Annotated in this window: 161 protein-coding genes, 1 tRNA gene and 5 pseudogenes; 67 read left to right on the forward strand and 100 right to left on the reverse strand. The window is 55.7% G+C overall.

Annotated elements, in window-relative coordinates:
- Positions 1-543: 543 nt before the first annotated feature.
- Positions 544-1512 carry an NAD(P)-dependent oxidoreductase gene (locus AC2FH2_RS12475; protein ID WP_496689972.1) on the forward strand — a complete coding sequence of 323 codons (969 nt, stop codon included), beginning with the start codon at positions 544-546 and terminating at the stop codon, positions 1510-1512.
- 302 nt (positions 1513-1814) lie between these two features.
- On the opposite strand, the gene AC2FH2_RS12480 is transcribed toward AC2FH2_RS12475, so the two are convergent.
- From AC2FH2_RS12480 to AC2FH2_RS12510, 7 genes are all read right to left on the reverse strand, one after another.
- The gene (locus AC2FH2_RS12480; RefSeq protein ID WP_496823783.1) at positions 1815-3551 is read right to left on the reverse strand and encodes a Mur ligase family protein; all 1737 of its coding nucleotides are present in this window, start codon (positions 3549-3551) and stop codon (positions 1815-1817) included.
- A gap of 14 nt (positions 3552-3565) precedes the next feature.
- Positions 3566-6361: a cyanophycin synthetase gene (cphA, locus tag AC2FH2_RS12485; protein WP_496823785.1), complete on the reverse strand. Its 2796-nt coding sequence runs from the start codon at positions 6359-6361 to the stop codon at positions 3566-3568.
- Positions 6362-6383: 22 nt separating this feature from the next.
- Positions 6384-7271: a cyanophycinase gene (locus AC2FH2_RS12490; RefSeq protein WP_142637921.1), complete on the reverse strand. Its 888-nt coding sequence runs from the start codon at positions 7269-7271 to the stop codon at positions 6384-6386.
- Between the two features lie 55 nt (positions 7272-7326).
- Positions 7327-8493 (reverse strand): beta-aspartyl-peptidase, encoded by a 1167-nt coding sequence (iadA, locus tag AC2FH2_RS12495; RefSeq protein ID WP_496823787.1) that lies wholly within the window; start codon positions 8491-8493, stop codon positions 7327-7329.
- A gap of 286 nt (positions 8494-8779) precedes the next feature.
- Positions 8780-9094 carry a DUF1244 domain-containing protein gene (locus AC2FH2_RS12500; RefSeq protein WP_142637917.1) on the reverse strand — a complete coding sequence of 105 codons (315 nt, stop codon included), beginning with the start codon at positions 9092-9094 and terminating at the stop codon, positions 8780-8782.
- 88 nt (positions 9095-9182) lie between these two features.
- Entirely contained in the window at positions 9183-9422 is a 240-nt protein-coding gene (locus AC2FH2_RS12505; protein ID WP_142637915.1) for a DUF6868 family protein, read from the reverse strand.
- Positions 9423-9499: 77 nt separating this feature from the next.
- Positions 9500-10237: an N-formylglutamate amidohydrolase gene (locus tag AC2FH2_RS12510; protein WP_142637913.1), complete on the reverse strand. Its 738-nt coding sequence runs from the start codon at positions 10235-10237 to the stop codon at positions 9500-9502.
- Positions 10238-10370: 133 nt separating this feature from the next.
- Here AC2FH2_RS12510 and pyk point away from each other — a divergent pair, with 133 nt between their 5' ends.
- Positions 10371-11816: a pyruvate kinase gene (pyk, locus tag AC2FH2_RS12515; protein WP_142637911.1), complete on the forward strand. Its 1446-nt coding sequence runs from the start codon at positions 10371-10373 to the stop codon at positions 11814-11816.
- Here pyk and AC2FH2_RS12520 read toward each other — a convergent pair whose 3' ends face one another.
- Positions 11817-12290: an Lrp/AsnC family transcriptional regulator gene (locus AC2FH2_RS12520; protein ID WP_271950091.1), complete on the reverse strand. Its 474-nt coding sequence runs from the start codon at positions 12288-12290 to the stop codon at positions 11817-11819.
- Positions 12291-12478: 188 nt separating this feature from the next.
- Between AC2FH2_RS12520 and AC2FH2_RS12525 the strand changes: the two genes are divergently transcribed.
- From AC2FH2_RS12525 to rplT, 4 genes are all read left to right on the forward strand, one after another.
- Positions 12479-12916, forward strand: a complete 438-nt coding sequence (locus AC2FH2_RS12525) for a universal stress protein (RefSeq protein WP_142637907.1) — start codon at positions 12479-12481, stop codon at positions 12914-12916.
- 13 nt (positions 12917-12929) lie between these two features.
- Positions 12930-14477 (forward strand): alanine/glycine:cation symporter family protein, encoded by a 1548-nt coding sequence (locus AC2FH2_RS12530; protein WP_271950089.1) that lies wholly within the window; start codon positions 12930-12932, stop codon positions 14475-14477.
- A gap of 180 nt (positions 14478-14657) precedes the next feature.
- The gene (gene rpmI / locus AC2FH2_RS12535; protein ID WP_010443552.1) at positions 14658-14858 is read left to right on the forward strand and encodes a 50S ribosomal protein L35; all 201 of its coding nucleotides are present in this window, start codon (positions 14658-14660) and stop codon (positions 14856-14858) included.
- A 14-nt stretch (positions 14859-14872) separates the two neighbouring features.
- A complete protein-coding gene (gene rplT / locus AC2FH2_RS12540; RefSeq protein WP_142637903.1) occupies positions 14873-15238 on the forward strand; it encodes a 50S ribosomal protein L20 in 366 nt (121 codons plus the stop codon).
- Between the two features lie 138 nt (positions 15239-15376).
- Here rplT and AC2FH2_RS12545 read toward each other — a convergent pair whose 3' ends face one another.
- The 4 genes from AC2FH2_RS12545 to dgcN all read right to left on the reverse strand — a co-directional run bounded on the left by AC2FH2_RS12545 (position 15377) and on the right by dgcN (position 19534).
- A complete protein-coding gene (locus AC2FH2_RS12545) occupies positions 15377-16189 on the reverse strand; it encodes a methyltransferase domain-containing protein (RefSeq protein ID WP_496693969.1) in 813 nt (270 codons plus the stop codon).
- A 436-nt stretch (positions 16190-16625) separates the two neighbouring features.
- Positions 16626-17486 (reverse strand): D-amino-acid transaminase, encoded by an 861-nt coding sequence (locus AC2FH2_RS12550; RefSeq protein ID WP_496823790.1) that lies wholly within the window; start codon positions 17484-17486, stop codon positions 16626-16628.
- Between the two features lie 10 nt (positions 17487-17496).
- Positions 17497-18462: an N-acetyl-D-Glu racemase DgcA gene (gene dgcA / locus AC2FH2_RS12555; protein ID WP_496689979.1), complete on the reverse strand. Its 966-nt coding sequence runs from the start codon at positions 18460-18462 to the stop codon at positions 17497-17499.
- Positions 18463-18532: 70 nt separating this feature from the next.
- Positions 18533-19534 carry an N-acetyltransferase DgcN gene (gene dgcN / locus AC2FH2_RS12560; protein WP_271950080.1) on the reverse strand — a complete coding sequence of 334 codons (1002 nt, stop codon included), beginning with the start codon at positions 19532-19534 and terminating at the stop codon, positions 18533-18535.
- Positions 19535-19829: 295 nt separating this feature from the next.
- On the opposite strand from dgcN, the gene AC2FH2_RS12565 reads away from it, so the two are divergent.
- Complete coding sequence (locus tag AC2FH2_RS12565; RefSeq protein ID WP_496702238.1) at positions 19830-20792, forward strand: L-malyl-CoA/beta-methylmalyl-CoA lyase; 963 nt, start codon at positions 19830-19832, stop codon at positions 20790-20792.
- A gap of 33 nt (positions 20793-20825) precedes the next feature.
- Here the strand turns inward: AC2FH2_RS12565 and AC2FH2_RS12570 are convergent, their stop codons facing one another.
- Positions 20826-21404, reverse strand: coding sequence for a PA14 domain-containing protein (locus AC2FH2_RS12570; RefSeq protein ID WP_142637891.1), 579 nt, complete (start codon positions 21402-21404; stop codon positions 20826-20828).
- 117 nt (positions 21405-21521) lie between these two features.
- Complete coding sequence (locus AC2FH2_RS12575) at positions 21522-21974, reverse strand: Lrp/AsnC family transcriptional regulator (RefSeq protein WP_496823793.1); 453 nt, start codon at positions 21972-21974, stop codon at positions 21522-21524.
- Positions 21975-22047: 73 nt separating this feature from the next.
- Between AC2FH2_RS12575 and AC2FH2_RS12580 the strand changes: the two genes are divergently transcribed.
- The gene (locus AC2FH2_RS12580; RefSeq protein WP_281995537.1) at positions 22048-22644 is read left to right on the forward strand and encodes a LysE family translocator; all 597 of its coding nucleotides are present in this window, start codon (positions 22048-22050) and stop codon (positions 22642-22644) included.
- A 146-nt stretch (positions 22645-22790) separates the two neighbouring features.
- Positions 22791-23753, forward strand: a complete 963-nt coding sequence (locus tag AC2FH2_RS12585) for an acetyl-CoA carboxylase carboxyltransferase subunit alpha (protein WP_142637885.1) — start codon at positions 22791-22793, stop codon at positions 23751-23753.
- A 3-nt stretch (positions 23754-23756) separates the two neighbouring features.
- On the opposite strand, the gene AC2FH2_RS12590 is transcribed toward AC2FH2_RS12585, so the two are convergent.
- The 3 genes from AC2FH2_RS12590 to AC2FH2_RS12600 form a co-directional block, all read right to left on the reverse strand.
- The gene (locus AC2FH2_RS12590; RefSeq protein WP_496823795.1) at positions 23757-24887 is read right to left on the reverse strand and encodes a lytic murein transglycosylase; all 1131 of its coding nucleotides are present in this window, start codon (positions 24885-24887) and stop codon (positions 23757-23759) included.
- A 111-nt stretch (positions 24888-24998) separates the two neighbouring features.
- Complete coding sequence (locus AC2FH2_RS12595) at positions 24999-25646, reverse strand: GntR family transcriptional regulator (RefSeq protein WP_271950069.1); 648 nt, start codon at positions 25644-25646, stop codon at positions 24999-25001.
- Positions 25647-25676: 30 nt separating this feature from the next.
- The gene (locus AC2FH2_RS12600; protein WP_496689981.1) at positions 25677-26372 is read right to left on the reverse strand and encodes a M48 family metallopeptidase; all 696 of its coding nucleotides are present in this window, start codon (positions 26370-26372) and stop codon (positions 25677-25679) included.
- Between the two features lie 100 nt (positions 26373-26472).
- Here AC2FH2_RS12600 and AC2FH2_RS12605 point away from each other — a divergent pair, with 100 nt between their 5' ends.
- Both AC2FH2_RS12605 and AC2FH2_RS12610 read left to right on the forward strand, forming a co-directional pair.
- A complete protein-coding gene (locus AC2FH2_RS12605; RefSeq protein ID WP_271950067.1) occupies positions 26473-26799 on the forward strand; it encodes a TIGR02300 family protein in 327 nt (108 codons plus the stop codon).
- A 141-nt stretch (positions 26800-26940) separates the two neighbouring features.
- Positions 26941-27016: transfer RNA gene (locus AC2FH2_RS12610), tRNA-Ala, on the forward strand.
- Positions 27017-27583: 567 nt separating this feature from the next.
- On the opposite strand, the gene AC2FH2_RS12615 is transcribed toward AC2FH2_RS12610, so the two are convergent.
- The 13 genes from AC2FH2_RS12615 to ehuR all read right to left on the reverse strand — a co-directional run bounded on the left by AC2FH2_RS12615 (position 27584) and on the right by ehuR (position 40997).
- Complete coding sequence (locus AC2FH2_RS12615; protein WP_271950065.1) at positions 27584-28957, reverse strand: aspartate aminotransferase family protein; 1374 nt, start codon at positions 28955-28957, stop codon at positions 27584-27586.
- A gap of 11 nt (positions 28958-28968) precedes the next feature.
- Positions 28969-30444 (reverse strand): NAD-dependent succinate-semialdehyde dehydrogenase, encoded by a 1476-nt coding sequence (locus tag AC2FH2_RS12620; protein WP_496713202.1) that lies wholly within the window; start codon positions 30442-30444, stop codon positions 28969-28971.
- 112 nt (positions 30445-30556) lie between these two features.
- On the reverse strand, positions 30557-31039 hold the full coding sequence (locus AC2FH2_RS12625) for an Lrp/AsnC family transcriptional regulator (RefSeq protein WP_281995534.1): 483 nt from the start codon (positions 31037-31039) through the stop codon (positions 30557-30559).
- 23 nt (positions 31040-31062) lie between these two features.
- Positions 31063-32055, reverse strand: coding sequence for a N(2)-acetyl-L-2,4-diaminobutanoate deacetylase DoeB (gene doeB, locus AC2FH2_RS12630; protein WP_496823799.1), 993 nt, complete (start codon positions 32053-32055; stop codon positions 31063-31065).
- A 3-nt stretch (positions 32056-32058) separates the two neighbouring features.
- Entirely contained in the window at positions 32059-33246 is a 1188-nt protein-coding gene (gene doeA / locus AC2FH2_RS12635) for an ectoine hydrolase DoeA (RefSeq protein WP_496823801.1), read from the reverse strand.
- Between the two features lie 15 nt (positions 33247-33261).
- Positions 33262-34254 (reverse strand): ectoine utilization protein EutC, encoded by a 993-nt coding sequence (gene eutC / locus AC2FH2_RS12640; RefSeq protein ID WP_496823803.1) that lies wholly within the window; start codon positions 34252-34254, stop codon positions 33262-33264.
- Position 34255: 1 nt separating this feature from the next.
- A complete protein-coding gene (gene eutB, locus AC2FH2_RS12645; RefSeq protein ID WP_271950054.1) occupies positions 34256-35245 on the reverse strand; it encodes a hydroxyectoine utilization dehydratase EutB in 990 nt (329 codons plus the stop codon).
- A 20-nt stretch (positions 35246-35265) separates the two neighbouring features.
- Positions 35266-36030 carry an ectoine utilization protein EutA gene (gene eutA / locus AC2FH2_RS12650; protein ID WP_271950052.1) on the reverse strand — a complete coding sequence of 255 codons (765 nt, stop codon included), beginning with the start codon at positions 36028-36030 and terminating at the stop codon, positions 35266-35268.
- A gap of 8 nt (positions 36031-36038) precedes the next feature.
- Positions 36039-36476, reverse strand: a complete 438-nt coding sequence (locus tag AC2FH2_RS12655) for a universal stress protein (RefSeq protein ID WP_496693013.1) — start codon at positions 36474-36476, stop codon at positions 36039-36041.
- Positions 36477-36488: 12 nt separating this feature from the next.
- Positions 36489-37775 carry a TRAP transporter large permease gene (locus tag AC2FH2_RS12660; RefSeq protein WP_496693012.1) on the reverse strand — a complete coding sequence of 429 codons (1287 nt, stop codon included), beginning with the start codon at positions 37773-37775 and terminating at the stop codon, positions 36489-36491.
- A gap of 2 nt (positions 37776-37777) precedes the next feature.
- On the reverse strand, positions 37778-38350 hold the full coding sequence (locus tag AC2FH2_RS12665) for a TRAP transporter small permease (protein WP_496689997.1): 573 nt from the start codon (positions 38348-38350) through the stop codon (positions 37778-37780).
- Positions 38351-38517: 167 nt separating this feature from the next.
- Entirely contained in the window at positions 38518-39507 is a 990-nt protein-coding gene (gene dctP, locus AC2FH2_RS12670) for a TRAP transporter substrate-binding protein DctP (RefSeq protein WP_496823806.1), read from the reverse strand.
- A gap of 95 nt (positions 39508-39602) precedes the next feature.
- On the reverse strand, positions 39603-40997 hold the full coding sequence (gene ehuR / locus AC2FH2_RS12675) for a MocR-like ectoine utilization transcription factor EhuR (RefSeq protein WP_496823807.1): 1395 nt from the start codon (positions 40995-40997) through the stop codon (positions 39603-39605).
- Between the two features lie 143 nt (positions 40998-41140).
- On the opposite strand from ehuR, the pseudogene AC2FH2_RS12680 reads away from it, so the two are divergent.
- Positions 41141-41397, forward strand: a pseudogene (locus AC2FH2_RS12680) (site-specific integrase); the annotation flags it as partial.
- A 160-nt stretch (positions 41398-41557) separates the two neighbouring features.
- A complete protein-coding gene (locus AC2FH2_RS12685) occupies positions 41558-42505 on the forward strand; it encodes a DMT family transporter (RefSeq protein ID WP_496694002.1) in 948 nt (315 codons plus the stop codon).
- 103 nt (positions 42506-42608) lie between these two features.
- On the opposite strand, the gene AC2FH2_RS12690 is transcribed toward AC2FH2_RS12685, so the two are convergent.
- Positions 42609-43004, reverse strand: a complete 396-nt coding sequence (locus AC2FH2_RS12690) for a hypothetical protein (protein WP_142637846.1) — start codon at positions 43002-43004, stop codon at positions 42609-42611.
- A gap of 820 nt (positions 43005-43824) precedes the next feature.
- Between AC2FH2_RS12690 and AC2FH2_RS12695 the strand changes: the two genes are divergently transcribed.
- The 4 genes from AC2FH2_RS12695 to AC2FH2_RS12710 all read left to right on the forward strand — a co-directional run bounded on the left by AC2FH2_RS12695 (position 43825) and on the right by AC2FH2_RS12710 (position 45965).
- Positions 43825-44298 carry a c-type cytochrome gene (locus tag AC2FH2_RS12695; protein WP_496823810.1) on the forward strand — a complete coding sequence of 158 codons (474 nt, stop codon included), beginning with the start codon at positions 43825-43827 and terminating at the stop codon, positions 44296-44298.
- A gap of 10 nt (positions 44299-44308) precedes the next feature.
- Entirely contained in the window at positions 44309-44650 is a 342-nt protein-coding gene (locus AC2FH2_RS12700; protein ID WP_142637842.1) for a copper resistance CopC family protein, read from the forward strand.
- Positions 44647-45519, forward strand: coding sequence for a CopD family protein (locus AC2FH2_RS12705; protein ID WP_496823812.1), 873 nt, complete (start codon positions 44647-44649; stop codon positions 45517-45519). The genes AC2FH2_RS12700 and AC2FH2_RS12705 overlap by 4 nt, the downstream gene beginning before the upstream one ends.
- A 92-nt stretch (positions 45520-45611) precedes the next feature.
- Complete coding sequence (locus AC2FH2_RS12710; RefSeq protein WP_425472001.1) at positions 45612-45965, forward strand: c-type cytochrome; 354 nt, start codon at positions 45612-45614, stop codon at positions 45963-45965.
- 79 nt (positions 45966-46044) lie between these two features.
- Here the strand turns inward: AC2FH2_RS12710 and AC2FH2_RS12715 are convergent, their stop codons facing one another.
- On the reverse strand, positions 46045-47136 hold the full coding sequence (locus tag AC2FH2_RS12715; protein WP_496694006.1) for an NAD(P)/FAD-dependent oxidoreductase: 1092 nt from the start codon (positions 47134-47136) through the stop codon (positions 46045-46047).
- A gap of 87 nt (positions 47137-47223) precedes the next feature.
- Between AC2FH2_RS12715 and AC2FH2_RS12720 the strand changes: the two genes are divergently transcribed.
- A complete protein-coding gene (locus AC2FH2_RS12720) occupies positions 47224-47583 on the forward strand; it encodes a winged helix-turn-helix transcriptional regulator (protein WP_142637835.1) in 360 nt (119 codons plus the stop codon).
- Between the two features lie 54 nt (positions 47584-47637).
- Here the strand turns inward: AC2FH2_RS12720 and AC2FH2_RS12725 are convergent, their stop codons facing one another.
- From AC2FH2_RS12725 to AC2FH2_RS12745, 5 genes are all read right to left on the reverse strand, one after another.
- On the reverse strand, positions 47638-48948 hold the full coding sequence (locus tag AC2FH2_RS12725) for a TRAP transporter large permease (RefSeq protein ID WP_281995521.1): 1311 nt from the start codon (positions 48946-48948) through the stop codon (positions 47638-47640).
- Positions 48945-49484: a TRAP transporter small permease subunit gene (locus AC2FH2_RS12730; RefSeq protein ID WP_142637832.1), complete on the reverse strand. Its 540-nt coding sequence runs from the start codon at positions 49482-49484 to the stop codon at positions 48945-48947. The genes AC2FH2_RS12725 and AC2FH2_RS12730 overlap by 4 nt, the downstream gene beginning before the upstream one ends.
- Positions 49485-49549: 65 nt before the next feature.
- A complete protein-coding gene (gene dctP / locus AC2FH2_RS12735) occupies positions 49550-50614 on the reverse strand; it encodes a TRAP transporter substrate-binding protein DctP (protein WP_496694008.1) in 1065 nt (354 codons plus the stop codon).
- 198 nt (positions 50615-50812) lie between these two features.
- Positions 50813-52351 (reverse strand): aldehyde dehydrogenase (NADP(+)), encoded by a 1539-nt coding sequence (locus tag AC2FH2_RS12740; RefSeq protein ID WP_496823815.1) that lies wholly within the window; start codon positions 52349-52351, stop codon positions 50813-50815.
- A gap of 9 nt (positions 52352-52360) precedes the next feature.
- Positions 52361-53323, reverse strand: coding sequence for a dihydrodipicolinate synthase family protein (locus AC2FH2_RS12745; protein WP_496823817.1), 963 nt, complete (start codon positions 53321-53323; stop codon positions 52361-52363).
- Between the two features lie 258 nt (positions 53324-53581).
- On the opposite strand from AC2FH2_RS12745, the gene AC2FH2_RS12750 reads away from it, so the two are divergent.
- From AC2FH2_RS12750 to AC2FH2_RS12785, 8 genes are all read left to right on the forward strand, one after another.
- Positions 53582-54283 carry a GntR family transcriptional regulator gene (locus AC2FH2_RS12750; RefSeq protein WP_496690004.1) on the forward strand — a complete coding sequence of 234 codons (702 nt, stop codon included), beginning with the start codon at positions 53582-53584 and terminating at the stop codon, positions 54281-54283.
- 159 nt (positions 54284-54442) lie between these two features.
- Positions 54443-55048, forward strand: a complete 606-nt coding sequence (locus AC2FH2_RS12755) for a helix-turn-helix domain-containing protein (protein ID WP_281973159.1) — start codon at positions 54443-54445, stop codon at positions 55046-55048.
- A gap of 133 nt (positions 55049-55181) precedes the next feature.
- Complete coding sequence (locus AC2FH2_RS12760) at positions 55182-56765, forward strand: ABC transporter substrate-binding protein (RefSeq protein ID WP_496713223.1); 1584 nt, start codon at positions 55182-55184, stop codon at positions 56763-56765.
- Positions 56766-56822: 57 nt separating this feature from the next.
- Positions 56823-57764 (forward strand): ABC transporter permease, encoded by a 942-nt coding sequence (locus tag AC2FH2_RS12765; protein ID WP_142637818.1) that lies wholly within the window; start codon positions 56823-56825, stop codon positions 57762-57764.
- The gene (locus AC2FH2_RS12770; protein WP_496823820.1) at positions 57761-58618 is read left to right on the forward strand and encodes an ABC transporter permease; all 858 of its coding nucleotides are present in this window, start codon (positions 57761-57763) and stop codon (positions 58616-58618) included. The genes AC2FH2_RS12765 and AC2FH2_RS12770 overlap by 4 nt, the downstream gene beginning before the upstream one ends.
- Before the next feature lie 2 nt (positions 58619-58620).
- A complete protein-coding gene (locus AC2FH2_RS12775) occupies positions 58621-59613 on the forward strand; it encodes an ABC transporter ATP-binding protein (RefSeq protein ID WP_496823822.1) in 993 nt (330 codons plus the stop codon).
- Positions 59610-60605: an ABC transporter ATP-binding protein gene (locus tag AC2FH2_RS12780; protein WP_496694012.1), complete on the forward strand. Its 996-nt coding sequence runs from the start codon at positions 59610-59612 to the stop codon at positions 60603-60605. The genes AC2FH2_RS12775 and AC2FH2_RS12780 overlap by 4 nt, the downstream gene beginning before the upstream one ends.
- Positions 60598-62397: an aminopeptidase P family protein gene (locus AC2FH2_RS12785; RefSeq protein WP_496690007.1), complete on the forward strand. Its 1800-nt coding sequence runs from the start codon at positions 60598-60600 to the stop codon at positions 62395-62397. Before AC2FH2_RS12780 ends, AC2FH2_RS12785 begins: the two co-directional genes overlap by 8 nt.
- A gap of 15 nt (positions 62398-62412) precedes the next feature.
- Here the strand turns inward: AC2FH2_RS12785 and AC2FH2_RS12790 are convergent, their stop codons facing one another.
- The 14 genes from AC2FH2_RS12790 to AC2FH2_RS12855 form a co-directional block, all read right to left on the reverse strand.
- Positions 62413-62925 (reverse strand): hypothetical protein, encoded by a 513-nt coding sequence (locus AC2FH2_RS12790; RefSeq protein ID WP_142637807.1) that lies wholly within the window; start codon positions 62923-62925, stop codon positions 62413-62415.
- 309 nt (positions 62926-63234) lie between these two features.
- Positions 63235-63630, reverse strand: a complete 396-nt coding sequence (locus tag AC2FH2_RS12795; RefSeq protein ID WP_142637805.1) for a RidA family protein — start codon at positions 63628-63630, stop codon at positions 63235-63237.
- Complete coding sequence (locus AC2FH2_RS12800) at positions 63627-64034, reverse strand: acyl-CoA thioesterase (RefSeq protein WP_142637803.1); 408 nt, start codon at positions 64032-64034, stop codon at positions 63627-63629. The genes AC2FH2_RS12795 and AC2FH2_RS12800 overlap by 4 nt, the downstream gene beginning before the upstream one ends.
- On the reverse strand, positions 64034-64720 hold the full coding sequence (locus tag AC2FH2_RS12805; RefSeq protein WP_496823825.1) for an ABC transporter ATP-binding protein: 687 nt from the start codon (positions 64718-64720) through the stop codon (positions 64034-64036). The genes AC2FH2_RS12800 and AC2FH2_RS12805 overlap by 1 nt, the downstream gene beginning before the upstream one ends.
- Positions 64717-65466, reverse strand: coding sequence for an ABC transporter ATP-binding protein (locus AC2FH2_RS12810; protein ID WP_282027717.1), 750 nt, complete (start codon positions 65464-65466; stop codon positions 64717-64719). The genes AC2FH2_RS12805 and AC2FH2_RS12810 overlap by 4 nt, the downstream gene beginning before the upstream one ends.
- Positions 65459-66439, reverse strand: a complete 981-nt coding sequence (locus tag AC2FH2_RS12815; protein ID WP_496823907.1) for a branched-chain amino acid ABC transporter permease — start codon at positions 66437-66439, stop codon at positions 65459-65461. Before AC2FH2_RS12815 ends, AC2FH2_RS12810 begins: the two co-directional genes overlap by 8 nt.
- Positions 66440-66441: 2 nt before the next feature.
- Positions 66442-67362 carry a branched-chain amino acid ABC transporter permease gene (locus AC2FH2_RS12820; protein ID WP_281995512.1) on the reverse strand — a complete coding sequence of 307 codons (921 nt, stop codon included), beginning with the start codon at positions 67360-67362 and terminating at the stop codon, positions 66442-66444.
- Positions 67363-67413: 51 nt separating this feature from the next.
- Positions 67414-68544: an ABC transporter substrate-binding protein gene (locus tag AC2FH2_RS12825; RefSeq protein ID WP_271950002.1), complete on the reverse strand. Its 1131-nt coding sequence runs from the start codon at positions 68542-68544 to the stop codon at positions 67414-67416.
- A gap of 126 nt (positions 68545-68670) precedes the next feature.
- Positions 68671-70281 (reverse strand): AMP-binding protein, encoded by a 1611-nt coding sequence (locus AC2FH2_RS12830; RefSeq protein ID WP_496823828.1) that lies wholly within the window; start codon positions 70279-70281, stop codon positions 68671-68673.
- Positions 70281-71432: an acyl-CoA dehydrogenase family protein gene (locus AC2FH2_RS12835; RefSeq protein ID WP_271950000.1), complete on the reverse strand. Its 1152-nt coding sequence runs from the start codon at positions 71430-71432 to the stop codon at positions 70281-70283. The genes AC2FH2_RS12830 and AC2FH2_RS12835 overlap by 1 nt, the downstream gene beginning before the upstream one ends.
- On the reverse strand, positions 71432-72232 hold the full coding sequence (locus AC2FH2_RS12840; protein WP_271949998.1) for an enoyl-CoA hydratase family protein: 801 nt from the start codon (positions 72230-72232) through the stop codon (positions 71432-71434). The genes AC2FH2_RS12835 and AC2FH2_RS12840 overlap by 1 nt, the downstream gene beginning before the upstream one ends.
- The gene (locus AC2FH2_RS12845; protein WP_496823830.1) at positions 72222-72689 is read right to left on the reverse strand and encodes a MarR family winged helix-turn-helix transcriptional regulator; all 468 of its coding nucleotides are present in this window, start codon (positions 72687-72689) and stop codon (positions 72222-72224) included. Before AC2FH2_RS12845 ends, AC2FH2_RS12840 begins: the two co-directional genes overlap by 11 nt.
- A complete protein-coding gene (locus AC2FH2_RS12850; RefSeq protein ID WP_281973173.1) occupies positions 72686-73417 on the reverse strand; it encodes an SDR family NAD(P)-dependent oxidoreductase in 732 nt (243 codons plus the stop codon). The genes AC2FH2_RS12845 and AC2FH2_RS12850 overlap by 4 nt, the downstream gene beginning before the upstream one ends.
- Positions 73414-75708, reverse strand: a complete 2295-nt coding sequence (locus AC2FH2_RS12855; protein WP_496823832.1) for a bifunctional salicylyl-CoA 5-hydroxylase/oxidoreductase — start codon at positions 75706-75708, stop codon at positions 73414-73416. The genes AC2FH2_RS12850 and AC2FH2_RS12855 overlap by 4 nt, the downstream gene beginning before the upstream one ends.
- A 262-nt stretch (positions 75709-75970) precedes the next feature.
- Here AC2FH2_RS12855 and AC2FH2_RS12860 point away from each other — a divergent pair, with 262 nt between their 5' ends.
- The gene (locus AC2FH2_RS12860; protein WP_496823834.1) at positions 75971-76990 is read left to right on the forward strand and encodes a LacI family DNA-binding transcriptional regulator; all 1020 of its coding nucleotides are present in this window, start codon (positions 75971-75973) and stop codon (positions 76988-76990) included.
- Positions 76991-76992: 2 nt separating this feature from the next.
- Here the strand turns inward: AC2FH2_RS12860 and AC2FH2_RS12865 are convergent, their stop codons facing one another.
- Positions 76993-77964 carry a LysR family transcriptional regulator gene (locus tag AC2FH2_RS12865; RefSeq protein WP_271949993.1) on the reverse strand — a complete coding sequence of 324 codons (972 nt, stop codon included), beginning with the start codon at positions 77962-77964 and terminating at the stop codon, positions 76993-76995.
- Between the two features lie 88 nt (positions 77965-78052).
- On the reverse strand, positions 78053-80488 hold the full coding sequence (locus AC2FH2_RS12870; protein WP_496823836.1) for a GcvT family protein: 2436 nt from the start codon (positions 80486-80488) through the stop codon (positions 78053-78055).
- 184 nt (positions 80489-80672) lie between these two features.
- On the opposite strand from AC2FH2_RS12870, the gene AC2FH2_RS12875 reads away from it, so the two are divergent.
- Both AC2FH2_RS12875 and speB read left to right on the forward strand, forming a co-directional pair.
- On the forward strand, positions 80673-82190 hold the full coding sequence (locus AC2FH2_RS12875; protein ID WP_496823838.1) for a trimethylamine methyltransferase family protein: 1518 nt from the start codon (positions 80673-80675) through the stop codon (positions 82188-82190).
- Between the two features lie 60 nt (positions 82191-82250).
- The gene (gene speB / locus AC2FH2_RS12880) at positions 82251-83219 is read left to right on the forward strand and encodes an agmatinase (protein WP_496823840.1); all 969 of its coding nucleotides are present in this window, start codon (positions 82251-82253) and stop codon (positions 83217-83219) included.
- On the opposite strand, the gene AC2FH2_RS12885 is transcribed toward speB, so the two are convergent.
- The 5 genes from AC2FH2_RS12885 to AC2FH2_RS12905 all read right to left on the reverse strand — a co-directional run bounded on the left by AC2FH2_RS12885 (position 83216) and on the right by AC2FH2_RS12905 (position 89118).
- The gene (locus AC2FH2_RS12885; protein ID WP_496701259.1) at positions 83216-84190 is read right to left on the reverse strand and encodes an arginase family protein; all 975 of its coding nucleotides are present in this window, start codon (positions 84188-84190) and stop codon (positions 83216-83218) included. The genes speB and AC2FH2_RS12885 overlap by 4 nt on opposite strands.
- A 51-nt stretch (positions 84191-84241) precedes the next feature.
- Positions 84242-85831, reverse strand: a complete 1590-nt coding sequence (locus AC2FH2_RS12890; RefSeq protein ID WP_271949986.1) for an ABC transporter permease — start codon at positions 85829-85831, stop codon at positions 84242-84244.
- Entirely contained in the window at positions 85824-86861 is a 1038-nt protein-coding gene (locus AC2FH2_RS12895) for a quaternary amine ABC transporter ATP-binding protein (RefSeq protein ID WP_142637767.1), read from the reverse strand. The genes AC2FH2_RS12890 and AC2FH2_RS12895 overlap by 8 nt, the downstream gene beginning before the upstream one ends.
- A 77-nt stretch (positions 86862-86938) precedes the next feature.
- Positions 86939-87889, reverse strand: coding sequence for an ABC transporter substrate-binding protein (locus AC2FH2_RS12900; protein ID WP_271949984.1), 951 nt, complete (start codon positions 87887-87889; stop codon positions 86939-86941).
- A gap of 341 nt (positions 87890-88230) precedes the next feature.
- Entirely contained in the window at positions 88231-89118 is an 888-nt protein-coding gene (locus AC2FH2_RS12905) for a LysR family transcriptional regulator (protein ID WP_142637763.1), read from the reverse strand.
- A 98-nt stretch (positions 89119-89216) separates the two neighbouring features.
- On the opposite strand from AC2FH2_RS12905, the gene AC2FH2_RS12910 reads away from it, so the two are divergent.
- From AC2FH2_RS12910 to AC2FH2_RS12960, 11 genes are all read left to right on the forward strand, one after another.
- Positions 89217-90659, forward strand: a complete 1443-nt coding sequence (locus tag AC2FH2_RS12910; protein WP_496692979.1) for an aldehyde dehydrogenase family protein — start codon at positions 89217-89219, stop codon at positions 90657-90659.
- A complete protein-coding gene (locus AC2FH2_RS12915; RefSeq protein ID WP_281973181.1) occupies positions 90659-91633 on the forward strand; it encodes a membrane dipeptidase in 975 nt (324 codons plus the stop codon). Before AC2FH2_RS12910 ends, AC2FH2_RS12915 begins: the two co-directional genes overlap by 1 nt.
- A 4-nt stretch (positions 91634-91637) precedes the next feature.
- Positions 91638-93326, forward strand: coding sequence for a hypothetical protein (locus AC2FH2_RS12920; protein ID WP_496823843.1), 1689 nt, complete (start codon positions 91638-91640; stop codon positions 93324-93326).
- Complete coding sequence (locus AC2FH2_RS12925) at positions 93323-93952, forward strand: DUF3726 domain-containing protein (RefSeq protein WP_496823845.1); 630 nt, start codon at positions 93323-93325, stop codon at positions 93950-93952. The genes AC2FH2_RS12920 and AC2FH2_RS12925 overlap by 4 nt, the downstream gene beginning before the upstream one ends.
- A gap of 12 nt (positions 93953-93964) precedes the next feature.
- On the forward strand, positions 93965-94978 hold the full coding sequence (locus AC2FH2_RS12930; protein WP_281973183.1) for an Ldh family oxidoreductase: 1014 nt from the start codon (positions 93965-93967) through the stop codon (positions 94976-94978).
- Positions 94979-95235: 257 nt separating this feature from the next.
- Complete coding sequence (locus AC2FH2_RS12935) at positions 95236-96420, forward strand: ROK family transcriptional regulator (RefSeq protein WP_496694023.1); 1185 nt, start codon at positions 95236-95238, stop codon at positions 96418-96420.
- Positions 96417-97682 carry a M20 family metallopeptidase gene (locus AC2FH2_RS12940; protein ID WP_496694024.1) on the forward strand — a complete coding sequence of 422 codons (1266 nt, stop codon included), beginning with the start codon at positions 96417-96419 and terminating at the stop codon, positions 97680-97682. The genes AC2FH2_RS12935 and AC2FH2_RS12940 overlap by 4 nt, the downstream gene beginning before the upstream one ends.
- Positions 97683-97693: 11 nt before the next feature.
- Positions 97694-98743, forward strand: coding sequence for a substrate-binding domain-containing protein (locus tag AC2FH2_RS12945; protein WP_496823848.1), 1050 nt, complete (start codon positions 97694-97696; stop codon positions 98741-98743).
- Positions 98744-98804: 61 nt separating this feature from the next.
- Positions 98805-99758, forward strand: a complete 954-nt coding sequence (locus AC2FH2_RS12950; protein ID WP_282022025.1) for an ABC transporter permease — start codon at positions 98805-98807, stop codon at positions 99756-99758.
- Positions 99759-99774: 16 nt separating this feature from the next.
- Complete coding sequence (locus AC2FH2_RS12955) at positions 99775-100986, forward strand: alanine racemase (protein ID WP_496701272.1); 1212 nt, start codon at positions 99775-99777, stop codon at positions 100984-100986.
- Positions 100983-101717 (forward strand): ATP-binding cassette domain-containing protein, encoded by a 735-nt coding sequence (locus AC2FH2_RS12960; protein ID WP_496823851.1) that lies wholly within the window; start codon positions 100983-100985, stop codon positions 101715-101717. The genes AC2FH2_RS12955 and AC2FH2_RS12960 overlap by 4 nt, the downstream gene beginning before the upstream one ends.
- A 66-nt stretch (positions 101718-101783) precedes the next feature.
- Here AC2FH2_RS12960 and AC2FH2_RS12965 read toward each other — a convergent pair whose 3' ends face one another.
- The 6 genes from AC2FH2_RS12965 to AC2FH2_RS12990 are packed head-to-tail and all read right to left on the reverse strand — an operon-like array spanning position 101784 to position 106525.
- Positions 101784-102605: an energy transducer TonB gene (locus AC2FH2_RS12965; protein ID WP_496823853.1), complete on the reverse strand. Its 822-nt coding sequence runs from the start codon at positions 102603-102605 to the stop codon at positions 101784-101786.
- Positions 102602-102994 carry an ExbD/TolR family protein gene (locus AC2FH2_RS12970; RefSeq protein WP_496823855.1) on the reverse strand — a complete coding sequence of 131 codons (393 nt, stop codon included), beginning with the start codon at positions 102992-102994 and terminating at the stop codon, positions 102602-102604. Before AC2FH2_RS12970 ends, AC2FH2_RS12965 begins: the two co-directional genes overlap by 4 nt.
- Complete coding sequence (locus AC2FH2_RS12975) at positions 102994-103365, reverse strand: biopolymer transporter ExbD (protein ID WP_496792974.1); 372 nt, start codon at positions 103363-103365, stop codon at positions 102994-102996. Before AC2FH2_RS12975 ends, AC2FH2_RS12970 begins: the two co-directional genes overlap by 1 nt.
- Positions 103355-104023 carry a MotA/TolQ/ExbB proton channel family protein gene (locus tag AC2FH2_RS12980; protein ID WP_496823856.1) on the reverse strand — a complete coding sequence of 223 codons (669 nt, stop codon included), beginning with the start codon at positions 104021-104023 and terminating at the stop codon, positions 103355-103357. Before AC2FH2_RS12980 ends, AC2FH2_RS12975 begins: the two co-directional genes overlap by 11 nt.
- Positions 104024-104027: 4 nt before the next feature.
- On the reverse strand, positions 104028-104474 hold the full coding sequence (locus AC2FH2_RS12985; protein ID WP_496823858.1) for a hypothetical protein: 447 nt from the start codon (positions 104472-104474) through the stop codon (positions 104028-104030).
- Positions 104475-104494: 20 nt separating this feature from the next.
- On the reverse strand, positions 104495-106525 hold the full coding sequence (locus AC2FH2_RS12990) for a TonB-dependent receptor domain-containing protein (RefSeq protein WP_496823859.1): 2031 nt from the start codon (positions 106523-106525) through the stop codon (positions 104495-104497).
- Between the two features lie 238 nt (positions 106526-106763).
- Here AC2FH2_RS12990 and AC2FH2_RS12995 point away from each other — a divergent pair, with 238 nt between their 5' ends.
- The 4 genes from AC2FH2_RS12995 to AC2FH2_RS13010 are packed head-to-tail and all read left to right on the forward strand — an operon-like array spanning position 106764 to position 110547.
- Positions 106764-107819: a hemin-degrading factor gene (locus AC2FH2_RS12995; RefSeq protein ID WP_496823909.1), complete on the forward strand. Its 1056-nt coding sequence runs from the start codon at positions 106764-106766 to the stop codon at positions 107817-107819.
- A complete protein-coding gene (locus AC2FH2_RS13000) occupies positions 107816-108682 on the forward strand; it encodes a heme/hemin ABC transporter substrate-binding protein (protein ID WP_496823861.1) in 867 nt (288 codons plus the stop codon). The genes AC2FH2_RS12995 and AC2FH2_RS13000 overlap by 4 nt, the downstream gene beginning before the upstream one ends.
- A complete protein-coding gene (locus tag AC2FH2_RS13005; RefSeq protein ID WP_496690034.1) occupies positions 108679-109755 on the forward strand; it encodes a FecCD family ABC transporter permease in 1077 nt (358 codons plus the stop codon). Before AC2FH2_RS13000 ends, AC2FH2_RS13005 begins: the two co-directional genes overlap by 4 nt.
- A 3-nt stretch (positions 109756-109758) precedes the next feature.
- Entirely contained in the window at positions 109759-110547 is a 789-nt protein-coding gene (locus AC2FH2_RS13010) for a heme ABC transporter ATP-binding protein (RefSeq protein WP_496701287.1), read from the forward strand.
- A gap of 24 nt (positions 110548-110571) precedes the next feature.
- Here AC2FH2_RS13010 and AC2FH2_RS13015 read toward each other — a convergent pair whose 3' ends face one another.
- On the reverse strand, positions 110572-111276 hold the full coding sequence (locus tag AC2FH2_RS13015; protein ID WP_142637939.1) for an SDR family oxidoreductase: 705 nt from the start codon (positions 111274-111276) through the stop codon (positions 110572-110574).
- Positions 111277-111375: 99 nt separating this feature from the next.
- On the opposite strand from AC2FH2_RS13015, the gene AC2FH2_RS13020 reads away from it, so the two are divergent.
- The gene (locus AC2FH2_RS13020) at positions 111376-112254 is read left to right on the forward strand and encodes a LysR substrate-binding domain-containing protein (RefSeq protein ID WP_271949944.1); all 879 of its coding nucleotides are present in this window, start codon (positions 111376-111378) and stop codon (positions 112252-112254) included.
- A gap of 228 nt (positions 112255-112482) precedes the next feature.
- Here the strand turns inward: AC2FH2_RS13020 and AC2FH2_RS13025 are convergent, their stop codons facing one another.
- The 11 genes from AC2FH2_RS13025 to AC2FH2_RS13075 form a co-directional block, all read right to left on the reverse strand.
- Positions 112483-113574 carry an alpha-hydroxy acid oxidase gene (locus tag AC2FH2_RS13025; protein WP_281973198.1) on the reverse strand — a complete coding sequence of 364 codons (1092 nt, stop codon included), beginning with the start codon at positions 113572-113574 and terminating at the stop codon, positions 112483-112485.
- Complete coding sequence (gene comE / locus AC2FH2_RS13030) at positions 113574-114128, reverse strand: sulfopyruvate decarboxylase subunit beta (RefSeq protein WP_142637717.1); 555 nt, start codon at positions 114126-114128, stop codon at positions 113574-113576. The genes AC2FH2_RS13025 and comE overlap by 1 nt, the downstream gene beginning before the upstream one ends.
- Positions 114125-114631, reverse strand: coding sequence for a sulfopyruvate decarboxylase subunit alpha (gene comD, locus AC2FH2_RS13035; RefSeq protein ID WP_142637714.1), 507 nt, complete (start codon positions 114629-114631; stop codon positions 114125-114127). The genes comE and comD overlap by 4 nt, the downstream gene beginning before the upstream one ends.
- A gap of 40 nt (positions 114632-114671) precedes the next feature.
- Positions 114672-115085 (reverse strand): universal stress protein, encoded by a 414-nt coding sequence (locus tag AC2FH2_RS13040; protein ID WP_282027722.1) that lies wholly within the window; start codon positions 115083-115085, stop codon positions 114672-114674.
- Positions 115086-115118: 33 nt separating this feature from the next.
- Entirely contained in the window at positions 115119-116099 is a 981-nt protein-coding gene (locus tag AC2FH2_RS13045; protein WP_496823865.1) for a zinc-dependent alcohol dehydrogenase, read from the reverse strand.
- On the reverse strand, positions 116096-116857 hold the full coding sequence (locus tag AC2FH2_RS13050) for an SDR family NAD(P)-dependent oxidoreductase (RefSeq protein WP_496823867.1): 762 nt from the start codon (positions 116855-116857) through the stop codon (positions 116096-116098). Before AC2FH2_RS13050 ends, AC2FH2_RS13045 begins: the two co-directional genes overlap by 4 nt.
- Positions 116850-118157 carry a histidinol dehydrogenase gene (gene hisD, locus AC2FH2_RS13055; protein WP_142637705.1) on the reverse strand — a complete coding sequence of 436 codons (1308 nt, stop codon included), beginning with the start codon at positions 118155-118157 and terminating at the stop codon, positions 116850-116852. Before hisD ends, AC2FH2_RS13050 begins: the two co-directional genes overlap by 8 nt.
- A 12-nt stretch (positions 118158-118169) precedes the next feature.
- Positions 118170-119498: a TRAP transporter large permease gene (locus AC2FH2_RS13060; protein WP_142637703.1), complete on the reverse strand. Its 1329-nt coding sequence runs from the start codon at positions 119496-119498 to the stop codon at positions 118170-118172.
- 12 nt (positions 119499-119510) lie between these two features.
- The gene (locus AC2FH2_RS13065) at positions 119511-120023 is read right to left on the reverse strand and encodes a TRAP transporter small permease (protein ID WP_496823869.1); all 513 of its coding nucleotides are present in this window, start codon (positions 120021-120023) and stop codon (positions 119511-119513) included.
- Between the two features lie 113 nt (positions 120024-120136).
- Positions 120137-121285: a TRAP transporter substrate-binding protein gene (locus tag AC2FH2_RS13070; RefSeq protein ID WP_271949927.1), complete on the reverse strand. Its 1149-nt coding sequence runs from the start codon at positions 121283-121285 to the stop codon at positions 120137-120139.
- Between the two features lie 21 nt (positions 121286-121306).
- Positions 121307-121492: a hypothetical protein gene (locus tag AC2FH2_RS13075; protein ID WP_142637697.1), complete on the reverse strand. Its 186-nt coding sequence runs from the start codon at positions 121490-121492 to the stop codon at positions 121307-121309.
- A 288-nt stretch (positions 121493-121780) separates the two neighbouring features.
- On the opposite strand from AC2FH2_RS13075, the gene AC2FH2_RS13080 reads away from it, so the two are divergent.
- Both AC2FH2_RS13080 and AC2FH2_RS13085 read left to right on the forward strand, forming a co-directional pair.
- The gene (locus AC2FH2_RS13080) at positions 121781-121999 is read left to right on the forward strand and encodes a hypothetical protein (protein ID WP_271949923.1); all 219 of its coding nucleotides are present in this window, start codon (positions 121781-121783) and stop codon (positions 121997-121999) included.
- Between the two features lie 571 nt (positions 122000-122570).
- The gene (locus AC2FH2_RS13085; protein ID WP_496823871.1) at positions 122571-123410 is read left to right on the forward strand and encodes a DMT family transporter; all 840 of its coding nucleotides are present in this window, start codon (positions 122571-122573) and stop codon (positions 123408-123410) included.
- 49 nt (positions 123411-123459) lie between these two features.
- Here the strand turns inward: AC2FH2_RS13085 and AC2FH2_RS13090 are convergent.
- Positions 123460-123720 (reverse strand): annotated as a pseudogene (locus AC2FH2_RS13090) (transposase); the annotation flags it as partial.
- A 156-nt stretch (positions 123721-123876) separates the two neighbouring features.
- Here AC2FH2_RS13090 and AC2FH2_RS13095 point away from each other — a divergent pair.
- From AC2FH2_RS13095 to AC2FH2_RS13105, 3 genes are all read left to right on the forward strand, one after another.
- Complete coding sequence (locus tag AC2FH2_RS13095; protein ID WP_496710558.1) at positions 123877-124995, forward strand: putative 2-aminoethylphosphonate ABC transporter substrate-binding protein; 1119 nt, start codon at positions 123877-123879, stop codon at positions 124993-124995.
- 132 nt (positions 124996-125127) lie between these two features.
- Positions 125128-126243 (forward strand): putative 2-aminoethylphosphonate ABC transporter ATP-binding protein, encoded by a 1116-nt coding sequence (locus AC2FH2_RS13100; RefSeq protein WP_281973207.1) that lies wholly within the window; start codon positions 125128-125130, stop codon positions 126241-126243.
- Entirely contained in the window at positions 126240-128261 is a 2022-nt protein-coding gene (locus AC2FH2_RS13105) for a putative 2-aminoethylphosphonate ABC transporter permease subunit (RefSeq protein ID WP_142637689.1), read from the forward strand. The genes AC2FH2_RS13100 and AC2FH2_RS13105 overlap by 4 nt, the downstream gene beginning before the upstream one ends.
- A 32-nt stretch (positions 128262-128293) precedes the next feature.
- On the opposite strand, the gene AC2FH2_RS13110 is transcribed toward AC2FH2_RS13105, so the two are convergent.
- Complete coding sequence (locus tag AC2FH2_RS13110; protein ID WP_496823873.1) at positions 128294-129184, reverse strand: LysR substrate-binding domain-containing protein; 891 nt, start codon at positions 129182-129184, stop codon at positions 128294-128296.
- 119 nt (positions 129185-129303) lie between these two features.
- On the opposite strand from AC2FH2_RS13110, the gene AC2FH2_RS13115 reads away from it, so the two are divergent.
- The 5 genes from AC2FH2_RS13115 to AC2FH2_RS13135 all read left to right on the forward strand — a co-directional run bounded on the left by AC2FH2_RS13115 (position 129304) and on the right by AC2FH2_RS13135 (position 136651).
- Positions 129304-130491: a 2-aminoethylphosphonate--pyruvate transaminase gene (locus AC2FH2_RS13115; protein ID WP_281995490.1), complete on the forward strand. Its 1188-nt coding sequence runs from the start codon at positions 129304-129306 to the stop codon at positions 130489-130491.
- 19 nt (positions 130492-130510) lie between these two features.
- Positions 130511-131755, forward strand: coding sequence for a phosphonoacetate hydrolase (gene phnA / locus AC2FH2_RS13120; RefSeq protein WP_496823875.1), 1245 nt, complete (start codon positions 130511-130513; stop codon positions 131753-131755).
- A gap of 3 nt (positions 131756-131758) precedes the next feature.
- Complete coding sequence (gene phnY / locus AC2FH2_RS13125; protein ID WP_271949908.1) at positions 131759-133222, forward strand: phosphonoacetaldehyde dehydrogenase; 1464 nt, start codon at positions 131759-131761, stop codon at positions 133220-133222.
- A 107-nt stretch (positions 133223-133329) separates the two neighbouring features.
- The gene (gene pbfA, locus AC2FH2_RS13130; RefSeq protein ID WP_281973209.1) at positions 133330-134682 is read left to right on the forward strand and encodes a (R)-1-hydroxy-2-aminoethylphosphonate ammonia-lyase; all 1353 of its coding nucleotides are present in this window, start codon (positions 133330-133332) and stop codon (positions 134680-134682) included.
- A 304-nt stretch (positions 134683-134986) separates the two neighbouring features.
- Positions 134987-136651 (forward strand): Na/Pi cotransporter family protein, encoded by a 1665-nt coding sequence (locus AC2FH2_RS13135; protein ID WP_496713271.1) that lies wholly within the window; start codon positions 134987-134989, stop codon positions 136649-136651.
- A gap of 454 nt (positions 136652-137105) precedes the next feature.
- Here AC2FH2_RS13135 and AC2FH2_RS13140 read toward each other — a convergent pair whose 3' ends face one another.
- Positions 137106-138674 carry a trimethylamine methyltransferase family protein gene (locus AC2FH2_RS13140; protein ID WP_496823878.1) on the reverse strand — a complete coding sequence of 523 codons (1569 nt, stop codon included), beginning with the start codon at positions 138672-138674 and terminating at the stop codon, positions 137106-137108.
- Positions 138675-138776: 102 nt separating this feature from the next.
- Here AC2FH2_RS13140 and AC2FH2_RS13145 point away from each other — a divergent pair, with 102 nt between their 5' ends.
- From AC2FH2_RS13145 to AC2FH2_RS13155, 3 genes are all read left to right on the forward strand, one after another.
- Complete coding sequence (locus AC2FH2_RS13145) at positions 138777-139649, forward strand: LysR substrate-binding domain-containing protein (RefSeq protein ID WP_496690048.1); 873 nt, start codon at positions 138777-138779, stop codon at positions 139647-139649.
- Positions 139650-139741: 92 nt separating this feature from the next.
- Positions 139742-140260 carry a dihydrofolate reductase family protein gene (locus tag AC2FH2_RS13150; RefSeq protein WP_496690049.1) on the forward strand — a complete coding sequence of 173 codons (519 nt, stop codon included), beginning with the start codon at positions 139742-139744 and terminating at the stop codon, positions 140258-140260.
- Entirely contained in the window at positions 140257-140829 is a 573-nt protein-coding gene (locus AC2FH2_RS13155) for a TetR/AcrR family transcriptional regulator (protein ID WP_496690050.1), read from the forward strand. The genes AC2FH2_RS13150 and AC2FH2_RS13155 overlap by 4 nt, the downstream gene beginning before the upstream one ends.
- Positions 140830-140954: 125 nt before the next feature.
- Here AC2FH2_RS13155 and katE2 read toward each other — a convergent pair.
- Positions 140955-141584 (reverse strand): annotated as a pseudogene (gene katE2, locus AC2FH2_RS13160) (catalase KatE2); the annotation flags it as partial.
- Positions 141517-141774 (reverse strand): hypothetical protein, encoded by a 258-nt coding sequence (locus AC2FH2_RS13165; RefSeq protein WP_271950105.1) that lies wholly within the window; start codon positions 141772-141774, stop codon positions 141517-141519. The pseudogene katE2 and the gene AC2FH2_RS13165, both read right to left, overlap by 68 nt.
- A gap of 106 nt (positions 141775-141880) precedes the next feature.
- Between AC2FH2_RS13165 and AC2FH2_RS13170 the strand changes: the two genes are divergently transcribed.
- Positions 141881-142345, forward strand: a complete 465-nt coding sequence (locus AC2FH2_RS13170; RefSeq protein WP_496823881.1) for an RrF2 family transcriptional regulator — start codon at positions 141881-141883, stop codon at positions 142343-142345.
- 184 nt (positions 142346-142529) lie between these two features.
- Here AC2FH2_RS13170 and ccoP read toward each other — a convergent pair whose 3' ends face one another.
- The 8 genes from ccoP to AC2FH2_RS13210 all read right to left on the reverse strand — a co-directional run bounded on the left by ccoP (position 142530) and on the right by AC2FH2_RS13210 (position 148605).
- Positions 142530-143402: a cytochrome-c oxidase, cbb3-type subunit III gene (ccoP, locus tag AC2FH2_RS13175; RefSeq protein WP_496823883.1), complete on the reverse strand. Its 873-nt coding sequence runs from the start codon at positions 143400-143402 to the stop codon at positions 142530-142532.
- Complete coding sequence (locus AC2FH2_RS13180) at positions 143393-143560, reverse strand: cbb3-type cytochrome c oxidase subunit 3 (RefSeq protein ID WP_496823885.1); 168 nt, start codon at positions 143558-143560, stop codon at positions 143393-143395. The genes ccoP and AC2FH2_RS13180 overlap by 10 nt, the downstream gene beginning before the upstream one ends.
- On the reverse strand, positions 143557-144288 hold the full coding sequence (gene ccoO / locus AC2FH2_RS13185; RefSeq protein WP_496690057.1) for a cytochrome-c oxidase, cbb3-type subunit II: 732 nt from the start codon (positions 144286-144288) through the stop codon (positions 143557-143559). Before ccoO ends, AC2FH2_RS13180 begins: the two co-directional genes overlap by 4 nt.
- Before the next feature lie 6 nt (positions 144289-144294).
- The gene (ccoN, locus tag AC2FH2_RS13190) at positions 144295-145914 is read right to left on the reverse strand and encodes a cytochrome-c oxidase, cbb3-type subunit I (RefSeq protein WP_142637651.1); all 1620 of its coding nucleotides are present in this window, start codon (positions 145912-145914) and stop codon (positions 144295-144297) included.
- On the reverse strand, positions 145904-146194 hold the full coding sequence (locus AC2FH2_RS13195) for a TehB-like domain-containing protein (RefSeq protein ID WP_496823887.1): 291 nt from the start codon (positions 146192-146194) through the stop codon (positions 145904-145906). Before AC2FH2_RS13195 ends, ccoN begins: the two co-directional genes overlap by 11 nt.
- Positions 146195-146935 (reverse strand): DUF2189 domain-containing protein, encoded by a 741-nt coding sequence (locus AC2FH2_RS13200; protein ID WP_142637647.1) that lies wholly within the window; start codon positions 146933-146935, stop codon positions 146195-146197.
- On the reverse strand, positions 146932-147570 hold the full coding sequence (locus AC2FH2_RS13205; protein ID WP_496823889.1) for a group III truncated hemoglobin: 639 nt from the start codon (positions 147568-147570) through the stop codon (positions 146932-146934). The genes AC2FH2_RS13200 and AC2FH2_RS13205 overlap by 4 nt, the downstream gene beginning before the upstream one ends.
- A gap of 81 nt (positions 147571-147651) precedes the next feature.
- The gene (locus tag AC2FH2_RS13210; RefSeq protein WP_496823891.1) at positions 147652-148605 is read right to left on the reverse strand and encodes an AraC family transcriptional regulator; all 954 of its coding nucleotides are present in this window, start codon (positions 148603-148605) and stop codon (positions 147652-147654) included.
- Positions 148606-148744: 139 nt separating this feature from the next.
- On the opposite strand from AC2FH2_RS13210, the gene AC2FH2_RS13215 reads away from it, so the two are divergent.
- From AC2FH2_RS13215 to AC2FH2_RS13230, 4 genes and pseudogenes are all read left to right on the forward strand, one after another.
- Positions 148745-149269 (forward strand): DUF4142 domain-containing protein, encoded by a 525-nt coding sequence (locus AC2FH2_RS13215; protein WP_496823893.1) that lies wholly within the window; start codon positions 148745-148747, stop codon positions 149267-149269.
- Between the two features lie 29 nt (positions 149270-149298).
- Complete coding sequence (locus AC2FH2_RS13220; RefSeq protein ID WP_185956701.1) at positions 149299-149616, forward strand: cupredoxin domain-containing protein; 318 nt, start codon at positions 149299-149301, stop codon at positions 149614-149616.
- A gap of 67 nt (positions 149617-149683) precedes the next feature.
- Positions 149684-149794 (forward strand): annotated as a pseudogene (locus AC2FH2_RS13225) (integrase); the annotation flags it as partial.
- A gap of 271 nt (positions 149795-150065) precedes the next feature.
- Positions 150066-150857: an inositol monophosphatase family protein gene (locus AC2FH2_RS13230; protein WP_271949871.1), complete on the forward strand. Its 792-nt coding sequence runs from the start codon at positions 150066-150068 to the stop codon at positions 150855-150857.
- Between the two features lie 575 nt (positions 150858-151432).
- Here AC2FH2_RS13230 and AC2FH2_RS13235 read toward each other — a convergent pair.
- From AC2FH2_RS13235 to AC2FH2_RS13260, 6 genes are all read right to left on the reverse strand, one after another.
- Positions 151433-152506: an ABC transporter ATP-binding protein gene (locus AC2FH2_RS13235; RefSeq protein WP_496823895.1), complete on the reverse strand. Its 1074-nt coding sequence runs from the start codon at positions 152504-152506 to the stop codon at positions 151433-151435.
- Entirely contained in the window at positions 152503-154719 is a 2217-nt protein-coding gene (locus AC2FH2_RS13240; protein ID WP_496823897.1) for an ABC transporter permease, read from the reverse strand. The genes AC2FH2_RS13235 and AC2FH2_RS13240 overlap by 4 nt, the downstream gene beginning before the upstream one ends.
- A complete protein-coding gene (locus tag AC2FH2_RS13245) occupies positions 154720-155745 on the reverse strand; it encodes an ABC transporter substrate-binding protein (protein WP_142637631.1) in 1026 nt (341 codons plus the stop codon).
- A 478-nt stretch (positions 155746-156223) separates the two neighbouring features.
- Complete coding sequence (locus AC2FH2_RS13250; protein ID WP_496823899.1) at positions 156224-158251, reverse strand: oxidoreductase; 2028 nt, start codon at positions 158249-158251, stop codon at positions 156224-156226.
- Positions 158252-158640: 389 nt separating this feature from the next.
- The gene (locus tag AC2FH2_RS13255) at positions 158641-159909 is read right to left on the reverse strand and encodes a TRAP transporter large permease (RefSeq protein WP_496823901.1); all 1269 of its coding nucleotides are present in this window, start codon (positions 159907-159909) and stop codon (positions 158641-158643) included.
- Positions 159910-159923: 14 nt separating this feature from the next.
- Positions 159924-160202, reverse strand: a complete 279-nt coding sequence (locus AC2FH2_RS13260; protein WP_281995473.1) for a TRAP transporter small permease subunit — start codon at positions 160200-160202, stop codon at positions 159924-159926.
- Positions 160203-160621: 419 nt separating this feature from the next.
- Here AC2FH2_RS13260 and AC2FH2_RS13265 point away from each other — a divergent pair, with 419 nt between their 5' ends.
- The 3 genes and pseudogenes from AC2FH2_RS13265 to AC2FH2_RS13275 all read left to right on the forward strand — a co-directional run bounded on the left by AC2FH2_RS13265 (position 160622) and on the right by AC2FH2_RS13275 (position 162658).
- Positions 160622-161305 carry a hypothetical protein gene (locus tag AC2FH2_RS13265; protein ID WP_496708186.1) on the forward strand — a complete coding sequence of 228 codons (684 nt, stop codon included), beginning with the start codon at positions 160622-160624 and terminating at the stop codon, positions 161303-161305.
- A gap of 9 nt (positions 161306-161314) precedes the next feature.
- Positions 161315-161845, forward strand: a pseudogene (locus AC2FH2_RS13270) (HupE/UreJ family protein).
- A gap of 327 nt (positions 161846-162172) precedes the next feature.
- Positions 162173-162658 (forward strand): GNAT family N-acetyltransferase, encoded by a 486-nt coding sequence (locus AC2FH2_RS13275; protein WP_496823903.1) that lies wholly within the window; start codon positions 162173-162175, stop codon positions 162656-162658.
- 596 nt (positions 162659-163254) lie between these two features.
- Here the strand turns inward: AC2FH2_RS13275 and AC2FH2_RS13280 are convergent.
- The 5 genes from AC2FH2_RS13280 to AC2FH2_RS13300 all read right to left on the reverse strand — a co-directional run bounded on the left by AC2FH2_RS13280 (position 163255) and on the right by AC2FH2_RS13300 (position 169572).
- A complete protein-coding gene (locus AC2FH2_RS13280) occupies positions 163255-164655 on the reverse strand; it encodes a TRAP transporter large permease (RefSeq protein ID WP_142637621.1) in 1401 nt (466 codons plus the stop codon).
- Positions 164656-164666: 11 nt separating this feature from the next.
- Complete coding sequence (locus AC2FH2_RS13285) at positions 164667-165299, reverse strand: TRAP transporter small permease subunit (protein ID WP_496678085.1); 633 nt, start codon at positions 165297-165299, stop codon at positions 164667-164669.
- Positions 165300-165367: 68 nt separating this feature from the next.
- Entirely contained in the window at positions 165368-166378 is a 1011-nt protein-coding gene (gene dctP / locus AC2FH2_RS13290) for a TRAP transporter substrate-binding protein DctP (protein WP_282022441.1), read from the reverse strand.
- A 126-nt stretch (positions 166379-166504) separates the two neighbouring features.
- A complete protein-coding gene (locus AC2FH2_RS13295; protein ID WP_496694057.1) occupies positions 166505-167845 on the reverse strand; it encodes a sigma-54-dependent transcriptional regulator in 1341 nt (446 codons plus the stop codon).
- Entirely contained in the window at positions 167842-169572 is a 1731-nt protein-coding gene (locus AC2FH2_RS13300; RefSeq protein ID WP_142637614.1) for a sensor histidine kinase, read from the reverse strand. Before AC2FH2_RS13300 ends, AC2FH2_RS13295 begins: the two co-directional genes overlap by 4 nt.
- A 130-nt stretch (positions 169573-169702) precedes the next feature.
- Here AC2FH2_RS13300 and AC2FH2_RS13305 point away from each other — a divergent pair.
- Positions 169703-169934: transposase (locus AC2FH2_RS13305; protein WP_496729103.1), on the forward strand; the 232-nt coding region annotated here is incomplete at its 3' end.

The raw sequence follows: 169934 nt of genomic DNA on the forward strand, positions 1-169934 counted from the left end.
ATACCCCTGAAACTCACGGGTATGAATCACGCAGGCGGGATGACGGCAACCAAATTAATAGGTCCAGAACCTAAGCCGTGGCTAACTGTCCACGCAGCCAAGCTTTGAACAGGTCGACATCGATATGCGAAACGTTCAAATGCCGGGCCGCTGCCTCGAAGCTGCATAACCAACTATGGGTATTGGGTTTGATCTAATCTAGCGACAAATAGTTTTTGTGGTAGATAGCCTGTTTTATCATTTTCACTTGCAGCTCAGGTCGCGATACAAGTTTTTGAATTGTCTCAAATCCGAACAGGAAATCTGGACTTGATCAAACCAGACGTCTCATCGACGAAAGTCAGGATTGCCACATTCGTGGCCAATCCAGCGCTTGACTTCGACTTCGTGGCAAACGCGGCCGGTCTTGGCGTTATTGAAGGTTCCAACGTCGTTCATCAGACAAAGGGGTCGGTGGCACCTTGTTCTCGGGAATCGCTTATCGACCGCTCACCTAGCGGATCTGTTTGTTTGGATTTTTCGTACACTCGGAAGGAATAGAAGATGAAAGTAGGGTTCATTGGACTTGGTAATGTCGGCGGAAAGCTTTCAGGCAGCCTGTTGCGGAACGGAATCGACCTGACGGTTCTTGATCTAAACCGCGACTTGATGGAAGCGGCGGCGGCCAAGGGTGCCAAGTTGGCGGAAAATGCCGCAACATTGATGCGTGATTGCGATGTCGTCATCACCTGCCTACCCTCGCCTGCCGCCTCGGACGCTGTCATGCAGGAGATGCTGCCAGAGGTGAAAGAAGGCAAGATCTGGCTGGAGATGTCTACCACTGACCAAGCTGAAGCCGAACGCCTTGGCGGTATCGTCATCGCCGCCGGTGGTGCCGCAGTCGATTGCCCGGTATCTGGCGGTTGCCACCGCGCCGACACTGGTAATATCTCGATCTTTGCGGGCTGTGACCGCTCAACGTTCGAGCGAGTTCTGCCGTTGCTGAAGACCATGGGACGACGTATCCTGCATACTGGTGAGCTTGGCAGCGCCTCGATGCTCAAGGTACTTACAAATTATCTGGCCACCGTCCATCTGGTCGCCAATGCCGAAGCGTTGGTGACGGCGAAGGCTGCAGGTATGGACCTGAACACAGCCTACGAGGCGATCAAAATTTCGTCCGGCAACAGCTTTTCCCATGTTACCGAAAGCCAGGTAATCCTGAACGGTTCGCGCGATATCTCATTCACCATGGATCTGGTGAAAAAAGATGTGGGCTTGTTCCAGAGTATTGCCGAACGAAACAATGTGCCGCTGGAAGTCTCACCCTTGATTTGCCAGATTTTTGACGACGGCATTGCACGCTATGGCGATCGCGAGCTATCGCCCAACATTATCCGCCGGTTAGAGGACGCCACCGGTCTTTCCATCCTTGCCCCCGGCTTCCCTGCGGAAATGGCGGATGACGAACCAGAAGAGCCTGGATACGAGGTGATCCCGCAGGGTTCGTCGCGCGTCTCTGCCGGCAGCTAGAGCCCGTTTCAGCAGCCACGAGCAAGTTGAGGGCAGGTATCATACCTGCCCCGACGGCCAATGCTCAGAGGCTCAATGCCCTTTGAACGGCGTCGCACCAGCTAACTCGGCCTCGAATTACGGGACGGTATGATGCAATGCGCAAAACAAAAAATCCGAGGATGAGGCGGATATACGATAGGGACGAAGGTCCGACAGGGCCGTATTGACACTGGGTGAGGGCGTCGGATGTGGACTGCCGACCGCCCAAAAACCCATTTCCTAACACGCCCTCTCTGTGATCCCGACACGCGCCTCTGTTTTTACCCGTCGAGCATAGCGAGAACAGCGTCACGATCGGACAGAACCAGCAACAAAGCGATATCATCCGGTTGTAGCTTTTCAAGTATCATTGATGCGGCTTGTGTGGGCGAAGCGGCTCTGAGTATTTGTTCTGCACCATACCCATGTTCCAACGCTGTCCTTTCGATCAGATCAGAAATTTCCCCCGAATCGCGGCCTCTTAGATATCCTTCCAGCTCGGTTGCGACGACCACGTTAGGTTGGAAATTCAGCGCTGTCGCGGTTACGTCCCGGATATCCTGATCCGATCTGTCCCCCGCATGGCTGAGCATGATGAAACGCCGTTTTGCTGGCAAGCTCGACAGCGCATCGCAAACGGCGGAAATCGAATGTGGGTTATGTGCAAAATCCACAAAGACCCGTGCCCCGTTGTATCGGAACTCGTTGCAACGGCCTGGATTATCCTTGGCGTCTGGTTTGAACCCGGCCAATCCATCCCGAGCCGCCTGAACGGGCAAGTCCAGCGCCAAAGCCAGGCACAAGGCCGCTAGCGCGTTCAGGATATTGTATTTCGCAGCGCCGCCCATGGTCAGGGGAACATCGGAAACTGCAATCACCACCTGTTCCGCCGCACCGTCGAAAAACACGATATCACCCTGCCGCACATAGGCGCAGCACCTGTCTGCATCGCGCGCCCGGCGGATCAGGTCGTTCTGCGCGTCCAGCGAAAACCACCAGATATTCGCCGAGGTATTCTCCGCCTCGGCACGGACAAAGCCGTCATCGGCATTCAGGGCCAGCACGCCCCCCTCGGCCAATGTTCGATGTACGGCGAATTTGGCCTGGGCCAGTTCTGGCACCGTGTTGACCCCATATTGGCCCAGATGGTCGTTGGCCACATTGGTGACAGCCGCCGCCGTGGCAGCGCGGGTCGGCAGACCCCGGCGCAGGATGCCCCCACGGGCGACTTCAAGGCAGGCAACCTCCAGCCTTTTATCGCGCAGCAACATCCGGCCGCCGCCGGGGCCCGAGTAATCGCCACGGTCCAGAATGTCATCGCCCACGCGGACAAACTCGGTCGAGGTTAGCCCGGCGACCTTGCCCGAAGCGCGCGCGATAGCCTCAAGCAGCCGGGTCGTAGTGGTCTTGCCGTTGGTTCCGGTGATGAACGCGACCGGGATATCATGCAGCGCAGACCAGTCCACCTCACCCGGGGTGGGCAGCCCATCAACAGGCCAAGTCTGACTGCCTGTGCCATGCCCGATCGACACCTCGTCATCATCGCAAAGGATATCCACGCCATGCACCTCAGCCGCTGCGATCAAGGCGATCAGCGCAGGATTGGCTTCCATTTCCATGACGCCTTTGACATCCGCAACCATCTGATCGAAATCTCCGGGCTCGGATGCCAGCAGTTCCGCAGCACAGAAATGCCAGGCGGTTTGCGCTGCGAATATCCCGGAATAGAGCTGATCCATCGGTGTCGAGATCGCCAGATTGACGCCGCCCGTAAAGGTACGGTGGATCAGACCCTGCCCCTGCCAGCCCAGTGCGTCCAGAACCCGGCGCGCATGCTTCTCCCACAAGTCGGTGATCTGCGTCGCGTCGATATCAGTGAAGAAAACATCCATCACCGCGCCCGGTCGGTTCCATAGCAGGCCCGGCCCGGTCAGACGCCGGGCGTCATCCACCTGAATATGGTCAACGGTCGCGCTTTCTATTGTCAGCGCGGTCTCAAGCTCTTCGATCCGGTCCATTCCGGTGCCTCCGCTCAATCCGCGTCTTCGCTGATTTCACGGGCCAGACGCACGCCACGCTCATCCCGGATCAGGTTCTGGTCGCCTTCGAACATATCTTCGAACGAGGTTTCGGCGGGGGCTGCCACAGGTGCGACCTCAGGTTCTTCGCCATCAGAATTGAAATAGATGATCTGTTTCCAGCAGCGCGTTGTGTCATCACCAAAGATCACCAACAGATCGCCCTGTCCGGCCTGCACCAACGCGGCACTGACCGCTTCAACCTCGTCGGGGATGACCGTGATGGCTGCGGCATCCACGCCGTTGTCGATCAGGGCTTGACGCATCATCTGCGGCACCTCGTCATGCCCGCGTCCGCGACGGCGGTCATCTGCCTTGCAGATGAAATGATCAAAATGTCCGGCCAGGGCGGCGGCCCCATCGACAATATCTTCGTCGCGCCGGTCGCCAGGCATCGCTACCACGCACAGCCTGCGGCCCTTGATCTCTAACTGATCGGCCAGCGCCGCCATCGCTTTCAGCGCGGCGGGGTTATGGCCATAATCGAGGATCACCTTGAAGGGATGTTCGTCATAGACATTCATCCGTCCAGGTGCCTGAAAATAGCTGGTGTCGAAGGTGCGCAGCCCATGACGGATATTATCTAGGTCCACGCCGAAACTATAGGCCATCGCGGCGGCGAACATCGCATTCTGGACGTTGAAAATTGCCTTGCCTTCCAACGTCGCGGGGATCAGATGCGACCACAGAACCGGGATATGAAGCCCGTTGTCATAGATGGTCAGCATGTCACCATTCATGCCTTTTTCAAGCACGATAGCCTTGCCGCCGGCCTTGATATGTTCCTTGACCAGACTGTGCGCTGGATTGGTCGTGACATAGAAAATCTGATCCGCTTGAGCGTAGTCGGCCATTTTCAGACAGTTGATGTCATCGGCATTCAGCACTGCAGTATCCACAGCGCTTTCAACCACCACGCGCTTGACAACGGCCAGCTCCTCGACCGTGTTTATGCCGCCGAGACCCAGATGATCGGCCGAGACATTCAGACACGCCGCCACGTTCGACCGCTGATAGCCCAGACCGGACCGCACAAGCCCGCCGCGTGCGGTTTCCATCACCGCAAAATCGACCGCCGGATCACGCAGGACGATCTGTGCGGATTTCGGTCCCGTCATGTCGCCCTTGACGCTTAGTTTACCGTCCACATAGACGCCATCGGTCGAGGTCATGCCAACGGTCTTGCTGCTGGTTTTCATAATATGCCCCAGCATCCGCGAGGTCGTCGTCTTGCCGTTGGTGCCTGTGATCGCCGCAATCGGGATGCGGGTTTCCTCATTGGCGGGGAACAGCATGTCGATCACCCTGCCCGCCACGTCGCGGGGCTGACCTTCGGACGGCGCCACGTGCATCCGAAAGCCCGGGGCGGCGTTCACCTCGACGATAGCTCCGCCAATATCCTTGTAGGATTTGGTGATGTCGTCGATCAGAAAATCCACACCTCCAACATCCAATCCAACCGCCATTATGGCGCGTTCGGCCATGTCACGATTGTCAGGATGCACCACATCCGTCAGATCAATCGCTGTCCCCCCCGTCGACAGATTTGCCGTTGAACGGAGATAGAAAATCTCGCCATCCGGCAGCACGGTTTCTTCGGTCACGCGCGCATTCTCCATCAGGCGTTTGGCCTGATTGTCGATTTCCAGCATGGTCAGCACTTTCTCGTGTCCGATGCCACGGCGCGGATCCTGGTTCACGATGTCAACCAGTTCGGCAATCGTGTGTGTGCCGTCGCCAACGACATGTCCGGGGACACGCTTGGCCACCGCAACCAGTTTGTTGTTCACAACCAGCATTCGGTGGTCAAAACCGGTGATGAAGCTTTCCACCAGAATGGCCCTGCTGCGAGAATGTTCCTTGGCTTCGGCAAAACCGGCCTCGACCTCGGACTCTGAATTCAGATTGATCGAAACACCACGCCCATGATTGGCGTCAAGCGGCTTGACGACAACAGGAAACCCGATACGCCCCGCTGCTTTTGCCGCCTCGCGTGCCGAATAGACCATGCGCTGCTGTGGTACCGGCAAGCCCAGATCGTTCAGCAGATTGTGGGTATCTTCCTTGTCGCAGGAAATCTCTACCGAGATATGTTTGGTCTCAGAAGTGATGGTAGCCTGGATGCGTTTCTGATACTTCCCGTGTCCGAACTGCACCAGCGAGCCAGAGTTCAGCCTGATCCACGGAATGTCCCGCTCTTGTGCCGCCTTGACCAACGAGCCCGTCGAGGGGCCAAATTCTTTGCGCTGCGCCCGCAGCACAAAGCTGCGTAACTCATCATCCCAGTTGAAATCCGGATCAAAATCGTAATCCACCTGGTCCTTGAGGGAGTGTGGCAACAGATGCATTAGCAGACGCATCGCCAGCTTGCCCGCATCCAGTCCGACATCGCGCTGGCGGTATTCATAGACCATGTTGTACTGGCCGGGTTCGCCAGTGCCGCGCGTTCGGCCAAAAGTCACATCCGTACCGGCTACGTTTTGAACCTCGATAGCGCAATGTTCCAGCACATGACCCAGCCATGTGCCCTCATCTTCGCGCAGGCGGCGGATGAACCCGCCGGGTTCGCGATAGGAACAGCCATGTTCTGCCAAACCGGGAAGTGCCGCGACCAGAGCGTCGATAAATTCCGAACCAATTTTTGCCGAAGGCCATTCTTCCAGAATACCCAGATCGATAACGTGGCGAATAACCGGAAAACTTGCCCAAACATTCGGGCCGACAAAGACGTTGGTCGAAATTATTTTCATGAGGCACCCTGTTGGTTAGTTTTTATTTTCCCCCGCCGGCGCCCTCGTCCCCGGACAGGTCCGGCAATGTACAGAACGCCATATGCTCATCCGGCGGAAACGCCTGGCGAGCCGTCAGATCATAACGGCACCCTTCGCCCAGAACGTCAAGCCGAAGTCCCAGAAGGCTCAACGCCTCTCCGCGGCGGGCATCCCACATCGATGAATGCGTCAGATGGCTGGCATCCACCACAGTGACCGTTCCGCTGCCCACTACCTCAAGGACGTTATCGGGCCCAATGAAGGCCGCCGTGTCTTCGTCAACGCCCAACCCGATCAGGAAAGGGTTGAAAGATGAGGCGGTTAACAGGCGCCCCAGGCGGTTACGCTGCGTGAAATGCTGGTCAATGATGACTGCATTGGTCAAACCCATGCCCGGGGCCAGAGTGATATTGCCTTCGGCTGGGGCGGAATTGCTGCTGCCGCCTGCAACCATATGCTCGGACATGACCGACGCCCCGGCTGAGGTTCCCGCAATCGGTATCCCCGCCGCATTCCGGCGCCGGATTTTCTGAGCAACAAGCGTGCCACCCAGAATCGCCGACAAGCGCAGCTGGTTCCCGCCGGTCATGAATATCCCGGTGGCGCGGTCCAACATCTCGGCATAGTCGGGATTGTCGCAATCGGCGCGACGCGAGATGGGCAGGAACTCAACCTGACCCGCTCCAAGCTCAGAGAAAATGCGGTTATAATCCGGCCCTGTTTCTTCCAGCATCGAGGCTGTCGGGATCACGACAATATCGGCATCGCCGCCGCCGGACAGCTCCACGAATTTGCGGTGAATCTGCATCTCCTTGACGCGGTCTTCGCCACCGCCGATCGGGATGATGAACCCGCGCGGGGTCTCTGCATCAATGGGTGCAGGGCACATATCTTAATTACCTTCCGGTGCTATAGCGGGCAGCCACCGGGGACCGCGCGGACGTTCAAATCTGTTCATACATGCCGCGCCGGGCTATCTGGCCATCGCGGACATGCCATTCCCCCCGGGCCATCACATGCCGCACAGCGGTGTTTTCGTCAAGAACCACCAGATCGGCGTCCATACCCACTTTCAAACGGCCCTTTCGATGTAGCCTGAGCAGATCGGCGACATTAGAGGTCATCGGAGCAAGCGCATCAGACAGAGGCATTCCTTTATCGGTCAGGTCGCGCAGTGTTTCAGGCAGAGTGTCGGACAACCCCACACCAAACCGTGTCAGATTGCCCTCACGGTCAAAGGCCGGCAGGCAGCCACCCCCGTCAGAGCTGATGGTGAAACGGTCCGCACGACCACCCAGATCGCGAAATTGGATATAGGCCTCGGCGGCTGATATGCCCGGCTCGATATGCTCGCAAGGGAATGCGGTCGCGTCGATGTAACATCCGTGCCGCGCCAACGCGACAGCCTGTTCAAAGAGGGGTTTGTTGCGATTGACATGAGTTGGATTGAAGACGCGTGCGGGGATTTCGCAGGTTGCGATCGCCTGTTCCAACATCGACAGGCCCCTGTCGCCGTCGCCCATATGGCAATGCACGACCCCTGCCTTGCCGGTCATCAGGCCCGCGACATGCGCCTCACTTGCGATCCGCAGAAACTCGTCCAGTGTCGGTTGGCTTGACCGGTGATCACTGATCGCCAGTTCCCCAACGCCGATAACCGGATCAAGGAATACGATATCACCCCGGGCGGAACCGGTCAGGGTGGTCAGAGGGACGTGATAGCCACCAGTGTGACACCAAGCCGAAAGCCCCTCCTCCCGCAGCCCATAGGCCTGCTGCACCAACGTCTGCGTGTTGCGGGTCAGATCGTCCGTCCCCAATACCCCCACAACCGACGTGACCCCGGCACGGGTGAACGAGGACAGGACCATCGGCGGCACCCGGCTGGCTGGCCCGGTTTCACCGCCACCACCCGTGATATGCGCATGTCCGTCGATCAAACCCGGAACAACCGATGCACCTTCGACGTCAACGACTTCAGCCTGAAGCGGATCCGGCAGTTCGGGTTGAGTGCTACCGAGGTAAATAATGCGTTCACCCGCGGTGAGAATATGGCCTAAACCAACAGGCTCAGGCGTATAGAGCCGCGCATTCTTGATCAGTTTCAACACGTTTCATACCCGTCAGTAAGAGCAAAGACATCCTTTCTTGCACTGAAAGTCAGCAGAAGAACCATCCCTTAATTCGGAGAAAGCGTAAATGTCGGGCGCAGGCCTTAAAGGCAAAATCTTAGGAGCGCTGAGGTAAAGCTGGGCATTTGCGCAATTCGCCGCGCCAGTCGCTTTCGGATCGGAACAACCGTAAGAAGCGAATGTAGCGGACGCCGTGAAACCTTTGTTGACAGCCGCCTCACTGAGAAAAGGCCCGCCGAAATGGTGGGCCTTTCTATTTTCACGTTCAGCTCTTTTTGCCGACATTTTCTTCGAATGAGACTTCAAAAGCCGCCTGCTTTTCAGGACTGGCTTCGGTCTGATACTTGGCTTTCCATTCGCTCATGGTCATCCCGTAAAAGATCTGGCGGGCTTCGTCCTTGTCCATCTCAATGCCCTGTTCATTGGCCGCTTCCTGATACCAGCGCGACAGGCAGTTGCGGCAAAATCCGGCCAGGTTCATCATGTCGATGTTCTGAACATCGGTCCTGTCTTCCATCAGGTGCTGCTGCAACCTGCGGAATGCGGCGGCCTGAAGTTCGGTTTCAGTTTTCTGGTCCATGTTCTCGCTCCGGATGCTTGCCCAATATGTTCAAGATGACCTAACAACCAAAGCGGGCCGTTTCAATCATCAGCAACACCTCAGTGCGCTAGGCCAGTTTCAACGCCAGCCAGGGCACGATGGAAAAGATAAGCACCAGAATTTTGTAATTGGCCAGATACCTGAAATACGCACGTTTCACATCCGCGCGGTCCATTTGGAACATCCGACTATGGATGCCAGCCGCCCAATCCTGCATCAGCACGACCATCAGGGTCGAAAATAGTAACACAGCAAGGTTGATCACCGCCATCCAGCCGAAAACAGATGTCAAAAGCTCTTGCGTCATGATCGCCTCCTTTCGCCTGATATATGGGGTTTCGGGCGTGGTCGCTCAATGGTGCGCAGGCTCTCAGCCACCAAAAGTCACAATTCGCTTTGCGAAAGGGCGTCTTCCAGGACAATTCCCAGACGTTCGGCCCATGCGCGCTGCCCCGCGTGGTCGGCGATCAGGTCATTGCGCAGTTCGATTAACGCATTAGGGCGGCCAAAGGCAGTGCAATGCTTGTCGATCGCATCGCCCGGCAGAACGCCAGTATAGGGTTCATTGACGCCAACACATAGGTCCTTTTCAGCCTGCAACCGGTGGATCAGTGGGCGCGAAAAACGCTCATCCGGAGTGTGCAGCACACCGACATGCCAGGGACGCGGTTCGCGTCCACGCAACTGCCGGGTGAAGGAATGCATCGACACGATCACCGCATGGGGCAGTGCGGCCAGCTCAGCCAATGCCCTATGGTAAGGGCGGTAACACATGTTCAGACGCCGCTCGCGCTCATCCGCATCGGCGTTACGGTTGCCGGGAATGATTGACCCATCATACAGTTTCATCACAAGAGTCGGGTCGTCCTCGCCTCGGTTCGGATCGATCACAAGGCGCGAGAAATTCGCCGCGATCACAGGCGCGTTCAGAATTTCACCCAGATGTTTCGATACTTCATAGGCGCCCACGTCATAGGCAATGTGGCGCTCCATATCCTCACGCGGCAAGCCAAGATCCCCACCATTGATTCCCGGTGGAACAGTATTGGTCGCGTGGTCACATGTGATCAGCCAGCGGGAAGGGCGATCCGCGCCATGGATAAAAAACGGAGAATACGTCATAAGCCTGTCATGTTGTTTCCGGCAGGTTTAGGACAGTTGCTTCGGAAAGGGAATTGCGCAATAAGCGGGCAGAGTCGATGTTTGCGGTAACATTCGCGCAAATTCAGGACATGATTTGAGGAGAACAAGGTCAATGCGACGCCTGAGAAATGTGAAAATCGTGGCGACGCTGGGGCCGGCGTCCAATGACTATGACACCATTCGCGCATTGCACGAAGCCGGAGCCGACGTATTTCGCCTGAACATGAGCCATGGCAGCCATGACGAAATCCGCGAGCGGCACCGGATCATCCGTCAGGTCGAAAAGGATCTGGACAGCCCTATCGCCATTCTTGCAGATCTGCAGGGGCCAAAGCTGCGTGTCGGCGTATTTGCCAATGATGCGGAAGAGCTGATCGAGGGTGCCGTGTTTCGGTTGGATCTGGATCCGGCCCCGGGCGACGCAGGCCGCGTATGCCTGCCCCATCCCGAGATTTTTGCTGCGCTGGAACCCGGTGCGCGCCTCTTGGTCAATGATGGCAAAATTCGCCTGATCGTACAGGATTGCGGCCAGGATCATGCTAATTGTACCGTCGAGGTCGGCGGGACAATTTCGAACCGAAAGGGCGTGAACGTGCCGGATGTCGTGCTGCCCTTGGCCGCGTTGTCCGCCAAGGATCGTGGTGATCTGGAATTCGTCTGCCAGCTGGGTGTGGATTGGCTGGCGCTGAGTTTCGTTCAGCGGGCCAAGGATGTTTTTGAGGCTCGGGCACTGGCCGATGGGCGCGCCTCGATCCTGTCCAAGATTGAAAAGCCTGCTGCGGTTGAAGCGTTTGACGACATCCTCGATGCCTCTGACGGCATTATGGTTGCGCGCGGAGATCTGGGCGTGGAGCTACCGGTTTCCGCGGTGCCCCCGATCCAGAAACGTCTGGTCCGCCGGTGCCGTAGCGCCGCCAAGCCGGTGATTGTGGCCACACAGATGCTGGAAAGCATGATCGAAAGCCCGATGCCCACACGCGCCGAGGTTTCAGATGTGGCAACCGCAATCTACGAAGGCACGGATGCCATCATGCTGAGTGCGGAATCTGCCGCTGGCTCATATCCGATCGAGGCCGTGCAGACCATGAACAAGGTCGCCATCGAGGTCGAAGCCGACCCCACTTATGATCAGATTATCGCAGCATCGCGCACGGCGAAGGGGACTACCGTGGCCGACGGCATCGTCGCCGCCGCTCGCGAAATTGCCGAGAAAACGGATATCAAGGCCATCTGTTGTTTCACTCAAAGCGGCACAACTGCGCTGTTGACCGCGCGCGAACGCCCCGGAGTTCCGATCATTGCAATGACCCCGGCAAAGGGAACGGCCCGTCGGTTATGCCTGAGCTGGGGCTGCCATTGCGTAATGACGCCCGAGCTTGAGCGTTTCAAAGGGGCGGTCGTGAGCGCCGCCCGTGCTGCTCGTTCTGGTGGATTTGCAACTGACACGGATCAGATCGTTGTCACCGCTGGTGTTCCGTTCAACGTGCCCGGCACGACCAATATCCTGCGGATCGCGCCTTGCGACGAAAGGCTGATCTATAACACGGATCCTGGCTGATCAGGCGGGTATGACATTCTGCCCGACCGGTTCCTTGACGATTTCCATCACGGTAAAGGAACTGGTCTGGTGAATGCCCGGAAGCTTATTGATCTTTTCCCCCAGGGTCTGGCGGAAATGGGCGATGTCGCGTGTGCGAACGGTTAACAGATAATCAAACGACCCCGCCACCATCAGGCAGCTTTCGATTTCGGTGACATCGCGCACGGCATCGTTGAATTTATCCAATGAGTTCTCAGACGTTGCAGCCAGGGAAACCTGCACAACCGTCATATGCCCGAGACCCAACCGCTCCTTGTCCAGAACGGCGCTGTATCCGGTGATATAGCCGGTTCTTTCCAGTCGCTTTACACGCTCTGAGCACGGGGTGTTGGTCAGGTTTACCCGCATGGCAAGCTCGACGATTGGCAGGCGGCCATTGGCTTCCAATTCCTGCAGGATGCGTTGATCGATCTTGTCCAATTCTCTGTCCATTAGGTAAATTCCCTGTAATTTTGGCGCATAATGGGATAATTTACTGAGAATAGACCAAAAATAATACCATTTCCTAGTGATTTTTCCTGATACTGACTTGAGGGCAGTCTACAATAAATGCTCCAAGTTCCGGCTGCCCTGCCGGGGGCACGGGCCCCGGTCAAATGAACAATAAATGGAGGAACGAGATGACAACAAAAATTGTCATAGGACTGGACGGGACAGAATCCGGAGAACGTGCCATCGCCTTCGCCAAAGATTTGGCTGAAAGAATTGGTTCATGCGAGCTTCTGGTTGCATATGTCATTGAATGGTCGCCCTACACTTTTCAGACACCTGAAGAAAACGCAAAGCGGCACATGCGGCGTGAGGAGGAGATTGAACTAGCAACGACACGGGTGGTGGCACCCGCCGTCGACGCCCTGAAGGCCGCGGGTTTCGCCGCGACCGGAGTGGTGCGCCACGGAGATGTGGCTGAAACGCTGAATGCCATCACGGTAGACAGCAAGGCCGTACAGATTGTCGTTGGACGCTCGTCCGCGGATGGCCTCAAAAAGCGTATCTTCGGCAGCTCAACGCAAAACCTTGTAATGCATGCCGATGTACCGGTCACGGTCGTGAATTGAGGGAGGCACAGGAATGAAAACACTATCTCAACTGGGATTGGCAGCCGCCACCCTGATGGCCAGCCCCGTCGCCGCGCAAGAGGCGCCCGGGTTGGACGAAAAGATCAATCAGGCTTTTGCTGATATCACTGGGCCATTCGTTAGCTTCATATTCGCACCAATTCCCGGGACAGGATTTCCCTGGATCGTGATGTGGTTGGTTATCGCGGCGTCGGTCTTTACTCTGTACTTTGCTTTTGTGCAGATGCGCTTTTTCGGCCACGCGATAAGTCTGGTCAAAGGCGACTATTCCGATCCCAACGATGCTGGTGAGGTTAGCCACTTTCAGGCATTGGCCACTGCCCTGTCGGGCACGGTCGGGCTTGGCAATATCGCAGGCGTTGCCGTTGCTGTTGGCATTGGTGGCCCCGGGGCGACCTTCTGGATGATCCTGGCTGGTCTTCTGGGCATGGCGTCAAAATTCACCGAATGTACACTTGGCGTAAAGTATCGCAACGAATACGAAGACGGCAGCGTCTCGGGCGGCCCGATGTACTATATGTCCAAGGGTTTTGACGAGCTTGGCCTGCCCGGAGGTAAGATCCTGGCGGTTGTGTTCTCGATCTTCTGTATTCTTGGAGCGCTGGGCGGGGGCAACATGTTTCAGGCCAATCAGGCGCATCAGCAGATTGCAGGCATCGTCGGGAATTACCCGGGTTGGATCACCGGTGTGGTCTTTGCGGTTGTCGTGTTCATGGTGATCGTCGGTGGACTTAAATCCATCGCGCGAGTGACTGAAAAAGTTGTGCCCTTTATGGGCGTGATGTATGTCGCGGCGGCTCTGGTCATCATCGTCATGAATGCGGATATGATCGGTTGGGCCTTTGGTCAGATCTTTGCCGGTGCGTTTACCGGTCTTGGTGTGGCAGGCGGAATGGTCGGTGCTCTAATCCAGGGCTTCAAACGGGCCGCGTTCTCGAACGAGGCCGGCGTTGGGTCTGCTGCGATTGCCCACTCGGCGGTGCGCACAAAGGAGCCGATCACAGAAGGCTTTGTTTCGCTGCTTGAGCCGTTCATCGATACGGTCGTGATCTGTACCATGACCGCGCTGGTGATCATCATCACACAGCAGCTGATCATCGACCCCGAGACCGGCAACTATATGTTGAACGAAGCAGGAAGCGCTATTGCGACCGTTGACGGCAACTCGGGCGTCAGCCTGACCTCTGCCGCCTTTGGCAGCGCGTTCAGCTGGTTCCCCTATGTTCTGGCGATTGCGGTGATCCTTTTTGCTTTCTCGACTATGATCAGCTGGTCCTACTATGGCCTGAAGGCCTGGACCTATCTGTTCGGTGAGGGGCACACCAAAGAGCTGGTGTTCAAGATCATCTTCTGCGTCTTCGTGGTGATCGGTGCTGCGGCCAACCTCGGCCCGGTTATCGACTTCTCGGATGCGGCGATCTTTGCGATGGCGGTTGTGAACGTCTTTGCGCTCTACTTCCTGATGAAGATCGTTCGTCAGGAACTGGCATCATATAGTGAAAGACTGAAAAGCGGTGAGATCCGCAAATACGGTCACTAAATAGACCACCGGGGCGGCCTGCGTCGCCCCGGTGCCTGACTGGGCTGCTAAAATTGCAGATTCAGCCAAAACCCCCTTGCCAGTATGGTCGAACTTGCGTAAACGGCGCTTCTGATCGCGTGACCGGCCGAGATGGCATGCCGAGTCGCGTTTCGAACCGAACCCCGAAAGGAGACGGAAATGCCTAAGATGAAGACAAAGTCGAGCGCCAAAAAGCGCTTTAAGGTGACTGCGACCGGTAAGGTCCTTGCTGGCCAGGCCGGCAAACGTCACGGCATGATCAAGCGGACCAAGAAATTCATCCGCGATGCTCGTGGCAACACCACCCTGTCCGCCCCCGACGCCAAAATCGTCAAGGGCTATATGCCCTACGATCGATAAGAGGAGATTAAGACATGTCCCGCGTTAAAGGTGGAACCGTAACTCACGCCCGTCACAAGAAGGTTATCAAGGCCGCCAAAGGTTACTATGGCCGCCGCAAAAGCACCTTCAAGGTTGCCCGTCAGGCCGTAGACAAGGCCAACCAATATGCAACCCGCGACCGTAAGAACCGCAAGCGTAACTTCCGCGCGCTCTGGATCCAGCGGATCAACGCTGCTGTACGTTCGCATGACGAAGCCCTGACATATTCCCGCTTCATCAACGGCCTGAACCTGGCCGGTATTGAAGTGGACCGTAAAGTTCTGGCCGATCTGGCCGTGCACGAACCGGAAGCGTTCGGCGCGATCGTCGCCCAGGCTCAGGCTGCTCTGACCGCCTGATCCTCTGTAAAGAGACAGTGAATAAAGGGCCGTTCCGTTTGGGGCGGCCTTTTTTGTTACTGGTAACTGGTAGGGTCCGCTTTGAACCAAGAAGGCCGGATGCTGTGCAATGTCTGTCTGCCCGATTACTGAGAACGGTCAAACGATCTTGGGTTTATTTGCGATTTGGCTCACATAGGACATAAAACCAAAAAACATCTTGGCAGATACTCTGCGTTTCGCTTCTGATTTCAAAGCCTCTGCAGTTTCGGAAAATAACAGACCCTCTTCCACCATGCGGTCCGCTCCGCGTTCAATTACGGTGAGAAAATAGGTCGCTTCCCCTTCTGCCACATATCCATGACCTTTCCGGGCCCCAAGTTGAAATCCGGCATCGACCAGGATGCCTGAAATCTGACGCATTATCCAAAGATTAGTGACATTTTGATTGATCATGAATTTGATGAGTTGATCGAGCGGATCAAAGTCCGCGATCTGCGCAGTTGCGGTACTGTAGTCGCCATCACAAATTGCCAGTACACCTCCGGGCTTCAAAAGGCGGAAGGCCTCTTGGACAACGTCTTCAGGTCCAGGGACGTGGCACAACAACGTGTGCATTAACACAAGGTCAAAGGTCTCGCTTTCAAAACCTGTGTTTTTGGCATCCCCGATATCGAAGCTAAGTCGATCATCATCCCCAAAGCTCTTCTGGGCCCGAGCGACCATGACGGGCGAGGGTTCAATTCCATGGGCCGTTGCGGCTCCTGCAAGCTCCAACAAATCTCGGGTAACGTGTCCTGTTCCTGAACCAAGCTCCAGCGCCCGTGCACCTTTGGGGAGACTCAGGTTTTCCATGTAGGCTTTGCGAATTGCAATCTGCGCAGGCTCTAAACAGCGCACTTCCATTGCTGTTGCGATCCGCTCTTGAAGGGCGGTGTCTTGTGCGCCGAGGTCAGAGTATGGATCGGCCATAAGTTAACTCATTTGAAATGGACCACAGGAGGACATGATAGACCAACATTTTCATCGGCACCAATAGCGGCCATTGAGGCCCATTGGTCGTGTGACGGGGCATCTCCGGCCCTCTGCCCCCTAGCTACACCAGCAACACGTAGGGGCTTCGCCATCATCATTTGTGAAGTTGGCTCCTGAAAACCGCAACTCAGCCCGTAATATGCCGCCTGGTTTCGGCCATACCAATACCGCTTGTCAGGCTGGATATGCCTATTCTCATAGCGGCCTGTCAGGATGCAGGATCACCAACTATCGTGTTCTGTTCGCGCTCAGAGATTTTGGTGCCGCACCCTCTTGCGCCGTTCATCCCGACCAAGACCTGCACGCGGCACCAAATGTTGTCAAATTCGTTGCGACCACCCCATGCCACACAAACGCCCAGCATGGGATTTCTTTAGAGTGCTGCCTTGCGGCTTTCGTCCAGATAAATCTCGCGCAGACGTTTGGCTATGGGTCCCGGCGTGCCGTCGCCCAGCGCTGTGCCGTCAATTTCAACCACAGGCATGACAAAAGCACTGGCCGAGGTGGTGAACGCCTCATCAGCCTCCTTGGCCTCGTCGATAGTGAACAGGCGTTCTTCGACAACCATCTGCGCTTCGGCTGCCATTCGCAGAACGGCCTTGCGGGTGATGCCGTGCAGGATGTCGCTCGACAACGGCCGGGTGACAATCATGTTGCCTTTGACAAAATACGCGTTGTTGCTGGTGCCCTCGGTCACATAGCCGCCTTCGACCATCCAGGCATCATCACAGCCCGCGGCCTTGGCCATCATCTTGCCCAGCGAGGGATAGAGCAGCTGTGTCGTCTTGATGTCACGCCGGCCCCAACGGATATCCTCGATCGAGATGACCTTGGCACCTTTCCGGGCAGCAGGGCTGTCCGCCAGACCCGGCTTGTTTTGGGTGAACAAAACCAGTGTGGGTTTGGTATCAGCCGCAGGAAATGCAAAATCCCGGTCGCCGTCGCTGCCGCGCGTGACCTGAAGATAGACCAGCCCCTCTTCAATGCCGTTCAACTCAACCAGCTTGCGGTGGATCTCCAGCAGCTCGTCCTTCGCGCAGGGTTCAGCCATCTGTAATTCGTCCAGCGAGCGCTTGAGGCGGACCGCGTGGCCTTCGAAGTCGATCAGCTTGCCGTCCAGAACGCTGGTCACCTCATACACGGCATCGGCCATCAGGAAGCCACGATCAAAGATCGACACTGTGGCTTCGGTTTCGGGCAGGTAGTCGCCATTCACATAAACGGTGCGGGTCATGTCAATCTCCTTAGCCCCAGAGCGCCGCCAATGGCGGGTACACTCCGGCATCATCAAAAGTCAGCGGGTTGTCGCGGTCTTCGGCCAACAGAAGTGGTCCGTCAAGGTCCGTTACCATCGCACCCTGCGCCAGCAATGTCGCAGGGGCCATCGCCAAAGAGCTGCCGACCATACAGCCGACCATGATGTCATAGCCTTCAGCAATCGCCGCTTTGCGCAGCTCCAGCGCTTCGGTCAGACCTCCGGTCTTGTCGAGCTTGATGTTGATCACATCATATTTGCCCTTCAGTTTGGGCAGGCTGGCACGATCATGGCAGGATTCGTCGGCGCATACGGGAACCGGGCGCTCCATCCCGATCAGCGCGTCATCGTCACCGGCGGGCAGAGGTTGCTCGACCAAGGCCACACCCAGGCGCACAAGATGTGGCGCAAGATCGGTGTAAACGGCGGCGGACCAACCTTCATTTGCGTCCACGATGATTGTCGCATCCGGTGCGCCTGCGCGAACGGCTTCAAGTCGGGGCATGTCATCCGGCGTGCCCAGTTTGATCTTTAAAAGCGGGCGATGTGCATTCGCAGCCGCCTGCGCCTGCATCGCCTCGGCGGTGTCCAATGACAATGTATAGGCCGTGATTTCGGGGCCCGGCTGAGGCAGCCCTGCCAGATTCCAGACGCGTTTACCGGCACGCTTGGCCTCAAGATCCCACAGCGCACAATCTACGGCATTCCGTGCAGCGCCCGCAGGCAATAAGTCCATCAGTTGCACTCGGTCGAAACTGTCGGGCAATCCGGCAATTTCAGCCTCGACCGAATCCAGTGTTTCACCATAACGCGCATAGGGCACACATTCGCCCCAGCCCTGATACTGGCCGTCAGAAATGCGTACGGTCAGAACCTTGGCCTCGGTCCGTGACCCACGCGAAATTGTAAAGACCTGAGCCAGCCTGAATACATCGCGAGAGACGTCAATTTGCATAACATACCTTTTCCTGGCAGAGCCGCCCGGATTTTCCAATTTAGATCCGGGCCGGCGGGACCAGACCGCTTTATACTGCTGCCAGCGCGTCGACCAGCTTGCCTGCACCAAAACGGAACGGGTCCGTCGCGGGCAGCCCCATGTCGGCTTCGACCTGTGCCAGATAGGCGGATGCGTCTGCTTCACTCATATGCTGCGTGTTGACCGAAACACCGATGACCTGACACTCAGGATTGGCAACCTTGGCCAGCGCCAGCGCCGTGTCCCGCAGAGCCTGCAAAGATGGCAAACTATAGGTCGGCAGACCGCGCATATGCTCGCGGGTGGGTTCATGGGACAGGATCAACGCGTCCGGTTGACCGCCATGGATCAACGCCATTGTCACGCCGGAATATGACACATGAAACAGTGACCCTTGCCCTTCGATCAAATCCCAGTGGTCGTCATCATTGTCGGGTGTCAGCCATTCGACCGATCCCGCCATGAAATCTGCGATCACCGCGTCCAGCGGTACACCGTCACCGGTGATCAGAATGCCAGTCTGGCCAGTAGCTCGGAAGGTCGACTTCATGCCACGCTTGCGCATCTCGGCATCCATGGCCATCGCGGTGTACATCTTGCCAACCGAACAATCGGTGCCCACGGCAAGACAGCGCTTACCTTTACGTTTGATGCCGTTGGCGATTGGATAGTCGACCGACGGAACCCGCACATCATGCAGCTTGCGGCCTGTTGCTTCGGCGACTGCGACTAGATCGGGTTCATCACACAAAAGGTTGTGCAGGCCCGAGGCCAGGTCGAAACCTTCCTCCAGCGCCATGACCAGCACCTTTTTCCATTCCTGACTGATCACACCGCCACGATTGGCCACGCCAATGACCAAAGTCTTGGCCCCGGCCTCTTTGGCCTTAGCCAGGGACATGTCGGTCAGGCCCAGATCGGCTTTACAACCCTCCATCCGGTATTGACCCACGGCGTTTTCCGGACGCCAGTCCTTGATTCCTACGGCAACCTTGGCCGCCAGCTGGTCGGGCGCATCGCCCAAAAACAACAGATACGGTGTCTCGATCATTGCGGTGCACTCCTTTGATTCTGGCGCAGGCTATGGGACGGGCAAGGCGAGTGTTTCTCGATTTCGCCCAGCATCGCTGGATCCCGCAGGAAAATTTCGCGCAAATATCGTAGCTTGCGCAAAATTCTTTCAAGTTTTTAAAGCGATTAAACTTTAATCACCAGAGACACGGCGCATTGCGGCGAATGCTGCGACTGCATTGCCGCAGATGCACAAACATGCTTGCGGAGACCTGCGCAATTTAATACCTCATAAGACAACAAAATCGCAATTTCCTTTCCTGCACGAGGTCCAGATGAGCTTTCGCATTCAACCCGCCGCCCCCGCGCGCCCTAACCGTTGTCAGTTGTTCGGCCCCGGGTCGAACACCAAGCTGTTCCCCAAGATGGCGGCCTCTGCGGCGGATGTGATCAATCTTGACCTTGAGGATTCGGTTGCACCATCTGACAAGGATACAGCGCGTGCCAATGTCATCGAGGCGCTGAACACCCTCGATTGGAGCACTAAATACATGTCCGTACGAATCAACGGGCTGGATACGCCTTACTGGTACCGCGATGTCGTGGATGTGATGGAGCAGGCCGGAGATCGACTGGACCAGATCATGATCCCCAAGGTCGGTTGTGCAGCGGATGTCTATGCGGTGGACGCGTTGGTCACCGCCATCGAACGCGCAAAAGGCCGTACCAAACCGATCAGCTTTGAGGTCATCATCGAATCCGCAGCTGGCCTCGCCCATGTCGAAGAAATCGCTGCCTCGTCCCCCCGGATGCAAGCCATGAGCCTTGGGGCCGCTGACTTTGCGGCCTCGATGGGCATGCAGACAACTGGCATCGGCGGCACGCAGGAAAATTATTACATGCTGCGCGAAGGTGAAAAACACTGGTCCGACCCGTGGCACTGGGCGCAGGCAGCCATCGTTGCCGCCTGCCGCACCCATGGCGTGCTGCCGGTGGATGGACCGTTCGGCGATTTCAGCGATGACGAAGGCTATATCGCGCAGGCCAAACGTTCTGCCACTTTGGGCATGGTCGGCAAATGGGCAATCCATCCCAAACAGATCGCGCTGGCCAACCAGGTCTTTACCCCGTCCGATGAAGCCGTGTCAGAGGCCCGCGAGATCTTGGCCGCAATGGAGCAGGCCAAGGCCAATGGCGAAGGTGCGACGGTCTACAAGGGGCGTCTGGTGGATATCGCCTCGATCAAACAGGCCGAGGTGATCGTGGCCCAGGCCGAATTGATCGCGGCCAACAGCTAAACGTAAAAAGGCGCCTCACCGGGCGCCTTTCTCTTACCGTCCGAAGACATCATTGGGTGTCCAGGTGAACCTTTCGCCCTTTTTCCCAGATTTCATCATCAGACAGGATGTTCCGAGCTTCTGGAAATAGATGATCTTGAGCGCGTACCACCCGGCTTTGGGCACATCGACTTCGGTCCGCTGATTGGCCTCGCAGCCCTGAATGCCCGAGACTTGTCCAATGTTCTGGCCTCCGACGAATGCCTCTATCCCGTCATTTGACCACGTTTCCAACTCGTAGATTCCAGCAGAGTCGAACCGCATATACCCCGTAATCTCGGCGGCGACATTGTAAGCGCCGTCAAACGTCATGACGTCCTGACCCTTACTGGTGTCCCTGTAATCCAAGCCCCGCAACGGTTGTCCGGGCTGCGCTTTAGACAGCATGCTTTTTGCATGGCTCAGATCTCGGATCTTCTTGTGTTGATTGCCAGTGCCAAAGTAATTCACATTCAATCCCGCCTTGGGGCTAGGCTGTGGGTTGGCAGGTTGCAGTTTTAACGGAGCTGCAAAAGATGCACCCGCAATCATCACCAAAGTTGCGACCAGTGCTCCGGTCCGAACAAGTTTCATCGTCTTCTCCCTGAATACGACCGGTTGGGGTTGTCCCCATTTTTGGTCAATTCTTTGGCAAGACAGTAAAACGTGAATCCAACTCCGGCAAGTCGGTACAGAATCATCTTTCCAATGTCAGGCCCGCATATCCTTGGGCGAGCCCATGACGACATAGGACGTGATCGACGTGACATGGGGCAAAGTCCCTAGAACTTCGGTGTGAAAAGTTTTGTAAGACGACAGATCTGGACATTCCACGCGCAACAGGTATTCGATCGTGCCGGTGATGTTATGGCACTCCACCACTTCAGGCGCGCGCTGCAAAGCACGCTCGAACCCTTCCTGAGCGGCCTTTGTATGTTCGCCCAGCCCAACGCCGATATAGGCGACAAAGCCGATGCCCAGCGCAGGTGGGTTCAATACAGCACGATAGCCCGAGATCACTCCCGCGCGCTCTAATTCCTGAACACGGCGCAAACAGGCCGAGGCTGACAGCCCGACCCGATCGGCCAATTCAAGGTTGCTTATCCGCCCATCACGTGTCAGCTCACGCAATATATGGCGATTTATATCATCCAACTTGATCATTAATTGCAGAATTACCGCAATAACCAGCGCAAACGCAATTTCATTTGGGCGGATTCCATCAATTATCTGCGCTATGAACCCTGAATTGCTTTTTGCCCTCGTCACCTTTGCCTTCGTCTCGTCGATCACGCCGGGACCCAATAACCTGATGCTGATGGCCTCGGGCGCGAATTTCGGGTTTCGACGCACAATCCCACATATGTTCGGAATCGGGTTGGGCTTTACAGTCATGGTCCTTCTGGTCGGAACGGGGCTGGTGCAGGTGTTTGATGCCTATCCGATCAGCTATACCGTGTTGAAAGCGGCGTCGGTGGCCTATCTGCTGTATCTGGCATGGAAAATCGCGCATTCGGCCCCAGCCGAAGCGGGCGCACCTGCGGGGACACCGATGACGTTTTTACAGGCCGCAGCATTCCAATGGGTCAATCCAAAAGCCTGGGCCATGGCCCTGACAGCAACAACCGTATACACCCCCGATCGCTCCCTGAACGCCATCGTCATTGTCGCGATTGTTTTCGGCGCAATCAATTTGCCCTCGGTCAGCACATGGACGGTACTCGGGCAGCAGATGGCGCGGATTCTCACGAACCCACACCGACTGATGCTGTTCAACTGGGTGATGGCGGGGCTGCTGGTCGCGTCGCTCTACCCTGTGCTTTGGCCCGTTTGAGAACGTTCGAAGGCTAGCAATGACCGGTCATCAAGGTCCTTTTGAGGGTGAATACGGGCACCCCTACCAACCCTTTAAATCTTGCTGAGTTGCATCCGGGGCAACGTCAGGCCATATAGCAGGGAACTTCCGCGTTGAGAGGCGTCATGACCCAGTATCTGGAATTCGAAAAACCTTTGGCCGAGATCGAAGGAAAGGCCGAGGAACTGCGTGCGCTGGCGCGCGCCAATGAAGAGATGGATGTGGCCGCAGAGGCCGCCGCTCTGGATGCCAAGGCTGAAAAGCTGTTGGACGAACTCTATGCCGATCTGACGCCTTGGAGAAAATGTCAGGTCGCTCGTCACCCTGGACGTCCCCATTGCAAAGACTACGTGGAAGATCTGTTCACCGAATTCACACCGCTGGCAGGCGATCGGAATTTTGCTGACGACCTGGCCGTGATCGGCGGTCTGGCGCGGTTCAACGATCAACCTGTTATGGTGATCGGCCACGAAAAGGGCAGCGACACCAAATCGCGCATCGAACGCAATTTCGGAATGGCTCGCCCCGAAGGGTATCGCAAGGCTGTCCGACTGATGGAGATGGCAGGACGCTTTGGACTGCCGGTTATCACCTTGATCGACACGGCGGGCGCCTATCCCGGCAAAGGCGCCGAAGAGCGCGGCCAGTCCGAGGCTATTGCCCGCTCGACCGAGATGTGCCTGAAGATCGGCGTGCCGTTGGTCTCGGTCATCATCGGCGAGGGTGGATCAGGCGGTGCGGTGGCTTTTGCAACGGCAAACCGTGTCGCGATGCTGGAACATTCGGTCTATTCGGTCATTTCACCCGAAGGCTGCGCCTCGATCCTGTGGAAGGACTCCGAGAAAATGCGCGAAGCAGCCGAGGCGTTGCGGCTGACCGCGCAAGACCTGCACAAGCTGGGCGTTTGCGACCGGATCATTTCGGAACCCAAAGGCGGCGCACATCGCGATCGCGCTGCGACCGTGGACTCCGTGCGGGACGCGATTACGGCGATGCTCAAGGATCTGGACGGCAAGGATTCCGCCGCCCTGATCAGAGATCGTCGTCAAAAATTCCTCGACATCGGCTCAAAAGGGCTGGCTGCGTAACCCTCAGCCCCCCAACTGCCTCAGCAGCGCAACTGAGGGCTCTCCGGTCGCGGACAGCCCATTGGCCCGCTGGTACGCAGAAATCGCGGATGTCGTGTTATTCCCGATGACACCATCCGCCCCTTGCGTATCGTAGCCCGCGGATGTCAAACGGCGCTGCAACTCTTTGCGGTTCTCAAGTGTCAGCCCAGTCTCATCCGGGCCGAACGAGGCCTGGAACGGCGCCCCTCCGGCAATTCGGTCTGATAGATGCCCTACCCCGATCGCATAGCTGTCCGAGTTATTATACCGTTTGATCACCTGAAAATTGCGGAACACGGCAATGCGGGGCCCTGGCACCTGGGGTTGCAGCACAGCAACCGGCGTACCGGATACCGTCCCGGCCTCACCGCCCCAGGGCTGCCCACGCACCCAACCGGAACGCGCCAGATAAGCCGCCGTTGATGCCAGCGAATCCGTTGGGTCGTCGGACCAGATATCGCGCCGTCCATCGCCGGTGAAATCCACCGCATAGGCCAGATAAGAGGTCGGAATGAACTGCGTGTGCCCCATGGCACCGGCCCAGCTACCTGTCATGTTGGCGGGCGTCGTGTCGCCGTTCTGCAGAATCTTCATCGCTGCCATCAGTTGGCTCTCAAAGAACTGCCCGCGCCGACCGTCATAGGCCAGCGTCGACAGGGCCGATACAACAGGCACATCCCCACGTCGCGCACCATAACGGCTTTCAAGCCCCCAAATTGCCACGACAACTTCTTTGTCCACGCCGTACTGCGCCTCGATCTGAGACAGCGTTCCCGCATGACGCACCAGCATTTGCTTGCCGGTCGCGATCCGTTCATCTGAGGTTGCAATCGCCAGGTAGTCTTCAAGCGACCTCTTGAACTCGACCTGATTTCGGTCCCGCTCGATCACTCCGGGCAGATATCCGGCGCCCTGGAAGGCGCGGTTAATTGTGCTTTGCGAAATCCCCTGTGCGGCCGCGCGGCTTTTGAAGCCCGCCACCCAGGCGTCCCAGCCCGCGTTCCGAACCGGTTGCATGCGCGCGGCCGGCGCCGAAGAAGAAGGCACGCTGTCCGTACAGGCAACCAACAAGCCGGAGCCCAGCCCAAGGGAAAATAACCGTCGATCAATCATGGTTGAAAACTGCTCTTATTGTGATTTCTCACAGCCTAGCGCAGAGAAATCGCCGGGGCCAGAACGGCGATACCGAATCGGGCGATTTCGGCAGCTTCGGCAACAAGCCGCTTAGCTGACCAGCATCCGCAGGCCCTGTGTAACATCCGAGCGAACCGCAAGGCGCAGACCCGGCTCATCCCCGGCCTTTAGCGCCGCAATTATCAGCTTGTGGTGATGCGGTGGTTCCGTTCGCCGCAGCCGCCCATAAAGCGCGCGCATCGTCGGCCCAAGCTGCAACCATACGGTTTCGGCAATCGCCAGCATCGCCGGGGCCTGCGCCCGCAGATACAGAGTTCGGTGAAACTCCAGATTGGTGCGAATATATCCAACGGCATCACGTTTGGTGACCATCTCGGCCACCGTCATGTTGATGCTCTGCAATCGGTCAATCAGGGCAATATGCGCACGGGGCAATGCCCGGCTGGCCAGCTCGACCTCAAGCAAGGCCCGCAGCGCAGCAAGCTCTTCGATCCGGTCATTGGTCAGCTCGGGCGTCGAGACGCGGCCCGAGGACGACAGAAACAGCGCCCCTTCAGCCGCAAGCCGACGCACCGCCTCGCGGGCCGGAGTCATCGAGACACCAAACTCTTTCCCAATTCCCCTTAAGGTCAGTGCCTGACCGGGGGCGATGTCGCCATGCATGATGCGGGATCGCAGGGCCCGGTACACCCGGTCATGCGTTGCGGTCTGCGTTTCCGAGGGGCGTGTGTTCAACATGTCTCTATGTGATCACAAACACCGCACAGGTCAACTCGCAGGCGCGTCAAATCTGAACTGATGCAACTGCGCCCCGTTGTCGCGCAGCCAGCGCCGCTGTTCTTTGTAATCTCCGAATAACCGCTCGACCTGGGCCCAAAAGGCTGGGGAATGGTTCATCTCGGCCAGATGCGCCACCTCATGTGCGGCAACATAATGCAGGACGTCTGGTGGAGCGAGAATCAGCCGCCAGGAAAACATCAATCCACCCTCAGAACTGCATGATCCCCAGCGCGATCGGGTATCCCGAATAGAGATGCTGGCATAAGCCCTACCCAACATCGCTGCGTAGTCATCACATGCGCCGGTCAGCCGGTCGCGTGCCAGTTCTTTCAAAAAGCGCGCCAAACGTCGCGCTTCAGCGCCTTCAGGTACTGAAATCTGATCCGCCTGCAACAGAACGCGTCGGCCCGTTGCCCGGACAATGCGCCGTTGGGTGCCCTCAACAGGAATATGCTGCCCAAATTGAACCACCGAGGGGTCTGGCCGATCACTCAGGTGCTGCCGAATCCAGCTTTCTTTTTGGCGGGCAAAGTTCAACGCATCGGATTCAGAAACGCCATTTGGATAGGTCAGTGTAACACGCCCGTCCAACTGGGATATACGCAGACTGATCCGCCGTGCCCGCGCCGATTTGCGCAATGTCAGCGGCACCGGAGGCGATCCTGGCAGTGCGTGATCTCCCATAGGTCTGTTTCTCCTGCTCAAAGGCTTTGACAGTGCCCGCTGCTTGTGGCACCTGACCTGAATCGTCGATACGACTCACCTGATATCAAGGGGATTGGACATGCCCAAGGAAGAATGGGGTGTAAAGCGCGTTTGCCCGACCACCGGTAAACGGTTTTATGACCTGAACAAAGACCCGATCGTTAGCCCTTATACCGGCGAGATCGTGGAACTCGAAACCGGTAAAAGCCGGATGATCGCAGCAGATGCAGAAGATGCCGCATCGGCCAAGGCGCGCGAAAACGCGCCTGAGGAAGAACTGGTTCTGGATGACGACGACGATGTCGAAGTCGATCTGGATGATGATCTGCTGGATGACGATGATGACAGCAGTGATGAAGTTCCGCTGGACGACATCACTGACATTCCAGCAGAGGACGATAGCTGATCACGGTCAGAGGCGGCCTCGCGCCGCCTCGCGCCATTTGCAATCTGGTTGCAAAATTTTAACGGCGACGCCTGTTTTTGGACTTGCGCTTAGCGCCACTGTCTCATAAACGTCCGCCCACTGCTTCTGCAGTACCTGTATGGGGCCTTAGCTCAGTTGGGAGAGCGCTTGCATGGCATGCAAGAGGTCAGGGGTTCGACTCCCCTAGGCTCCACCAAAACCTCATTCAGATATTTTGCGTCACTTAAGACTCTGAATAGAAAAGATAATTCTCCGGTTCGAAGATCCGATTTGGAAGAGTAACTTCCCTTCTGAACAAATTGCATTCTAAGCAGCGCTCTCTTGCCCCTATAGTCGCTTTTTTTCCATACTTTCCAAGATTTTGACAGAATTTCGGCGACCGGTTCCAACATCTCTTCAAAATTCCTTTGCGGAATTTCGAAGTCTTCCAACTTCAGCTTGAGCTCTTCCTGCTTCATCGTCTGTCTGGCTACAGGAAAGGCAACCCACACGTTGCGGACTTTTCCGCCGCTCTACCCATGATTGATAATCATCTGGTCTGTAGCACATTGCGACAATAGTGACGTGTGCTGGTTTCAAGTTTCAATCCTGGCCGCTTTGACCGGATTGGGCCTTGTAGTAAGGAATCTTGGAATTGCGGCCTGATCCAGGCAATATTGCCAAATCAAAGCGGTCTCAATCGAGTGCTGCGCCCACCCCGGAGTTTGATGCGGTAATGTCGACCACTATCCACTCAGCCAAGGGTGGGCGAGACAGACATCCCCTAGCCTAATACTGCTGTAACCGCGCGCAGAGTTGCGGCGACGACGGTATCAGCTTCTTCACGACTCAGGCAAAACGGTGGCGCGAAGCCCAAGATGTCGCCTTGCGGCATAGCGCGTGCGATGACCTTATCCTGTGCCAAAAGAGCGGCTGAGACTTGCGGGCCGATCTTGTCCGCGGAGTCAAAGAAGGTGCGGCTATCTTTATCCTTCACGAACTCGACCGCGCACAACATTCCTTCGCCGCGCACATCGCCGACATTGGCGTGTGCTGACAGTGCATCCTTCATCGACTGCTTCAGATAAGCGCCGACTTTGCCTGCGTTTTCGATCAGGTTCAGATCATCAATCAGTTTGAGGTTTGCCACACCGGCCGCGGCCCCGATCGGGTGTGCCGAATAGGTCCAGCCGTGGCCGATGGCGCCGTTTTCATCCGTGCCCTGCTCCAGCACCTTCCACACTTTTTCAGAAACAATCGAACCAGACAGCGGCGCGTAGGCCGAGGTGAGGCCTTTGGCGATGGTGATGATATCGGATTCCAAGCCGTAATGCTCCGACCCGAACATGCTGCCCAGGCGGCCAAACCCGGTCACAACTTCATCGGCAACCAACAGGATGTCATGCTTGCGCAATACGGCCTGGATGGCGGCCCAGTAGCCTTCGGGCGGGGGCACGATGCCGCCGGTTCCCAACACCGGCTCGCCAATAAACGCGGCGATTGTATCAGCGCCTTCACGTTCAATCAGCGCCTCCAGTTCAGTAACGCAATGCGCGACGAATTCGGCTTCGCTTTGGTCCAGATTATCTCGGCGGAAATAATAGGGCGCTTCGGTATGAACCACCTGCGTGAGCGGCAGATCGAACTTTTTGTGGAATAGTTCCAGCCCAGTCAGCGACCCGGTGACAAGGCCCGAGCCATGATACCCTCGCCAGCGCGAGATGATCTTTTTCTTTTCGGGGCGGCCCAGGATATTGTTGTAATACCATATTAATTTGACGTTGGTCTCATTTGCATCTGAACCGCCCAGGCCGAAATAGACCTTGGACATGTTCGAAGGCGCGCGATCAAGGATCATCTTGGACAGGGTGATGGAGGCTTCTGTGCCGTGGCCTACGTAGGAATGATAATAGGCCAACTCGCGGGCTTGATCCGCAATCGCTTCGGCAATTTCCTGACGGCCATAGCCCACATTCACGCAATAAAGTCCTGCAAAGGCGTCCAGCAATTTGGTACCATCACGGTCTTCGATATGGACCCCGCTTGCGGTTTTGATCACACGGGTCGCTGTTTCGCCCCGCGCGTGCTGGGCCAGATGAGTGGAGGGATGGAAAAAGTTCTCGCGGTCCCATTGGTCAAGTTGATCGTTCTTCAGCATCTTTTCACTCCTCATGCCCAGTCGCGGCAGACATATTTGATTTCGGTAAACTCTTCCATTCCCCGCCTTGCCCCTTCACGGCCCAGACCGGATTGTTTGGTGCCGCCAAAGGGGATCGGCGCGCCGGTGACCTTGGTGCGATTCACCGCCACCATGCCAAATTGCAATGCACGAGATACGCGGTAAATACGGCGTGGGTCATGGCTGTGCAGATATGCAACCAAACCGTATTCGGTGTCATTGGCCCGGGCGATCACCTCTTCTTCGGTATCAAAGGGCGCAATGGCCGCCACAGGGCCAAATGTTTCCTCTGACATAAGCACGGCATCGGCGGGCACGTCGGTCAGAACCGTGGGCTGATAAAACAGCGGGCCGAGAGGGGCCCTTGCACCTCCGCACGCCAGTTTGGCCCCCTTGGCCAGCGCATCGGCGACATGTTCTGCCTGCTTTTGAACCGCCTTTTCATTCATCAAAGGGCCGATGTCGGGGTCGTCCATACCGATGCCAAGGGACAGCCTGCGGGTCGCTTCGGTGAACTGCGAGCAGAATGCGTCGTAAATTGAGCGCTCCACAAATATCCGATTGGCGCCAAGACAGTCCTGCCCGGATGTGGCGAATTTGGCCTTGATCGTTTCAGAAACCGCAATTTCAAGATCGGCCCCTTTGAACACAATCACCGGTGCATGCCCGCCTAGTTCCATTACAAGTTTTTTCACTGTGTCGGCGGACTGACGGTAAAGTAACCGTCCGATTTCGGTGGAGCCTGTGAACGAGAGTGCCCGAACACGGGTGTCTTTCGTCCAAGGTTCGACCACGGTCGAGGCCTGGCCGGTGACCACGTTGAACACGCCCGCCGGAATACCCGCCTTTTCCGCCAATTCAGCCAACGCGAGGGCCGAAAACGGGGTTTCACCTGAGGGGTGAGCCACAACCGTACATCCCACTGCCATGGCTGCTGCTGCTTTGCGGGTCAGCATGGCAGCAGGGAAATTCCACGGTGTGATCATTGCCACCACCCCAACCGGCTCTAGCCAAACCTCGACCTCGGCATCGGGCAGATGGCTGGTGACGCCTTCAACATTGGGTCGCTTGGCCTCTTCGGCGTAGAATTCTACAAAAGACGCGGCATAATCAATTTCACCGCGCGCCTCGGACAGGGGCTTGCCCTGTTCCAGTACCATGATCCGTGCCAGATCTTCTTTGTGGTGCAGCATCAGGTCGAACCAACGGCGCAGAATGGCGGATCGGTCTTGTGGCAAGAGGCCCGACCAGGTCGGAAAGGCGGCCTGTGCCGCATCCACGGCGGCAGAGGATTCCTCTGCCGAAAGGCTGGCGGCCTCACCGATAACATCGCCAGTTGCCGGATCAGTGACGCGGATAGCATACCCCGACGCAGCTGCGCACCATTTACCATTCACATAGGAAAAACTGCGCACCAAAGATTTGTCAGCAATATCATCGCGCGCAGAAAGTGCGGTGTTTTTCATGGATGCCTCTCCCTTGTTGCCAGACAACCTCGGGTATTTCAGGCGAAGGATGAGACCAAATTTCGGGTCCAAAGCAGAGTATTCTGCTGTAAATCATCTCTCAGGCAGAGGGTTACTCCTGCCATCCAGCAATGAGGGAAATCGGCGGAACGCCCTGCCCCTTCACTCGTTTGGTGACAATATAGGTAAAATATTTTTCCAGACCTATGTCAGCATTGAGCATTTCATCAATCAGGCGTTGATAGGCATCGATATCGCGCGTCACTATTTGCAGGATGTAATCAAATCCTCCGCCAAGCGCCCAGCAGGCCAACACTTCTTCATAGCGTTGCATTGCGGCCTCAAAAGCCTGAAAGCTGGCAGCGGTATGATCGGACAGTTCGGCCGCAACAAAGACAGTTACATGTGGCCCAAGTTTGCGCAGGTTGATCTCGGCTCTATATCGCTTGATCAACCCGGCTTTTTCCAACTTTTTCAGCCGCTCCCAGCAGGGGGTGGGCGACAGGCCAACGCGGTCGGCCAAAGCCGTTTTTGTGATGCGCCCGTCGGTTGAAAGCACCCGTAGAATATCCAGATCGCGGGCGTCGAGCCGCATGGTCTCACCTCCGGGGAATAAAGTTATCCAACTTTCAACCCGATCACCGCCGCGCAATCGCCCGCTTTGATGAGACCGGGAAAGTGGCGACTGATCAAAAGGCCCGCAACTTTGGCACGGTATTCAATCGGGGCAATCCCGGTGCGATCAACGGGCCAAACGCGGGCCACAACATCGCCTTGGCTGACCTGTTCACCAAGATCAACCATCGGCTCGTAGAGGCCATCGTCTTCCGAGAAAACAAAGCAGTCACCATCGGGCATATCCAGGCGCACGGTTGGATCAATCTGCATCTCGCCCTTCAGAATTCCAGCGTGAATCAGCACATTGCGCAGGCCCTTTTTTGCAACAGCAATCGACTTGGCTGTTGCAGAGCCACCACCGCCCAATTCTGTTGAAACCAGAACCTTACCCATATCTTCGACCGCGGTGTCGTACATTCCGACATTGTCGATCTCCAGTAGCTGCACCGAATAGGGGGCGTTAAAGGCGGCCATCGCGGCGAAACAGGCCGCTTCATTGGCTTTATTTTCAAGGATATGGGCCGCCGCGAAGGGCACGAAATCCAGCGTTTTTCCGCCCGAGTGAAAATCCACCGCAATATCGGCCATTGGCAAAAGAACGCGCTGGAAATAGTCGGCAATCTTTTCGGTTGGGGTGCCATCTGGCCGGCCCGGAAAGGCACGGTTCATATTGCCTTTGTCGATGGGGGACGTGCGTAACCCGGCGCGAAAAGCGGGATAATTGAAGGCAGGCACGATGATCACGCGTCCGGTGATGTCCTCGGGCTTTAGCTTAACCGTCAGTTCTTGCAACGCCACGGGCCCTTCATATTCATCGCCATGGTTGGCGCCGGTCAGCAAAGCCGTAGGCCCATCTCCGTTTTTGATAACCGTTAGCGGGATCATAATTGACCCCCAAGCACTGTCATCCCGGCTGTAAGGCAGCCGTAGGAAACCGTGGTGGATACCATCGCTATCCAGCGGGATCGTCGGGGAAATTGGGTTGGGTGTCACTACTCAATCCTTCACAACCATTTTGCGGGGCACGTTGGCCAGGCACTCATGGCCGGTCCTGGTGATGCGGATGCTTTCAGTAATCTCAAAACCCCAATCCTCCATCCAGAGGCCGGTCATGAAGTGCAGGGTCATGTTCTCCTGCAGAACCGTCTTGTCGCCGGGACGAAGCGAGAAGGTCCGTTCGCCCCAGTCAGGCGGGTAGCTGACACCGATCGGGTAACCGGTGCGGTTATCTTTGGTGATCCCGTATTTCTTTAGCACGCTGAAGAAGGCAATAGCGACATCCTCACAGAGGTTGCCCTCTTTTGCAGCCTCCAGCCCGGCCTCCATGCCCTCAAGCACAGCCTTTTCAGCGTCGAGGAATGTTTGCGTGGGCTTTCCAAGGAAGACCGTGCGCGACAGCGGGCAGTGGTACCGTTTGACGACACCTGCGATCTCGAAAAACGTACCTTCGCCGGATTTCATTGGCTGATCGTCCCATGTCAAATGCGGGGCTGAGGCATCCGCGCCTGAGGGCAAAAGTGGCACCAGAGCGGGATAGTCTCCGCCCGCACCGATCTGTGCGTCATAGCGTAAGGCCGCATCATAGATTTCGGCCACCAGATCGCATTTGCGGATGCCCGGCTCGACCTTTTCAAAGATACGTTCATGCATACGGCCCACAATGCGGCCTGCTTGGCGCATGTATTCCAGCTCGGTTTCAGATTTTACCGCGCGCTGCCAGTTGACCAACGCAGTCGCATCGGAAAATTTGGCATTTGGCATGTGGTGCTGTAGCGCGGCAAAGGCCGCAGCTGTGAACCAGTAGTTGTCCATCTCAACGCCGATACGGCCCTTATCCAGCTTACGATCGGCCAGCTGTGCCGACAGGTAATCCATCGGGTGACGTTCGGTGGATTGTACATAATGGTCCGGGTAACCGATGATATTGGCGGGATCCATAAAGCAGGTGCGAAGCGCGCCATTGGCATCTTGTCCACGGCCGTACCAGACCGGCTCGCCAGTGAGACTCAGCACTACGCATTGATGCACGTAAAAAGACCAACCGTCATAGCCGGTCAACCAGTTCATGTTCGAAGGGTCCGTCACGATCAGAAGGTCAAGCCCACGTTCGGCCATAGCGGCGCGGGTTTTTGCAATGCGTTGGCTGAACTCATCGCGTGAGAAGTGGAGTTTTGGTTCTGGCATAGAGTTAATCCGTTGTTAGCTTGAAAACGTGGTGCCTTTGCCTGAGTTTTCCGCGCGCTGGCGAGCAAGCGTGGCAATGGCGGTGTCTTGGACACCCGTACCTGTCAGGTCAGCAATAATGATGTCACTGTCAGATTGTCGCCCCGGCGTCTTGTCGGAGGTGATATCACCCAGTTCAGCAAACCTGCCATCAGCCGGGAAAATGCCTACCACAATGGCGCTGCGCAGCTCGCCTTTGAGGGCGCATTGGGCTTGGCTGTCGGGCACATAGAGCGTTGCCTTGGCAAGACAACCCGGGTCAAGCTCGACCTTGTGTTCCTGATCCGAACCCATCGCAATGACAAGCTGCCCCGGTTGCAGCCAATCCGCTTTGATCAGCGGAATGTCCGAAGGGGTTGTCGTGACGATGATATCTGCCGAGGACACGGCACCCGCCCTATCAGTGCTGGCCGTGACGTCGACCCCAAGTTCTTCGCGAAGGCTGGAAGCCAATGTTTCGGCCTTGGCCGCATCCCGCGCCCAGATCACAGCGCTTTCGATGCCGCGCACAAGGGTCAGCGCCTTGAGTTGTAGCTTCGCCTGCACACCAGCACCGATGATACACGCGCGTGTCGCATCCGCGCGTGCAAGGTGGCGCGCAGATACCGCTCCCGCAGCGGCGGTGCGCACATCCGTGAGATAACCATTATCCAGAAGCAAAGCTTCCAGAACGCCAGTGGTGCTTGAGAATAGCACCATCAAGCCTGATGTGCTGGGCAGGCCCAGCTTGGGATTATCGAAAAAGCCAGGACTCATCTTCATGGCAAAGCTGTCTATGCCGGGGACATAAGCAGACTTTACACATACCTCGCCATTATGATCGGGGACCATCAGTGTCATGATCGGCGGCATGATAACCTTGCCCCCGGCGAGCGTCGTAAAGCCCTGTTCGATGCAGTCCACCGCGTCCATATCCAGTGGCACCAGATCTCGCAGTTCGGCCTCGGTCAGTATTTTGATCTCCGGCATCCTACCCCTCCGCCGTTACATCTACATCTTCGCCGGAGATGATCCGGTGGTGCAGTTGCATGTCGATGTTTTGCCCCGAGATCAGCGCGACGCACCGACCTGGGTCTTTGATTTTTCCCGCCAGAAGCGCGGCAATGCCGACACTGCCGGACCCTTCAATGATCTGACGTTCCTGCCAATAGGCGTGACGGATGGCAGCAGCAATCTCGGTCTCGGTCACAAGAATCAGATCATCAACAAAGGCACGAGTCATGGCAAAAGTGTGCTGGTTGTCCAATCCAACCCCACCGCCTAGCGAGTCGGCCAGTGTCGACAGTTCTTCGACCAGAACCGGTTTCCCCGCCTTCTGGCTTTCATACATAGCCGCCCCGCGCTCCATCGAAATTCCGATAACGCGGACCTGCGGATTAACCGCCTTCATCACCATGCCGACGCCGGAAATCAGCCCGCCGCCCGACAGCGGCACCAGAACCGTTTCAAGATCCGGGGATTGTTCCAGCATTTCCAGTGCAACGGTGCTTTGCCCGGCAATGATATCGCGATGATCAAACGGGGGAAGCATGACCATCCCATCGGCGACCAGCCTGTCAACTTCTACCTGTGCGTCATCCTGAGAACGCCCGACAATGCGCACCTCTGCGCCCTGCGCCTTGATCCCATCCACTTTGTTTTGTGGAACCAGCTCGGACATGCAGATGATGCACCGCACCCCGGCCTGCTTTGCCGCATAGGCCAAACCGCGCCCGTGATTGCCCGTCGATACTCCCACCACACCTTTGGCGCGCTGCGCATCGCTAAGTGACAACACAGCATTGGATGCCCCGCGCAGCTTGAAACTACCGGTGATCTGGCCTTGCTCCAGCTTGAGGCGAATATCACTGCCCGTGGTTTTGCTCAGCACGTCTGAAGACATCGTCGGTGTAACCCGGATCGACTGTGCGATCCGCGCGCGCGCAGCAAAACTATCCTGAAGTGTGATTTCAGAGCTCATCTCTTGTCCTGACTTTCTTCCTATTTACTGAACAACATACCGCCCGCGGGATAATTCGAAGTAATCCCAAGATGCCTCATGCAGCGCCAAACCATCGCCTGATTGGAGGTAACAACCGGTTTGCCAAGCCGGGCCTCCAATTGTGCGACACATGGGGCGGCACGCACCGCCGTACAGGAAATAAAAAGCGCATCAGCATCGGGATCGCACGCAGCAACACCACCTTCGATAATGCTGTCCATTGAGACGCGCGCCATGTCGCGATCATCGGACAATCCAAAGCAAACAGCGTTCACCACGTCGAGGCCGTGTTGCGAGAAATAGGTGACCAGAGAATCCGTCACATCCTGCGTATAGGGCGTAAGAACGCTTACTTTTTTTACCCCCAAAGCCTCAAATGCATCAAAGGCTGCCGAGCTGGGTGTGACGCAAGGCGTGCCCGGCTTTGCGCTGTTCATGTGCTCGGCCACTCTGTCGTTCCCCAAAACTACCGAAGCTGCCGTGCATCCATAGACCAATACATCTAGCGCCTCGCCAGGCAGAATCTCTGCTGCGGCATCGGTCAGCAGCGGCCCTGTCTTCAAAAGGCTTTCATGTGTGGTTGGGTTTTCAAACCCGATCCGGTTTACATATACGCCCACATCATGCCCTTGCAGAATGCGTGCGAAGTCAGTTTCCGTCGTATGATCCGTGGCCAGCGCGACCAGCCCGATACGATGTGTGACAGGGCGAGCATCCAGCGCGAGAGCCACAGACGAAGTCGAAGATTGTATATCCAAAGCCATTACCATCCTCACACCACCAGAACCGGGCATTGCGCAAGGCTGGTCACCTTGTGAGAGACGCTGCCCAGCAAATAGCCCTCAATCGATCCCAATCCCCGGCTGCCCATGACGATCAGGTCATTCTCATGTTCTTTGGAAAAGCTGACGATAGTCCGCGCCGTTGGCCCGCCTTTGACAAAGGCCCGGATGTTCTCGCACCCCGCCTCGCGCGCAATGGACGCGCCGCGTTCAGCAGTTATCTTTGCGTGATCGCGCATGATCCCGTCAATATCATCGGGCTTTTCTGCATCAATGACATACATCGATCCTTCCAGTATCGAATGATGACGGTAGAGCGTCAGTACCAACATTTCCGCATCACACAACCTAGCCAATTCAGCGGCTTTGCGAAGGGCGGCCTCTGATCCTTCAGACCCGTCAAAAGCAGCGAGTATTGATTTGAACATTTGTCGCTCCTTTTATTTGTTAAATGCGATGTCGCGCAAAAACAGTGCCACCTGCGGGAAGAAGATCATCAAAACCGAGACACTCAAAAGCATGATCACGAAAGGCGGCGTTCCTCTGATTACTTCCAGATAGGGACGTTTGAACACCGCTACCGCCGTGAAGATATCGCATCCGAACGGCGGGGTGGCCGAGCCGATGGCGGCCTGCAATGTGATCAAAGTGCCGACCAGAATTGGGTCCAGCCCGGTTTTCTCGACCACGGGCGCAAAGATCGGAACAAAGATCAAGATGACCACGATGGGATCCACGAACATACAGCCGATGAAGAACGCAATCGCGATTGTGAACAGGACGCCGATCTGCCCCATTTCATCAATGCCAAGAGCGCCCAAAATCTGTTGCGGTATCTGCGCGAATGACAGAACCCAGGCAAAGGCAGCACCTGCACCCACCAAAATAAAAACTACCGCCGTTACCATGCCCGTTGACAGGGCGACCTGGTATAGGCCGGTGATTTTCATTGTTTTGAAAATGAAGACTTCCAGCAACACCGCATAGGCCACGCTGATTGCTGCGGCTTCGGTCGGGCTGAAAACGCCGAAGAAGATGCCGCCGATGATCAGAACCGGGAAACCCAGCGGCCACAAGGCCCGTTTAACCGCTACCGCGCGTTCGCACCATGTGGCGGCCGGTTCAGTGGGGACGTCATTTAATTTGGCGTAGATCATACTGTAGACCGAGAACATGAACAGGATTAACAATCCGGGCCCGATGCCCGCGATGAACAGTTCAGGGATGGAGGCCTTGGCAACTACACCGTAGATGATCATCCCAATACTGGGCGGGATCAGGAACGCGATGTCACTTGAGTTGACGATCAGGGCCAAAATGAAAGAATCCTTGTAGCCACCTTTCAGCATTCGGGGCCTGAGTGGCGTTCCCACCGCAACGACCGTGGCTTGGGTGGACCCGGACACGGCACCGAACAATGCGCAAGCCGCAGCTGTACTGACGGCCAACCCCCCTCGAACATGGCGAACAAAGGCCATGACCATATCAATCAGCCGCCCTGCGGACTGGCCACGTGTCATGATATCCGCTGCCAGAATGAACATAGGCACGGCGATCAATGAAGAGGGCCGGATACCACCCAACATTTGCTGAATCATAAACTCAGTTTTGTCGATTGTGCCAAACAACTCGATCACGCCGATGAACGCGCCGGCAATGAGGGGTACCATCATCGGGAAACCCATAAGCAGCAGGACAACCATTGCGGAAAACATTAAGAGTGCCATGGTTAAAGCTCCACTTCCAGTTCCCGCGCATCTGCTTCTCGCAGATCAGTTGACAGATAGATTTCAGGTTCCTGAAGGTTTTTGATGAAAGTGAGCGCGTATTGAACCCCGGTCACAAACAGCCCAATCGGCACCCAGAGGTAGCTGAGATAAACAGGGAATCCGAGGGCAGGATAGACCCGCCCCTTTGCGTACATGCTGATGATGTATTGCACAGCGTACCACGCCAAGAGCAGCAACAGCACAGCGGTGACTCCCGTGACTACAACCATCAAGATTTTTCTGACCCGTTCGGGTAACGCGTCTGAGATGGCGGACATGCGGATATGCCGACCATGGCGCGCGGCGTAGCCGATACCAGCAAATGTCACCAACAATATGAATATACTGTTCAACTCTTCGGCGAATATAATGGAGTGGTTGAAAACAAACCGGCTGATGACATTTGCGATGGTGTTGACTGCCATCAGAATGACGCCTGTGGCCATGATCACCCGCTCGAGCGCAGCGATCCCCTTGTCAATGCCATCAACAATTCCGGCAAGGCCCGACTTTTTCTTCGTCGTTTCGCTCATATTCCCCCCGAACATTCGCAATATAGGCTGATCGCCGGTTTACTATTTCCAAATTGCAGGCCCGAACTATGGTTCTGGGCCAGCACCGATTTTTCAGATGAACACATCGCAAACGTGATGGATGCCTGTGGCAAAGCGCTACTGCTGCGCAGCCGCTAGATCCTTCTTCATTTGCTCGAGGATGGCAGCGCCACGTTCGCCCGCTCTTTCGACAAAGGCTGCTTCGACCGCTTTGCACGTTCTTTAAAGGGTGCACGCTCTTCCTCGGTTAGCCGGTTTATTGTGTAGCCCGGATTGCTCTCTTGAATTTTTGCCAGACCGGTTGCATCCAGTTCGACGGCAACATCAAGAATATAATCGAGTGCGACTTGCGACGCATTCTGAACAAGTTCTTTGTCCGCATCGCTTAGCGCGTCGTAAAACTCGGCATTGGCCATCACAGCAGTCGTGTACTGACCATGTCCGGTATAGGTCATCACATTAGTCAGGTTATCCAGATCATAGGCCTCGATCCAAATTGCCGGGTTTTCTTGCCCGTCAACCATTTTAGTTTTCAGTCCGCCGATCAGCTCGCCCCAAGGCATGGCAATCGGGGAAGCGCCAAAGGCCGTGTAAGTCTCCAAAAGCAATGGTGAGGTCATGGTCCGTATTTTCATACCTTCCAAATCGGCAGGTGTCCGAAATTCCTCCATTGTAGTGACCACCATTTCACCTTCCGGGAACACCGACAACAATTCCAGTCCCTGTTCGCGATAGATGTCGTGGAACATCTCGTTCACAGCGACGCCTTCTTTGAAAAACTTGCGCACGACTTGAGGGTCCGTCGGCTGGATATATGGCACCAGAAAGGCTTCGGCTTCTGGGATCAACGCACCGGTGAAACCTGGAGATTGATCAATGAACTGCAGCAATCCAGCCTGGGCCTGCTCCATGGCGTCGGCCGATTCACCAAGCGTACCCACAGGATAAATCTGGACTGTGTGATCCGAGTTGGCTTCGATTTCCTCTTTGAACTTGGTGGCGTACAGGCCTTGCGGATCTGTCAGCCCCTCTTCCATAGCATAGCGCCAATTGTCCGCATAAGCGGCAGTTGAGGTTAGCAATGCAGCAGCAAGGGGTGCGCAGACGCGCAGGGTAAAACGTGCAGTCTTGGTCATCATATCCTCCCAGATATCACCTTCTTTGTTAGTGATGTTCCACCACATCCCGAAGATTGTACTGCGAGTCAATTATTATATTGTTGCGCTACATTCTAATAAGCGAATTGCGGCAAAGGCTCGCGTGGGCGCAAAAGTAAACCGGCCAGAAGCTTCAGAGCTTGGCGAAAACGTTCGATTTCGCGAATGCTTCCCACCGAAATGCGCACTGCATTTGTTGGGGTAGCCTTGGGAGAAAGGAATGGGCTTTCAGGGGACACCGCAACATTTAGTTCGCGGGCATGGGCGACAAAACTGTTGGAATCCCAATCTGGTGGGAGCTGCAACCAAAGATGCAAACTGGCCGGATGGCCCGTCCATTTAAAACCAGCAAGCTCTTGCGTTGCTATATGATACCGCTTGACGATTTCTGCGCGCTGCCAATCCGCCAGCGCTTGTGCTGTGCCATCTTCCACCCAGCGTGAGGCAAGTTCGCAGATCAGCGGCGTTGCCATCCAACCAAATACGATCAGTCTCGCTGTCAATGCAGGAAGCAAATGGTCCGGAGCAACGGCATAACCCGCACGCAACCCGCTGACCGTGCATTTGGTGAACGTTGTCAGGTAGACCGACAGTTCTGGTGCGAACATCGAAACAGGCGGCTGGCGATCCGCTGCGACCGGACCAAATGCATCGTTTTCAATAATATGCAGCCTATGTTTGCGGGCGATTGCAGCAATTTGGCGCCGACGTTCCTCTGGCATCATATGTACATTAGGGTTGGCAAGAGATGGCAGTAAATACAATGCTTTAGGGGACTTATCAACGCACGTCTTTTCCAATGCATCGGGCAGGATTCCGTGCTCATCAGTTTCAAGGCCAACATGTCGGTATCCGAAATATGCGACACTCGAAACCAAGAGGTGATGCGTGACCATATCTGACAGAATGACGTCGCCAGGACGCAATATCGCAGACATTGCTGCCGACATTCCATGCGTTACCCCGTTCGTCATGAGGACTGAATCTGCATTTGTCTCAAGGCCGCAATGTGAAAGCCATTTGACTCCCGTTTTTCGGTGTGTCTCGTGGCCTACATTCGGACGTGTAGAAAGATATATGGCCGGGTCGAGCCCGGCATGCAAAGTCCTCAGCGTTGATTGCATCGCCTCAACATGCAGGCCATTAAACAAGGGGCGCGAAATCGACATGTCGAACAAGTTTCGAGGTTCTGACTCCAACTTGAATGGCTGTCCGTCGGTTTTGTCAGTGTCGACAACATAGCTGCCACGCCCAATCTGACCATCGATCAGGTTTTGGCGACGCAGAATGTCGTAAGCTTTGCTGACGGTATTAACGCTCAACCTCAGGTCATCGGCCAGTTTCCGGTGTGTTGGTAATTTCTGTCCCGGTGACAAACTGCCGTCTTCGATCGCGCCTGCAATCATCGTGGCAAGGCTCGTATGCAGCGGTGAACTCAGCGTATCTCGGGATGGTTTCCAATTTGTCATGCGACAATAGTAACCAATTCGAATTCGCGAACAAGCAGATCAATCACAAAGAGCTTCACAGGGGTCGGAATTACAGCTTTTTGTATGTGTCTCCCTTGGGAAGAAAGTAGTTGCCGTGACCGCGGATCTATCACTTGGTTTTCCTGCACATCTCAACACGCCAGTTTGCGCGGATTGTCCGGGACTGGATGAAGCCCATTGGCTTTGGGGCCAGCGCCTACGGAACTCCCTCAATGCGCCGAACCAAAGTCACGCAGTTCGACAAGAAAAGACAGGAAATCTTCGGGCGGTTCAGTTGCTCTTGGGTCATGCAAAGATGGTAAGCACGGTTCGGCATCTGAGCGTCGAGCTTGAAGACGCCTTTGCCATCGCAGCAGCAATCGAGATCAAGAGCTTGTAGACCAATTTTGAACCGGCCATCTGCTGCTGCGCATCTCATCGAACCTGATGTTCGTTGCTAGCGCAAATTCGAACCCACCCCCAACTCGCAAGTTGAGGGATTTTTGCTCCGCGTCGCATAGAGAACAGACACGCGTTTAGCGACGTTTCTACAAGATGAGATGTCCTCGGCTGATTCCATACCTCAATCTACGGATCGCATTCTTGCGGGAGTTGCACTGATGCTTGGATTTTGCCTCACCGCTCCTTTGCTGGACGTAGCTGCAAAACTCGCGTCGGCTAGCGTACCAGTTGGGCAGATTACGGCTGCTCGGTTTGTAGTGCAGTGCGTGTTGATGGCCCCGTTCGTCTGGATAATGGGGCTGTCGTTGCATGTAGCGCGAGGCAAATTGATCGTACTCGCATTCCGCTCATTACTTTTGCTGTTCGCAACTTTTTGCTTCATTGCTGCCATCCGTGTGATGCCACTCGCCGATGCGTTGGCGATCGTGTTTGTGGCCCCGTTCATTGTCTTGTTGGTTGGTAAGTTTTACTTTGGTGAAGACGTAGGTCCGCGTCGTGTCGGGGCAGCTCTTGTCGGGTTTGTTGGGGTAATGTTCGTCATCCAACCCAGTTTCGCGGCCTTCGGCGCGGTTGCAATAATTCCGCTTGGTACGGCAGTTGCTTTCGCTTTCTACATTCTTGTGACGCGAGGATTGTCACGTCGGATGCATCCCGTGGCTCTGCAATTCCACACTGGCCTGATTGCCAGCCTGTTTTCCATTCCAATCTTAATATTTGCGCAAGGCTCTGGTTCGGAGCTGTTCGATCCTGTTTGGCCGACAGACATCGCTTTGTTGTGGCTTTTGGGAGCTGGTTTTTTTGCAACGGTGAGCCACATGATGATGACCTATGCGCTTTCGTTCGCGCCTTCAGCCACATTGGCACCTTTGCAGTACTTTGAGCTGCCAGTTGCAACCCTGTTCGGCTATCTTGTCTTCAATGACTTCCCGAACACGCTTAGCCTACTTGGTATTGCAATCATCATCAGTGCAGGGCTTTACATGATTCATCGCGAAAGAGTCGTAGCCAGACATTTGGTCACAGAACGTGCAGCACCCCCAATCTAAAACTACTCTCTCTCGCGGCCCATTTCAGACATTTGAGCAAAGCAGAATTTGGGATGACCGCTTCCGCCGAGTTAGCCCCGGTACATTGCACAACATCGGCCGGCTACGGCCCTTCGCAAACTAGCGGGAAGGCACCGATTTCCGGAATCGTGAGCGTGCCTACAGTGACGGATTCGTCTCCTTCGACAGCGGTTATCAATCGAACAGAGGCAACGATCCGACTGTATTCGGGATCGGCGAAGTCGATTACGGTACGCATATCGACATCGGCCCCCTGTGCCACGATGATTGGTATCGCACCATCGACTTCAGTAAGGCTCCAGTGTTTGCCGTCTGCGTGAATGGTCGCGCTTACGACTGCGAGACCAGGGACAGTTCCCAATCCGACATCAAATACAGCGCCTGATCCATCAGGGGCCTCGCAATACAGCCCGACAGTTGCGAATGCCGAGGTTGCCGAGAGGAGCGCTAAGAGCGCCAGTGCAGTAGTTCTGATCATGAACTTTCCTTTTCGTTCGCAATCCGGTCAAAATATATCTTTGGTTCAAAGTTCTCAATAAGCGCGTCTGAACGCGGGTCAAAGAAGCAGAAACACCAGCACCCTCAGACCACTACGTTGCCCCAAATTATTGGCACCGCACGGCTGGAACTTGGCTGGTTCCAGTGAGATTCTGCGCGTTGACACTGTTGCGACCTGTGTTGCCGTTTGGCCGCTAATCAGTTGCTAGGCCCGACTGATAGAAATCAAAATAGACCCGGACTCTCTGCATTTGATGAGAATCGCGCGCCGGACAAGAGCGGGGAATGCCCCATCACGAAAATCAGCGTCGTAATTTCCTTTAGAACGGCGTGGGGCATAATGAAGCTGCAGGCGTTGTCTTGTGTGATCCGCTGCATTAGCGTCCGGAATCATGGTCATCCGACGAAACACATTTGCGCTATTGACGAGTCTTCTGGTCATTCTGGCCGGATTTGGTGGCGAGTCTCATGCCTGCGTCGGGCTTCACTGCGGGGACCATATGCAATCGGCGGGACACTCCGCCGCGGTGAAAAGCATCCCTGACATCTCGGCCCAAAGCAGCCATCACGACACGGATAATGCCGGAACCGGAGAGTGTAACCCTTCGCTTTGCCAAGCCGTCGTACTGATCTCGCAGAACAGCCAAGTCGTGTGGAATCAATATCAGCTTGACCGAGAGTTCCAGATTGTATCCCAATCCAAGTTGACTGAACCAGATAGCCCCTACAGACCCCCTGACCTTTGAAGCTGCCAAAATCCGCGCGCGCCTAAGTGACCGGCCCTTGCGGCTGTTTGCGATATGCCGCAGCACTTCCAGCTTCTACAAAGTCAGGTTCAACCCATGAAGAAAAGTCACGTGTTAATCGGCGCTTGCGTCGTCTCGGCTGTTGCCGCTTTCATAGTTTTTCGTTCAGACCCAATCGAAGAAGCCAGCCCCCAGGCGACAGTTTCAAGAGACGGCCTAGTCGCAATTCAGATGCCGCCTATTGAGGGCAATGCAGCAATCGGCCAGCGGGTCTTTGATGCCTCCTGTGCCACTTGCCACGGTGTCAATGCGGTCGGAATTGACGGCGCAGGACCGCCACTGATCCACAAGATTTACGAACCTAGTCACCACGCTGATGAAGCGTTTCAGAGGGCGGTTTCACAGGGTGTAAGAAGTCACCATTGGCAGTTTGGAGACATGCCACCCGTCGACGGCTTGACGCGAGGTGACGTCGCTATGGTGATCGCCTACATTCGCGATATCCAGCGCGCCAACGGAATAAATTGAGGATAGCCCCATGAAGAAGATTGTAACGCTTATACTCTTGGCCGCGCTCCCCAATTTTGCGCTGGCGCATTCCAAGGCCACAGAAACAACACCTGCAGATGGAACCACAGTAACGATTGTGCCCGCTGAAATTGGCCTCAATTTCTCGAAAGACATCCGGTTGACCCGGATAGAGATGGCACATGAAGAACACGGGGCAGTACGACTGGATCTAGGCGACCAGGCAAGATTTGCTCAGAAGTTCAAAATTCCACTGCCAGGCAATGGCGCGGGCACCTATGTCATCGAGTGGCGCGGTTTAGGTGAGGATGGTCATGCTATGCAGGGCGCGTTTACCTTTACTGTGGAATGAGCATGCCAGACATCTGGGAAATTGCTGCAATCCTCGCAAAGCTAGCACTCTATATCGGCTTTGCGGGGGCCACTGGCCTTGTGGTCGTTAAGTGTCTCTATTCCAGCTTGGTCACACCGATAAGCCTGGCGATGAAACGCCAATCCATGGCCTTGGCGTGGCTTGCTCTCATCGCGACGGCACTGGGATTCATGCTTAGTGGTGCCCTCTTGACGGGCGGAGCGGATGGGCTGGTCGACCCCGAAATGCTTGGATTACTCTGGCAGACTTCCGTAGGCGATGTATTTGTTCTTCGAGTGATAGGCGCAGCAATGATCCTTGTCGGATTGTCTGTTCCGCGCTTTGGTTTAGGGATCGCACTTGTGGGTGGCACGATGGCTCTGTGGTCCTTTGCACAGATCGGGCACCTATCGGATCTAGAGAATTTTGGTACCCAACTCTTGTTACTAGCACACCTGCTCTGTGTAGCCTTCTGGGTAGGCATATTCAGCCCGCTGCGGAGTATGGCTCTTCAACCTGAGCAAATTGCAGACGCTGCTACACTTGGGCATAGGTTTGGCCAAGCTGCGGCACTGATGGTACCCGCATTGATCGTCGCAGGTTTCTGGATGGCTTGGTTGCTTGTTGGTGATCTCCGAGCGCTCATCTCCACTGGTTATGGGCAGGCCCTGTTGCTCAAAGTACTATTTGTAGGGCTGCTATTGATCCTAGCCGCCGCGAACAAGCTTCGATTTGTTCCGGCAATGCTAGACGGAGATACCAAGGCGGCGCAGCACCTCGCCCGTTCCATCGAAGTTGAGGCGCTGATCGTTCTGGCGGTGCTGACAACTACGGCGACACTAACAACCGTTCTGACGCTTCCGAATTGAGGTGGGTGGAGATGACCAGGCACTTATTTATATTGGTCCTATGCAGCGTTTATTCCAGCGTTGCCGCGGATCATACGTTTACAGACAGAGACGTGGCGAATGGACAGAGGCTCTACGTAGATCAATGCGCCGCGTGCCACGGCGTTAACCTGGAAGGCCAACCCAACTGGCAAACACCGGGTGAAGACGGTGTGATGCCTGCGCCACCACATGACGTGACCGGGCACACATGGCACCATGATAGCCTGCTTTTGTTTGACTACACCAAATTCGGCGGTGCAAAGACACTGGCCGCACGCGGCGTCAAGAATTTCAACAGTGGCATGCCGGGTTTCGAAGGCACTTTGACTGATGACGGCATATGGGATGTTCTGGCTTATATCCGTTCCACATGGCCGAAAGATATTCAGCAGGCACAAGCCAGTCGCAACCTCGCACACGACTAGAGGCAGGCCAACACGAATGTCAGAGACATCATCTGTGTGGGATGCCTGAACGTTGGCAAATCGCAATGTTCAGGAGGAACTATTTTCCGGAGCTCGAAATCCCAAAAGCCTTTCGATATTTGGGAATGAAAATATCTTTCCCCTTTATCTTGCGTGTGATCCAGTCACCCACTGTCACAAAAAGCCAGCTGCTGCCGATGACCGGCCCAAGGGGCACCAGAATGGGTGCTTTTTTCCAGGGCGCGTAGGGTTTCTGACTTTCAACGGGTGCGCCCTCGATTACTTTCTTAAGCGTTTTGATCAGCCACGGATTCTGCCGTGCCGTTGCTACGATTGTCATTCCGTCGCCAATGTCGGCAATGTCACCGCCGACGAAGACATTCGGATAGCTTGACGGTCGCAACCATTTGTCGGTTTTGACCCTACCCAATGCATCAGCCGACACGCCCGGAAGGCTTTGAACCAAAGACGATTGGGGTTTCGATCCAACCACCGGAAATATAAGATCTGCCGCAATCACTCTACCGTCGGTCAAGCTCACGGATCCTTCGTAGGGCCGATCCAAATGGCGTAAATCCTGCGCCCTCTGGCCGAGAATGACAGTGACGCCCAGCCGTTCCAACTTACCTTTGAGCTGCGCGCCTAGCTTGGCCGGGTACTTGGGAAACAAGATATCATCCGACGAAACCAGGGTGATGGATTTACCCGGATGTGCCGAGGCGGTTTCGCCCGCAAGCTCTGTCCCGACAGCGCCTGCCCCTACGATCACAACTGAATTCGCTTTGGCCAATAGCGCGCTGACGTCTTTGCTCGCTTGCTGAAAATCCGCAATGCTGTCACCCGACGGCTTGAACGGCGCTGCATAGGATGATCCGGTGGCGATCAGGATATAGTCCGCCGGAAAGACAGCTCCAGATTCCAAAGTGACCTCGGTTTCAGAGACCGAAACGGCGCGCCCGCGCACGACCTTACCCGATTGAAGCAGATTGTCGTATGGCAGGATGAGCTGGTCCAGCAAGGCGGGTTCAACCAGCGCGCGGATCGCTGCAGGCGGATGCACGAACGCTTCGCGTTGCTCAATCAGGGTGACGTCCGCGCAAGCGTCCAGTTCCCGGGCAACTTCAAACCCGACATAGCCCCCGCCAATGATCACAATTTTCTTCTTCGCCATAGGGTCCCCCCGTTGCGGCATAACGTTCTGACCACTATCTAAAATTGCACGTTCACACGAACAAGTACGGTCATATAGGATACTGCCTTGAAACATGATGAGTTAGAGGATCATTGTCAGATCGAAGCATTGATCTCAGCGATCTCAGGTCGATGGAAGCTGTTGATCATCTACTGGCTTTCGCAGGGGGACTGCCGGTTCAACCAGCTTCAGCGAAACCTCGGACGCATCACGCATCGAACGTTGACGCGCCAGCTGACCGAGTTGCAGACGACGGGCTTTGTCTCTCGCAAAGACTTCAAGACCATACCGCCGCATGTCGAATACAGCCTCACACCTCTGGGTCAAAGCCTGCTTCCACTGCTGTATGAGATGCATCAATGGGCGGCGCAGAATGCGGACAAGTTACCGGAACCGAAAGATCTTTCGAAACAACTAGGGCGATGACCTAGCCCATTGAACAGGGGCCAGGCATCTGAAGGGGCAAGACCAAGATCTATGTCAAAGCCCGACCAATATCTCTGGCAACCATGTCGCCACTTCGGGGATCAGGATGATAACCAAAAGAACCAGCATTTGCGCCCCTACAAAGGGCAACACGCCGCGATACATCTGCCCATAGCTCATGTCACGCGGAGCGATTGAGCGAAGATAGAAAATCGACGGTGCCATTGGCGGTGTCAGATACGAAGTCTGAATCACCACTAGAACCATCATGGCAAACCAGATCGGATCGATTCCGGCGGATTTCACGATCGGGGCAAAGATCGGAATGAAAATCAGAACGATCGACACCCAGTCCAGTACAAAGCCCGCGAAAAAGACCACCAACAAAAAGAATGCGATGATACCGGCATTGCCATACCCGATCCCGGCAACGGTATCGCGCACCAGCTGTCCGCCTCCGGTGACCGCAAAGATGCTGGTGAACATCGTGCCTCCGGCCACGATCAACATGATCATAGCGGTGATGCGCAGGGTCACATTCAGTGCCTCGGACATCAGTTTCAGGTTTAGTTCCCGAAACATCAAAGCCAGCAGGATCGTACCGGCGGCCCCGACTGCGGCAGCTTCGGTAGCCGAGGCGACACCGGCCAGAAGCGAGCCCAGCACCAGGACAATCAATGCCAGCGGGGGCAACAATGCCGTCAACGTCACCTTCATCTTACGGCCGGTTGGCATCGCGCGCTCTGCCTGTGGCAACGGAGGAGCGTCAGCAGGTCGGACCATGCTGCGCACCAAGATATAGAGCACGAAGAACACCACCATCAGCAGGCCGGGCAGGATAGATGCGGCAAACAGCTTGCCAATCGACAGCTGCGCAATCGACGCATAGACGACCACAATGACCGAGGGTGGAATTATTGTCCCCAGTGAGCCCCCTGCACAGATTGTTCCCGCGATGAGGTCATTACGATAACCCGCTTTGGTCATGGCTGGGATGGCCATCAACCCCACAACTATCTCGACCGCGCCTACAACGCCGGATGCGGCGGCGAAAACCGCGCACATTGCAATCGTCGACAGCGCCAATCCACCGGGCAAGCCGCCCAGCCACAACTGCAGTGCAAAGAACAGGCGTTTCGCGATCCCCGAACGCTCAAGTATCGCCCCCATGAAAATGAACAGAGGGATTGCTGCCAGTACGAAATTCGAAGCCGTATGAAGCAGCGGACCATAAAGCTGCAAAAAGATCAGCTCGCCGAACACCATGTAGCCAAAGGCGACGGAGATGATGATGAGCGAAAAGGCCACCGGCACTCCAGCAAAGACCAGCACAAAAAGGGCTGCAAACATCAGTAATGGTGTCATTGGTTTTCTTCCATGCCGTCCAGTTCGCCCGGTGCCTCACCAGGGTTCTTGCGCCCCGAAAGCAACTTGATCGCCTCAGCCAGGAATTGCAGCGCCAAGGCCGCCAGACCAACGGCGATGACCGTGTAAAACGGCCAGACAACCGGCGCCCAAGGGCTGACGCTTTCGACCTCTCCGGTGATCAGTGCTTTCCAGGCTTTTTTGCTTGCAACCCAGGCAAAGATGGTCGTGATCGGTGTCATGACCAACAGAAAGACAGCACCGTTCAACAGCTGCTGCGCCCGCATCGGCATACGCTGAGACAGAAAGTCGATCCTGACATGCACGTCACAGCGCAGGGCATAAGCCGCCCCAAGCAGAAAAACCGAACCGTTCAGCATGTACGAGATATCAAACGCCCAAAGCGTCGGCGCACCAAACGCATAGCGAGCAACAACCTCGTACAGCATTGCCACGATCAGGGCAAAAATTACGCATCGACCCAGCAGGGCCAGCGCCCCGGCAATCGCGTCGATGACTCTGAGAATAGTGGTCATGTATGTCCCCGGAAACGGATGACCGGCACGAATATCCGGTCATCCAACCAATGTCAGGGCAGAGCCTATTCGGCGCTGTCGCGAACCAAATAACCCGAATTCTCGGCCCAGTTCGCTTGATAGGTGAGGTAGCTGTCCAGAACCTCTTGCATCCGGGCGCTTCCGTCTTCGGCTTTTTTGGCAGCCTGGCTACGGGCCCAATCGCGCCCGGCGGCGCGGATCTTTTCGGATTCCGCTGGTACCATGTTGATGATTTCAACTTTGGTATCGCGGAAGGCAGCCATGGCTTGAATGTCCGCGTGACCGAAATGTGTGAAGCTTTCGTATGTTGTCAGCTTGGCCGCTGCGGTAACCTGAAGCTTGATATCCTCGGGCAGAGCATCCCAGGTTTCCTGTTTGACGAAGACTTCCCACAGAAAGGATGGCTGATGCACGCCGGGCATGATCATATAGGGCGCAACCTCGTGGAAACCTTCAGAGATATTGCCTCCTGGTGTCGACCATTCGACCGCGTCCACACCCTTACGCTGCAGCAAAGTGTAGATTTCATTTCCCGGGACAACCGTCGGAACGCCGCCAAAGCTGTCCTGTAGAACAGCGGCCCATGCGCCCGAGGTCCGGTATTTGACGCCCTTCAGATCGTTGGTTGTTTCGATCTTGACGTTCGAATGCGCCATAACTTCGGACGTACCGACCCCAACGACCAGCGTGTGCAGACCCATTTCTTCGCGGCGGAAATCCTGCAGCATCTGCTCACCGCCGCCTTCATAGATCCAGTGCAGGGTCGCCTCGCCGGACATTCCACCGGGGAAGCTGGCGAAAACGGCATTGGTCGGGTCCTGGTTTACCAGATAAGACGGCGTGGAATGTCCGGCTTCGACGATGCCGTCCTGAACTACTTCATACGCCTTGAAGGCCGGGGCCAGAACGCCCGCGCCAAAAGGTTGGACATGCATGCGCCCCGCGGTCAGTGTGTCCACATTAGCCGCAAATCGTTCCATGAAGTTCTGGTAAAAGAATGAACCTTCACCAATCGCTGCGGTCATCTTCCATTCAATTTCTGCGGCGCTTGCGGGCATTGCAAGCGTGGCTGTTACCGCCAGGGCGGCAAAGTTCGAGAAGAGTTTCATCTTGTCCTCCTGTTATGGGCCAAAGCCCGATTTTGCACGTCGAATGACGCGGAATTTCCGGTGATCTGCTTCTATGGCAGAGTGTTGCGGATGATACGGAACAGCCGATCTGGGTGTCCCTGCCCGGCCCCGTTCACCGGGGCCAAAGCCTTTGATATGGCCGAAGGAATTTATTGCCTCAGCCCTGTGGTTCACCGCTTATTGCGTCGTGCCTTCCAGATCTTCGGGGCTGAGTGCGGCGGGCATGTTTTGATATGCTACGGGTCGCAGCCAACGGCGGATGGCCATTGTGCCGACGCTTGTCGCGCCGAAATTCGTGCTGGCAGGATAAGGCCCCCCGTGGACCATGGACCCCACCACCTCGACCCCGGTTGGGAAGCCGTTGAACAGCAACCGCCCGGCCTTGCGCTCCAGAATCGGGAAGAGTTGCTGCGCCAGCGCGGTGTCACTGTCATCCATCTGGATCGTGGCCGTAAGTTGCCCGTCCAGCTGGGCTGACAAGGCAACCATCTCTTTTTCCGAGCCGACGCGCACAATCAGCGATGCGGGCCCAAACACTTCTTCGCTGAGGCTGGGATCAGCCAGAAACGCTTCGGCATCGGTTTCGAAGAGCGCCGGTTCAGCTGAACGGCCTGCCGTGGAACCTTGATGGATCGTGCGCACGGCGGGATGTTCGGCCAAATGCGATTGGCCGGATCGAAATGCCTCGGCAATCCCATCGGTCAGCATGGTCTGTGACGGCACTGTACTCAGGGCACTCGCAGCAGCATCGATAAATTGGTCAGCATCATCGCCTGTGATCATCACGGCAACGCCCGGATTGGTGCAAAACTGCCCTGCCCCCATGGTCATTGACCCCGCCCAGGCTTTGCCGATCTCTTCACCTCTGGCGGCCATAGCGTTTGGAAGAACAAACATCGGATTGACCGAGCCCAATTCACCAAAGAACGGGATCGGGTCTGGGCGCGTTGTGCAGAGGTCAAACAGCGCCCTGCCTCCGGCCAGCCCACCGGTAAAGCCCACGGCACGGATTGCCGGATGCTTTACCAATGCTTCTCCGATGCTGCGGTCCCCACCTTGCACCAATGAGAATACGCCGTCGGGCATACCGGTCGCCTTGGCCGCCGCTTGAATGGCATCAGCGACGATTTCGCCGGTGCCCGGATGGGCGGGGTGGCCTTTGACCACGACCGGGCAACCTGCGGCCAGTGCCGATGCGGTGTCACCTCCGGCAACCGAAAATGCCAAGGGGAAGTTCGAAGCGCCAAAAACAGCCACCGGGCCAACCGGGCGCTGCATCATCTTGATGTCAGGACGTGGGGCGGGTTGGCGATCCGGCATCGCCAGATCATGGCGGCGCTCTAGATACGCACCATCCTGGACGAATTCGGCAAACATGCGCAGCTGACCAACCGTGCGTCCCCGCTCGCCCTGAAGACGCATCTCGGGCAGACCGGTTTCTGCACTGCCAATGCTGGTGATGGCCTCGGCACGGGCCTCGATCTCATTCGCGATAGCATTCAGGAACCTGGCCCGATCCCCTCGGCTGCGATTGGCGTAATCTCCAAAGGCGGCCTCGGCCAGGGTACAGGCCTGATCAACCAACTCAGGCGTTCCCGCAGCAAAGTTGCTCCCCTCACCCGAAACGGGGCTGGAGGCAAAGCTTTCATCAGCTCCAACCCACCGACTGCCAATCAAGTGCTGACCGCGAAAAACATATCCATTATTCAACGACATGCCCAATCCTCACGCTGCATTTTGCGCCGAAGAACCGGCCTGACTGCTCCAGTTCTCGTACCAGGTACGGAACAGTCTGAACTGTTGTTCAACATAGCCGCGCTGGCTGTCAGTAAGGGCATCTGTTTCGTTGAAATGATGCGTGTATTCGGGATGACCCGTCATAACCATCAAGTGTTTGTAGTAGAGCACAAGATCGGTGCCTTCGTCGAACGACGACAAAACGCCCAAAGCCGCCTCAAGCTCCAACGCTCGAGCACGCGCGTTGGCATCGCCCTTGGCCGCCGCCTGACACAAATCCACCAGATGCAGAATCTCATCGGGCAGCACATTCCCGATCCCAGTGATGGCGCCGGTTGCGCCACAATTCACGATCCCGTGGAACACCGCGGTATCCACGCCGACCATCAGGGAAACATTGTCATCACCGCTGGTGATGTTTTCGGACGCATAGCGCAGATCTTCGGCGCCGCCGAATTCCTTGTAACCGATCAGGTTCGGGTGGTCCTTGCGCAGATCAAAGAACAGGTCCGCACGGGTGGTAAATCCGTAATAAGGGCTGTTGTAGATCACTGCGGGAAGATCCGGTGCCGCGGCCAGAATGCCTTTGAAGTGGTGCCGCTGCGCAGTCATGGACGCGCCGCGTGACAGTACACGTGGAATGACCATCAAACCGCTGGCGCCCACTTTCTGCGCGTGTGCGGCATGCTGGACTGCCATGGCCGAATTGATCGCGCCTGTTCCCACGATCACCGGGATACCAGCCCCGACCAACGCCTCGACGCCCTGCATACGCTGTGCATCGGTCAAAAGGGGCCAATCACCCATCGAGCCACAATAGACAACCGCGGACATGCCCGTCTCGATCAGCTCAAGACCTTTACGCACAAGCGCCTCAAAGTCAGGACTGCGATCCGCGCGACAGGGCGTCATCAGGGCCGGGATGCATCCGGAAAAGACATTCGGGTTCACGATTTGGGTCTCCGTATTTTATTGCCGGGCCGGTGGAATGCCCCACCGGGTTAGGGATTCGTGTAATCTTGCCGTTAGTCTACTTTAAATATTTTATTTGTCGACAAATTTTCGACAAGAAGGAATAAGGCCCTAAAATACGTGAAAAACAACTGGTTTTTGGCTGGGATTAACACTCGACTTAGCACCGGTACGTGTGGCAAAATTGATGTGCGAACGCAGATGGACCGCGATCCAGCGGCTAGGGAATGCTCTGACATGGAAAAACGAAAGCCGGTCGAAGCCGGCCGCAAACGTGGATCAGGCGTTCAGTTCGTCTATGAAACCCTGCGGGACGAAATCATCGACCTCGCCCTTGCGCCCGGCAGCGCCATAGACGAGGCCAAGCTGAGCGAGCGGTTCTCGATGTCGCGCACCCCGATCCGTGAAGCCCTTGTCAGGCTGACGTCGGAAGGGCTGGTGGCGACACTGCCGAACCGCGCGAGCATAGTGGCGCCCATAGACTTTTTGAATCTTCACACATTCTTTGATGCGATGACCCTGATGTATCGCGTTACAACCCGGCTGGCCGCCGAATACCGAAAAGACCAGGATCTGTGCGACATTCGCATGCGGCAGCAGGAATTTTCGGATGCAGCTGCCAAAAATGACGTTCTGACCATGATCGCAAAAAATGCAGAGCTTCATAATGCAATCGCCAAAGCAGGGCGCAACCCATATTACGAAAGCCTGACGCGCAGATTGCTGAACGAAGGGCAACGGATCATGCGGCCCTATTATTCGTCCTTTGGGGATCGGTTACCGGATCGGTATTCCCTGGAGCATGACGACATAATCGCAGCTATAGCGGCGCAGGACATCACCGAGGCCGACCGATTGGCGAGCGCCCATGCGGAACAAATCGTCCAGAACATCCGCGACATGATCTCGGCGGATCGGCGTCACTCAATCAAACTCTGATTCTGTTTCGCTAGATACTAAGCCGTTGGAAAAACTGAAGGGGTTTGAAGGTTTACACCCGGATCTTCCCAAAAAAATTTACCTCTGCTAAAAAAATTTTGATATTTCCTCTGCGATCCGGTTGAATGCGCGGCAACCCACTATTCCGGGAGACAGGGAATGAACGCAGCAAACGCGCGCGACAAATCAAAGCCGAAGGGCACGCCGACCGAGCTGGGGCAGGCAATTCGCAGGCGGCGCAAGGCGATGGGCCTGACTTTGGACAAGGTCGCACAGACCTCTGATCTGACAACGGGCTTTCTGTCTCAGGTCGAGCGCGGCCTGAGCTCACCCTCGCTGACCTCGCTGATGGCGATTGCCGCGGCACTTCAAACCAGCATCGAAAAGCTGCTCAGCGTACCCGAAGTGTTCAGCGAATATGTGGCAAAGGACAACCGCCAGACATATTCCCTGGGTATGCGGGGCAGGTTTTATGAGAAGCTGGGCCCTGGTTTTACCGGTGCATTGTTCAACCCACAGATCGTTCATCGCCCCCCGGGGCACGTTTCCGAAAAGATGCGGCATGAGGGCGAGGCGTTTTGCTATTTGATCTCGGGACGGCTTGAATATCACCTTGGTGACAAGGTTTTCATTATGTCGCCAGGTGACGTCGTTCACCACGACACATCTACCCGTCATTTCTCAGTCGTATTGGGGGACGTAGAAGCCGTAGAGCTTTGGGTAACAACCTCTCCGATCAATGATTCCGGCTTTGTGGCAAGTTAAATTGACCAACCGAACAGAGGTCAGCCTAAATACATTTGGCCAATTTTCACCCACCACTAAAAAAAGCTTTAGTATTGTTAAGAATCGGATATGGTCGCCCCGAGCATGAATTCATTCTGCGGGAGGACTGATTATGAAATTGAAGACGGTTTTGGGACTAACCGTTGCCGCTACCCTGGCCATGCCTGCTTTGGCACAGGAAAGAGGCGGCACACTCAACTTTGCACGCTATGACGGGTCGCGCCTGATTGATCCGATCTATGCGGATCGCAACCCTGATATCTGGATGGTCGGCAGCCTGTTCGACACCCTGCTGCGGAGCAGTGCCGACGGCAATTCCGTCGAACCCGGCCTTGCTGAGACCTATACAGTCTCTGACGATGGTAAAACGGTTTCGCTGACCCTGCGCGAGGGGATCAAATTCGCAAACGGTTCGCCCATGTCAGGTGACGACGTAGTCTTTTCCCTCGACCGAGCGCGCAATCCCGACCTGAGCCCCTGGGCTGGCTTGCTGGGTTCGATCGACGCGGTTACCGCAGATGGAAACGCGATCACGGTTGCCCTTGGCAGCCCGGATCCAACCATCCTGTCCATGCTGGCCACATTCAACACGGCAATCGTGTCCAAAGCGGCCTTTGAGGCTGCAGAAGGTGCAACAGATCAGGAAAAATCCGCTGCGATATTTGCCGCCACAGCCGCCGGAGTAGGCTCTGGCCCCTTCTATCTGTGTGGCTTTGAACAAGGTGCATCGATGGATTTCTGCGCCAATGAAAACTATTGGCGCATGGGCGCAGACGGCAAAGCTCTGCCGTATCTGGATGCCGTACATTTTGAGATCATCCCGGATGACGCTACCCGCATTCTGAGTTTGCAGGCCGGAGAAGTTGATGCCGCAGAATTCATCCCGTTCAGCCGTGTGGCCGAGCTGGAGCAGGATTCAAACATCAACATGAACCTCTATCCGTCCACGCGGATCATCTATTCGCCAATCAATACGCGCGATAACCGAGCCGATGGTTCTGCCAACCCACTGGCCGACGCCCGCGTCCGGCAGGCGCTGAACTATGGCACCAACAAAGAAGCGTTGATCGGGCTGGTACTGCATGGCGCGGGTCAACCGATGAGCTCGCCGTTGATGGCCAAGGCTACCCAATATGCCGCCGACATGACCCCGCTCTATGGCTATGACGTGGACAAGGCCAAGGCATTGTTGGCCGAGGCCGGGTTTGCCGATGGAACCGAAATCACCTTTACCACGCTGGCAGGTTCTGCGGACGATGCAACCATCTTTGCGGCGCTTCAGCAGATGTGGGCTCCTCTGGGCGTCGATCTTGTGGTCGAGCAAGTGGACGGCGCAACACGCGGCGCTAAGAACCGATCAGGTGAGTTTGACATTCACACCTATGGCTGGGTCAACGATGTAAATGATCCCAGTCAGGTGGTGGGCTGGCTGGGCCACACACCCACGGCCAAGGCAGTAGGAACCGGCTGGGAAAACGCCGAGTTTAACACCCTGTTCGACGAAGCCGCCGGTGAAATGGACGCCGAGGCGCGCAAAGCGAAATTCGCCCGAATGCAAGAGCTCTATGCCGAAGCAGCCCCCCTGCTGTTCATGTATGAGACCCCCTTTGCCGTTGCAGTTGGCTCAGCTGTCGAAGGCTATGTCCAGACCCCTCTGGGCAACAATATCTTCGATCAAGCAACCGTCAGCCGCTAAGGTAAGACCCCTGGTCCCGCCGCTTTCAGGCGGCGGGACAAATTTGCGGAGCTCGCTTTGTCCAGCCTGTCCTATATCTTCAAACGACTCCTGATGATGATCCCGACCTTTTTTCTGGTTATGATCATTATTTTTCTTCTTGTTCGATTGCTACCGGGGGACCCTGCCATTGCGATGGCCGGTGATCGTGCCTCGGACGCCGACATCCAGGCCATCCGTGAACGGCTTGGGTTGACCGAACCTATGCTGGTGCAATTCTGGCTGTTCCTGACCAACACCGTGCAGGGCGATCTGGGTCGGTCCATCCTGATGCGCTCGGATGTGATCAATGTGATTTCTGACCGTCTTCCTATCACTGTCTTCCTGACCGTATATTCGGTGGTTTTGTCGCTGCTGATTGCCGGTCCGCTGGCCTTTGTTGCCGCGCTCAACCGGGGGCGCTGGCCTGATGCTGTGATCCGCACTGTCTTTCAGATCGGGCTGTCGATGCCGGTGTTCTATATTGGCCTCGTTCTGTTGACCTTTCTGGCAGCACAGCTGCGCCTGTTTCCGGTCGGAGGATATGGCGACACCTTTACCGAGCGGCTCTATCACCTGTTCCTGCCTTCAGTGACCGTAGCGCTTTACACCTCGGCCATCATCATGCGGAACCTGCGCAGCGCGATTATCGAGGTTCTGGACGCCGAATATGTTCAGTTCGCGCGTGCCAAAGGCCTGCCGCCTCGTTTGGTTCTGGGTCGCCACGTCCTGCGCAATGCGCTGATTTCCACGGTAACCCTGCTGGGCCTGTCCATCGGCAATCTGATGAGCGGGACATTGGTCACCGAAACCGTATTCGCCGTGCCCGGAATGGGGCGCCTGATGCTCGAGGCTATCTTTGCCCGCGACTACCCCCTGATTCAGGGGCTGACACTGACATTTGCTGTTCTGGTTTCCGTGGTTTTCCTGATGACCGACCTGTTTCAGAGTCGCCTTGACCCAAGGATGCGCCTGCAATGAGTGACGCGACCTTCAACAGCACCTCGCAGCGCCCCACCTTCATGCAGCGGGCCTTGCGCAAACCTGGGTTCGTGGCCGGGTGCATCATCATCGGGTTTTCGGTGCTGCTTGCCCTGTTTCCCGGCGTATTCGCGCCCTATGACCCAAGCGCAATCGACTATCTGGCCCTGCGCCAACCACCATCCTGGGCACATCCGTTCGGCACAGATCTGTTAGGGCGCGACAGCCTATCCCGCGTCATCTGGGCCTATCAGGTCAACATGCAGATGGCAATTTTCGGGACTGTATTCGCATTGGTCACCGGTATAACGGTTGGCGCGCTGGTCGGGTATTATCGCGGCATCGCGGACATGATCTTTGGCCGCATCGTTGACGCTGTAATAACCTTTCCTTTCCTGGTTCTTGTCATTGCCGTGGTTGCGGTTCTAGGGCCGGGCCTGATCAACATGTATATCGCGATTTCAGTTGTTTACTGGGTCTATTATGCGCGCCTGATGCGGGCCGAGGTGATCGCTCAAATGGGGAATGACTATGCCTCGGCCGGGGTGGTCATGGGCTATTCTGACTGGCGCATCATCTTTCGCCACCTGCTGCCAAACGCGATAACGCCGGTTATCGTCTATTGGATGACCGACATGGCGCTGGTGATCCTGCTGGGGTCATCCCTGGGCTATCTTGGTTTGGGGGCGCAACCACCGCAGGCCGAATGGGGCGTGCTGATCGCCGAAGGGCGCAACTTTATCTCGACCGCCTGGTGGCTGAGCCTGATGCCCGGCATCGCCATCGTTCTGACCGGCCTTGGCTTTTCGCTTTTGGGCGATGGGCTTGCCGATCTGCTGAGACCGCGGGGATAGCGATGCAGGACCAAACGAAACTTCTAGAAGTAACCGGGCTATGCACAACCTTTCACAAGAACGGTCGCGCGCTGCCTGCGCTGCGCGATGTCAGTTTCGGCGTGAACCGGGGTGAAGTTTTGGGGCTGGTCGGCGAAAGCGGGTCGGGCAAGAGCGTCACGTTGCGCTCGATCATGGGGCTGGCGCGCCGCTATGGCGACGTGACCGGCCAGGTGCGCTGGAATGGGCGTGATCTGATATCCATGTCAGACAGGGCTCTTCGTCGGTTTCAGGGTCGCGAAATCGCGATGATTTTTCAGGAACCGATGACTTCGCTGAACCCTCTGCTGACTGTCGGACTGCAACTGGAAGAGACCCTGCGTGCCCATACCGACCTGCCCCGCGCCGCGCGCTTGGATCGGGCAATCGAAATGCTGGACCTTGTCGGCATCCCCTCGGCAGCGCAACGCTTGAAGGATTATCCTCACCAATTTTCCGGCGGAATGCGCCAGCGGGTCATGATCGCAATAGCGCTTGCCGCAGAACCCAAACTGTTGCTGGCGGATGAACCCACCACAGCTCTGGACGTGACCATTCAGGCCCAGATCCTCGATCTGATCCTGCGACTGGCGCAGGATATGGATATGGGGGTTGTGCTGGTCACCCATGATCTTGGCGTGGTTGCCCAGACTTGCGACAACGTGGCCGTTATGTATGCGGGACGGATCGTCGAACAAGGGCCGGTCCGCGATGTGCTGCGGGCACCGCATCACCCCTATACTGTGGGTCTGATGCGGTCTGTGCCCGAAAACATCGCTCCTCGCACGCCGCTATATTCTGTTCCCGGAGTGCCGCCCGCACTGGATGCCCTGCCTGCTGGATGCGCGTTTGCACTGCGCTGTGCCGCCTGCATAGACGCCTGCACGCAAGAGCGCCCAGCGATGACCCTGATCACCGATCAAAGACAGGTCGCCTGTTTCAACCCGATAACCAAAACCCAAGGGAACGCCGCATGACTGCCCTGATGCAAATCCGCGACCTGCATCTGCGGTTCCCAATGGGCCGCAGCATCGGCGATGTCATTTCGCGGCGTCCTGGTCGCGAAGTACGGGCGCTGAATGGTGTCAGCCTAGATCTGACCCGCGGCGAAACTCTGGGCGTCGTCGGAGAGTCCGGGTGTGGAAAGTCCACACTAGCCCGGTGTATCGTGCGCCTTCATAAGCCCAGCGACGGTTCAATCCACTTTGAAGGTCAGGACATATTCGACGGCGAAATCAAAGCTGACCGCACCTATAACCGCCGGGTTCAGATGATGTTCCAGGACCCCTATTCATCGCTCAATCCCCGGATGACGACAGGGCAAATTCTGGCCGAAGCCCTGAGCGTTCACAACATGCGCCCAGAAGCAGAAATTCCCGACCGTGTGGCCGAGTTGCTTGATCTGGTCCGCCTTCCGAAGGACGCGCAAGACAAGCTGCCGCACGAATTCTCCGGAGGTCAGCGTCAGCGGATCGCCATTGCGCGCGCATTGGCGGTCGAACCCGAAGTTCTGATTGCGGACGAACTGGTCTCGGCACTAGATGTTTCGGTTCAGGCGCAGGTGGTAAACCTGTTGCTGGACCTGCAGCGGGAACTTGATCTGACAATCCTGTTTGTGGCCCATGACCTGCGGCTTGTCCGTCATGTTTCAAACCGGGTCGCGGTAATCTACCTTGGGCGGATCGTTGAAATCGGCGACAGCGAAACCTTGTTTTCCGCCCCCTCCCACCCTTACAGCCAAGCTCTGCTTTCAGCCGCCCCTTCGCTGGACCCCGACAACCGCGGTGCCGTCAAGCGGCTTGAGGGAGAGCTGCCTTCACCACTGAACATGCCCTCAGGGTGTCCGTTCCATGTCCGGTGCCCTCACGCCAGCAACATATGCGAAACCAAAGTGCCTGCCCTGATGCCTTTTGAAAATCGTGGCGAGGTCGCCTGTCACCATGTTGAAGAGATAAATGCCGATGCTTGATGCCCCCGGAACCGACCGATCCGCGATTGTTTCGGCCTTGCGCGCAGAGCTTAAAGCACAAGGTCTGGATGCCTTTATCGTGCCCCGCTACGACGCACATCAGGGCGAATATGTTGCCCCTCATGATGAACGCCTCGCCTTTGTAACTGGCTTCAGCGGCTCGGCAGGCATGGCCATCGTCACACCCGAAACTGTCGCTTTATTTGTCGATGGCCGCTATGTGGTGCAGGCTGCAAACCAGTGTGCCGAGGCTGTTTTCTCGCACCATCATCTGTTTAACGAGCCGCCCGAATACTGGCTGGCCGCCGTTGCACAGAAAGGATGGAAAATCGGCTTTGACTCGATGCACCTACCGCCGGTCTGGTTTGACCGATTTGAGCACGGGCTGGAAGGCAGCGGTGCCGCGATGGTAGCGACGGCTTCAAATCCGGTCGATGCAATCTGGACCGACCAACCCGCTGCCCCCCAAGGACAGATCGAGCCATTTCCACTTCAGTTTTCGGGCCGGGCGGCGGGTGATAAGATCTCGGATCTGGCCACTGAGCTAACACGCCGAGAGGCCGGCTTGCTGGTGGAAACTCAGCCCGACAACATCGCCTGGCTGCTTAATGTGCGTGGCTCAGACGTGGCTTTCAACCCTGTTCCCAACTCTTTCCTTCTGTTGCAAAGCTCGGGCCAAGTGCACTGGTTCGTGTCTGACCAAAAACTGGATGCCGATGTCACTGACCACATGCCGGAAAATGTTTCGGTTCAGGCGCCGGATGGTTTTCTGTCTACACTCAGTGATCTCACAGCGCCCGGCCAGGCTGTGATTTTCGACCCCGATTTTTCGCCGACGGCGGTCAAACAAGTGCTGGAGCGTACCGGAGCGAAGGGCGTGCCGGTCAACGGATTGTTAAGCAAAACCAAAGCCCGCAAGAATACAACGGAACTGGAAGGGTTGCGCGCTTGCCATATCCGGGACGGGATCGCCTGGACCGAATTCTGCGCCTGGCTGGCGGCTCAGGTACAGAAACAGGCTGAACCGGTGACCGAGCGTGAAGCAGAACAGCGGGTATTGGCCTTCCGCCGCGCTCAGGATGGGTTCATCCACGAAAGCTTCAACACAATCTCGGCCGCCGATGGCAATGCCGCGATGTGCCATTACGCTACCGAGGCCGACAATACCGTTCCGATCCAACCGCGGGGCACATACCTGCTGGATTCCGGGGGGCAGTACGACACCGGCACAACGGATGCCACGCGCAGCTTTTCGTTCGGGCCTCAGCGGCCTGATGGATATGACCGGGCCTATACCGCAGTGTTCAAGGCCTTTCACGCTCTGGCCACGCTGCGCTTTCCTGCAGGCACTCAGGGCCATCACATTGATGCAATCTGTCGCCGACCGCTGTGGGATCTGGGATTGGATTATGACCACGGTACGGGTCATGGAATTGGCCACCGGTTGTCTGTCCATGAACATCCGCAGCGCATTGGCAAACCTTACAACCCGGTCGACCTGATGCCTGGCATGGTTATGTCGATCGAGCCGGGATATTACGAGGCCGGCAGGTTCGGCATTCGCATCGAAAACCTGTTCGAAATTGTCGAGGCAGATGACGGATTTCTGGAGTTCTCGAACATGACCTGGATCCCGATCCAGACGGATATGTTGATGCCAGATATGCTGAATCAGTCAGAAATTGACTGGATCAATGACTATCATGCCAAGGTTCTCAGACAGGTCGGGCCGCATCTTTCGCCTCTGGCCCTTAGATGGGCCCAGACGGCCTGTGCAACGCTGACCAAATAAACCAGAGTTTTGCCATCAGACCACCGTTCGAGGTGTCTTTCCTGCAAATACCGGCTGGACCCGGGCACCCTGATATTCGCAGGCGTTATCCAACCAGGCCAGAAACAGACGCGTGTTTCCAACAATGTGAGGGACAAAGCCGAAATCCGGTCGATTACCGGCCAGCTTTTGAACCAAAGAACCCGTTTGCAACACGAAGATCGCGCCCCCTACCACAACGGCGGCGCTGATTGTGGGCGAGGCTGCGATCTCATGGCTTTGGGTTCCGGCCACCCAAAGAGCAAATGCCAGACGCGTCATCGCCACCGTATCCGTGACGCGGCGCAAGCCAGGAAGGAAATAGGTGGATAGAGCCGTCGCGCATACAATGACAGCCATATAGATCAGGCCGATAACAACCGGGACGGGTAATCCGAAACGCGTTGCCTCTATATGTGAGTAAAGAGTGAAACCTGAGGCAAAAGCCAGAGCCGCAATCAGCGACAACCGCCGTCTTTCGAGACTTAGATGCCTTGTGACTCTTTTCACTGCGTCGACCCTCATGTTTTGTTGAGGATCTGTTTGAGATATGAATTTGTGATTGATCTGACGAAATAGCGGCGGAAGTTTGTCTTTGTCTCCCCTCACCATTCAATCGGTCGCCCAAATGACTTGGTTACGCCCTGCACGTTGGCCTTTTCACTCTGGTACGAGCACAAAATCCAGCCCGGTTTAGGCCGCTGCAACCCGCTTCGGCGGCCCTGTGATTTCAGAAAAGAGGTTTGGCAGAATTCTCACCTCCTATGGTGAAAATCGCTCAAATTCATTCCGCTGGGCCCGTTTCAATGTCGCTTGCCTTCAGGATAAATGTGCTGTCGCTTCAATTTCCAACAAGGCCTCGTCTTCGACCAAACCCGCCACGATGATCATTGACATCGCAGGAAAATGCCTGCCGAAAACCTCACGATAGGCGGCCCCAACTTCGGCTTGCAGAGACAGATATTCGCGTTTGTCTGTTACGAACCAGGTCAGGCGGGTCACATCGCGGGCCGAGCCACCAGCGGCCTCGACAATATCAACGATATTCTGCAGCGCCTGTTTCATCTGTCCGATGAACCCGCCGCTGACAAATTTCTTGTTCGCGTCCCATCCTATTTGCCCGCCGATATGTAACGTTCCATCTTTGGTCAAAACGCCATTGGCATATCCTTTGGCAGGCAACCAGCCATCGGGGTGAATTGTCTTGTGGCTCATAGCGCGTCGTCCCTGAATGCCTCGAGTTTTTTACGGATGTCTGCGGGCCAGGCCGTTGGACCGCCCTTTGAATCTACATGAACAAGCGTTGCTACGCTTGTCAGTCGCTCCTCTTGCGCACAACTGGCCACGACCGAGTATTCGGCTGAACTGCGTCCGATCTTTGTGATCTTCATCCGGAATATCAAATGGTCACCGTGACGGCTGGGCGCTGAAAATCGGGTTTGTATCTGTGCGGTAGGCACTGCGCCAACAGGATGAATCTCTTCAAACGGTTTGCATAGCACCTGATCGAAATAGGTCTCAACGCAATCATTGATCATCTCGAAATAGCGCGGGAAAAAGACAATCCCCGCCGGGTCGCAATGTTTGAACAGAACCTTTTGGTGGAATTCAAAAGTCATCAGACCCCCACATATTTTTCTGTGATGTCATGACTGAGATCCACCATCGCGCCAGACCAGACTGTTTTACCGCGCTCAAGAATGACCGCGCGGTCAGACACCAGCGCCAACTCTTTCAGAGACTTGTCGATCAACAGGATCGAAACATTGGTTTCCTGTTTCAGGCGATGCAAGACCGACCAGATTTCCTGTCGCACGATCGGAGCCAGCCCTTCGGTTGCTTCATCGAGGATCAAGAGCTGCGGATTTGTCATCAGGGCGCGCCCGATAGCCAGCATCTGTTGTTCTCCGCCGGATAGTGAGGCTGCCCCTTGGCCCTGACGTTCCTCTAACCGTGGGAACAGTTCAGCCACCTTCTGCAATGTCCACTCGCCGGGTCTGGCAGCTGCGATCAGATTCTCGCGCACCGTCAGGTCGGCAAAGCACCGGCGCCCCTCGGGTACCAGCCCGACACCAAGACGCGCGACCTTATAGCTGGGTAGAGCGTGCAGATTCTGATTGTTCAGCGACAAGGTGCCCTCGGACCGGATCATCCGGCAAATGGCTTTGACAGTCGTGGTCTTGCCCATCCCATTGCGCCCCATAAGGGCTGTAACCTCGCCCTGCGCCAGAGAAAGATCGACGCCAAATAAAGCCTGACTGACGCCGTATGTCGCGGTCAGGTTTTCTACCCGCAACAAAGTCATGCCTCATCCCCCAGATAGGCATCGCGCACCTCACGGCTTGCGCGGATTTCATCTGCCGTCCCGGTTGCAATCACCTTGCCATAGACCAATACGCTGATCCGGTCAGCCAGCGCAAAAACGGCGTCCATATCATGTTCGACAAGGAGGATGGGCGCCTCTTCCCGCAGACCGTCAAGAAACCCGGTCAACCGTTTGGACCCTCCAGCGCCAAGCCCGGCCATCGGTTCATCCATGACAAAGACCCTAGGTGACAAAGTCAAAGCCACGGCGACTTCAAGCTGGCGGCGTTGACCATGGCTGAGATTTGCGCAACGCGTTTCGCGTTCATCGCCCAGGCCCACCCTTTCCAGCGCAGCCTCGGCCCTTTCGAGCAGCTCTGGCCGTTTCAAGGCAGGTTTCCAGAACCGCCATACGAGGTTTTCCGCACCCATGGCGCTCAACACGACGTTTTCCAGAACCGTATCTTCCATGCACAGTTCAGATATCTGGAACGTCCGCCCCATCCCTGCTCTTGCCCGCTTTTGCGTGCCAAGGTCCGACACATCCTGTCCGCACAGCAAAACACGCCCTGAATCCGGTTGCAAACCTCCGCAAATCTGCTGGATCAACGTGGATTTTCCCGCTCCATTCGGACCAATTATGGCGTGGATCTCTCCTGGCCTGAGATCAATCGAGACGTTATCCGTAGCCTTTAACGCGCCAAAGCTTTTGTTCAGACTCTCGGTGGCAAGGACCGGATCAGACATGTGCCCCCTCTTTCCCGGTTAGCAGCCCAATCAGGCCACCGCGACCAAACAGAACGATGCACAGCAGAACAATACCCAAATATACATGCCAGAAATCGGTTAGTTCACCCAGAAAATGCTCGAGCGCGACAAACACACAAGCCCCAATTACCGGACCCATCAGGCGTCCGACACCTCCGATGATTATCAGCACAATCAATTCGCCAGAAAGCTGCCAACTGAACATAGACGGCGAAACGAACCGGTTGAGATCGGCAAACAGCGCCCCGGCCAGACCAGTGACAGCGCCGGACAGAACAAAGGCCAGAAGTTTCAGACGCATGGGATTCAATCCCACGGTCTCGACCCGCGCCGTAGATTGCCGCGTCGCATTAAGAGCCAGCCCGAATGGCGCGGCTTGCATCCGCGCAAACAGGAACAGGAGGAGACATAGCAGCGCGAAACAGATGCCGTAAAACTGGATCGGATCCAATGTGTTGAGGCCGGGAAAACCGTTGCGAACATAGATGGATAATCCGTCTTCGCCCCCGTATTGCGCCCAAGAAATCGCGAAGTAGTAAAACATCTGTCCGAAGGCCAGCGTAATCATGATGAAATAAACGCCTGACGTTCTTAGGGACAGAAGACCGACGAAAAAGGCAGCAATGCCCGAAGTAAGCATCGCAACTATCCAGATCACGGGCATGGATTTACTGCCTTCGATAGAAATCAAGCCCAAATCCAGTGCAGTGTAGGTCTGCGCGTGATAGGTCAGAATGCCCATCGCATAGCCGCCGATCCCGAAGAAAACAGCATGGCCAAAGCTGACCAACCCCCCAATTCCCAGGATGACATTCAGACCAACCGCTGCAAGCGCCAAGATCACCGCCCGCGTCACAAGCGTGATTGTGAAGGGCTGGTCCGCGGCCAGCGCCCAAAGGGGCAGCGCCAGCAGGCCGGCGATCATCAGGCCATTGATGTATCTTTCATTCATTCTCATGCGCGGGCTCCGAACAGACCTGTTGGGCGCCAGATCAGGACCAGTCCCATCAGGACATAGATTCCCATTGATGCCAGAGCCGAGCCGCTTTTCTGAGCGGCTCCCGGTTCCATGAACAGTTTGAACAGCTCGGGCAGGAAAACCCCGCCCAGCGTGTCGGTTAGCCCAACCAACAGCGCCCCGATGAACGCCCCCCGAACCGAGCCTATGCCACCGATTACGATAACCACGAAGGCCAGGATCAGAACAGGTTCACCCATGCCCACCTGTACCGACTGAATTGCCCCAACCAAAGCACCGGCAAGCCCCGCCAGCCCCGCCCCTAGTGCAAATACCAACGTATAAAGTTTCGAGATGTCGACGCCCAGTGCGGCAATCATTTCCCGGTCGTTCTTACCGGCCCGTATCTGCACACCCAAACGCGTGCGTTCGATCAGGGCCCACAAACCTACTGCAACAGCAAGACCAATCCCGATCAGGGTTAGGCGATAGAGGGGATATTCGATCCCGCCCTGCAGCGTGATCGGACCCGAAAGTGCCGCTGGAATATCCAGGAACAATGGGAAAGACCCAAAGACCCACCTTGTCCCTTCGGAAAAGATCAGGATCAGTGCAAAGGTGGCCAGAACCTGATCCAAATGTGGTGCCTGATAAAGCCGCCGGATAACGAGCATTTCTACGATCACCCCTGCCAGTGCGGCCGCAGCCAGAGCAGCAATCAGAGCAAGCAGAAATGACCCGGTCGCCCCTGCAACTGCTGCAGCGGCAAATGCACCCACCATGTACAAAGAGCCATGGGCCAGGTTGATCAGGCCCATCACCCCGAAGATCAGCGTCAGGCCAGCAGCCATCAAAAACAACATGACGCCGAACTGCAGCCCGTTCAGGATCTGCTCGATAATCAGGATCGAGGACATGGAAACTCCGGTGATCTGCCCGCCCACTTTTAGGGGCAGGCAGAAATTCAGTTACATTTTGCACTCGGCCGCGTAGGCATCAGAGTGGTTTTCAAGAGCTACGCCAAGGATCTTATTGGTAAATACATCACCTTCTTTGATCACTTCGCGCGCATAGATGGTCTGAACCGGATGATGGTTCGGGCCAAAGCTGAAATCCCCTCGTGTGCTGTTGAAATCCGCCGCCCTCAGCGCTTCGCGGAAGGCATCCGCATCTGACGGGTCAGCCTTGTCAAGCGCGGCAAGCAACAGGTTAGCGGTATCGAATCCCTGACTGGCGTAAAGCGAGGGCAGACGTCCGTATTCTGCCTGAAAGCTTTCGACAAAGGCAGCGTTGGTCGGGTTGTCGATATCCTTGTTCCACTGCGAAGTGTTCACCACGCCCAGCGCCGCATCGCCTACCGCCTGCAGAATGCCCTGATCAAAGCTGAAGGCTGGGCCAACAACTGGAAGATCGATCCCGCTGTCGGCATATTGCTTCAGAAACGAAATCCCCATCCCGCCGGGCAGGAAGAAAAAGACGCTATCCGCATCGCTTGCGCGGATTTGCGCGATTTCAGCTGCATAATCAGTCTGGCCAAGCTCGGTATAGATCTCACCGGCCAGATCACCTTCGAAAAAGCGTTTATAGCCTGTCAGCGCGTCGACACCCGCCGGGTAATTCGGAGCAAGTATGAAGCTGCTCTTGTAACCCGCACCATTGGCGTATGCGCCCGCGGCCTCGTGCAGGTTGTCGTTCTGCCAGGCAACGTTGAAATAGTTCTGGTGACAGCCCTTCCCCGCTAGAGGTGACGGGCCCGCATTGGGTGACAGATAGAAAACGTCCTGGTTCACGGCGGCTGGCACAACCGCCATCGCCAGGTTTGACCAGATGATACCGGTCATCACATCTACACGTTCGGATTGGATCATCTTGTCTGACAGCTGTACCGCGATATCCGGTTTGCGCTGGTCGTCTTCGATCACCACCTCGATATCATCCCGCCCCGATTGAGCAATCGCAAGCATGAACCCATCCCGTACGTCGATGCCCAAACCGGCCCCGCCGCCTGAAAGCGTTGTGATCATCCCCACCTTAACTTCCGCTGTAACACCCGTCGCGCACAGCGCGGTGATCGCTGCAGCCGCCAATAGTCTCTTCATCGTCTTCTCCCTTCGTTGGTCCTATGAACGCGATTTATGTCATTATTCTCAACGTTCGGTCTATGCCTTTGGCAATTCGGTCTTTTTCTTACATTCTTTCTGCCCGCTATATTCTACATACATTGATCATGATTTCAGGCGGAAACGCTGGATTTTTCCGGTCGCGGTTTTGGGCAAACCATCGCAGAACCGGATCGAGCGCGGGTATTTATACGGGGCAATCATAGATTTCACATGAGCCTGAAGGGCTTCGCGCATAGCGTCATCAGCCGTACCTGAAGCCAGAACAACATGTGCTTGGACAATATTACCCCTCTCAGCATCTGGGACGCCGATCACCGCGCATTCCGCAACGGCTTCATGCGCCAGAAGTGCGGCTTCGACTTCGGGTCCGGCTATGTTGTATCCGGCCGAGATAATCATGTCGTCATTGCGCGCAGAAAAATGAAAATACCCCTCTGCGTCCCGATAAAAGCTGTCACCAGTGATATTCCACCCATCTGTCACATAACCCGCCTGCCGCTTATCATTCAGATACCGGCACCCTGTCGGACCACGAACAGCCAGGCGTCCGATATCCCCAACTGCAGCTTCAGTTCCGTCTGGGTTTAGTACTTTGGCCTCATATCCGGTAACCGGCCTGCCGGTACTGGCTGGGCGGTGATCGTCAAACCGGTTTGAAATAAAGATGTGCAACATCTCGGTCGCGCCGATCCCGTCGAGCATTGGTTTGCCTGTCTTGGAAATCCACTCGTCATAGATTGGCTGTGGTAAGGTCTCGCCCGCCGACACAGCCGCACGCAGACTAGACAGATCAACACCGTCATCCATCGCCTGCAGCATGACCCGATAGGCGGTTGGCGCAGTGAAACAGACAGTCGCTTTGTATTTTTCGATTATCTCGATCATGCCCGCAGGCGAGGCTTGTTCTAACAGGGTTGCAGTCGCGCCGAACCGCAACGGAAACACCGCCAGACCACCCAACCCGAATGTGAAGGCCAAAGGTGGAGAACCAACAAAAACGTCCTCCGGAACGACCTGCAACACCTCACGCGCATAGCTGTCGGCAATGATCAGAATATCTCTGTGAAAATGCATGGTGGCCTTGGGCTCACCTGTCGAGCCGGAGGTGAAACCCAACAAGGCCACGTCGTCGCGCCCGGTTTTAACGCAATCGAACTGTACCGGTTTTTCAAGTGCTAGACGATCAAGCTCGGCATCGTGGTTTGAAGTTCCGTCGAACCCGACAACCCGCTGCAGGAACCGGCTATCACTGGCGCAGGACTGCATTTCGTCGATCAGCCGGGTATCACATAATGCAAACTGGATTTCCGCCTTATCGACAATTTTCGTCAGTTCTGCAGCGCGCAACATCGGCATAGTATTGACGACGACCGCACCCACCTTGGTTGCGGCAAGCCAGCACGCAACCATTGCCGGATTGTTAGCCGATCGGATCAGCACCCGGTTTCCCGGCTCGACCCCCAAGTCAACGACCAATACATGTGCCAGCCTGTTGGTCCAGTCGCTGAGCTCTTTATAAGTTCGTTGCCGACCATTGCCGATCAAAGCGGTATGATCACCAAAGCCCTTGGCAACCATGGCATCGGTCAGCTCATATGCTGCATTCACATGATCGGAATATGCAAAACCCGCCAACAGGAAGTCGGGCCACTGATCCTGGGGGGGCAGGTTATCGCGGCTGAACGTGTCGGTATGTGCAGACGGTCCAAGCATCACCTTCCCTCCATGTGCGCGGCCATCGTCTGACGTGCAATGATTACTTTTTGAACGTCCGAGGCGCCCTCGTAGATGCGCAAGGCACGGATTTCTCGGTACAGAGATTCAACCGCCATCCCAGAACGCACCCCGTCGCCACCAAACAACTGAACCGCCTTGTCGATAATCAACTGCGCCTGATCGGTAGCAAACAGCTTGGCCATCGCCGCCTCACGTGTGATGCGCGCCGCTCCGCTGTCCTTGGCCCACGCTGCCCGATAGATCAAAAGCGCCGAAGCATCGACATCTAATGCCATCTCGGCGATGTGTCCCTGCACCATCTGCAAATCAAACAACGGGGCGCCTTGCACCTGCCGTTCCGATACCCGTGTCAGCGCCTCATCCAGCGCGCGTCGTGCAAATCCCAGCGCAGCGGCGGCCACCGTCGGGCGGAACAGGTCCAGCACAGACATTGCAATACGAAATCCTGCGCCAGCTTGACCGATCATCGCGCTAGCCGGCACACGCACATCATTGAAACGCAAAGTCGCCAATGGGTGTGGCGCGATTGTGTCCAGTCGCCCGACAACTTCGAAACCCTTCAGATCAGGAGTGATGATAAAAGCTGATAACCCTTTGGCCCCGGGTGCCTCGCCAGTACGGGCGAACAGGGTGTAGACATCTGCGATACCCCCGTTCGATATCCATGTCTTTTCACCGTTCAGGACAAAGTCGTTGCCATCACGGATAGCCGTCATTGTCGAATTTGCCACATCCGACCCCGATTGAGGTTCAGTCAATGCAAAGGCCGCGATAGCCTGACCAGAGCGCGTTTGCGGCAGCCAATGCGCCTTTTGGCCTTTTGAGCCGAACAACGAGATCGCACCGGTTCCAAGCCCCTGCATTGCAAAGGCGAAATCGGCCAACCCATCATGGCGGGCAAGTGTTTCACGGCTGAGGCACAGCGTCCTGACATCCAAATGGCCGCTTTCGTCCGAAGTAGGCTGCAGCAGCCCTGCGTCGCCCAGCTGGCGGACCAGATCGCGACAAGCCTGGTCCGGGTCGCCATGGTCAATAGCTAGTCCCCGAGCGACGTCTTGCACCCGATCCGCCCAGCCCCGGTGATGAGGGTCAAAGAATGGCCACGAAAGAAAGCTCTGATCTGCCATCAATCGCCCTCGAATACTGGTTTGTCTTTTGCAACAAAGGCCTTGTAGGCGCGTTCAAAATCTCCGGTTTGCATACAGATCGCCTGGGCCTGCGCCTCTGCTTCGATTGCCTGTTCGATCGACATAGACCACTCCTGCGCCAGCATGGTCTTGGTCATCATATGCGCAAAATTGGGGCCTGCCACGATACGGTCAGCCAGAGATTGCGCGGTAGCGTCAAGCTCGGATGGATCAACCACCGCATTGTAGAACCCCCAGGAAAGCCCCTCATCAGCGGTCATGCTGCGTCCGGTATAGAGCAGTTCGGCCGTACGCCCCTGCCCGATGATACGGGGCAGGATGGCGCAGGCCCCCATATCGCACCCTGCCAGCCCCACCCGCGTGAACAGGAATGCACATTTGGCCTGCGGGGTGGCGATACGCAAATCCGCAGCCATAGCGATGATGGCCCCGGCCCCCACGCAAATACCGTCCACTGCAGCAATCACCGGCTTGCCACAATTCACAATCGCCTTGACGAGATCTCCGGTCATTCGCGTGAAGAGCAACAGGTCCTTCATCTTCATGCGCGTTAGCGGACCGATGATATCGTGCACATCGCCGCCCGAGCTGAAATTGCCACCATTTGAGGCGAACACCACTGCATCTACCTCTTCTGAATAGACCAGATCCCTGAACCAATCGCGCAGTTCGGCATAGCTGTCGAAGGTCAAAGGGTTCTTACGCTCTGGTCGGTTCAGTGCAATCGTTGCAACCCGGTTCCGGATTTCGCAGCGAAAATGTTTGACGTCACTGGCCATCGATTTCCTCCGAAATAGTGAATTCGGTTGTCAGAGTGCGGGCGTCCTCGGCGGAAAACTGGCCAAGCATATCGGATATCCACGCCTCATGCGCCGCGGCCTGACGTGCGAATTCCTCGCATCCTTTTTGTGTCATGCGTACGCGATGGGCACGACGATCCCCAGGCACAGGTACGCGCACGAGCAGGCCGTCATCAGCCAGCCGATCCACGATTCCGGTCACATTCCCGTTCGAAACGCGCAGCGCACCCGAGATTTCGCTCATCTTCAGCCCATCTTCGAACCGCGACAGGGCTGCCATCACGTCGAAACGCGGCAGTGTCGTGTCGAACTCTAACCTGAGGTTCTCTCTTAGCGCTGCCTCGATGCCACGCGTGGTCTTGAGCAGCCGCAACCATAACCGCAACCTCTCTTTGGATGGATCTTCCAATGGTGCTTGAAGCGGGTTTGGGTTCATATCTCGCCTCCGGACAGGCTAAGCGCGTGGCCATTGACTGAATTTGCCGCATCCGAGCACAACCACCTCACGGCACCCGCTACGTCTTCGACCTGGATGAAACGACCCTGTGGGTTTATCTTTTTCAGGCTTTTCACCGCATTTTCCGCGCTCATTCCCGTCTTCTCGACGATGTTCGCAATCGAGCGATCCAGCATCGGCGTTTCCACAAACCCCGGACAAACCGCATTGACGGTGATGCCCGTCGCCGCAAGTTCGACCGCCAGAGACCGCGTCAGCCCGACCACCGCATGTTTTGTCGCACAATAGCCGGAAACATAAGGATAGCCCTTCAATCCGGCGGTGGACGCGATGGCAATCAGACGGCCCGCTCCTGCGGCTTGCATGTCAGGCAAAGCCGCCTGCCATAGATTGAAAACACCCACCAGATTCACATCCGTCAGGGTCCGCAGATCATCGGCGGTCATCCGATGAAACGGAAGCGAATGGGCCGCGCCGGCATTCGCAATCGCTATTGAAATCGGGCCGCGTTCTGCCCGTGCTGTTTCAATAGCAGCTAGGACCTGCTTGTCATCGGTCACATCACAAAGGACATACGGCAAGGCTTGCTGCTGCAGCTTGGCCTCTGTACGGCCCAAAATGGTAACGGCTGCTCCGCCATTCGCGAAATCTTGGGCTATAGCCGCACCAACGCCGGTGCCGCCGCCGGTTATGACGACATGTTTCATACTTCACCCGCCGTTTCCGCCATGCGATCTGCCAGGCGCCAAGCCTGATCCCGCCCGGCTTCATAGGGGCGGGGCCAAGTTTCCTGCCGGTCCCCCAACGCCGTAGCCGCGTGCAAGGTCCAGTACGGATCGTTCAGATGAGGCCGGGCAAGGCACACCAGATCCGCACGACCGGCCATGAGAATCGAATTTACGTGATCGGCTTCATAGATGTTCCCCACCGCCATAGTACTGATGCCGCATTCGTTTCTAATGCGGTCCGCGAAAGGGGTCTGGAACATACGGCCGTAAACCGGGTTAGCATCGGTCGAAGTCTGCCCGGCGGAAACATCCACGATATCTGCACCCGCCGCATCGAACATCGCCGCTATATCCACAGCTTGTTGCGGCGTCACGCCAGTAGGTCCGACCCAGTCATTGGCAGAAATGCGCACCGCCATCGGCTTATTTTTGGGCCAGGTCGTCCGCATAGCTGAAAAAACTTCAAGCGGATAACGCATACGGTTTTCAAGACTGCCCCCATACATGTCGTCGCGCGTGTTCGACAAAGGAGAGATAAAGGACGAGATGAGGTAGCCATGCGCCGCATGCAGTTCGATCATGTCAAACCCAGCACGATCTGCCATCCGGGCTGCTGTCACAAATTGGGACGTGACCCTATCCATATCTGCACGATCCATCGCGCTGGGCACAGCGTTACCGTCGGACCAAGGGATGGCCGAAGCTGATATCAAAGGCCAGTTTCCTTCCTTCAGCGGCTGGTCCATTCCTTCCCACCCGATGCAGGTTGAACCTTTGCGGCCCGAATGGCCGATTTGACAGCATATTTTGGCGTCGGTTTCCGCATGGACAAATTCGGTGAGTCGAGCCCATGCGGCCTCGTGTTCGGGCTCATAAAGCCCCGGGCATCCTGGGGTGATCCGGCCTTCGGCGCTGACACAGGTCATTTCGGTGTATACCAGCCCGGCGCCACCTTTGGCCCTTTCACCGTAATGGATCAGGTGCCAGTCAACCGGGCACCCATCAACCGCCTTGTACTGTGCCATGGGTGACACTACGATCCGGTTCTTTAACTGCATCCCCCGCAGGCGAAATGGCGCAAACATCGGGGGCCGGGCCATACCATCAGCAGCGCCCCCAGACTGCTGCATGAACCAGGCCTCGGCATGCCCCAGCCAGTTGGCATCGCGTTGGCGCAGGTTCTCGTGGCTGATCCGCTGAGACCGTGTCAGCATCGCGTAATTCAACTGAACCGAATCCTGATCGAGGTAAAGTTCGACATTCTCGAACCATTCGACCGAGTTCCGCGCTGCCGATTGCAGGCGCAACACTTCAAGACGACGCTCGTCCTCATACCGCGCGAAAGCCGCTTCAGGCGTATCTTCTTTATGGACGAAGTCAGCCAGCGCTATAGCGCTTTCCAGTGCCAGCTTTGTTCCCGAGCCAATGGAAAAATGTGCGGTCGCTGCGGCATCTCCCAGCAATACCAGGTTTTTGTAACTCCATTTTTCGCACAAGACCCTAGGAAACCGCAGCCAGGCCGAGCCGCGGATATGACTGGCATTGCTCATCAAGGGATGGCCGCCCAAATGATCTTTGAAAATGTCTTCGCACAAAGCGATGGACTCTTGCTTGGTCATCTCACCAAACCCAAAAGCATCGAAGGTCTGTTGCGAGCATTCCACGATGAAAGTCGCCGTATCCCGGTCGAACTGATAGGCATGTGCCCAGACCCAGCCCTTTGGCGTTTCCTCAAAAATAAAGGTGAAGGCGTCGTCAAACTTCTGATGCGTACCCAGCCAGACGAACTGACACCGTCGTTGGTCTATATCGGGTCGAAAAACATCTGCGAACTCGGCCCGTGACTTGGAGTTCAGCCCGTCCGAAGCCACAACGACGTCGTAGTTCATCATATAGTCCGAGGCTGATGCCGCCTCGGTCTCAAAGCGCATCTCGACACCAAGCTCGCGCGCTCGGTCTTGCAAAATGAGCAGCAGTTGCTTGCGTCCGATCCCGCAAAATCCGTGGCCGCTGGACACGGTGCGCTGACCTTTATGCACAAGTGCTACGTCATCCCAATAGGCAAAGTGTTTACGTATCACCGTCGCGCTGGCTGCGTCATTGGCGGCAAGATTATCCAGCGTCTCATCAGACAACACGACGCCCCAGCCAAATGTGTCATCCGGGCGGTTTCGCTCGATAACAACCACTTCGGCATCCGGATCGCGGAGCTTCATTGAAATCCCGAAATAGAGGCCAGCCGGCCCGCCGCCGAGACATGCAACACGCATCGTTACCTTCCCCCATTCGCAGCTTTACCTGAAACGCTAGACCAGGTGGCCCATCCCTTCAAGTAAAAATATTTTATACTTGAAGTTTCTACGTTCTGAATATCCATCCACAAATTCGCGACGGGTTGGTATTTTCCTGAGCCAAGCCAGCACCGGTTTGCCTGCGACAAAGCAATCAATCTCTGTAAGCGGTTACAATTCGCTTTCACCTGAACGGCGCAGAGCTTACACATATTTGCAAAATCAAATTTCAGGTTTGACAATGCCAAAGGCAAAAACTGCACCGACCCTGGAGGATGTTGCGAAACTCGCGGGCGTATCGACCGCCACGGTTTCACGTTGCCTCAATTCTCCGAACCTGGTGGTGCAGGCTACGCGTGATCGGGTTCAGTCTGCCGTTGACGCTTTGGGATACACGCCGAATTTTGCCGCGCGTGTTATGGCTGCCAGACGGTCGCACACCATCGGCGCCATCATTCCCACCATGGAAAACGCGATCTTTGCGCGTGGACTTCAGGCCTTTCAGGAAGAGCTGCGCCAGCATGGCTATACCCTGCTTGTCTCTAGTTCGGCCTATCAGCCTGAGATCGAAGAAGAGCAGATACGCAACCTGGTCGCACGGGGGGCGGATGGGTTGCTGCTGATCGGGCATGATCGAGACTCGCGGATCTATGACTATCTCGCAAAGCGCAGGATTCCGGTTCTGATAGCGTGGTCGTTTCAGGCAGACGCACCAGTCCCTTCGGTCGGATTTGACAACCGTGCGGCCATGGCCGAACTGGCAAATCAAGTGATCAGGCTGGGTCACCGGACCCTGGGTATGATTTCTGGTGTCAGCACCGGAAACGACCGTGCCCGACTGAGGATCGAAGGGGTGCAAGAAGCAATGCGCCGCAACAACATCCCAAATGACCGGCTGACGATCGTAGAAACGCCATATGAAATCGAAAACGGGGCAGAGGCGTTTTCCCGTCTGATGTCGCGGCAAGATCGACCAACAGCGGTGCTGTGCGGGAACGATGTTCTGGCTATCGGTGCGTCGCGCCGGGCCAAGGAGATGGGGCTTAGAGTTCCTCAAGACGTATCCGTCACAGGGTTTGACGATATCGAACTGGCGCAGATCACCGATCCAGGTTTGACGACCGTGCATGTCCCACATCGCGAGATGGGTCGACGGGCTGCGCTGGAACTGGTTGGGTTGATCGAAAAGCCCACCGAAAGTTGCAATGTACAGTTGCGAACCAATTTGGTCGAACGCCAATCGCTGGGGCGCCCCGGCTGACTTCAGGCGGCCTCGTTTTCCATGGTGCGAAACTCACCTTTCAACCAGGCGTGACTTGCGCACATCGGGTCGGTAAAATGTTGACGGATGAGCTTTCCCATCGCTCTTTGGATTAGCTTCGAAGTGGTCTCGGGGTATACGTCGGTCGTGAATAAAGACACTGTTCTTACAAAGTTTCGGCCGGGAAATGGCACCACCCGAACTTGGTCGTGAAATCTGTGGGCCCTATGAAAACTTGCGGCCGTGGTAATGGTCCAACCGGTGCCTTCAGCGACCAATCCTATGATCGACTGATTGCATTCCAGTTCGAACCTGTTGGGTAGATCAAATTTACCTCGCCTGAGCTGTATCTCAATTTGCTTGCCGATCACGTAATCACGCGAATAGCGCAGCAACGGCAATTCTGCGTTTGATGAAAACATCTCCTCGGGCATGCCACTGAACGCTCCGGGCAAAACAACGATAAAAGGGTCGCGCATCAACGGGTATTCGATCAGGCCCTCGGTCCGTTCGAACGGTCGGGTCGCCACCCCTGCATCCAGCTTGTGTTCCTGTAACTTGGCAATGATCTCATGGCTGGGGCGTGTGAAATGCCGAAAACTGCAGCGCGGCAAAGCATGCGCAAGAAACCGAAACAAGTCTGGCGAGATTTGATTGTCGAAATCATCAATCAGTGCCAGCCTCAAATCCGTCGCATGGCGCCAGTTACCCGACCGGATCTCCGCCTCGGCCTTTTTCAAAACAATCAGCCCATCGCGGACATGGCGCGCATAGACTTCACCGGCAGGTGTCAGACCCATTGGACGACGCCCGTGATCCACCAAATCAATGCCCAACGCGGTCTCAAGGCTTCGTAGGTGATTGGAAACTGTGCTGATAGACAAACCGGTTTCCGATGCGACCTGTTGGATCGATCCTGACTTTGCGACCAACTGAAAAACTTCCAGCCAGCGGAGGCTTAGCGACTTTGGCACATTTACAGTCCGTTGTTTCGATTACATCAAAACTAGCGAAACAAAGAACGCCCCTCATTGCAATGATGAACTTGCAACCCGTTCTGCGTCAAGCCCGGAGCCTGCTATGGTCCGGGTCATAGGGCGAAGGTGCGATCACGGTTGCGTTGACCCGTGTTCCACAGTGATCCAACTCTATCTTGCACCCGATTTCTGCAAGTGACGGATCGACAAATCCATGGGCAAGATTGAGGCCGGTGCGGTGCCCCCACTCGCCCGAGGTGATTGTCCCGACAACCGTGTCACCCAGCATCAGCGAAGCTCCGGCATGGGCAGATCCCTGTTCGGTTTCCAACCGGAGCGGCACGAGTTTTCTCCGCGGCCCATCAGCATCACGGTTCAGCAGGGCATCGCGCCCGATGAAGTCGCCCTTTTCCAACCTCACAAACCGATTCAGACCTGTTTCAAAAGGATCAAACTCGGTGATCAAATCAGCCTTCCAGTGCAGGAACGTCTTTTCCATCCGCATGGAGTCGATCGCCCGAGCGCCAAACAACTTGAGGCCGAAGTGCTCTCCAGCCCGCCGCAGCGCCAGATATGCGCTATAAAGCGAAGGGTTGGGAACGTGGATTTCATATGCCAGTTCGCCAGAAAAACTTACCGCCATCACCGTTGCCTGAGCGAACCCAACAAAGCACTCCCTGACGCTCAGCCATGGAAAAGCCAGCGGGGACCAATCACCGCGCGCGCAGGACGCCAGCACATCACGTGATTTCGGGCCGGCAAGGATCAGAATGGTGCAGTCGTTGGTCAGACTGCGTAAATGCACGTCTTCATCGGGGTGGCGGTTCTGCTTTAGCCAATCCATATCGTGGAATTCACTTGCCGCCGCCGAGCCATACCAGACCCGGGCAGGGCCGCGATCGCTGGCGGGCAGGTTCGCCACAGTCGCTTCGGCTTTGACCATCCCGTGATGGTTCAAAAGATAGCCCAGCCCAACCCTGCCGTCGCGGCGCGTGACAGCACCGCAAAACAGACGATCCAGAAAGGCATGCCGATCCGCGCCGGTAATCTCGATACGGTTGAAACCATTCACCTCGGACAACCCGACATTGGACTGAACATTTGCCACCTCGGCCCCGACCAGATCATAGGTTTCGTCAAAATCGAAACTGAGGGTCGGTTCAAAGCTGGGGTCAGGCTTGATGTAATCCACCCTTTCCCATCCATTGACGACAGTGAATTCGGCGCCCTCGGCCGCCAGAACCGGGGTCAAAGCAGTGGTCTTGGCGGGCCTCCCCGCGGGGCGGTGTTCATGCGGGAGATGAAAGCGAAATTCGTTTTGATAATCCTCAACCGCCTTCAGTGCCGTCAGTTCGACATTCGCATGGTCGGTGAACCTGCGCGGGTCCAGACACCAGGTGTCATAACACGCTTCTCCATGCACAATCTGCTGGGCCAACAGCCAACCATGGCCACCGCCCTCACCCAATCCAGCCCGCAGGCCGATAATACAGAAGGCGTTGCGCTTGCCCGGGATCGGCCCGACAAGTGGTGCACCATCAATCGTATAGGTTATCGGCCCGTTGACGACCGTGTGAATCCCGGCCTCTAACAGCGCAGGCATCCGAGCAAAAGCGCCTTCCAGTACGTCCGACACGCGGTCCAGATCGTCCGGGCAAAGCGCATTTACAAAATTTGGATCGATCCCGTCCATGCCCCAGGTCTTGCAGTCCTGTTCATAGAACCCCAGCAAGAGGCCGTTCTTTTCTTGTCGACAGTAGAAATCGCTGATCGGACATCGCAGCAAAGGCATTCGGTGGCCGGCATCGCGGATAGCAGGAATTTCTTCCGTCAGAAAATACTGATGCTCCATCGAGGCCACGGGGTGGTGCACTCCCATCAAGGCGCCCACTTCGTTCACACGATATCCGCAGGCATTCACCACGATGTCACAGTCGATATCACCGTGTTCGGTCTGTACCGTCCAGGTGTCATCCTTGTGCTGGATCAACCCGACAACCGGGGTATTCCGGTACACTTCGGCCCCGGCCAAACGTGCAGCCCGGGCCAACGCCTGACACAGCTGAGCCGGATCAATATCCCCGTCCAAAGGATCCCACAGCCCGCCAATTAGGTTTTCGGTCGAGATCAGAGGGTGCCGCCGAGCGCATTCTTCGGCATCAATAACCTCGAAATGGACATCCATCCCCCGGGCCATCGAAGCGAAATGACGGTATCCCTGCATTTGTGCTTGGGTGTTCGCCAACCTGATTCCGCCGTCACCATGGTGGTAATTGATGGGATAGTCGGGATTCGCAGACAGGTCTTGGTACAGTTTGATCGAATGGGATTTCAGTCCAACCATGGTCTGGTTTGTTCCAAAATTCGTCACCTGCGCGGCTGAATGCCAGGTGGTACCAGAGGTCAACTCGTTTCGTTCGACCAGGACGACATCTGCCCATCCTTCTTGCGTCAGGTGATACAGAGTTGAGCACCCTGCGATCCCGCCACCAATTACCACTACTTTTGTCCGCGACTTCATTGGCTTTGCTCCTCTGAACCCTAATAGGTTTTGCTGAAAACGGGTCTTCGCAACAGCTTACGAATGGCTTGTGCTGAAAAATCGAAACTACGATTGAGGATTCTGAAAGGCGCATTTCTCTTTTGCAGAGACCCCGCATCGCCCTTTACGGTTCCGGGAATTCTGACATGAAAAGGATTGGGCGTTGTCAAAGGGCAGTAAAAGAAGCGGTCGAAATGCGCGTCTTGCGCAACGCGCAGCAGAGCCCGCCATAGATCCGTGCCCCCCCGGTCAAGCCGGTGGTCGCTTTCAACCTTTGACACAGTCCGAAGTCAAACAAATATACAATACCGCCTTAAGGCTGCTGGAAACTCTCGGCATGGGCGAGGTCCCGGACAGGCTGGGCAACGATCTGCGGTCAGCCGGTGCACAATCCGGACAGCAAGGGCGGCTGCTATTTCCTCGAAACATGGTTGAAGACGCTATTGGGTCCGCTGCCAAGACTTTCTCGTTTCATGGCCGGGACGAAGCGCGCTCGATCGAAGTGGGCGGAAATCGTGTGTTCTTTGGCACCGGCGGTGCGGCGGTGCAGACGCTGGATCTGGAGAGCGGTCACTATCGCCCCTCCACGCTGGCCGATCTGCATGATTTCACGCGGCTTCAAGATACGCTGGCCAATGTCAGCTGGTTCACGCGCTGCTGTGTCGCAACCGATTTGCCCGATGTTTTCGATCTGGATGTGAACACAGTTTACGCGCTGGTGCGCAATACCACCAAACCGATTGCCACATCGTTTACCCTTGCCGAACATGTGGCCCCAATCGTCGAAATGCTCGACATCGTTGCAGGCGGGCCGGGTGAGTTCGCCAAGCGACCGTTTCTGAAGGCCCATATCAGCCCGGTGATTTCACCGCTGCGCTATGGCGAGGATGCGGTGGACGTTGTCTATGAATGTATCGCCCATAACATCCCGATGTCCTGTATCACCGCCGCACAGGCGGGCGCCACTGCACCGGCGACACTCGCCGGGTTTCTGGCGCAATCTTTGGCCGAGACGCTGGCCAGCCTTGTCATGGTCAATGCGATCAAACCCGGTTTTCCGATGGTGTTTTCCAACTGGCCTTTCATCGTTGATTTGCGCACGGGTTCTTTCGCAGGCGGCAGTGGCGAGACCGCCATTCTAAACGCGGCGTCGGCGCAGATCACCAACGCACTGGGGCTGCCTTCGGGTGTGGCCGCCTCAATGACCGATGCCAAAGCTGTCGACGCCCAATATGGGGCAGAAAAGGGGATGACCTCGCTGGCCGCGGCACTGGCCGGGGGCAACTTGATTTACGAAAGCTCGGGTATGACCGCTTCCTTGCTGGGCGCCAGTTTCGAAGGGTTCGTTCTTGACGACGAAATGCACTCTCATACCTATCGCGCGTTGCGCGGCATCGAAGTGACCGATGAGAATCTGGGCTTTGACGCGATTTGCCAGGCGGTACTGGGCGACGGTCATTTTCTGGGCAGCACCCATACCTATGCCGCGATGGAGCGGGACTACTTCTATCCGGCGTTGGCAGACCGGACCGAACCCCGGACATGGCAGACCGAAGGGGCCGCCGATGCCTGGTCAGTCGCCCGCCAGCACGCAAAGGACATCCTGGCAAAGCACCACCCCCAATACCTGACCGAAGAACAGGACGCGGAAATCCGCAGACGGTTTCGCATTCTGTATTAGACTTACGCTGAACGATCCCAGCCAGTAGGCTTGCAGCACATACATTCAGATGAGGCCCTCATGACAAATCCCTTCTTTCAGCCGGTCTCGGCAATGGAGCTTGCGCGTTTCGCAGGTGTCCCCACGTTCATGCGCCTTCCCGAACTGACCCCCAAGGACGACCGGATCAACGAAGTTGATATTGGGATCATCGGGGTCCCGTGGGATGGCGGCACCACAAACCGCCCAGGCGCGCGGCACGGGCCTCGGCAGTTGCGCGACTATTCGACCATGATCCGCGCAATGAACCCGGTCACCGGTGTAGCCCCTTTTGCCATGGTGAATTGCGCCGATCTGGGTGATGTCGCGCCGAACCCGGTGGACATCGAAGACACCATGAACCGAGTCACGTCTTTCTATGACGATCTGACCGAACGGGGCATAACGCCGCTAACCGCGGGCGGCGACCACCTGACCACCCTGCCCGTCTTGCGCGCTCTGGCCAAGTCGGAGCCATTAGGCCTTATTCAATTCGACAGCCACACCGACCTGTTCGACAGCTATTTCGGTGGCTACAAATACACCCATGGCACACCGTTTCGTCGTGCCGTTGAAGAGGGCCTTGTGGACCCCAAGCGCTTTGTCCAAGTCGGCATACGCGGGACGGCCTATAACACAGACGATATCGATTGGGCCGAGGCACAGGGCATCCGCATCATCCGCATCGAAGAACTGTTCGACCGCGGCATTGACGATGTCATGGCGGAGGTGCGGGAGATCGTCGGAACAGGTCAGACCTATTGCACCTATGACATCGACTTTGTGGACCCCACCTATGCCCCCGGCACCGGCACGCCAGAGATCGGCGGGCCGAACAGTTTTCAGGCGCAGCAGGTGATCCGCCAGTTAAGCGGCGTCAATCTGGTCGGCGCTGATCTGGTTGAGGTCGCGCCCCCCTTCGATGCCGCTGGGGACACGGCCTGGCTGGGCATCTCACTGATGTTCGAGCTACTGTGTGTTCTGGCACAGGCCGTAGACGCCCGCCGCTAACCGGTGTTTTCGGCAATCATCGAGATCATCTCGAACATCACCGCCGCCGCGGTCAGGGCGGTGATGTTGTTGGGGCTGTCCTTAGTCGGCATCATGCAAACAACGTCACCGCCGACAATGTTCAAACCGCGCGCGGCACGCAGGATACCCACGGCCTCATCAATATCGAACCCCTTTTCGCCCGGTTCCAGATTAGAAACCGCCGGAGCGATTGTCGGATCAAGGCAATCCAGATCGAAGGTAATATAGACCGGTCGTTCGCCTAGAACCTCTTTGGTCTGCGCCACTACATCTGCAAGCCCGCGCTGACGGAATTCGCGCATGGTGACGATGTTGTACCCATAGTCGTAAGAAGGCTGCAGCCAGTCCAGGCTGCGCGGATGGCCTCGCAGGCCGATTTGCATCGAACGGGCTGGATCAACCTGCCCCTGATCGGCCAGATAAGCCCCCCAATGGGCTGCCGATTTCTTTGCCCCCAAAAAGTGATCGACCTTTGTAAACACATCCGTATGGGCATCCAGATGCAGAAAGCTGATCGGCTCTCCTCCGGCCAGCTTCCCACATCCCAGCGCCTGTACGATCCCGCCGGTAATGGAATGGTCACCGCCAACGGATACCGGGCGCGCACCTGCCGCATCTATGTCCTTGTAAAAGGCGGTAATGCGTTCGATGCAGTCTTCGTTGTCGTTGGCGCGCGGAAAGGGTACATCGCCGACATCGGCAATCTTGGCGCGGCTCCAGGGGTCGATCTCAAAAACCGAATGGACCCTGCGCTGTACCGCCGAGACATTCCGCAAGGCGCGCGGGCCCAGATGCTGATCCCTTTCGGTTGTCCCGTTTCCGGTCGAATGCGGCACACCAACAAGTGCAATATCCTGCCCCTCGGGTCCGATATTGGGGCAGCGAAACATCGTCGGTATGCCCCACCAGTACAAATTGTCCATCATGGACTGCTCATAGCGGTCGACCATTTCATCCTCCGGTAAAAAAATGCCCCCGGCCTGGGCCGAGGGCATAGAAGTTCAGATTCTTTCGTCTTCTCGCCGGAATGCGCCCTGAACAATACGGTCCATGACCATAGCAAGGAACAAAATGGCAAAGCCGCCCAACAGGCCAGGCCCCTTGGCTGCATATTGCAACGCCTCAAGGATTTCCTTGCCCAGCCCTCCGCCACCGATCAGCGAAATGATCACCACCATCGATAGGCACATCAGGATAGTCTGGTTCACCCCGGTCATGATCGACGGCAAGGCCAGAGGTATCTCGACATCCTTCAGCAATTGCCATTTCGAGGCCCCAAAAGCCACAGCAGCCTCTTTGATACTGTCGGGAACGCCGCGCATCCCAAGCGCCGTCAGTCGGATGACCGGCGGCATGCCAAAGATGATCGTGGCCAGAATGCCGGGCGGGTTGCCGGTGCCAAAGAAGGCGATAATCGGGATCAGATAGACGAAGGCCGGCAAAGTCTGCATCAAGTCCAGCACGGGCTCTGCCGCGCGGTAGGCACGCCTGGACTTGCCAAACCAAATGCCCAATGGAATGCCAAAAACAACGCATAACAGCACCGCCGCACCGACCAGCGCCACGGTTTCCATCGCCACATCCCAATATCCCAGCAAGGCGATATAGGCCAATGAAGACGCCGTGAAGATCGCCACTCGGGGGCCTGCAGCCCGCCAAGCCGTCACACATATCACCAGCATCACAACCGGCCAAGGCGACCCGATCAGCGCAATGGTCAGGGCATCCAGAACCGACCGAACCCCAGCGACAATCCCATCGAATACGTCCCCGCCAGCAAGAGCGGCCGCATCTATCTGCGCCTCCATCCAGCTTGCAAGGTTTGAAAACAGGGTCCCGCCGCCCTCACCCAATATCAGTGCTGACACTTCTTTTTCGGGGAATGCATCCAACATGGCCAGCGAAGCATTGACCGTGAATTTGTAGACGATCAACGGCCCAATCGCCGCAACAAGCACAGCCCCCAGCACCATATTTCGCCTGGACTGGCCACTTTCGGTACTGTCCGGATCGGTCCGCCATTTTGAATACTGTTTTTCATAGACGCGGTCGGCATAGAAGCCCTGTGCCAGTTTGAAGACCAGCAGCATCAGCAATCCGGTGATCATGATGCTCAGCGCTTCAGACTGCGCGGCCGCGGCTTTTCCAAAGCTGGCATCGGCGGCTTTCTGTATATTCGCTGCCAGCTTGGTGAAACGGTCAATATCGGCCTTCTCTGTCGCATCGGCCGCCCGCGCCAGCAGCTCGTCGGCGCGTGCCTGCTGACGTTCAGCACGTTCCACCATGTCAGCGCCCGGATTGCCCCAGGCACCACGCCCGATCTGAACCCAAGCGATGATTTCCAGGATCAGAAAGGTCCAGAACATCCCCCAGATGGCTCGTGATGCTGACCACAAAGGCCCCAGAACCCCGGCCCAGAGATTGAACGTATTCGGAACCGCGCTGGTTGCATCATGGATCTTGTGAAACGCCTTGACGTAATAGTCCCCATTCGGACCAGCAAACTCGTGAATGGACCGATCCAGTGCCTCATGGTCGACCTCGATATCCGAGGCGGCGGTGACTTTCACTTCGGTGGTTACATCAGTCATTCTTGCCCCCCTGAATTCCGCGCAGCAGGCGCGGTTTGGTCACGACGCCCACGTCCTGTCCTGCATCGGTGATGATCACCGGCAGGTCCGTGTCGACAGCCAGGTCGATCAACTGATCCAGATCGGCCCCCTCATCCGCGCGCGGCGCGCCGTCGGTCGGGCCGGAATAGCTGTCCAGTGGCTCCATGATTGAATGCGCCTTGACCAGTTTCAGTTTGGATATGCCCTGAACAAACTCGCGCACATAGTCATCGGCCGGATTCATCACGATGTCTTCCGGTGTGCCAATCTGAACGATGACACCATCTTTCATGATCGCAATTCGGTGGCCAATGCGGATAGCTTCGTCCAGATCATGGGTGATGAACAATGTGGTCTTCTGCAACTGGGCGACCAGCGCTTTGAACTGGTCCTGCAGCTGCAGCCTGATCAGCGGATCGAGCGCAGAAAAGGGCTCGTCCATTAACAGGATTTCCGGATCAGAGGCCAGCGCGCGGGCAATTCCAACACGCTGCTGCATCCCGCCCGACAATTCTTTGGGCAGGCGATCTTCGTACCCGGTCAGGTCCACCAAACCCAGCGCATGGTCCGAGACGGCCCAGCGCTTGGATTTGGACACTTTTCGAATTTCCAAAGGATAGGCCACATTGTCTCTGACAGATCGGTGCGGCATCAGCGCCATATGCTGGAAAACCATCCCGATCTGCTGCGCGCGGATACGGCGCAGCTCAGCCTCGGATATTTTGGATACGTCCTGGCCCAGAATCTCGATCTTGCCTGAGGTCGGCTCGATCAAGCGGTTCACGTGGCGCACCAGCGTGGATTTCCCGGATCCCGAAAGACCCATAATGCAGAAGATTTCGCCGCGCGGGACTTCGAAAGACGCACCCTGTACGCCGACCACACAATTATACCTTTCAAGAACTTCAGGCTTTCCAATCCCTTCATCCCGTACTGCGGTCATGGCCTCTTCTGCCCGCGCACCGAAAATCTTCCAGACATCTGTCAGCTTAACGACTGTTTCGGTCATACTTGCCCCTTCAATGCAAAACAGGCCGCCAGGCATTCCCGGCGGCCTATCTGTAATTCAGTTCCGAGCGTTACCGATCACTCTGACATCCAGTTCAGAACTGCATCTTCGTTCGCACCGACCCATTCTTCGGCATATGCGAGCGGCTCTTTGCCATCTATGACAAGCGCATAAGTCATGGCCGAGACAGCGGCAGTATCCAGTTTCATGTTGGACAACAGCCGAGCAACTTCGGGGTACTCATCCTCAAGAGATTTGGCATAGTGAAGGTGCAGATAGGCCAAATCCCAGGCGACACCTGCTTCGGATTTCTCCAGCCAATCCGGATCATCCGTGGGCTGCAGGACATTCCATTTTGCCGCGTCATAGGCCGGCTCTTCCAGGATCTGAAGATCATGCAGTTCAAACACGTAATGCGGCGTATAGCAGAAACCCACCCAAGGCTCACCCGCTTTGATCGCGTTATCAAGGTTCGCATAGGCGACGGTTTCGTCTATCTCGGTCAGTTCCATGACCTGGTCATAGCCATATGATTTGGCCCGGATTTTCTCGACGTTGGTCGACGCCCAGCCGGGGGCACCGATCCATACTTCGCCCTGCCCGTCGCCATTGCTGTCGAACAGTGCCGCGATGTCGGGATTGGTCAGGTCGTCAATGGACCGAATATCATTGGCATCAGCGGTCGCTTTGTCGACACACATTCCTTGAAACGCCTCAACGCCATTGGAATTGAAGGTAACTGTACCCTTTTCGGTTACATAGGTGTCATGCAGGTTCTGCTGGTTCGGCATCCACACTTCGGGGTGTACGTGCATGGCGCCGGAATCCATCGCCTCGAACACGATCGGGTTGGTGCCATTCTGAAGCTCGACCTCTAGCCCCAGATTTTGTTCGATCGCAACCTTTAGAATGTGCGCTGTTGCATTTACCGATGGCCAGTTCGGCACACCGATCACAATGTCAGCAGCAAAAGCAGGCACAGCGACTATCATCGACGCGCCTCCCAGTAACATAGTGAGTTTGTTCATATTATTTCTCCGTGTTGGGCGTTCGAGGCGCTTTTCTTCTTACCCTATGGGCAGCGGTACGCCTGCCAAACGACATCGGGATGACGTTCCATCCCCCTTTCTTAGCCAGTTACCGGGCGCGCCGGTTTGACAGGAAAATTCAAACATGCCGACACATGACCCATCAAGAACAACATGCCACAAATCAATATATGCGTCTTTCTCGAATATTAGATTCGGTTTATTCTGATCTTGGTCGATATGACGCCTGAAATAGGTGCAGCCGATTCTTGAGTGGGCTTGTCTGCCATCAATATCCCCTAAGCGGCGCCATCTCAGACAGGGGTACAGATTTTATCCAGTCAGTCCTCAGATCCCAGTACAAGATCCTGCTTCAGGATGAAGTCCCCAAACGCGTCCGTCAGCGTTTGAAAGCGCGAGCGTTGCGAGACATAAAGATACACCTGCCTTTGATCTTCGAGATCAGCGATAGGACGGAAGACGATAGCCTCAGGGAGAGACCGTGCAACGGTTTGCGGTAAAACCGTCACCCATTCCTCGGTGCGCACCAATGCGATCAGTGAATGGGTGTTCTGAATGGTCACACCGGCCTTCGAAATCGCCGCGTGAAACCGCGGGGACTGAACCAGATCGCACAGAGCATTGCGTATGAAGGGAACCGAAGCCACCTGTTCGATGGTTGGCATCTCCGATTGCTGTGCCAGCGGGTGTGCAGCCGTGCAAACCACCCCAAACCTGTCTTCGAACAAGGGCGTGGCTGTGACCCCGTTTAGCGCAAGATACCCGGATGCAATACCGATATCCGCTTTTCCTTGCACAACTGCGTCCAGTACCTGCTGTGTATCGGTATCGCGGAGCTCGATCCTGATATCGGGGAAATGGCTATTCATGTGACTCAGCACCTTGGGAAAGGCAAGAGCCGCCACCGACGGCACAGACACGATCCGCAACAGGCCGTACTCTGCGCTGGCTATTGCCTCGATATCCTGAACTGTTTGATCGAACTGTCTGACCTGCTTCAAAGCCAAATCATGAACCTGCCGACCCACTTCTGACAGTCGATTTTTGCGCTCTCCCTCGAACAGCTTCTTACCCAGGTGCTCCTCAAGCTGCTTCAGCGTCATCGACACCGCCGATTGCGTTCGTCCAAGACGGTCGGCGGCCTCGGTCAGATTACCAGTCTGCACAACCGTGCAAAAACTGCGCAGTGTTTCAATCTTGATCGCCATACTTCAGTTTTTCTGCAATTTGTTTCATTTAATTGAGTTTGACTGATGTTCGCCAAAAAATCCATCCTAGGTCAAATGAAATCGCACTGGGGCGTAACGTGACACAACTGAATCTGATTGCTGGCGAATGGCTGGCAGGTGAGTCTGAAATCGAAAACCGCAATCCTTCGGACCTGAGCGATCTGGTCGGCATGTTTGCACAGGCCAGCGCTGACCAGCTTGAGGCGACGCTGGATCAAGCCCGTGTTGCACAGGCTGAATGGGCCGCCTATGGCATCGAACGGAAGCAAGCTGTTCTGAACGCTATCGGCAATGAAATGATGGCCCGGGCCGAAGAACTGGGTACGCTCTTGGCGCGCGAAGAAGGCAAGCCGCTGGCCGAAGGCAAAGGCGAAGTGTTCCGCGCTGGGCAGTTTTTTACCTACTACGCAGCTGAATGCCTGCGTCAAATCGGTGAGAACGCGGATTCTGTGCGCCCCGATATCGAAGTAGACGTTCGCCGCGAAGCTGTCGGCGTTGTCGCCATCATCAGCCCATGGAACTTCCCTACCGCGACTGCCTCGTGGAAGATTGCTCCGGCGCTGTGTTATGGCAACGCGGTTGTGTGGAAACCCGCCAACATCACCCCGGCATCCGCTGTCGCACTGACCGAAATCATCGAACGTCAGGACATCCCCAAAGGTCTGTTCAGTCTGGTTATGGGTTCGGGGCGCAGCATCGGGCAACGCCTGGTCGAAAGCCCCAAGGTCAATGCAATTTCCTTTACCGGGTCAGTCCCGGTCGGCAAGGGTATCGCAGCAGCCGCCATCCAGAACCTGACCAAAGTTCAGATGGAAATGGGATCAAAAAACGCGCTGGCTGTGATGGACGATGCTGATCTGGATCTGGCCGTTACTCTGGCATTGGGAGGAGCGTTTGGCGGCACCGGACAGAAATGTACGGCGTCTTCGCGCCTTGTCGTGCATGCGGGTATCCATGACGCGTTTGTCGAAAAGCTGGTGGCCGGTGCGCAAGCGATGAAGGTCGGCCACGCGCTGGAGGAAGGCGTGCAGATGGGTCCCGTCGTCAGCCAACAGCAACTGAGCGAAAACCTGGCCTATGTTGATCTGGGCAAATCCGAAGGGGCCGAGCTGGCCTGTGGCGGAACCCGGCTGGAGATGCCTCATGACGGGTTCTACATGTCGCCGGGCGTGTTTCTGAACACCAACAACGACATGCGCATCAACCGCGAAGAAATGTTCGCGCCCCTGACCAGTGTCATCAAGGTTGGCAGCTATGACGAAGCGCTGAGCGTCGTCAACGACACCAACTTTGGCCTGACCTCGGGCATCGTGACCAAATCGCTGGCCCGCGCCACGCATTTCCGTCGCAATGCGCGCACTGGTGTTGTGACTGTGAACCTGCCCACTGCAGGCACCGATTACCACGTGCCTTTTGGCGGCCGCGGCGACAGCTCTTACGGGCCGCGCGAACAGGGTAAGGCTGCGGCCGAGTTCTATACCACGGTCAAAACCGCCTATATCAGCGCGGGCCCCGTGTGATGCGGATCGACGGGCTACAATATGCCAACTGGTCGGAAAAGATTTTCCGCCAACTGCGTGACGGGGGCGTGGACGCGATCCACGTCACCATCTCGTACCACGAGAACTTTCGCGAAACGGTTCTGAATTTCGAGAAATGGAACCGCTGGTTCGAACAAAACCCGGACCTGATCATGAAAGGGCGCTGGGCCAGCGATATCGATACGGCTCGTAAAACGGGCCGGACGGCTGTGTTCTTTGGCTTTCAGAACCCCTCGCCCATCGAAGACGATATCGGGCTGGTCGAAATCCTGCACGATCTTGGCGCCCGTTTCATGCAGCTGACCTATAACAACCAGTCCTTGCTGGCGACCGGCTGTTATGAGGCCGATGACACAGGCATAACCCGTATGGGCAAGCAGGTGATCAAAGAGATGAACCGCGTAGGTCTTGTAGTGGACATGAGCCATTCGGCGGACCGTTCCACCATCGAGGCCGCTGAATTGTCCGAGCGTCCCATAGCCATCACTCACGCGAACCCGTATGATTGGTCGCCCGCGCTGCGTAACAAGCGTGACGATGTCATTCGTGCAGTGACGGAAAATGGCGGGATGCTTGGCTTTTCGGTTTATCCCCACCATCTGAAAGATAAATCCGACTGCACGCTGGACAGTTTTTGCGAGATGATCGCACGCGCCGCCGACAAATACGGCGCGCAGCATCTGGGGATCGGCACAGACCTGTGTCAGGATCAACCCGACAGCATTGTGGAATGGATGCGGGTTGGCCGCTGGACCAAGGAAATCGACTATGGCGAGGGATCCGCTTCGGCACCAGGCTTTCCGCCCATGCCGGGCTGGTTTCAGGACAACCGAGATTTTGGGAACATCGAACAAGGGTTACGCGCGACCGGCCTGAACGATGACGAAGTGGCCGGGATCATGGGCAGGAACTGGTATCAGTTCTTTGCCGAGAACTTCGTCCCACAAGGGTAACACTATGAATACACGCGTGCAGACTGAAAATGTCAGACGTGATCCCGCGATGGTCATGCGGCTGTCGCGGCTGGGCTCGCTGCATCAATGCCGTCTCAGCTTTATGCGGCAACTGACCCGCCGTATGGCGCAGGAAAACTGGAGTTTTTCCCGACCTGCGTTCGAGATTGATGAACACGGCGTTGGCCATGCGGTCTATACCGCGCAAGGCCCTGATCACGCATATTCTCTGGTGGCGTTTGCCCATGATCTGCCGCCCGAAAAACGCTCGGACCGGGTCATCGCCGAGGCCTGGGATGCCACCTTCGCGCTATTTGACGGCATTCCGACGGCGGATGATATTCACCGCCTGTCGCAAAACGTACCAGTGCAAGAGGCCGGGCGCGTCAGCGAGTCAGAACTGTCATTGTCGCGCGCCAACCGGTCAGTCCGCCTGTGGGCACATGTGGTCGACCGTCTGGCCGCTGGTCAACAACCCGATCTGGAACAGATTTATCAGGTTGGCTACCTGATGCGGACAACCGCCGTGTATGGTTCCGGCAAGTTTGGGGCTGCAGATCGCGAGAAAACAGCCAGTCGCCCCGAGGTCAACGGCCCGTTCCAGACCGAGATGTTGTCGGTCTACCTGACCCGGACCTTTGTGCGCGATCTGGTGCAGCATATGGCCCAAGTGAAGGGCGGCGATCAAACCGCGCAGTTAGATCCGCAGATCGCCAGTTGGCTCGGCATTGGCAATTCCACAGGTCTGGGCATGGCCCCGTTCATCGTCAACCATCCGATCTTGTTCAATAACTGGATCATGGCGCGAGAGGAGGCCATCGCCCGGGTACGGTCGCTCTTGACCGCTTCGGAAGATGAGGCCCGTCAATTCCGTGGCATCTATGATCGTAGCAAACTCTCGATGTCCTGGTGGCAGTCTGAGCATCCGGTCCAGCGCGATAAGCTGGCGGCGCTCAACAACGATCTGCAGGCAATCTCTGGGTATCTGGACAGGGATGATCTGACGCAGAACCAACCCTGGGATCGGTTGATCCTGTGGTCGCAATCCGCGCTGAGCGAGGAGGGCCAGGAACTGCTCGCCTCGCTTATCCTTGAGCCCTATGGCGAATTGGTCGATGGGCTGAGCTGTTGTATGGCCGACAGCAATTCAAGTGCCCATGTGATTGATGGATCAATGTCGGTAGGCGCTGCGCGCGATCTGATCAGTAACAGTTTTGGCTGGGCCTTGGATCTGGATTGGAACGCAGCGGAAAACTGTGCGCGGGCCTGGTATGTCTCCGAGGAGAAGCTGGAGCCGCGACTGGGTGAGCGCTTTGAGGAACCGATAGCCGGTTACGAACAGCCCCTTGCCCCGGCCCGTGACGCCGCGATGGCGTATAAGGCGCTTGCCGAATGGGATACTCGCTCCTCCGTTGCAGAGTTTCTGCTGCGCCATCCTGAACATCGCCACACCCTGCGCCGCGCTCAAATGAGCCGAGTAGCCCCCTATGGTGAAATCCACGACAACACGATTAGCGCCACTGTCCTGCCTATCGACATGCTGCGGGCCAAGCTGTCGTTTTTTGGGGCAACCCATTTTGACCCCCGGTCGGACCGCTGGGTGCGGATCTGCATGTACTCCGGCGCACCATATCCTGATGAGCTAACGCCGGAAAATGCCGATCTGTGGGTTTATCCGGAGTTGCCGCAATGACCTATTCACTGAACGAGATCGAAGCCACCTCTAAACGCGCTGCCCGAGGGGCAGGGTATGCCTGGGGTCTGGCAGAAGAGGCCGCCAAAGCCACACGCTGGTTGTGCGGGCATGGGCTGGACGGGACTGCAGAGCTGGCCCACCTGCTGGACTTGGGTTTGGCTGCGGCGCCGGCAGATCACAGACCAGATGCGATGCAGGGCCCATGGCAGGGCAAGGGCGCTTTGTGCCCTCTGGCCACTGGCACCTTGCTGTCGGATTGTGCCGAACAGCTGCGCGCCGGACCGGTTGAGATGGCCAACATTGCAATCCCTGCCCTGTTACTGCCCTTTGCTGCCTATGCGGCACGTGAACTCAAGGGCTGTGTGGTGCTTGATTGTGATGGGCATCTGGCGGCATTTGATGGGTATTCCGTGTCGACCCCAGATACTTTACCCGCCCAGGCGCGCAGGGTGGTGGTTTCGCTGGGGGAACAGCGCACAGGCCCCCGCCCACATCAGACCCGCGCCGCCCCGACTGATCAGGCTTGGGCAACGCTGAATCGCTTTGCCCACCGCACCTATGCCCCCGCAACCGAGGAATCCCGCCTGCTGGGTGCAGGGGCCGGGCTTTCTGATAATGACTGATGAGGTACTGATTTGACCGAGACCCGGACCCTTACTCTGAACGAAATCGAAGACCTGTCGTTTCGCGCGCTTGTTGCTGCGGGGACTTCACCGGAAAACGCCCGCCCGCTGGCGGTTGCGACCGCGGCAACCGAGGCGGACGGCGTGGCAAGCCATGGGCTGGCCTATATCCCGATCTATTGTGAGCATGTCCAATGTGGCAAGGTCGACGGGCTTGCCAAACCGGTCATGACACGGCCCAAGCCAGGTGTAGTTACCGTAGATGCCGCAACCGGATTTGCCCATTCAGCCATCGATCTCGGGTATGAGACGCTGATCACCGCTGCGCGCGAACAGGGCGTTGCCGTGCTGAGCATCTGCAATAGCTATAACTGCGGCGTGCTGGGCTATCACACCTATCGTCTGGCACAGGCCGGGCTTGTCGGGCTTGGTTTTACCAACGCGCCAGCCTCGATCGCGCCATCGGGTGGCGCAAAGCCGGTTGTAGGGACCAACCCCTTTTCCGTTGCCGTACCCGGTACAGATGGGCAACCCGCCCTGCTGATCGATCAAAGCGCCAGCACAATCGCCAAGAGCGAGGTCATGAAACATGCCAGAGAAGGAAGGCCGATCCCCGTTGGGTGGGCATTGGACGCCGAGGGCAACCCGACCACTGATCCCAATGTGGGCCTCAAGGGCTCCATGGCACCTTCTGGTGGGTACAAGGGCGTCGGTGTGGCCCTTCTGACCGAAGTTATGGCGGCCGCTCTTACAGGGGCCACTCTGGGCATCAACGCCTCGCCCTTTTCAGGAACCGCTGGCGGCCCGCCCAAGACCGGACAGTTTTTCATTGCGATCGACCCTGTGGCGACATCGTCGTCGGGTGGCTTTGCTCAGGGCATCGAGGAACTCGTCGACGCCATTCGATCGCAAGACGATGCACATTTGCCTGGCGATGGCCGACGCGCAAAACGCGTCGCATCGGCCACACAAGGCGTGGCTGTAAATATTGCGACCCTTGAAAAGATCGAGGCCATCTTAGGATAAGCCGGTTTTCTTAGCCCGCAATCAGATTCTTTCTGGTTCGGGCACCCTTACCCAAACCTTCTGACCCAGCACCAATTTTCAGAACGGCTTCCAAGCCTTTAGCCAAAATTCGACCCGGACGCAGCAGGCTCATTTTTCGTATTTCATGCTTTAGCGCAGAAAAACCGGGTTGACTCAAATCGCACTCCATATTTAGTTCGGTAATAGAACGAATAAATGGAATCGACGTGGCAACGCAGACGAAAATCTCTCGACGAATGTCTCAAAGTGCGGTCGTTCAGGCGATTGCGACCTATGGGCCCATTTCGCGCGCCAGCGTGTCGAAGCTGACCGGTCTTTCGAAACAGACAATCTCGGAAATTGTCGGAAACCTAGAAAGCGATGGCTGGGTGCGGACAGTCGGTCAGACCGAGGGGCATGTCGGACGCCGCGCTGTGGTATATGAGATCGCTCCGGATGCGGCAACGGTCGCCAGCGTCGATCTGGGTGGAACAAAGATCAGGGTCGCACTATGCGATCTGACCGGTCGCGTTCTGGCCGAGCGCGTAGAGCCGACAGAACAAAGCGGCGGCAGACAAGTGGTCGATCAGGTTGCCCGTATGGTTCGCGCAACCGCAGACGACCCCCAATGCCCGTCAGGCGAATTGAAAATAGCTGTCGTCGGTGTCCCAGGCGTGCCGGACAGCAGGACCGGCGCGGTCCTGATGGCGCCTAACATAACCGGGCTGGATCAGATTGATCTTGCTGGCACTTTGAACGAACGGCTTGGGATAGAAATCCTTGTCGAAAATGACGTCAACCTTGCCGCTCTGGGCGAGCATTGGATGGATCATCGAAGCGACCAGGATGATCTGGTCTTCGTTTCCGTCGGAACCGGATTTGGTGCAGGAATCGTCGTCGGAGGTATTTTGCTGCGTGGCGCATCTGGTGCAGCTGGCGAAATAGGTTTTCTTCCCTTTGGTGCCGATCCCATTGCAAAGGAAAGCCATAAAATAGGCGCGCTGGAACGCGTAACCGCCACCGATGCAATCATCGGCGAATACAGGATGCTTACGGGCAAAACTTGCTCAGTTCCTGCGATCTTTGAGGCTGCCAATAACGGCGACAAAGCAGCCGAGCAAACGCTGGACAATGTCGCTTATCAGATCGCGCGGGCTTCGGCGTCGATTGTAGCGGTCCTTGATCCGTCCCTTATCGTGATGGGGGGCTCTATCGGCGCGCGTGACGAGTTGATGCACCGGATCAGACGCTTTGCCGCCCAGTGCTACCCCCGTGAAATAGAGATCCAGCCCTCAAAGCTGGGTCCGCATGCTGCCCTTGCCGGAGGTGTGTCTATTGCCCTGTCGCACCTACATATTTCTCTTTTCGCCGAGGGTCAGAAAGGTGCCGAGATCAACGTACCACCTCCAGCGCTCGATACCTTCAAGGCAAGTATGTCATGACCGCTATGGCTCTTTCAGAACGCTTGCGTCAAGAACAGGATGCTGATGCAGACCTGACTCTGTTGCGCAATGCCCTGTCCATCGAAAGCGTGACGGGCAATGAAACACGTTTTGCGCGTTTTCTGGACCAGCAACTTATGGCCCTGGGGCTGAATACCGGACGGAGCTGTTTCGCGGGTGAACGCGAAAATGTCTGGGGAATTGCTTCTGTGGAGGGACCCAACCTCATGATTTTGGGCCATACGGATACGGTGCATATCCGGGGCTGGGAGGAATATTGGGAAGACGATGCACGCAAAAATCCATTCGGCGCGACCGAAAAGGACGGGCACATCTGGTCACGTGGGGCAAGCGACCTCAAGGGTGGGATTTGCGCTGCGATTGCCGGGTATCGCCTGCTGCAAAAACTTGGCGTTATGCCTTCAGCCAGTCTGACCTTTGCCTTCATCGGTGACGAAGAAAGCGGTGAACCTGGCAGCGGCGTCAGCGCCGGGGCGAAAGATCTGGTTGGACGCATCAAATCCGCCGAGATCCCCCGTCCTGATTTCGCGATCTATGTCGAGCCAACGAGTTTGGACATTTATTCCGCCCAGATCGGGTTCTTTATCGCCGAGATCACGATAACTGGAAAAACAGCTTATTTCGGCCGACCCGAATTGGGGGTCGATGCATTGAAAGCAACGCATACGCTTCTGTCGAAAATCTGGGATCATGAAAAAGAACTGAACGCGGGCCCGCGTCATGACCTTGTCGGTGCCTCTTCTGTTCTGGTGACGCATATCGATGGCGGCGGGTTTATCGCAGTGCCCGGAGAATGCAGGCTCTCACTGATCCGGAAACTTAGACCTGGCGAAATGCTTGATGATGCAGTGGCAGCATTGGAAACAGCGCTTGGCCTGGATCGCCTACCTACAGGTATAGAGGTGTGCATCGACTACCCAGCCGGTCGTGATCATCCCAAGGGCGGCTCACCAGTTGAAAACGACCCCGATACTGAGGCGGTTCGCCTGTTGCAAAACTGTGTACAGCAAACTCTGTCCCGAAAAGTAGAAATCGGCGGCGCGCCCTACTGGTCTGAGATGCCATTTTTAACAGAACAGATCGGCTGTCCAACCGTTTATTGCGCACCGGGTGATATCGCCGTGGCGCATACTTTTGAAGAACGAATTGAGGTCGAAGAATACCTCGCCGCCGTCCGGGCCTTTGCGCTTTTCATAGCGCAGTTCGGTGCGTCGGACACGCTCGCAATGCATCCAACCTGAGGAGGACAAACATGTCATTTGTTAGAAGCACATTTGCCGCTACCGCGATGTTCGCGCTGGCGAGCAGCTTATACGCCGAAACCATCGGTCCAGCGGGGGAAAGTGCCACCCCTTCATCAATGGTTGTTGTCGCTGATGATGATGTCGAAAAGGTGAAAGAGGCTGGATATTCAGCTGCTTTGCTGTGGCATGACCAATCCGACTTTGTGAATGCGGTAACAGCAGGTGCCAGCGATGAATTTGCGCGTCTGGGGATCGAGGTCGTTGCCGTGACAAGCGCAGGATTTGATGCTGCAAAACAACGTAGCGATATCGAGACGGTCATGGCCAAATCGCCCAATATCATTCTGTCGCTTCCTCTGGACCCGGTGACCTCTGCCGCAGCATTTGCAGAGGCAAAAGAGGCCGGAGTTGCCCTAAGTTTCCTCTCGAACCTGCCGGCCGGCTACAAGCACCCGGACGACTATGCGGCAATCGTGACGGATGACCTGTTTCAGATGGGCAAACAAGCGGCGGATGCGCTTGCGGCTGCCATGGGCAATGAAGGAACAGTTGGATGGATTTATCACGACGCAGATTATTATGTGACCAATCAGCGCGACAACGCTTTCAAGACCACGATTGAGAACGACTATCCGAACATCACAATCGTTGCAGAACAAGGCATATCTGATCCTGCGCGCGCCGAAGAGATTGCCAATGCGATGCTGCTGAAAAACCCAGACCTGGGTGGAATCTACGTAACCTGGGCTGGTCCGGCAGAGGGTATTCTTGCAGCGCTGCGGACGAACGGAAACACCTCGACCAAGATCGTGACATTGGATCTGTCAGAGCCGATTGCCCTTGATATGGTTAAGGGTGGTAATGTCGCGGCGATTGTTGCCGATGAAGCCTATGAACTGGGGCGTGCAATGGCCGCCAGTGCCGTGCTCGACCTGCTGGGCGAGGACGTACCATCCTTTGTTGTAGCCCCTGCATTGACAGTGACAGCGGACAACGTTGCCGATGGATGGCAAAACTCGCTGAATATTGATGCACCAGCCAGTCTGACATCGAAGTAGAGACCTGATGGGCAGGTCGCCTCTGGCGACCTGCCGCAACCGGATATTCCCAGAGGCATCCATGGAACAGGCTTTTCAACGTATGCGCGACTTGGATCTACAGCGCTGCGTCATTTATTTCGGCTTTCTTGCGATCTTTCTGTTTTTTGGGATCACTCTCTACGATGACGGGTTTCTGACCAGTCGGAATCTGACAAATATCGTCCTTCAGACAGCCCCGGCCACGATCATGGCCATCGGATTGGTCTTTGCCCTGTCAGCCGGAGAGATCGACCTGAGTTTTGGCTCTGTCGTAGCTGTTGCAGCCCTCTCGGCAGCTGTTGCGATGCAGAACGGCCCAATGATCCTGGGTGTCGCAGCGGGGCTTGGCGCAGGCATTCTGATCGGCGCGTTCAATGGTGCATTGGTGGCCTATCTGCGGTTGCCATCATTTCTGGTGACCTTGGCCACCATGGGTTTATTTGCCGGAATTGCGCGTTCGATGACCGATCTGCGATCCATTCCTGTCGTTAACGGGACTTTCACCGGGGTCTTCGGCTCGGGCAAGCTGTTTGGTGTACCTTCACTTGTTATCTGGACCGTGATTGCAGTGCTGATTGGCCATGTCATCTACCGGCACACACGTTTTGGCGCACACGTTCTGGCCGTTGGGGACAATGCCCGCGCAGCCCAAGTCTCTGGCATCAGGGTTCCCCGTATCCGGCTGATGGTTCTGACCTTGTGCGGCGCAACCGCTGGGCTGGCTGGTTTGCTCTATGCCGGGCGTATTCAAGCCGCCAAATATACAATGGGCGAAAGCGATCTGATGACAGTCATTGCCGCTGTCATCGTAGGTGGCACTGCGCTTAATGGCGGCAAGGGATCCATAATAGGTGCGCTTTTGGGCTCGCTCATGATGGGAATGCTGAATAACGGGCTGATCCTGATGGGGCTGCAGGTCTCGGACCAGATGATCGTACGCGGGCTGATCATACTGATCGCCGTAGCAATTTCACTCCGCGAAATCCGCCGATAGACACCGGAGCAACCCAATGTTTCTTGATCTTCTCATACGCCGCAACCCCAAGTTCATCGAGGCCGCCATGGCCTTGCATCAACAAGGGAAGATCCCCGCAAACGCCTATGTGCTTGACTTGGATGCCGTCGAACGCAACGCGCGCCTTTTCTCTGATGTGGCCCGTGGGCATGGCCTTGCAACTTTTGCCATGACCAAACAGGTGGGCCGCCATTCCGGCTTTTGTCAGGCGGTCATGCGCGGTGGCATCAGCCGGTCCGTCGCCGTGGATATGGCCTGCGCCTTGGCATGTGACCGCGCTGGCTTAAGGACAGGTCATTTGGGTCACCTTGTACAGGTGCCCCGCCAAGAAGCTCTCTTCGCCGCAGCCAAACTACGCCCGGACTATTGGACGGTATTCTCGGACAACAAGGCAAAAGAGGCGGCAGACGCCTCTGCTCGGGCCGAGAGAGAACAGGCACTGATGGCGCGCATCCAGACTGAAGGGGATACGTTTTATCGTGGCCACGAGGGGGGATTTGACGCGAATGATATCCTGGCGGTGGCTGACCGTTTGGATGCGCTGCAGGGCGGGCGCTTTGCAGGCATTACGACCTTTCCCGCCCTGCTTTTCGACCAGGATGACCGCAAGGTTGTGCCGACCCCAAACCTCCACACGCTCAACATGGCTGCAGAAGCTCTGGCGCGTGCTGGGCGTACGGAGGTCGAAATCAATGCCCCCGGAACGACATCTTCAGCTGTTCTTCCGGCATTAGCCGAAGCCGGGGCCACGCAGGTTGAACCGGGCAATGGCCTACATGGCACGACGCCTCTCCATGCGGTAGAAGACCTTCCTGAGGATCCCGCCGTACTTTACCTTTCCGAGGTCTCGCACCATCACGGCGGGAAAGCCTATTGCTTTGGCGGCGGGCTCTATATCGATCCGGTTTTCCCGAAATACCAGGTTCGGGCGCTGGTCAGCAGCAGCCCGACAATCAGCCGGTCAGCCCTGCGAAATGTCGAAATTCCTGATTATTCCGCAATAGATTACTACGCCATGATCGACAGCGACAGTGATCAAAACCCCGCACCAGGCGACACGGTTGTCTTCGGTTTCCGTGGGCAGGCCTTTGTGACCCGCGCTTTGGTTGCCGGGATAAAAGGCGTAGACAGCGGAATGCCAGAGCTTACCTCAATCGAAAACGGCTTTGGCGACCACGTCAGCTGGCCGGGAGCATTTGCGCAATGACTCCGGTTCTTTCCCTCAAGCAAATCCACAAATCTTTTGGCGGAGTGGTCGCGATCCAGAATTTTTCACTGGACCTCTACCCCGGTGAAATCGTGGCTCTGGTCGGTGATAATGGCGCGGGTAAATCCACGCTCGTCAAGATCATCTCTGGCGTGCATCGACCAACCAGCGGCGAGATCGCGCTTGACGGCGAAGAAGTCGGTTTTTCGGATGCAAGCGCGGCTCGATCACATGGTATTGAGGTGGTCTATCAGGACCTCGCATTGGCTGACGAACAGCCGGTTTATATGAACATGTTTCTGGGCCGCGAACTGACGCGCAAACCCTTTGGACTGCTGGATAAAGCACGCATGCGTGCCGAAACCCAAAGCCTTGTTGATCAGCTTGACGTGCGCATCCCCTCTGAGCGCGCAGCCATACGTGATTTGAGCGGAGGCCAAAGACAGGGCATTGCTATCGCGCGAGCAACCCATTGGGCCAGCAAATTGATCCTTCTGGATGAACCCACTGCAGCACTTGGCGTTGCAGAGACTGCAAAGGTTGAGGACCTCGTCGCGTCACTTAAGGATCGCAATCTGGCAATCTTGATCATCAGCCATTCCCTGGATCAGGTTTTTCGTCTTGCCGACCGCATCTGCGTTTTACGCCGGGGTGAACAGATAGGCGTCAGAACAACTGCCAAGACCGACAAGAACGAAATTGTCGCCATGATCACCGGTGTTCATAGTTGATGGCGCAAAGCGCAGCCGTGTCCCCATCGTTACGAAGGGGCCCTATGGCTCGATGGGATATGACACCTATCGCTGCCCGATGATTTCGAAAGTATAATCTCGTCTCACCCCTGCCGGAGGTGGCGGGAAGGGTGCAGCCGCTTTTACCTGGGCAAGGGCGATCTGATCCAACCGCTTTGATCCCGAACTGCGTACTATTCCAACCGTCTGCAATGTCCCGTTCTCAGCTATTCGAAAGGCCACCAACGCGGCACCTCGAATATTGGCGCTCTTTCTCCGGGCGCGGATAATCTTGCGTTTAATCTGTCCAGCATAGTTGCTGGCGTCGGCATTGCCGGATGCGGTCAGCGCTGACTTGGATGTAGCAATCTTTGCCGCACCTTTCGTGGTTTTCCCGGTGGCGTCACCTTTTTTCCCCGATTGTTTCGCGTTGCCATGCGCGGTGGCAGTTTGATTGCTTGCCTGTTTCTTCGGTTCCGGCGGCTTGGCATCCTCGGTCGGCGACACCGAAGCAGCATCACCCTGTCTGTTCGGTGTTTCAGCGTCCTGAGGCCTGAGAGGGCTTGGCGCAACAGCGGTCGCGGCCGTAGCGCTGCTCACAACCGGGCTGAGAGTTTGCGGCGACGTTGTGCGCTGCTGCTTGACAGGGCGGGCCTTGGGTTGCAACCGATGAGGTGCTGCCGGTTTCTTGCGCGTGCTGGCCGGTGCTGGTGCATTTGTTCCGGCGACGAAGTCCTTGAATACAGATCCCAGCGCGGCGGCCCTCTCCTCTCCGCCACCTTCGACCTGCACCTGTTCGGCGGTCGAATAATCCAAAAGCGCAAGGCCATGTGTCGCTACGGCCAATGCGACAGAAATCAGAACCACCGCGCGGGATTTGGTTATCACCGTAATCCCCTTTCGGTCACGACATAAACCTGACTTGCACCCAACCCGCGCAAGTCATCGCTGATCTGTTTGAGCGCAACCGCAGGCAAGGATCGATCCGGCACGATCCGAACCGCATCAAAGGGCAGATCAACAGCCGCCCGCTCTACATAGGCCGCAGCATTGGTCAGCTCTGCCCCGCGATATTCAAGTGTGCCATCCGCACGGATAACCAATGCATCAGGCGGCTCGCGCCCCTCCAGATCCATCGTTTCGACAAGCTGAACCGATTCGTTGAGCGGCGGCGTAAGGGTGCCTGCGATCATGAAGAATATAAGCATCAGGAACACGACATTGATCAGCGCGATGGTTGGCTCTCGGCTTTGTCTGGGCTTCGATTTCAACTGCATCAGCCCAAAACCTGAGTGCGCAAGTTTTCGACAGGTGCCAGCACGATGAGCAGATCAATCAGCTGCTGAGAGGTTGCTTTTGGTCCGAGGCTGATGAGCGCGATTTGGGAATTGGCGTCGAGCAGCATTGGGGCGACCTGCGCCAATGGTACAGGCGCACCATCGACCAGAATTCGGTCTGCATCCAGTTTAATAAACCGGATGGCTTGGTCTGGCTCCGCGCCGCCGACGGAGGCCGTCGAAAACTGAATCTCGGAAAATTTTGAGAATGTGGATGTCAGCATGAAAAACAACAGCAGCAAAAAGATGACATCTATAAGCGAAGTCATTGACAGGCGTTTGCGCCGCTTTCTTTGCACATTAAGCGCCATGTACCAGCGCCGTAATTGACGCCCCTGCCGTTTGCTCGGTCTCCTCGGCATGGCCGGGGGCAAATATTGTTCTGAGCGCACGGTTAGCAAAGACGCGTTCCCGGTTCACGCGGGCCTCAAACCAGGTCAGGATCAGTGACGTCGGCATGGCTACAGCCAGCCCCGCTGCTGTTGTCATCAGCGCCACCCAGATGCCCCCAGCCAGCAACGATGGGTCAACAGCGTTGCCTGCCCCCTGTAGGGTCTGGAAGGCTTCGATCATGCCCAGCACTGTGCCGAACAATCCAAGCAGGGGCGCAAGTTGCGAGACGATGTCCAGCACGTTGAGACCCTGTTCCAGTTTTGCAAATCGCGTCTCAGCCTCGGCATCGACCCGTTCGGACAAGGTGCGATCATTCCCGGACAATGCCATTGCGACCACCGGCGCCAGGTAACTACGGCTTTTGTTCAGGTATGTTTTGGCGGCCGTGGGGTCTTCTCGGTCCCATGCGTCGATCGCCCTGGACAATTCGACGTGACGGCCGACCCCCGCCGCTTTGTATTGCCAGATTTTGTAAAAGACCAAGGCGAGGGTCGCGATTGAGGCTGCTATCAGGATCGCCACCACCGGGCCCCCTAATTGCAGGATTTCCATCAGTTTTTGCAGCATTTCGGACATGGCTTTATCCTATCATCTCAGTTTCAAGGCGGCTTTTTAGACTGAGGCCATTCATGCAGGCATCTTTGTTACCGCTCTGGGTCATGCATTCCTGCACGCCGTTGAACAGAATCCGGCTGATCTGGTCACAGGCCATGTCGGTGAATTGAAACTGCCTGACCCGTGGGCGGCCTGCAGGCAGTTCTTCGAAATCCAGCAGGGTAATTAACGCGACCGCACCGTTTTTGCCAAACAGGACGGTTTCATAGACCGCACTGTTGATGTCGACCTCACGCAAATTTTCGGCGACAAAGCTGAGCAGACAGTTTTGCCCCCTTGCTTCGGCAGAGCTGAGTTCGATTGATACGCCGCCAGTCTTGGGCACGTCTTCTGCGCTGGTAATCCCTGCCCCCAAGACTGAGAGCAGGGTCGACAGGACAGCGCTGGCTTTGTTTGCTGCCGCACTTCGCATAACGAGTCCTTTCCTTGGGATCAGAAGGTTTTGGCCAGGCCGAGCTTGAAGGTCCGGCCCGTCGAATTGCGGGTCGACAGGTTCGGGCGGTAGTCCTTATCAAGGATGTTCTCGATACCGGCGCGCAGCTCAAAGCCTTCAAACACACCCTCTTGCGGCATGTAGGTCGCACGCAGAGAGTTTACTCCGTATCCCGCGGTCGCTTCTCCGCTCGAGTCCGTTCCGGCCCGGGCACCGAAGATTTCCCAGCTGACGTCCAACGTCTGACCGAACCGCTTGCCCAATGTCAGGCGCGCGGAATCCGACGGCTCATTCCGCCAACGCGAGTCATCGCCGGTGGCGCTGGTTTCCGTACCCGTCACGATGTTCGAGTTGAAATCGACGTAGAACCCACCAGCATTGGCGTAAGAGGCTTCGATTTCGGCACCTTTCGTTTCCACTTCGGACAGGGGTTGAGACGGGGTGCCAGAGACGTAGGAGGTGATATCCCACAGGGTCGTTTGATAGAAATTGACCTTGGCGCGGATCACGTCGCCCTCGGCAAACACGTCACCGCGATCATAGGAAAAACCAGCTTCCCACGTGCGGGATCTCTCGGGTTGCGTCATGTAAAGCGGCGTGCCCAGATCATCGATGATCGGCAGGCTTTCCGTGTAGGCCGCACCACCAAAGATCGCGAAACCGCTGTTGAACGCGTACCGCGCCGACAACCCGCCCATAAGCGCGTTGTTGTCATAGCTTTCGTTGAACGGGGCCGCGGCGGCGTCATCACCGTCGATGTCCTGCATCTCATATCGCACCGCGGGGGTAATCGTCAGATTGTCACCGATCTGCACATCGTCCACAGCAAACAGGGCAAATCGACGGTCGGTTCCACCCGGGGCCGATGCCGCGTCCAACCGTTCGCGGTTGATGAATTCAATCCCAGCCCGCAGATCATGCGAGGCGATGCCGGTCTGGAAATACGACGTGTTCTTGATCGTCAGCTTTGTCGTTTCATAGTTATGTGTGGCATCTGCCAGGGCCTGAATGCCGGGGAAGAATGGCGTGCCTTCAAGGCTGGAAGACCCGGAAACATAGCTGCTTTCGATCGCCTGCTCAGAATAGCTGAGGTTCACATCCAGATCGACCAGATCATTTCCAGTGGGTTGATATTGATACCGCAGGATACCGATCTTTGTTTCGATATCACGGTCTACATTACCAAAGGCATCCGACGTGGTGCCAAACGAGTCATAAGGGACGTCGCGCTCTTCAGATGTGGACTGGTTGTAGGATGCGGTGAACGAATGTTCGAGATCGTTGCCGAAACTGTATTTGCCCTTAGCCAGAAGCGACGGCAGCGTGAACGCGCTGTTGCCGATCGTATTGCCGTTTCCATCCTCCTGATCGTCCTGATCGCGATAGGTGTAGTTGAACAGGAATTCCGTTTGGGTATTCGGCTGCCAAGCCAGGATAGAGGACGAGGCAAAACCGTTGCCGTTCGAATACCCCTCAAAGGTTTGACGGAACCGAAAACCCGGCTCGCCACCGGTGAAATCTGACGCGTCCTTGGTTTCCAGCTGAACGACACCGCCAACAACCCCGGACCCATATTCGAATGACCCGACAGTGCCCCGAATGACCGAGACGCTTTTGTAAAGCTGGGGGTCAGTAAAAAGCTGGTTGCCGATCCGATACAGCTCTTCCGCGCCCGTTGTGGCACCATCGACCAGGATCAGAACCTTCTGGTCGGTTCCGAACGTGCCGTTTGCACCATAGCCGCGAATATTGATGCCCGATCCCTGAGGGGTCGAGCCGTTCACCAGGCTTACCCCCGGAACCGAGTCGATCAGCTCTGCAACCGTATTGGCCTGCCGGTCGTTGATCTCTTCCTGATCAATATTTGTGACCGGCACGGCAGTGTCTGTCTGAATCTCTCGTTTGCTTTCCCCAAGTATCAGGGTGCCTAGGAAACCATCGTCTTGGTCTTGCGCCATAGCGCCAGCCGCAATCATGCTGAGGCACGAAGCCGTTCCCAGCAAAGCTATCTTCCGTATTTGCACACGCATCTCTGTCCCTTCGAAACAGTAGGAGGACCTGAAATGCTTGCGCCATGCTGGCTTTGGTCAGTCTGTTTTATTGTTTTTTGGAGCCGCCTTTTTTTGGCGACTTGTGCTCGTTAATAAAGGTTACTAAAACAGTCAACAATAAATCGTTGTCGCATCGCCGACTCTCGCCAGCGGGCACCCGAACAATTCGGCTGCCGGGCCAGCACCTCTGAAAATCAACTCGAAGATGGGAAAACCCATGACGGAACAGGTGCCTAACACCCCGGCTCAAATTCGTGCAACCTATGCGCAAAACAGCGGCAAACGTGACCGCGATCTGGCAGAATCGATTGGACTTACCGAAGGCCAGTTGGTCGCTGCCTTCGCCGGGAACGACGTTACACGGCTGACGGCAAAACTTGATGACCTTTTCCCAATGCTCAACGGGTTGGGAGAGGTTATGGGGTTGACGCGCAATATCTCCTGCGTGATCGAAAAGGTCGGTCAATACGACAACTACCATTCGGGTGCTCATGCCTCGATGGTTCTGACAGATGAGATTGATTTGCGCATGTTTCCCGGCCATTGGGTCCATGCCTTTGCGATCGAACGCAAAACCGACAGCGGTGTGAAACGCTCGCTTCAGGTCTTTGATGCCGCAGGCGATGCGGTGCACAAGATATTCCTGCGCGAAGGATCGGATCTGGACCATTGGGATAAGCTTGTCAGCGCCCTTGCGTCTGAGGACCAATCGCAAACTCTTGATTTAGAACCGCGCCGACCGACCGAAGCGCCCAAGTCCAACCCCGAAAAGACGGAAATCCTACGTGCGGAATGGGCCAAGATGACGGACACCCACCAGTTCATGCGCTTGACCTCAAAGCTCAAGATGAACCGATTGGGGGCCTATCGCATCGCCGGCCAACCGCTCGTCAGGGAACTGACGCCGTCGGTAATATCACCAATGTTCGAACAGGTGTGCGACAAGGAGATTGAGGTGATGATCTTTGTTGGCAATCGTGGATGTATCGAAATTCACGGTGGCCGTATCGGAACGATCAAGCAGATGGGACCCTGGTTCAATGTGCTAGACCCGCGTTTCAATTTGCATCTGAGGACGGACCATATTGCAGAGGTCTGGGCTGTCACCAAACCGACGCAGCGCGGCCCCGCCGTCTCTGTCGAGGCGTTCGATGCCGAAGGTGGGCTGATCTTCCAGATATTCGGTCTGCGCACTGGCGAAACCGACCATCGCCCGGTCTGGGACGCGCTGGTTGCCGAACTTGAACCACAACCCGAGGCCGCGCTGACATGAACAGGATGCGAGTGATCTGGCCTGCCTTGGCTATGCTGCTAAGTACACAGGTCGCGCAGGCTGCGGACGACGAACCAAAGCGGATCATCGCGATCGGCAGTTCCATCACTGAAATCGTCTACGCTCTGGGTCAGCAAGACAGGCTAGTTGGTCGCGACCGAACATCAACCTACCCGACAGAAGCGATGAACCTGCCCGATATCGGATACCGACGCGCGCTGTCGCCCGAAGGCGTTTTGTCGGTAGAACCAGACTTGGTCCTGGCGCTTGAAGGTTCAGGACCACCAGAGGCGATTGCGGTTCTGCAGGAAGCGGGCGTGCAATACGTCACGATCAAGGATGAGTTCTCTCTGGAAGGCGTGGTCGAAAAAATCCAAACCGTTGGGGCCGTGCTGGGCACTGACGTTGCTGCCGAGGGATTGGCAGCGCAAACCATACGCCAGATCAATCAGGCGGAATTGGCGGCTAGTAGTGCCGCAGGATCCAACCCGAAACGGGTTCTGTTTGTTCTGTCGGTGCAGGATAACCGGATCACAGTGGGAGGTGTGGATACCCAAGCAGACAGCATCATTCGATTGGCTGGCGGTGTAAATGCCGCCGCCAAAGTGTCAGGTTACAAGCCAATGACGCCCGAAGCGCTGGTGTCGGCTGCGCCTGATGTCATCCTTATGATGGATCGGCGGGGTGATCATAATACCGAGGATGCCGCGCTCTTTTCACTGCCCGCAGTCAAGCTGACCCCGGCGGGCCAGAACAAGATGCTGATCCGCATGCAGGGTGCATATCTTCTTGGGTTTGGCCCTCGAACCGCCAGTGCCATTTCTGATCTGTCAGCAGCCCTGCAGGATGAAGGTGGCTCATGACGCTGACGTTGGATCATATGAGCGCCGAGGCACCCGGGTACAATCGGCGAGCAACCGCACGGCGGGTTACCTTGGCCTTACTGGTATTGCTTGGCCTGACCAGCGCCGCAAGCATTTCAGTCGGTGCTTCGGATGCGTCGTTAAACATGGCGGTGATCGACCTAATCAATGGGCGGTCCCTGTCTGACCTGAATCGGATTGTCCTTTGGGACATACGATTGCCCCGGCTTGCCATGGGGATTCTGGTCGGTGCCGCACTGGCTGTTTCAGGGGTGGTCATGCAAGGGCTTTTCCGAAACCCGTTGGCGGACCCCGGAATTGTCGGCGTCAGCGCGGGCGCAGGTCTGGGCGCAATTTCAGCCATCATCCTTGGCAGCCACTTGCCAGTGTCGGTTTTGGTCTGGACAGGAAACGGGTTAGTGGCCATTGCTGCTTTTCTTGGTGGCTGGGCGTCTGTTCTGATCCTATACCGTGTCTCGACCAGCGGGGGGCAGACATCGGTCGCAACCATGCTACTGGCCGGCATTGCATTAGGTGCCTTATCCGGCGCCGCATCGGGTGTTCTGGTCTACATGGCCGATGATCAGCAATTACGCGACCTGACGTTCTGGGGAATGGGGTCGTTAGCTGGGGCAACCTGGACCAAAATCGCCTCGGCTGCGCCAATCATTTTGGTTGCCCTTGCAAGCACACAATTTCTGGCTCGCGCGCTTAACGGCCTGGCGATGGGAGAGGCGGTGGCCCATCACATGGGCATCCCGGTTCAGCGCAGCAAGAACATCGCCATTCTTGCAGTTTCCGGTGCAACAGGGGCCGCTGTTGCCGTGTCCGGCGGCATCGGATTCATCGGAATTGTGGTCCCCCATTTGCTACGTCTGGCAACGGGGCCGGACCACCACAGGCTTTTGATGAATTCCGCCCTGCTGGGTGCCAGTCTGCTGCTTTGCGCCGACATGATCAGCCGGGTCGTGGTGGCCCCGGCGGAACTGCCAATCGGGATCGTCACGGCAATTCTCGGCGCACCGGTCTTTCTTTGGATCCTCCTGCGCCGCCACGGCATTATGGGAATGTAAATCATGCAAGGTAAGAACATCTGCGTCAGCCTGGGCCGAAAGGACATCTTGCACGACGTGAATTTCAAGGCCGATCCCGGTCAGGTCACCGCAATCATCGGGCCCAACGGATCGGGCAAGTCGACCTTACTAAAGGCATTGGCCGGAGAGATTGCCTCGACCGGAACCATCACCCTGAATGGCCACGACATCTCAGAGTTAAAGCCCTGGCAACTGGCCGCAAAACGGGGCGTGCTGCCACAATCGACCAGCGTGGCCTTTCCTTTCAAAGTGCACGAGATTGTCAGACTGGGGCTGGCAAACGGGTTGGCCGCACAAGATGACAGTTCGGTCACTACCGCCCTGGCACATGTCGACCTAGCCGGGTTCGAGCAGAGGTCTTACCAGACCCTGTCCGGGGGTGAACAGCAGCGCGTACAGTTAGCCCGTGTTATGACGCAGGTCTGGCAGGCACAACGGGCCGATCATCCCAGCTGGCTTTTACTGGACGAACCGGTTGCCAGCCTGGATATCGCGCATCAATTTACGGTCCTTGGTATCGCAAGCGATTTTGCCGCCCAAGGTGGAGGTGTGGTGGTGGTGATGCACGATCTGAACCTCACCGCGCTATTTGCAGACTGTGTTTACGTGATGTCACAGGGCACTGTCTGGGGCTCTGGCACACCTTCAAATATCCTCACCGACGACCTGATGCAGCAAGTTTACGGCATCAACCTACCAATCGGCATGGTGCCGACCGGCCCGCTTCCTTTTGTACTGCCTCAGGCAATGCGCAAATGCATTGAGGCTTGATGTTGTGCTAACAGATACGTTGCCTCAGACAGCGCGGGTCAATCCCCCGTCAACGCGCAAGTTTTGACCCGTCATATAGCCACCGCCTTCAGACGCCAGCCATGAGACAAGCGAAGAGACCTCCGCAGCATGACCGTAACGCCCCATCGGAATCCGGGCTTTGCGGTCTTCTGTTTCGGGCAGGCTGTCGATGAAACCCGGCAGGATGTTATTCATGCGAATATTCTCTGCGGCATATTTATCAGAATAGAGTTTGGCAAAGGCGGCCAATCCTGCCCGGAAGACGCCTGATGTTGGAAACAGCGGATCGGGCTCAAACGCCGCGAAAGTAGAGATGTTGATAATCACCCCCCTGCCCTGTTGCTGCATCAAGGGTGTCACCAGCCGTGTTGGGCGGATCACATTCATCAAATAGACCTCCATCCCTTGATGCCAGTCATCGTCACCGATCTCTAATACGGGCCCTTTCGGGCCATGACCGGCGGAATTGACCAAGACATCGACGCGGCCCCAACGCTCCGTCGCGCCTGTGACCAAAGCAGTCAGATCGTCACCACTGAGGTTAGAACCAGTGACGCCAAAACCACCCAGCTCGGCGCCGAGTGCTTCGCCTTTACCCGAAGAAGAGAGGATGCCGACTTTGAAGCCATCTTTGGCAAGCCGGCGCGCCGCGTCAGCCCCCATGCCACTCCCGCCCGCGGTAATCAAAGCTACTTTTTCTACTGCCATCTGACGATTCCCCTTATGTATTCTGCGAAATATATCCTGTTTCGATGGGTCATTCGATTGAGATTTGATGTTTCATTACAGTAGAAATACTATTGTCTCATGGCTGATCTTCCTCCCCTCAACGGTTTACGGGCATTCGAAGTCTCTGGGCGCCGCCTCAGTTTCCGCGCCGCTGCCGATGAGTTGGGCGTAACACAAGGGGCGGTGGCGCAGCAGGTGCGACTGCTGGAAGCTCACCTAGAAGTCACATTGTTCGAAAGGGTGCCCAAAGGATTGGAGTTCACCTCGGTTGGCCGTAGCTATCACGCACGTATATCGGTTGCCTTTGCGAGCCTTAGATCTGCAACCGCCGAGCTAAAGCCGGAACCGGACAAGGTTATAATAAGCGTCACCCCGACTTTTGCTGCCAGATGGTTGATCCCGAATCTGCCGGACTTTGCAGAGAGCCATCCGGAAATCGACTTGCGGATCATGGCCACTGAAAAAGTCTCCAGCTTTCACAGCGACGGGATCGACCTTGCCGTCCGGCAGGGATCGCCGCCGTTTGGCGCCGCGCTTCGGGCGGCGCTTATTTTCAGACAAGAGGTGATTGCCGTAGCTGCACCCGAGTTTATCAGCGACGCATTCGATTCGTTAACACCAGATGACCTTGCACACCTGCCCAAAATTCATGACACGCATGACCTTTGGCCGCGATACCTTGCAGACCTAGGGGTTCGTGACAAATCGCAACGCGGCCTTCGATTAAGCCAGACAGCGCTTGCGGTTGACGCTGCCATCGCGCGACAGGGTGTGGCCCTTGTCAGCCGTTTCATGGTTTCCCGAGATCTTGAGGCAGGACGCCTGGTAGAGGTTGGTGCGGCAAGAGACATCGGTGGTAGCGATTTTTACCTCCTCATAGAGCGTTCGGCCGCAAACCAACACGCGGTGATGCAAGTCGTAAACTGGCTAAAATCGCGGTCGGCAAAAGAAACGTGATCGGCTTTCGATTCCTGCAAAGCGCACGCATGCGCGTCTGAAATGGATGGTTGCTTAGGTTTCCCAACGCTTCCCAATTCAGGGTCTTTGCACTCTCGAACCTGCGGGCAAACACCTCGGGCCGCTGGCGCAGTCGAACACAGCGTCCGGGGCAAAATAATTCGTAGCGGCATCCGGATTGTTTGCGTTAGAGGCGTTACCGACGGCATTCACATTTGTTCAGTTGCTTCAGGTCAGTTTCGTCCGACCAACCTGAGCAAGTGCACTGGACAACTCTTCGCTGAGGATATTCCACAGTCTATGCAAACCTTCTTCGCCGGCCGCGGCGATGGCAAATTGCAATACGCGGCCAAAGAACACGTAATTTGCACTCTGATCGAGGGCTTTCAGAACATCTTCGCCAGATCGTAAGCCACTGTCGTAAAATAGTGGAAAATCCGCACCAACGCTGTCTCGTATCCGGCCCAGCGCGTGAACGGCAGCGGGTGCGCTTTCAAGTTGCCGTGCGCCATGATTTGATACTTGAATGGCGTCAACGCCTTCGGATTTCAGCTGCAGCGCATCCTCGGCGTTGGTCACGCCTTTTACTACCAGGTTGCCCTGCCACAAATCGCGCAGAGCCTTCAATGTTGTCCAAGTCGCCCTCGCGCGGCTTTCGGTGCGGTCGAACTCAAAGCCCGGCATCTCGAAATTTGCCATCTGCGGGCGACCTGCGGCAAGTGACATAAGCGACCATTGCGGGTGCAGGGCAAAGTCCAGAAATTGGCGGGGTCCGATACGGAATGGCATGGTAAAACCATGGCGCAACTCACGCGGTCGGCGACCAACCTCGGGCACGTCAACCGTGACGATCAGGGTGTCGTAACCGGCATCTTGCGCACGCTTTGCCAGCTTGAATGACCCCGTTCCGTCCCCGCTGAAATAAAGCTGGAACCACGCGTGCCCTTCGGCAACCTCGATCATTTTTTCCAGCGGGGTTGAGGCCACGGTCGAGACCCCCAAAGGCACGGATTCGCGCGCGGCCAACCGCGCTAGCATCAGATCGGCACCAGGTCTGGACAGGTTGCACATCCCCATCGGCGCAATGCCAAAGGGCCGCTTGGCAATCTTGCCAAACAGCGGCATGTCCAAAGACCGATGGCTGACATCTTTCAGTATCCGGGGTTCAAGGCAAATGCCATCCAGAGCAGCGCGGTTACGCGCAGCCCCCGTTTCTGACCCTGCGGCCCCATCGATATAGTCAAACACCATCCAAGGCAGACGTGCCTTGGCCAAACGCCGCGCATCCTCACTGGAATGAATTCGCGCGGCGCGGTTCATCAACCAGCCACTGCTTTCATAAAGCGATCCTTGATGATCACCGGGTCCATCGTGATGACCGGCATCTTGGCATTTCCACTGTCGCACTTCACGATCATGACGGTGCCAACCTGCGCGTCCATCGCCTCTTGCAATGCTTTCCCGGTATCAACATCCTGCACTTCAACGACATTGTCACATCCGGCCGCACGCGCCATGCCCGCCAAGTCGGTCTTGCGCCCGGTATAGGTCGGCTGATCACCGGTTGATCCATATGATCCATTGTCGATGATCATCAGGATAAAGTTCGGAGGCATATTGTTCCCAATGGTTGGCAAGGTGCCCAGATTGGTTAACACCGACCCGTCCCCATCGATAGAGATCACGGTTTTAGGCTGCGCCAGCGCCAGACCCAAGCCGATAGACGAAGCGAGGCCCATCGTGCCGAGCATGTAGAAATTCGTTGGTTGATCGTCGATGGCATGCAGTTCTTGGCTGGGGATGCCAATGTTGCAGACCACTAGTTGATCACGAAGTTGAGGTGCAATTTCCTTGAGGATTTCAGAACGGATCATTGGTCGCCATAGCCTCCCCAGAAATTGGCATCGGTCAGGATTGCCACGGGTTTGTTGCACATAAAGGTATACTTCAGGATCATATCCAGCTCTTCCACATCCTTCTGGTGATGGAAGTGGTAGGTGGGGATATTCATCTGCGCCAGCAGCGCCTTGGTATGCACCGCCATTTCCACCTGGCACGCCACAGGTTCGCGCAGCTCTCCGCGGTAGCTGATCAACATCGGCAGCGGCATCCGGTAATACTGGATCAACGTCGCAAGAGTGTTGATCGTCACCCCAATGGCTGTGTTCTGCATGATGATCGCAGGGCGTTTTCCACCCATCCACGCACCGGCACACAGGCCCATGCCCTCGTCTTCCTTGTTCGACGGAATATGGAAGATATCGGGGTGTTGGTCTATTTCCTCGATAACGCCCGCAAGCTGTTTGCAGGGCACCGTCGTCACGAACGAGATGTCATTCGCGACAAGATCATCGGTGATCTTCTTGTCTATGTTCATGTTGCAGAAGGGCCTTTCTTGAAAGGAGAGGAGAGCGTCATCAAGAGGACGCGCGATGCACATGGACGGCACAGCCTGCGTGCCGCACGACGCGAGCAGCTGTGGAGCCCAGGAAATAATCTCTCAGACCAGGTTTGTGGGATCCAAGCACGATGCAGTCGATGCCATGCGCCTCGGAATAGTCGATGATAGTGCGGGCCGAATGCCCTTTTACAATCACAGGCGTGACACCGGGATGTCCAGACAATTTGCCCTCAAGATCAGCACGCGCTTTTTCAAACCCGGCGGCAACCATCTCTTCGTCCAGATATGCACTGACAGAGCCTTGGGGCGCCTCATGAACGTGAAGGGCGAAGATCTGGGCATCCTTTGCACTCAGCGCGTTGGCTATCTCAAGTGTATGAGTCGACACGCCATGGTCCAGCGCCATCGGGACGAGGATTTTATAGTACATGAAGTGTCTCCATTTGGTTGGTGATCATAAGTGTCAGGCCCACGGATCGAGGATGATCTTGGGGGCTGCAACCGCTCCCGATCGTAGATCGGCAAATGCCTGCGGTCCATCATTCAGGCTGCGATGTTCTGCCCAGTCTAGCGGGCCAAGCGCGCCATCGAAAAGCGCGCTGCAGGTATCCCGGAAGTCCTCCGGTGTGTAGGTATAGGTTCCGATGAACGTCACCTCTTGCAAGGTCATCCGCCGGATATCGAGGCCGCCCGTGTCTTCGCCCAGGCCGATATGGACGATGACGCCCCCCGGTTCAGCCATGGCAGAAGCTGCGGCGCGTGTTGCCGCGTATCCGACGGCGTCGACCACGATGCCGTACTGCCCTGCCCCTGCGGGTACAGATTTCACTAGGCATTGATCTTCCAGGAATGTGCGTCGCTTGTCGCTTGGTTCAGCAACAGTTACGTCATCGACCCCCTGCGCCTTGAGGGCAAGGGCCGCGGCAAGACCAATAGCCCCGCCCCCCAGTACAAGCGCGGTGCGGCTGGCACCCGGATCAAGCCCCGTCAGCCCCAACCGTATGGAATGCCAACTGACGGCCAGAGGTTCGGCCAGTGCAGCCTTTTGCAACGGAACATGATCTGGCACCACGATAAGATTGCTGCCTTGCATTGCCACATATTGAGCAAAGGCCCCTTCGCGCGGCGGCATGGAGATGATCATACGGTCCGGGCACAGGTTATCTCGGCCCGTCTGACACGCGGGACAAGTGCCACAGCTGACCAGCGGATTGATCGTGACCCGTTCGCCGTCACGCGCGCCGCCCTCAATCACACCCGCAGCCTCATGGCCCAGAATCAAGGGCGCAGGACGCCTGTCGTCATGGCCGAGGTAGGCGTGCATGTCCGACCCGCAGATGCCCGAGGCCTCGATACGAACCAGCGACTGGCCCTGGCCGACCGTCGGGTTAGGGACTTCGCGCACACCAAGCGTTTCGACACCTTCGTAGACCAACGCTTTCATTTTGCTGTGAACCCTCCGTCGACCATCAAGGTTTGTCCGGTCACGTAACCGGACGCGTCCGAGCAGAGAAACAGCATGGGGCCGTCCATGTCTTCCAAACGGCCATTGCGTCCGATGCAGGTCTGGACGGCATTGCGCGTGGCTCGGTTCGGATCGGCAAAGACGGCCTCGGTCAGTTCTGTCGGAAAAAACCCAGGCCCAATCGCATTGGCTGTGATGCCATAGGTCGACCACGCCTCGGCCATAGCGCGGGTCAGTTGGGCAATGCCCGCCTTGGTCGTCCCATAGGCGATGCCACCGGGAAAAGCGCGCGTGGTTTGGAGCGAGGCAAAATTCACGATCCGCCCCCACCCCTTGGCCTTCATCGCGGGCACCAGCGCCTGGCTCAGGAAAAACGGGGCCGAGATGTTCAGCGCCACGGTCTGGTCCCAACCTTCTGGTGTCACGTCATCCGCCGTCTGACGGGTGTTGATGCCCGCGGCGTGCACAATGATGTCTGGCGCTCCGAACGGTGCGCTGACCGCTTCTACCAAGTTTGAGAGTGCATCACGGTCGGCGACATCCGCTGCAACGTAGTCCACATCTTTGCCGACCTCGTTTTGCAAGCGCTGCAGTGCGTCTTCGCGACGGGCTACGCCCACCACGCGGGCCCCGGCGCTTGCCAGTGCGATGACCGCACGCCGCCCGAGGCCGGAGCTGGCGCCGGTTACACAGGCCACACGGCCAGTCAGGTCAAACAGAGATCGTGGGTCAGCCATTTGCAGTCAGGTCGAACGCTTCATCCGGGAAATACTTGGCCAGACGAACATCCGCAGCACGGGCGTGCCCCTCCATCCCTTCAAGGCGGGAAATGCGCGCTGTGGCTTCGGCAACCTGCTTGGCACCCTCGCGTGTTGCACGCTGCCATGTGACAATCTTCATGTATTTGTGGACTGACAAACCGCCAGTATAGTTGGCGGCCCCTGACGTTGGCAGCACATGATTGGTACCCGTCGCTTTGTCACCATAGGAAACGGTCGTCTCTTCCCCAAGGAACAGCGAGCCGTAACATGTGAGCCGCTCAAGCCACCAATCCAGATCTTCGGCCTGCACTGTCAGGTGTTCGGGCGCGTAATCATCGGAGCAAACAGCCATTTCTTCGCGATCTGAGCATACGATCACTTCGGCATAGTCACGCCAAGCGGCAAAGGCGTTGTCGCGGTTCACCTCGGGCAGATCATCAATCAGGGCAGGCACAAGCTCCATCACCTTTTCGGCCAACACCCGGTCATCTGTGACCAGCCAAACAGGCGAGTTGTAGCCATGTTCGGCCTGACTTACCAAATCCGTTGCCACGATATGCGGATCAGCTGTTGCATCTGCAAGGATCAAACTGTCCGTTGGGCCCGCGATCATGTCGATCCCGACACGGCCAAAAAGAATGCGCTTGGCTTCTGCAACAAACTGATTGCCGGGGCCCACGAGGATGTTGGCTTTGGGCAGGCCAAACAGTCCGAACGTCATTGCAGCCACACCCTGAACGCCACCAAGTGCCATAATCTTGTCCGCGCCACACAGGTTCGCGGCATAAATGATGGCCGGGGCAACTCCTACACCGGGACGGGGTGGCGAACAGGCGGTAATGTGGCGACAACCTGCAACTTTGGCCGTTGTCACAGTCATGATGGCCGAAGCAATGTGGCTATAGCGACCGCCGGGCACATAACAGCCCGCCGCATCAACAGGGATAGCCTTTTGCCCCGCAATCATGCCCGGTACGATTTCAACCTCGACATCGGATACTGTGGCCTTTTGCGCCTCGGCAAACCGTTTGACGTTGTCATGCGCAAACCGGATGTCCGCTTTCAGCCTCTCCGGCACAAGCGCTCCTGCCGCCTCGATTTCTTCGGCAGTCAAAAGGACATTGCCCTCGTACTGATCGAACTTGGCGGCGTATTCCATAGCCTTTGCATCTCCGCCTGCCTCAATATCAGCCAGAATTGTCCTGACCGTCTCGTGGACTTCGGAAGCATCCGATTTAGCGGTTAGGGTCGCTTTTTTCAGGTATTCACGTTTCATCTTAGCGAGGTCCTACTTGTAGATTTCGGGCAAGAACGTAGTCGAAATCGCTGGCATATAAGCAATCAGCAACACAACCAAGAACATGCAAAGAACAAAGGGAACGGCACGGGCGGCAATCTTGAGGATGGATTCCCCGGTTATGCCAGACACCACGAACAGGTTGAGCCCCAATGGCGGCGTGATGAAGCCTACGCCAAGAGCTGTGATCATCATGATGCAGAACTGTATCTCGTTCATGCCGATGTTGTCCGCGAGTGGTTTCAGGATAGGCGCAAGGATCACGATATTCGGCGTGGTTTCCATAACGCAACCGGCGGCGATCAGGATTCCGATCATCAGCAGGATCAGTAACCATGGTTCATCCGTCAGCCCGGTCACCGATGTCACAAAACCTTGCGGAACGCCCATGATGGCCAGCGCTTCGGCCAGGGGAGCCGAGAAAGCGATTATGGGAAGAATGACGCCGTTCACCTTTGCCGAACTGACCAGCATGGCGGGAAAATCCGCAAGGGACAGCGTCCGCAGAATAAAGCCCATGATGATTGTCACAACGACCGCCGTTGCACCCGCTTCTGTTGGTGTCAGGCGGCCCGAGAATATGCCGTAAAAGATGATACCCGGCACGATAAACGCATACCAACCGGATTTTAGAGCACGGCCCAGATTACCCAACCATTCGGCCATCGTCATCTGTCCGCCACCTTCATAGGCGTAGATGCGGTTCACGATCAGGTTCGTAATCAGGATCGACAACAGGATCGCGATCCCCGGGATCAAGGCCGCAAGGAACAAGGTCGATGCGGATATCCCGAGCACAAGGCCGATGATGATATAGGCGATCGACGGTGGGATCAGAATGCCGGTACAGGCGCCCGCCGCCACCAGAGCGCAGGCATAGGGGCGCGGATAGCCGCTTTCGACCAAGCGTGCGATAGTCATACGTCCGACCGCGGCAGCACCAGCTGCGTCCGATCCCGAAATGGCCGCAAACATGCCACAGACAAGAACCGTGGCAGACCCGAAACCACCCTTGGTGAAACACGTCAATGCCTCGGCAACATCAAGGAATTTTCGACTGAGCCCGGTTCGGACCAGCACGTCCCCTGTCAGGATAAACAGCGGCACCGCGGTCAGCGCAAAGGCATCAATGCCGGTGAACAGCTTTTCGCCAACAAGGCTCAAGGGAAGGTCGCCGGACATGACCAACATCAGGATCGCCGAGGTCCCGATGGCGGCCCAAACCGGAACCGCCAGTGCAATCAGCGAGACGAATATGATAACGGGGAGATAGAAATCCCAACCCAGCTCGACGGTTTGATCAAAGGTTTGCCAAAGCATTCAAATCATCCCTCAATCAAAGAGTGTGTCGCCCTCAAAAACGGGTTTGCCCGTTCTGAGGGAATGGATGTCGCGCAGTAGTGATTGAATCAGCCGCAATATGATCAGGCCGAACCCCAATGGAACCGCCATCAGGAACCATACTTTGGAAATGCGCAGCCCGTCCGTGACCGACCCGAATTTGGCTGACACATGCACGGCTTCGTAGGACCAATAGAGGGCAATCACAGCAACACCGAACATCACCAGGTCGCCAAAGATAAACAGCAAAGCCTTCGGACGCGGCCCAAGGTAGTGCATCAGCACGTCAATGCGGATATGCGCGCGCTCTTTCACTGCAGCCGCAGCACCAATCCATGCGAGATAGATGAAGGAGTACCGCACAATTTCTTCGCCCCAGATCGAGGAAAAAGAGAATATTTCCCGGCGCAGCACCTCGATCGCCATGGTGATGACAAGCATCACGTAGAAGACCAGAAGCAACCAGCGCTCGGCGTCTCTATCAATTCGGCGCAAAAAGCTCATGTGAGAACCTGCTGATTTGCCTAGCAAAACGCACCGCGCTGACGCGTTTGGTTTTTACTGAGGCGGGAAAGATTGGTGATCGGGCGCGCGTGGAGGCACGCCCGACCCGACTGTTAAGCGTCATGCACGTAGTACTTGCCTTGGGTACCTGCGGCTTCTTCCATCTTGGCGAAGTTGTCCATGGACCCGGCCAGATCGATCTTGAACTCGTCCCATTCGGACCGTTGGTAGCCACCAGCGGCTTTCCATTCGGCCAGTTGCTCTTCGCTGAGCGAGTGGAATTCGACACCTGCTTTGATCAGTTCGGCCATAGCGTAGGCGCGGGCCGATGGCACTTTGGCAAGGTTCTGGTGCGAGGTCATCTCGGACCCCCACATGATCCCTTCCTGCACGTCGGCGGGCATTGAGTTAAACCATTCCAGGTTGCACGAATAAACTTGGCTGTCTGGCACGGCCTGGGTGAAAGTCACATGGCTCAGGATATCTTTGAAACCAAAGACTTCGAGCGCACCCACGGACGGGTCAAGCGCGTCAGCGACGCCCTGTTTGATCGCAGACGGGGTTTCTCCCCAGGCCACAGGCGTCGGATTTGCACCAACCATGCGGTAGTATTGCTGCAGCATCTTCGAGCCGGGAACGCGGAACTTGACGCCGGACAGGTCGCCAGGTGTCAGGACCGGTCCGGGGCCACCCTTGCGGATGGCAACTACACGGGGGTCGATGTTGATATAAAACAGCGCCTTGAAGCCGTTTTCTTCGACCTTCGGCTCAACCGAGTCTTTCCAGAACTGCGAGTTGACGAGGTTTGTGAAACGCTGGTTCGACCCGCACAGATACGGCATGTTGATCAGGTCAACGGTCGAGGCAAATGGCGCGAAGTTCGAAAGCGAATGCTGTGCTGCCTGAATTGTGCCACCCTGCACCGCCTGCACCAGCGCGCCGCCTGCACCCAGCTGACCGCCAGGCGCGAGTTTGACATAGACCTTGCCGTTGGTCGCGTTCTGGATGTTTTCCTTCAGGTCCAGCTGCATGATTGGATAACCACGCGACGCACCGACCGGATAGGCAGTTGCCAGAACCATGATATGGTCCGCGGCAGCCTCACGGTCGCGCTCTTCGCTGGCACTTTGCGCTGCAGCTTCAGTTGACCACAACGTCCCCGCAGCACCGGCTACCATGGCCGCCGTGAAGCCGCCTGTTGCCGTCAATTTCAGAAAATTTCGGCGTGCTGCCGACGCAAGGTCCTTGCGATCTTTGTCCATTATGTTTCCTCCCAGAAATCCTTAGCTGCCGTTCTTTTTGTTTCGGTCAGCCTCTTTTTGAAGAATGGCGACGACAAACAATATCGACGCGGCAAACAGAACCAGCATTTCGCCCACGTCCCCAAGGAATGCGCTTGCTGCAAAGGCCCCCAGAGCGACGTTGGCGAAGTAGATGACAAAGACGATCAGCGAGGCGGTAAGGAACATAAAACAGGATCCGAAAAGGTTGCAGTTCTGAGCGACACTGTAAGCGCTTACATTTGATTCGTGCAAGCGCTTACATTCGAGGCACATTTTTTGGCGCTCTCGGCGATTGCGGAAAGGAAGACCCAAGCAGCGACCAAAGTATTACTATTGTGCTCGGATACATTCCAAAAATTCATCATGTTAGCCAAGTCGCCGTACAACAAGAACGGTAGGCCGGGTTCCGCACCGCTGCATCAGCCGATGCGCGGGATATCAAAAGCCCCGACCGTGAACTTATGGAGAAAATCAATGAATGAGATGACCAATCTGCAGGCGGTAACGAGTATCTCGCCCCCTGCATCCCGTTATGACAATTTGATCGGAGGCGACTTTTGCAAGCCAAAGGCAGGCCGGTATTTTGACAATCTAAGCCCGATTCCCGTCCAGCCCATTGGCCAGATCGCACGGTCTGATGCTTCAGACGTTGAGGCCGCGCTGGACCCAGCGCATTCGACTGCCGATACCTGAGGTTCGACCAGCGTGACCGAGCGTGCGAATGTTCTCACGCGGATAGTGCAAAAGCTGGCAGACAATCTGGAGCTGCTGGCTATTGCGTGGCCCTGAATCCGGCCAAGCAACGCCAACGACAATCATGGTGTTCTGTGAACTGATCGCGGATATCCTGCCTGCTGGCGTGTTGAATATGGTTAACGGATTTGGCCTTGAGGCGGGTATAGAGCCCTGCGGCGTTCAATTCGCAAATAATACGTTTTCTTCAATTCTGATTGAATTCTCTCAAGACACGGAAGCCGGACAGTTTTGACCGCCAATCAATGCCTAACCTCGTTACGAACCATGACGAACTCAAAGCCAAACTATATGGCAGAGCGGTTGGAGAAGGCTCATGCCATCGCCGAATTCACTGACCTGTAAATGACAGAAATTGCATTGGCCTGTGGATTTGTTTCCTGTACGACGCTTTCGCAGCGATACAAGCAAAGATTTAGTAGAACGCCAGTCGATCAGCGCATGAAGCAGAGCGCATAGAGGTGCAAAATCATATGTGTCTACAAGGCGTTTTCGCTGATTGCGACGAGCAATGACAGTACATGCGATCCTCATCGTACTGTTTGCGGCTTTCCTTCATGCGCTGTGGAATGCGGTCGTAAAGGGCGCGCCTGACAAGGCCATTATGTTGGGATTAATCTCGATCGGGCATGCCATACCTGCGCTTGCCGTGCTTCCTTTTACGGGCTTTCCAGTAATGGCTGCAATTCCATACATTATTGGTTCCACCTTGATTCATTGGGGATACTACTGGTTTCTCAACACGGCCTACCGTTACGGCGATTTATCGGTGGTGTACCCCATATCGCGCGGGATAACGCCCATATTAGTGGCGTTGGGAGCGGTCTTTCTTGCCGGTGAATTCCTTCCTCGGGGCGCGTGGATCGGTATTGTCTGCATTTCGGCCGGCATCGGTTGCCTGTCTTTTGGCGGACTTGGAAAGGGCACGAACTGGGTAGGCATCGCGGCGGCATTCGGAACTGGTTTGATGATTGCTTCCTACTCTTTGGTTGACGGTATTGGCGTGAGACTGTCAGGGAATACGCTTGGATATATCACGGTATTGTTCGTGGCTGAGATCTTCGTGGCGGGGTTCATCTTCTCGACTCGATGGGAACGCCTCATCGCACTTCCAAAGAGATATGTCTGGTCAGGTTTAGCAGGAGGAATCATTTCCGGCTTAGCCTATGGTCTGGTGCTCTATGTTAAGAGTTTCGCGCCGTTGGGTGTTGTATCAGCGCTCCGAGAAAGTTCGGTCATCTTCGCTTCAATAATAGGTGTGATGTGGTTTGGTGAGGGTCCAAAATCCAACAGGCTCCTGGCGGCGATAATCGTGGCAGTTGGAATTGTGGTTCTGGCCCTAACAAGATGACGTACAAGTTGGACTAAGGAGAAGGAAGTTGCGGGATAACGAGTCCAAGGCGCAGGTCTTTAACTTCGGATAAGGTCGCCGCCCGTATCTTATAGCCCGCGAGGCGCTTCTTGCCAGCTTCAAGGAGTTCTTTGGACCAGCTATAGTACAGACTCTGAGCAATGCCTGCCCGGCAGCACAGCTCCGCAATGCTGTCTTCACCCTAGAGCCTGTCCAGAACGATCCTGATCTTCTCTTCCGCTGAATAGTGCTTGCGGGTAGCAGTATGTAGCCTCGGATTTCGTAGCCCACCGCCCGTTCGATGGGCCAATGCCGAAGCGCGCTGATTTGAACGAAACTCTTGGCTGACTGGTGCAGGGAGAGTTCCTATCTCATATCAATGGGGTATGACACTCAATTCCGAGCGCTAGGGCGGATTGCCTTACATAGGTTTTGCTTATGATGTGGAAGGTATAATCGATTTTTCTTGATCTATTTATCTGTCACACTGCCGGAGCATGGAACTGCAAATAAGCGCTGCTCAAGAATGGCGTTCCCGAGAATAATCAACCGACAGAGGATCACGATGAAACATAAGACCAAATTTCTTGCAGCCCTGGCCGTAAGCTCCTTGACTGCTACAGTTGCGTTATCTGAAACCGAATTGACAGTTTACACAGCCGTCGAAGCTGAAGACCTGGCGCGCTACGCTGAGACGTTCAATGCGAGCAATCCGGACATCAAAATCAACTGGGTGCGGGATTCGACCGGGATCATCACCGCCAAACTGTTGGCCGAGAGGGACAACCCTCAGGCAGACGTCGTGTGGGGTCTCGCAGCCACTTCGCTGTTGTTGCTCAAGTCCGAAGGTATGCTGGAGCCTTACGCGCCTGCGGGTGTTGGCGACCTAGACGCGAAATTTGTCGATGGCGACAATCCTCCGGCGTGGGTTGGCATGGACGCTTGGGTTGCGGCAGTTTGCTACAATACCGTCGAGGCCGAGAAGGCGGGACTGAAGCCACCAACTTCGTGGAAGGATCTTACAGACCCCATGTATAAGGATCAGGTGATCATGCCAAATCCGAACTCGTCGGGCACTGGTTTCCTTGATGTTTCAAGTTGGCTGCAGATGTTCGGCGAAGAAGGCGGCTGGGAGTACATGGACGGATTGCACGAGAACATCGCGCGATATACCCACTCTGGTTCAAAGCCGTGCAAACTGGCTGCTGCAGGTGAGATCCCGATTGGCATCTCTTTTGCTTTCCGTGGTGCTAAGTCGAAAGCTGATGGTGCGCCGCTTGAGATCATTGTCCCGTCAGAAGGTGTCGGCTGGGACATGGAAGCGACCGCTATTGTTGCCGGTACTGCAAATCTCGAAGCCGCGCAGAAACTGGTTGATTTCACCGTCACCAAGGAAGCCAACGAGATGTACAACACAGGGTACGCCGTTGTCGCCTATCCTGGCGTCGCAAAACCGGTCGAGCACTTCCCTGAAGGTCTTCTGGATGCGATGATCGATAACGACTTTGAATTTGCCGCCAACAACCGCGCGGCGATACTGAAAGAATGGCAGTCTCGCTATGACGGGAAGTCTGAAGCGAAGTAAACCAACCTGCAGAAGAGGTGTAAGCACCTCTTCTGCACACCACTCTATTTTTCCAAACAACGCGACCAGCGCGCCCGGCTTCAACCGGCCCAGATCGGCCGTTCCCGAGGTGCAGATATGAGGACCGCTCCCGTGCTTCAGAAAACCCCACCCGGTGAACTGTATCTAAGCATCCAGAATTTGTGGAAGGCGTTCGGCAGCTTTCTTGCACTCAAGGACATATCCCTCGAAATCAACGAAGGCGAATTTGTCTGCTTTCTGGGGCCGTCGGGTTGCGGCAAAACAACCTTGCTCCGGGCGATTGCGGGTCTCGATCTGCAAACCAAGGGCACTGTCATGCAAGACGGCAAGGATGTGTCAAATCTGCCGCCGTCAGAGCGTGATTTCGGGATTGTGTTTCAGTCTTACGCCTTGTTCCCGAACCTGACGATCGAAAAGAACATTGCTTTCGGCTTGGAAAACACTGGTCGCAGCAAATCGGATATTGCCGTTCGTGTCAGCGAACTGCTTCATTTGGTTGGGTTGCCTGAACAAGGCAAAAAGTATCCTGCGCAATTGTCCGGTGGCCAGCAGCAGCGGATTGCGTTGGCCCGCGCCATTGCGACCAACCCCGGTCTCTTGTTGCTGGATGAGCCGCTTTCGGCATTGGACGCAAAGGTGCGCGTCCATCTACGTCACGAAATCAAAGAGCTGCAGCGCAAACTGGGTGTGACTACTGTGATGGTTACGCATGATCAGGAAGAAGCGCTGGCGATGGCGGACCGGATCGTGGTCATGAATCATGGGGTTATCGAGCAGGTGGGGTCACCTACAGAAATTTACCGAGAACCCGCAAACTTGTTCGTGGCAGACTTCATCGGGGAAATGAACCAGATCCAGTCTCAGGTCACCAAGGGTGGTCGATTGAGTGTCGGCGAAAAGACCTTTGCGTGCCTCAGCCACACGTTCAACGACGGAATGCCAGCGATTGCGGCGATCCGACCGGAGGATATCATCCCGCATGAGGCTGGTTATCTCGATACCGGCGGCAACAGGAATTGCATCGACGTCACTCTCGATGAAATGGAATTCCTCGGTTCATTCTGGCGATGCCGCTTAAGCAACGAGCGATTTGGATCTTCGGAACTGATCGCAGATTTTTCGATCAATGCCGTGCGCCGCCTAGAACTGGAAGAGGGTAGGACCATGGTGATTGAGCTGCCCGAAAACCGGCTAATGGCCTTCGATGTTCCGGAGACGGCAGCATGAGCGAGATTTCAACCAACCCGGGGACTCTTCCAGCCGGACCTGACATCAAACCCAAGCTCAGCAGGGATGACATCCTGATGCGCGGCAGCATGATCGTGATCGCACTCTATCTGGTCGCGACGTTGGTCCTGCCGCTTTACACGATGCTTTCCAAGTCATTCTCGACCTATCGGATGGAGTTGTCACAATACGAGTTTCAGGTCAGTGATGAAGCGGGGCAATTTGACGGAACCATCCTGTCAGCCGACACACTGAACGAACAAATCGGGGCTTTTTCAGGCACCGAACTGTCTACCGGCTCAGACGGGCGGCTATCGGTAACCGAGCTTTTTCCCGATTTCAGCTTTCGCAGTCCGGTCATGTACCAAATCCGTAACACAAGCGACACCGGGCGGTTTCTTGTCGGTTCTACGCTGCAAGACAATACGGATTGGGTCACGCTCGATTCCAATCAGTTCCGGCGGGTTCAGCTGAGGCCAGTTCAATCGCGAGGCTTGGAAAATTTCGTCAACTACTTCTCAACCCCGGCACTGTTCAATTCTATCAAGAACTCCCTTTGGATTTCTGTAATTAGCACCATTGTCACAGTAACTTTGGCGTTCTGGTTCGCTTATGCGCTGAACCGGAGTTGCATGCGGTTCAAGGGTGTGTTTCGTCTGATTGCGATGGCTCCGATCCTGGTGCCTTCGCTCTTGCCCGGGATCGCGCTGGTCTATCTGTTCGGCAATCAGGGCATGATAAAAGAGTTGCTGTTCGGCGCCAGTATCTATGGTCCGATTGGCATCGTGATAGGCTCGGTGTTCTTCACCTTCCCGCACGCCTTCCTGATCATTTCAACGGCGCTGGCGATCTCTGATGCACGACTATACGAAGCTGCAGTCAGCCTGCGTTCAACGCCGTGGCGTACTTTTTGGACGGTCACCGTTCCCGGCGCGCGATATGGTCTGATCTCGGCCGCTTTCGTTGTATTTAATCTGGTCATAACTGATTTTGGTCTGCCAAAAGTGATTGGAGGTCAGTTCAACGTTCTGGCGGTTGATATCTACAAGCAGGTGATCGGCCAGCAGAACTTTGAAATGGGTGCCGTAGTCTCGGTCGTTCTGGTGATCCCGGCAATCCTGGCGTTCGCGATCGACCGCATGGTGCAATCAAAGCAGGTTGCCTTATTGTCGGCCCGGTCGGTCCCGTACCAGCCAACCCCAAATCGAAAGGCAGATCGGTTCTTTCTAGTCTATTGCTGTCTGATCGGTTTGTTCATCGTTGGGCTGCTGGCTGTGTGCCAATTCGCGGCGCTAATCAAGTTTTGGCCCTACGACCTGAGCCTGAGCCTGAAGAACTACGATTTCAACAAGATGGATGGTGGCGGTTGGGGCTCCTACATTAACTCGATCAAGCTGGCGCTTTTGACGGCGGTGATCGGTACTTCAGTCGTCTTCTTTGGTGCTTATCTGGTTGAAAAGTCGAACGGGTTTAGAACAGGTCGATCGATCTTTCAGATGTTCGCGATGCTGCCAATGGCGATCCCGGGCATGGTACTGGGCCTGTCATACATCTTCTTCTTCAATAGCCCGTCTAATCCGCTGAACGGTATCTACGGAACAATGGCAATTTTGGTGATCTGTACGGTGACACACTTCTATACTGTGTCGCACCTGACGGCAGTGACAGCGCTCAAGCAGATGGACAGAGAATTCGAGTCGGTATCAGCCTCGCTCAAGCAACCGACGATGAAGTTGTTTGCCCGTGTCACGGTCCCTGTTTGCCTGCCAGCCGTGCTGGACATATCAATCTATCTGTTCGTAAACGCAATGACGACGGTATCTGCGGTTGTGTTCCTATACTCGCCCAAAACCACGTTGGCATCTATTGCAGTGCTAAACATGGACGATGCAGGCGATATTGCGCCGGCTGCCGCAATGGGGATGATGATCTTCTACACAAACGCCGCAGCGCGGATCATCCACCTGATTGCTTCCAAAGGCGTCCTCGGTCGCACGCAAGCCTGGCGAACCCGCTAACAAGAAAACCCATTTAGGCATCTCCCCACCGATCACTGATTGATGGGGTTTTGTTTTTCTTCTAGAACAGAATTGGCGAATTTCATGAAGGCGCGAATGGTCTTCACCTCACGCCGTTGGGAGAGATAGATCATACTTTCTCCCATTTGCAGGTCGACGTCTTGCAGCTTGATTTGTCTGAGACGGTCGTCGTGACCGTATTCTGCCTGGGACACGAACCCGATACCTGCACCTGATGCCACCAACTCTCTGACGGCCTCTCTTCCTTCGGCCACAATTGCCGGTTTCAGCGGCACCCCCCGTTTACTGGCTTCATCTTCGAGCTTTTGGCGTGTTTTTGATCCCTGTTCCCTGAAGATGAGAGGCAACTCCGCCAGCTCTGCGAGGGACAATGTAGGTTTTGAGGCGAGAAGCAAACTGCGGGCCGTGAATGCCACGATCTCGGTCGAACCGAGGCTAAGAACACTCATGTCCTTGCCGGGAGACACGCTGCCAACAACACCAATTTCTGCATTGTAAGATCTGAGCTCCTCCAAAATGTCCTCGGTGTTGCCAGCGCGGACGGTAATCGTAATGTTCGAATATTTTTCTCGGAACGGTCCCAGAAAGTCGGTCAAGTGGTGCGCGGAATCGGCAAGGATCCGCAGCTCGCCGTCGATCGCAGCCCTCGTTTCTGACAGATAGTCCTCGATCTGATCCTCGATCTCAAAATACTGCTTGGTGTACCGGTAAAGCTGCGTCCCCTCCGGGGTTAGGTTCACTCTTTTTCGCTCACGCTTGAACAACAACAAATCATGATCCTGCTCAAGTTTGCGAACTTGCTCTGAGATTGCTGGCTGCGTCAAAAAAAGCGCCTCTGCAGCACGCGAAAACCCACCATATTTGGCCACGAAATGAAAGGCTTTGAGCTGGCTATGTCGCATTTCAAACTCCTGAAGGTTCGAGCATAGGCTGAGCTTATAATTAGATTGATATTTGCAATTTCACATATAGCTGCGGTTGCTGCAACTGTGTCTTTGAAACGTTGATCTGGAGCTTGGTTATGACGTCTTCTTTTCCTCAAATTGAACAACCGCGTCTCGGCGAGCCCTATCTACTAACTCCTGGCCCCTTGACCACGTCATACGCCGTGAAAGAAGCCATGTTGAGGGATTGGGGAAGCTGGGATGATGACTTTCGGGGTATGACCCAGGAGTTGCGCTCCAGTCTTTTGGCATTGCTTGGCGAGGGCGCCGATGAGTTTGACTGCGTACCGATGCAGGGGAGCGGATCGTTTTCAGTAGAGGCAATGCTGGCTTCGTTCATTCCGCGCGATGGCAAGGCATTGGTGCTGGCCAATGGCGCTTACGGTCAGCGCTCGGCGCAAACGCTCGAGTATCTGGAACGCGATCATGTTGTTTTGGACAAGGGCGACTATCTGCCGCCGCGTGGCTCAGAAGTTGCCGAGATTCTGGCGAATGATTCCGCGATCACCCATGTCGTTGCTATCCACTGCGAAACAAGCTCGGGCATTCTGAATCCGGTAGAGGAAATATCGGAGGCGGTTTACGCCGCTGGTCGCAAGCTTCTTGTCGACTCAATGTCAGCCTTTGGTGCGATCGAGTTGAAGCCTACGGAAGTCCGCTATGAGGCAATGGTTTCGTCCGCCAACAAGTGTATTGAGGGTGTTCCGGGGTTTGGGTTCATAATCGCGCGCAAGAACGAGCTTGAGGATGCCAAGGGTAACAGTCATTCGCTGTCTCTGGACGTTCACGCGCAGTGGGCGCATATGAACAAAACCGGTCAATGGCGATTTACGCCGCCCACCCATGTGGTTGCCGCTTTCATCGAAGCCCTCAGGGCACATGCGGCTGAGGGCGGCGTTTCCGGTCGCGGAGCCCGATACACCAGCAACAGGGATGTTGTGGTCGCCGGCATGCGTGAGCTGGGTTTCGAAACTCTGCTCGACAATCGCTGGCTGAGCCCAATCATCGTAACATTCTTCTGCCCGGCCGATGAAAACTTTGTCTTTGATCAGTTCTACAATCTGATGAAAGAAAAAGGCTTCATCATTTACCCCGGCAAGTTGACCGTCGTCGACAGCTTCCGCGTTGGGTGCATCGGTCAGATGGACGACAAGGTTATGCGGAAAGTTGTAATTGCCGCAAAGGAAACTTTGGAAAAAATGGGTGTGTCGAGTGCCACACCCCCTCTCCAAGCTTTAGAAGAACGCGCCAAACTGGCCGCTTAAGGATCAAGGAACAAACCAAATGACCATCCACACCCCTGTTGAAGCCAACGAGCGTGTCTACCCGATGCCCAAAGTGCCCGCCATTGCCATCTGCCTTGACGGCTGTGAGCCAGAATACCTGGACAAAGCTATTGCTGACGGTCTGATGCCGACTCTCAAGCGAATGCGCGAAACCGGCACTGACCGGCTGGCCCATTCGGTGATCCCGTCGTTTACCAACCCTAACAACCTCAGCATTGCGACTGGCCGTCCGCCTATCGTGCACGGCATCTGTGGAAACTATCTGATTGATCCGGACAGTGGTGAAGAAGTGATGATGAACGATGTGCGCTTTTTGCGTGCACCGACCGTGTTCAAGCAGTTCTATGACGCTGGCGCCAAGGTGGCCATAGTCACCGCGAAGGACAAGCTGCGCGCGTTGTTGGGGGCGGGTCTGAAGTTCGACGACGACCGGGCCAAATGCTTCTCTGCGGAAAAGTCCGACACGTCGAACCAGGCTGAGCATGGTCAGGAGAAAGCAAGCGCATGGTTGGGCATGGCCCAACCCGAGGTCTATTCGGCAGAGTTGTCCGAGTTTGTCTTTGCTGCGGGTGTCAAGTTGCTGAAAGAGTGGAAACCAGATGTGATGTATCTGACCACCACCGACTACGTGCAGCACAAATACGCACCCGATCAGGCCGAGGCCAAGGCATTCTATGAGATGTTTGACAAATATCTAACCGAACTGGACGCCATGGGCGCTGCCATCGTGGTCACCGCCGACCACGGCATGAAGCCCAAGCACCACGCCGATGGCTCGCCCAGCGTGGTATATGTGCAGGATCTGGTGGATGAATGGCTGGGCAAGGACGCGGCCCGTGTCATCTTGCCGATCACGGACCCCTATGTGGTGCACCACGGCGCACTCGGGTCGTTTGCCACCTGCTATCTGCCCGAAGACGCGGATCGCAACGACATCATCGGCAAACTGAAAGCTACACCCGGCATCACCCACGTGTTGACCAAGGAAGAAGCGATCAAGCGTTTTGAACTGCCCGGTGACCGCATTGGTGATATCGTGATGGTCTCGGGTGAAAACATCTGTATCGGTACCTCTGAAGACCGCCACGATCTGGCCGCTCTCAACGAGCCGCTGCGCAGCCACGGTGGACTGACCGAGCAGGAAGTTCCATTCATCGTAAACCGGGTTATCGACTTGGGGACTGCGCCCGAGTTGCGCAATTTTGATGCGTTTTTCTATGCAACTACAGCGGCGGCGCAGTAATCCATGAAAGATCAAACCATGTCTAAAATCGAAATCCGCAATGAAGGAATGCGCATCGGGGGCGAGATCGTCTTTACCGACGAAACGGTGCCGGTTCTGTACCCATACACAAACGAGATTGTCGGGCATGTACCCGCCGGCAAGGCAGAACATGCGCGCAAAGCGTTCGAAGTCGCGGCGAATTACACTCCAAAGCTCACACGGTATGAGCGCAGCCAGATCCTGCAGCGTGCGGGCGAGTTGATTGGTGAACGTCGTGAATACCTTGCCAAATGGCTGACGTTGGAACTGGGTATCTGTCACCAGCATGCGATTTATGAGACCAAGCGTGCGCAAGATGTCTATCAGTTCGCCGCCGCTGAGGCGATGAAGGATGATGGCGAGATCTTTTCATGCGACCTGACCCATAATGGCAAAGATCGAAAAATATTCACCATGCGCGAGCCGGTGAATGCGATTTCGGCAATCACACCATTCAATCATCCACTTAACATGGTCAGCCACAAGATCGCGCCATCAATCGCGACCAACAACTGCATGGTGTGTAAGCCGACGGAACTGACGCCGCTGACGGCGCTGACATTAGCTGACATCCTCTACGACGCGGGTCTACCACCCGAGATGTTCCAAGTGGTTACCGGCTGGCCAGGTGACATTGGCGACGAGATGATCACCAATGAAAACATCGACATCATCACATTCACCGGCGGCGTGCCGGTGGGTAAGATGATCGCCGAAAAAGGTGTTTACAAGCGGCAAGCTCTGGAACTGGGGGGCAATGACCCTCTGATCGTTTTGAACGATCTTTCTGACGCGGACCTTGAGAAGGCCGCGACCATTGCTGTGGCAGGCGCCACCGGCAATTCGGGTCAGCGCTGCACTGCGATCAAACGTATTCTGGTGCAAGAAAGCGTGGCCGACAAGTTTGTGCCATTGGTTCTGGAAAAGGCGAAGAAGATCAAGTTCGGCGACCCACAAGACCCCGAGACCGAACTGGGCTGTGTCATCCATGACAAGGCAGCTGAACTGTTCGAAAAACGCGTTTACATGGCCGAGGCCGACGGCGCAGAAATCCTCTATCATCCGGGCCGTCAGGGTGCACTACTGCCGCCCATCGTGGTCGATAAGGTCCCCCATGACAGCGAGCTGGTGATGGAAGAAACCTTTGGCCCCATTGTGCCCATCGTTCGGGTTCCGGACAATGACGACGAGGTGATGCGTATTTCGAACGGTACCGAATTCGGCCTCAGCTCAGGCGTCTGTACGAACGACTTGAACCGTGCGATTGCCTTTATCAACGGTCTGAACGTGGGCACCTGCAACATTTGGGAACAACCCGGATACCGTATCGAAATGTCCCCCTTCGGAGGCATCAAGGACAGCGGTAATGGGGTTAAAGAAGGTGTCATCGAGGCAATGAAGTTTTTTACTAACGTAAAAACTTACTCGCTGCCCTGGCCACGCTAGTTTTTGTGCCCCGTCCCGACCCGGGTCGGGGCACCACAAGTTCCTCCCTGGTACTGGCGGACTTTGCGAGGTCCGCATTTTTTCACAAGCGGCGTTGAGGAAAAAGCATGTCACAAATCGTCCACACGGAAGGCGAATCCAATACTTCCAGCGCGCGAAAAGCATGGATGAAGGAATCTATAGGGCCTAAATCTTCACCCTTGCTGAAACGCGACGCTAACGCGTTTCTCCACCAGTCACTGTCCTCGCCATGCGTTAGCACCATTGCCAAAGCTGAGGGGATTTGGGTCGAAGACCTGGACGGCCGCCGTTACATGGATTTCCATGGCAATTCAGTGCATCATATCGGTTACGGACATCCCCGTTTGATCACCGCGATCAAGGCGCAACTGGATGACCTGTCTTTCGCACCCCGTCGCTTCACTAATGATCCCGCGGTTGAATTGGCCGAAAAGCTCGCCGAAATCGCGCCAGACGACCTTGGGAAAATGCTGTTTACGACCGGCGGCTCTGATGCAAACGAGGTCGCTCTCAAGATAGCGCGCGCTGCCACCGGTCGGTTCAAAACAATTAGCTTCTGGGATGCCTTCCACGGTGCCGGTTTTGGCGCCGCAAGCGTCGGAGGCGAGGCGACATTTCGCAGCCATATAGCCGGCCCGCTTCTCCCGGGTGCAGAGCACGTGGCACCTTTTGCCTGTTACCGATGCCCGTACAATCACGCCGGCCCAGATACCTGTGGGTTGGCTTGTGCAAAAATGGTCGAGTTCGTTCTAGAACGCGAGGGAGACGTAGCTGCGGTCATCGCTGAGCCTATGCGCGCGGTGCCTTATGTGCCGCCACCGGGCTTCTGGAAAGCTGTGCGGGAGGCGTGTAATCGTCACGGGGCTCTCTTGATCATGGACGAGATTCCCACGGGGCTTGGAAAGACCGGCAAGATGTTTGCCTTTGAGCATGACGAGATTATCCCTGACATCGTCACCTTGGGTAAGGCACTTGGCGGAGGCATCCTGCCGATTGCAGCTTGTATCGCGCGAACCAAACTGGACGTCTGCGGAGACTTTGCCATTGGACATTATACACACGAAAAAAACCCGGTGACTGCACGCGCCGCGCTTACCACAATACAAATCATCGAAGATGAGGGGTTGGTTGACCGGGCGGCTGAGTTGGGCGAGCACGCTATGGATCGTCTGATGGGTGAGCTTCAGAATATCCCGATCGTCGGTGACATTCGCGGCCGTGGTCTGATGTTTGGTGTCGAAATTGTCGATGACCGTGCCGACAAGACACCTGGAAATGCACGAGCCGAGCGGATCTATTATGCTTGTTTGGAAGCTGGCCTAAGCTACAAAATCAGTCAGGGGTGCGTGCTTACATTGTCACCGCCGCTAACGATCACGCGCAAGGATCTCGACTGTGCAATCGACATTGTTGTCAACGCGATTAAGGACGAATGTTAATCTTTGTGGCCATACCTTTAGAGCAAAACACGCCGTTGCTCTCTCTGCTTCCAGGAAAACAGTGGTCAATGGACGTGGAGATCAATTCTCAATTATGGCGCCAAGGGCCACTGCCTACCACCAAGAAAGTGAATGCGTTTTCCCGGTGGAACAGGCGCGTCCGATTTTTTTCAGCAAACTCGGGCGCTGAGCGTTTTATCGAAATTACTCGTCCGCAAAATCACCGGGTCGGTCTCCGGTCGTTGGTTGGCAGGATTGCAGCGCACCCTGTTATTCCAAGCAAACCGTGGGAGTGAGGTAGAGCATGGCGATAGTCAGCTTTTTAATCAGCCTTGCTGGCGCGACGATGTTGCTGCTTTTTGCAGTTCGAATGGTACGCACTGGAATTGAGCGCAGCTATGGAGCGTCGTTCCAGCGCGTTTTGACGCGACAGCACAGTTACCTGCAGGCCTCATTTGTGGGTCTGATGATGGCGGTTGTACTGCAAAGTTCGGCGGCAGTGGCGCTGTTGACCTCTGGGTTTGCTGCCAGTGGAATGTTGAGTTTTCCTGCCGGTCTGGCGATTGTGCTCGGAGGCGATCTAGGTTCAGCACTGATCATCCAGATTCTTACGTTCCGGTTGGACTGGCTTATTCCAATGCTGCTGGCGATTGGAGGCTATCTATTCGTCAAGACCGAAGCCAAAAAAGCCCGACAACTAGGGCGCATTCTGATGGGCGTTGCCTTTATCCTGATCTCACTTCGGTTCCTTCGTGAGGCGATGGACCCAATTCGGGACAGTGCATTTTTACCCACAGTCGCGGATTACTTGTCGCGCGACTATATCACTGCATTTCTTGTCGGGAGTGCCTTAGCCTTCGTCATGCATTCCTCGGTTGCGGCCATCCTTATGTGTGTGACACTTGTGCAAATTGGAGCGATCCCATTTGCCGCCGGAATGTCTTTGGTTTTTGGCGCGAACTTTGGCTCGGCCTTCATTCCGGTATGGCTAACCCGAGGAATGCCAGTGACTGCCCGACGAATACCCTATGCAAATTTGGCGCTGCGAGGCAGTTGGGCGTTGGCTAGTTTGTTTGCAGCAAATTTTGCCCTACGAACCGGGCTTTTGGGCGACCCGCAAGGGGGGCAAATGCTAGTCAACGTGCATCTTGCTTTCAACCTGTCGCTTTTGGTTTTAGCCCTTCCGTTTTGTGGACACTGGCAGAACTTGCTCGAAAGGCTCTTGCCAGACCAGCAGAAAGTACAGAAGTCGCAACCCGCACAACCGGTCAGCGCATTGGACATGGAAGACGTGGCAAATCCCAATCAGGCCTTGCCGAGCCTCAAGCGTGAGCTGCTGCGGATGAGCGATCTTCTCGAAACCATGTTCCGTCCTGCTCTTGAACTTTACCGCAGCGGAGACAAAGAACAGATCCGGTCAGTTCAGGCCATTGACGAGGACGTAAACCGGTGCCTCTCGGGTATTCGAGCCTTCGTCGCCGCGATACCCCCTGAGCTATATGAAAAACACGATGCTAAAACCGCACGCGACCTTATGGAGTTTGCGATCAGGCTTGAAACGGCGGGTGACGTTGTTGCCAAACGCCTGACTGTATTGGCCGGTGAAATGCGGGCCAAAGGCTCAAGCTTTTCGCAAGATGGCTGGTCCGAACTTGTTCAGATGCATGAAGGTATTCTTGCAAACATGAAACTGGCATCAAATGTACTTGTTTCAGACGATCTGGAAAGCGCCCGGCTTCTCAGCCTTGAGAAAACCGAAATCAAACGCGTGGAACGTGAAAGCCGCAAGCGTCACCTGCGCCGGTTGCAGCATGGAACAACGGAAAGCTTCGAAACCAGTGATATTCATCTAGAGACATTGCGGGCTTTCCGGGAGTTCAACAGTCATATTGCATCGATTGCTTACCCGGTCCTATACCAGAACGGTCAACTTCTCGAGACACGATTGATCAACGAAATTGCTGAATAGGCCCGAGCCGGTCTCAATGCGAAGACAAGAAAAGAGCGAGAACAAAGGCGACTGGAAACACCGAAGTGAGTTCGTTCTCGAAATCAAATTTTGAAATTGTTCAGTGTCTTCCAAAACCTGAGCCCAGCACTGCGCAGTGCACAAGGGTCTAAGTAACCGGATTGAAGGATCCCACCAATCAACCCGAAAACGCGAAAAGATCATCGGTCCCGACAAGTCACTCTGGCAGACTCAGAGATTTCTGGTTGCCCATGACCAGATCACCATCAGCTCCCGTCTCCCCGCTATCAACCTACTTCAGCTTTATACCACCATGCCCGATCAGATGCCTTCCAGTTTTGGATCAGCTATGCCCGCGAAATGTCCTCCTGACGACATAGGCGCCGACGTTCTTCAATCTTGCTCAAGCAAGTTGGCAATCCCGGCAGAGTTCTTAGGTATTGGGTATTCCGTTCTAGTACCATTCATCCGGCATTCGCGCTTTGCGTTCTGACACGAAGTCTTCAAGCGCGGCTTGTATGCCGGGTTTCATTTCAGGACGCTGGTAATCGTTCAACATCTGATGCCACCGCGCGGTGGCGCGTTGATCTGACGTGAGAGCACCATTTTCAGACCAGGTTTCGAATGGCCCTGCGTCAGAAATTTGTGGCTCATAATTTGCTGCCGCATAGTGGCGCAGCGTGTGTTTGGTCGACAGGAAATTTTCGCCCGGGCCCGTTTCAAAATAGGCATCACGGCCAAATGCCTCCTCATTCGTTTGGAAGCCCTGCAGCAGTTTCAGCATCGCGCCACAGTGGTCGAGATCCATGATGAATTTCTCGTAGGACATCACAAGCCCACCTTCGAGCCAGCCTGCCGCATGCCAGACCTGATGGGCTCCGGACAAAAGCGTGGACCACATGGCACCGGTGCTGTCCTGCATCGCTTGCCCATCTGGCGCATTGGAGGCGGTGATCTGCCCACCGCCAGAGCGCACAGGTACGCCAAGCCTTCGTCCCAATTGTGTCAGCGCCATCGTGGTCATGTTCGCCTCGGGCGATCCAAAGGTTAGAGCGCCCGTGCGCAAGTTCATTGTGGAGTGGAACGAGCCAAACACCACCGGACAACCGGGGCGCACCAGTTGCGCAAGCGCAATGCCAACCATCGCTTCTGCCAGAGTTTGCGCCGCCACCGCCGCCGGCGAAAGCGGCCCCATGGCACCCGCGAAAATCGCAGGGGAGACGCAGACACATTGGCCTGCCTCCGCATAGATACGCAGAGCCGTTGACATGGTATCATCATAAATCAATGGCGAATTGACGTTGATATTGGCCTGCATCACCGCTTGGTGCTCCATGAAGTCGCGTCCAAAGGCGAGGCGTGCCATCTCGATACTGTCACGCACGCGCTCGGGTGCCGTAACAGAGCCCATAAAGGGCTTGGTTGAGAGTGTCAGATGCGCCAGCATCATGTCCAAATGCCGTTTGTTCACCGGTATATCTGTCGGCTCGACAACCGTGCCGCCGGAATGATGCAAGGCAGCCGCACTGTAGGCCAGTTTGACGAAATTGCGGAAATCCTTCAGCGTCGAATATCGTCGGCCCGTCACCAGATCGCTGACAAAGGGAGAGCCGTATCCCGGCATCAGCACAACGTTGTCACCGCCAAGTGTCACCGTTCTGACCGGGTCTCGGCCATGCAACTGAAATTCACTTGGGGCCGTAGCGCAAAGCGCACGGACATGACCCGGTTCAAACCGCACGCGATCGCCATCGATGCGGGCACCCGTTTGGGCGAAGTGATCCAGTGCCGTTCGATCCCCCCGAAACTCGACGCCAATATTGCTTAGAATCCAATCGGCTTGATCTTCGATCCGGGTCAGGGCCGTTTCACTTAGTAGATTGTATGCAGGTATCCTGCGACCTGTGAACGGTGTGTTCTCAGGAGGGGCAATACTACGGGCCAAGCGGCGCCTGCGCGCGCGGCCGCGGTGCCCCGCCGGTGTCGGTGTTTTTGCTTTTGCGTTCAACAAGTCCAACTTCATTTCATCGCTCCACGAGCTTGAATGCGGTTGTCGACCTTAAAAACATGTTTGAAAATCGAAAAAAACTACTCTTAGCGTTTAGAAAATTTGTACACTAAGAATATGAGTACCCGATTTCATCACCATGACTTACTCAGGCTATTTGCCGAGATTGCTCGTTATTCCAGCTTCTCGACGGCAGCATCGGCGCTCAACATGACAAAGGGCGCCATCAGCTATCAGATCAAAACGCTTGAAGCCGATCTTGGGGTGATCCTGTTCCAGCGCACATCGCGTGGTGTCACACTCACTGGTGAAGGATTAAAACTGCTCGCGATCTGCCAGACCCGATATGAAGAAATCGAAGCTGAAATTTATGCATTAAAGGGGATTTCAACGCGTTCTCTAACCGTTGGGGTCTCGACCTATTTCGCTGCGCGCTGGCTGTCGCCACGCCTGATGTCATTCATGCAAAGCCACCCGGACGTACAGATTCGCATTCAACCGATGATCGAGTTTTCAGAAGCTGAGATGCAGGATGTGGATCTTGCAATCAGGTGGGGTAACGGGAATTGGATCGGCGGCACCGTTACTCCATTCATGCCCATGCCGCCCTATCCTGTGGGTGACCGGGCGGCAGCTGACCTAGTGATAGAGTTAGGAATGAAAGAGGCAATATCGCATCTTACGCTGCTGAGAGATCGTGATGACAGCAACGCCTGGTCTGATTGGCTGAACGTCGCAAAGCTTCCCCGACAATCAAGGAGAGATGCGCTAATCGTTCCTGACCCAAATGTCCGGGCGCAAGCAGTCATCGACGGACAGGGAATAGCTTTGATGGATGATCTGGTTCGGGACGATCTAAATGCTGAAAGACTGTTTCGGTTGTCGGAAACCGATCTGCCCGACTATGGGTATTTTTTGGTTCAACCGCATAGCTCCGCTCCAACCGGCGCAGTACAGTCCTTCTCGGACTGGATTCTGGGTCAATCGTAGCAGTCATTCCCCTTGAGTATCCTCAGAGCCGTTATTATACAGCATATAAATAAATCACAGGGACCCAGAAGATGCCGACAGGACATATCATGATGGCAATGAGCCTAGACGGTTTTGTCGCAAGGCCAGATCACAGGCTGGATTGGTTGGAAAAGCAACCCACTGCCGACGAAGATCACGGGTTCGCCGCGTTTCAGAGTAGCGTCGACGTGATCGTGATGGGGTCCGGATCGTACCGGACAGTTCTGGGATTTGGGGAGTGGCCTTACACGAAACCGGTGGTGGTTCTCAGTCGCTCAATGAAACCCTCAGGCATTCCAGATGAACTGCGCGATAGAGTTGAAGTTTCAGACAAAACACCCACTGATTTGATGGAGGATTTTGGCGCGCGTGGTTACAATCGAGTTTATGTGGATGGCGGTGCAATCATCCAATCCTTCCTCAAAGCCGGGCTGATTGAGGACATGCAGATTACCTTGGTTCCCATTCTGATCGGTGAAGGCATTCGGATCTTTGGTAAAACAGAAGGTGACGTTGATCTGGAATTGGTTTCGGTTAGCAGCTTTTCCTCCGGTCTGGTAGATCTCGATTACAGACTGAAAACCAGGTGACGAAAGCTTCTCCACCAGGGCGACCGTCAAAGGCTGCACAGCGCCTTTCGAAGCAAGTGATCCTGCAGGCCGCATTGCCGATCGCCCAAAGCAAAGGTGTTGATGCGCTATCGTTTCGCATACTTGCCGATCAGCTTGACGTCACTCCGATGGCCGTGACCTATCACGCAGGTAGCAAGAAGCAACTATTGTCCGATCTGGTGGAACTTGCCTTTGCAGGCGTCTTGGATGGAGTGAATGGTGGCAACCCGGTCAAACGCGCACGCTGCATTATGGCGACTTACTATGGTTGCGCTTTGAAGAACGCCAATCTACTCCGTGCAATCCTAGACGATGTAACGCTCATGAGCGCGGACCTCATGAACGTGGCCGAGGAATTAAAAGTCAGCACGGACCAACTCGAAAACAGCGATGGCGGTGATGTTCTTGTTCACGTGCTGATCGACTATGCACATGGGTTTGTGCTCTCAGCCTCGAGCGGAGAAGACAGCCCCCTGACAATAGACGATTTTCTGCGTGGGGTTGACTGGATTCTTGCTCAAGCGGCGGGTGACCTCGCCGCGACGTGATATGAGAAACATGCCCATCAGAGGGTGTCCTCAAGCAATGAGCAGTTTGCGTCATTCAATTCTGACCCTAACGTCAAGTAGTTCTGCCCCAAGGCTACTAACTTTCATCGAAGCTAAGGCTTACCCGCATCCTTCTCTGGCATGACTTGGACATAGAGCGTCCATTTGGGAAAATCACCGTCTTCGATAGCGTCGAAAAGATCACGCTGATGGCTTTCACGGTCACCAGAGATGATCTGCGCGGCTTCCTCATCAGTGAGGTTTTTGATCCCTTGCTGGGTTTTGAAATGGAACTTGACCCAGAAACGTTCGTTATCCGAGTTGATAAAGCTGAATGTGTGGCTGCCAAAGCCGTGCATGTGTCGGTAGGTTGCAGGAAGCCCCCTATCAGACATGACAATCGTCACCTGAAGCAAAGCTTCGGGAAGGCTAGTCCAGAAGTCCCAATTGTTTTCCGCACTGCGCATGTTCGTTCGCGGATCACGTTTGACGGCATGATTAAGATCGGGAAACTTCAGCGGATCGTGAAGGAAAAACACAGGGGTATTGTTCCCAACTAGATCCCAATTGCCCTCTTCAGTGTAGAACTTTACCGCAAAGCCTCGGATGTCCCGTTCCGCATCCGCTGCGCCGCGTTCTCCTGCAACGGTCGAGAAGCGCAGGAAGAGATCCGTTTTCTTGCCAACATCAGAGAACAATTTGGCGCGTGTATAGCGGGTGATGTCGTGGGTCACTGTGAATGTACCGTACGGCATGCGGCCACGGTCGCAATGTGCCAACCGCAACAATTACGCCGACAATCGTCATTGCCCAGATCAAGCCCGAACGTTTCGAGTTGGCCTTGGGTCCGGGTTCCGGCCCATCAGAAGCCCGCACGGCCAACCAGAAGACAAGTGACAGCACTGCCATCAGGATCAGCGAGATCAATAACACAACGGGCTGCATGAGCCATCTCTCCTATTAGGTATTCTAATTACCTATTATAAGGGTAAGAAAAAGATGTCAATAAAATAGGCATTTTCAAAGCCTATTTTTTATGGGAAGAATAACTATGCAAATTACCAAGTTCTCCGACTATGCCCTGCGCATCCTGATCCATCTTGCCACCCACGAAGAAGGGTTGATGTCGACGCGTGAAATCGCGACTATGCAAAACTTGCCCTTCAATCACCTAGCCAAGATCTCTCAGTGGCTTACACACGAGGGCTATGTGGAATCTGTGCGTGGACGAAACGGGGGTATGCGTATGGCCCTACCTCCCAATGCGATCTCGATTGGCGGCCTGCTACGTAAATCCGAACGCGGCACACCTTTGGTGGAATGCATGAAGGAAGACGGCGGCTGTTGCGTAATGACGCCCGCTTGTGGATTGTTGCCAATTCTGAACGAAGCTCAGGAGGCGTTTTTTGCTGCCTTGGACACCAAGACTTTACAGGACGTATTGGAAGGAAACCGTGGCATGAAAAACCTGATCCGAGCGTTGGAAGTCAGTCATGCGCTGGCATCAAGCGATTAATACGCAAACTGTAGTCCTATAATAATTTGATTGTTACTTGGCCGCGCCAGGCACAGCCTTTTCAATCGCCTGCCCTTCCCATGCCTCGAAAGCCATGGAAAGGTGCCATGCCTTGAACCCGATGTAGCCGACCAGAAGGACCAGTATCATCAGATACATTGCCCTTCGGAATCGTGGATTTTCTTCAACTTGGTGCATCTTCTGCATTCCACAGTAGATACAACGTGAGCATTCGAATCTGGGCGTCGCTCAGACGTCCTTCCCACGCAGGCATCACACCTTGCCGACCGTGATAAATGCTATGGTAAATCTCATCCCGGTCGCCTCCATAGATCCAGCGTTCATCACCCAGATCGGGCGCGCCGATTTCATAGCCCCCGCGCCCGTCATCGCCATGACAGGCCGCACAGTTTTCTTCGAAGATCAATCTACCGGTGCCAGCCGCCGTCGCATCATGCTGCTTTCCAGAGAGGGCCAAGACAAATTCTGTAACCTCTTCAACCTGCTGCTTTTCGATCACGCCGTCTGCGCCAAACGCCAGCATCTGTGCAATCCGTGTATCGTCATGCTGCGCATTGATCCCATAGCGTATGGTCGCCTCAACCTCTTCCGGTGCGCCTGACCACAGCCAATGTCCGTCTACCAGATTGGGAAAACCAGGCTGCCCTTTCAGATCATTCCGGTGACAAGCGGCACAATTGTCAGCGTAAAGCTTGGAAATCGACGCTCTATACCTTGCCTCCAGTGTTGGGTCTGCGGCCAGTTCTTCGAGATCCTGTGACGCAAAAGGCGCAAATGTCATTTCACGATCAGCATTCGCTTGCTGAAGTTCTGCAACAACCTCGGATCGGGATGAATACCCCAACAGCCCTTTTGCATAGTCGCGCGCACCTGGGAAGGATGGGTAGAACACCCAAAACAGTGCTGCGATGATGATACTGATCCACAAAGCCCATCGGGCCGCCCAGGGAACAGGTGTGTCCAACTCTTTGATACCGTCCCACTCGTGGCCGGTCAGATCAGTACCGGAAACCGGATCCTTTCCCTTTAGCACCACGGCTGATCCTCCTGATGGTCCAGCGGAGATTGCGCAGCGTCATCGTAGACTTTTCGCCGTGAGGGCCAGTAGGTCCAGACAACTGCGGCAAGGAAGACGACCAGCAGGTAGATTGCACCCCAGGTCTTGGAGAAGACAAGAACGGTATCATGTGTCATCGATTAATCTCCTCGTGATCTACCGAATCCAGATCGGCCAATGTGCCAAGAACCTGCAGATAGGCCACAAGGGCATCCATTTCCGTCAACTCACTCGGGTGCCCGTCGTAATCCCTGACCTGAACGTTTTCACCGTAACTTTCTTGCAGTTCACCTTCATAATATTGCTCGGCATCTGCTTGCCATGCAGCATCCTTTTCCGCATTTTCGATCTGAGCATCTGTGTAAGGCACCCCGGCGCGGCTAAGGGCTCTTAAAGAGGCAGGCAGGTGGCCTGTTTCCAGCCGCGCGTCAGACAAAAACGCATAACCAGGCATGATCGAGCCTTCCACCAGCTCTCGTGGCGCTTCCAGATGCGCCACATGCCATGCGTCAGAGTATTTACCGCCAACTCGCGCCAAGTCCGGCCCTGTACGTTTCGAGCCCCATTGGAACGGGTGGTCATACATGCTTTCGGCGGCGAGGCTGTAGTGCCCATAGCGTTCGATATCCGACCGTAGGGTGCGGATCATTTGACTGTGGCAGGCATAGCAGCCCTCGCGCACATAAATATCGCGCCCGGCCAGTTCCAGCGGAGTGTAGGGCCGCATACCGTCGACTTCTTCCACCGTGTTTTCGATGGTGAACAAAGGGGCGATTTCAACAATGCCACCGATTGATGCAACCAGCAGGATGGCCATGGCAAAGCCAAGTGAGTGGCGTTCGAGCTTTTGGTGTTGTGTACTCATGGGCTGCTACTCCGCCGGCTGGACCAAAGGTCCGGATTGCCTGGTCTCGGTTTGCCGCGGCCCACTGACCGTCATGTAGATGTTGTATGCACCGATGCACGCTCCGATCAGATACAGCAGCCCCCCGATCGCACGGGCGACATAGTAAGGATGCATTGCGATCACACTGTCGAGGAAGGAATAAAGAAACGCACCATCCGCATCATAGGTCTGCCACATCAGCGATTGTGTGATGCCACTGTTCCACATTGCGCCGACGTAAATCAGCGTCCCGCTCAGGGCGAGCCAGAAGTGCCATGCCTCCAGCCGCAATGAATACACGCCATCTCGTTTCCAAATCCAGGGCACCATTTTATACATGGCACCAAAGGTGATGAAGGCGACCCAGCCCAACGCGCCGGCATGTACGTGGCCGACGGTCCAATCCGTGTAGTGGCTCAGCGAATTAACCGGACGGATCGCCATGAACGACCCTTCGAATGTCGACAGTCCGTAGAACAGAATCGCGACCATCATAAACCGGACCGCCGGATCCGTCCGGACCTTATCCCAAGCCCCGTTGATCGTAAGGATTCCGTTGAACACAGAGGCCCAGCTGGGGACCAGCAGGATGATCGACATGGTCATGCCAAGGTACTGAACCCAGTCCGGTAGCGCCGTGTAGTGAAGGTGATGTGAGCCAGCCCAAAGATACAGAAAGGTGATCCCCCAGAAGCCAACAATTGACATTCGGTAAGAGTAGATTGGCCGGTTCACAGCTTTGGGCAAGAAGTAATACAGCATCCCTAGGAACCCGGCGGTCAGCAGGAAGCCAACAGCATTGTGCCCATACCACCATTGCGTCATTGCATCCTGTGTGCCGGAAAACAGCGAGTAGCTTTTGGGATAGGCAATGGAAACCGGAACCGAGAGGTTGTTCACCGTATGCAGCATCGCGATGACGACGATGAAGGCCAGGTAGTACCAGTTAGCCACATATATATGCGGTTCGGCCCGGCGAGAGAGCGTCTTTAGGTACAGACCTAGATAACCAACCCAGACGATCAGCAAAACCAGATCCATATACCATTCCGGTTCGGCATATTCCTTCGATTGGGTGATCCCCAAGGGGTAGCCGGTCGCCGCAAGGACCATGAACAGATTGTACCCCCAGAACACCATCCAGGGCAGCGATTCACTGGCCAATCTGGCGCGCGAGGTACGTTGGACCACATAAAACGACGTCGCGATTAACGCGTTGCCACCAAAACCAAAAATCACGGCAGATGTATGAACCGGGCGCAACCGGCCGAAGTTCGACCAGAACATATCGCCGTTCAGTGCTGGAAACGCCAACTGCCAGGCGAGGATATCGCCAACCGTGAACCCTATGATTGCCCAAATCAGCGCGGCGATGACACCAAACCGAATGACCTTGTCATTGTATTCTAAAGGGATGTCCTTTGGGGCCTCGCTCAAACGGTTGATCATCCACATCAACCCCCAACCAGCGGCTATTGCGATCAACCAACCGTGCAGCACGTAGGCGGTAGGAACCCCCCAGCCAAGTATGGCTACGCCACCGACAAAGATCAAAGCAAGGGCACACAGGACGGCAGCATCCTCAAGAAAACTCTCACGCTGCATCGGGCGCCTCCTGCTGGTGGAAGCGTACTTCAAACTCAACTTCGCCAATCGGGTTCACCGAATGAGTTTCCTGTGGCGCGAACACAGCAGTGGCCCCAACGCCCAGAACCAGATCACCCTTGTCATCCCGGCTCAGTAGAAGTTGCCCATGTTGCACAGCCAATTGACCCCAAACACCCGCTTTGGTGCTGTGATCTTTGCGCAGCTTTTCTGGCAATGTCTCATGCGTGAACCGCGAGGTCGCATAGTGCACCACGCCTTTTGGAAGCGCTTCGGTCATTTATGCATCTCCATGAAAAAGCTCGGCATAAGCATGCCAGGTCGCGTACCCGAGCAATGGGAACACCACGACCAAACCCAGTAGCCCGGACAGTATTCCAACCAAAGTCAAAAGAGTGATGATGGCTCCCCAGCACAAGCAAAGCTTGAAGTTGTGAGTGGTGGCGTTGAAACTGAGCCCCATAGCCGAGAAGCCATCGATCTTGCGGTCGATCAGCATTGGCAATGAAAACGCTGACACCGCAAACCCTAATGCCGCAAACAGCCCGCCAACCAATGATCCTGCGATCAACAGCGCCCATCCTGATGGCGTAGTAATCAGCAAAAGCAGCGTATCTGCGAAGCTTGAGAATGGGCGCAGCCCGTAAACTATGGCGAACATAACTGTGGCCGCGCGAATCCAGATGAGAGCAAAAACCATCAGTATGACGCCCACCAACGTAATCTGACCTGTGGCCGCTCTGAGCCCTGTTTTACCGCTTGCTACGGAATAAAGACCAATCGTTGCAAGTGGTCCGACCAAAACGCCGCCAGCTAGCAAAGGCAACAAAACCCAACCAAGATCGTTGAGCATCAGGGCCGCAATGCAAATCCACCCCAGAACTACGAGTGAACCACCGTAAAGCAAGGAATATCCCGGGTTGCGTTTCACGTCGCCCCAGCCCGCCTGCAGCCAACGTTTGACAACGCGTGCGGGAGGATCAGAGATGACCTGAGCTTTGGTATAGACAGAGACCGTCATGACAACACCGGCGGAGCGTCAGCCTCTCGACGAAAGTTCTCAATTCCGAATGACAAGCCCTTACCGATCCTGCTGGCCAAATGAGAGAACGCTTCGGCGGTTGCAGGTTTAAGGGCTTTTTTTGCGGTGTCTTCGAACAGGTCAAGCCACAAGCGAAAATGTTCTGGCAGGATTTCAGAGTTCGCCAGGTGAACCTGCATCGGGTTACCCGAATAGCCTGTCTCTCGTAGAATGGCGCCGCGCCAAAAGGCTGCGATCTTTTCTTCGTGTTCCGGCCAATCTTCGATTGCCCTGTCAAATACCGGCCCCAGATCAGGATGCACTCTGATGCGCGCATAGAACTGGTTGACCAAAGTCGCGATTTCATCCGCTGTGATGTCAAACATATGTGGCCGAATTGGCATGGTACGAGTCATCGGATCTACCTTAACGATACGCCTCACTATCTGTGTGCTATAATAGGCATTGTCAATACCTATTATAGCGTGAATGGTGTGATCAACATCAAGGGGAAAGGCGCGTGGGTCTATCTTTACCCAGCCGTCGACAACCACGGCAAAACGCTCGACGGAATAGAAGTGGTGCACATAATCCGCAAAGGGCAAATCACGCCCGGTGTCTGTCCGTTTCGGCAATTTACGGAGCTGGCGGCGTAGTCCGCCGGTACAAAGATATCACTGTGGCAAGTTAAAACTTCGCAACAGATCCCGTCCGGTTTATTGCGCCGATGATAATGTGATCTGTCGACGGAAGCCGGCAGGTGAGAGCCCAATTTCCCTCTTGAAAACGCGTGCAAAAGCAGAATCCGATGCGTATCCAGCGCGTTCTGCCGCATCCGAAACAGAACTTGATGGATCAGTAAGACAGCGTTTCGCGATCTCCAGCCGCCAAGCTGTTACGTATTGCATTGGCGACATCGCCATCTTTTTCTGAAACTGAACCGCAAAGTTTGTTCGTGACATGCCTGCAATGCGCGCCATTGTTTCTATCGTCCAGGATGCGCTTGGATCCTTGTGAAACGCGTCAAGAGCCCGAGCCAGATGGTGATCAGAGAATCCGTTCAAGCCCCACCTCGAGGATTCGTCACTTTCCACAAACGAACGTATTGCCTGCGCAAGAATGGCTTCTGACATCTTCAAAGCAATGAGATCGCCACCGAGGCGAAGACCCCCGGCCTCATCTCCGATCATGCGCAGTGTCGCCTCCATCCATTTTCCAGCGGATTCCCCGTAATTCCTTAGGTGAATGATCGGTGGAAGGCGTTCCAACAGTATGTGTTTTGCATGAGGGTTGAATGAAAAATGGCCGCAGATAAGTTGCGTGTCACGTTCATCGCCGTCGCCGCCGTAAACCAGAACCCCAGTCCCAGTGTATCCCGACCGTTCGATGACCGTGTCCAGCGGCAAAACGGCATTTCTTGTTTCAGCCGCGCAGTACAACTTGTGTGACGCGCCATGCGGAACAATCAACAGATCGCCCTGCTCCAGCGCCACCACTTTTTCATATCCTTCAACTTCGATCAGGCAATTACCCCTATGAGCAAAATGAAATCGGGCGACGTTTTCGAACTTGGGAACTTCAATCCCCCAAGGGGTGGTCAACGAAGTTCGAAAATAAAGCGCGCCTTGAACAGACAGTTTCGTAAGAATATCGCTAAGCAAATCAAGCATGCATTTTCATGGCAGTATTTGGCGTTTTTGTACAGCAGCTTGAACGATCTGCACAGAAAATCGAACGTTCCCGCATATATCTCACTTCCTGGTTCGGATTACTCCTATTGCCATCGTAACACTCAGTGGAGTCTCCAAAATGAAGAAACTGATTTCCGCATTTGCTGTGGCACTTGCCATGACTGGCGCTCAAGCCTCTGCGCAGGACGTCGCCGAGATGAGCGATCTCGAATACGCTCACATTGCCTATACGGCCGACAACATCGACATTCGGTATGCCTATCTGGCGCTGGCTTTGTCTTCGAACCACGACATCCATGAATTCGCAAACACGATGATCCGCGACCATACTGCCGTGAACGAAGCGGCCTTGGGCCTGCTCGAAAAACTGGGCGCGTCAGCGCAGGACAATGCGTTCAGCCAAACGCTGAATGCCAATGCCGAAGAGATCATCGATGGCTTCGTCAAGCTGCGTGGAGCAGAGTTTGATGCCGCTTATGCAGCCAATGAATTGGCCTATCACCAGGCGGTGAATGATCTGGTGGAGAACACAATGATCCCCAATATCGACAATGCCGAGGTGAAGGCTCTGTTCGAGCAGGGACTTGAGATCTTTAAAGCCCATGAAGGCCACGCCGAAATGATGGTCGAGGCACTGCAGTGATGGGAAAAGCCCATTCACGCCGTCGCGTAATGGTTGGAGCGGTCGCATCGGCGGCCGCTCTCGCTTTAACCCGAACGCGAGCCCGGGCGGCAGAACCCGTAGTCCACGAAGTTAGGATCAAAGCATTCGCATTCACGCCAAAGCTTCTGAACGTGTCTGTTGGTGATACCATTCAATGGACCAATGAAGATCTGGCACCACATACGGCCACAGCCGATGAGTTCGGATGGGACACTGGGGAGATCCCAAACGGTGTCAGCGCCAAAGTTGAGGTTACTAAAGGTATGGAAACAAAATATTTCTGTGCGTTTCATCCACATATGAAGGGAACAATAGTGATCATGTGATTTGACTCATTGGATCGACTGAACGAAAGCGGACTATGATGCAGAGCGCAGCATATGGAGCTTTGGGCTTCGCGCCTTCCAGCTTCTGTTGGGGCACACAAAGATGGACAGCACGGTCAGGTATCTTGGTGTTGAACTTGAAGATGCCTTGGCCATCTCCGAAGCCATTGAAATATAATATCTCTGGGCCGCTCTCGCAGGCAGCCCGATGCGGACCGTCATCGCAACTTCAAGTGCTGCGATGCAGCGTTCTCAAAATCCGGCAATGGTCACGAGCAATATGCGACTTCACTGCACGGAAGTGAATGAGTGCTTTAATTGGCATATTCTTTCGACAGAAACTCGGGCGACTCGAAGAAAGTGGATTTCTGTCTGGCAAACACTGTTTTGTGTTCTGACACCCCATCCACTAGGGATGGTTTTGCATTTAGCAGGAAGTGAGCCGACCTATGCATAACATCATTGCACGAAGAAACTTCGCCGTTGCGGTAGCAGAAGAGGCAGGCGCGCTTGCACTAGAGTATTTTGCTTCCAGAGATACCTTGGTCATTGATCAAAAAGGCGCGCAAGACTGGGTCAGCGAGGCGGATCGCAACGTCGAGACCTTCATTCGCCAAAAGATTGTGAACTCTTTTCCCGATGATGGGATTTATGGCGAAGAACACGCGGAAAAAGCTGGCTCCAGCGGTTTTGACTGGGTGATCGATCCGATTGATGGGACAACGAACTTCGTCAATGGCATTCCGGCCTGGACGATTGTCTTAGCGGGCGTTTCGGACAGTCAGACGCAGGTCGGTGTGATTTTCGAGCCAAACGTTGGTGAAACTTACGTGGCGGTCCGAGGCGAAGGTGCCACTTTGAATGGACACGCCATGCAGGTTGCCTCAAGCGTGGAACTTGCAAGTGGAACCGTCTCAATTGGCTATTCGAACCGGGTCGAAGCATCAAAGGTCATTCCGGTGATTGCGGCCCTTATCGAACGTGGCGCTCTCTATCATCGCAATGCAAGCGGTGCGCTTTCGCTGGCCTATGTCGCGGCGGGACGTCTATTGGGGTACATTGAAGAGCACATGAACGCCTGGGATTGCCTCGCCGGTCAGTTGATGATCGCCGAAGCAGGTGGCGAGATCGAGGATCAAGACGCCGACGGGATGATCCGGGACGGTGGTCGCGTGATCGCTGGCACACCGGCCGTGTTCGGGACCTTGAAAATGATCTGCGACGACGCTTGGAACGAATGACGTCGTTCAGGTAATCGGGCTCGACCCGAATTCAGGTTGAAGAGTTTTAATATCCGCGCGCCAGAAGTGGCCCTGCCCAGGTTGCACAAACAGCCGATCGATTTTCTTCTCTGCAAGATGGCATCAAAGCAGTGTTCCGACCGCGCCGTGGTTTAAAATGGCCAAGTCTCTTCTGTCGTGGTTTTTGACGATTGACAGGACTGTTCGAACGATACGCAGTTGCGCAGCATGGGCTGTTTCCCAACTGCAGAAGCTGGACTTGGGTGCCTTGAAGAAGGTGTAAGCAGCGGACCTTGAATATCGAGGGAGGAAGGAACCCGGTAGTGCTTCGGTCGTTCTCTCCCAACCCAGGTTCGGAATTCGTGACCAGCCCCAAAGGCTTTGCAAGGATAGCGTCTGTATCGGACGCTTTTCGCTCGGTACTGGACCAGATATCTGTCACGCTAGACATGGTCTTACTTTGTGAAAATGTGTCGGCTCGGGCGCGGCCAATTTCACTCAAACCCTATTCGGTGACTGGTTTCTCTGGCTCAAGGACGACCTCCGGGTGAGAGACGACTAAAAGTTTACCCACGTCACCCTTCCGGCAACAGAACGGGGCCACGTTCGGCAAAAGACATTTTGACTTCCGAGCCGATTTCCAGTGGCTCGTCCACGTCGTCCTGCACAGCAAATACCTGCCCGAAGGCACCGGCCAGAGTGTACTCCATCCGCACGCCAACATAGGTCGCCTTGGCAACTTTGGCCGGGATGCCGATATCAGATCCAATCAATATCCGTGACGGGCGCACGGCCAGTGTTGCGGGACCAGGCGTTAGGCCACGAGAGGGGAGTGTGTGTTGATAGCCCTCGATTTCGATCGTGGCTAGATCGCCTTTGACGGAAAAAATAGTGCAGCTGATCAGGTTAGCCTCACCAATGAAATCGGCCACAAACCGGTCAACCGGCGCATCATAGAGTTTACGCGGCGTGCCGATCTGTGCGATGGCAGCGTTGCGCATGACGACAATCTCATCTGAAACGGCAAGGGCTTCTTCCTGATCGTGAGTCACATAGACGACGGTCAAACCGAGATCTTGCTGAATGGCGCGGATATCTTCGCGCACCTGGCGGCGCAGTTTTGCATCGAGGTTTGAGAGAGGTTCGTCAAAGAGCAAAACCTGCGGTTCCAAAACCAACGCACGAGCGACGGCAACGCGCTGTTGCTGCCCCCCGGAGAGTTCACTTGGCAAACGGTTGTCGAAGCCCTTCAGGCCAACCAAGTCTAACCCATGCAGCGCGCGCGATCGGGACTCGCGCTTGTCGAAGCCGGAAAAGGTCAACCCATACGTGACGTTTTCCAGCACGCTCATATGAGGAAAAAGCGCGTAGGATTGGAATACCATCGACACGTCACGGTCGGTAGCGGGTAATTTGGTCACGTCTCGGTCGCCGATCAGAATTCGGCCCGAGGTCGCCATTTCCAGACCTGCGATCATGCGCAACGTCGTCGTTTTGCCGCAACCAGAAGGGCCCAAAAGCGTCACCAACTTGCCGGCCTGGACGTGTAGATCGATGCTGTCGACAGCCACCACATCCCTGCCGAACACTTTCGAAACCCCCTCGAAACGAACAGGCGCGGCTTTACTTGCTATAGTCGTTTCGGTCATGTCGTTTTCTCTGTCCCGAGTTGTGTACGTCGCCCGATCTGAACACGGCCCACGAGGATTTGTAACATCCCGACTGCCGCCAACATCACGAAGATCAGCGTTGTGGAATATGCGATTGCAAGACCGTAATCGTTGTTTTCGACCCGACCGATAATGTAGCTGGTAGCCATGTCATACTCTGCTGAAACAAGGAATATCACCGCCGAAATCGCCGTCATGGCCCGGACAAAACTGTAAACCAGCGCAGCTAGGATAGCGGGCCGTAAAAGAGGAAGAATTACCCGCCTGAAAGTCTGCCAGGAATTTGCACCGAGCGTCAGCGAAGACTCGTCAAGCGACTTGTCTAATTGTGACATAGACGCAATACCCGCGCGAACCCCAACCGGCATATTGCGGAAGATAAAGCTGACGACAAGGATAACGCCTGTGCCAGTGATCTCGATCGGGGGCACGTTGAATGCCAGGATATAGCTGACGCCAATAACCGTGCCGGGAATGGCGAAAGAGAGCATCGTACCAAACTCAAACGCATTCTTTCCCGCAAAACTTTGCCGTGTCAGCAGATAGGCAGTGACCAACCCTACGGCGGCCGTCAACGGTGCGGCAATGGCAGCAATGGTGATTGTGGTCCAGAAACTGTCCCAGGCGGCTCCGGTCCAGCGAATACCTTCTTCTTCGAAGCGAACCGAAAAGGCTGTGACGTAGTGCTTGAACGTCAGCGAGTTATCAACGCCCCACAGTTCGACGATACTTCCATAGATGATCATCCCGTAAACCACGGCAGTGAAAACCGCCCAGGCAATTGCAATGCCCAGAACCGGTATGGCAAGGCCGCGCGGCATCAAGGGGTGCACACCCGCGTCGCCCTTGCCGGAAACGGTGGTATAACTCTTTTTCCCCAGCCACGCGCGCTGCGCATAGAAGGCGGAAAGTGTGAAGAACAGCAGCACCATGGCCAGAACAGCAGCCCGGCCCTGATCGTATTGCGCACCGACGATGGCAAAAAATATCTCAGTCGAAAGCACATCGAAGTTTCCGCCCAAGACAAGTGGGTTGCCAAAATCGGCCATGGATTCGATGAACCCAAGCAGGAAGGCATTGGCCAGGCCGGGACGCATCAGAGGCAGGGACACGGTTTTGAATGTTTGCCAACGATTGGCTCGAAGGGTTTGGGCGGCCTCTTCCATCGAAGGTGACACCCCTTCGACCACCCCGATCAAAACCAGAAAGGCGATCGGCGTAAATGCCAGAGTCTGAGCGATCAGCACCCCGGGCATACCATAAAGCCAGCGCGTAGGCTGCACGCCAAAGATCTCGGCAACAAATTTGGTGACCGAACCGGAAAGCCCAAACAGCAGGATCAGTGCAAGACCAATCACGAAGGGCGGTGTGATAATCGGCAAAACTGTCAGCGCGCGCATCCCGCGTTTAAAACGAAAACCTGACCGTGTGACGACAAGTGCAAAACATAGTCCAAGTGCCGTCGTGATGAAGCCCACAAGAACTGCAAGAAACAGAGAGTTCCACGCGGCGCCGCATTTGGCACCGGCAAAACAGCCCAAGCCCCAAAGTCGGTCATCAAAGAACTTCGAGGCAAAAACCGAAACTGAATAGGCACCATCTTCGGTAACGAAGGCGGCAAACAACATCTTCGCAATTGGAAAGAAGACGAAAACTGTAACAATGGTGATTACGCCACCAATAGCGCTGACGACGAAAACGTCGCCATTGATAGCGCCGCGCGCTGCAATACCCTGAGTTAAAAGGAACAGAAACGCTGTGGCGCAGATCATCGCGCCGTATCCCATGCCGAACTGGCGGATCTTCGGTTCTCCGAACAGCGCCTTCATCCAGTCGAAATTGAACCCTCGAATGCCAATTGAGAACCCTTGCGCAATCAGCCAGCCAAAACCCAAGGCACCAGCCAAAATCAGGATACGTGCGTATTGTGGATCGGACTTTGGTTTGCCGAGTATCAACAAAGGCAAGGTAAGCGGGACCAAAAGCGGCGTAAGCCACAGCTTTTCGCCCTGTCCGATCAGGAAAGCGGCGGGCGCATAATCTTCATCGAACGGATATCCATCGACCAGCCATACGAATGACCAAATGCCATCCTCCACCATGAACCATGGCAGCAGACAGAAACCGACCCACCCGGCAACAATCCAGAAGATCAGAACCGGGTGGTTCGTTTTTGGTGTGGTGTCAGTCACTTACTGTGGCAGTACTGAGACCTCTTCGTCCCATTTCTGCAAGAGACGCTTGCGTTCGTCAGACGAGCCGTACTTTTTGAAGTCATAGTCAATAAGCTTGATCTGGCTCATGTCAGGTGCGCTTTCAGAGGTCTCCGAATTTTTGTTGGACGGAACCTGGAAGGCGTTAACCTCAAGCGCAAGGTTCTGGGCCTCGGGGCTGAGCGCCCAGTCATAGAACTTTTTGGCTTCTTCTTCATTTCGAGCGCCGTCAATGATCGACATCGAACCGATCTCATAGCCTGTGCCCTCGCATGGGGCCACGACCTTGACCGGAAAACCTGATACGGCCTGCTTGACCGCATCATGCATAAAGACGATGCCGATGGTGTTCTCACCCCGGCCGGCGGCCTTGATTGGGGCCGAACCCGACTTGGTGTATTGGTTGATGTTCGAGTGCAGGCCCTTCATGAACTCAAAGCCGTCGTCTTCGCCAAATATCTGAACCATCGAGGCAAGCGTCGTATAAGCGGTGCCCGAGGAATTCGGGTTCGCCATTTGCACGTGCCCTTTATACTCGGGCTTCAGCAAGTCTTTCCAACATGCGGGCTCAGGCAGGCTGTTCGCGGCCAAGAGGTCGGAGTTGTATCCGTAGCCGAGTGCGCCTGAATAAATTCCGATGGTTTTGTTACCTGCACTTTCAGCCTGCGAGATTGCCCAGTCGTGAAGCTGGTCACGCATCGGCGACACGTATTCCATCGTCAGGCCTTCTTCGGCAGCTTGCAAATGGGGATCACCGGTACCGCCCCACCATACATCGCCTTTAGGGTTAGAACTTTCCGCGCGAATTTGTGCAAACGTCTCGCCCGAGGACTTGCGGGTCATATTGACGTCTATGCCGGTGGCATCCTCGAAACTGCGCGCCATGAGTTGACACCAATCTTCCTGTGCCGAGCAGTAAAACGTCAGCTTCTCAGCTTGGGCCGCAGTTAGCGAAGCCGCAAATGCTATCAGCGATCCCGCCAGCGTCGTCGTCAGATTTTTCAATTTCTTTCCTCCCCTATGTGTCGTGCCGAAATCTTCAGCGCGATACTCGTCAATTCGTCGCTAGTGGCGGTCGCTCTAAGTCGCTAGTTGATCTACTTGCGTTGGCCAGATCAACATCCGACCAGCCTCCCAATGACAGAAGCAATCTCAACACTGTACTGTTGGTTCTGCAAGAAAATTCAACGAGCATTGGTTTTTTGCACCGGTGGGATTTGAACCGCCAAGCCTGTTTACAGCACCAAGTTTGAGTATCGGGAGCGTATTTTGATGCCGCATTGTTTAGGCAGCCCTTTGTAGAGGCGGCCGCTTCCTCCAGCGTAGAGCAAGCATCGTATTTCGAACTTAAGGTCTGCTTTTCGCCTGCAAACTAGGTCTCTGTGCGAGTGCTGTGAACTTCTGCTTTCCTGAAGGTTTTTCGATGCGGGCCGAGGTACAGCTTTGCCTTCGCCGCAACTGATGAAAATGCTCGGAGCGCAGCTCAGGCCAAACAGCAAATACGCATAGCGTCGAGAATCGCGGCGTGCATATTGCGGCCTGCGATCGCGTCACCAATTCGGGCCAGATAGAACTGGCCATCCGGCTCGTCTTCCCTGAACGGGAATGAACCATTGATCAGCGCCTTGTGATCGACCTGCCCAAGGTTTCGCGAACTTGGCTTTAGATCGTGATAGAGCGCGTCCGTCGGGATTAGACCTTGCTCGACAACCACGTGGTCGACAAGACGCTTGGTGGTATCACCGGTCAAGACATTGCGCAGGCTGGCGCACACCCGGTTTCCCTCTTGGCTTAGAGCACGGAGTTCGTGGAGGCAGGTAAAGGTCACCCCGTTGGCTGCCAGATCGCGCAAAGCAACGGCAGAGGTCGTTGGGCCAAGGTCATGCAGAATCGCCCGGTCGGGGGTCACAAGTTCGACGCTGTGGCCAGCGCCTGCCAACATGTCGGCCGTGACTGCCGCGGGATGGTCTCCAATTTCGTCGAACAATAGAACTTCGCCCGAGACACGCGCTTCTCCGGACAGAACCTCCCAACTGGAGAGCGCCAGATCGCCGCCTGGAATGGATACTGGCTCGGGCCATCCTCCGGTAGCAACTATGACTAAATCCGGGGCTTCTCTAAACACGTCACCGGCCTCGACAAAGGTATTCATGCGGAGATCAACACCAAGGGTGGTCACCTCGGAAATCAACCAATCGGCGACACCCCATATCTGCCTGCGTGTCCCGCCCTTGGCTGCCAAAACAAGCTGCCCCCCCAGCCGATCTGACGCCTCGAACAAAACCACATCGTGACCGCGCAAGGCACTGACCCGCGCTGCCTCCAGCCCGCCAGGTCCGCCGCCGACGACAACCACCTTCCTTCGGGTGCGGCTGGCAGGAATGACATGGGGTAAAGTTTGCTCCCGCCCGGTGGCGGCATTGTGTCCGCACACGGCGGGCTTGCCCTGATTGACCCGGTCCACGCAATACCCGAGGCCGACACAGGTACGGATACGATCCTCTTCCCCGCGTGCCAGTTTTGCCACCAAATAAGGATCAGCCATTTGGGCGCGCGTCATGCCGACCAGATCGACATGGCCGCCTGTAACCGCGTGGCGAGCCGTTGCAATGTCTGCGATGCCGCCTGCATGTAGGATCGGCAGGTTGACGGCTTCGCGGATGCGTCCGGCCACAGTAATATGCGGAGCGGCTGGCAGACCCATAGGGCGCACCCATTCAGCAAGGCCAAGGTCATCGTAGGGCGCCCCGACCAGGATGTTGAGCAGGTCGACATGGCCACTATCTTCCAGCATCCGGGCGGCGGCAATGCAGTCCTCGGCGCTCAGCCCGCCCTCAATCAACTCATCGCCGGTGATGCGCATGGACAGTATGAACTTCGGACCGACCTCGGCGCGCACCGCATCCAATACCTGCAGGGTCAGGCGCATGCGGTTCTTCAACGTTCCACCAAAGGCATCGTCGCGTTGGTTGGTGAACGGAGACAGAAACTGGCCCAGCAAATGCGAGTGGGACAGAAGCTCGATCCCATCGAACCCGCCTTGCTGACAACGTCGCGCCGCAGCGGCATAATCGCCGATCACTCGTTCAATGTCCTCTTGTTCCATTACTTTGGGAAAGGCGCGGTGCGCGCGTTCGCGAACGCCGGACGGGGCAATAACCGGCAACCAATGCCCATCATCCCAAGCAGTACGGCGTCCCATATGAGTGATTTGACACATGATAGCGGCCCCATGCAGATGCACGCCATCCGTGAGCTTCCGAAACCAGGGAACGATACTGTCGTCGCCGGCATAAAGCTGGCCGAATACCGAGGGGCTGTCGGCAGCGATATTCGTCGATCCTCCGATCATTGTCAGGGCGACGCCACCCTTGGCCTTTTCTTCGTGATACAGCCTGTAACGGTCTCGCGGATGACCATCTTCGACGTAATTGGGCGCGTGAGAGGTGCTGACGATACGGTTGCGCAGCGTCAGGTGCTTGAGCTGAAACGGATCAAGTAGTTTCGCCATGATCAACTCCCTTCGGTAATGACACCGGTCTAAAAACAGCTCCGGGTCGGGCCCGTTTGACAGCTTCTGTGACTGACAACGTTCGCTGTCAAAGCTATGCTACTTGGGAAATACGGGGAGAGAGTTCACTGTTTCCGACACTGATCCACAAAATGACGACCAGACCAAGAAAGGTGGAACGTCACTGACCTTTGAATCAATTGACAGCCAAAACCTCAATGAGTCGGAGGATCACGTCATTCAATTCTGACCTAAACGTCGGGCATTTCTGACCCAGAAAGTATACGGTTAGTGTCTCAAACGAGCCCTAGCCATGGGGTCCAATCCTATTGAGATATGGCGTTAAGGATGAAAAGGGTAATACTCAAGGAGTTTCATGAACGCGTTGCTTAGCCGCCGAACCCCGCCGCCTCGGGAAGCCACGTGGACAAAGGTGGGAATGCAAAGACGAGGATCAGGCCCAGCAGCATTAGCGCTGCATATGGCAAGGCGCCGCGAATGACCTCGTACAAAGGGGCTTTGGCAATGCCCTTGATGACGAAGAGATTCATCCCCACGGGAGGTGTGATCAGCGCAAGTTCGAGGTTGATCATTAGCAGGATGCCGTACCAAATTGGATCGATCCCCAATGCCAGCATGACAGGAAAAACGATTGGCGTCGTGATCAGGATGATCGAGATGGTCTCCAAAAACATGCCCAGCACCAGAATGAGCAGCATAACAGCTACGACAAACATGGCGGGGCTGAGGCCCATTGCCGTCACTTGTTCGACGATCTTTATGGGCAGGCGAATAATGGTTACGGCGTGACCAAACAGCGCCGCAGCAGCCAGGATCATGAACAGCATCGCCGTTGTGCGCACTGTTTCAAACGCAGTCACCCAAGGGTCGTTCAGACCGAAATTGCGGTAAACAACTACACTGATGAACAGCGCGTAAAGGCAGCCAATAGAAGCTGCTTCAGTAGCCGTAAATACTCCGAGGTAGATTCCGCCCAAAACCACCGGTGGCATCAATAAGGCCCAGATCGACTGTCTCATACGTGACCAAATAACGCCCATACCTGCAAATGGTTGAGAGACAGCCGTGCCCCCAAACCCAGCGCTGACCATCGCCCAAACCGCGAATATGACAGCCATCATGATACTCGGCACCAACCCGGCTAGGAAAAGAGCTCCGATCGAGGCCTCGGTTACAATGGCATAGAGAATAAGAGGCCCAGAGGGAGGAACCAGAATCCCGAGCGTACCGCCCGCTGCAATCACACCGTAGGAATTGCTGGGGCTGTAGTTGAAGCGCTTCATCTGCGAGATAGCCTTCGAGCCAATAGTAAGTGCTGTGGCTACAGACGAACCGGAAATGGCTGCGAATATGGTGCAGGAGAGGATCGTGGCGACCCCAAGTCCACCACGCAAATGGCCGACCATTGCATTTGCTGCATCGTAAAGGTCCTTAACCACGCCGGCACGGATCATCACGTGAGCCAAGAAAGCAAACATCGGTATAGCCGTAAGAAGTCCGTTGTTCAGTTTGGCAAACACCGTATCAGCCGCGCTGTTCACGTTGCCCTCCGTCAGCATCATTTTGATTAGCGATGTAAGCCCGAGCCCGGCAAAGATTGGCATACCCGTGAGCAAGAGGACAATCAGACCGGCCAAAATAAGAAACGTCCTCATGGTCGGCGCACCGTCAGAAGCGTAAAGATGCGAGCCAGAGCCGCAAGGATTAGTATCATCATGCCGATGAGTAGGAAGCCTTGCGGAATCCACATTTGAACGCTCAGATACCCGTCTGAATAGATCCCGAAATCGTATGAGAACTGCACCATAATCACCGCGCTGTAGAGAACAGCCGCAGCGACCAGGATCACACCAATCATCCCCCAAACCTCAACCAGCCATTGAGTGCGAGGTCCGGCGCGTTCAGTCAGCAGGTCGACCCCACAGTGCACTGGGCTACCGCCCGCCAGCTCCCGAAACCATCATCTCAATGGATCACAGGCCAATGATGCACTAACAATCAACTTGGACCAGTCAGATGAGGCTGCTCAGAACGTGGCCTCGCGACCGAACGCTAGGAGGCAGTCTTGCTACAGTTACCGATGTTAGCGACCTGAAATTAGAACGCATTGATCCGACCCTCAAACCGGGTGGATTTAGCACTCTGGTCAGATTGACCGTGAAAGTCGAAGGCGGCCATTGGGGGCACGCCCACATACGCGCCGTTACGTTCAGGGCGCTGGTTGAAGTTATACCAGAAGCCGGGCAATGGGAGTTGGATGGACTAACTGTAATCGAGGCTCGCGATCCAATTGCATAAGTGTTTAAGACCAAAGGTTTTTGCTTTCGGTATTTTTTTGTCAGCTTGATTTTGTCACTGACGCTGTCAGCCTCGGCGCATTTTTTGCTGAATCTCAATGTCCGCGTAACGCATGTCGAGCATTCCGTGGATAATCTGCGCGTCTTTATGCGTACACCCATGCCCTATCTGGTTGCGGACAAGGTCGGCGAGCAGGACGATGACGCTCTGCCAGATGCTGCACCATTCACGACCAATGCCATGAGTAACAGTCAGTTGGTCCATTTTGTCGACTTGCAAGCTGTAATGAGCGATCCCAACGGGCTGGGGCAAATCGCCGAAGGTGGGTTGCACCTGTTGATCGACGACCACCGCTTAAGAGGAACAGTTGAGGCCGTTCGCTTGCATCGCGTTGGAATTGAGCCCGGATTTGCAACTTTAGCCGAGGCTCAACAGGCAGTAGACACCGAAACGGCCTTAACGCCACCGCTTTTTGTTGGTGACACGATTGTCGATCTCGTCCTGCATTATGACACTGACGGCCCGGTCCAATCGTACAGCATTGCCAACGTGCTGGACCCCGGTTTGCCGGATCAGGACCAAACGGCGAACCTCATTCTCGATTACGCGTCTGACACACCGCAGATTTTCCAGTCTCGGGGTCTGATGACCGACCCTGTGGAGGTTCAGCAAGAAGGGTACGGAGGATTCCTGAGTTTTGTCTGGGAAGGCACACGACATATCCTCGAAGGTTAGGATCATGTTCTGTTTGTTGTGTGTTTGGTCATTGGGGCGCAAACACTCAGGGCGCTATTACTGCGTGCAACCGGTTTTACCGTGGGGCATAGCGTAACGCTGTCGCTGGGGTTTTTCGGGTTTGTGCCGTCGGGCGTGTGGTTTGTTCCTGCCGTCGAAACCGGGATCGCGCTTTCTATCATTTTTGCAGCCGCAGCGGCGTTTATGAGCTTCAAGGACCGCGCGCGTTCTGAATTCGCGATGGTACTTTTGACAACGCTGATTGGCCTCTTGCATGGTCTTGGATTCAGCTTTGTGTTGCACAAGATTTTGCAGGTTACATCCCCAGATATCTGGTAGAGCCTGCTTGCTTTCAATTTAGGCGTCGAGCTTGGCCAGGTCGCCATAATTCTTGCGCTCTGGCCTGCCTTGATAATGTGTCGGCGCGTGAGATCCAGTTTGTGGATGTCCCTACGAGTGGGCTTAGCCGGTGGATGTGCGGCTATGGCCTGCTTTTGGACCTTTCAACGAATTGCCGAGGTTTATTCCACGCTGGCTTAAGGTCATTGCGATGGCGCGTACCGTGATGATCGCCTGAGAGAATAGCGGACATTCGACTGTTCTGCAGCATAAGACAGATTGGGCTCAGCGCGGCCCGATGCTCGCGCGGCAATGCCGTTGTGATCGGCTGATCGAAACCGGCCACAGGAGGATCGGGTCAAGTCTTTGATCTTGTGTCTTATTGTTCAATGCGCGGACGTTGGGAAATCAGGAGCCATAGTTCGCGCTTCAGGCGGCGAAACCAGGGAGTGAGCCCTCAGTAACCAATGCTGCGATGAGTACGAACGGCGGCGTTGCAACTCTATCCATCCCGAATAGTGTAGGCACATGAGAGAATTTCGAAACGCCAAACCTGCCGACGCAACTCGCTGCTTTGAAATAGAGATTGATGCCTACGAAGGCGACGAGGCAGCAACGCTCGAAAAGATTTCTAAAAGGATTGAGGTCTATCCCAATGGCTTCCTAGTTCTTTTGGTGGAAGGCGAGATAGTTGGCTTTGTAAATAGCGGATGTGCTCATGAAGTCGAAATGTCTGATGAAGAGTTCAAAGAGCTTGTTGGCCACGACCCCGACGCCCCAAATGTCGTAATAATGTCTGTTGTTGTTGATCCCGCGCATCAGGGCAAGGGTCTATCACGGGCATTGATGGTCGAATTCGTGGGGCGCATGAAAAGGATGGGTAAATCCACAATCCATCTCATGTGCAAAGAGCATCACGTCCCACTCTACGAGAATTTTGGATACAGCTATTTACAGCCATCGACTTCTGACCATGGAGGAATGACTTGGCATGAGATGTCTATGAAACTTTGAACTGCCCGATTATCTCAGCCGTGCAGAGCGGACATTCAAATTTTCAATGGGAAAGTCCAATTTGTCCGCTCCTCGATTGCCGGACCCAGCTGCAGCGAAAAGGCGGTTTTGAATTGGCTGAATTTTGCGCCGATGAATGACTGCAAACGAGAAATCCTCTGCGATGCAACAAATGGCGTGTCGCGCCTGCGAGGGGTTTCTGCGTCAGCAAAAGCGGCGTGAGCAAAAGTCGGCTCCGTCCCGCAGACCGTGAGTTACCGTTCTACAGGATTTCGCACGCTCGACGAAGGGCAGCTAGACACACACTATTCAGCACTTCGCCGTGGTGACGGCGGAGTGCTCTTTCCACTATCTCTCAAGATTCTGCTTTGGGCTCACAACAGGCTCCGGTGCCGTTGCAGAAAGGTCCCCTGCCCCACCAATAGCTGATCATGCGAACGGCCCAAATCAGCCGACACGCCTTTACATGACTGAACAAATAATGACGCCAGCTATCTATGCTATTGGTCGCCGTTGCTTATTCATGAATGGCACGCATCTTGCATCTTTGTCTAAGCCGCACCGGCAATCCGCGCTCAAAAATCATCCCATGTAATTCAAACCTGTCCAGGAAGCCACAGAACGATAGCAGGGAACGCAACGAGCATTGCGATCGTCGCTGCATCCGCCAGAAAGAAAGGCGTTACACCTTTAAAAACATCCTGAACGCTTAGGTCATCACGCACGCCAGCCACTACAAAGCAATTCAGCCCGATAGGTGGGGTGATCAGGCAAAACTCGGCCATTTTGACTACCAGAATGCCAAACCAGATGGCACACATCGGGCCGGACATTCCAAAGGTACTATCGGCCGCACTTACCGCTTCACCACCGTTCAACGCCATGACGGCTGGGTAAACTACGGGCAACGTCAGCAGCAGCATACCTATCGCATCCATGAACATGCCCAGTACAGCATAAGCCAGCAGGATACAGATCAGAATGAGCATTGGTGACATCTCAAGCGAGGTGATCCAGTCGGAGAACGCGCTGGGTAGTTCGGCAAAACCCAGAAAACGAACATAGACCAGCACGCCCCAGATGATGGTAAAGATCATGACGCTTAGCTTGGCCGTCTCCAGCAACGCGTCTTTAAGTTCGGACCAACGCATGCCCTGATATAGCGCCATCAGAAAGACAACGAAGGCACCGATTGCGCCACCCTCGGTTGGCGTGCCCCAAGCATCGCCTCCGAATGGGTTGTAGACAAAGAAGATGATGGTAACGACGACAAACAAGATAGGCAGTGCGGGCGGAAGAGACATGAAACGCTCTTTCCATGTAAAGCCTGAGACTGCGGGACCAAAGTCTTTGATCACAACAGCCATGCCAATGATCAGCAAGCCATAGATCAAAGCTGAGAACATGCCCGGAATGAAACCGGCTAACAGCAGTTTGCCCACGTCCTGTTCCACGATAATCGCGTATATGACCAAAATGGCCGAAGGAGGGATGAGCGACGCCAATGTGCCGCCTGCAGCGACGACACCTGCAGCAAAGCGCTTGTCGTAGCCGATCTTCAGCATCTCGGGGATGGCGATGCGGGCGAAAACGGCGGATGTGGCAACCGAGGCTCCGGAAACCGCAGCGAACCCGGCGGTGGCAAAGACGGTCGACACCGCCAGCCCGCCAGGAACCCATGCCAGCCATCGCTTGGCGGCCTCGAACAGTGCTTTGGTCAGGCCCGCGTAGTAGGCGAGGTAGCCAATCAGGATGAAGGTCGGGATAAGGCTCAGCGCCTGGCTCGAAATCTTGGAATGCGGCACCTGCCCCGCTGTTTTGACGGCTACAGTCACAGCCTTGCCGAACCGCGCTGGGTCGTACCCAAACTTGGCCCAGAAGATCCAGATCAGGCCAACCATTCCGGCCGTTGCGGCAGCAAATGCCACGCGCATACCCAGCACCACAAGAACAAGCATTCCGCCCGAGACGATCAGACCAATTTCAATGGGTTCCATCAGAATTTACCTCAGTTGTCGTGGCCCGAGACATGCTCGGCTTCCATTGCAGCCTGGGTGGCGGCATCGGGAATCAACGGGACGGCGATAGGCGGCTGGTCAGGATGGCGAATCGCACGACCGTAGGCACAGAGCTGCAGAAAGAGCCTTATGCAAAGCACGCTGAAGGCGACGGGTGCCAACAGCTTGGCGGGCCACAGCGGGATACTGATGTCAATGGAACTGTCGCGGCTCCACAGTGGGGCACCATAGTCGAAACTGCGCGCGAAGTGCGCCCAGCTCCCCCAGATCAGCAAGACGATCAGCGCCAGAATGACGGCGGTTGTAACGAATTCAACGATATAGAGCGTTCGGCCTTTAAGTGCACCAACGAACATGTCCATTCGGATGTGGCCGCCATCGCGCTGCGCATAAGATATCCCCATGAAGGCAATCAACGGCATGGCCTGTTCAATCCAGTCGACATACCCGGGAAGCGGCACATTGGCGATGTTCCGACCACCGACGGAGACAACGGCCATGACCATCAGAGAGAAAACCGCAAGACCGCTGATCAAGGCCAGAAAGCTCTCCAGTTTGTAGAGATGTTGATCGAGAATGCTGAGACGGCTGTCGTCGGACAGCACCAGGGATGACCCGGCCATCGTTGTGCTCCGCTATCAGGGGAATAAGCACCCGACGCCAGCTTGGCCGACGTCGGGTGGTGAGTGGATTAGCTACCGTTGGCGATCTTTCCGGCCACGAGGTCATAGAGCTCTTGCGCCGGAAGACCGCGTTCGGTGTTTTCCGCAATCCAGGCTTCTGCTGCGGGTGCGGCGGCGGCCTCTTTGAATGCCGCGATTTCTTCATCGCTGAATGTGACCCGTTCGATGCCGCGTTGATCCAGCTCGGGGCCCCAAGCTTCCATCGTTTTGGTTTGGTATTGGGAAACGTAGTGATCCAGCGCTTCGTCTATCGACCCCAGCAGAGCTTTACGATGTTCATCGGACAGATCTTCCAGTGCCAGAGTATTCACGACGACCGGGCAGTTGACGGTTCCGGGGTTCAGGTTCGTCGTCCACCACGTACCGTTTTCAATAGTGCCAAAGGACATATGGGCGTGTGGTGCAAAGCTGACGGCTTTGACGATGCCGCTGTCCATTGCCTGACGTACTTCGGATGCGGACATCGAAGTCGGAACTGCGCCGACCGTCTCCATCGCTTTACCGATACCGCCGGTGGCGCGCACACTCAGACCTTCAAAATCGGCCAGAGATTTCGGCGCGTCACCTACCCCGACAAGGTTGTACTGCGGTAGCGGCGACGGCATCAGCAGAGTCGCGTCCCAGCGTGCCAAATCCTCGACGACTGCCGGGTGTTGATAAACAGCCATCGACAAGTCGACTTCCTGTTCAAGGGATGTCACGCCCAGAAACGGCAGTTCCAAGACAGTGATCGAGGGGTTCTTGTCGCGGTGATAGCCAGCGCAGAACTGGGCCATTTCAAACGCGCCAATCGAAATCCCATCGAGGTTTTCTTTGTTCTTCGACAGGCCACCATAACTGATGTTCAGGGTAAACTCACCGTTGGTCTTTTCGTTCACCAGTTCAGCCAGCTTTTCGACATGCTCTGTGAAAGCACGACGCTTGCCCCACAGGGATACGTTCCATTCGACAGCCAGTGCTTCGGATGCAACGGTCAGCGACAAGGCGGCAATGGCCGCCCGGTTAAGGTGTTTGCGCATAGTGGCTCCTCCCAGATCATGCAATTCGTTTGGGCGGAGTATTCAGAATGCGCGGCGTCCTGACTATGAAGGAAAATGCGCGCGTTTTCCCAGGCGCCCTGCGGATTTCCGCAGAGCTGTTTTCGCCTACAACAGAGCCTCTTTATCGAGACCAAGTTTGACGATCTTTTCGTTGAGCGTCCGGCGGCCAATCCCAAGCGCTTCGGCGGCGGCATCCATGCGGCCTTTATGCGCCTTGATGGCTTTGCCTATGAGCTCGCGTTCAAATGCGGCAACGGCATCGCGCAGGGTATCCGGCACTTCGTCGAAGTGCTGATCGCTTTGGATAGCCTGCGCCACCGAACCGCCTCCGCGTCGGGCCGCCAAAATGCGCCGTTCGCAGACATGGCGCAATTCACGCACATTGCCGGGCCAGTCATGTGCAAGCAGAGCCGCCAAATCGTCCTGATCAAGTTCTGGTACGTCTATCTCATAAACCTGCGCGTATTCGTTTAAGAAATGCGTTGCCAACAGAACCAGATCATCCCGTCTTTGTCTAAGCGGGGGTAAGGACAGGACGACAGTATTCAATCGAAACAAAAGGTCCTGACGCAGGCGGCCTTCCTCGGCCGCCAGTACAACGTCTTCGTTGGTTGCTGACACGACCCTGAAGCTTACCGGCACCGGCGACACCGCCCCCACCGGCAGCACTTGTTGATCTTCGATGACCCTTAACAGCTTGGCCTGCGCCGCTGGTGGGCACGAGCAGATTTCATCCAGAAACAAGGTCCCACCCGATGCCGCCCCAAGCCTTCCGTCGGATTCATCCGCGACGCCGAACATTTCCGCTTCAAATGTATCGGCCGACAATGCGGCGCAATTCAGCGCCAGAAACGGTGCCTCCGGCGAGCGGCCCAAATCATGTAAAGCATGAGCAACCAGCTCTTTCCCGGTGCCCGTATCTCCCTGCAACAAAACCGCAACCGACGTATCAGCAAGATCAAGTACTTCTTGTCGCAAGTCTGTAATGGCGTCCGTTTGGCCCAGCAGGATGCGGTCAAGGCCTGACAGTTTGAACAGACGGTCTTTGAGGCGGGCATTACTTCTTCGCATTCGGTATTGTTCGGCCGCGTGCCTCAGCACCGTAAGCAATCGCCGTGGTTCATATGGCTTTTCGATGAACCCATATGCCCCGTCCTGTATGGCCTGAACCGCCATCGGGATATCACCATGTGCCGAAATCAATACCACCGGAGGCGCCACATGCCTGTCCAGGCTGGCCAGCAATTCAAGTCCCGACATGCCGGGCATACGCACATCGGATAAAATGACATCGGGCGAGGCGTTGGCCAGATGCTCCGTCACCTGGGTCGCGCGTGGCAAGGCGTTGACAGACCAGTCGGCAGCTTCAAGCAACTCGACAAGAGATTGTCGCATCGATTTGTCATCATCAACGACCAGAACTTTGAAGGGTTGCTGCAGGTTCATTCGTCCGTTTCTTCAGTATTTGAGGCTATCGGGAAGGTGACACGGAAAATTGTTCCGCCGCCATTTCGATTTCGGGCCGTCATTGTGCCATCGTGATCTTTGACAATGCTGGTGGAAATGGCCAGTCCCAAGCCCATGCCTCTCCCGCTCTCTCTTGTGGTTACAAATGGCTCTTGCAACTCTGCCAGCGTTGCCTCGCCCAACCCGTGACCGTTGTCCTGAATTTCCAACACGACCTCATCATCAGAAGCCATGACAGCGATATGGATTTCAGGCGCATCCGCTTCATCCGTAGCATCTATGGCATTGCGCAAAAGATTTGTGATGACCTGTTCGATCCGCAGGGCACTGCCCCGGATAAACGCCGGACCAGTCGACGCATCAATTGAGATTTTCACCTTGCCTTGTTCGATGTTTGGGGCAACCAGAGCCAACGCGGCATTAACCGAAGTGCGTAAGTCTACGTCGTCGAACGCCTCACTCTCCGACCGTGCAAAAAACCGTAATTGGCGTGTGATCCCTTCCATCCTGTCAACCAGGCTGCCGATTTTTTGTGGCAGCTTGGTTTCCCCGGAAGATGAAATCTCTGCAGCCACCAGATGATTGCGCATCGCCGCGATGGGCTGGCCCAGCTCATGCGTGACCGACGCGGATAGTTGCCCAAGAGCGGCCAGTCGGCTTGCGCGCTCCAACTCGCCCTGGGTGCGTCTGAGGCTCCGCTCGGCTGTCTTGCGGTCGTCGATTTCGATGGCAAGCCTTTCATTTGCTTCGCGCAGCATTGCTTCTTCCTCTTCGGACCGCGCCAAAGCAGCGCTGACGCGTCTCGCACGTTGTATCTGGAAGTAGATAAATGTGAGCCCCGCCAAGAGGACAAAAACTGCAGTTACAAGCCAACTGCGCGCTACAGCCTGATCGTCACTTGCAAAATAGTGAAGCGACCAGCCATGAGGCAAATCCGTTGCTGCAAGATGCAAGCGCTTCGTCCCCGCAATTCTGGCCTGATCTCCTGGCAACTCAACCCAATCCAACGCATCTAAGGCTTGCCCCGGAAACTGCCGGGCGTTTCGAATTCGCTCTCGCTGTGGTTCTGACAATGGCGTCAACGCGCGATATTGCCAATCCGAGTTCGAAGAAAGCAGAATGACACCGTCTTCATTGGCCAAAAGAACCTGTTCGCCCGAGTTTTTCCAACTATCCTGAAGATTAGAGAAATCGATCTTAATCGCTATGACACCAGTTGAATCTCCCTGGTCGTCAAGCACTGCGTTGGCGATGAAGTATCCTGGCAGACCAGTCGTCGCCCCGATGGCATAGAAGCGGCCCTGTTTACCAGAAATGGCACTTTGGAAATATGGGCGGAAAGCGTAGTTCTGGCCAACAAAGCTCCCTGTGTCGCGGTAGTTCGATGCGGAAATCGTGATCCCGTCTTCGTCCATCAGGTAGATAGCATCCAGCTCCGCCCGCTCCGCAAAATCCTCAAGGCGTCGGTTTAAAGCTCCGGTGCCGTCTCCTTCGGCCGTTCCAATTACAAAGGAATCCTGTGACAGCACATATGTGAGGTGGGAAAATCGTTCGAGTTCGCTGTTTACCGAGCTTTGGTAGAGAGAGAGCCGGCCCTGAGCTTTCGAAAGCTCCTCCGAAACGAAGTACTGGTAAGAAACCAAATAAAGGCCAATGCTGGCGGCAATGGCTACCAAAATACCTACAATATACGAAGCTGATCGCATTGAATGCCCATGAACTGCGACAGCATAGGATCACAGTAGGTATTAGCCGTCCATCCCAAGAGTTCTAGGGTCAGGACCCATTGATTTCCGTTTTGCGGCGTGATTCACGGTTCAAAAACGAGCGGTGAACATGTCTGATCTCTTCTGGCTTACGGATGCGCAAATGGCGCGTCTGGAGCCCTTCTTCCCGAAGCCCCACGGCAAGCCGCGCGTCGATGACAGGCGTGTGTTGAGCGGGATTATCTTCATCAATCGCAATGGTCTGCGGTGGCGGGATGCCCCTGCCGCCTATGGACCGCACAAGACGCTGTACAATCGATGGAAACGGTGGAGCGACAAGGGCATCTTCGCGCGAATGATGG

The organism is Ruegeria sp. YTSA105, from assembly GCF_059610225.1.

Excerpts from the sequence above, each read along its gene's own strand:
- speB (WP_496823840.1), top strand. The coding sequence starts at position 82,251 with ATGACAAATCCCTTCTTTCAGCCGGTCTCGGCAATGGAGCTTGCGCGT.
- AC2FH2_RS12475 (WP_496689972.1), top strand. The coding sequence starts at position 544 with ATGAAAGTAGGGTTCATTGGACTTGGTAATGTCGGCGGAAAGCTTTCA.
- AC2FH2_RS12655 (WP_496693013.1), bottom strand. The coding sequence starts at position 36,476 with ATGTTCAAATCAATACTCGCTGCTTTTGACGGGTCTGAAGGATCAGAG.
- AC2FH2_RS13275 (WP_496823903.1), top strand. The coding sequence starts at position 162,173 with ATGAGAGAATTTCGAAACGCCAAACCTGCCGACGCAACTCGCTGCTTT.
- AC2FH2_RS13000 (WP_496823861.1), top strand. The coding sequence starts at position 107,816 with ATGAACAGGATGCGAGTGATCTGGCCTGCCTTGGCTATGCTGCTAAGT.
- AC2FH2_RS13045 (WP_496823865.1), bottom strand. The coding sequence starts at position 116,099 with ATGAAAGCGTTGGTCTACGAAGGTGTCGAAACGCTTGGTGTGCGCGAA.
- AC2FH2_RS12905 (WP_142637763.1), bottom strand. The coding sequence starts at position 89,118 with ATGGCGATCAAGATTGAAACACTGCGCAGTTTTTGCACGGTTGTGCAG.
- AC2FH2_RS12785 (WP_496690007.1), top strand. The coding sequence starts at position 60,598 with ATGCTTGATGCCCCCGGAACCGACCGATCCGCGATTGTTTCGGCCTTG.
- AC2FH2_RS12945 (WP_496823848.1), top strand. The coding sequence starts at position 97,694 with ATGTCATTTGTTAGAAGCACATTTGCCGCTACCGCGATGTTCGCGCTG.
- AC2FH2_RS12730 (WP_142637832.1), bottom strand. The coding sequence starts at position 49,484 with ATGACCACTATTCTCAGAGTCATCGACGCGATTGCCGGGGCGCTGGCC.
- AC2FH2_RS13235 (WP_496823895.1), bottom strand. The coding sequence starts at position 152,506 with ATGACCGAAACGACTATAGCAAGTAAAGCCGCGCCTGTTCGTTTCGAG.
- pyk (WP_142637911.1), top strand. The coding sequence starts at position 10,371 with ATGCGACGCCTGAGAAATGTGAAAATCGTGGCGACGCTGGGGCCGGCG.
- AC2FH2_RS12600 (WP_496689981.1), bottom strand. The coding sequence starts at position 26,372 with ATGGGAGATCACGCACTGCCAGGATCGCCTCCGGTGCCGCTGACATTG.
- AC2FH2_RS13135 (WP_496713271.1), top strand. The coding sequence starts at position 134,987 with ATGGCGATAGTCAGCTTTTTAATCAGCCTTGCTGGCGCGACGATGTTG.
- AC2FH2_RS12695 (WP_496823810.1), top strand. The coding sequence starts at position 43,825 with ATGCCGCAGCACTTCCAGCTTCTACAAAGTCAGGTTCAACCCATGAAG.
- AC2FH2_RS12855 (WP_496823832.1), bottom strand. The coding sequence starts at position 75,708 with ATGCGTGTTGCATGTCTCGGCGGCGGGCCGGCTGGCCTCTATTTCGGG.
- AC2FH2_RS12940 (WP_496694024.1), top strand. The coding sequence starts at position 96,417 with ATGACCGCTATGGCTCTTTCAGAACGCTTGCGTCAAGAACAGGATGCT.
- comE (WP_142637717.1), bottom strand. The coding sequence starts at position 114,128 with ATGATCCGTTCTGAAATCCTCAAGGAAATTGCACCTCAACTTCGTGAT.
- AC2FH2_RS13300 (WP_142637614.1), bottom strand. The coding sequence starts at position 169,572 with ATGCGATCAGCTTCGTATATTGTAGGTATTTTGGTAGCCATTGCCGCC.
- AC2FH2_RS12595 (WP_271950069.1), bottom strand. The coding sequence starts at position 25,646 with ATGTTGAACACACGCCCCTCGGAAACGCAGACCGCAACGCATGACCGG.
- AC2FH2_RS12955 (WP_496701272.1), top strand. The coding sequence starts at position 99,775 with ATGTTTCTTGATCTTCTCATACGCCGCAACCCCAAGTTCATCGAGGCC.
- AC2FH2_RS12935 (WP_496694023.1), top strand. The coding sequence starts at position 95,236 with ATGTCTCAAAGTGCGGTCGTTCAGGCGATTGCGACCTATGGGCCCATT.
- AC2FH2_RS12960 (WP_496823851.1), top strand. The coding sequence starts at position 100,983 with ATGACTCCGGTTCTTTCCCTCAAGCAAATCCACAAATCTTTTGGCGGA.
- AC2FH2_RS12870 (WP_496823836.1), bottom strand. The coding sequence starts at position 80,488 with ATGAAGTCGCGGACAAAAGTAGTGGTAATTGGTGGCGGGATCGCAGGG.
- AC2FH2_RS12490 (WP_142637921.1), bottom strand. The coding sequence starts at position 7,271 with ATGTGCCCTGCACCCATTGATGCAGAGACCCCGCGCGGGTTCATCATC.
- AC2FH2_RS12820 (WP_281995512.1), bottom strand. The coding sequence starts at position 67,362 with ATGTCCTCGATCCTGATTATCGAGCAGATCCTGAACGGGCTGCAGTTC.
- AC2FH2_RS12755 (WP_281973159.1), top strand. The coding sequence starts at position 54,443 with ATGAACGCAGCAAACGCGCGCGACAAATCAAAGCCGAAGGGCACGCCG.
- AC2FH2_RS13085 (WP_496823871.1), top strand. The coding sequence starts at position 122,571 with ATGACAGTACATGCGATCCTCATCGTACTGTTTGCGGCTTTCCTTCAT.
- dgcA (WP_496689979.1), bottom strand. The coding sequence starts at position 18,462 with ATGCAAATTGACGTCTCTCGCGATGTATTCAGGCTGGCTCAGGTCTTT.
- AC2FH2_RS13210 (WP_496823891.1), bottom strand. The coding sequence starts at position 148,605 with ATGCTTGATTTGCTTAGCGATATTCTTACGAAACTGTCTGTTCAAGGC.
- AC2FH2_RS12995 (WP_496823909.1), top strand. The coding sequence starts at position 106,764 with ATGACGGAACAGGTGCCTAACACCCCGGCTCAAATTCGTGCAACCTAT.
- doeA (WP_496823801.1), bottom strand. The coding sequence starts at position 33,246 with ATGCCAGAACCAAAACTCCACTTCTCACGCGATGAGTTCAGCCAACGC.
- AC2FH2_RS12705 (WP_496823812.1), top strand. The coding sequence starts at position 44,647 with ATGAGCATGCCAGACATCTGGGAAATTGCTGCAATCCTCGCAAAGCTA.
- AC2FH2_RS12835 (WP_271950000.1), bottom strand. The coding sequence starts at position 71,432 with ATGGCAGATCAGAGCTTTCTTTCGTGGCCATTCTTTGACCCTCATCAC.
- ehuR (WP_496823807.1), bottom strand. The coding sequence starts at position 40,997 with ATGACAAATTGGAAACCATCCCGAGATACGCTGAGTTCACCGCTGCAT.
- AC2FH2_RS12925 (WP_496823845.1), top strand. The coding sequence starts at position 93,323 with ATGACCTATTCACTGAACGAGATCGAAGCCACCTCTAAACGCGCTGCC.
- AC2FH2_RS13285 (WP_496678085.1), bottom strand. The coding sequence starts at position 165,299 with ATGGCCGGGTCATCCCTGGTGCTGTCCGACGACAGCCGTCTCAGCATT.
- AC2FH2_RS13280 (WP_142637621.1), bottom strand. The coding sequence starts at position 164,655 with ATGGAACCCATTGAAATTGGTCTGATCGTCTCGGGCGGAATGCTTGTT.
- AC2FH2_RS12550 (WP_496823790.1), bottom strand. The coding sequence starts at position 17,486 with ATGACCCGCACCGTTTATGTGAATGGCGACTACCTGCCCGAAACCGAA.
- AC2FH2_RS12920 (WP_496823843.1), top strand. The coding sequence starts at position 91,638 with ATGAATACACGCGTGCAGACTGAAAATGTCAGACGTGATCCCGCGATG.
- AC2FH2_RS12895 (WP_142637767.1), bottom strand. The coding sequence starts at position 86,861 with ATGACCGAAACAGTCGTTAAGCTGACAGATGTCTGGAAGATTTTCGGT.
- AC2FH2_RS12845 (WP_496823830.1), bottom strand. The coding sequence starts at position 72,689 with ATGAACCCAAACCCGCTTCAAGCACCATTGGAAGATCCATCCAAAGAG.
- AC2FH2_RS12480 (WP_496823783.1), bottom strand. The coding sequence starts at position 3,551 with ATGGACCGGATCGAAGAGCTTGAGACCGCGCTGACAATAGAAAGCGCG.
- AC2FH2_RS12690 (WP_142637846.1), bottom strand. The coding sequence starts at position 43,004 with ATGATCAGAACTACTGCACTGGCGCTCTTAGCGCTCCTCTCGGCAACC.
- AC2FH2_RS12805 (WP_496823825.1), bottom strand. The coding sequence starts at position 64,720 with ATGACTTTGTTGCGGGTAGAAAACCTGACCGCGACATACGGCGTCAGT.
- AC2FH2_RS13165 (WP_271950105.1), bottom strand. The coding sequence starts at position 141,774 with ATGCAGCCCGTTGTGTTATTGATCTCGCTGATCCTGATGGCAGTGCTG.
- AC2FH2_RS12520 (WP_271950091.1), bottom strand. The coding sequence starts at position 12,290 with ATGGACAGAGAATTGGACAAGATCGATCAACGCATCCTGCAGGAATTG.
- cphA (WP_496823785.1), bottom strand. The coding sequence starts at position 6,361 with ATGAAAATAATTTCGACCAACGTCTTTGTCGGCCCGAATGTTTGGGCA.
- AC2FH2_RS12665 (WP_496689997.1), bottom strand. The coding sequence starts at position 38,350 with ATGAGCGAAACGACGAAGAAAAAGTCGGGCCTTGCCGGAATTGTTGAT.
- AC2FH2_RS12980 (WP_496823856.1), bottom strand. The coding sequence starts at position 104,023 with ATGTCCGAAATGCTGCAAAAACTGATGGAAATCCTGCAATTAGGGGGC.
- eutB (WP_271950054.1), bottom strand. The coding sequence starts at position 35,245 with ATGAGCTCTGAAATCACACTTCAGGATAGTTTTGCTGCGCGCGCGCGG.
- AC2FH2_RS12975 (WP_496792974.1), bottom strand. The coding sequence starts at position 103,365 with ATGGCGCTTAATGTGCAAAGAAAGCGGCGCAAACGCCTGTCAATGACT.
- AC2FH2_RS12585 (WP_142637885.1), top strand. The coding sequence starts at position 22,791 with ATGACCCAGTATCTGGAATTCGAAAAACCTTTGGCCGAGATCGAAGGA.
- AC2FH2_RS12500 (WP_142637917.1), bottom strand. The coding sequence starts at position 9,094 with ATGGACCAGAAAACTGAAACCGAACTTCAGGCCGCCGCATTCCGCAGG.
- AC2FH2_RS12505 (WP_142637915.1), bottom strand. The coding sequence starts at position 9,422 with ATGACGCAAGAGCTTTTGACATCTGTTTTCGGCTGGATGGCGGTGATC.
- AC2FH2_RS12770 (WP_496823820.1), top strand. The coding sequence starts at position 57,761 with ATGAGTGACGCGACCTTCAACAGCACCTCGCAGCGCCCCACCTTCATG.
- AC2FH2_RS13025 (WP_281973198.1), bottom strand. The coding sequence starts at position 113,574 with ATGAACCGCGCCGCGCGAATTCATTCCAGTGAGGATGCGCGGCGTTTG.
- AC2FH2_RS12530 (WP_271950089.1), top strand. The coding sequence starts at position 12,930 with ATGAAAACACTATCTCAACTGGGATTGGCAGCCGCCACCCTGATGGCC.
- AC2FH2_RS13230 (WP_271949871.1), top strand. The coding sequence starts at position 150,066 with ATGCATAACATCATTGCACGAAGAAACTTCGCCGTTGCGGTAGCAGAA.
- AC2FH2_RS13170 (WP_496823881.1), top strand. The coding sequence starts at position 141,881 with ATGCAAATTACCAAGTTCTCCGACTATGCCCTGCGCATCCTGATCCAT.
- eutA (WP_271950052.1), bottom strand. The coding sequence starts at position 36,030 with ATGGCTTTGGATATACAATCTTCGACTTCGTCTGTGGCTCTCGCGCTG.
- AC2FH2_RS13010 (WP_496701287.1), top strand. The coding sequence starts at position 109,759 with ATGCAAGGTAAGAACATCTGCGTCAGCCTGGGCCGAAAGGACATCTTG.
- AC2FH2_RS13140 (WP_496823878.1), bottom strand. The coding sequence starts at position 138,674 with ATGAAGTTGGACTTGTTGAACGCAAAAGCAAAAACACCGACACCGGCG.
- AC2FH2_RS13020 (WP_271949944.1), top strand. The coding sequence starts at position 111,376 with ATGGCTGATCTTCCTCCCCTCAACGGTTTACGGGCATTCGAAGTCTCT.
- AC2FH2_RS12800 (WP_142637803.1), bottom strand. The coding sequence starts at position 64,034 with ATGACTTTTGAATTCCACCAAAAGGTTCTGTTCAAACATTGCGACCCG.
- AC2FH2_RS12575 (WP_496823793.1), bottom strand. The coding sequence starts at position 21,974 with ATGATCAAGTTGGATGATATAAATCGCCATATATTGCGTGAGCTGACA.
- AC2FH2_RS12740 (WP_496823815.1), bottom strand. The coding sequence starts at position 52,351 with ATGTCGTTGAATAATGGATATGTTTTTCGCGGTCAGCACTTGATTGGC.
- AC2FH2_RS13215 (WP_496823893.1), top strand. The coding sequence starts at position 148,745 with ATGAAGAAACTGATTTCCGCATTTGCTGTGGCACTTGCCATGACTGGC.
- pbfA (WP_281973209.1), top strand. The coding sequence starts at position 133,330 with ATGTCACAAATCGTCCACACGGAAGGCGAATCCAATACTTCCAGCGCG.
- AC2FH2_RS12810 (WP_282027717.1), bottom strand. The coding sequence starts at position 65,466 with ATGTCTGATCCGGTCCTTGCCACCGAGAGTCTGAACAAAAGCTTTGGC.
- AC2FH2_RS13075 (WP_142637697.1), bottom strand. The coding sequence starts at position 121,492 with ATGTTCCTTACCGCCTCGCTGATCGTCTTTGTCATCTACTTCGCCAAC.
- AC2FH2_RS12565 (WP_496702238.1), top strand. The coding sequence starts at position 19,830 with ATGAGCTTTCGCATTCAACCCGCCGCCCCCGCGCGCCCTAACCGTTGT.
- eutC (WP_496823803.1), bottom strand. The coding sequence starts at position 34,254 with ATGCCGGAGATCAAAATACTGACCGAGGCCGAACTGCGAGATCTGGTG.
- AC2FH2_RS12685 (WP_496694002.1), top strand. The coding sequence starts at position 41,558 with ATGTCCTCGGCTGATTCCATACCTCAATCTACGGATCGCATTCTTGCG.
- AC2FH2_RS12830 (WP_496823828.1), bottom strand. The coding sequence starts at position 70,281 with ATGCTTGGACCGTCTGCACATACCGACACGTTCAGCCGCGATAACCTG.
- AC2FH2_RS13015 (WP_142637939.1), bottom strand. The coding sequence starts at position 111,276 with ATGGCAGTAGAAAAAGTAGCTTTGATTACCGCGGGCGGGAGTGGCATG.
- AC2FH2_RS12795 (WP_142637805.1), bottom strand. The coding sequence starts at position 63,630 with ATGAGCCACAAGACAATTCACCCCGATGGCTGGTTGCCTGCCAAAGGA.
- AC2FH2_RS12885 (WP_496701259.1), bottom strand. The coding sequence starts at position 84,190 with ATGGTCGACCGCTATGAGCAGTCCATGATGGACAATTTGTACTGGTGG.
- AC2FH2_RS12605 (WP_271950067.1), top strand. The coding sequence starts at position 26,473 with ATGCCCAAGGAAGAATGGGGTGTAAAGCGCGTTTGCCCGACCACCGGT.
- AC2FH2_RS13295 (WP_496694057.1), bottom strand. The coding sequence starts at position 167,845 with ATGAACCTGCAGCAACCCTTCAAAGTTCTGGTCGTTGATGATGACAAA.
- AC2FH2_RS12700 (WP_142637842.1), top strand. The coding sequence starts at position 44,309 with ATGAAGAAGATTGTAACGCTTATACTCTTGGCCGCGCTCCCCAATTTT.
- phnY (WP_271949908.1), top strand. The coding sequence starts at position 131,759 with ATGAAAGATCAAACCATGTCTAAAATCGAAATCCGCAATGAAGGAATG.
- AC2FH2_RS12580 (WP_281995537.1), top strand. The coding sequence starts at position 22,048 with ATGAACCCTGAATTGCTTTTTGCCCTCGTCACCTTTGCCTTCGTCTCG.
- dgcN (WP_271950080.1), bottom strand. The coding sequence starts at position 19,534 with ATGATCGAGACACCGTATCTGTTGTTTTTGGGCGATGCGCCCGACCAG.
- AC2FH2_RS13040 (WP_282027722.1), bottom strand. The coding sequence starts at position 115,085 with ATGTACTATAAAATCCTCGTCCCGATGGCGCTGGACCATGGCGTGTCG.
- AC2FH2_RS13005 (WP_496690034.1), top strand. The coding sequence starts at position 108,679 with ATGACGCTGACGTTGGATCATATGAGCGCCGAGGCACCCGGGTACAAT.
- AC2FH2_RS12775 (WP_496823822.1), top strand. The coding sequence starts at position 58,621 with ATGCAGGACCAAACGAAACTTCTAGAAGTAACCGGGCTATGCACAACC.
- AC2FH2_RS13080 (WP_271949923.1), top strand. The coding sequence starts at position 121,781 with ATGAATGAGATGACCAATCTGCAGGCGGTAACGAGTATCTCGCCCCCT.
- AC2FH2_RS13145 (WP_496690048.1), top strand. The coding sequence starts at position 138,777 with ATGAGTACCCGATTTCATCACCATGACTTACTCAGGCTATTTGCCGAG.
- AC2FH2_RS13050 (WP_496823867.1), bottom strand. The coding sequence starts at position 116,857 with ATGGCTGACCCACGATCTCTGTTTGACCTGACTGGCCGTGTGGCCTGT.
- dctP (WP_282022441.1), bottom strand. The coding sequence starts at position 166,378 with ATGCGCAAACACCTTAACCGGGCGGCCATTGCCGCCTTGTCGCTGACC.
- AC2FH2_RS12890 (WP_271949986.1), bottom strand. The coding sequence starts at position 85,831 with ATGACTGATGTAACCACCGAAGTGAAAGTCACCGCCGCCTCGGATATC.
- ccoO (WP_496690057.1), bottom strand. The coding sequence starts at position 144,288 with ATGAGTACACAACACCAAAAGCTCGAACGCCACTCACTTGGCTTTGCC.
- AC2FH2_RS12780 (WP_496694012.1), top strand. The coding sequence starts at position 59,610 with ATGACTGCCCTGATGCAAATCCGCGACCTGCATCTGCGGTTCCCAATG.
- AC2FH2_RS12990 (WP_496823859.1), bottom strand. The coding sequence starts at position 106,525 with ATGCGTGTGCAAATACGGAAGATAGCTTTGCTGGGAACGGCTTCGTGC.
- AC2FH2_RS12750 (WP_496690004.1), top strand. The coding sequence starts at position 53,582 with ATGGAAAAACGAAAGCCGGTCGAAGCCGGCCGCAAACGTGGATCAGGC.
- rpmI (WP_010443552.1), top strand. The coding sequence starts at position 14,658 with ATGCCTAAGATGAAGACAAAGTCGAGCGCCAAAAAGCGCTTTAAGGTG.
- AC2FH2_RS12545 (WP_496693969.1), bottom strand. The coding sequence starts at position 16,189 with ATGGCCGATCCATACTCTGACCTCGGCGCACAAGACACCGCCCTTCAA.
- AC2FH2_RS12760 (WP_496713223.1), top strand. The coding sequence starts at position 55,182 with ATGAAATTGAAGACGGTTTTGGGACTAACCGTTGCCGCTACCCTGGCC.
- AC2FH2_RS12570 (WP_142637891.1), bottom strand. The coding sequence starts at position 21,404 with ATGAAACTTGTTCGGACCGGAGCACTGGTCGCAACTTTGGTGATGATT.
- AC2FH2_RS12525 (WP_142637907.1), top strand. The coding sequence starts at position 12,479 with ATGACAACAAAAATTGTCATAGGACTGGACGGGACAGAATCCGGAGAA.
- AC2FH2_RS12850 (WP_281973173.1), bottom strand. The coding sequence starts at position 73,417 with ATGAAACATGTCGTCATAACCGGCGGCGGCACCGGCGTTGGTGCGGCT.
- AC2FH2_RS12985 (WP_496823858.1), bottom strand. The coding sequence starts at position 104,474 with ATGCGAAGTGCGGCAGCAAACAAAGCCAGCGCTGTCCTGTCGACCCTG.
- AC2FH2_RS13110 (WP_496823873.1), bottom strand. The coding sequence starts at position 129,184 with ATGCGACATAGCCAGCTCAAAGCCTTTCATTTCGTGGCCAAATATGGT.
- AC2FH2_RS12615 (WP_271950065.1), bottom strand. The coding sequence starts at position 28,957 with ATGCTGAAGAACGATCAACTTGACCAATGGGACCGCGAGAACTTTTTC.
- AC2FH2_RS12950 (WP_282022025.1), top strand. The coding sequence starts at position 98,805 with ATGGAACAGGCTTTTCAACGTATGCGCGACTTGGATCTACAGCGCTGC.
- dctP (WP_496823806.1), bottom strand. The coding sequence starts at position 39,507 with ATGACCAAGACTGCACGTTTTACCCTGCGCGTCTGCGCACCCCTTGCT.
- AC2FH2_RS12915 (WP_281973181.1), top strand. The coding sequence starts at position 90,659 with ATGCGGATCGACGGGCTACAATATGCCAACTGGTCGGAAAAGATTTTC.
- AC2FH2_RS12860 (WP_496823834.1), top strand. The coding sequence starts at position 75,971 with ATGCCAAAGGCAAAAACTGCACCGACCCTGGAGGATGTTGCGAAACTC.
- AC2FH2_RS13065 (WP_496823869.1), bottom strand. The coding sequence starts at position 120,023 with ATGAGCTTTTTGCGCCGAATTGATAGAGACGCCGAGCGCTGGTTGCTT.
- AC2FH2_RS12620 (WP_496713202.1), bottom strand. The coding sequence starts at position 30,444 with ATGAAAAACACCGCACTTTCTGCGCGCGATGATATTGCTGACAAATCT.
- hisD (WP_142637705.1), bottom strand. The coding sequence starts at position 118,157 with ATGAAACGTGAATACCTGAAAAAAGCGACCCTAACCGCTAAATCGGAT.
- rplT (WP_142637903.1), top strand. The coding sequence starts at position 14,873 with ATGTCCCGCGTTAAAGGTGGAACCGTAACTCACGCCCGTCACAAGAAG.
- AC2FH2_RS12510 (WP_142637913.1), bottom strand. The coding sequence starts at position 10,237 with ATGACGTATTCTCCGTTTTTTATCCATGGCGCGGATCGCCCTTCCCGC.
- AC2FH2_RS13070 (WP_271949927.1), bottom strand. The coding sequence starts at position 121,285 with ATGGACAAAGATCGCAAGGACCTTGCGTCGGCAGCACGCCGAAATTTT.
- AC2FH2_RS12660 (WP_496693012.1), bottom strand. The coding sequence starts at position 37,775 with ATGGCACTCTTAATGTTTTCCGCAATGGTTGTCCTGCTGCTTATGGGT.
- AC2FH2_RS13180 (WP_496823885.1), bottom strand. The coding sequence starts at position 143,560 with ATGACACATGATACCGTTCTTGTCTTCTCCAAGACCTGGGGTGCAATC.
- AC2FH2_RS13060 (WP_142637703.1), bottom strand. The coding sequence starts at position 119,498 with ATGCTTTGGCAAACCTTTGATCAAACCGTCGAGCTGGGTTGGGATTTC.
- AC2FH2_RS13105 (WP_142637689.1), top strand. The coding sequence starts at position 126,240 with ATGAGCGAGATTTCAACCAACCCGGGGACTCTTCCAGCCGGACCTGAC.
- phnA (WP_496823875.1), top strand. The coding sequence starts at position 130,511 with ATGACCATCCACACCCCTGTTGAAGCCAACGAGCGTGTCTACCCGATG.
- AC2FH2_RS13150 (WP_496690049.1), top strand. The coding sequence starts at position 139,742 with ATGGCAATGAGCCTAGACGGTTTTGTCGCAAGGCCAGATCACAGGCTG.
- AC2FH2_RS13195 (WP_496823887.1), bottom strand. The coding sequence starts at position 146,194 with ATGACCGAAGCGCTTCCAAAAGGCGTGGTGCACTATGCGACCTCGCGG.
- AC2FH2_RS12590 (WP_496823795.1), bottom strand. The coding sequence starts at position 24,887 with ATGATTGATCGACGGTTATTTTCCCTTGGGCTGGGCTCCGGCTTGTTG.
- AC2FH2_RS12900 (WP_271949984.1), bottom strand. The coding sequence starts at position 87,889 with ATGAACAAACTCACTATGTTACTGGGAGGCGCGTCGATGATAGTCGCT.
- AC2FH2_RS12970 (WP_496823855.1), bottom strand. The coding sequence starts at position 102,994 with ATGCAGTTGAAATCGAAGCCCAGACAAAGCCGAGAGCCAACCATCGCG.
- AC2FH2_RS12815 (WP_496823907.1), bottom strand. The coding sequence starts at position 66,439 with ATGAATGAAAGATACATCAATGGCCTGATGATCGCCGGCCTGCTGGCG.
- comD (WP_142637714.1), bottom strand. The coding sequence starts at position 114,631 with ATGAACATAGACAAGAAGATCACCGATGATCTTGTCGCGAATGACATC.
- AC2FH2_RS13200 (WP_142637647.1), bottom strand. The coding sequence starts at position 146,935 with ATGACGGTCTCTGTCTATACCAAAGCTCAGGTCATCTCTGATCCTCCC.
- dctP (WP_496694008.1), bottom strand. The coding sequence starts at position 50,614 with ATGAAACTCTTCTCGAACTTTGCCGCCCTGGCGGTAACAGCCACGCTT.
- AC2FH2_RS13115 (WP_281995490.1), top strand. The coding sequence starts at position 129,304 with ATGACGTCTTCTTTTCCTCAAATTGAACAACCGCGTCTCGGCGAGCCC.
- ccoN (WP_142637651.1), bottom strand. The coding sequence starts at position 145,914 with ATGCAGCGTGAGAGTTTTCTTGAGGATGCTGCCGTCCTGTGTGCCCTT.
- AC2FH2_RS12840 (WP_271949998.1), bottom strand. The coding sequence starts at position 72,232 with ATGGCCAGTGACGTCAAACATTTTCGCTGCGAAATCCGGAACCGGGTT.
- AC2FH2_RS13250 (WP_496823899.1), bottom strand. The coding sequence starts at position 158,251 with ATGGCGAAACTACTTGATCCGTTTCAGCTCAAGCACCTGACGCTGCGC.
- AC2FH2_RS12625 (WP_281995534.1), bottom strand. The coding sequence starts at position 31,039 with ATGCGGCTCGACGCCCGCGATCTGGATATTCTACGGGTGCTTTCAACC.
- AC2FH2_RS13220 (WP_185956701.1), top strand. The coding sequence starts at position 149,299 with ATGGTTGGAGCGGTCGCATCGGCGGCCGCTCTCGCTTTAACCCGAACG.
- AC2FH2_RS12725 (WP_281995521.1), bottom strand. The coding sequence starts at position 48,948 with ATGACACCATTACTGATGTTTGCAGCCCTTTTTGTGCTGGTCTTTGCT.
- AC2FH2_RS12825 (WP_271950002.1), bottom strand. The coding sequence starts at position 68,544 with ATGAAGAGACTATTGGCGGCTGCAGCGATCACCGCGCTGTGCGCGACG.
- AC2FH2_RS12715 (WP_496694006.1), bottom strand. The coding sequence starts at position 47,136 with ATGGCGAAGAAGAAAATTGTGATCATTGGCGGGGGCTATGTCGGGTTT.